Source organism: Microvirga alba (genome assembly GCF_015694465.1).
Lineage (GTDB): Bacteria > Pseudomonadota > Alphaproteobacteria > Rhizobiales > Beijerinckiaceae > Microvirga > Microvirga alba.
On the sequence record NZ_JADQDO010000004.1, the window covers coordinates 56,081 to 286,766 of the forward strand.

Annotated in this window: 208 protein-coding genes, 2 tRNA genes and 1 pseudogene (2 of these 211 cut by a window edge); 96 read left to right on the plus strand and 115 right to left on the minus strand. The window is 60.9% G+C overall.

Annotation, left to right across the window (positions count from 1 at the left end; translation table 11 throughout):
* On the minus strand, positions 1–203 hold the start of the coding sequence (locus I2H38_RS10075; protein WP_196271723.1) for a glycosyltransferase family 4 protein. It extends 1,042 nt beyond the left edge of the window; 203 of the gene's 1,245 nt are visible here — the first part of the coding sequence; it begins with the start codon at positions 201–203; the stop codon falls past the left edge of the window.
* A 69-nt stretch (positions 204–272) separates the two neighbouring features.
* Here I2H38_RS10075 and I2H38_RS10080 point away from each other — a divergent pair, with 69 nt between their 5' ends.
* Entirely contained in the window at positions 273–1,031 is a 759-nt protein-coding gene (locus tag I2H38_RS10080) for an alpha/beta hydrolase (protein WP_196271724.1), read from the plus strand.
* Between the two features lie 9 nt (positions 1,032–1,040).
* Here the strand turns inward: I2H38_RS10080 and I2H38_RS10085 are convergent, their stop codons facing one another.
* The 3 genes from I2H38_RS10085 to argH all read right to left on the minus strand — a co-directional run bounded on the left by I2H38_RS10085 (position 1,041) and on the right by argH (position 3,372).
* Positions 1,041–1,307, minus strand: a complete 267-nt coding sequence (locus I2H38_RS10085) for a BQ00720 family protein (RefSeq protein WP_196271725.1) — start codon at positions 1,305–1,307, stop codon at positions 1,041–1,043.
* 24 nt (positions 1,308–1,331) lie between these two features.
* A complete protein-coding gene (locus I2H38_RS10090; RefSeq protein ID WP_196271726.1) occupies positions 1,332–1,772 on the minus strand; it encodes an Hsp20 family protein in 441 nt (146 codons plus the stop codon).
* A 199-nt stretch (positions 1,773–1,971) separates the two neighbouring features.
* Positions 1,972–3,372, minus strand: coding sequence for an argininosuccinate lyase (gene argH, locus I2H38_RS10095; RefSeq protein WP_196271727.1), 1,401 nt, complete (start codon positions 3,370–3,372; stop codon positions 1,972–1,974).
* 217 nt (positions 3,373–3,589) lie between these two features.
* Here argH and I2H38_RS10100 point away from each other — a divergent pair, with 217 nt between their 5' ends.
* From I2H38_RS10100 to I2H38_RS10125, 6 genes are read left to right on the plus strand one after another with little or no spacing between them, the layout of a single operon-like run.
* Entirely contained in the window at positions 3,590–5,185 is a 1,596-nt protein-coding gene (locus I2H38_RS10100) for an ABC transporter substrate-binding protein (protein ID WP_196271728.1), read from the plus strand.
* Positions 5,186–5,192: 7 nt separating this feature from the next.
* Positions 5,193–6,248 carry an ABC transporter permease gene (locus I2H38_RS10105; RefSeq protein WP_196271729.1) on the plus strand — a complete coding sequence of 352 codons (1,056 nt, stop codon included), beginning with the start codon at positions 5,193–5,195 and terminating at the stop codon, positions 6,246–6,248.
* The gene (locus tag I2H38_RS10110; RefSeq protein ID WP_196271730.1) at positions 6,248–7,180 is read left to right on the plus strand and encodes an ABC transporter permease; all 933 of its coding nucleotides are present in this window, start codon (positions 6,248–6,250) and stop codon (positions 7,178–7,180) included. Before I2H38_RS10105 ends, I2H38_RS10110 begins: the two co-directional genes overlap by 1 nt.
* Positions 7,177–8,013, plus strand: a complete 837-nt coding sequence (locus I2H38_RS10115; RefSeq protein WP_196271731.1) for an ABC transporter ATP-binding protein — start codon at positions 7,177–7,179, stop codon at positions 8,011–8,013. Before I2H38_RS10110 ends, I2H38_RS10115 begins: the two co-directional genes overlap by 4 nt.
* Positions 8,014–8,021: 8 nt before the next feature.
* On the plus strand, positions 8,022–8,801 hold the full coding sequence (locus tag I2H38_RS10120) for an ABC transporter ATP-binding protein (protein ID WP_196271732.1): 780 nt from the start codon (positions 8,022–8,024) through the stop codon (positions 8,799–8,801).
* A gap of 35 nt (positions 8,802–8,836) precedes the next feature.
* A complete protein-coding gene (locus I2H38_RS10125; RefSeq protein WP_196271733.1) occupies positions 8,837–9,904 on the plus strand; it encodes a dipeptidase in 1,068 nt (355 codons plus the stop codon).
* 169 nt (positions 9,905–10,073) lie between these two features.
* On the opposite strand, the gene I2H38_RS10130 is transcribed toward I2H38_RS10125, so the two are convergent.
* The 4 genes from I2H38_RS10130 to I2H38_RS10145 all read right to left on the minus strand — a co-directional run bounded on the left by I2H38_RS10130 (position 10,074) and on the right by I2H38_RS10145 (position 14,006).
* Positions 10,074–10,913: an ABC transporter permease gene (locus I2H38_RS10130; RefSeq protein ID WP_196271734.1), complete on the minus strand. Its 840-nt coding sequence runs from the start codon at positions 10,911–10,913 to the stop codon at positions 10,074–10,076.
* Between the two features lie 3 nt (positions 10,914–10,916).
* Complete coding sequence (locus tag I2H38_RS10135) at positions 10,917–11,780, minus strand: ABC transporter permease (RefSeq protein ID WP_196271735.1); 864 nt, start codon at positions 11,778–11,780, stop codon at positions 10,917–10,919.
* The gene (locus tag I2H38_RS10140) at positions 11,777–12,862 is read right to left on the minus strand and encodes an ABC transporter ATP-binding protein (protein WP_196271736.1); all 1,086 of its coding nucleotides are present in this window, start codon (positions 12,860–12,862) and stop codon (positions 11,777–11,779) included. The genes I2H38_RS10135 and I2H38_RS10140 overlap by 4 nt, the downstream gene beginning before the upstream one ends.
* 70 nt (positions 12,863–12,932) lie before the next feature.
* Positions 12,933–14,006, minus strand: coding sequence for an extracellular solute-binding protein (locus tag I2H38_RS10145; RefSeq protein WP_196271737.1), 1,074 nt, complete (start codon positions 14,004–14,006; stop codon positions 12,933–12,935).
* Between the two features lie 189 nt (positions 14,007–14,195).
* Between I2H38_RS10145 and pip the strand changes: the two genes are divergently transcribed.
* On the plus strand, positions 14,196–15,140 hold the full coding sequence (gene pip / locus I2H38_RS10150) for a prolyl aminopeptidase (protein ID WP_196271738.1): 945 nt from the start codon (positions 14,196–14,198) through the stop codon (positions 15,138–15,140).
* An 84-nt stretch (positions 15,141–15,224) separates the two neighbouring features.
* On the opposite strand, the gene I2H38_RS10155 is transcribed toward pip, so the two are convergent.
* Entirely contained in the window at positions 15,225–16,013 is a 789-nt protein-coding gene (locus tag I2H38_RS10155) for a 3-hydroxybutyrate dehydrogenase (protein ID WP_407664054.1), read from the minus strand.
* Between the two features lie 225 nt (positions 16,014–16,238).
* Between I2H38_RS10155 and pxpB the strand changes: the two genes are divergently transcribed.
* Positions 16,239–16,961 (plus strand): 5-oxoprolinase subunit PxpB, encoded by a 723-nt coding sequence (gene pxpB, locus I2H38_RS10160; RefSeq protein ID WP_196271740.1) that lies wholly within the window; start codon positions 16,239–16,241, stop codon positions 16,959–16,961.
* Positions 16,958–17,986 (plus strand): 5-oxoprolinase subunit C family protein, encoded by a 1,029-nt coding sequence (locus tag I2H38_RS10165; RefSeq protein WP_196271741.1) that lies wholly within the window; start codon positions 16,958–16,960, stop codon positions 17,984–17,986. Before pxpB ends, I2H38_RS10165 begins: the two co-directional genes overlap by 4 nt.
* 4 nt (positions 17,987–17,990) lie before the next feature.
* On the opposite strand, the gene hisN is transcribed toward I2H38_RS10165, so the two are convergent.
* The gene (gene hisN / locus I2H38_RS10170; protein WP_196271742.1) at positions 17,991–18,782 is read right to left on the minus strand and encodes a histidinol-phosphatase; all 792 of its coding nucleotides are present in this window, start codon (positions 18,780–18,782) and stop codon (positions 17,991–17,993) included.
* A gap of 96 nt (positions 18,783–18,878) precedes the next feature.
* Between hisN and I2H38_RS10175 the strand changes: the two genes are divergently transcribed.
* From I2H38_RS10175 to I2H38_RS10185, 3 genes are read left to right on the plus strand one after another with little or no spacing between them, the layout of a single operon-like run.
* Positions 18,879–19,874 carry an ABC transporter substrate-binding protein gene (locus tag I2H38_RS10175; RefSeq protein WP_196271743.1) on the plus strand — a complete coding sequence of 332 codons (996 nt, stop codon included), beginning with the start codon at positions 18,879–18,881 and terminating at the stop codon, positions 19,872–19,874.
* Positions 19,875–19,888: 14 nt separating this feature from the next.
* On the plus strand, positions 19,889–20,890 hold the full coding sequence (locus I2H38_RS10180) for an ABC transporter ATP-binding protein (protein WP_196271744.1): 1,002 nt from the start codon (positions 19,889–19,891) through the stop codon (positions 20,888–20,890).
* On the plus strand, positions 20,887–22,545 hold the full coding sequence (locus tag I2H38_RS10185) for an ABC transporter permease subunit (protein ID WP_196271745.1): 1,659 nt from the start codon (positions 20,887–20,889) through the stop codon (positions 22,543–22,545). The genes I2H38_RS10180 and I2H38_RS10185 overlap by 4 nt, the downstream gene beginning before the upstream one ends.
* A 73-nt stretch (positions 22,546–22,618) precedes the next feature.
* Here I2H38_RS10185 and I2H38_RS10190 read toward each other — a convergent pair whose 3' ends face one another.
* The 4 genes from I2H38_RS10190 to I2H38_RS10205 all read right to left on the minus strand — a co-directional run bounded on the left by I2H38_RS10190 (position 22,619) and on the right by I2H38_RS10205 (position 26,183).
* A complete protein-coding gene (locus I2H38_RS10190) occupies positions 22,619–24,781 on the minus strand; it encodes a malate synthase G (protein ID WP_196271746.1) in 2,163 nt (720 codons plus the stop codon).
* 169 nt (positions 24,782–24,950) lie between these two features.
* The gene (locus I2H38_RS10195) at positions 24,951–25,490 is read right to left on the minus strand and encodes a shikimate kinase (RefSeq protein ID WP_196271747.1); all 540 of its coding nucleotides are present in this window, start codon (positions 25,488–25,490) and stop codon (positions 24,951–24,953) included.
* 152 nt (positions 25,491–25,642) lie between these two features.
* Positions 25,643–25,718 (minus strand) — tRNA-Ala (locus I2H38_RS10200).
* 84 nt (positions 25,719–25,802) lie between these two features.
* Positions 25,803–26,183, minus strand: coding sequence for a TIGR02300 family protein (locus I2H38_RS10205; protein ID WP_196271748.1), 381 nt, complete (start codon positions 26,181–26,183; stop codon positions 25,803–25,805).
* A 169-nt stretch (positions 26,184–26,352) separates the two neighbouring features.
* On the opposite strand from I2H38_RS10205, the gene aroA reads away from it, so the two are divergent.
* The 4 genes from aroA (at position 26,353) to I2H38_RS10225 (ending at position 29,607) form a co-directional block, all read left to right on the plus strand.
* Positions 26,353–27,702, plus strand: coding sequence for a 3-phosphoshikimate 1-carboxyvinyltransferase (gene aroA / locus I2H38_RS10210; RefSeq protein WP_196271749.1), 1,350 nt, complete (start codon positions 26,353–26,355; stop codon positions 27,700–27,702).
* A 10-nt stretch (positions 27,703–27,712) separates the two neighbouring features.
* Positions 27,713–28,336 (plus strand): (d)CMP kinase, encoded by a 624-nt coding sequence (cmk, locus tag I2H38_RS10215; RefSeq protein ID WP_196271750.1) that lies wholly within the window; start codon positions 27,713–27,715, stop codon positions 28,334–28,336.
* A gap of 75 nt (positions 28,337–28,411) precedes the next feature.
* The gene (locus tag I2H38_RS10220) at positions 28,412–29,215 is read left to right on the plus strand and encodes a DUF1194 domain-containing protein (protein ID WP_196271751.1); all 804 of its coding nucleotides are present in this window, start codon (positions 28,412–28,414) and stop codon (positions 29,213–29,215) included.
* 14 nt (positions 29,216–29,229) lie between these two features.
* Positions 29,230–29,607, plus strand: coding sequence for a methylglyoxal synthase (locus I2H38_RS10225; RefSeq protein WP_196271752.1), 378 nt, complete (start codon positions 29,230–29,232; stop codon positions 29,605–29,607).
* Between the two features lie 182 nt (positions 29,608–29,789).
* Here I2H38_RS10225 and hrpB read toward each other — a convergent pair whose 3' ends face one another.
* On the minus strand, positions 29,790–32,255 hold the full coding sequence (hrpB, locus tag I2H38_RS10230) for an ATP-dependent helicase HrpB (protein ID WP_196271753.1): 2,466 nt from the start codon (positions 32,253–32,255) through the stop codon (positions 29,790–29,792).
* A gap of 247 nt (positions 32,256–32,502) precedes the next feature.
* Positions 32,503–33,120 (minus strand): HAD family hydrolase, encoded by a 618-nt coding sequence (locus I2H38_RS10235; RefSeq protein ID WP_324617376.1) that lies wholly within the window; start codon positions 33,118–33,120, stop codon positions 32,503–32,505.
* 91 nt (positions 33,121–33,211) lie between these two features.
* On the opposite strand from I2H38_RS10235, the gene I2H38_RS10240 reads away from it, so the two are divergent.
* Complete coding sequence (locus I2H38_RS10240) at positions 33,212–33,952, plus strand: sulfite exporter TauE/SafE family protein (RefSeq protein ID WP_229426647.1); 741 nt, start codon at positions 33,212–33,214, stop codon at positions 33,950–33,952.
* On the opposite strand, the gene I2H38_RS10245 is transcribed toward I2H38_RS10240, so the two are convergent.
* Positions 33,953–36,241, minus strand: coding sequence for an NADP-dependent malic enzyme (locus I2H38_RS10245; RefSeq protein ID WP_196271756.1), 2,289 nt, complete (start codon positions 36,239–36,241; stop codon positions 33,953–33,955). It lies immediately after the preceding gene.
* A gap of 149 nt (positions 36,242–36,390) precedes the next feature.
* On the opposite strand from I2H38_RS10245, the gene mutS reads away from it, so the two are divergent.
* Entirely contained in the window at positions 36,391–39,117 is a 2,727-nt protein-coding gene (gene mutS / locus I2H38_RS10250) for a DNA mismatch repair protein MutS (protein WP_196271757.1), read from the plus strand.
* A 4-nt stretch (positions 39,118–39,121) separates the two neighbouring features.
* Here mutS and I2H38_RS10255 read toward each other — a convergent pair whose 3' ends face one another.
* Positions 39,122–39,751 (minus strand): hypothetical protein, encoded by a 630-nt coding sequence (locus I2H38_RS10255; RefSeq protein WP_324617377.1) that lies wholly within the window; start codon positions 39,749–39,751, stop codon positions 39,122–39,124.
* A 40-nt stretch (positions 39,752–39,791) separates the two neighbouring features.
* A complete protein-coding gene (locus tag I2H38_RS10260; RefSeq protein ID WP_196271759.1) occupies positions 39,792–41,186 on the minus strand; it encodes a selenium-binding family protein in 1,395 nt (464 codons plus the stop codon).
* Between the two features lie 247 nt (positions 41,187–41,433).
* Here I2H38_RS10260 and I2H38_RS10265 point away from each other — a divergent pair, with 247 nt between their 5' ends.
* Complete coding sequence (locus tag I2H38_RS10265; protein WP_196271760.1) at positions 41,434–42,972, plus strand: YifB family Mg chelatase-like AAA ATPase; 1,539 nt, start codon at positions 41,434–41,436, stop codon at positions 42,970–42,972.
* A 163-nt stretch (positions 42,973–43,135) separates the two neighbouring features.
* Positions 43,136–44,086: a GNAT family N-acetyltransferase gene (locus I2H38_RS10270; RefSeq protein ID WP_407664061.1), complete on the plus strand. Its 951-nt coding sequence runs from the start codon at positions 43,136–43,138 to the stop codon at positions 44,084–44,086.
* Here the strand turns inward: I2H38_RS10270 and queG are convergent.
* Positions 44,083–45,219, minus strand: a complete 1,137-nt coding sequence (gene queG / locus I2H38_RS10275) for a tRNA epoxyqueuosine(34) reductase QueG (protein ID WP_196271960.1) — start codon at positions 45,217–45,219, stop codon at positions 44,083–44,085. The two genes, I2H38_RS10270 and queG, sit on opposite strands and share 4 nt — an antisense overlap.
* A gap of 26 nt (positions 45,220–45,245) precedes the next feature.
* Positions 45,246–45,938, minus strand: coding sequence for a glutathione S-transferase family protein (locus I2H38_RS10280; protein ID WP_196271762.1), 693 nt, complete (start codon positions 45,936–45,938; stop codon positions 45,246–45,248).
* 169 nt (positions 45,939–46,107) lie between these two features.
* On the opposite strand from I2H38_RS10280, the gene I2H38_RS10285 reads away from it, so the two are divergent.
* Positions 46,108–46,911, plus strand: a complete 804-nt coding sequence (locus I2H38_RS10285; protein ID WP_407664055.1) for an undecaprenyl-diphosphate phosphatase — start codon at positions 46,108–46,110, stop codon at positions 46,909–46,911.
* A 4-nt stretch (positions 46,912–46,915) separates the two neighbouring features.
* Here I2H38_RS10285 and nth read toward each other — a convergent pair whose 3' ends face one another.
* Complete coding sequence (gene nth, locus I2H38_RS10290; RefSeq protein ID WP_196271764.1) at positions 46,916–47,638, minus strand: endonuclease III; 723 nt, start codon at positions 47,636–47,638, stop codon at positions 46,916–46,918.
* A gap of 20 nt (positions 47,639–47,658) precedes the next feature.
* Between nth and I2H38_RS10295 the strand changes: the two genes are divergently transcribed.
* From I2H38_RS10295 to pyrF, 6 genes are all read left to right on the plus strand, one after another.
* Positions 47,659–48,174, plus strand: a complete 516-nt coding sequence (locus I2H38_RS10295; RefSeq protein ID WP_196271937.1) for a DUF2244 domain-containing protein — start codon at positions 47,659–47,661, stop codon at positions 48,172–48,174.
* 214 nt (positions 48,175–48,388) lie between these two features.
* Positions 48,389–49,240 carry a bifunctional helix-turn-helix domain-containing protein/methylated-DNA--[protein]-cysteine S-methyltransferase gene (locus I2H38_RS10300; RefSeq protein ID WP_229426664.1) on the plus strand — a complete coding sequence of 284 codons (852 nt, stop codon included), beginning with the start codon at positions 48,389–48,391 and terminating at the stop codon, positions 49,238–49,240.
* 304 nt (positions 49,241–49,544) lie between these two features.
* The gene (gene dnaK / locus I2H38_RS10305; RefSeq protein ID WP_196271766.1) at positions 49,545–51,458 is read left to right on the plus strand and encodes a molecular chaperone DnaK; all 1,914 of its coding nucleotides are present in this window, start codon (positions 49,545–49,547) and stop codon (positions 51,456–51,458) included.
* Positions 51,459–51,599: 141 nt separating this feature from the next.
* A complete protein-coding gene (gene dnaJ / locus I2H38_RS10310) occupies positions 51,600–52,751 on the plus strand; it encodes a molecular chaperone DnaJ (RefSeq protein ID WP_196271767.1) in 1,152 nt (383 codons plus the stop codon).
* 168 nt (positions 52,752–52,919) lie between these two features.
* A complete protein-coding gene (locus I2H38_RS10315) occupies positions 52,920–53,543 on the plus strand; it encodes a class I SAM-dependent methyltransferase (RefSeq protein ID WP_196271768.1) in 624 nt (207 codons plus the stop codon).
* An 8-nt stretch (positions 53,544–53,551) separates the two neighbouring features.
* The gene (gene pyrF / locus I2H38_RS10320) at positions 53,552–54,280 is read left to right on the plus strand and encodes an orotidine-5'-phosphate decarboxylase (protein WP_196271769.1); all 729 of its coding nucleotides are present in this window, start codon (positions 53,552–53,554) and stop codon (positions 54,278–54,280) included.
* 118 nt (positions 54,281–54,398) lie between these two features.
* Here pyrF and I2H38_RS10325 read toward each other — a convergent pair whose 3' ends face one another.
* Entirely contained in the window at positions 54,399–55,370 is a 972-nt protein-coding gene (locus tag I2H38_RS10325) for a hypothetical protein (RefSeq protein ID WP_196271770.1), read from the minus strand.
* A 104-nt stretch (positions 55,371–55,474) separates the two neighbouring features.
* Here I2H38_RS10325 and I2H38_RS10330 point away from each other — a divergent pair, with 104 nt between their 5' ends.
* The 8 genes from I2H38_RS10330 (at position 55,475) to I2H38_RS10365 (ending at position 60,596) form a co-directional block, all read left to right on the plus strand.
* Positions 55,475–55,765: a DUF1330 domain-containing protein gene (locus tag I2H38_RS10330; RefSeq protein ID WP_196271771.1), complete on the plus strand. Its 291-nt coding sequence runs from the start codon at positions 55,475–55,477 to the stop codon at positions 55,763–55,765.
* Positions 55,765–56,070, plus strand: coding sequence for a DUF1330 domain-containing protein (locus I2H38_RS10335; RefSeq protein WP_196271772.1), 306 nt, complete (start codon positions 55,765–55,767; stop codon positions 56,068–56,070). Before I2H38_RS10330 ends, I2H38_RS10335 begins: the two co-directional genes overlap by 1 nt.
* Positions 56,071–56,186: 116 nt before the next feature.
* Positions 56,187–56,993, plus strand: coding sequence for a 4-hydroxy-tetrahydrodipicolinate reductase (gene dapB / locus I2H38_RS10340; RefSeq protein WP_196271938.1), 807 nt, complete (start codon positions 56,187–56,189; stop codon positions 56,991–56,993).
* 38 nt (positions 56,994–57,031) lie between these two features.
* Positions 57,032–57,652: a 2,3-bisphosphoglycerate-dependent phosphoglycerate mutase gene (locus tag I2H38_RS10345; RefSeq protein WP_196271773.1), complete on the plus strand. Its 621-nt coding sequence runs from the start codon at positions 57,032–57,034 to the stop codon at positions 57,650–57,652.
* Positions 57,649–58,167 (plus strand): GNAT family N-acetyltransferase, encoded by a 519-nt coding sequence (locus I2H38_RS10350; protein ID WP_407664056.1) that lies wholly within the window; start codon positions 57,649–57,651, stop codon positions 58,165–58,167. Before I2H38_RS10345 ends, I2H38_RS10350 begins: the two co-directional genes overlap by 4 nt.
* A 212-nt stretch (positions 58,168–58,379) precedes the next feature.
* Complete coding sequence (locus tag I2H38_RS10355; protein WP_196271774.1) at positions 58,380–59,000, plus strand: alpha-ketoglutarate-dependent dioxygenase AlkB; 621 nt, start codon at positions 58,380–58,382, stop codon at positions 58,998–59,000.
* Positions 59,001–59,031: 31 nt separating this feature from the next.
* Positions 59,032–59,970 carry a hypothetical protein gene (locus I2H38_RS10360; protein WP_196271775.1) on the plus strand — a complete coding sequence of 313 codons (939 nt, stop codon included), beginning with the start codon at positions 59,032–59,034 and terminating at the stop codon, positions 59,968–59,970.
* A gap of 92 nt (positions 59,971–60,062) precedes the next feature.
* A complete protein-coding gene (locus I2H38_RS10365) occupies positions 60,063–60,596 on the plus strand; it encodes a MepB family protein (protein WP_210324760.1) in 534 nt (177 codons plus the stop codon).
* Positions 60,597–60,615: 19 nt separating this feature from the next.
* Here the strand turns inward: I2H38_RS10365 and I2H38_RS10370 are convergent, their stop codons facing one another.
* The 3 genes from I2H38_RS10370 to I2H38_RS10380 form a co-directional block, all read right to left on the minus strand.
* Positions 60,616–61,278: a trimeric intracellular cation channel family protein gene (locus I2H38_RS10370; RefSeq protein ID WP_196271776.1), complete on the minus strand. Its 663-nt coding sequence runs from the start codon at positions 61,276–61,278 to the stop codon at positions 60,616–60,618.
* A gap of 68 nt (positions 61,279–61,346) precedes the next feature.
* Entirely contained in the window at positions 61,347–61,955 is a 609-nt protein-coding gene (gene grpE, locus I2H38_RS10375; RefSeq protein WP_196271941.1) for a nucleotide exchange factor GrpE, read from the minus strand.
* 60 nt (positions 61,956–62,015) lie between these two features.
* Positions 62,016–64,766: a [protein-PII] uridylyltransferase gene (locus I2H38_RS10380; protein ID WP_196271777.1), complete on the minus strand. Its 2,751-nt coding sequence runs from the start codon at positions 64,764–64,766 to the stop codon at positions 62,016–62,018.
* A gap of 521 nt (positions 64,767–65,287) precedes the next feature.
* Here I2H38_RS10380 and I2H38_RS10385 point away from each other — a divergent pair.
* From I2H38_RS10385 to I2H38_RS10400, 4 genes are all read left to right on the plus strand, one after another.
* A complete protein-coding gene (locus I2H38_RS10385; protein WP_196271778.1) occupies positions 65,288–66,256 on the plus strand; it encodes an aliphatic sulfonate ABC transporter substrate-binding protein in 969 nt (322 codons plus the stop codon).
* A 24-nt stretch (positions 66,257–66,280) separates the two neighbouring features.
* Positions 66,281–67,135, plus strand: coding sequence for an ABC transporter permease (locus I2H38_RS10390; protein WP_196271779.1), 855 nt, complete (start codon positions 66,281–66,283; stop codon positions 67,133–67,135).
* A gap of 211 nt (positions 67,136–67,346) precedes the next feature.
* Positions 67,347–68,135, plus strand: coding sequence for an ABC transporter ATP-binding protein (locus I2H38_RS10395; RefSeq protein WP_196271780.1), 789 nt, complete (start codon positions 67,347–67,349; stop codon positions 68,133–68,135).
* A gap of 17 nt (positions 68,136–68,152) precedes the next feature.
* Entirely contained in the window at positions 68,153–68,662 is a 510-nt protein-coding gene (locus I2H38_RS10400; RefSeq protein ID WP_196271781.1) for an OsmC family protein, read from the plus strand.
* A 15-nt stretch (positions 68,663–68,677) separates the two neighbouring features.
* Here the strand turns inward: I2H38_RS10400 and I2H38_RS10405 are convergent, their stop codons facing one another.
* Entirely contained in the window at positions 68,678–69,982 is a 1,305-nt protein-coding gene (locus tag I2H38_RS10405; RefSeq protein ID WP_229426648.1) for a penicillin-binding protein activator, read from the minus strand.
* A gap of 224 nt (positions 69,983–70,206) precedes the next feature.
* On the opposite strand from I2H38_RS10405, the gene rsmI reads away from it, so the two are divergent.
* Together rsmI and I2H38_RS10415 are read left to right on the plus strand one after the other, a co-directional pair.
* Entirely contained in the window at positions 70,207–71,145 is a 939-nt protein-coding gene (gene rsmI, locus I2H38_RS10410) for a 16S rRNA (cytidine(1402)-2'-O)-methyltransferase (protein WP_196271782.1), read from the plus strand.
* Positions 71,142–71,519, plus strand: a complete 378-nt coding sequence (locus I2H38_RS10415) for a YraN family protein (protein WP_196271783.1) — start codon at positions 71,142–71,144, stop codon at positions 71,517–71,519. Before rsmI ends, I2H38_RS10415 begins: the two co-directional genes overlap by 4 nt.
* Before the next feature lie 169 nt (positions 71,520–71,688).
* On the opposite strand, the gene I2H38_RS10420 is transcribed toward I2H38_RS10415, so the two are convergent.
* The gene (locus I2H38_RS10420; RefSeq protein ID WP_196271784.1) at positions 71,689–72,561 is read right to left on the minus strand and encodes a LysR family transcriptional regulator; all 873 of its coding nucleotides are present in this window, start codon (positions 72,559–72,561) and stop codon (positions 71,689–71,691) included.
* A gap of 252 nt (positions 72,562–72,813) precedes the next feature.
* Here I2H38_RS10420 and I2H38_RS10425 point away from each other — a divergent pair, with 252 nt between their 5' ends.
* Complete coding sequence (locus I2H38_RS10425; protein ID WP_196271785.1) at positions 72,814–73,122, plus strand: DUF1127 domain-containing protein; 309 nt, start codon at positions 72,814–72,816, stop codon at positions 73,120–73,122.
* Positions 73,123–73,138: 16 nt separating this feature from the next.
* Here the strand turns inward: I2H38_RS10425 and I2H38_RS10430 are convergent.
* Positions 73,139–73,507, minus strand: a pseudogene (locus tag I2H38_RS10430) (lipid kinase); the annotation flags it as partial.
* Positions 73,508–73,715: 208 nt separating this feature from the next.
* Here I2H38_RS10430 and gshB point away from each other — a divergent pair.
* Positions 73,716–74,663 carry a glutathione synthase gene (gene gshB, locus I2H38_RS10435; protein WP_196271787.1) on the plus strand — a complete coding sequence of 316 codons (948 nt, stop codon included), beginning with the start codon at positions 73,716–73,718 and terminating at the stop codon, positions 74,661–74,663.
* Positions 74,664–74,818: 155 nt separating this feature from the next.
* Here the strand turns inward: gshB and hemW are convergent, their stop codons facing one another.
* On the minus strand, positions 74,819–75,979 hold the full coding sequence (gene hemW / locus I2H38_RS10440; protein ID WP_196271788.1) for a radical SAM family heme chaperone HemW: 1,161 nt from the start codon (positions 75,977–75,979) through the stop codon (positions 74,819–74,821).
* 177 nt (positions 75,980–76,156) lie between these two features.
* Here hemW and I2H38_RS10445 point away from each other — a divergent pair, with 177 nt between their 5' ends.
* Entirely contained in the window at positions 76,157–76,786 is a 630-nt protein-coding gene (locus I2H38_RS10445; RefSeq protein ID WP_196271789.1) for a TetR/AcrR family transcriptional regulator, read from the plus strand.
* A gap of 82 nt (positions 76,787–76,868) precedes the next feature.
* On the plus strand, positions 76,869–77,375 hold the full coding sequence (locus I2H38_RS10450; RefSeq protein WP_196271790.1) for a DUF2852 domain-containing protein: 507 nt from the start codon (positions 76,869–76,871) through the stop codon (positions 77,373–77,375).
* Between the two features lie 38 nt (positions 77,376–77,413).
* Here the strand turns inward: I2H38_RS10450 and rdgB are convergent, their stop codons facing one another.
* Together rdgB and rph are read right to left on the minus strand one after the other, a co-directional pair.
* Complete coding sequence (gene rdgB, locus I2H38_RS10455; RefSeq protein ID WP_196271791.1) at positions 77,414–78,064, minus strand: RdgB/HAM1 family non-canonical purine NTP pyrophosphatase; 651 nt, start codon at positions 78,062–78,064, stop codon at positions 77,414–77,416.
* Between the two features lie 231 nt (positions 78,065–78,295).
* The gene (gene rph / locus I2H38_RS10460; RefSeq protein WP_196271792.1) at positions 78,296–79,009 is read right to left on the minus strand and encodes a ribonuclease PH; all 714 of its coding nucleotides are present in this window, start codon (positions 79,007–79,009) and stop codon (positions 78,296–78,298) included.
* A 149-nt stretch (positions 79,010–79,158) separates the two neighbouring features.
* Here rph and hrcA point away from each other — a divergent pair, with 149 nt between their 5' ends.
* Positions 79,159–80,253, plus strand: coding sequence for a heat-inducible transcriptional repressor HrcA (gene hrcA / locus I2H38_RS10465; RefSeq protein WP_229426649.1), 1,095 nt, complete (start codon positions 79,159–79,161; stop codon positions 80,251–80,253).
* Between the two features lie 161 nt (positions 80,254–80,414).
* Positions 80,415–80,831 (plus strand): hypothetical protein, encoded by a 417-nt coding sequence (locus tag I2H38_RS10470; RefSeq protein WP_196271794.1) that lies wholly within the window; start codon positions 80,415–80,417, stop codon positions 80,829–80,831.
* Between the two features lie 139 nt (positions 80,832–80,970).
* Here the strand turns inward: I2H38_RS10470 and I2H38_RS10475 are convergent, their stop codons facing one another.
* Positions 80,971–81,507, minus strand: coding sequence for a Dps family protein (locus tag I2H38_RS10475; RefSeq protein WP_196271795.1), 537 nt, complete (start codon positions 81,505–81,507; stop codon positions 80,971–80,973).
* 204 nt (positions 81,508–81,711) lie between these two features.
* Here I2H38_RS10475 and lepA point away from each other — a divergent pair, with 204 nt between their 5' ends.
* Complete coding sequence (lepA, locus tag I2H38_RS10480; RefSeq protein WP_196271796.1) at positions 81,712–83,517, plus strand: translation elongation factor 4; 1,806 nt, start codon at positions 81,712–81,714, stop codon at positions 83,515–83,517.
* A 3-nt stretch (positions 83,518–83,520) separates the two neighbouring features.
* Here the strand turns inward: lepA and arsB are convergent, their stop codons facing one another.
* From arsB to I2H38_RS10500, 4 genes are all read right to left on the minus strand, one after another.
* Positions 83,521–84,588, minus strand: coding sequence for an ACR3 family arsenite efflux transporter (gene arsB / locus I2H38_RS10485; RefSeq protein WP_196271797.1), 1,068 nt, complete (start codon positions 84,586–84,588; stop codon positions 83,521–83,523).
* A 16-nt stretch (positions 84,589–84,604) separates the two neighbouring features.
* Positions 84,605–85,132, minus strand: a complete 528-nt coding sequence (locus I2H38_RS10490; protein WP_196271798.1) for an arsenate reductase ArsC — start codon at positions 85,130–85,132, stop codon at positions 84,605–84,607.
* Positions 85,129–85,485, minus strand: a complete 357-nt coding sequence (locus tag I2H38_RS10495; protein WP_196271799.1) for an ArsR/SmtB family transcription factor — start codon at positions 85,483–85,485, stop codon at positions 85,129–85,131. The genes I2H38_RS10490 and I2H38_RS10495 overlap by 4 nt, the downstream gene beginning before the upstream one ends.
* A gap of 106 nt (positions 85,486–85,591) precedes the next feature.
* Positions 85,592–86,467 (minus strand): MBL fold metallo-hydrolase, encoded by an 876-nt coding sequence (locus I2H38_RS10500; RefSeq protein ID WP_196271800.1) that lies wholly within the window; start codon positions 86,465–86,467, stop codon positions 85,592–85,594.
* Positions 86,468–86,551: 84 nt separating this feature from the next.
* Between I2H38_RS10500 and I2H38_RS10505 the strand changes: the two genes are divergently transcribed.
* From I2H38_RS10505 to I2H38_RS10515, 3 genes are read left to right on the plus strand one after another with little or no spacing between them, the layout of a single operon-like run.
* Positions 86,552–86,866: an ArsR/SmtB family transcription factor gene (locus I2H38_RS10505; RefSeq protein WP_196271801.1), complete on the plus strand. Its 315-nt coding sequence runs from the start codon at positions 86,552–86,554 to the stop codon at positions 86,864–86,866.
* 30 nt (positions 86,867–86,896) lie between these two features.
* The gene (locus I2H38_RS10510) at positions 86,897–87,424 is read left to right on the plus strand and encodes a rhodanese family protein (protein ID WP_196271802.1); all 528 of its coding nucleotides are present in this window, start codon (positions 86,897–86,899) and stop codon (positions 87,422–87,424) included.
* Positions 87,425–87,429: 5 nt separating this feature from the next.
* Entirely contained in the window at positions 87,430–88,224 is a 795-nt protein-coding gene (locus I2H38_RS10515) for a sulfite exporter TauE/SafE family protein (protein WP_196271803.1), read from the plus strand.
* A gap of 45 nt (positions 88,225–88,269) precedes the next feature.
* Here I2H38_RS10515 and arsC read toward each other — a convergent pair whose 3' ends face one another.
* The 3 genes from arsC to I2H38_RS10530 are packed head-to-tail and all read right to left on the minus strand — an operon-like array spanning position 88,270 to position 90,849.
* The gene (arsC, locus tag I2H38_RS10520) at positions 88,270–88,698 is read right to left on the minus strand and encodes an arsenate reductase (glutaredoxin) (protein WP_196271804.1); all 429 of its coding nucleotides are present in this window, start codon (positions 88,696–88,698) and stop codon (positions 88,270–88,272) included.
* A gap of 19 nt (positions 88,699–88,717) precedes the next feature.
* A complete protein-coding gene (locus I2H38_RS10525) occupies positions 88,718–90,241 on the minus strand; it encodes an HWE histidine kinase domain-containing protein (protein WP_196271805.1) in 1,524 nt (507 codons plus the stop codon).
* Positions 90,235–90,849: a hypothetical protein gene (locus I2H38_RS10530; RefSeq protein WP_196271806.1), complete on the minus strand. Its 615-nt coding sequence runs from the start codon at positions 90,847–90,849 to the stop codon at positions 90,235–90,237. Before I2H38_RS10530 ends, I2H38_RS10525 begins: the two co-directional genes overlap by 7 nt.
* 155 nt (positions 90,850–91,004) lie before the next feature.
* Between I2H38_RS10530 and I2H38_RS10535 the strand changes: the two genes are divergently transcribed.
* Positions 91,005–91,835 (plus strand): lytic murein transglycosylase, encoded by an 831-nt coding sequence (locus tag I2H38_RS10535; RefSeq protein ID WP_196271807.1) that lies wholly within the window; start codon positions 91,005–91,007, stop codon positions 91,833–91,835.
* A 39-nt stretch (positions 91,836–91,874) separates the two neighbouring features.
* On the opposite strand, the gene I2H38_RS10540 is transcribed toward I2H38_RS10535, so the two are convergent.
* The 3 genes from I2H38_RS10540 to I2H38_RS10550 form a co-directional block, all read right to left on the minus strand.
* Positions 91,875–92,978: a TRAP transporter substrate-binding protein gene (locus I2H38_RS10540; RefSeq protein WP_196271808.1), complete on the minus strand. Its 1,104-nt coding sequence runs from the start codon at positions 92,976–92,978 to the stop codon at positions 91,875–91,877.
* Positions 92,979–93,211: 233 nt separating this feature from the next.
* On the minus strand, positions 93,212–94,303 hold the full coding sequence (locus I2H38_RS10545) for an ATP-dependent DNA helicase (RefSeq protein WP_196271809.1): 1,092 nt from the start codon (positions 94,301–94,303) through the stop codon (positions 93,212–93,214).
* Positions 94,300–95,196 carry a DMT family transporter gene (locus I2H38_RS10550; RefSeq protein ID WP_210324761.1) on the minus strand — a complete coding sequence of 299 codons (897 nt, stop codon included), beginning with the start codon at positions 95,194–95,196 and terminating at the stop codon, positions 94,300–94,302. Before I2H38_RS10550 ends, I2H38_RS10545 begins: the two co-directional genes overlap by 4 nt.
* 617 nt (positions 95,197–95,813) lie before the next feature.
* Here I2H38_RS10550 and I2H38_RS10555 point away from each other — a divergent pair.
* Positions 95,814–96,602 (plus strand): histone H1, encoded by a 789-nt coding sequence (locus tag I2H38_RS10555; protein ID WP_196271810.1) that lies wholly within the window; start codon positions 95,814–95,816, stop codon positions 96,600–96,602.
* A gap of 204 nt (positions 96,603–96,806) precedes the next feature.
* Here I2H38_RS10555 and I2H38_RS10560 read toward each other — a convergent pair whose 3' ends face one another.
* Positions 96,807–97,217, minus strand: coding sequence for a PRC-barrel domain-containing protein (locus I2H38_RS10560; RefSeq protein WP_196271944.1), 411 nt, complete (start codon positions 97,215–97,217; stop codon positions 96,807–96,809).
* 187 nt (positions 97,218–97,404) lie between these two features.
* On the opposite strand from I2H38_RS10560, the gene I2H38_RS10565 reads away from it, so the two are divergent.
* Positions 97,405–98,241 (plus strand): SDR family NAD(P)-dependent oxidoreductase, encoded by an 837-nt coding sequence (locus I2H38_RS10565; protein ID WP_196271811.1) that lies wholly within the window; start codon positions 97,405–97,407, stop codon positions 98,239–98,241.
* Between the two features lie 94 nt (positions 98,242–98,335).
* A complete protein-coding gene (gene mepA, locus I2H38_RS10570) occupies positions 98,336–99,253 on the plus strand; it encodes a penicillin-insensitive murein endopeptidase (protein WP_196271812.1) in 918 nt (305 codons plus the stop codon).
* Here mepA and I2H38_RS10575 read toward each other — a convergent pair.
* From I2H38_RS10575 to I2H38_RS10585, 3 genes are all read right to left on the minus strand, one after another.
* Entirely contained in the window at positions 99,250–99,762 is a 513-nt protein-coding gene (locus I2H38_RS10575; protein ID WP_196271945.1) for a TIGR00645 family protein, read from the minus strand. The two genes, mepA and I2H38_RS10575, sit on opposite strands and share 4 nt — an antisense overlap.
* A 57-nt stretch (positions 99,763–99,819) precedes the next feature.
* Positions 99,820–100,479: a peptide-methionine (S)-S-oxide reductase MsrA gene (msrA, locus tag I2H38_RS10580; RefSeq protein ID WP_196271813.1), complete on the minus strand. Its 660-nt coding sequence runs from the start codon at positions 100,477–100,479 to the stop codon at positions 99,820–99,822.
* Positions 100,480–100,563: 84 nt separating this feature from the next.
* Positions 100,564–100,884, minus strand: coding sequence for a PetM family of cytochrome b6f complex subunit 7 (locus I2H38_RS10585; RefSeq protein WP_196271814.1), 321 nt, complete (start codon positions 100,882–100,884; stop codon positions 100,564–100,566).
* Between the two features lie 209 nt (positions 100,885–101,093).
* Here I2H38_RS10585 and I2H38_RS10590 point away from each other — a divergent pair.
* Positions 101,094–101,183 (plus strand) — tRNA-Ser (locus I2H38_RS10590).
* A gap of 1,416 nt (positions 101,184–102,599) precedes the next feature.
* Here I2H38_RS10590 and I2H38_RS10595 read toward each other — a convergent pair.
* The gene (locus tag I2H38_RS10595; RefSeq protein ID WP_196271815.1) at positions 102,600–103,682 is read right to left on the minus strand and encodes a dipeptidase; all 1,083 of its coding nucleotides are present in this window, start codon (positions 103,680–103,682) and stop codon (positions 102,600–102,602) included.
* Between the two features lie 430 nt (positions 103,683–104,112).
* Between I2H38_RS10595 and I2H38_RS10600 the strand changes: the two genes are divergently transcribed.
* The 8 genes from I2H38_RS10600 to I2H38_RS10635 all read left to right on the plus strand — a co-directional run bounded on the left by I2H38_RS10600 (position 104,113) and on the right by I2H38_RS10635 (position 113,326).
* Positions 104,113–105,456, plus strand: a complete 1,344-nt coding sequence (locus I2H38_RS10600; protein WP_196271816.1) for an aminotransferase class I/II-fold pyridoxal phosphate-dependent enzyme — start codon at positions 104,113–104,115, stop codon at positions 105,454–105,456.
* 284 nt (positions 105,457–105,740) lie between these two features.
* A complete protein-coding gene (locus I2H38_RS10605; RefSeq protein ID WP_196271817.1) occupies positions 105,741–106,697 on the plus strand; it encodes an ABC transporter permease in 957 nt (318 codons plus the stop codon).
* Positions 106,694–107,515, plus strand: a complete 822-nt coding sequence (locus I2H38_RS10610) for an ABC transporter permease (protein WP_196271818.1) — start codon at positions 106,694–106,696, stop codon at positions 107,513–107,515. The genes I2H38_RS10605 and I2H38_RS10610 overlap by 4 nt, the downstream gene beginning before the upstream one ends.
* A 1-nt stretch (position 107,516) precedes the next feature.
* A complete protein-coding gene (locus I2H38_RS10615) occupies positions 107,517–108,521 on the plus strand; it encodes an ABC transporter ATP-binding protein (RefSeq protein WP_196271819.1) in 1,005 nt (334 codons plus the stop codon).
* Complete coding sequence (locus I2H38_RS10620; RefSeq protein WP_196271820.1) at positions 108,508–109,488, plus strand: ABC transporter ATP-binding protein; 981 nt, start codon at positions 108,508–108,510, stop codon at positions 109,486–109,488. Before I2H38_RS10615 ends, I2H38_RS10620 begins: the two co-directional genes overlap by 14 nt.
* Before the next feature lie 24 nt (positions 109,489–109,512).
* Positions 109,513–111,093: an ABC transporter substrate-binding protein gene (locus I2H38_RS10625; RefSeq protein WP_196271821.1), complete on the plus strand. Its 1,581-nt coding sequence runs from the start codon at positions 109,513–109,515 to the stop codon at positions 111,091–111,093.
* 77 nt (positions 111,094–111,170) lie between these two features.
* Positions 111,171–112,199: a dipeptidase gene (locus I2H38_RS10630; RefSeq protein ID WP_196271822.1), complete on the plus strand. Its 1,029-nt coding sequence runs from the start codon at positions 111,171–111,173 to the stop codon at positions 112,197–112,199.
* A gap of 26 nt (positions 112,200–112,225) precedes the next feature.
* A complete protein-coding gene (locus I2H38_RS10635; protein WP_196271823.1) occupies positions 112,226–113,326 on the plus strand; it encodes a C45 family autoproteolytic acyltransferase/hydolase in 1,101 nt (366 codons plus the stop codon).
* A 430-nt stretch (positions 113,327–113,756) separates the two neighbouring features.
* On the opposite strand, the gene I2H38_RS10640 is transcribed toward I2H38_RS10635, so the two are convergent.
* The 5 genes from I2H38_RS10640 to I2H38_RS10660 all read right to left on the minus strand — a co-directional run bounded on the left by I2H38_RS10640 (position 113,757) and on the right by I2H38_RS10660 (position 118,786).
* On the minus strand, positions 113,757–114,845 hold the full coding sequence (locus tag I2H38_RS10640) for an NAD(P)/FAD-dependent oxidoreductase (protein WP_196271824.1): 1,089 nt from the start codon (positions 114,843–114,845) through the stop codon (positions 113,757–113,759).
* Positions 114,846–115,025: 180 nt separating this feature from the next.
* Positions 115,026–115,952 (minus strand): MBL fold metallo-hydrolase, encoded by a 927-nt coding sequence (locus I2H38_RS10645; RefSeq protein ID WP_196271825.1) that lies wholly within the window; start codon positions 115,950–115,952, stop codon positions 115,026–115,028.
* Between the two features lie 33 nt (positions 115,953–115,985).
* Positions 115,986–117,026, minus strand: coding sequence for an ABC transporter substrate-binding protein (locus I2H38_RS10650; protein WP_196271826.1), 1,041 nt, complete (start codon positions 117,024–117,026; stop codon positions 115,986–115,988).
* A gap of 14 nt (positions 117,027–117,040) precedes the next feature.
* Complete coding sequence (locus I2H38_RS10655; RefSeq protein ID WP_324617382.1) at positions 117,041–117,913, minus strand: amidohydrolase family protein; 873 nt, start codon at positions 117,911–117,913, stop codon at positions 117,041–117,043.
* A 267-nt stretch (positions 117,914–118,180) separates the two neighbouring features.
* Complete coding sequence (locus I2H38_RS10660; RefSeq protein ID WP_196271828.1) at positions 118,181–118,786, minus strand: NADPH-dependent FMN reductase; 606 nt, start codon at positions 118,784–118,786, stop codon at positions 118,181–118,183.
* Between the two features lie 359 nt (positions 118,787–119,145).
* Between I2H38_RS10660 and I2H38_RS10665 the strand changes: the two genes are divergently transcribed.
* Together I2H38_RS10665 and I2H38_RS10670 are read left to right on the plus strand one after the other, a co-directional pair.
* On the plus strand, positions 119,146–120,690 hold the full coding sequence (locus I2H38_RS10665) for an acetolactate synthase large subunit (RefSeq protein ID WP_196271829.1): 1,545 nt from the start codon (positions 119,146–119,148) through the stop codon (positions 120,688–120,690).
* 10 nt (positions 120,691–120,700) lie between these two features.
* Positions 120,701–122,134 (plus strand): NAD-dependent succinate-semialdehyde dehydrogenase, encoded by a 1,434-nt coding sequence (locus tag I2H38_RS10670; protein WP_196271830.1) that lies wholly within the window; start codon positions 120,701–120,703, stop codon positions 122,132–122,134.
* A gap of 46 nt (positions 122,135–122,180) precedes the next feature.
* Here the strand turns inward: I2H38_RS10670 and I2H38_RS10675 are convergent, their stop codons facing one another.
* From I2H38_RS10675 to I2H38_RS10710, 8 genes are all read right to left on the minus strand, one after another.
* Positions 122,181–123,023: a fumarylacetoacetate hydrolase family protein gene (locus I2H38_RS10675; RefSeq protein ID WP_196271831.1), complete on the minus strand. Its 843-nt coding sequence runs from the start codon at positions 123,021–123,023 to the stop codon at positions 122,181–122,183.
* A complete protein-coding gene (locus I2H38_RS10680; protein ID WP_196271832.1) occupies positions 123,020–123,901 on the minus strand; it encodes an isocitrate lyase/PEP mutase family protein in 882 nt (293 codons plus the stop codon). The genes I2H38_RS10675 and I2H38_RS10680 overlap by 4 nt, the downstream gene beginning before the upstream one ends.
* 5 nt (positions 123,902–123,906) lie before the next feature.
* Positions 123,907–125,076: an ABC transporter ATP-binding protein gene (locus I2H38_RS10685; protein WP_196271833.1), complete on the minus strand. Its 1,170-nt coding sequence runs from the start codon at positions 125,074–125,076 to the stop codon at positions 123,907–123,909.
* A gap of 5 nt (positions 125,077–125,081) precedes the next feature.
* On the minus strand, positions 125,082–126,809 hold the full coding sequence (locus I2H38_RS10690; RefSeq protein WP_196271834.1) for an ABC transporter permease: 1,728 nt from the start codon (positions 126,807–126,809) through the stop codon (positions 125,082–125,084).
* Complete coding sequence (locus I2H38_RS10695; protein ID WP_196271835.1) at positions 126,806–127,846, minus strand: ABC transporter substrate-binding protein; 1,041 nt, start codon at positions 127,844–127,846, stop codon at positions 126,806–126,808. The genes I2H38_RS10690 and I2H38_RS10695 overlap by 4 nt, the downstream gene beginning before the upstream one ends.
* 79 nt (positions 127,847–127,925) lie before the next feature.
* Positions 127,926–128,705 (minus strand): enoyl-CoA hydratase/isomerase family protein, encoded by a 780-nt coding sequence (locus tag I2H38_RS10700; RefSeq protein WP_196271836.1) that lies wholly within the window; start codon positions 128,703–128,705, stop codon positions 127,926–127,928.
* Between the two features lie 124 nt (positions 128,706–128,829).
* A complete protein-coding gene (locus I2H38_RS10705) occupies positions 128,830–129,630 on the minus strand; it encodes an alpha/beta fold hydrolase (RefSeq protein WP_196271837.1) in 801 nt (266 codons plus the stop codon).
* 10 nt (positions 129,631–129,640) lie between these two features.
* On the minus strand, positions 129,641–130,252 hold the full coding sequence (locus tag I2H38_RS10710; protein ID WP_229426650.1) for a glutathione S-transferase family protein: 612 nt from the start codon (positions 130,250–130,252) through the stop codon (positions 129,641–129,643).
* Positions 130,253–130,358: 106 nt separating this feature from the next.
* On the opposite strand from I2H38_RS10710, the gene I2H38_RS10715 reads away from it, so the two are divergent.
* The 5 genes from I2H38_RS10715 (at position 130,359) to I2H38_RS10735 (ending at position 135,511) form a co-directional block, all read left to right on the plus strand.
* Positions 130,359–131,267, plus strand: coding sequence for a LysR substrate-binding domain-containing protein (locus I2H38_RS10715; RefSeq protein ID WP_196271839.1), 909 nt, complete (start codon positions 130,359–130,361; stop codon positions 131,265–131,267).
* Positions 131,268–131,476: 209 nt separating this feature from the next.
* Positions 131,477–132,511 carry a CoA transferase gene (locus I2H38_RS10720; protein ID WP_196271840.1) on the plus strand — a complete coding sequence of 345 codons (1,035 nt, stop codon included), beginning with the start codon at positions 131,477–131,479 and terminating at the stop codon, positions 132,509–132,511.
* A gap of 5 nt (positions 132,512–132,516) precedes the next feature.
* A complete protein-coding gene (locus tag I2H38_RS10725; protein ID WP_196271841.1) occupies positions 132,517–133,692 on the plus strand; it encodes a CaiB/BaiF CoA transferase family protein in 1,176 nt (391 codons plus the stop codon).
* Positions 133,693–133,721: 29 nt separating this feature from the next.
* The gene (locus I2H38_RS10730) at positions 133,722–134,612 is read left to right on the plus strand and encodes a PhnD/SsuA/transferrin family substrate-binding protein (RefSeq protein WP_196271842.1); all 891 of its coding nucleotides are present in this window, start codon (positions 133,722–133,724) and stop codon (positions 134,610–134,612) included.
* A 14-nt stretch (positions 134,613–134,626) separates the two neighbouring features.
* Entirely contained in the window at positions 134,627–135,511 is an 885-nt protein-coding gene (locus I2H38_RS10735) for an amidohydrolase family protein (RefSeq protein WP_196271843.1), read from the plus strand.
* Positions 135,512–135,570: 59 nt separating this feature from the next.
* Here the strand turns inward: I2H38_RS10735 and I2H38_RS10740 are convergent, their stop codons facing one another.
* The 6 genes from I2H38_RS10740 to I2H38_RS10765 all read right to left on the minus strand — a co-directional run bounded on the left by I2H38_RS10740 (position 135,571) and on the right by I2H38_RS10765 (position 140,290).
* Positions 135,571–135,816, minus strand: a complete 246-nt coding sequence (locus tag I2H38_RS10740) for a Zn-ribbon domain-containing OB-fold protein (protein WP_229426651.1) — start codon at positions 135,814–135,816, stop codon at positions 135,571–135,573.
* Between the two features lie 154 nt (positions 135,817–135,970).
* Positions 135,971–137,146 carry a thiolase family protein gene (locus I2H38_RS10745; protein ID WP_196271844.1) on the minus strand — a complete coding sequence of 392 codons (1,176 nt, stop codon included), beginning with the start codon at positions 137,144–137,146 and terminating at the stop codon, positions 135,971–135,973.
* A gap of 194 nt (positions 137,147–137,340) precedes the next feature.
* A complete protein-coding gene (locus tag I2H38_RS10750) occupies positions 137,341–138,021 on the minus strand; it encodes a 3-oxoacid CoA-transferase subunit B (RefSeq protein ID WP_229426652.1) in 681 nt (226 codons plus the stop codon).
* 12 nt (positions 138,022–138,033) lie between these two features.
* Positions 138,034–138,717: a CoA transferase subunit A gene (locus I2H38_RS10755; protein WP_456085376.1), complete on the minus strand. Its 684-nt coding sequence runs from the start codon at positions 138,715–138,717 to the stop codon at positions 138,034–138,036.
* On the minus strand, positions 138,717–139,118 hold the full coding sequence (locus I2H38_RS10760) for a Zn-ribbon domain-containing OB-fold protein (protein ID WP_196271846.1): 402 nt from the start codon (positions 139,116–139,118) through the stop codon (positions 138,717–138,719). Before I2H38_RS10760 ends, I2H38_RS10755 begins: the two co-directional genes overlap by 1 nt.
* A gap of 2 nt (positions 139,119–139,120) precedes the next feature.
* Positions 139,121–140,290, minus strand: a complete 1,170-nt coding sequence (locus tag I2H38_RS10765) for a thiolase domain-containing protein (RefSeq protein ID WP_196271847.1) — start codon at positions 140,288–140,290, stop codon at positions 139,121–139,123.
* 204 nt (positions 140,291–140,494) lie between these two features.
* Here I2H38_RS10765 and I2H38_RS10770 point away from each other — a divergent pair, with 204 nt between their 5' ends.
* The 5 genes from I2H38_RS10770 (at position 140,495) to I2H38_RS10790 (ending at position 144,980) form a co-directional block, all read left to right on the plus strand.
* Complete coding sequence (locus I2H38_RS10770) at positions 140,495–141,295, plus strand: alpha/beta fold hydrolase (protein WP_196271848.1); 801 nt, start codon at positions 140,495–140,497, stop codon at positions 141,293–141,295.
* A 4-nt stretch (positions 141,296–141,299) separates the two neighbouring features.
* Entirely contained in the window at positions 141,300–142,079 is a 780-nt protein-coding gene (locus I2H38_RS10775; protein WP_196271849.1) for an SDR family oxidoreductase, read from the plus strand.
* Positions 142,080–142,096: 17 nt separating this feature from the next.
* Positions 142,097–142,723: a glutathione S-transferase family protein gene (locus tag I2H38_RS10780; RefSeq protein WP_196271850.1), complete on the plus strand. Its 627-nt coding sequence runs from the start codon at positions 142,097–142,099 to the stop codon at positions 142,721–142,723.
* 116 nt (positions 142,724–142,839) lie between these two features.
* Entirely contained in the window at positions 142,840–143,772 is a 933-nt protein-coding gene (locus tag I2H38_RS10785; protein WP_229426653.1) for a VOC family protein, read from the plus strand.
* Positions 143,773–144,026: 254 nt separating this feature from the next.
* Positions 144,027–144,980, plus strand: a complete 954-nt coding sequence (locus tag I2H38_RS10790; RefSeq protein WP_196271852.1) for an ABC transporter substrate-binding protein — start codon at positions 144,027–144,029, stop codon at positions 144,978–144,980.
* 17 nt (positions 144,981–144,997) lie between these two features.
* On the opposite strand, the gene I2H38_RS21400 is transcribed toward I2H38_RS10790, so the two are convergent.
* The 4 genes from I2H38_RS21400 to I2H38_RS10810 are packed head-to-tail and all read right to left on the minus strand — an operon-like array spanning position 144,998 to position 148,398.
* Positions 144,998–146,188, minus strand: coding sequence for a M24 family metallopeptidase (locus I2H38_RS21400; RefSeq protein ID WP_196271853.1), 1,191 nt, complete (start codon positions 146,186–146,188; stop codon positions 144,998–145,000).
* On the minus strand, positions 146,185–147,132 hold the full coding sequence (locus I2H38_RS10800; RefSeq protein ID WP_210324762.1) for an NAD(P)-dependent oxidoreductase: 948 nt from the start codon (positions 147,130–147,132) through the stop codon (positions 146,185–146,187). The genes I2H38_RS21400 and I2H38_RS10800 overlap by 4 nt, the downstream gene beginning before the upstream one ends.
* 56 nt (positions 147,133–147,188) lie before the next feature.
* Positions 147,189–147,578: a nuclear transport factor 2 family protein gene (locus tag I2H38_RS10805; protein WP_196271855.1), complete on the minus strand. Its 390-nt coding sequence runs from the start codon at positions 147,576–147,578 to the stop codon at positions 147,189–147,191.
* Positions 147,553–148,398, minus strand: a complete 846-nt coding sequence (locus I2H38_RS10810) for a fumarylacetoacetate hydrolase family protein (RefSeq protein WP_196271856.1) — start codon at positions 148,396–148,398, stop codon at positions 147,553–147,555. The genes I2H38_RS10805 and I2H38_RS10810 overlap by 26 nt, the downstream gene beginning before the upstream one ends.
* A 385-nt stretch (positions 148,399–148,783) precedes the next feature.
* On the opposite strand from I2H38_RS10810, the gene I2H38_RS10815 reads away from it, so the two are divergent.
* The gene (locus I2H38_RS10815) at positions 148,784–150,502 is read left to right on the plus strand and encodes an IlvD/Edd family dehydratase (protein ID WP_196271857.1); all 1,719 of its coding nucleotides are present in this window, start codon (positions 148,784–148,786) and stop codon (positions 150,500–150,502) included.
* Positions 150,503–150,519: 17 nt separating this feature from the next.
* On the opposite strand, the gene I2H38_RS10820 is transcribed toward I2H38_RS10815, so the two are convergent.
* The 14 genes from I2H38_RS10820 to I2H38_RS10885 form a co-directional block, all read right to left on the minus strand.
* Complete coding sequence (locus I2H38_RS10820; RefSeq protein WP_196271858.1) at positions 150,520–151,938, minus strand: FAD-binding oxidoreductase; 1,419 nt, start codon at positions 151,936–151,938, stop codon at positions 150,520–150,522.
* Between the two features lie 473 nt (positions 151,939–152,411).
* Positions 152,412–153,791 carry an FAD-containing oxidoreductase gene (locus I2H38_RS10825; protein WP_196271859.1) on the minus strand — a complete coding sequence of 460 codons (1,380 nt, stop codon included), beginning with the start codon at positions 153,789–153,791 and terminating at the stop codon, positions 152,412–152,414.
* Positions 153,788–154,252, minus strand: a complete 465-nt coding sequence (locus I2H38_RS10830) for a DUF4126 family protein (RefSeq protein ID WP_210324763.1) — start codon at positions 154,250–154,252, stop codon at positions 153,788–153,790. The genes I2H38_RS10825 and I2H38_RS10830 overlap by 4 nt, the downstream gene beginning before the upstream one ends.
* Positions 154,253–154,437: 185 nt before the next feature.
* On the minus strand, positions 154,438–155,424 hold the full coding sequence (locus tag I2H38_RS10835) for a hypothetical protein (protein ID WP_196271860.1): 987 nt from the start codon (positions 155,422–155,424) through the stop codon (positions 154,438–154,440).
* 221 nt (positions 155,425–155,645) lie between these two features.
* On the minus strand, positions 155,646–156,833 hold the full coding sequence (locus tag I2H38_RS10840; protein ID WP_196271861.1) for a polysaccharide pyruvyl transferase family protein: 1,188 nt from the start codon (positions 156,831–156,833) through the stop codon (positions 155,646–155,648).
* 46 nt (positions 156,834–156,879) lie between these two features.
* Positions 156,880–158,187, minus strand: coding sequence for a glycosyltransferase family 4 protein (locus I2H38_RS10845; protein ID WP_196271862.1), 1,308 nt, complete (start codon positions 158,185–158,187; stop codon positions 156,880–156,882).
* Positions 158,184–160,445, minus strand: coding sequence for a glycosyltransferase family 2 protein (locus I2H38_RS10850; protein ID WP_229426654.1), 2,262 nt, complete (start codon positions 160,443–160,445; stop codon positions 158,184–158,186). The genes I2H38_RS10845 and I2H38_RS10850 overlap by 4 nt, the downstream gene beginning before the upstream one ends.
* An 8-nt stretch (positions 160,446–160,453) precedes the next feature.
* Positions 160,454–161,212: a hypothetical protein gene (locus I2H38_RS10855; RefSeq protein WP_196271863.1), complete on the minus strand. Its 759-nt coding sequence runs from the start codon at positions 161,210–161,212 to the stop codon at positions 160,454–160,456.
* Positions 161,213–161,216: 4 nt separating this feature from the next.
* On the minus strand, positions 161,217–162,482 hold the full coding sequence (locus I2H38_RS10860) for a glycosyltransferase family 4 protein (RefSeq protein WP_196271950.1): 1,266 nt from the start codon (positions 162,480–162,482) through the stop codon (positions 161,217–161,219).
* Positions 162,479–163,315: a class I SAM-dependent methyltransferase gene (locus I2H38_RS10865; protein ID WP_196271864.1), complete on the minus strand. Its 837-nt coding sequence runs from the start codon at positions 163,313–163,315 to the stop codon at positions 162,479–162,481. Before I2H38_RS10865 ends, I2H38_RS10860 begins: the two co-directional genes overlap by 4 nt.
* Positions 163,312–165,549: a glycosyltransferase family 2 protein gene (locus I2H38_RS10870; RefSeq protein WP_196271865.1), complete on the minus strand. Its 2,238-nt coding sequence runs from the start codon at positions 165,547–165,549 to the stop codon at positions 163,312–163,314. Before I2H38_RS10870 ends, I2H38_RS10865 begins: the two co-directional genes overlap by 4 nt.
* A gap of 59 nt (positions 165,550–165,608) precedes the next feature.
* Positions 165,609–166,403, minus strand: coding sequence for a calcium-binding protein (locus I2H38_RS10875; RefSeq protein ID WP_196271866.1), 795 nt, complete (start codon positions 166,401–166,403; stop codon positions 165,609–165,611).
* A 554-nt stretch (positions 166,404–166,957) separates the two neighbouring features.
* A complete protein-coding gene (locus I2H38_RS10880; RefSeq protein ID WP_196271867.1) occupies positions 166,958–168,337 on the minus strand; it encodes an HlyD family type I secretion periplasmic adaptor subunit in 1,380 nt (459 codons plus the stop codon).
* The gene (locus I2H38_RS10885) at positions 168,324–170,087 is read right to left on the minus strand and encodes a type I secretion system permease/ATPase (RefSeq protein ID WP_196271868.1); all 1,764 of its coding nucleotides are present in this window, start codon (positions 170,085–170,087) and stop codon (positions 168,324–168,326) included. The genes I2H38_RS10880 and I2H38_RS10885 overlap by 14 nt, the downstream gene beginning before the upstream one ends.
* A 259-nt stretch (positions 170,088–170,346) precedes the next feature.
* Between I2H38_RS10885 and I2H38_RS10890 the strand changes: the two genes are divergently transcribed.
* Positions 170,347–170,949 carry a winged helix DNA-binding protein gene (locus I2H38_RS10890; protein WP_229426655.1) on the plus strand — a complete coding sequence of 201 codons (603 nt, stop codon included), beginning with the start codon at positions 170,347–170,349 and terminating at the stop codon, positions 170,947–170,949.
* Positions 170,950–171,064: 115 nt separating this feature from the next.
* Complete coding sequence (gene galE / locus I2H38_RS10895) at positions 171,065–172,078, plus strand: UDP-glucose 4-epimerase GalE (RefSeq protein ID WP_196271869.1); 1,014 nt, start codon at positions 171,065–171,067, stop codon at positions 172,076–172,078.
* Positions 172,079–172,201: 123 nt separating this feature from the next.
* On the opposite strand, the gene hutC is transcribed toward galE, so the two are convergent.
* Positions 172,202–172,936, minus strand: coding sequence for a histidine utilization repressor (gene hutC / locus I2H38_RS10900; RefSeq protein WP_196271870.1), 735 nt, complete (start codon positions 172,934–172,936; stop codon positions 172,202–172,204).
* A 32-nt stretch (positions 172,937–172,968) separates the two neighbouring features.
* Positions 172,969–174,327 carry a formimidoylglutamate deiminase gene (locus I2H38_RS10905; protein WP_196271871.1) on the minus strand — a complete coding sequence of 453 codons (1,359 nt, stop codon included), beginning with the start codon at positions 174,325–174,327 and terminating at the stop codon, positions 172,969–172,971.
* A gap of 98 nt (positions 174,328–174,425) precedes the next feature.
* On the opposite strand from I2H38_RS10905, the gene hutI reads away from it, so the two are divergent.
* Genes hutI through I2H38_RS10930 form a run of 5 tightly spaced genes read left to right on the plus strand, consistent with a single transcriptional unit; the run spans position 174,426 to position 180,339 of the window.
* Entirely contained in the window at positions 174,426–175,634 is a 1,209-nt protein-coding gene (gene hutI, locus I2H38_RS10910; protein ID WP_196271872.1) for an imidazolonepropionase, read from the plus strand.
* The gene (gene hutH / locus I2H38_RS10915; protein WP_324617380.1) at positions 175,631–177,181 is read left to right on the plus strand and encodes a histidine ammonia-lyase; all 1,551 of its coding nucleotides are present in this window, start codon (positions 175,631–175,633) and stop codon (positions 177,179–177,181) included. Before hutI ends, hutH begins: the two co-directional genes overlap by 4 nt.
* 15 nt (positions 177,182–177,196) lie before the next feature.
* Positions 177,197–178,033 carry an N-formylglutamate deformylase gene (gene hutG, locus I2H38_RS10920; protein WP_196271874.1) on the plus strand — a complete coding sequence of 279 codons (837 nt, stop codon included), beginning with the start codon at positions 177,197–177,199 and terminating at the stop codon, positions 178,031–178,033.
* Between the two features lie 14 nt (positions 178,034–178,047).
* Positions 178,048–179,712 (plus strand): urocanate hydratase, encoded by a 1,665-nt coding sequence (hutU, locus tag I2H38_RS10925; RefSeq protein ID WP_196271875.1) that lies wholly within the window; start codon positions 178,048–178,050, stop codon positions 179,710–179,712.
* Between the two features lie 6 nt (positions 179,713–179,718).
* Positions 179,719–180,339 (plus strand): HutD/Ves family protein, encoded by a 621-nt coding sequence (locus tag I2H38_RS10930; protein WP_407664059.1) that lies wholly within the window; start codon positions 179,719–179,721, stop codon positions 180,337–180,339.
* Here I2H38_RS10930 and I2H38_RS10935 read toward each other — a convergent pair.
* From I2H38_RS10935 to I2H38_RS10950, 4 genes are all read right to left on the minus strand, one after another.
* Positions 180,326–181,723: an HlyD family type I secretion periplasmic adaptor subunit gene (locus I2H38_RS10935; protein WP_196271876.1), complete on the minus strand. Its 1,398-nt coding sequence runs from the start codon at positions 181,721–181,723 to the stop codon at positions 180,326–180,328. The genes I2H38_RS10930 and I2H38_RS10935 overlap by 14 nt on opposite strands.
* Positions 181,720–183,867 carry a peptidase domain-containing ABC transporter gene (locus I2H38_RS10940; protein WP_196271877.1) on the minus strand — a complete coding sequence of 716 codons (2,148 nt, stop codon included), beginning with the start codon at positions 183,865–183,867 and terminating at the stop codon, positions 181,720–181,722. The genes I2H38_RS10935 and I2H38_RS10940 overlap by 4 nt, the downstream gene beginning before the upstream one ends.
* Before the next feature lie 18 nt (positions 183,868–183,885).
* Positions 183,886–184,212: a hypothetical protein gene (locus I2H38_RS10945; protein WP_196271878.1), complete on the minus strand. Its 327-nt coding sequence runs from the start codon at positions 184,210–184,212 to the stop codon at positions 183,886–183,888.
* A gap of 245 nt (positions 184,213–184,457) precedes the next feature.
* Positions 184,458–188,930: a DUF4082 domain-containing protein gene (locus tag I2H38_RS10950; protein WP_229426656.1), complete on the minus strand. Its 4,473-nt coding sequence runs from the start codon at positions 188,928–188,930 to the stop codon at positions 184,458–184,460.
* Between the two features lie 772 nt (positions 188,931–189,702).
* Between I2H38_RS10950 and I2H38_RS10955 the strand changes: the two genes are divergently transcribed.
* On the plus strand, positions 189,703–190,764 hold the full coding sequence (locus tag I2H38_RS10955; protein WP_196271880.1) for an AraC family transcriptional regulator: 1,062 nt from the start codon (positions 189,703–189,705) through the stop codon (positions 190,762–190,764).
* Between the two features lie 66 nt (positions 190,765–190,830).
* Here I2H38_RS10955 and wecB read toward each other — a convergent pair whose 3' ends face one another.
* Both wecB and wecC read right to left on the minus strand, forming a co-directional pair.
* Complete coding sequence (gene wecB, locus I2H38_RS10960; RefSeq protein ID WP_196271881.1) at positions 190,831–191,940, minus strand: non-hydrolyzing UDP-N-acetylglucosamine 2-epimerase; 1,110 nt, start codon at positions 191,938–191,940, stop codon at positions 190,831–190,833.
* Positions 191,941–192,200: 260 nt separating this feature from the next.
* Positions 192,201–193,538 (minus strand): UDP-N-acetyl-D-mannosamine dehydrogenase, encoded by a 1,338-nt coding sequence (gene wecC, locus I2H38_RS10965; RefSeq protein WP_196271882.1) that lies wholly within the window; start codon positions 193,536–193,538, stop codon positions 192,201–192,203.
* A gap of 840 nt (positions 193,539–194,378) precedes the next feature.
* Here wecC and I2H38_RS10970 point away from each other — a divergent pair.
* The 3 genes from I2H38_RS10970 to I2H38_RS10980 all read left to right on the plus strand — a co-directional run bounded on the left by I2H38_RS10970 (position 194,379) and on the right by I2H38_RS10980 (position 197,470).
* Positions 194,379–195,155, plus strand: a complete 777-nt coding sequence (locus tag I2H38_RS10970; protein ID WP_196271883.1) for a sugar transferase — start codon at positions 194,379–194,381, stop codon at positions 195,153–195,155.
* A 214-nt stretch (positions 195,156–195,369) separates the two neighbouring features.
* Positions 195,370–195,879, plus strand: coding sequence for an acyltransferase (locus I2H38_RS10975; protein ID WP_196271884.1), 510 nt, complete (start codon positions 195,370–195,372; stop codon positions 195,877–195,879).
* 124 nt (positions 195,880–196,003) lie between these two features.
* Positions 196,004–197,470, plus strand: a complete 1,467-nt coding sequence (locus I2H38_RS10980; RefSeq protein WP_196271885.1) for an oligosaccharide flippase family protein — start codon at positions 196,004–196,006, stop codon at positions 197,468–197,470.
* Positions 197,471–197,645: 175 nt separating this feature from the next.
* Here the strand turns inward: I2H38_RS10980 and I2H38_RS10985 are convergent, their stop codons facing one another.
* The 7 genes from I2H38_RS10985 to I2H38_RS20960 all read right to left on the minus strand — a co-directional run bounded on the left by I2H38_RS10985 (position 197,646) and on the right by I2H38_RS20960 (position 206,279).
* Positions 197,646–198,782 (minus strand): DegT/DnrJ/EryC1/StrS family aminotransferase, encoded by a 1,137-nt coding sequence (locus tag I2H38_RS10985; RefSeq protein WP_196271953.1) that lies wholly within the window; start codon positions 198,780–198,782, stop codon positions 197,646–197,648.
* Complete coding sequence (locus I2H38_RS10990; RefSeq protein WP_196271886.1) at positions 198,782–199,783, minus strand: NAD-dependent epimerase/dehydratase family protein; 1,002 nt, start codon at positions 199,781–199,783, stop codon at positions 198,782–198,784. The genes I2H38_RS10985 and I2H38_RS10990 overlap by 1 nt, the downstream gene beginning before the upstream one ends.
* An 83-nt stretch (positions 199,784–199,866) precedes the next feature.
* Positions 199,867–200,982, minus strand: a complete 1,116-nt coding sequence (locus I2H38_RS10995) for a DegT/DnrJ/EryC1/StrS family aminotransferase (protein ID WP_196271887.1) — start codon at positions 200,980–200,982, stop codon at positions 199,867–199,869.
* Positions 200,979–202,025 carry a Gfo/Idh/MocA family protein gene (locus tag I2H38_RS11000; RefSeq protein WP_196271888.1) on the minus strand — a complete coding sequence of 349 codons (1,047 nt, stop codon included), beginning with the start codon at positions 202,023–202,025 and terminating at the stop codon, positions 200,979–200,981. The genes I2H38_RS10995 and I2H38_RS11000 overlap by 4 nt, the downstream gene beginning before the upstream one ends.
* A 10-nt stretch (positions 202,026–202,035) precedes the next feature.
* Positions 202,036–202,557, minus strand: coding sequence for an acyltransferase (locus tag I2H38_RS11005; RefSeq protein ID WP_196271889.1), 522 nt, complete (start codon positions 202,555–202,557; stop codon positions 202,036–202,038).
* Positions 202,558–202,811: 254 nt separating this feature from the next.
* Positions 202,812–203,513: an FkbM family methyltransferase gene (locus I2H38_RS11010; protein WP_196271890.1), complete on the minus strand. Its 702-nt coding sequence runs from the start codon at positions 203,511–203,513 to the stop codon at positions 202,812–202,814.
* A 720-nt stretch (positions 203,514–204,233) separates the two neighbouring features.
* Positions 204,234–206,279: a WecB/TagA/CpsF family glycosyltransferase gene (locus tag I2H38_RS20960; protein WP_229426657.1), complete on the minus strand. Its 2,046-nt coding sequence runs from the start codon at positions 206,277–206,279 to the stop codon at positions 204,234–204,236.
* 327 nt (positions 206,280–206,606) lie between these two features.
* Between I2H38_RS20960 and I2H38_RS11020 the strand changes: the two genes are divergently transcribed.
* Together I2H38_RS11020 and I2H38_RS11025 are read left to right on the plus strand one after the other, a co-directional pair.
* On the plus strand, positions 206,607–207,827 hold the full coding sequence (locus I2H38_RS11020; protein WP_196271955.1) for a rhamnosyltransferase WsaF family glycosyltransferase: 1,221 nt from the start codon (positions 206,607–206,609) through the stop codon (positions 207,825–207,827).
* 100 nt (positions 207,828–207,927) lie between these two features.
* Positions 207,928–208,986 (plus strand): glycosyltransferase, encoded by a 1,059-nt coding sequence (locus tag I2H38_RS11025; RefSeq protein WP_196271891.1) that lies wholly within the window; start codon positions 207,928–207,930, stop codon positions 208,984–208,986.
* 208 nt (positions 208,987–209,194) lie between these two features.
* On the opposite strand, the gene I2H38_RS11030 is transcribed toward I2H38_RS11025, so the two are convergent.
* A complete protein-coding gene (locus I2H38_RS11030) occupies positions 209,195–209,548 on the minus strand; it encodes a VanZ family protein (protein WP_196271892.1) in 354 nt (117 codons plus the stop codon).
* Between the two features lie 527 nt (positions 209,549–210,075).
* Between I2H38_RS11030 and I2H38_RS11035 the strand changes: the two genes are divergently transcribed.
* Entirely contained in the window at positions 210,076–211,332 is a 1,257-nt protein-coding gene (locus tag I2H38_RS11035; RefSeq protein WP_196271893.1) for a right-handed parallel beta-helix repeat-containing protein, read from the plus strand.
* Between the two features lie 123 nt (positions 211,333–211,455).
* Here I2H38_RS11035 and I2H38_RS11040 read toward each other — a convergent pair whose 3' ends face one another.
* Positions 211,456–211,935, minus strand: coding sequence for a hypothetical protein (locus I2H38_RS11040; protein WP_196271894.1), 480 nt, complete (start codon positions 211,933–211,935; stop codon positions 211,456–211,458).
* Positions 211,913–212,737, minus strand: a complete 825-nt coding sequence (locus tag I2H38_RS11045; RefSeq protein ID WP_196271895.1) for a hypothetical protein — start codon at positions 212,735–212,737, stop codon at positions 211,913–211,915. Before I2H38_RS11045 ends, I2H38_RS11040 begins: the two co-directional genes overlap by 23 nt.
* A gap of 649 nt (positions 212,738–213,386) precedes the next feature.
* Here I2H38_RS11045 and I2H38_RS11050 point away from each other — a divergent pair.
* Positions 213,387–214,349 (plus strand): right-handed parallel beta-helix repeat-containing protein, encoded by a 963-nt coding sequence (locus I2H38_RS11050; protein ID WP_196271896.1) that lies wholly within the window; start codon positions 213,387–213,389, stop codon positions 214,347–214,349.
* Positions 214,350–214,639: 290 nt separating this feature from the next.
* On the opposite strand, the gene I2H38_RS11055 is transcribed toward I2H38_RS11050, so the two are convergent.
* From I2H38_RS11055 to I2H38_RS11070, 4 genes are all read right to left on the minus strand, one after another.
* Positions 214,640–215,545, minus strand: a complete 906-nt coding sequence (locus tag I2H38_RS11055) for a glycosyltransferase family 2 protein (protein WP_210324765.1) — start codon at positions 215,543–215,545, stop codon at positions 214,640–214,642.
* Entirely contained in the window at positions 215,515–216,336 is an 822-nt protein-coding gene (locus tag I2H38_RS11060) for a class I SAM-dependent methyltransferase (protein ID WP_196271897.1), read from the minus strand. The genes I2H38_RS11055 and I2H38_RS11060 overlap by 31 nt, the downstream gene beginning before the upstream one ends.
* 35 nt (positions 216,337–216,371) lie before the next feature.
* Entirely contained in the window at positions 216,372–217,298 is a 927-nt protein-coding gene (locus I2H38_RS11065; RefSeq protein WP_196271898.1) for a glycosyltransferase family 2 protein, read from the minus strand.
* 464 nt (positions 217,299–217,762) lie between these two features.
* The gene (locus tag I2H38_RS11070; RefSeq protein ID WP_196271899.1) at positions 217,763–219,067 is read right to left on the minus strand and encodes a polysaccharide biosynthesis/export family protein; all 1,305 of its coding nucleotides are present in this window, start codon (positions 219,065–219,067) and stop codon (positions 217,763–217,765) included.
* A gap of 333 nt (positions 219,068–219,400) precedes the next feature.
* Between I2H38_RS11070 and I2H38_RS11075 the strand changes: the two genes are divergently transcribed.
* Both I2H38_RS11075 and I2H38_RS11080 read left to right on the plus strand, forming a co-directional pair.
* The gene (locus I2H38_RS11075; RefSeq protein WP_196271900.1) at positions 219,401–220,867 is read left to right on the plus strand and encodes a GumC family protein; all 1,467 of its coding nucleotides are present in this window, start codon (positions 219,401–219,403) and stop codon (positions 220,865–220,867) included.
* A 9-nt stretch (positions 220,868–220,876) separates the two neighbouring features.
* Positions 220,877–221,677, plus strand: a complete 801-nt coding sequence (locus tag I2H38_RS11080; protein WP_196271901.1) for a CpsD/CapB family tyrosine-protein kinase — start codon at positions 220,877–220,879, stop codon at positions 221,675–221,677.
* A gap of 140 nt (positions 221,678–221,817) precedes the next feature.
* Here I2H38_RS11080 and I2H38_RS11085 read toward each other — a convergent pair whose 3' ends face one another.
* The 7 genes from I2H38_RS11085 to I2H38_RS11115 all read right to left on the minus strand — a co-directional run bounded on the left by I2H38_RS11085 (position 221,818) and on the right by I2H38_RS11115 (position 228,833).
* The gene (locus I2H38_RS11085) at positions 221,818–223,059 is read right to left on the minus strand and encodes a M24 family metallopeptidase (RefSeq protein WP_196271902.1); all 1,242 of its coding nucleotides are present in this window, start codon (positions 223,057–223,059) and stop codon (positions 221,818–221,820) included.
* Between the two features lie 45 nt (positions 223,060–223,104).
* Positions 223,105–223,821 (minus strand): ABC transporter ATP-binding protein, encoded by a 717-nt coding sequence (locus tag I2H38_RS11090; RefSeq protein ID WP_210324766.1) that lies wholly within the window; start codon positions 223,819–223,821, stop codon positions 223,105–223,107.
* The gene (locus tag I2H38_RS11095) at positions 223,818–224,660 is read right to left on the minus strand and encodes an ABC transporter ATP-binding protein (protein WP_196271903.1); all 843 of its coding nucleotides are present in this window, start codon (positions 224,658–224,660) and stop codon (positions 223,818–223,820) included. The genes I2H38_RS11090 and I2H38_RS11095 overlap by 4 nt, the downstream gene beginning before the upstream one ends.
* The gene (locus tag I2H38_RS11100; protein WP_196271904.1) at positions 224,653–225,507 is read right to left on the minus strand and encodes an ABC transporter permease; all 855 of its coding nucleotides are present in this window, start codon (positions 225,505–225,507) and stop codon (positions 224,653–224,655) included. The genes I2H38_RS11095 and I2H38_RS11100 overlap by 8 nt, the downstream gene beginning before the upstream one ends.
* Positions 225,504–226,517, minus strand: a complete 1,014-nt coding sequence (locus I2H38_RS11105) for an ABC transporter permease (RefSeq protein ID WP_196271905.1) — start codon at positions 226,515–226,517, stop codon at positions 225,504–225,506. Before I2H38_RS11105 ends, I2H38_RS11100 begins: the two co-directional genes overlap by 4 nt.
* 66 nt (positions 226,518–226,583) lie before the next feature.
* On the minus strand, positions 226,584–228,182 hold the full coding sequence (locus I2H38_RS11110; RefSeq protein WP_196271906.1) for an ABC transporter substrate-binding protein: 1,599 nt from the start codon (positions 228,180–228,182) through the stop codon (positions 226,584–226,586).
* Positions 228,183–228,341: 159 nt separating this feature from the next.
* Positions 228,342–228,833, minus strand: a complete 492-nt coding sequence (locus I2H38_RS11115; RefSeq protein ID WP_196271907.1) for a CDP-archaeol synthase — start codon at positions 228,831–228,833, stop codon at positions 228,342–228,344.
* A gap of 302 nt (positions 228,834–229,135) precedes the next feature.
* On the opposite strand from I2H38_RS11115, the gene I2H38_RS11120 reads away from it, so the two are divergent.
* Positions 229,136–230,251 (plus strand): CapA family protein, encoded by a 1,116-nt coding sequence (locus I2H38_RS11120; RefSeq protein WP_196271908.1) that lies wholly within the window; start codon positions 229,136–229,138, stop codon positions 230,249–230,251.
* Positions 230,252–230,285: 34 nt separating this feature from the next.
* Here I2H38_RS11120 and I2H38_RS11125 read toward each other — a convergent pair whose 3' ends face one another.
* Positions 230,286–230,686, minus strand: the 3' end of a protein-coding gene (locus tag I2H38_RS11125; protein WP_210324767.1) for a gamma-aminobutyraldehyde dehydrogenase. It continues 1,030 nt past the right edge of the window; only the last 401 of its 1,431 coding nucleotides appear in the window; its start codon lies off the right edge, out of view; it ends in the stop codon at positions 230,286–230,288.

Consider the following 230,686-nt stretch of genomic DNA (forward strand, 5'->3'; position numbering starts at 1 on the left):
TCGCCAACAAGACGCCCCCCCTCGGTCGCGACAAGTGCCCGCGCGCCGGAATGGGCGAGGCCTTCCGCGATATCCACGGTGGTGCGCTCCGCGCCGCCGGCTTCAAGTTCAGGAATGATCTGGAGGATGGTCCGACCCGCCAGCGGATGAAGATGGGAAGGCGGAAAGGCCGCCCCTCCGACAGGTCGCGTTGAAAAACTCACTGAGGTAAGAGCCTTCTGAATAGAATCATTGGTAAGCGTTGCTTTAAAGCAGTTGAGGATCAGTTAACCATGCCGCAAACCATCACGGTCGGCCAGGGGGCCGAAGCACGTCAGATCGCGGTTCTGGCCCGAGAAGGCAAGGGAAAGCCGGTTGTCTGGCTTGGCGGCTTCAAATCCGACATGCGCTCCACCAAGGCGGAAGCGCTCGATGCCTGGGCCGAGAAGGCCGGACGGCCCTTTCTGCGCTTTGATTATAGCGGTCACGGCGAATCGGGGGGAGCCTTCGAGGAAGGCACCATCTCGCGCTGGCTCGAAGATACGTTTGGCGTGCTCGACCGGTTCGTGGAAACGCGACCGATTCTCGTCGGCTCATCCATGGGGGGCTGGATTTCTCTGCTGGCGGCGCGCCGTCTGATGGAAAGCCGCCCTACTTGCGCACCCGCCGGACTCGTCCTCATCGCGCCGGCCACGGATTTCACGGAACGGCTGATGTGGGACCGCTTTCCGGACGACATCAAGCGCGCGGTTCTGGAGACGGGAGTGTATCACCGCCCCTCACCGTATTCCCCCGATCCCTACCCCATCACGAGGGGGCTGATCGAAGACGGGCGCAAACATCTGCTCTTCGGGGGCCCGATCCAGACCGGCTGCCCGGTCCATATCCTCCAAGGGATGAAGGACCCCGACGTGCCCTGGAATCATGCACTCCAACTCGTGGAGCATCTGCCGGGAGACAGCGTCTCCCTCACTCTCATCAAGGATGGAGACCACCGCCTGTCCCGGCAGGAGGATTTGGAGCGCTTGATCGGGGCCGTTGAGGCGATCTAGCCACTGGCTTTAATGCACGCTCACGGTCTGGAGATCGTGGGCCCAGGCATTGGCAACAGCGGCGCCGCGGGTGTCCGTCAGGACAATGGGTTCGCCGCTGGCGGACAGAAGAGCGAAGAGCTGCAAACCCGGCTGGATCTTCGGGGCCTGCGGAAAAAACTTGGCCACGTCGTCCGACCGCATGGGCTTCACATAGGCCATCCGGCCTTCGCCCAAAGCGGCCAATTCAGCCATGTTCAGGGACTGATCGGTGTGAGTCTTGGTCGTGTCGTTCATGGTCTTCTCCTCACGCGGATGCCGTCACGCCTTGGCCTTGTCCGGAGCCACGATGTCGATCTTGCGAATGATCCGCTCCGGCTCTGGCCGAGCCAAATCGATCGACAAAAGGCCGTTGGACAGGTCAGCGCCCAGAACCTCCATGCCGTCGACAAGGAGGAAAGCACGCTGAAACTGACGGGCTGCGATGCCGCGATGCAGGAAGTGTCTTGTCTTGTCGTCGGATTGCCGACCGCGGATGACGAGCTGATTCTCCTCCAGGGTCACTTCCAGCTGCTCCCGGGTAAACCCGGCAACGGCCAAGGTGATCCGAAGGCGCTCGGGATCCTGCGCGGTACGAGCCAGACGCTCGATATTATAAGGTGGGTATCCATCGCCTGCGGCTTTTGCGACCCGGTCGAGCGCCTGCTCGATCTCATCGAAGCCTAACAGAAACGGATGCCCGAAGGGCGACTGACGCGACATATTCGAAGCCCAAGGTTAGAGGCACTTCGGTTGATTGTGAGCCCGCTCATGCGGCACTCAAGCGACCATGACAGGTTCGCTTCCAGCAATATGGAGACGGTGTTCTAACCTATCAAGATCTTGATTGGGCCACACTCGTCGTTCCGGGTGCGGCTCGCAAATCCGACCCCGGAATGACGAGGATTGCGTGAATAGCCCCTCAAACCCTGCCGCGCCACCAGGCGATCTGCTCTGCGACCTGAACGGGAGAGGTTCCGCCGAAGCTCGTGCGCGAACGGACAGAGTTTTCGACGCCCAGGACCTCGTAAATCCCCTGATGGATGCGCGGCTCGACGGCCTGCATGACGTCGAGAGGCAGTTCTTCGAGGGTCGAACCCCGCTTCTCCGCCTCGGAAACGATGCGCCCGGTGATGTGGTGCGCATCGCGGAACGGGATGTTGAGGCTGCGAACAAGCCAATCGGCGAGATCGGTCGCGGTCGAGAAGCCGGCTCCGGCGACGGCCGCCATGCGCTCCGGCACGGGTTCGAGATCCTGGATCATGCCCGTCATGGCGGCGAGGACGATCTCGATGGTATCGGCGGCGTCGAAGAGCTGCTCCTTGTCTTCCTGCATATCCTTGGAATAGGTCAGCGGAAGGCCCTTCATCATCGTGAGCAGCGTGATCAGGGAGCCAAAGATGCGGCCGGATTTGCCGCGCACTAGCTCGGCGGCATCCGGGTTGCGCTTCTGCGGCATCATGCTCGACCCGGTGGTCCAGCGATCCGGCAGGCGGACGAAGCCGAACGGCGCCGACATCCAGATGATGATCTCCTCCGCCAACCGGGACAGATGCACGACGCAGATCGAGGCGGCCGAGACGAACTCGATGAGGCTGTCGCGGTCGGACACGGAATCGAGCGAATTGCGTGTCGGCCCATCGAAGCCCATGGCCTTGGCCGTCATATGCCTGTCGATGGGGAATGAAGTCCCGGCGAGCGCGCCTGCGCCAAGCGGGCATTCGTTCAGGCGCTTGCGGGAATCGCGGATGCGGCTGCGGTCACGGCCGAACATTTCCACATAGGCCATCAGATGATGACCGAATGTCACAGGCTGTGCGCTTTGCAGATGGGTGAAGCCCGGCATGACGGTGGCGGCATGCGGCGCGGCCTTGTCGAGAAGCGCCTTGATGAGGTTCGTCAACTGCAGGTCGGTCCGGTCATGGGCGTCGCGCACCCAGAGGCGGGCATCCACTGCCACCTGGTCGTTGCGGCTGCGGGCCGTGTGCAGCCGGGCCGCCGGATCGCCGACGACCTCGCGCAGGCGGCTTTCCACATTCATGTGGATGTCTTCGAGAGCCTTGGAGAAGGTGAATGTTCCGGATTCAATCTCCCCGAGCACCCGTTGCAACCCCTGATGGATCGCGTCACGGTCGCTTTCCGCGATGATGCCCTGCTTCGCCAACATATTGCTATGGGCGAGCGAGCCCTGGATGTCCTGGGAAGCCAGGCGCTTGTCGAAATCGATGGAAGCGTTGATCGCCTCCATGAGCGCACTCGGGGATGACGAGAACCGCCCCCCCCACATGGTGTTGGCACCGGCTTTCTTGGTTTCTTCAGACACGTTGTTACATCCAGCGTTTAAGACCTATGAGCCTTTGCCATAGGTTAGCCCTCAAGGCCAAGTCGCATCGGGAGGCGCATCGGGGTTTGCATGCCCATTAAACATGGTGTGCAATGTTTGCCAGTTTAAAACCAGTTGATAGACTCGACATAGCCTGTTTGATTTGCATTCATACCTGCGCACAACAGGCGCACCTAGCGCTGTAAGGGAATGGCCAATGAAGCAACTTCCGAAATTCATCATGTCTGCCGCCATGGTTACCGCCATGGCGACCTCGTTCTCCGCCGTTCAGGCGGCCACCCCGCCGGATACCCTGGTCCAGGCGTGGCAGATCGACGACATCACATCCCTCGATCCGGCGGAGATCTTCGAGTTCAGCAACTCCGAAATCGCGGGCAATACCTATGAGCGCCTGATCAATTACGATCCCAAGGACGTCTCGAAGATCTACGGCGAGGTTGCCGAGTCCTGGACCGTCTCGCCCGACGGCAAGACTTTCACTTTCAAGATCCGCCAGGGCAAGAAGTTCGCCTCCGGCAACCCGCTGACGGCTGAGGACGTGGTGTTCTCGTTCCAGCGCGCGGTGCTTCTCGACAAGTCCCCGGCCTTCATCATCGGTCAGTTCGGCCTGACGAAGGACAACGTGAAGGACAAGATCAAGCAGACCGGTCCTTTCGAGGTCACGATGGAGCTTGACAAGCCTTACGCTCCGACCTTCGTTCTCTATTGCATGACCTCGACCGTCGCTTCCGTCGTCGACAAGAAGCTGGCTTTGCAGAACGAAAAGGACGGCGATTTCGGCTACAACTGGCTGAAGACGCACTATGCCGGTTCCGGCCCGTTCGCGATCCGCGACTGGAAGGCGAACGAAGTCGTCGTTCTCGAGCGCAATCCGAACTCCGAGAAGAAGACCGGTCTCGCCCGTGTGATCTACCGTCACATCAAGGAGACCGCGACGCAGCGCCTCCTGCTCGAAAAGGGTGATGTGGACATCGCGCGCAACCTGAATCCGGAAGAACTGGCCGCAGTCGCCAAGAACCCGGAGATCAAGGTCGAGAACGGCCCGAAGGGTACGGTTTATTATCTCGGGCTGAACCAGAAGAACCCGAATCTCTCCAAGCCGGAGGTCCGCGAGGCGCTGAAGTGGCTCGTGGATTACTCGGCGATCGCCGACACGATCATGAAGAACAAGGGTGAGGTTCACCAGGCGTTCCTGCCGAAGGGCTTCCTTGGCGCGATCAACGACAACCCCTACAAGCTCGACGTCGCCAAGGCGAAGGAGCTTCTCGCCAAGGCTGGCCTGAAGGACGGCTTCTCGGTCACGATGGATACCCGCTCGACCCCGGAAATCACCGGCATCGCGCAGGCGATCCAGACCACCTTCGCCCAGGCTGGCGTGAAGGTTGAGATCATCCCCGGCGACAGCAAGCAGACGCTCACCAAGTACCGCGCACGCCAGCACGATATCTATATCGGCAACTGGGGCGCCGACTATCAGGACCCGAACACCAACGCGGACACCTTCGCGGCGAACGACGACAACTCGGACAACGCCAAGGCCAAGCCGCTTGCTTGGCGCAACGCCTGGGATCCGGGCCCGCTGACGGCCAAGACCCGCGCCGCCGTTCTGGAGCGCGATGCCGGCAAGCGCGCGGAAATGTATCGCGAGTTGCAGAAGGATGTTCTCAAGGATGGTCCTTACGTCACCTTCCTGCAGCAGATCGAGGTTATCGCGTCGCGCAAGAACGTCGAAGGTGTGGTGATCGGGCCGTCCTTTGACATGAACAGCGTCGTGCAAGCCAAGAAGAACTGATTCTTCAATGGCTGTCGCAACTCTGACGCAGAGCGGAGGGCATCATGCCCTCCGCTTCTTCCTTTTAAGGACCACACAATTTATCGCTGTGCTGGCGACGACTCTTCTTGGGTTGGTTGCCGTCACGTTCTTTATCGGCCGCATCGTCCCGATCGATCCCGTCATCGCCATCGTCGGCGACCGGGCTCCCGCGCATGTTTATGCGCGTGTCCGTCAGGAACTCGGCCTCGATCTTCCGATGATCCAGCAATTCTGGATCTATCTGAAAAAGGCCATCTCCGGCGACTTCGGCAATTCGGTGCTCACCACCAATCCGGTGATGACCGATATCATCAACGTTTTTCCCGCCACGCTCGAACTGGCAACGCTGGGCACGATCATTGGTGCTCTAATCGGCATTCCGCTCGGCGTTCTCGCAGCCGTGAAGCGCGGATCGCTGATCGACCAATTCGTACGCGTCCTCGGCCTCATCGGCTATTCGGTGCCGATCTTCTGGCTCGGCCTGATGGCGTTGCTTCTGTTCTACGCCAAGCTCGGCTGGGTCGAAGGTCCGGGTCGTTTGGACGTGACCTATTCCTACATGTACACGCCGGTCACCGGCATCGTGCTCATCGACACCCTGATGCAGGGACAGATGGACGCGTTCTGGAACGCCGTGTCGCATGTCATGCTGCCCGCATGTCTGCTCGGTTATTTTTCGCTCGCCTATATCAGCCGCATGACGCGCTCGTTCATGCTCAACGAACTGGCGCAGGAATATGTGATCGCAGCGCGTGTGAAAGGCTTGTCCGAGTTTCGCGTCATCTGGCGTCACGCCCTGAGGAACGCCTCCGTGCCCCTGATCACCGTGATCGCGCTGTCCTACGCGAACCTACTCGAAGGATCGGTTCTGACCGAGACGATCTTCGCCTGGCCGGGACTTGGACAATACATCACCAACTCGCTGCAAAACGCGGACATGAACGCGGTGCTCGGCGGAACGCTCGTCATCGGCGCCGCCTTCGTCATTCTCAATCTGGTGTCCGATTTGCTCTATCGCCTGCTTGATCCGAGGACTCGCTGATGACCGGCGCTGCTCCCCTTGTCCAACCCACCGGCCTTCGGGCCTGGCTGCTTTCACCCGAGCCGGCATCCCGCTGGCAGGCCCGCCTCGGCCGCCTCTATCTCGGCTGGCGTACCTTCACGAAAAATCCGCTTGCCGTGTTCGGACTCGGCATCGTTTTGTTGCTGCTGCTCGTTGCTCTGTTCGCGGGCTTTCTCGCCCCCTACTCGCCGGTTGCCGGCGGCGATCTGCGGACGCTGCGCTTGCTGCCGCCGAGCGCGGAACATTGGTTCGGAACCGACGATCAGGCCCGCGACATCTACTCGCGCGTCATCTACGGATCGCGCATCACCTTGTGGGTCGTTCTGCTCGTGTCCGTCATCGCCACACCGATCGGCCTTCTGGTCGGAACGGTCGCGGGCTATGTCGGCGGCTGGGTCGATACGGTGTTGATGCGTCTCACCGACATCTTCCTCGCCTTCCCTCGCCTCGTCCTCGCACTCGCCTTCGTTGCGGCCCTCGGCCCGGGCATCGAGAACGCCATCATCGCCATCGCGATCACATCGTGGCCGCCCTATGCGCGCATCGCGCGGGCTGAGACGCTGATGATCCGCAATAGCGATTTCATCGCCGCGGTGAAGCTGCAGGGCGCTTCGACACCCCGGATCATCATGGGGCACGTCGTGCCGTTGTGTATCTCTTCGCTGATCGTGCGCGTGACGCTCGATATGGCGGGAATCATCCTCACCGCCGCCGGCCTCGGCTTCCTCGGTCTTGGCGCACAGCCGCCGATGCCCGAATGGGGCGCGATGGTCGCCACCGGCCGCAACTATCTCATCGATCAATGGTGGGTCGCCGCCATGCCGGGCTTGGCCATCTTCGTCGTCAGCCTCGGATTCAATCTCTTGGGCGACGGTCTGCGTGACGTCCTCGATCCGAAGGCCGCCAAATGACAAAGCCGCTTCTCGAAGTCGAGGACCTTCGCGTCCGCTTTCATCTGCGCACCGGCATCGTCGAAGCGGTGCGCGGCGTGTCGTTCCAGCTTGGCCGCGAGCGGCTCGGCATCGTCGGCGAATCCGGTTCAGGCAAATCGCAGACCGGCCGTGCCATTCTCGGCCTGACGCCTCCTCCGGGCGAAGTCACGGCCGGGAAACTGACCTTCGACGGCATCGACCTTCTCACCGCCTCGAAACGCACGCTACGCACCTTGCGGGGCGGACGCATCAGCATGGTGATGCAGGATCCGAAATACTCCCTGAACCCGGTCATGACCATCGGCGAGCAGATCATCGAAGCCTATCAGGCTCATGCCAAGGCAAGCCGCGCCGAGGCGCGCGACAAGGCCCTTGCCATGCTTGAAGCGGTGAAGATGCGCGATCCCGGCCGCGTTTTCGCGCTCTACCCGCACGAAGTCTCGGGCGGCATGGGGCAGCGCGCGATGATCGCCATGATGCTGGTGACCGACCCCGACCTCCTGATCGCCGACGAGCCCACTTCGGCACTCGACGTGACGGTACAGATGGAGGTCCTGCGCATTCTCGACGAGCTCGTTGCCGAGCGCGGCATGAGCCTCATTTTCGTCTCGCACGATTTGAAGCTGGTTTCCTCCTTCTGCGACCGCGTTCTCGTGATGTATGCGGGCCGCGTCGTCGAGGAACTGGAGGCCAAGCACCTGCGGCAGGCGAAACACGCCTACACGCAAGGGCTCATGCAATGCTTGCCGACTTTGGCAAACGACATTCGTCCGCTTCCCGTCCTGAACCGCGATCCTTCCTGGGCGCAGTGACAGATCCCATGCTCGATATTCAAAACCTTCAAGTCGTTTTCGGAACCGGCCGCCTCCGGGTCGATGCGGTCAAGAACGTCAGCTTTCAGGTTGAAAGAGGCGCGTCCTACGGACTCGTAGGCGAGTCCGGCTCCGGAAAATCGACGGTGCTTCGGGCCATCTGTGGGCTTGCGCCGATTTCCGATGGGCGCGTGTCCGTCGAGGGCAAGGAAGTGACGACGCCGCGCGATCAAGCCTTTTATCGCACGGTGCAGATGGTCTTCCAGGACCCTTACGCGTCGCTGCACCCGCGCCACACCGTCGACCGCACATTGTCGGAACCGCTCGCGATCCATGGCGAGAAGGATGCGGAAGCGCGTATCGTCCAAGCGCTGCGCGAGGTGGGTCTCGGCCCCTCCTTCCGTTTCCGGTACCCGCACCAGCTATCGGGCGGCCAGCGCCAGCGCATCGCGATCGCTCGTGCGCTGATCCTGCGTCCGAAGGTTCTGTTGCTTGACGAGCCAACCTCGGCGCTTGACGCCTCTGTGCAGGCGGAGGTCTTGAACCTTCTCGACGAACTGCGCCAAAAGATGGGGCTGACTTACATTCTGGTGAGCCACGATCTCGCGGTCGTCGCACATCTGTGCGAGCGCCTTCTGGTGATGCGCCATGGCGAGGGCGTCGAAGAGACCACCGCTGCTGCCCTTCGCAGCGGCAAGGCCTCGGACAGCTATACGCGTTCGCTGATCCAGGCGAGCAGCGGATTTTCCAGAGACGGGCAAAAGACTTCTCCCGCTCTGGCAGTCTAGTTCATCTTTCTCATTTTCAATCTGTCTGGTGTGACATGTCTCGCTCTTCCTTGATGCCCGTGTTCGACGGCCATAACGATGTTCTGCTCCGCCTTATCCGCGGAAAGGCCGAGCCGGAACGCGACTTTCTCGAGGGCGACAATCTCGGTCACCTCGATTTGCCGCGCATGAAGAAGGGCGGGTTCGTCGGCGGCTTCTTCGCCGTCTATGTGTCCTCGGATAGCGGCGGAATCGACATCGACGCCATGATGACGCACACGCAATACGATGTGCCGTTGCCGCCTGCACTCGAACTTGGGCACAGTCAGCAGGTGACGCTCCACATGGCAGCCCAGCTGATCCGGATCGAGCGCGCTTCCAAGGGCGCCGTGAAGATCTGCCGGACGGCGGCCGATATCCGGGAGTGCATCGATAACGGCACCCTCGCGACGATCTTGCACATCGAAGGCGCGGAGGGAATCGACCCGGATCTGCACATGCTCGATGTGCTCTACGAAACCGGCCTGCGTTCCATCGGCCCGGTCTGGAGCCGCCCCAACATCTTCGGTCATGGTGTCCCGTTCCGTTATCCCTCGACGCCGGATACTGGTCCAGGCCTGACGGATCTCGGGCGGAACCTCGTGCGCGCTTGCAATCGCCTCAAGGTGATGATCGACCTCTCCCATCTCAACGAGAAGGGTTTTTGGGATGTTGCGAAGCTCACCGACGCGCCGCTCGTCGCAACGCATTCCAACGCTTATGCGATCAGCCCGCATTCGCGCAATTTGACCGACAAGCAACTCGCCGCCATTCGCGAGAGCCGTGGCATGGTCGGCGTCAATTTCGCAACGTCCTTCATCCGCCCCGATGGCCAGCGTAATGACGACACGCCGCTGCAGGAGATGATCCGTCACATGGACCATCTGATCGAGCATGTGGGGGTGGATGGCGTCGGTTTCGGCTCCGACTTCGACGGCGCGACAATTCCCAACGAAATCGGCGATGTTGCCGGCCTGCCGCGCCTCGTCGAAGCGATGCGCAAGCACGGCTATGACGAAGCGACCCTGCGCAAGCTCTGCTTTGAGAACTGGGTCAATGTGCTGGAACGGACCTGGGGCCACTGAGCGCGGAACCAACACCAAATTGAGAAAGGGCGATGCGGAAAACCCCATCGCCCTTTTTCATGTCTTTTGCGGACTCGGAACCGCTTTGGAACCACCGCCCTCACCCTGAGGAGCCATTCCTTCTGGAATGGCTCCTCAGGGTGAGGCCAGCCGCTCTCTCAAGCGGTTCTTATTGCTCAGCCTTCGACGTCAGCGCAAAAATACTCGCGATGCCACCGACTCCCAACATTAACATCAGGCTCACCGCGTTGATCGCCGGCGTCGCGCCTTCGCGCATCTGACCGTACATGGTGATCGGCAGCGGCGGATCGGAGCCAACGAGCATCAGGGTCGTGTTGAAATTCTCGAACGACATGAGAAGCGCAACCAGACCCGCACCGAACAAAGCCGGCTTTAGGAAGGGGAGCGTGACGGTGCGCAACACGCGCGCGCGGCTGGCGCCGAGATCGAGTGCGGCTTCCTCAAGCGACCGGTCGAACTTCCGCAACCGCGCGGCAATGATGAGCGTCGCGATGGTGAGGATGAAGGATAGCTGACCGAGGATCACCAGAGGCAGCCCGGGGCGCAGCATGTCGATGTCGGCGTTCAGCGCATCCTCGAGCCCGTTCGCGACACGCGAGAAGAAGGCCAGGATTGAGATGCCGAGGACGACGCCCGGGATGACGAGCGGCCACAGCATCATCATCGCCAGCACGGTCTTGCCGCGAAACTCGGCCCGCTCCAGCACCCACGCATTCACCGTGCCGATGAGTACGGCAAGAAAGGCCACGGGCAACGCGATCTTGAAGCTGTTGCCGATGCTGGTGAGCCAGATCGGATCCTTCAGCACGCCGGGCTTGCCGAAGACGGAGCCCGTGCCGACAAACCATTCCAGCGTGAAGCCCTTCCATGGCGGAGACGGGAACGGGCTGGCGTTGAAGGCGAAGATCGCTACGACCAAAAGCGGCGCGAACAGGAAGATGTAGAACGCCGCGATGTAGAGTTTCCAGACAATGGACGGACGGTTCATGGTTCAAGCCTGCCGCAAAGTCGTGCCCAAGCTTTGCCGGGTGAGGCGCAAGCCCGCCCAGACAATGGCGGAAGAGAGCAAGAGGAGAAGGATGCCGAAAGCCGCGCCCTGGGGCCAGTTGAAGCGCGTGATGAACTGAGCGTAGATCTGCTCGGTGAACCACAACCCGTTCTTGCCACCCAGGAGCACCGGCGTCGCGAAATTGCCGACGGTGAGCATGAACACGATGATCGAGCCCGCGACGATGCCAGGCATCGCATGCGGAATGACGATCCTGCGCAACACGGTCCAGCGGCTTCCGCCGAGATCGAAGCCTGCCTCGACGACGGACGGCTCAAGGCTCTCAAGCGCGTTCGCCAGCGGCACGATCATGAACAGCAGGCCGCCATAGACCAGACCGAGGATCACCGCGCCATCGTTGTAGAGCAGCTCCACCGGCTGGCTTGCGAGGCCCGTCATGCGCAGGAGGTAGGAGATGATGCCGGTCTCGCGCAACAGCATCATCCACCCGAGCGTGCGCACGAGTTCGGACACCCAGAACGGGAGAAGGCAGAGAAGCAGAAGCATCGCCTTTACGCGCCCTTGCGCCACGCGCGCGATGTACATCGCGATCGGGAAGGCGAGCACGAGCGTGATCACTGTCACCATGATCGACATGATCGCCGTGCGCGCGAACGTGCGCCAATAGAGCGGCTCGGTGAAGAACTCGAGATAGTTCCCGAAGCCAAACTCATAGACGCGCGGTGCAACGCGCTGGCTGAAGGAGAGGATCAGGATCTCCACATGCGGCAGGATGATGAGCAATCCAAGCCACAGGATGGCCGGAGCCATCAGGAGAAACAGGGTGAGACGGTGCGCCGGTTTCATGCGGCAAAGACCTTCATCGCATCCGCGGTCCAGCCGAGATGGACCGCTTCGCCCACCTCGATGCCGGCCAGCGGACCAGCCTGCGGAAGCACGGCGCGAACCGGCTGATCGAAGCCGGGCGTCTCGATGAGCAGGCTGGACGCCGCCCCATCGAACAGGACCGCCGAAACGCGGCCTTCGAAACGGTTGGGAAGACTGCTGAGAGCCGCCGCATCCTGCGCCAACGCGACCGCCTCGGGCCGCACGAAGGACAGAGCAGCCCCTTGCGATACACCTCCGCGTCCGTGAAGCATGCCGCCGGTCGACAGGCGGACGGTCACGGCGCCGTTGGAGGCCGATGCGACATCGCCCTGCCAGCGATTCGTCTCGCCGACGAAGCTCGCAACGAACGGGGTCGCCGGGTTGTGATAGAGCTCACGCGGGCTGCCGACCTGCTCGAATCGGCCCTGGTTCATCACGGCGATCCGGTCCGACATCACGAGAGCTTCGGACTGATCGTGCGTGATGTAGGCGAAAGTGGTGTTGAACTGACCTTGCAACTGCTTCAGCTCGATCTTCATGTGCTCGCGCAGCTTGAGGTCAAGCGCGCCGAGCGGCTCGTCGAGCAGGACGAGGGTCGGTTCGAGAACCAGGCAGCGGGCAATCGCCACGCGCTGGCGCTGACCGCCGGAAAGAGCGGTCACGCGGCGCTCGCCGAAACCCTTCAAACCGACGCGCTCCAGCATGCGGGTGGCGCGCTCATCGGCCTCCGCGCGGCCGACACCACGGCAGGTGAGACCGTAAGCGATGTTCTCGCCGACGCTCATCATGGGAAACAGTGCGAGGCTCTGGAAAACCATGTTGACCGGCCGCCGATTGGCTGGAACGCCGATCATCGACTTGTCGCGAATGCGAATGTCGCCGGATGTCGGGTTCTCGAAGCCGGCGATCATGCGCATCAAGGTGGTCTTGCCGCAGCCGGAAGGTCCGAGAATCGAGAAGAATTCGCCGCGAGCGACGCTGAAGGTCACGTTGTTGACGGCCGCATGCGTGCCGAACTGCTTGGTGACGTTAACGAGATCGAGATCGGTGGATTGTGACATGGAAGGTGCAAACACAAAAAAGTCGCCCCCCGGACGAGCCGGGGGACGATGATCAATCAAGGGGTTAAGATTACGAACCGGCCTTCAGACGGTCGAGAACCTTGCCTTCGATTTCTTCGATGCCGGCGGGCACGGCCGGGTACCACTTGATGTTGTCGATCGCTGCCTTCGGGAAGCTCTCGGCGAACTGATCCTTCAGCTTACCCTGCATGAGCTTGTCAGCGCCGTTCGAAGCCGTGAAGTTGCCGGCGGAAGCGGCGATCTTCGCAGCGATCTCAGGACGCATGTTGAAGTTGATCCACTTGTAAGCGGCATCGTCGTTGCGGCCCTTGGAAGGGATCGCGAACGTGTCGACCCAGCCCAGCGCGCCCGACTTCGGCGCAACGAACTTGATGTCGGCGTTCTCGGAGCTGAGCTTCCAGCCACCCGTATCCCACGCCATGGCGGCGACGACTTCACCGGAGCGAAGCGCGTTGAGGAGCTGGTCCTTGCCGTCCCAGAAGAACTTCACGTTCTTCTTGCACTCGGCGAGCTTGGCGCCGACCTTGTCCATCATCGCGGCGTAAGCCTTGGCGTCCTTGTACGACGCGAAGGGATCCATGCCGTTGGCGAAAGCGAACGCGATCAGCGCGGGACGCTTGGCGCGGAAGCTCGACTTGCCGGCGATGGCGGCGTCGCAAAGATCGTTATAGTCGGCGACCTTCGGAGCAGCCTTCGTGTTCACGATCAGGCCGTCCGTGCCCCAGATGTGGGGAACGCCATAGACCTTGCCGTCAAGCGTGGTGTTCTTCTTGGTCGCTTCAAGCATCGAAGCGATGAAGAGGTCCGACTTGAGCTTCGAGAGATCGATCGGCTTGTAGATGCCGAATTCCTGCTGCGGGCCGGCGATGCGGTCCTGGCTCGGCTGAACGAGATCAAAGCCCGCGCCCTGCGTGGCGCGCAGCTTCGAGATCATCTCTTCGTTGTTCGAGAGCGTGACCTCGACTTCGATGCCGGTTTCCTTCGTGAACTGCGCCACGATATCTGCCGGAGCGTAATCCGCCCAGGTGAGCAGTCGCAGTTTTTCGGCGGCGTTCGCCGAGCCGGCGACCATGAGAGCAGCAAAAGCCGTAGCCAGCTTCAGGCTGGCGCGCTTGGTCAACATTTTAATCCTCCAATGTGGTCCGGGTTTGGCCCGTGTTCCCCAGTTGCAAAACTATATGACACTCGGACGACACGCCACCTATTTAAGCACGTTATACAGTGTTTGTAAGCCGGCTTAGTTAACTGGCAGGCTAGCTGACAGAAGCCTGCCGCACCGTTATCAAGAGGCACGTCCCTGGAGCCTCTCTCGATGCGCACGTTCTATCCCGAGATCGAACCTTACGACCATGGCATGCTCGATGTCGGCGATGGACACCATGTGTATTGGGAATTGTGCGGTAACCCGAACGGCAAGCCCGTTGTCTTCCTGCACGGCGGACCGGGTGGGGGTTGCTCGCCGACCCAGCGTCGGCTTTTCAACCCTGAGAAGTATCGCATCCTTCTTTTCGACCAGCGCGGTTGCGGGCACTCGACACCCTATGCGAGCCTGGAGGCCAACACCACCTGGCACCTGGTGGCGGATATTGAACGACTCCGCGCGATGATCGGCGTCGACAAATGGATGGTCTTCGGCGGGTCTTGGGGTAGCACGCTGGCACTCGCCTATGCAGAAACGCATCCTGAGCGCGTCAGCGAACTCGTGGTTCGGGGCATCTTCACGTTACGTCGTGCGGAACTGCTCTGGTACTATCAGGAGGGTGCATCCTGGATGTTCCCTGACAAGTGGGAGCGTTATCTCGCGCCGATCCCGGTCGAGGAGCGCGGCGACATGATGGCGGCGTACCGTAAACGCCTGACCCATCCGGATCCGGCCGTTCAGCGGGAGGCCGCCAAAGCCTGGAGCCTTTGGGAAGGCGAGACGATCACCCTGCTCCCGAGCCAGGATTACAGCACCCAATTCGGCGAGGAGCACTACGCCCTCGCCTTCGCCCGGATCGAAAACCACTACTTCGTCAATGAGGGTTTCTTCGAGGAAGGGCAGCTCATTCGTAACGCCGATCGGCTTAAGAACATCCCCGGCGTGATCATCCAGGGCCGGTACGACGTCGCGACGCCGCCGAAGACGGCCTGGGACCTGCACAAGGCCTGGCCCGAAGCGAAGTTCATCATGGTGCCGGACGCAGGCCACGCCGTGTCGGAGCCCGGCATCCTGCACCATCTCATTGAGACGACGGACGCTTTCGCGAAGGGTTGAGGCTCAAGAGCCAATGCGTCACCCGAGGCGCGCCAGCGGAAGCCGGATCATCCTCGGAAGACGGCGCCATATTCAAGCGAGCGCTTACTTGGCGGTCCAACCGCCATCCACGGACAGGTTCGCGCCAGTGATCTGGCTGGCCGCATCCGAGCACAGGAAGACCGCCAGCGCCGCCACCTGATCGACCGTTACGAATTGCTTGGTCGGCTGCGCCTCGAGCAGGACGTCGTTGATGACCTGCTCCTTGGTCAGCCCGCGCGCTTTCATGGTGTCGGGGATCTGCTTCTCGACCAAAGGCGTCCAGACATAGCCGGGGCTGATGCAGTTGACCGTGATCCCGTGGGTCGCCACTTCGAGCGCTGCCGTCTTGGTAAGACCGGCGATGCCGTGTTTGGCGGCGACATAGGCCGATTTGAACGGCGAGGCCACGAGGGAATGGGCGGAAGCCGTGTTGATAATGCGCCCCCACTTGCGCGCCTTCATACCCGGCAGCGCCGTGCGGATCGTATGAAAGGCCGAGGAGAGATTGATCGCGAGGATCTGGTTCCACTTCTCGACCGGGAAATCCTCGATCGGCGAGACGAACTGGATGCCTGCATTGTTCACGAGGACATCGACCCCGCCGAAGGTCGTCTCGGCCAGGCGGATCATGTCGGCGATTTCGTCAGGCTTCGACATGTCGGCCGGGGAATAGATCGCGCGCACACCGAATTCCGCTTCGATGCCGGCACGCTCTTTCTCAATCTCGTCGGCAGGGCCGAAGCCGTTGATCAGGACGGACGCGCCCTCCTTGGCGAAAGCGCGGGCGATGGCCAGGCCGATACCGCTCGTGGAGCCGGTAACGACAGCGGTCTTGGACTTCAACATCCTCATCTCCTTCAGATGCGCCTGGGATGCAGGCTCCAATCGAGGTCACGACATAACATGAAGGGGCGAGGCGGGAAGAGTCTACCCGAAGCGCCATTAACATGCGTGAACACCAGCTATGGCTCTCGGGCATGTTTTTGATGCATGGCCTTGATCCAAGCCTTTCCGTTGAACGATCCATCCCGATATGAGATGGGGCTCTTGCGGGATTTAGGTACAGTCAACGAGCATATGGTGCAGACAGCGAGAATTCTCCCCTGTGGCGACAGCGCCCTATCCGTCGAGTTCGGGGACGCCATCGACCCGGATCTCAACGGCAAGGTTCTCGCGCTCGAGGATATTCTGCGGGCGAACCCTCCGGCGGGCCTTTTGGAGACGGTGCCGACCTACCGGTCGCTCACCGTCCAATTCGACCCGACCCTGACGGATTACGACGCCCTTGTCGCGTTTCTGGCCGAGCAGACGAAAAACCTCGCCCCCCGCAACACCGTCGGCAAACGCTGGCACGTGCCGGTGGTCTATGGCGGGGCCTATGGCGCCGACCTTGAGGAGGTGGCAGAGCGTCACAATCTCACGCCTCAGGAGTTGATCGACCTCCATTCCGCCGCGATCTACCGCGTCTACATGATCGGGTTTCTTCCCGGCTTCGCCTATCTGGGCGGGCTAGATCCCCGACTTGCAACCCCGCGCCGGACGCAGCCTCGAGCGAAAATTCCGAGCGGCTCGATCATCATCGGCGGCGCGCAGGCGGCTGTCGGATCGATCGAGGGGCCGAGCGGATGGCACCTGCTCGGCCGCACCCCCGTGCGCAGCTATGCTCCCGAACGGGACCCGGCCTTTCTCCTCGCCGCGGGCGACGAGATCGTATTTCAACCCATCGACGCCTCGAAGTGGGATTCTCTCGAACGCGCCGCGATGGCGGGCGAACCGGTCGCCGAACAGGTGACGCCATGACGGAACTCGTGGTGAAAACCTGCGGCCCGATGACGACCCTGCAGGATCGCGGGCGGTTGGGCTATCAGCGTTTCGGCGTCTCGCCATCCGGTGCGATGGATCGGCGCTCGCTTGCAATCGCAAATGCGCTCGTGGGCAATTCGCCCGAGACGGCTGCCATTGAGTTCATGAATCTGGGTGGGACCTTGACCGCGTCGGGCGGAGATCTTCGCATCGCGCTGGCGGGAGCAGGCTGCACCCTGAGTATCGAGGGAGCACTCGTCCCACCCCACACGACAGCGATTCTAAAGGACGGGCAGATCGCGCAGATCGGCCATGCGCGAACCGGTACCTTCGCCTATCTCGCGGTCGCAGGCGGCTTCGCCATCGCGCCCCAACTCGGCAGCCTGTCGTTTCATCTCCGTTCAAAGCTCGGAGGGCATAACGGCGGTCCGCTCCAGGCCGGAGACCACCTCCCCTGCCGATCCGAGGCGCAGGAGGGCGCGTTGACTCATTTTCCGGGCGACGCGCCGCAACCCCCTGACGCGATCCGCGTGATGCTTGGGCCCCAGGACGATTATTTCACGGAAGAAGCCATTCGTTTGTTCCTAGAAAGCCAGTTCACCGTCAGCGCCCAGGCAGACCGGATGGGCTTCCAGCTCTCAGGCCCGACGCTCGAACATTCGAAGGGCTTCAACATCGTCTCCGACGGGATCGTGGACGGCCATATTCAGGTGCCGGGCAACGGCCAGCCCATCGTCCTGATGCGCGACCGCCAGACGACCGGCGGCTACCCGAAGATCGCCACCGTCATCAGCGCCGATCTCGACCATTTCGCGCAAGCACGTCCCGGATCGATACTCCGCTTCCGCGCCGTCTCACGCGGGGAAGCGGTCGCGGCGGCGCGCGAGGCCAAGGCCTGGATCGCCGCCCTGCCTGAGGCTCTCGTGCCTCTGCGCTTCAGCCTGACGACGGAACACCTGTTGAGCACCAACCTGATCGGCGGCACCGTCAACGCCCTGTCTCCAAAGATCGGCGAAGGGTGAGGCCTCAAGCAGCATTGAGGGCCGCAAGCGCCTCGCGATGCAAAGCCGGCGTTGCAGCGGCAACCACGCGCCCGTCGCTGTTCAGGCCGAGCGCCTGACCCGACCAATCGGTAATGACGCCCCCGGCGCCCTGGATGACCGGCACAAGCGACAAATAATCGTAAGGCTGCAACCCCACTTCGGCCATGACATCGATATGGCCGCTCGCGAGCAGCGCATAGGCGTAGCAATCGCCCCCGAACCGCCGCAGCGCCACGCGCTTGCTGATGGATTCGAAACAATCCCGATCCTGGCCGGTGAAAATATCCGGTGTGGTCGCGTAGAGGATAGACTCGGCGAGGCTTGTTCGCCCGCTCGTGCTGCAGGGCTGGCCATTATATCGCGTGACGTCGCCCGGCCGTCCGACCCACCGCTCGCGCAGCGCCGGATGGTCGACGATTCCGACCTTCGGGACTCCGCCCTCCAGAAAAGCGATCAGCGTGCCGAAGGTCGGCATGCCGGTGATGAAGCTCTTGGTGCCGTCGATGGGATCGATCACCCAAACCCGTTCCGCGTCGGCCTTGTCCAACCCGTGTTCCTCGCCGAAGAGCCCGTGATCGGGAAAGCGTTCGCGAATCCGCTCCCGAATCGCCGCCTCGATCTCGCGGTCGGCGATGGTGACCGGTGAGGCATCGGCCTTGGATTCGATCACGAGCTTCTGGCGAAAATATCGAAGCGCAACAGGAGCCGCCAAATCGGCAAGCTTCTCGGCAAATGCCGTTATCTCCAGGAAATTGCCCGTGTCATAAAATTGCATGAAAGTTCCCCGAATAAAGGTGGTGGACAAGGTAACGTGTATTTGTAAGTCTGCTAACTAATTACACAAGCACAACATGTGCAGAGGGGACTGGCTATGAAAGTGTGGAATGTTCTCGCGTTGAGTCTGTTGCTTTCCGGAACGGCACATGCCGGCACGGTAACTGCCTATACGGCACTTGAGGAAGATGAGATCGCCGAATATACGGCGGCCGCCAAGAAGGCGCTGCCGGATGTCGACCTCAAGGTTCTCCGACTTTCCACGGGAGATCTTGGCGCTCGCATCCTTGCCGAAGCATCCAACCCGCAACACGATGTGATTTGGGGCTGGGCCGTCACCAATACGATGGACCCACGCATTCTCAACCTGCTCGAGCCCTACAAGGCCAAGGGTGCCGAGAAACTGGCCGCGCCCTATCACGCCGCCGACGACAAATGGTTCGCCGCGACCGGCTACATGGCAGCCTTCTGCGTCAACAACGAGCGCGCGAAGGCGAAGGGCCTGCCGATGCCGAAAGACTGGGAGGATCTGCTCGATCCCAAGTTCAAGGGTGAGGTCGTGATGCCCAACCCGGTGTCATCGGGCACGGGCTACCTCCAGATCGTCGGCATCCTGCAGCAGATGGGCGAGGAAAAAGGCTGGAAGTTCCTGAAGGACCTCGACGCCAACGTCGCCCAATACATCAAGTCCGGCTCCCGTCCCTGCAAGGCGGCTCGCGCCGGCGAGTTCGCGGTCGGCACTTCGCTCGCCTTCGCGGGCGTCCAGTCTGTCGTGGAAGGCTTCCCCGTCACCATGGTCATTCCGGCCAAGGGCGCGGGTTACGAGCTTGAGGCATCCGCCCTCATGAAGAGCTCGAAGAACAAGGCCGACGCACAGAAGTTCCTCGACTGGACCCTCTCGCCCGAAACCGCTTCGATCTACGGCAAGTACAAGGAAATCGTGACGACCGCCGGCTACAAGCCGTCTGACGCCTCGATCAAGGCTGGGTTGCCTGCGGACGTGACGAAGGCTCTGTTGCCGATCGACTTCGCGAAGTCGGCGAAGGAGCGCGACGCCATTCTGGAGCGCTGGCAGAAGGAAATCGGTCGCTGACCGAAGACAGCCCTATGCAACTTCACCTTCAGAATATCACGAAGGAGTTCGGACACGTCGTCGCCCTCGACGACGTGTCTTTCTCCGCCTCGGCCCCCGAGTTCATCTGTCTTCTCGGCCCTTCCGGCTGCGGCAAGACCACCCTGCTCCGCCTGATTGCCGGTCTCTCGACGCCCGACAAGGGACAGCTTTTGCTCGGTGACGAGGACCTGACGCGCATTCCGGCGCGCCAGCGGGGCTTTGGCATCGTCTTTCAGGCCTACTCGCTGTTTCCCAACATGACCGTCGCCCAGAATATCGGCTACGGGCTCAAGATCCGCGGCAAACCTGCCGCCGAGATCAAGGAAAGGGTCGGCCAGCTTCTCGACTTGATCCGCCTGCCTCATCTGGCGGACCGCTATCCCTATCAGCTCTCCGGCGGACAACAGCAGCGCGTCGCACTTGCGCGAGCCGTCGCCGTCGATCCGAAGCTCCTCTTGTTGGACGAGCCGCTTTCCGCACTCGATGCGAAAGTGCGAAACGAGCTGCGCGCGGAAATCCGCGAGCTGCAGCAGCGGCTCGGCATTCTCACGATCATGGTCACGCACGATCAGGAAGAGGCCCTTCTTCTGGCCGACCGCGTGGTGTGCATGAAGGACGGCCGCATTGCGCAAGTCGGCACACCGAGCGAGCTTTACGCGACGCCGGCGAACCGTTTCGTCGCCGACTTCATGGGCGTCAGCAATCTCATGGAGCAAAGCGTCGTCCGGCAATGGGCAGGCCATCTTCTCAATGGCCATGCGCCTCCTGCCGATTACATCGCGTGCATCCGCCCGGAAGACATCGCCCTCCGCCCCGGTGCGACCGGCGCGCGGGTGAGGGAAGTCCACTTCCTCGGCAACCTCTCCCGCATCAGGCTCGAATGGCCTGGCGGGATGCTCGTCGCGGAAGAAGCGGGCAGAACCAGCCTTGTACCGGGTGCCGAAGTCGGCATCGAGATCGCGCCCCATCGCTGCGCCTGGGTGGCGCCGCAATGAGCGCGACCGCTGCGCCAGCACGGCGCGAATTCGACACGGATAAGCTGTTCCTCGGCTTCTGCCTCATCGTGCCGCTTGCGGCGCTGGCGATCTTCTTCGCCTATCCGCTGCTCACCGTCGTGATGCGCAGTCTCACCGAATCCGACGGTGGCATCGGACTAGGGAACTACGTTCGCATTCTCCACGCGCCGAGCTTCTGGCGCGCGACGTTCAACAGCCTGGTCATGTCACTCTCGACCACCGCAGCAGTGCTTATCTGCGGACTCGTCGTGGCCTACGCGGTGCATCGTTGCCGGGTTCCAGGGCGCGCGCTTCTCATCGGCGCGGTCTCGTTGCCATTGCTCGCACCGTCGCTGGTGCAAGGGCTTGGCCTCATCTTCCTGCTCGGCCGCAACGGCATCATCACCAAGACTACGGGCCTCGACATCAACATCTATGGCTTCTGGGGTCTTCTGATCGCCAACGGGCTCTACGCGCTTCCGCAGGCGGTGCTCATCATCGGCGCTGCTTTACGCGCCGCCGATGCGCGTATCTATGAGGCGGCAGAGATTCTCGGCACCTCGGGTTTCCGGAAGTTCATCGACATCACCGTACCGAACATCAAGTTCGGCCTGTTGAGTGCCGGCTTCATCGTCTTCACCGTCACGATCACCGATTTCGGCAATGCGGCGACGATCGGCGGCGACTACGCCATTCTGGCGACCGAGATCTACAATCAGGTCGTCGGCCAGATGAACTTCAACATGGGCGCCGTCGTCGGCATTTTGCTGCTGCTGCCAACCGTGCTGTCGTTCTATCTGGAGCGTGTCGCATCGCAGCGTCAGTTCGGATCGGTGAGCGACTCGGCCGTTCCGCTTGTTCCGGTCTTCACTCCGAAGCGGGACGTGCCGATGGCTTTCGCCGCGTGGCTCGTGGCGCTCCTGCCCATCGTCACAGTCGCCATCGTCGTGTTCGGCAGCTTTGTATGGCTCTGGCCTTATCGCTTCGATCTCACGCTCCGGCATTACGCGGTGAAGGTCGCAGGCGGCTACGATCCGCTCTGGACGACGGTTCAGATCTCGGTTGTGGCGGGCGTGATCGGTTCTTTCATGCTCTTCGCGCTCGGCTTCAGCCTGCAACGGTTGCCGCGTCACGTCGTGAAGCCGATCTACTTCATCTGCCTCCTGCCCGCAGCCGTGCCGGGGCTGGTGCTCGGCCTCGCCTATATCTTCGCCTTCAACGTTCCCAGCCTTCCGGTCTATGCGCTCTACGGCACGGCGACACTGCTCGCGATCTGCAACGTGACGCATTATTGGACGCAAGGGTTCCTGACGACGATGACGGGATTGCGGCAGGTGCCGCCGACGCTCGAGGAAACGGCATCGTGCCTGGGAGCGGGGCTGCCGCGTCTCGTGCGCGACGTCATCGTCCCGTCTATGGCGCCGACCCTGGTCTCCGTGTTCTTCTTCATGTTCATGCGCTCGATGGTGACGCTCTCGGCCGTCATCTTCCTCGTCACTGCGTCGGTCAGCGTGGCGTCGGTGTCGATCATGCGACTTGATGAGGCGGGCTTCACGTCGCAGGCAGCGGCTTACGCGACCTGCACCATGGGCATCGTGGTTGCTGCTTCCGCGCTCATGCGCGTGAGCCTGTGGGTTCTCAGTCGCAAGAAGTGAGCCGATCCGAAAAATAAAAAAGCCGAGGGGCGATGCCGCCCTCGGCTTTTTTCTTGGCCAGCGGAAAGCGAGATTATCGCGCCGCCTTCGCCTCGCGACGGCGCTCGTGGAGCACCCATTCGGTATAGCCATTCGGCTGCACGCGACCCTTGAAGATCAAGTCGGCAGCGGCCTTGAAGGCAGGACCGTCGAAACCCGGCGCCATCGGGCGATAAAGCGGATCGCTCGCATTCTGCCGATCCACCACTTCCGCCATCCGCCGAAGCGTCTTCGTCACCTGCTCCTCCGTCACGACGCCGTGGCGCAGCCAATTGGCGACGTGCTGGCTGGAAATGCGCAAGGTCGCGCGGTCTTCCATCAGGCCGACATCGTGAATGTCCGGCACCTTCGAGCAGCCGACGCCCTGATCGACCCAGCGCACCACGTAGCCCAGAATGCCCTGGCAGTTATTGTCGAGTTCCTGCTGCACCGCGTCCGGGGCCCAGTTGGATTGCGAGACCGGGATCGTAAGAATGTCGGAGAGCTTCGCGGGCGCACGCTTCGTCAACTCCACTTGCCGCGCCCACACATCGACCTGATGGTAGTGCAGCGCGTGCAGTGTCGCCGCCGTCGGCGATGGCACCCAGGCGGTGTTCGCGCCGGCCTGCGGATGGCCGATCTTCTGCGCCATCATGTCCGCCATCTTGTCGGGCGCGGCCCACATGCCCTTGCCGATCTGCGCCTTGCCGGGCAGGCCGCAGGCGAGGCCAACATCGACGTTGTTGTCCTCATAGGCCTTGATCCAGGCCGTCGACCTCATGTCGTTCTTGCGCACCATGGGTCCTGCTTCCATCGACGTGTGGATCTCGTCGCCCGTGCGGTCAAGGAAGCCTGTGTTGATGAACACGATCCGGTCCGCCGCCGCACGGATGCAGGCTTTCAGATTGATCGTGGTGCGCCGCTCCTCGTCCATGATGCCCATCTTGAGCGTGTTGCGCGGCAGGGAGAGCATGTCCTCGACGCGCGCGAACAAGTCGTTGGCGAAGGCGACCTCATCGGGTCCGTGCATCTTCGGTTTCACGATGTAAACGGAACCGGCGCGGCTGTTGCGCCGGTCGCCCCTGCCGCTCAAATCGTGCATCGCGATCAGCGATGTCACGGCGGCGTCGAGGATGGTTTCTGGGATTTCTTTCCCTTCCCCATCCAGCACCGCATCGGTGAACATGTGGTGGCCGACATTGCGCACAAGCATGAGGCTGCGCCCATGCAGACGCACGTCGCCGCCCTTCGCGCCGCGATAGACCCGATCCGGATTGAGGCGGCGCTCAATGATGCGGCCGCCTTTGTCGAACCGCTCCACGAGATCGCCCTTCATCAGGCCAAGCCAGGTGCGATAGACGAGAACCTTGTCCTCTGCATCGACAGCCGCGACGCTGTCCTCCAGGTCCATGATGGTCGAGATGGCAGATTCGATGACGACGTCGGCGACCCCCGCCGGATCGTCCGATCCGATCGGGCTCGCGCGGTCGATCTTGATTTCGAGATGCAAACCGTTGTGTCGCAGCAGAATGGCCGAAGGATTTGCTGCCTCGCCCTGATAGCCGACAAGCTGAGCCGGATCGGCAAGGCCGGTCTGGCTGCCGTCCTGAAGCTTGACCTTCAAGGCTCCGCCTTCGACCGCGTATCCGCCGACGTTCTTGTGGCTGCCTTGCGCCAGCGGGGCGGCCTGATCGAGAAAATCGCGCGCCTTAGCGACAACCAGCGCGCCGCGGAGCTTGTTGTAGCCGCCAGCGCGGGTCGCGCCGCCGTCTTCGGGAATCACATCGGTGCCATAGAGGGCGTCATAAAGGCTGCCCCAACGCGCATTGGCGGCGTTGAGGGCGTAGCGGGCATTCGAGACGGGCACAACGAGCTGCGGCCCAGCGATCCGGGCGATCTCGTCATCGACGTTTTGAGTCGCGACAGCGAAGGTCTCCGGCTCCGGGCTGATGTAGCCGATCTCTTTCAGGAAGCGCTCATACTCGCCGAGGTCGACAGGCTTTCCAGCGCGCGCGCGGTGATAGCCGTCGATTTTGCTCTGCAAATCGTCGCGCACGGCGAGCAGGTCCCGGTCGCGGGGCGCGAACTCCTTTACCAGGGCGGCAAGCCCGTTCCAGAAAGTCTCAGCCGAGATCCCGGTGTCTTTCAGGGCTTCCTGTTGAATGAAATCATGGAGAACCGGCGCGATCTGGAGGCCGCTCGTCTGGACGCGTGTCATCGTTTCCGCTTTCGTGGATTCTGATCCTGGACGCTACTTTAATGCCACAACGCAAAAAAAGAAGATGAACGCCCTTCGTTCATGCGTCGAAAGTGTGCGTGATTCGTCTGGCGGCGGTGAGAATTGCCGGTGGTGGCTTGGGAGGCAAGAGTCACTTGAGAGACAAGACTCATACGCCAGGGGCGGAAGACCCGACGGCTACACCCAAGGCGTTCTGGCGCGACAGAACATCGAGGATCATCGATGCCGCGCGGTCCGTGCTCTCTTCGGGCGTAAGCCCAGCGGTATCGAGAACGAGATTGCTGAATGCGCGGGCATGGTATCCCTCCCGATACATCTCAAAAATCCGTTCCCTCTCCTCTTGAGAAAGAATCCGCTCGCCTCGATTCGCCAAGGCAACCTCGGCAGGCGGAGCCAATGTCAGAACCAGATAGTGAGCGCCTCGATCGTCGGCCGCCGCTCTCAGTTGTTCATAGCTCAGCTGGTCGAGCGGATAGGCGACGACGAGATATGTCGCGTCGGTGCCCGTAATAAAAGCCTTTATCCGCTGTAGTGCAGCGGAAATGCGGATCAAAAGAGGGGCGTCTTCCGGAGCGTCGTGATCATCGCCATCGATGAAGACGGCATCGGGGAGAAGCCGAGACAGGGCATAGCCGACAGTAGACTTGCCGCTATTGATCGGACCGTTGATATGGATGACCGTCAACATGGGAATATCCCTCTGCCGCTATCTGGTCGCCATCAAACATTGAAGATCTTCTGGCGCATGGACGGCCCATTGCGAATTACGCCATCTCGCGCAACAAAAAAGCCGCCTGAGCGGCGGCTGTTTTTGCAAAGTCAATTTTCGAAGAAAAAATTTGGTGGAGCCAGGCGGAATCGAACCGCCGACCTCTTGAATGCCATTCAAGCGCTCTCCCAACTGAGCTATGGCCCCACTCTGGTCCGCGGTGTTTGGGGCACCGCGGAAAGGGTCGCCGCCGAAGCAGCGGCGTCTCTATAGTCGGGTCTGACGTGAGGTTCAAGCCTCTTCGTCGTCTTCGATGTCACTATCGATCAAATCCGACACGTCATCGTCACCTTCCTCTTCATCTTCAAGGAAAGTGTCGTCTTCGCCGACGTCCTCGACGACGTCGATATCGTCGTCCGAGGGCAGATCCTTATCGGCTTCTTCAGCCTCGACCTCGTCGAGCGAGACCAGTTCCGGGCCCGCTGATTCGAGCTCGGTCTCATCTTCATCGGCGACGGCGCGCGCTGCCACGGGAGCCGCGACGCGGCTCATCGCGACCGCCTGGAAGACGGTGCCGCATTTCGGGCAGGTCGCGGGATCCTTGTTGAGGTCGTAGAATTTTGCGCCGCAGCTCATGCACTGGCGCTTCAAGCCGAGTTCCGGTTTGGCCACGGTGATTGCCCTACAAAATGGGTGGTTGGGAACGCTCCGTTAGTCGTTGGGGGCGTCCCTTGTCAAATGGGAAATTGCGGGAGCCTCCCGGACTTGCGCGAGCTTCGGGATGACGGCACCGAAGCCCCGTGTTAGGAGCCGCCTCTTGAGAAGGCGGAGGGAAGGTACAATGTCGCACGCGCATGGCTTGGCATCACCGGTCACGAGCAGGCCAGGAACGGCCCTGAAAGGACGTTTGCGCGTCCCGGGCGACAAGTCAATTTCGCACCGCTCGATGATCTTTGGCCTGCTCTCGATTGGCGAGACGCGCGTGGAGGGGCTTCTTGAGGGCGACGACGTGTTGCGCACCGCAGAGGCCTGCCGGGCCCTCGGGGCCACGATTACCCGCGAGGGACCGGGCCGCTGGCGGATTGTCGGCGTCGGCATCGGCGGGTTGACCGAGCCGTCGGACGCCCTCGATTTCGGCAACGCGGGCACCGGCTCGCGGCTGATGATGGGCGTCGCCGGCAGCCATCCCATCACGACGACCTTCGACGGCGACGCTTCGCTCCGCAAGCGCCCCATGCGCCGCATCCTCGATCCGCTGGTCAAGATGGGTGTCACCGTCGTCAGCGAGGCGGAAGGCGGACGGGTTCCACTGACCCTGCGCGGCCCGCGCGAGACGATCCCGATCACCTATGAGACCCCGGCGGCCTCCGCCCAGATCAAATCGGCCATTCTGCTTGCCGGTCTGAACTCTCCCGGTCTGACAACCGTGATCGAGCGCGAGGCTACCCGCGACCATACAGAGCGGATGCTTCGCCATTTTGGCGCAAAGGTAGAGGTGAAGCCGCACGGAGAGGATGGCCGCGCCATCACTCTTCAAGGCCAGCCCGAGCTTCGCGGTTCGACCGTCGTCGTGCCGACTGACCCCTCCTCCGCCGCCTTCCCGCTGGTGGCGGCGCTGATCACGCCCGGTTCCGACATCATTCTCGAAGGCGTGATGATGAACCCGCTGCGCACGGGCCTGATTACGACGCTTCTGGAAATGGGCGCTTCCATTGAACGGCTGAACGAGCGCGATGAGGGCGGCGAGACCGTGGCCGACCTGCGCGTCCGGTCGAGCCGGCTCACCGGCGTGACGGTTCCGGCCGCCCGCGCCCCGGCCATGATCGACGAGTACCCGATCCTCGCGGTCGCGGCGTCCTTTGCCGAAGGGGTGACCCGGATGCAGGGGCTCCACGAACTCCGCGTCAAGGAATCGGATCGTCTCGCCGCCGTCGCGGCCGGTCTGGCCGAAGCCGGCGTGCAATATGAAATCGAGGGCGACGACCTGATCGTCCACGGCTCGAATGGAAAAGTCCGGGGCGGCGGCAAGCCGGTCGCGACGCATCTCGACCACCGCATCGCCATGGCTTTCCTGGTGATGGGCCTGGCAACCCAAGAGCCGATGACGGTCGATGACGGGGCGATGATCGCCACGAGCTTCCCGACCTTCATTCCGCTTATGCGGGAACTTGGTGCGACGATCCAGGACTGAGGAGCCCCGCATGATCATCGCGATCGACGGTCCCGCCGCATCGGGCAAGGGAACTCTCGGCAAGCGCCTTTCCGAGCATTTCGGCTTCGCGCATCTCGATACGGGACTTCTGTACCGGGCGGTCGCGCGGGTGATGCTGGACCGTGGCTCGCTCCTGACCGACCGAGAGGCCGCGGCCCTCGTGGCGCAGAATCTCGACGTCACCCATCTCGACGATCCCCGCCTGCGCGGCGCGGAAATGGGCGAAGCGGCCTCGATGATCTCCGCTTATCAACCGGTCCGGGATGCGCTTCTGGCCTTCCAGCGCCAGTTCGGTAGCCAGGAACCGGGGGCCGTGCTCGACGGGCGGGATATCGGCACCGTGGTGTGCCCCCAAGCGGAAGTGAAGCTATTTATCACGGCGACCCCCGAAGAACGGGCGAGGCGCCGCCACCTGGAGCTTCTGAAGCGAGGCGAGCAAGCCGCTTACGAGACGATCCTCGACGATATTCGCCGCCGGGACGAGCGCGACATGAGCCGCTCCACTGCGCCGCTGAAGGCGGCCGAGGACGCCATGACCCTCGATACGACCCATCTCGATGCCGACGCCGCCTTCCGCGCTGCGTTGGAACTCGTGGAAACCCAGCGCGCCTGAAATCTTGACCTTGCGTCATATTGAGAAGCTGGCACACTCTCCAGAACCAGTCCGGCTCCCCGAGAGGAGACAACGATGGTTCGTGACGGCTTTGCCCGTGCCGCCGCAGGGCTTGCCCTGGTCTTCGCCCTTCTGACCCATCCTGGTCTCGCGCGGGCGCAGACGGAGGTCGATCTCGCCCTCGTGCTGGCTGTCGATATTTCCTTCTCCATGGATACGGAAGAGCAGGCCCTTCAGCGGGAGGGGTTTGCCCAAGCCTTCCGGTCGAAGCAAGTCCATGACGCGATCCGTGGCGGGATGCTGGGCAAGATCGCGGTTACCTATGTGGAATGGGCTGGCTCGTCGGATCAGAAGGTCATCGTCCCCTGGACCATCCTCGACAACTCTGAAAGCCTCATGGCGTTCGCCGAAAGGATCGCCTCGACTCCGCTGCGGCGGGCGCAGCGGACCTCTATTTCCGGCGCTCTTGATTTTGGGGTGAAACTGTTCGCGGAAAGCAACGTCACGCCGACGCGCCGCGTCATCGACGTGTCCGGCGATGGGCCCAACAATCAGGGCCGCATCGTGACCGAGGCCAGGAAAGAAGCCGTCGCTAAGGGCATCACCGTGAACGGCCTGCCTATCATGATGCGCAGGCCCGGCTACCTCGACATCCAGGACCTTGATCTTTATTACAAGGATTGCGTCATTGGAGGCCAAGGGGCGTTCATGGTTCCCGTTCGCGAGCGCGACCAGTTCGTCCAGGCGATCAAGACCAAGGTGCTTCTCGAGGTCGCCAATCTCACGCCCCCTCGAACGCTGATTCATCGAACTCAAAATACACCGACCGCCAATTGTCTCGCCGGGGAGATGCAATGGCGCGATCGGGGAAACAATTGACTTAAAGACCGATCATGGAAAAATTGACATTGGCGCTCGTCGCGCACGACGCCAAGAAGGACGACATGGCCCATTTCGCGGCCACGCACGAAGCTATCCTTCGCCCTTTCACCCTCTTTGCCACAGGCACGACCGGCGGGCGGATCATGGAGCGTTGTCCGACGCTCTCCATCACACGGCTGAAGAGCGGACCCTTGGGCGGCGACCAGCAGATCGGCGCGATGATCGCGGAGGGCAAGATCGACGCCCTGTTTTTCTTCGTCGACCCCCTGTCGCCTCACCCGCACGACGTGGACGTGAAGGCGCTGATGCGCCTCGCACTGGTCTACAACATCCCCATGGCTCTCAACCTTGCTACAGCGGAGCGGTTGATCGCGAGCTTCAAGGACTAGCGACGTCCCCGATACCGTTTGGACGGACCTCCATCCCTCATCCTGAGGAGCCATTCCGTGAGGAATGGAGTCGCGAAGGAGGCGCGCACTGAAACACCCTTCGAGACGCCGCTTCGCGGCTCCTCAGGGTGAGACTTCGAAAAACTGCTTTTAGGCGTGAGGAGTGAGTTCCTTAGGAACTCTCAAGTCCCGCGCGGCTTGGCGCGCCGCGTCGGCGGCGCGGTTAGCGGGTCTTCCGGCCAGGGATGTTTGGGGTATTGCCCGCGCATGTCCGCCCTGACCGCCGCCCATGATCCGCGCCAAAACCCCGGCAGGTCGCGGGTGATCTGAATCGGGCGCTGGGCCGGCGACAAAAGGTGCAAAATCAAGGGCACGCGCCCGGCGGCAATGGTCGGATGCTTGTCGAGGCCGAACAGCTCCTGCACACGGACCGCGAGGACCGGCCCCTCCTCCGCTCCATAATCGACCGGGATCTGCGAGCCGGTCGGCACCTCGATATGGGTCGGCGCTTCCGCATCGAGCCGCCGCTGGAGGTTCCAGGGCAGAAGGCTTCGCAGAGCCTCGCTCAGGAGGTCGGCCCCGATCTCATTCAAGCTCGTCTTGCCGACGAGGTGCGGTGCAAGCCATTCCTCCGCCGTCGCGACGAGCGCCTCATCGGACAGATCCGGCCATTCATCGCCTTCGGCCTTGCGGAGGAACATCACCCGCTCGCGCCATTGCGCCAACGCCTTCGAGAACGGCAACGCATCGATGCCGAGCGACATGAGCCCGGCAGCAAGCGCGCGAGCGGCCTCTTCCGTCATAGGCACCGGCAGCGGGCGTTCGTTGAGGGACAGAGCCCCGTAACGACGCACGCCACGGGCGCGAAGCGCGCGCGCCTGCCGATCGAACGTGACCTCTTCCCGCTGCTCGATCTTGTCGCCGACGAAGGCCTCGATTTCCTCCGGAGCAATCGGAACGGCAGCGAGAATGCGCGCGGAGGCCGCGCCTCCCGAGATCTCTGCAACGGCGAGATACGGCTCCTTCGCGAGCCGGTCATGCGCTTCAAGAACAGCGCCCCGCCCGTTGGCCATGAGGTATTCACCCGGCTTGCCCCGCGCTTTGGCGAGGCGGTCGGGATAGGCAAGCGTCAGGAGTGCGCCGATGGAATGCGGCTCGCCCTTAGGCGACGAGGCGCTTGCCTTCGCCCACCCCTCCGCCATGCGGCGCATGTCCTCGGCGCGCTTGGAGCGGTCGCGACGGAAGCGTTCGACGCGCTCGGACAGATCCACCACATCCCCGCCGAGGCCGCGCTCGACGAGGACGGCGGCAAGGTCCGCCGCATCGCGCGCTTGCCCGCTCTCGCCCGCGATCAGCACCATGCGGCCGAGGCGCGGCGGCAAGGGGAGATTACGCAGGCGTCGGCCCGTCTCCGTGATCCGTCCGTCATCGTCGACTGCCAGCAACTGCTGCAACAGCGCCCTCGCCTCTTTCACGGCGGGTTTCGGCGGCGGATCGAGGAAGGCGAGATTCGCCGGATCGGTGACGCCCCAGGCGGCGCAATCGAGCAGGAGCGGCGCCAGATCAGCCGACAGGATTTCCGGGCGGGAGAAGGCTTCAAGTGCCCCCGTCGCCGCCTCTTCCCACAAACGGTAACTGACGCCCGGCTCCGTTCGTCCGGCGCGGCCCCGGCGTTGATCGGCGGCGGCCCGGGAGACCCGCACGGTTTCAAGCCGGGTCAGGCCGATATTCGGCTCGAAGACTGGAACACGAGCGAGGCCTGAATCGATGACGACGCGCACGCCCTCGATAGTCAGGGAGGTTTCGGCAATCGAGGTGGCAAGCACCACCTTGCGCCGTCCGGGCTTTGCGGGACTGACGGCGAGATCCTGCTCGCCCCGCTCCAGTGCGCCGTAAAGCGGCGCGATGTCGATGGTGGGATCGGTCACGCGCTCGCGCAGAAATGTTTCGACCCGGCGGATTTCGCCCTGCCCCGGCAGAAAGACGAGGATCGAGCCGGTCTCCGCCCGCAGCGCGCGGATGACAGCATCCGCGACCTGTTCGTCGATGCGCCGGTTGGGATCGCGCCCGAGATAGCGCGTCTCGACCGGATAGGCGCGGCCCTCCGATTCGATGACGGGAGCGCTGCCAAGAAGCTTCGCTACCCGCGCGCCGTCGAGCGTCGCCGACATGACGAGGAGCCGAAGGTCCTCGCGAAGGCCGCCTTGCGCATCGAGGGCGAGCGCGAGGCCGAGATCGGCATCGAGCGAGCGTTCGTGAAACTCGTCGAAGAGGACAGCGGCAACGCCTTCAAGCGACGGATCGTCGAGGATCATGCGGGCGAACACGCCCTCGGTGACCACCTCGATCCGCGTCTTGCGGCTGATCTTGGATCCCAGGCGCACCCGGAGGCCCACGGTTTCGCCGACGGCCTCGCCCAAGGTCCGCGCCATGCGGTCCGCCGCCGCGCGGGCGGCAAGGCGGCGGGGTTCGAGCAGGATCAGCTTCTTGCCCTGCACCCACGGCTCGTCGAGCAGCACGAGAGGGACGCGCGTGGTCTTACCTGCACCGGGCGGCGCGACAAGCACGGCATTGGCGCGCGCGCGCAGGCTCTCCGTCAGATCGGCAAGGACGGCATCGATCGGCAGAGAGGTGTCAAAGACGCGCATGCCGCCTGATGGCTCATACGACGCTCGAGGGCAAGCCACCGCTTCGATGTCGCTTGAGAATTGAACCGGCCTCACCTCTCTCCCGTCATTCCGGGCGCCGGAGGCGCGCCCGGAACCTATAAGCGTTGACGGATCCGAAAAAGAAACTCAGATCGCGGACACTCTTGATAGGTCGGCGGCTATGGGTTCCGGGCTCCGCTCACGCGGCCCCGGAGTGACGGAGCGATCATGGCCGCCGAAGGGCTTCTTAAACCGCAAACCCGTGCTGCCGGAGTTCCGCCGCCAGATCCACCGGCTCGATGAAATGGATCGCGTGCATGCCGACCGCTTTCGCGCCTTCCACATTGGCCTTCGAGTCGTCGATGAAGATGCAGTCCCCAGCCTCGAGCCCATAGCGGCTGAGCAGCAGCTGGTAGATCGCCGGCTCGGGCTTGAGCAGGCGCTCGTCGCCGGAAACGATGATGCCGTCGAAGCCTTCCAGGAACGGATAGCGCTTCTTCGACAGGTCGAGCTTCGGAGCGGAGAAATTCGTGATGCAGTAATTCGGCACGCCGGCTTCGCGCAGGCGGCCAAGCACGGCGACATTCTCCTCGAATACGCCCGACACCGTCTCTTCCCAACGGTCATGAAAGGCGCGGATCGACGTCTCGTGGTCAGGAAAATCCTTCACGAGAAGGGCGACAGCCTCCTCCCAATCGCGGCCGCGATCCTGTTCGAGGTTCCACTGGTTGGTGCAAACCGTGGACAGGAACCACTCCATCTCCGCCTCGTCGTTAAAGACCTTGCGATAGAGATTGCGCGGGTCCCAGCGCAGCAGGACATTACCGATATCGAACACGACGGTGGTGGGCTTCTGAGCAGTCACGTTTTCCCTCATTCGTTATGAGCAGAAAGAGGGTCTAGCGTTTTTGAGGCGGCTAATCTACCGCAAGCTCCCAATGTCATGGGAAGGCCCGATGGAACAGGTCACGCTTCTGCAATACGTCCTGGTCGCGGTTTGTGCCCTGTCGGCGGGAACGCTCGGCGGTATCGCGGGCTACGGCACGGGGCTCCTCATGCCCCTGGTTCTCACGCCCATCGTCGGCGCCGAGGTGGTCGTGCCGATCATCGGCGTCTCGTCAATTCTGACCAATGCCAGCCGCGTCGCTGCCTTTCGCAAGGAGATCGACTATCGCCGCGCATGGCTCATCGGGGCGTTGGCCCTGCCGACCTGCATGCTGGGGGCCTACGGCTACACATTCCTGTCCGGCAAGGGCGCAGCCTTGGTCATCGGAACCTTTCTCATTCTCATGGTTCCGATCCGGTTGATTCTGAAACGCCTGCGGACCCGCCTTGCAGGGAGCGGCCTGGCGGCGGCGGGAGCCGGTTACGGGCTCCTTGTCGGAGGCACCGCCGGTTCCGGGGTCGTGCTTCTCTCGATTCTGATGGCGGCCGGCTTGAACGGCCGCGCCGTCGTCGCGACCGACGCCATCATCTCCCTCGGTCTCGGCGTTGCGAAGACCGGCGCGTTCCATGCTTTTGGCGCTTTGCCACCTTCAGCGTGGATCATGGCGCTGATCGTGGGGCTCTCGGCCACGCCCGGCGCGTTCATCGCCAAGCGCCTGACGCAGGCTCTGCCGATTCACATCCACAACGCCATTCTCGACGCCGCCATCATCTGCGGCGGCGTCATCCTGATCACCCACGGAATGCGCTAATCAGCCCCCGATATTGTAGGCTGCCAGCGCCGCCATGTTGACGATGTCCGCATCCGTCGCGCCGAGCGAGACGATCTGAACCGGCCGGTCGAGGCCGACGACGAGCGGTCCCAGCACCATCGCACCGCCGAGTTCCTGCAGCATCTTCGTCGAGATCGAGGCTGAGTGGAACGCGGGCATGACGAGCACATTCGCGGGTCCCTTCAGCCGGCTGAACGGATATTGCGCCATCAGGTCCCGGTTGAGAGCCACATCCGCCGACATTTCCCCGTCGTATTCGAAATCGAGGCGCATTCCGTCGAGAATCTGGACCGCTTCCTGGATCTTCTCGGCCCGCTCCGCGCGCGGATGACCAAAGGTCGAGAAGGATAAAAGCGCCACACGCGGTTCATAGCCGAGGCGGCGCGCGACGCCCGCGGATTCGATGGCGATTTCCGCCAGTTCCTGCGCGGTCGGCATCTCGTGAATCGCCGTGTCGGCCACGAGAACCGTATGGCCGCGTGCGAGGCAGAGGGAGACGCCGATCACACGGTGACCGGGCTTGGCGTCGATCACGCGCCGGATATCGGAGAGCGCGGTCGAGTAGTTGCGGGTGGCCCCTGTCACCATGGCGTCCGCATCGCCGAGCGCCACCATGGAGGCCGCGAAATGATTGCGGTCCTGGTTGATCAGGCGCTGGCAGTCGCGGAACAGGAACCCCTTGCGCTGCAGCCGCTCATAGAGGAACTGCGCATAGGTGCTGTTGCGGTGGGACAGGCGCGCATTGTGAATCTCGATGCCGTCGCGGCCTTCGAGATCGATGCCCGCATGGGCGGCGGTCTCAAAGACCCGGTCTTCGCGTCCAACCAGGATTGCCTTGCCCAGCCCCTGATTGACGAAAGAGATCGCGGCGCGGATCACTCGCTCCTCTTCGCCCTCCGCGAACACGACCCGCTTCGGGAACTTGCGCACGCGCTCGAAAATGCGGTTCAGGGTTCCGGCGACCGGATCGCGGCGCGCCGAAAGCTGTGCCTTGTAGGCCCGCATGTCGACGATCGGGCGGCGAGCGACGCCCGTATCCATGGCGGCCTGCGCCACAGCCTGCGGGATCGTGTGGATCAAACGCGGATCGAACGGCACGGGGATGATGTATTCGCGCCCGAAGCGCGGACGGGTCCCCTGATAGGCGGCAGCGACCTCGTCCGGCACATCCTCGCGGGCGAGCTCGGCAAGTGCCTGGGCGGCTGCGATCTTCATTTCCATGTTGATCGTCGTCGCCTGCACGTCGAGCGCGCCGCGGAAGATGTAAGGAAAGCCTAAGACGTTGTTGACCTGGTTTGGATAATCGGACCGGCCTGTCGCGATGATGACGTCATCGCGGATCTGGGCAACCTCCTCCGGTGTGATTTCCGGGTCCGGATTGGCCATGGCGAAGATGATTGGGTTGGGCGCCATCGAACGGATCATGTCATCCGTGAAAGCGCCCTTCGCGGACAATCCAAAAACCGCATCGGCCCCCTTGAAGGCGTCAGCCAAAGTGCGGGCCGTCGTCTCGGCGGCGTGCGCCGATTTCCACTGGTTCATGCCCTCGGTGCGCCCGCGATAGACCACGCCCTTGGTATCGCAGAGGATCACGTTGTCGGGGGCAAAACCCATCGCCTTGAGCAACTCGGTGCAGGCGATGCCGGCGGCACCCGCCCCGTTCACCACGAGCTTCGTCTTCGCCATGTCGCGGCCAGTCAGATGCAGCGCGTTGATGAGCCCCGCCGCCGCAATGATGGCCGTGCCGTGCTGATCGTCATGGAAGACGGGAATGTCCATCAACTCCCGCAGACGCTCTTCGATGATGAAGCATTCCGGGGCCTTGATGTCCTCCAGATTGATGCCGCCGAAGGAGGGGCCGAGATAGCGCACGCAGTTGATGAAAGCGTCGGGATCTTCCGTATCGACCTCGAGATCGATCGAATCCACATCCGCGAAACGCTTGAAGAGCACGGACTTGCCCTCCATCACCGGCTTGGAGGCCAGCGCGCCGAGATTACCCAGGCCGAGAATGGCCGTGCCGTTCGAGATCACCGCCACCATGTTCGCGCGGGTGGTGTAGTCGAAGGCGAGCGACGGGTTTTCCGCAATCGCCTTCACAGGCACCGCAACGCCCGGCGAATAGGCCAGCGACAAGTCCCGCTGGGTCGCCATGGGCTTGGTGGGGACCACTTCCAATTTGCCGGGACGGCCCTGTGCATGGAATTGCAGCGCCTCCTGGTCGGTGAAGGTCGGACGGCTGCGGCGTGTCGGAGGCTGATCGGTCATGAAACTCGTCTGGCGTTATGGAGGAGCGTTTCCCAAGGGGCTGCGACCTTAAGACATGGAGACCGCTTCCCTCAAGACTTGTCCACACCCTTTCAGCGAAAGCGATGACATGGGTGAAAGGCCAAGCAGGCTTTGCTAGAGATGGGGTGATGTCATCCCAAGCCCAATACCAGCCGCCCGCCCCCCCTGAGCCGACCGAGACCGCCGCGCCAAAACCTGCGCCGGACAGCCGCGTCACGCCCATGATGGCGCAGTATGTCGAGATCAAAGCGGCCAATCCGGACAGCCTTCTGTTTTACCGGATGGGCGATTTCTACGAGTTGTTCTTCAACGACGCGGAGATCGCGAGCCGGGCGCTCGGCATCGTCCTGACGAAACGAGGCAAGCACCAGGGCGAGGACATCCCCATGTGCGGCGTGCCCGTGGAACGGGCGGACGATTACCTCCAGCGCCTGATCGGCCTCGGCCACCGAGTCGCTGTCTGCGAACAGACGGAGGACCCGGCGGAGGCGAAGAAGCGCGGTGCGAAATCGGTGGTGCGCCGCGACGTGGTGCGCCTCGTCACCCCCGGCACGATTACGGAAGATCGCCTGCTCGATCCCGGCCGGGCCAATTACTTTCTCGCCATCGCCCGCCGCCGCGTCTCGGACACGCAATGGGGCTACGGGCTTGCGGCGGTCGATATTTCCACCGGGCATTTTGCCCTGAGCGAAGCGGATAGCACCAGCCTCGCGGCCGAGATCGCCCGCTTCGAGCCGCGTGAAATCCTGGTTCCGGACGTCATTCATGACGATCCGGAGCTTGCCGCCTTTTGGCGCGAGACGCGGGCCTCGATCACGCCGCTCTCCCGCGAGGGGCTCGACCCGGCCTCCGCCGAGCGGCGGCTTAAAGATTATTTCGGGGTCGCCACGCTCGACGCCTTCGGCTCCTTCAGCCGGGCGGAAATCACGGCGGCTGGCAGCGCGCTTTTCTATATCGAGAAGACCCAGATCGGCAGCCGCCCTGTCCTCAATCCGCCGGCGCGCGAGAACGCGGGCGCGGCGCTCGCCATCGACGCGGCCACCCGCGCCAATCTCGAATTGACCCGCACCCTGTCGGGCGAGCGGGCGGGGAGCCTGCTTGCGACCATCGACAGCACCGTGACGCCCGGCGGCGCGCGGTTGCTCGCCGAGCGGTTGGCGGGTCCCCTCACCGACGCCCAAATGATCCACGATCGGCAGGATGCGGTTGAGGCTCTCGTTGAGAACGGTGACTTGCACGACCGCGTGAGGCGCATTCTCAAGCGCTCTCCCGATCTTGCCCGCGCCCTGTCCCGGCTCGGGCTCGGACGCGGGGGGCCGCGCGATCTGGCTTGCGTCCGCGATGGCCTGTTCGCGGCGCGGGACCTCGGCCTTGAGCTTGCCAAGACGCACGATCTGCCACGGGAGTTGTCCGCCGCCGCGCAGCGCCTGCAGTCGCTTCGCACCGACGTCGCCGACAAGCTGGCGGCGGCTTTGGCCGAGGAATTACCACTCCTGAAACGCGATGGCGGCTTCATTCGCACCGGTTTCGAGCCCAATCTCGACGAATTGCGGGAGCTGCAACAGGATTCCCGCCGTTTCATTGCGGCACTCCAGGCGCGTTACGCCAACGATACCGGCTGCCGAACCTTGCGGGTGAAGCACAACCACATGATCGGCTACTTCGTGGAGGTGCCGCAGAATGTGGGCGAGGATCTGCTCAAGGAACCGTGGAAGGACACCTTCGTCCACCGCCAGACCATGGCGGGCGCGATGCGCTTCTCCACCATGGAACTGGGCGAACTCGAATCGAAGATCGCCTCCGCCTCCGACCGGGCGCTCCGGATCGAGCTGGGGCTTTTCGAAACCATGGCGCAGGAATTGCTCGACCTCTCCAGCAATGTCGCGGCCGCCGCCGAAGCCATCGCGGTAGTGGACGTGACTGCCGCCCTGGCGGATCTCGCCGTGCGCCTCGACTGGAAGCGGCCGGTCACCGACACGGGCCTCGCTTTCAGCATCAAGGGTGGTCGCCACCCTGTCGTCGAGGCGGCACTCAAGCGCGAAGGCACCGCTTTCATCGCCAACGATTCCGACCTGTCGGGGAAAGAAGCCGGGCATATTCTGCTGATCACCGGCCCGAACATGGGCGGTAAATCGACCTACTTACGCCAGAACGCGCTGATCGTCGTGCTGGCGCAAATGGGATCCTTTGTCCCGGCGAAGGAAGCCCATATCGGCATCGTCGACCGCCTCTTCTCTCGCGTCGGCGCGGCCGACGATCTCGCGCGCGGGCGCTCGACCTTCATGGTCGAAATGGTCGAGACCGCTGCCATCCTCAACCAGGCAACGTCCCGCTCCCTCGTCATCCTCGACGAGATCGGACGTGGCACGGCGACCTTCGACGGCCTGTCCATCGCCTGGGCCGCCATCGAGCATCTGCATGAGGCCAATCGCTGCCGGGCCCTGTTCGCCACCCATTTCCACGAGCTGACGGCCCTTGCCGACCGCCTGCCGCGCATCGCCAATGCGACCTTGAAGGTGACCGAGTGGAACAACGAGGTCGTATTCCTGCACGAAGTCGTGCCAGGGGCCGCCGATCGCTCCTATGGTCTGCAGGTCGCGCGGCTTGCGGGTCTGCCCCACGCCGTCGTCGAGCGGGCCAAGGCGATCCTGAGCGAGCTTGAAAAATCGGATCGGGAAAGCCCCAAGCGAGCGCTCGTGGACGATCTGCCCCTGTTCGCGGTTCCTGTAAGGGCAGAGCCCGTTCGACAGGCAAAGCCGGATCTTCTGCGGGAGGCCCTCGCCACCATCGACCCCGATCAGATGACCCCGCGCGAGGCGCTGGATGCGCTCTATCGCCTGAAGGCGCAGGGCTGACGGATCACTGCGCCAGGAGAAAAATGCCGCCTGCCGCCAGGGTCCCGCTCCAGAGAACGTCGAGGTTGATCCAGCCGCGCCGCAGAAATGCGAGCCCCCGGCTATAGACGATCAGACTGACGGCCCCGATCGTCGCGAGCATCGCGCCCGTGTGCACGGCAAGCGCTGCAATCGAAATCGGGATCGAGGTGCTCGCGCCCAGTTCCCCGGCGGCGCCGGACGAGACGCATATCGAGAGCATCGCCGGGACGAGCATGAGGCCGGCTCCGTGCGCGCCGGCCATCATGCACGACCATAACGCCAGACCGATCAGGCCGGTTTGCATCCCGATGCGGAGGCGTCCGCGATGGCCGAGGACAGCATGTCCCACGGCCCAGATCACGAGGCATATTCCGGCCCCGCGCGTGAGGAGTGTCACATCGAGAACCGCTCCGAACGCCACCGCGGCCACGAGAACGACGCCGACCGCCGCGGCATGGCCGAGAGCGATCGGAGCAAGCGCCAGAAGCACGATGCCGCGGCTTTGCCGGTGAAGGCCCAACGCGACAGCGAACAGCCATCCCATGGCGGGATTCAGTCCATGAAACGCGCCGAGGCCCGCGAGCGTCAGCCAGGGCCAGAGAGTGGATGACATCGTGTTCATTCCCATTCGCTTGATGGGTGCCGGACACCCATCAAGGATAGCAATAGGAGTCGGATGAGCAGTCGCCGCCTTCGAGTCTGATCTGGTGCGGCCGGTGCCCCTTCGGCCAGTCGATAAAGAAATCCTCATCGAGCGAGAGGCCGCCCTCCGGATCCGCGTTCAGCTTCACCATCCAGCCCTCGAATCCCCGATGATAGAGTTGCGGGTCGATCGCGCCGTAGAGCGAATTGGTGAAATAAACCCGCCTGCCATCCCGACTGATTTCGACCATCTGCGGCCCGCCCGTCAGGTGCCCATTGGTGGCTTTGGGATGAGTGGCGCGGGACACCACCCCGCCGATCCGCACCTTGCCGGTGAGTTTCGGATTGAAGGGATCGGAGACGTCGTATTGCTGGAGATCGCCCGTGCCCCAGCAGGAGACATAGAGAAATCGGTCGTCCAGCGAGAGGTCGATATCCGTGACAAAGGGTGGAACAGCCGCGAAACCTTTGAGGATATCGGGCAGATCGTCCGGGTTCGCAGGCTCGGCGGGGATGGTGATGATCTTCCTGACGGCCCAATGATCGCCCTCGCGATACCAGGTCCAGATGGAGGAGGAGAGATCCTTGAGGCTGATGACGCAATTGACGAATCCGTAGGCTTTGGTCGGATCGTGCGCCGGCCTCAGCTCGAAGACGAGCTGATGCTCCTCGCCGAAATCGATCTCTTGCAGATGCTTGCGCTTCAAGAGGTCCCAGAAATGCATGCGCCGGCCATACCGCGAGCCGAGGAGGATCTCCGGAACCAGACCGTTCTCAAAGGTGTCGGGCGTTCCCCATTCGCTTGTCACCAGTGTGTCGTAGCCAAGATGCCACCAGCCGTCATAGGCGAGGCGCTGCGAACCTCTATCGACCTCCCAGCGCCCGAGCGGCTCGAAGGTCTCGTGGTCCATGACGAAAATGCCTCCGGGCGCCTTGCCCTCCACGTTACCCAGTGCGGTGACGTAGATGCCCTCGGGCCCGCAATGAACCGTATGAGGCCTCGTATAGCCCGTCCTTTCTGCGATCACCTCGGGCTCAATCACCTTGACGATCTTCGGATGGCGCGGGTCGGGCTTGGTGTCGAGAATATGAATGCGCGACGAGCGTAAGCCCGGCACGACAAGATAGCGCCGCTCCACATGCGGATGAGGCATGTTGGGACAGAGGCACGACGAGCAAGCGTTCCACCCGAAATGGTGCAGCTCGTCGCCCACATTGGGCATTGCGACGGTCCCGACAATCTGCGCATAGGACGAGGAAGTCGGATCCAGGTCGACGACTGCAATGCCATCGGGCTGCCGCTGGTCCGGGTCGACCATGGCCACATAGGCCAGGGTCTCGGGCGGAGCCTTTTCGGCCAGACGGGGCGATGGATAGAAACTCGGATCTGGTTGCCAACGCATCACGACACTCTCCCTTGTCGCCCCCGGGGCTGACGGCAAGTGTCTCGTCCAATGTGTCTTGTCTTGGTCTTGTTGCGAGGCCGGCATCATACCTCATCCGCCGGCCCCTGTCCTCCCGCAGCAAGCGGATCGATCGCTTTTAGGGCGAAGACCTGGCCGCGCTTTGCGCAGCGCCTGCGGATAAAAGCAACACTATCGCATTACATTCCGCCGCGCTAAAATCCGACCTTTGCTGCGGAGGTCGAGCCTGATGGTCATGCGCGTTCCAACGGTCGCCTTCGAGGGAATCGAAGCGCGGGCGGTCGATGTGCAGGTCCAGATCTCGCCCGGTACGGTTGCCTTCATGATCGTCGGCCTGCCCGATAAGGCGGTGGCCGAATCCCGGGAGCGGGTTCGCTCGGCTTTGATCGCCTCCGGTTTGGCTCTCCCTGCGAAACGCATCACCGTCAACCTCGCGCCGGCAGACCTTCCGAAGGAAGGAAGCCACTACGATCTGCCCATCGCGCTGGGCGTCATGGCCGCCATCGGCGCAATCCCGGGCGACGCCCTCAATGGTTTCACCGTCCTGGGGGAACTGGCGCTCGATGGCTCGATCACCTCGGTGGCGGGCGTCCTCCCGGCGGCCATGGCGGCCTTCGACCGTCAGCACGGACTGATCTGCCCTGAGGCCTGCGGTCCCGAAGCCGCCTGGGCCTCGAGCGACATCGAGATTCTCGCTCCGCGCTCGCTCGTGCAGCTTGCCAATCATTTCAAGGGCACGCAGGTCATGGCCCGACCTGAACCGGCGATCATGCCGCTTTCCGGCTCCCTGCCTGACTTGCGAGACATCAAGGGCCAGGAAAGCGCCAAGAGAACCCTGGAAATCGCCGCCGCAGGCGCGCACAACCTCTTGATGAACGGCCCCCCGGGGGCCGGCAAGTCCATGCTGGCTCAGCGCCTTCCCTCGATTCTGCCGCCGCTTTCGCCGCGCGAATTGCTCGAGGTGTCGATGATCCAGTCCGTGGCTGGACTTCTGGCAAATGGCGCTCTGTCCGACCGCCGTCCCTTCAGGGCCCCTCACCACTCCGCCTCGATGGCGGCGCTTGTGGGAGGAGGTTTGAATGCGCGCCCTGGTGAGGCATCGCTCGCCCATCACGGCGTTCTCTTCCTCGATGAGCTACCGGAATTCCAGCCTCAGGTCCTCGATTCCTTGAGGCAACCGCTGGAGGCGGGGGAAATTCTCATCGCCCGTGCGAATCATCGCGTCACCTACCCGGCCCGGTTTCAGCTCGTGGCCGCCATGAATCCTTGCCGGTGCGGGCAGGCGACAGAGCCGGGCTACGTCTGCCGTCGCCAGCCCAATGAGCGTTGCGTCGCGCAATATCAGGCCCGGCTATCCGGCCCTCTCCTCGACCGCGTCGATCTCGTCATCGAGGTGCCGGCGGTCACGGCAGCCGATCTGATCCTGCCGCGGCCGCTTGAGGGTTCGGCGGAGGTCGCCGCGCGGGTCGCTCAGGCGCGGCGGATCCAGGCCAACCGTTATGCCGCGCTCAATCTCGACGGCATCTCCACCAACGCGGCCTGCCCGGCACCGCTCCTGGAGGAGGTGGCGCAACCTGATTCGGACGGGTTGGCGCTGATTCGCGATGCGGCGAACGCCATGCGGCTCTCGGCGCGAGGTTTCCACCGCGTTCTGAAGGTGGCCCGTACCCTTGCCGACCTGGATGGGGAAGAACGGATTAGGCGCATCCACTTAGCAGAAGCTTTATCCTACCGCGCTCATGGAGATCGGCGCCCCGCAGCGGCCTAGACTGGGAAATAGATTACGAAAAATCTTGATAAGCCGGCTTTTCACCTCGATATTTCTTGTCACAAAACCGTTCGAAATGAGCTTTATGTCACGACGCAAGGCGGCTGGCCCGAAATCCAGCCCGATACCAAGACTTGGACCGCGTCCCAACGAGGCTTTGATGATTCCCACACCATCGACGAGCGCGGCCGCAAAGTCGGCGGCTGCCGTCGCGCCTTTCACCAACCCGCTCATTTCGCCCAAGGGCATGACCAAGTTCATACCCGGTCTCTCCAAGACGGTTCGGCATCACGGCAACCTCGATCCGGTCCTGGGTCGCATCGGCTCCCTCGAAGTGCGCCTGGCGACCACCACCAAGGAGATCCGACGCGCCCAGAAGCTGCGCTTCAAGGTCTTCTATAAGGAGATGTCGGCGGCTCCCAACGGTGCGTCCCTCCTTTCCCGTCGCGACGTGGATGAATACGACGCGCTTTGCGATCACCTCCTCGTCCTCGACCATGACGTGAAGGCCAAGCCTTTCCGCCAGCCGAAGCCCAAGGTGGTCGGCACCTATCGACTGCTGCGCCAGGAAGTGGCGGATCGTCATTCGGGTTTCTACACGTCGGGCGAATACGACATCGCTCCGCTGATCGAGGCCCATCCCAACCTGCGGTTCCTGGAGCTGGGCCGCTCCTGCGTGCTCCAGCCCTACCGCAACAAGCGTACGGTCGAGCTGCTCTGGCACGGGATCTGGGCCTATGTGCTCCACCACCGCATCGATGTGATGATCGGTTGCGCCAGCCTGGAAGGCACCGACCCGCAAAAGCTCGCCCTGCCTTTGAGCTTCCTGCACCACTACGCCGCTGCACCCGCTGAATGGGGGGCAGGCGCGCTTTCCGAGCGGTTCACCTCCATGGACCTTCTGGCAAAGGAGGCCGTCGATCCGAAGGAGGCGCTCCGTGCGCTGCCGCCCTTGATCAAGGGTTACCTGCGCCTCGGAGCCACGTTTGGTCGCGGCGCGGTCATCGACCATCAGTTCGGAACCACGGACGTGCTCGTGATCCTGCCGGTCTCGGCCATCAATCCACGCTACATCGACCATTTCGGCTCGACGGCAAACCGTCACGCGGCCTAAGCGTATTCCCCGGCCGGGGACGCGTTCCGGAGGAATTTCCCTTCCACCGCGCGGGCCCATTCTGCGCGCACCTCCGGATCAGCCTCATCGTCCAGGCGTCTCTCGGCCTGATCGGCCACCATCTCCGACGGAAGGAGTCGTGCCGTCGCCCAGACGGCCATGGCGCGCACCAAAGGCGAGGAATCATCGAGAAGGCGCACAGCCTCTTCGGCCAAGCCCGGATCGCCGGAATTGCCGATAGCGATGAGCACATTGCGGATGAAGCGATCCCGCCCCGTGCGCTTGATCGGGGTCCCCGCGAAAGTGATGCGGAACGTCGGATCGTCGAGGCGGGCGAGTTCGGCCAGCGGCAATGCCGTAAGATCGTCACGCTGCATCAACCGCGCTTCACGTCCCGCTTTCGCGAACTTGTTCCAGGGGCAGACGGCAAGGCAATCGTCGCAACCGAAGATCCTGTTGCCAATGCCCTCTCGCAGATCCGACGGAATGTGTCCCTTATGCTCGATCGTCAGGTACGAGATGCAGCGGCGCGCATCGAGCTGGTAGGGGGCCGGAAACGCGTTCGTCGGACAGATATCGAGGCAGCGGCGGCAGGAGCCGCAATGATCGCGCTCCGGTGCGTCGGCCGGCAGTTCCGCCGTGGTGAAGATCGCGCCCAGGAACAGCCAATTGCCGAACTCGCGCGACACGATGACGGTGTGTTTGCCCTGCCAGCCGAGCCCGGCCGCTTCGGCGAGGGCCTTTTCCATCACCGGCGCGGTATCGACGAACACCTTCACGTCCGACCCGCCCCTGGCGGCGAGGAAGCCCGCGACCTCTTTCAGCTTGCCCTTGATGACGTCGTGATAATCCCGGTTGCGGGCATAGACGGAGATCGAAGCCCGATCCTTCACAGCGAGCGTCGCCAGCGGATCGCCCGTCGGGCCGTAATTGAGGCCGAGCAGGAGGATGCTGCGCACCTCGGGCCAGAGGGTTCGGGGATCGGCGCGGCGCTCGGCGGTTTCGGCCATCCATTCCATGGAACCGTGATGGCCTTGGCCCAGCCAGTATTTCAACCGCTCAGGCGCGAGCGGGATCGCGTCGGGCTTGGCGACCCGGACGACGTCGAAGCCCAGCCCTTTGGCGCGGGTCACGAACGCGCTCTTCAGCGCCTCGCCGTTCAAAAATCCAGATTGTCGTAGTGGTCCGCCGGAGCCATGCCCGGCACCCGGTCCGCCAGGAGCGCGCGAAAGGACGGCCGGGATTTGATCCTGGCGTACCAATGCCTCGCTGTTTCGTCCTCGTCCCATGGCACGTCGCCGAGATAATCCACTACCGACAGATGGGCCGCCGCCGCCAGATCCGCATAGGTCATCTGGTCGCCCGCGAGCCAGTTCCGCTTCGCAATCAGGAAGCCGATATATTTCAGGTGATATCGCACATTGGCCCGCGCGGCGCGAATCGCCCCCATATCCGGCGGACCGCCCCCGATGTCGGAGGGCATGAAGCGCTTGTAGATCTTTTCGGTCGCCAGATAATCCGACACTTCCTGATGGAATTTCACCAGGAACCAGTCGAGCAGGCGACGCACCTCGACCCGTTGCGCCAGGTCCTGAGGCAGGAAGCGGCGGTCCCCCAGGCTCTCGTCCCGGGTCTCGTCGAGATATTCCGCAAGAATCCGGGCACCCGGAACAGCAAGCCCCTCATCGTCGATGAACAGGGGCAGATTGCCTGCCGGATCGAGCTCCAGGAAGGGAAGGCGGCGCTCCCACGGCTTTTCTTCGACGAAGTCCGGCTCAAGGCCCAACTCGGCCAAAACCAAGCGCGCGAACCGCGAATGCGGGCAAAAAGGATACGAATGAAGGATGGCCATGAGCGTGTCTGACGCGAAACAGGCGGCGAGAATAAGGCCGGGTTTCGTTAAGGGTCGGTAAGGATTTTTGGTGAATCTGATTGCGTGAGTGCAAGGCGGTTGCGCGCGACGCGCAAGTCACCTTGACAGGCTGGCGGAACGCCCTCCATCTGGCCCGGATTTTGGGATTTTGACGATGTCGCAAATTATCGAGGCGCTTTTTCTCGGCCTGATCGAAGGCCTGACCGAGTTCCTGCCGGTCTCCTCGACGGGCCATCTCCTCCTCGTCGGCCATTTCCTAGGTTTCGAATCGACCGGCAAGACCTTCGAGGTCCTGATCCAGCTCGGCGCGATCCTGGCGATCCTGTCGGTCTATTTTCACCGGCTCTTGGACATCGCCAAAGCCCTCCCCTACGATCCGGGCGCGCGACGTTTCGTCATCGGCGTCCTTCTCGCCTTCCTGCCCGCGGCGATCATCGGCGCGGCTCTGCACGGCTTTATCAAGGACGTGCTCTTCAATCCCTGGATTGTCTGCATGACGCTGATCGCGGGCGGCTTCGTGCTCCTGTTGATCGATGCCCTTCCGCTTCAGCCGACGAAGCACGACGCGACCCGTTTCCCGCTGCCGATGTATCTCAAGATCGGTTTCATGCAGTGCCTTGCCATGGTGCCCGGCGTGTCTCGCTCCGGCGCGACGATCGTGGGGGCCATGCTGCTCGGCGCTGACAAGCGCGCAGCGGCGGAGTTTTCGTTCTTCCTCGCCATGCCGACCATGACCGGGGCCTTCGCCTACGATCTTCTGAAGAACTACAAAAATCTGTCAGCCAACGACGGCCTCCTCATCGTTATCGGCTTCATCGCCGCTTTCGTATCGGCCTTGCTCGTCGTGAAAACCTTCCTCGACTACATCTCCCGCCACGGCTTCGCGCTGTTCGCGTGGTGGCGCATCATCGTCGGCGCGGCGGGCCTCGCGGGGCTGATCGTCTTCGGGTGAGCCCTCAAAGGGTTTTGGCCGGATAGCGGCAAAGATCGTTGATGAGGCAGCGCGCGCATTCCGGAACGCGAGCCTTGCAGATATAGCGCCCGTGCAGGATCAGCCAGTGATGGGCGTGGAGCTTGAATTCATCCGGCACCAGCTTTTCCAGCGGCCCCTGCGTCTCCAGCGGCGTCTTGGTGTTGACGAACGGAATGCGGTTGGCGACGCGGAAGATATGCGTATCGACGGCAATGTGCGGGATCCGGAACGCGATGTTCATGACGACGCTCGCGGTCTTCCGTCCGACACCGGGCAAGGTGGTGAGCGCCTCCATCGAGCGCGGCACTTCGCCGCCGAACTCCTCCACCAGACGCTTTGACATGGCGATGACGTTCTTCGCCTTGGTGTTGAAATAGTTGAGCGTCTTGACCCGCTCGCGCACGCCCTCCTCGCCGAGCGCCAGCATCTTTTCCGGTGTATCGGCGATGGGAAAGAGGGCGCGTGTCGCCTTGTTCACGCCCACATCGGTCGATTGCGCGGAGAGCAGCACGGCGACGAGCAACGTATAGGAATTGACATATTCAAGCTCGCCCTCGGGGTGGGGATTGGCGGCCTCGAACCGGCGAAAGATTTCCAGAACGGTCGCCTTGTCCACTGGCTTTGGCTGTCGCGCAGGCTTGGGCGATAGAGAGGCAGTGATTTGCGGCTTTGCCTTGCGGCGGGATGACGGCTTCAGATCGGACATGATTGCGTTATAATTCCGGCATGGTCAGCGGCAAAGCGACATTCGACGACATGGAGCAGTTCGAGATGGACCAGCCGGTCTTCTCGGCGGTGATCCGGCCGCATCGTTCGCTCGGGCCCATGGGCTTCAGAATCGTCATGATTCTCTTGTGCCTGACCTCCATCGTCGCGAGCCTGCCTTTTATCATTCTCGGCTCCTGGCCGGTGGTCGGTTTCTTCGGCCTTGATTTCCTCGGGCTCTACATCGCGTTTCGCATCAACTACCGGCATGGCCAATCCTTCGAATTGCTCGAATTGACCCCGGTGCGGCTGCTTCTGCGCAAGATCAGCCATCGCGGCGAGGTGCGGGAGTGGCGCTTCAACCCACTCTGGACCCGCCTCGATCGCGAGGTCGATGATGAGTTCGGCGTGCAGGAATTGACTCTTCAATCCCGCGGCGAACAGGTGGTGATCGCCCATGACCTTTCCCCGCCCGAGCGGGAAAGCCTGGCCGAGGCCTTCGGACGTGCCCTGTCCAACGTGAAGCGCGGCTATTGAGACCCCGCCCTCCCCACAAGGAGGAGGAAAAGGCGCGCCGGTGATTTTCTGGGGCTGATGGATCCCCTTCCCTCGCCTACGGCTCGTCGGGGATGACAGCCACCACAGGAAACGGGTGTGCTCCGTTCTCGATGGGGTTAAAATCGGCCCCAAAAGGATCACGCCCATGCTCGATACCTTGCGCGACATCACCATCGAACCCGGCGCACTCGCGATGCGGGATGAGCCGAACGCGGATTATGAGCGCGTGCGGCGCATCATCGCCTACATCTCCGAGCGCTGGCGCGAGCAGCCCTCCCTTGAGGCCATTGCCGACCATGTCGGCCTCTCGACGACCCATGTGCATCACCTCTTCAGGCGCTGGGCGGGGTTGTCGCCAAAGGCTTTCCTCCAGGCCATCACCCTCGACAACGCCAAGGCGCTGCTCGCCTCATCGGCGAGCGTGCTCGACGCCACCTACGAGGTCGGGCTGTCGGGACCGGCGCGGCTGCACGATCTTTTCGTGACCCATGAGGCCATGACGCCCGGCGACTACAAGACCGGCGGCGTGGGCCTGACCATGCGATTCGGCTTTCACCCCTCCCCCTTCGGCGAGGCGGTGTTGATCGCAACCGAGCGCGGGCTCGCGGGCCTCGGCTTCGTGGACGATGGCGACCGGGCGGCGGCGCTGGCGGACATGACCCGCCGCTGGCCCAGGGCCGAGTATATCGAGGACACGAAGGCGACCGCGCCGCTGGCCCGGCGTATTTTCAACCCGGCCCAGTGGCAGGAGGAACAGCCCCTGCGGGTCGTGCTGATCGGGACGGATTTCGAGGTCCGGGTCTGGGAGACGCTTTTGCGCATTCCGCGCGACCGCGCCACGACCTATTCGGACATCGCGCGCCATATCGGCAAACCCTCCGCAGCCCGCGCGGTCGGAGCGGCGGTGGGGAAAAACCCGGTTTCGTTCGTGGTGCCCTGCCACCGGGTGCTCGGGCGCTCTGGCGCTTTGACCGGCTATCATTGGGGTTTGACTCGCAAGCAGGCGATTCTGGGCTGGGAAGCCGGGGCGATGAGCAAGAATTGACGCCCGAACGTTTTTTTTACGACCGGCGAGGCGCCATCTGCCTCGCCGAGACAGGCGCCAGACCAAAATAGCCTCTTTTCAGCCGTTCCCGCTCGTGGCAGGAAACGCCCCCAGGGGCGGCCGCCGACGGATTGAGACGCACAAGGTCTCATCATTGTCTTGCGGCGTTTCAAACCCCTTCTTATATCAGCGCCAGAGCAGGGAACGCCTCCTCAAGAAGCGGGCCTTGCCATTTCGTCAACATAAGCCATGGGCCGTGCCGCTTCGGGGCGCGGCGGTCTGCTTGAAAGTGAGGGATCCCGCCATGGGTAAGGTTATTGGTATCGACCTCGGCACCACCAACTCCTGCGTCGCCGTTATGGAAGGCACGCAGCCCAAAGTTATCGAGAACGCGGAAGGCGCGCGGACGACTCCGTCCATCGTGGCCTTCACGGACGAAGGCGAGCGCCTCGTCGGCCAGCCGGCCAAGCGCCAGGCGGTCACGAATCCCGAGCGCACCTTCTTTGCCATCAAACGCCTGATCGGGCGCACCTTCGACGACCCCATGACCAAGAAGGACATGGGCCTCGTCCCCTACCACATCATCAAGGGCGCGAACGGCGATGCGTGGGTCGAGGCTGACGGCAAGCAGTATTCGCCGTCGCAGATCTCCGCCTTCACCCTGCAGAAGATGAAGGAAACCGCCGAGGCCTATCTCGGCCAGACGGTGACCCAGGCGGTCATCACGGTTCCGGCCTATTTCAACGACGCCCAGCGTCAGGCTACCAAGGACGCCGGCAAAATCGCCGGTCTCGAGGTGCTGCGCATCATCAACGAGCCCACGGCGGCAGCGCTCGCCTACGGCCTCGAGAAGAAGCAGCACGGCACGATTGCGGTCTACGACCTCGGCGGCGGCACCTTCGACGTCTCGATCCTCGAGATCGGCGACGGCGTATTCGAAGTGAAGTCCACCAACGGCGATACCTTCCTCGGCGGTGAAGACTTCGACATGCGTCTCGTCGAGTACCTCGCGGCCGAGTTCAAGAAGGAACAGGGCATCGACCTGACCAAGGACAAGCTCGCTCTCCAACGCCTGAAAGAGGCGGCGGAAAAGGCCAAGATCGAGCTGTCCTCGGCGCAGCAGACCGAAATCAACCTGCCCTATATCACGGCGGATGCATCCGGTCCGAAGCACCTCGCGCTCAAGCTTTCGCGCGCCAAGTTCGAGTCGCTCGTCGACGACCTGGTGCAGAAGACCATCGAGCCCTGCCGCAAGGCGTTGAAGGATGCCGGCCTCTCCGCCGGTGAGATCGACGAAGTGGTTCTCGTCGGCGGCATGACCCGCATGCCGAAGATCCAGGAAGTCGTGAAGGCGTTCTTCGGCAAGGAGCCCCATAAAGGCGTGAACCCGGACGAAGTGGTCGCCATCGGCGCCGCGGTCCAGGCTGGCGTGCTCCAGGGCGACGTCAAGGACGTGCTGCTTCTCGATGTGACCCCGCTCTCGCTCGGCATCGAGACGCTCGGCGGCGTGTTTACCCGCCTCATCGAGCGCAACACGACGATCCCGACCAAGAAGAGCCAGGTATTCTCGACTGCGGAAGACAACCAGAACGCGGTCACCATCCGCGTCTTCCAGGGCGAGCGCGAAATGGCGGCGGACAACAAGATGCTCGGCCAGTTCGACCTGATGGGCATTCCGCCGGCCCCGCGCGGCATGCCGCAGATCGAGGTGACCTTCGACATCGACGCCAACGGCATCGTCAACGTCACTGCGAAGGACAAGGCGACGGCCAAGGAGCAGCAGATCCGCATCCAGGCCTCGGGCGGCCTCTCGGAAGGTGACATCGACAAGATGGTGAAGGACGCCGAGGCACACGCCACCGAGGACAAGAAGCGCCGCGAGCTGGTCGAGGCCAAGAACCAGGGCGAAAGCCTTGTTCACACGACCGAGAAGTCGCTCAAGGATTACGGCGACAAGGTCTCGGAGGCCGACAAGCAGGGCATCGAGACAGCCATCGACGCGCTGAAGCAGGCTCTCGCCGGCGAGGATGCCGAGACGGTCAAGGCCCGCACCACGGACCTGATGCAGGCTTCCATGAAGCTTGGAGAAGCCATGTACCAGGCTTCGCAAGCGGCTGGCGACGGCGGCGAGCACGCCGGCGAAGAGCCCAAGAAGGACGACGTCATCGACGCCGACTTCCAGGAAGTCAGCGACGACGACAAGAAGAAACGGGCATAAACACGCCCCTGCCATTCCCGGCCGGAGGCGGCGCAAGCCGCCGAAGGGGAAGGGGTCCATCAGCCATAGCCGCTCATGGGTCCCCTTCCCTCGCTTCGCTCGCCGGGGATGACACGCACCGGGCAGAGGGGCGAAGACGAGATGTCTAAACGCGACTACTACGAGGTCCTCGGGGTTACCAAGACCGCGACCGAAGTTGAGATGAAATCCGCCTTCCGGAAGCTCGCGATGCAGTTCCACCCGGACCGCAACCCGGGGGATCACGAGGCGGAGGTCAAGTTCAAGGAAATCAACGAGGCGTATCAGACGCTCTCGGACGGCCAGAAGCGCGCAGCCTATGACCGCTACGGCCATGCGGCCTTCGCCAATGGTGGCGCTGGCGCGGGCGGCCCCGGCTTCGGCAATGACTTCTCCGACTTCATGTCGGACATCTTCGAGAATTTCTTCGGCGAGGGACGTGGTGGACGCGGCGGCGGCGGACACGGCGCGAGCGGCCGCGAACGCGGCGCGGATATGCGCTATAACCTCGAAATCAGCCTCGATGAGGCTTTCAACGGCAAGACGGCCGAACTCAAGATTCCGACCTCGATCACCTGCGAATCCTGCTCGGGCAGCGGCGCGAAGGCGGGGTCCAAGCCCAAGACCTGCCCCACCTGCGGCGGCGCGGGTCGGGTGCGGGCGACGCAAGGTTTCTTCTCGATCGAGCGTACCTGCCCGAATTGCCACGGACGTGGCGAGACCATCGACGATCCTTGCGCCGATTGCGGCGGCGCGGGCCGGGTCACGCGCGAGCGCACGCTCTCGGTCAACATCCCGGCAGGCGTCGAGGACGGCACCCGCATCCGCCTTTCGGGCGAGGGCGAGGCGGGCCTGCGCGGCGGACCGGCGGGCGATCTCTACATTTTCCTGTCGCTCAAAACGCATCCGTTCTTCCAGCGCGACGGGGCCGACCTGTTCTGCCGCGTGCCGATTTCGATGGTCACGGCCGCGCTTGGCGGCGAGCTCAACGTGCCGACCTTGAGCGGTACGGAAGCCCAAGTGAAGGTCCCCGACGGCACCCAGTCCGGCAAGCAGTTCCGCCTCAGGGGCAAGGGCATGCCCGTGCTGCGGTCGCGGGATGTGGGCGACCTCTACATTCAGGTTGTTGTGGAAACCCCACAAAAACTCTCGAAGCGTCAGCGCGAGCTGCTGATGGAGTTCGACCAGGAGTGTTCCAAGGAAAATCACCCGGAAAGTTCGGGCTTTTTCTCGCGCTTCCGCGAATTTCTCGATGGGTTCAGTGGATCCGCTTAACTTGACGGTCGTTTTCCTAGAGTTCTAGAATCTGATCATGGCTCTCATGAACCGTGATCAGACTCTAACCTCTTGCTGCCGCATGATTTTATCAGGGAACCCGATTCCACTTTTCTGAATCATGTTCTAAACAACCGATGTGATCCGCCCGAGCGAGGGGTCCTCTCAGTGCTTCAGTCGTTTCAACGGCCTACGCCCCGGAAATTGCCCCTCCGCAAGGACCGCTTCGAGGACGAGGCCCGCTTCCTAAGATCCTGGCTGGAACGGCCGCTGGTCGTCGGCGCGGTCATGCCCTCCGGCAAGGCGCTTGCTCGGACCATGGCATCTTATGTGGATCCGCGCATTCCCGGCCCCGTGATCGAGCTCGGGCCCGGCACCGGACCGGTGACGGATGCCCTGATCCGGCGCGGCGTGGCTCAGGATCGACTGGTCCTCATCGAATACAGCCCCGAATTCTGCCAACTCCTGAAACGTCGCTTCCCGAAGGCGACCATCATCCAGGGCGACGCGTACGATCTTGAGGAGACGCTGGCAGGCGTCTTGAGCGAGCCCGCGGCGGCGACCGTGTCGAGCCTCCCGCTGTTCACCAAGCCCATGGACCAGCGCCTCGACCTCTTGGAAACCGCGCAAGGGATGATGCAAGCGGAAGCGCCGTTCATCCAGTTCACCTATGCGGTCGTGCCGCCGATCCCGTCGCGCTCGCAAGCCTACAAGACCCGCGCCTCCAACCGCATCTGGCGCAACCTCCCCCCGGCCCGCGTGTGGGTCTACAACAAGGCAACGACCCCATGAGCCCAACGATGCCCCTGTCGACGGATTCCATTCCGGTAGGGGACATTCGCGACCGGCTCATCATTGGGCTCGATGTGCCCTCCGTCGAGGAGGCGCGCGCCATCGTCCAGCGCATCGGCGACGCCGGGACTTTCTACAAGATCGGCTATCAGCTTGCCTATGCAGGCGGTTTCGCATTCGTGCAGGAGCTGATCGCTCAAGGCAAGAAGGTCTTTCTCGACCTCAAGCTCCACGACATCGGCAACACGGTCGAAGAAGGCGTGCGCTCCATCGCGCGGCTTGGGGCAACGCTTCTCACCGTCCATGCCTATCCGCAGACCATGCGCGCCGCCGTGGCGGGCAAGGCCGGATCGGACCTGAAAATTCTGGCCGTGACCGTGCTCACGTCTTACGACGATCAGGACCTGATCGAAGCAGGCTACGCACCCGTTCCGGCGGCGGACCTCGTCGCCAAGCGGGCAGCTCAGGCCCGCGACATCGGCATTGACGGCATCGTCTGCGCCGCGCCGGAAGCGGCGCGCGTGCGCGCCATCGTCGGCCCCGACCGGCTCATCGTGACGCCGGGCATCCGCCCTGCCGGGTCGGAAGCGGGCGATCAGAAACGCATCGTCACCCCGGGGGAGGCGCTGCGTCTCGGCTCATCCCATCTCGTCGTCGCCCGCCCTATCGTGAAGGCCGCCGATCCGCGCGCGGCCGCACAGGCAATCGTTGCGGAGATGGCCGCAGCCCTCGCCTAGGACCTCGTGATCGAGCCCGATACCACGGACAGCGAGATCCCATTCGAAAGCGGCATCGCGAAAAGGAAAGCCGGAGCGACCGCTCAAGGCCACTCCGGCTCACGCCTTATCGGCGGGATCAGTTCGCGAGGTTTTCGCGAACCATCAGCGGCTGTATGCCGAACACCGCCGGATCATCCGGATCGACCGTAACCCGCACAGCCTGAACCTGATCCGCGCCCATGACCTGAAGGCGCATGACGCCCGGGATGGGTTTGAACTCGGCATTTTGCATCGGCACGTATTCGAAGACATGCTCATCGCCCTCGATCACGAGGATCGGACGGTTCAGGATCTTCGCGGCGCGTTCGATTCCCTTGAGGGTGTTGACGAAGGCCGAAGCGACCGGCAGTCCACCCGTCTTCTGGCGGATGTCGTAGGGGTTCGCCTGGAAGCCGATGACCATGGCTTTCAGGCCGCGCTCGCTTGCCTTCTTCACGCTGTCGTCGAGCCAGGCGATGTTGGCCCTGTCGCGCTCGAAATATTCCAGCGCCGTTTTGGGATTGAGGGGTTCGAAATTGTTGTTCGAGCCGACGATGTGCAGCGTCACGAACATCACGCCGTTCTTCTCGAAGCGGGCGTTCTCGACGAAGGTCTTGTGCTCCGGCATCGCAAGCGCCTGGCTTTCCACCGGCATCGGCTTGCGGCCGAGCGACTGGTCCGGCTTCGGATAGAACATCGAGCGGATGACCGAGAGGCGTTCCAGCGGGTCGAACTTGCCCGCGGCGTCGCGGTGGCAATCGGTCCATTCATTGTCGCCCGGCGTGTAGACGAGCGGCCCCTCGAAGGTGGCGAATTGGTTGAACACCTTCTGGAAATTCTCGGTCGTGCAGAGTGACGAACCGGACTTGATATCGCCGATATGAATCGAGAACGCCGGGCCGATCTTGTTGATCGCGGCGATCAAGCGGTCGAATTTCTCGTAATCCTTCGGGATGTTGTAGGGCATGTCGCCGAGCGCAACGAATTCGAAGGCGTTCGGCCCCGCCGCGAGGGTCGGGGACGTGAGCGCGAGAAGGCCAAGACATGCCGCCTTGAGAGTCCTGATCATCGAAAAATCCTTTGTTGGGGCGAAAATTTCGATAAGTTGCGACCATCACAGCTGCATGACAGCGCAAGCCAATTCCTGGCTTTCGTTGATCGAGGAGAGTTTAGATGCCTAAGGCCTATGTCATCGCCCGCGTCACCGTCACGAACCCCGAAGCCTATGCGGAATATGCGAAAGGCGCGACGGAGGCGATCCGCAAGTACAACGGCCGGCCGTTGGCTCGCGGCGGCGCTTATGAGGCGCTCGAAGGTGAAGCGCGTCCGCGCAACGTGGTGATCGAGTTCGAATCGATGGACGCGGCCCGGACCTATTACAACTCTCCCGAATATCAGGCGGCCAAGGCCAAGCGCGATGGCGCTTGCATTGCCGAATTCGTTCTCGTCGAAGGCGCGGAATAATGGCGAAGGGGTACTGGATCGGCCGCGTCGATGTCACCAGCCCGGAAGCCTACCAGAACTACGTCAAGGCCAACGGACCCGCTTTCGCCAAGTTCGGCGCGCGCTTCCTGGTGCGCGGCGGCGCGTTCAAGGCAGTCGAGGGCGACGCGCGCTCCCGCAACGTCGTGATCGAGTTCCCCTCCTACGAGGCGGCTTTGGCCTGCTGGGATTCTCCCGAATACAAGGCGGCGAAGGCCGAGCGCGATGGCCACGCGGTGGCGGAAATCATCGTCATCGAGGGATATGACGGGCCACAGCCAGGTTAGTATCCGCGACGCTCCCCTTTCCTTAAGGCAGGGGGGCGTCCCAATCTTGCGCTTCTCAGCCGTGGCTCAAGCCATTATACCCTGACACCGAAAACGGGAGAACGGGCATGAGCGAAATGCGACTCGTCGTGGTTGGTGCGGCCGGACGCATGGGACGCATGCTCATCAAGGCAATCGCCGAAGCCGAGGGCTGCCGCCTTGTCGGCGCCATCGCGAAGAAAGGCTCCGACGCGCTCGGGCACGATGCGGGGCAGCTTGCCGGAACCGGCCTCCTCGATGTGAAGGTGACGGACGATCCTCTGCCCGTCTTCGCGAAGGCCGACGGCGTGCTCGATTTCACCACGCCCGCCGCGACGACCGCCTTTGCGGCGCTGGCAGCCCAAGCCCGCATCGTGCATGTAATCGGCACCACCGGCCTGCAGGATCAGGATTTCACCAAGCTTGAAGCGGCGGCCCGGCATGCGCGCATCGTCCAATCCGGCAACATGTCGCTCGGCGTGAACCTTTTGGCTGGCCTCGTGCGCAAGGTGGCGGCGACGTTGAGCGATGATTTCGACATCGAAATTCTCGAGATGCACCATCGCATGAAGGTGGATGCCCCCTCCGGCACCGCGCTTCTTCTCGGCGAGGCGGCGGCGCAGGGCCGCAAGATCTCGCTCAAGGACCGCTCGGTGCGCACGCGCGACGGGCACACCGGCGTGAGAAACCCCGGCGATATCGGCTTTGCGACCCTTCGCGGCGGCACGGTCGTGGGCGAACACACAGTGATGTTCGCAGGCCTCGGCGAGCGCCTGGAATTGTCCCACCGCGCGGAAGACCGCAGCATCTTCGCCCGTGGCGCGGTGAAGGCCGCGCTCTGGGCCTTCGACAAGAAACCGGGCTATTACGGCATGGACGACGTGCTCGGCCTGGAAAACCTCTGACTCATCAGACTACGCCATCCAACTGGAGACCTGACACGATGAAGCGCCTTCTCGTCCTTGCCCGCCATGGCCAGAGTGACTGGAATCTCAAGAACCTGTTCACCGGCTGGAAGGACCCGGGCCTGACCGACCTCGGCGTCGAAGAGGCGCGCGCGGCGGGCCGCCGCCTGAAGGCGCTCGGCATTCAGTTCGATGTGGCCTACACCTCTGATCTCTCCCGCGCCCAGCGCACCTGTCAGTTGATCCTTGACGAAATCGGTCAGCCGAACCTCACGACCATCAAGGAGCAGGCGCTGAACGAGCGCGATTACGGCGATCTGTCCGGCCTCAACAAGGACGATGCCCGCGCCAAATGGGGCGAGGATCAGGTCCATCTGTGGCGCCGCTCCTACGACGTGCCCCCTCCCGGCGGCGAGAGCCTGAAGGACACGGTTGCCCGCGTGCTGCCCTATTATGTCAGCGAGATCCTGCCCCGCGTGATGCGCGGCGAACGCGTTCTGGTGGCGGCCCACGGCAACTCGCTGCGTGCTCTCGTGATGGTGCTCGATCACCTGAACGCAGACACGATCCCGTCCATGGAACTCGCGACCGGCGTGCCGCTGGTCTATGAACTCAAGGACGATACCACCGTCGCCAGCAAGAAAGTGCTCGAAGCGTGAGCGACATTCGCTTTCTCGACGCGGAACAGGCCGAGCGCGAGCGCATGAACCTGGCCGAGACGCTCGCCGATTGCGTGGCGGGCGGAGCCTCGGTGGGCTTCATGTGGCCTTTCCCGGTCGAGGAGGCGGTCTCCTGGTGGGACGGCGTGATCGAAAACGTCGCCGCAGGCAAGACGCTTCTTTTCGGCGCGTATGCGGACGGGGTCCTGTCGGGCACCGTGCAAATCGGCCTCGATGGCCCCTGCAACCAACGCCACCGCGGCGACGTGAAGAAGCTTCTGGTCCACCGCCGCGCGCGCCGGAAAGGATTGGCGCAGCGATTGTTGGCGGCCCTGGAGGATGAGGCGCGGGCGCGCGGCCTGTCGCTCCTGACGCTCGACACCGTCACCGGCTCGGACGCCGAGCAGCTTTATGAAAAGTTGGGTTGGACGAAATCGGGCGTCATTCCCGATTTCGCCATGTGGCCGGATGGGCGGCTCTGCGCGACGACGGTTTTCTGGAAAAAGTTGGGATAAGGACCCCGACGCCCTCCCCTTGCGGGGAGAGTACGAGACCGTCTCTTGCCTTCCTTGCGAATTCAGTTCCGCCTTATCTGACTTCTCATCTCATCCTGAGGGGCCGCGAAGCGGCGTCTCGAAGCCAGCGCGCATCGGAAGCCTCGCCCTTCGAGGTGTTTCTCGGAACCCTCGGCCTATGCCTGCGCCGCCCGCTCGCTAGAATACCGGCCATGACCAGCGTCACCCTCGCTCCCGGCCTCATCTACTATCCCGATTATCTCGACCGCTCGGCGCAGGAGGCTCTGCTCCAGGCCCTGCGTGAGATCACCCGGGAGGCTCCGCTTTTCAGCCCGACGATGCCCCGCACCGGCAGGCCGTTCTCCGTGCGCATGACCAATTGCGGCCGGCTGGGCTGGGTGTCCGACATCGACGGCTATCGCTATCAGCCGACACATCCCGAAACCGGCAAGCCCTGGCCCGACATGCCGGAGCGCGTGCTCAAAGCCTGGGAAGAGTTGAGCGGTTATCCGCATCCGCCCGATGCCTGCCTCGTCAATTTCTACGAGCCCACGGCGCGGATGGGGTTGCATCAGGACAAGGACGAAATGGAATTCGACGCGCCCGTAGTCTCCCTGTCGCTCGGCGACACCGCCCTCTTTCGTTACGGCGGGCCGGAGCGCAACGATCCGACGCGCTCGATCAGACTACGCTCAGGCGACGCCATCGTGTTCGGCGGGCCGGCACGGCTGATTTATCATGGCATTGACCGGCTCATGACGGGCACATCGGACCTGCTGCCGCAGGGGGGACGCCTCAATCTCACCTTGCGCAAGGTGGAGAAGCCGCTTTAAGCCTTATGGAACAGATGTTTGGAGGGGACCTATGAAGGGTTTTGTTGCCGCAACGTTAGGTTTCATCCTGTCTTTTCACGCGGCACTCGCGGCCGAGCCGGTATTTCCGCCCGCTTCTCGGATCGGCATCGTGCCGCCTGAGGACATGATGCCCTCGAAGCGCTTTTCCGGGTTCGAAAACCAGGAGAGGGCGGCGGCCATCAGTTTCGTCGAGATGCCGGCCGAGGCCTACGGGCAGTTGGTGTCGGGCCTGACCAAGGAAGCCCTGAAACGGCAGGGCATGAGCGTGACCTTCCGCGAGAACCTGAAGCTCGGGTCCAAGACCGGCGTGCTGGTCGCGGGCACCGTGGTGGGGCCGGAAGCGGGCCGCAAATGGGTGCTGGCGTTGAAAGACGGCGATCTGACCGCTCTTCTCATCGCGCAGGTCCAGGGCGGTTCGGACGGCTATAGCGACGCGCAGATGCGCAGCGCCCTGAAGAGCGTGGCCTTACGGGGACCGGTGTCCCTCGACGAGCAGGTTTCCGCCCTGCCCTTCCGGGTCAACGACAAGGCGGGATTTCGCCCGGTGCGGGTCCTCTCGGGCAGTTCGGTGCTCTTTACCGAAGGCCCGCTCGACACGATCAAAGCCATGGAGCAGCCCATCGTGATCCTGGCCGCCTCCCTGAGCCCCCCGCCCCCGTCCGGCGAGCGGCGGGACCAGTTCGCGCAAGCGGCGCTGAACTCGAACCAGATTCTCAAGAACGTCACCTTCGAGCGCTCGGAATCCTTCCGCTTCAAGGGGCAGGAATGGCACGAGATCGTCGCCAAGGCCACGGATGCGGTTTCCGGGCAGCCGATGGTCGTGATGCAGACGATCCGGTTCGAGCCTGACCGCTATGTCCGCATGGTCGGCCTGGCGCGTATCGATCAGCGCGAGCAACTCCTGCCGCGATTCCGCAATGTGATCGACGGTGTGGATATGAGGCCTTAGAGCATCACGCGCAGAATTGGCTCTCGGTTCTTCGCAAAAATGATGTGAGAACAAAGAGATAGAGCGTCCATTTGCATGAAAGGCCATTTGGCTTGGATGATCCCGATTTGATGATTCATCCGGATCTTCTGACTGCCGTGATGCTTGTTTACGCGCCGAACGGGCTCGAATGTTCAGAGCCGAAGAGGGAGCAAGAAAGCGCAGAATATGGCGCCTATACACTTGAACTGAGCGGCTTGGCCTTGCGGTTCCGGGTCTCCAAGATCACGCCTACAAAAGTCGGGCAGTTCGTGACGTTATGGAAGCGGGTTGGAGATGGTCCGATCCAGCCCTTCGACGCATCCGATCCGGTCGATTTTTTTGTTATCAGCTGCCGCAAAGATCGGCGTTTGGGCCAGTTTGTCTTTCCCAAGTCTGTTTTGTGCGAACGGGACATCGTTGCGCGCAATGGCAAGGGCGGCAAGCGGGCTATCCGCATTTACCCGCCTTGGGACGGGCCGACGGGCCGACAGGCCCTGCAAACGCAGAACTGGCAGCTCAACTACTTTTTGGAAACACCGGAAGACCGGCCCTTGGACCACGCCAGAGCCCGGACGCTTTACGGCCTGCAGCCTGCCTCCGAATGATGGAATTGCGGCGTCCGACCTAATCTCTGCGCGGGAACGCCGGCAGCGACCAGCCGCGCAGGATAGCGAGCGCGCGCAAGGTAAAGCCCGCAGCGAACCCTGCCGCCGCGCTTGAAAAGGGATCCAGACCGAGCCTCTGGAGACCGACCATCACCGCCGCGCCAAGCGCCGCTGCCGTGACATAGATTTCCTGCCGCAGCACGAGCGGCGTCGTGCCGGCGAAAATATCGCGGATGATGCCCCCGAAGGTCGCGGTGGTGGTGCCGAGCACCACGGCGGAGAGGGCCGGTACTCCCGCCGTCAGGGCCTTGCCGGTGCCCATGACGGCGAAGAGCGCAAGACCCAGGGCGTCGGCCCATAACAGCACACGCCCGCGCCGTCCGCCCTCCATGGCGGCAACCCGCGTCGGGCCGAGCGCGAAAACGAATTCGGCCACCAGGAGACAAACGAGCACATCGGTCGGATCGCCGACCCAGAAGACCGGTTTAATGCCGATCAGCACGTCCCGCACGGTGCCGCCGCCGACGCCGGTCAGGGTCGCCAGTAGCGCGAAGCCGAACGGATCCATGCCTTTGCGGGCCGCCATCAATGCGCCGGATAGCGCGAAGACAGCGACGCCGATGGTCTCAAAAGGAAGGTTGCCGAGAAAGGTCACAGCTATGGTGTCCGGAAAGGGGAACATCCCTTTCCGACAAGATCATGCGCTGGAAGTCAACAAGGGCTCTGCCAACATAAGCTCGGCGGGAGCCTTTAAGACGCGGCTGAGTTATCCGCTTCTTGGGACCCGGCCCCGTTGGCCGTCGCCTTCGGGCCGCCCTTGGCGACGCCCACGAGGGCCGGACGCAGCACCCGGTCGCCGATGACGTAGCCCGATTGGACCACCTGAACGACCGTGCCGTTCGGAACGTCCGGGTTCGGAACCTCGAACATGGCCTGATGCACGTTGGGGTCGAATTTCTGGCCCTCCGGGTCGAGTTTCTTCACGCCGTGGCGCTCGAGGGCTTTCAGGAAATCGCGTTCGGTCAGATCGATGCCCTCGATCAGGCCCTTGAACGAGCCGTCAGCGGTGCTACGGGCGTCCTCGGGCACGCTCTCAATGGCGCGGCGGATGTTGTCGGCCACGTTCAGCATGTCGCGGGCGAAATTGGCGACGCCATAGGCGCGGGCATCGGCCGTCTCGCGCTCGGTGCGCCGGCGCAGGTTTTCCATTTCGGCCATGACGCGCAGGAGCTTGTCCTTCAGATCCGCCTTCTCGGCCTCGAGCGTGGCGATCGGATCAGGCGTAGCCTCTGTGACGGCCTCCTGAGCGGTCTCGGTCTGCGGGGTCGTGTTCGGGTCTTCCGTTTCGTTCGGCTTCATCATCGCTCAACTGAGATGGAAAAAGGTTCCGGGCACATATCATGTCCCCGCTCCCACAAATCAAGCACTGCGTCGCGGAGAGGGTTCCCTTTCCTCGCCCTGAAACACATCCAGGAGCGTGCGGCGAATGGTGGCCTGACGGCCCGAATGGGTCACCTTCGTTCCGGTCAAGTCCGTCACATAGAACACGTCGACGGCCTTTTCGCCGAAGGTGACGATGTGAGCCGAGGCGATGTTGAGGTTGAGTTTTCCAAGCGCAGTCGTGAGATCATAGAGCAGGCCTGGCCGGTCGAGCCCGGACACTTCGATGACCGTCTGGCGATTTGACAGGGTATTGTCGATGACGACTTCCGGCGGCACCTGGAACGCCTTCGCGCGCTCTTTTGCCGGACGTTTGCCATCAACAAGATCGGCGATCTTCACCTCGCCCTTCAACGCCCGCTCGATGGCGCTCGCGACACGCTCGGCGCGGCGCAGCTCGTCCTCATCCCGGTCGAAGGCACGCGACAAAACGATGGTGTCGAGGGCCATGCCGTCCGTGGTGGTGAAGATCTGCGCATCGACGATGTTGCCGCCCGCCGCTGCGCATGCGCCGGTGACGATCGCGAGCAGGCGCGGATGGTCGGGCGAGAGAACGGTGAACTCGGTGACGCCACGAAACTGATCCGTCTCGTACGCGGTCGTCACCGTGCGGCCGGCCTTGTCAGCCTCCTGCACGAAGCGGGCCTGCTTGGCGCGCCGCGCCTCGTCGGTCTTCAGCCAATAGGCGGGCGAGTGGCGCGCAATGTAAGCCTCGAACATATCCTGCCGCCAATCGGGCAATTCGGCGCGCAATTGCTCCTGTGCGAGACGCACTCGTTCGGACCGCGCGAGATCGGCCGTGCCACCGCCCAGCATCACCTCGGTCTCGTGGTAGAGATTGCGCAGAAGTTGCCCCTTCCATCCGGTCCAGACGCCCGGCCCGACGGCCCGGATATCAGCGATGGTGAGCACGAGGAGAAGCTTCAGCCGCTCCATGGTCTGCACCACATCGGCGAAGCTCTTGATCGTCGCCGGATCGGACAGATCACGGCTCTGCGCGGTGTTCGACATCAGCAGGTGGTGCTCGATCAACCAGGCGACCGCGTCGGTTTCCGCCGCACTCAATCCGAAGCGGGGACCGAGCTTGCGCGCGATGACAGCGCCTGCCACCGAGTGATCCTGCGGGCGGCCTTTCGCGATGTCGTGCAGGAAGACCGCCACATAGAGCGCGCGCCGGTTGCGGATCGACGCGAAGATCTGGTCGGCGAGCGGATGCTCGTTCTCGAGTTGCCCGCCCTCGATCTCCGTCAGCACGCCGATGGAGCGGATGAGGTGTTCGTCCACCGTGTAGTGATGATACATGTTGAACTGCATCATCGACACGATCCGCCCGAAATCCGGGATGAAGCGCCCGAGCACACCCGCTTCGTTCATCAAGCGCAACACCACTTCCGGCGCATTCTTCGAGGTGAGAATGTCGAGGAAGAGCTTGTTCGCTTCCGGGTCGTTGCGAAGATGCGGGCCAATGAGCGAGAGCGAGCGCGTCGCAAGCCGCTTCGCATCCGGGTGCACCGGCAGGTTGTGCCGATCGGCGAGCCAGAACAAACGGATCAGGTTAACCGGATCGTGCTCGAAGGCATGCTCCGTGCGCACATTGATGCGGTTGTTGTCGATGATGAAATCATCACCCACAAGCGCCCCGCCGCGCCGCCGGCGCAAACGCCCGAGCATGCGGTCGAGGACAGGACGGCGCTTCGCCTGACGCGCCTCCAGTTCCGCACAAACGATGGCGGTGAGATCGCCCACATCCTTCGCAATGCGAAAATACGCTTTCATGAAACGCTCGACCGCCGACAACCCGCCGCGCCCGGTAAAGCCGATGCGTTCGGCGATGACGCGCTGCATGTCGAAGGTCAGGCGCTCTTCCGCGCGGCCCGTGGCGAAGTGCAAATGGCAGCGCACGCGCCATAAGAATTCCTCGCAGCGCGCGAACAGCCTGAATTCCTCCGGCGTGAACAGCCCGGCCTTCACCAGCTCTTCCGGCTCGCGCACGCGGTAGACGTATTTCGAAATCCAGAACAGCGTATTGAGGTCGCGAAGGCCGCCCTTGCCATCCTTGACATTCGGTTCGACGAGATAACGCGACGCGCCCGCCTTGGCGACGCGGGCATCGCGCTCCTTCAGTTTCGCATCGACGAAATCGGGCGCGGAGGTCGCGATGATCTCGCGGTCGAAGCGCCCGACAAGCGTATTGTAAAGCTCGCGATCGCCGAACAGGAAACGCGATTCAAGAAGCGATGTGCGGATCGTCATGTCCGCCATGCCCTCACGGATGCAATCCTCCACCGAGCGGGTGGCATGGCCGACCTTCAGCTTCAAATCCCACAGCACATAGAGCATCGCCTCGACGACGCTCTCACTCCAGGCGGTCTGCTTGTAGGGCAGCAGAAACAGAAGATCGACGTCGGAGCCAGGAGCCAGCGTGCCGCGCCCATAACCGCCGGTCGCCACGACGGCAAGGCGCTCGCCCATGGAAGGATTGTCCGCCGGGTAGAGATGCCCGACCACTGCGTTGTGCACCGCTCGGACCAGCCCGTCCATCTGCGCCGACAGGGTCCGCGCGCAGGCCAGCCCGCTCTGCTTCTCCAACAGCACCTTCTCGGCCTCGGCCCTGCCCTCGTCGAGATAACGCTTCAGTTCCGGCACCAGCCTGGCGCGCAGAGCCGGCGCCTCATTGAGAGGCTCCTCGCCGAGGTTCTTCAGAATGGTCTCAAGACTATGGCTCGGCATGAATGACCCGGTTCGCGGCGAAATTCGTCATCACCCGCCTTGTCCGCTGATCCGATTGGCAGTGCTCGTCCAATCGAGATGGCCGGGACGAGGCCGCCGCCATGACGAAGAGATGTAATTCTCAAACGGCCTTTTAGCATTTCAGACGGCCTCGTCCCATCGTCCCGTAATGAGATCGCCCAAAAACACGATTTCATTCTGTATACCCCCCGCCCGTCTCCCAGGTTTTTCAGAACGGATTCAAACCGATGGCTGGCATAGGGGGCCGGTTCGAAGATCGGTCGGCTTTGCCCATTCAGGCGGCGCTCGTCCTGTCATCCGAATCCGTGGCCTCGGCATAAAACACAGCTCCGTTCTGTATAAAGTATGCGTTTGACATGGCAAACATGTGGTTCTATAAAAAGGACACGCGCCGATTTGAGCATGCAGCTTGCGGGCGCGAAACAAGTGCAGCTAAAGCGCCGGGCGCCTTGGGCCTCAACGGTCGAAGTCCCCATGCGCAAAACATGGGACTTTTGAAAATGAGCCTCTCGCGTCGCCTTTTCCTCGCCGCCTCCCTCGCCACGAGCCTTGCCTCCTTCGCCACCGCCGCCTCGGCGCAGGTCAAGGAGATCCGGATCGACTACGCCACCTACAACCCGGTCAGCCTCGTCTTGAAGGACAAGGGCTTCCTGGAGAAGGAACTGGCGAAGGACGGCATTTCCGTTCGCTGGGTGCAGTCGCTGGGCTCCAACAAGGCGCTTGAATTCCTGAATGCCGGCTCGCTCGATTTCGGCTCGACTGCCGGCGCCGCCGCCCTGATCGGCAAGATCAACGGCAACCCCATCAAGTCGATCTATGTCTATTCCCGCCCCGAATGGACGGCGCTTGTCACCCGCAAGGATACGGGCATCACGAAAGTCGAGGACCTGAAGGGCAAGCGCGTCGCGGTGACGCGCGGCACCGATCCGCACATCTTCCTCGTGCGTGCCTTGCAGGAAGCAAAGCTGACGGAAAAGGACGTGAAGCTCGTTCTGCTGCAGCACCCGGACGGACGCACGGCGCTGGAGCGCGGCGATGTCGATGCCTGGGCCGGTCTCGATCCGCTGATGGCGGCAGCCGAGGTGGAAAGCGGCGCGACGCTTTTCTATCGCAACGCGGGAGCGAATACCTGGGGCGTTTTGAATGTCAGCGAGGCCTTCGCCAAGGACAATCCGGCTCTCGTCTCCAAAGTGCTGAAAGCCTATGAGGAGGCCCGCGCTTATTCGCTCGCCAATCCGGCGGAGTTGAAGAAGACGCTCGTCGCCTACACCAAGCTGCCCGAACCGGTGATCGAGCGTCAGCTTGAGCGCACGGAACTGACGCATTCCACTATCGGACAGCCGCAGGTGGACACCATCCTCGCCGCGGGCCTCGCCTTGCAGCAGGCTGGCGTCATCACCCCCGACACGAATGTGAAGGCCGTGGTCGATGTACTTATCGACCGCAGCTTCGCCACCGCGTCGCGCTGACACGTTTCATCACGGGAGAGCGCCGTGACAGGCCACGCCACAAGCAATGCCTGGTCCTCCCTTAAGGGGGCTGCCGCTCTCGCGGCCCCTCCCCTTGCCGAGAAGCGGCGCACCTTCGACGGGCGCGTTCTTCTCGGCTTTTTCTTGCCCATCGCCGTCGCGGTTCTTTGGGAACTGGCCGTGCGTTTCGGCCTCGCGCAAGGGCGCCTCGTGCCGCCGCCAAGCCGCATCTTTACAACCCTTCTCGCACTTGCCGAAACCGGTGAACTCTGGACCCATGTGTGGGCGACGCTCTGGCGCGTTCTCGTCGGCTTCGTTCTCGGTGCGGCGGGGGGGATCGTGCTCGGCGGGCTCTCCGGTTCCGCCGAAACCATCCGCCGCCTGCTCGATCCGACCCTTCAAGCTTTGCGCGCCATTCCCTCGATCGCCTGGGTGCCGTTGTTCATTCTCTGGCTCGGCATATTCGAAGCGTCGAAGGTGGCGCTGATCGCCGTGGGCGTGTTCTTTCCCGTTTATCTCGGCATTGCGGGTGCAATCCTGTCGGTTGATCGCAAGCTCGTCGAAGTGGGTCAGGTGTTTCGTCTTTCGCGCTACAAGCTCGCCAAGCGCATCCTTCTGCCCGCTGTTCTGCCCGAAGCCTTGATCTCTTTGCGCTCGGGCCTGGGCCTCGGCTTCATGTTCGTGGTCGCAGCCGAATTCATGGGCGCATCCGAGGGTCTCGGCTACCTGCTCGTTGACGGGCAGCAGATGGGCAAGCCCGATCAAATCCTTGCCGCGATCATCGCCTTCGCGCTTCTCGGCAAACTCGCCGACAGCCTGCTGGTTTTTTCCACCAGGCCGCTCGTGCGCTGGCAGGATGTGGTGCGGGAGAGGTTGTGATGCTTGTATTCTCCTCCACACTGTCATTCCGGGGCCGCGCAGCGGAGCCCGCAACCCATAACCGCAATGGCTGGCAAGATAAGACCAACGGATCCCGCTCGTTCTTTTCTGAGCTGTCCGTGTTTATGGGTTCCGGGCTCGGCCTTTGGCCGCCCCGGAATGACAAGGCAGGGTTTCGCCGGCAAATAAGCGACGATGAGAGAGGCTTATAATGCTGTCCCTCGAACATCTCACCAAAATCTACGCCGACGGCACCCGCGCCCTCGCCGACATCAACCTATCCGTCCGCGAGAGTGAGATCGTCGCACTGATCGGCGGGTCGGGTTGCGGCAAGACCACGTTGTTGCGCCTGATCGCGGGTCTCGACAAGGCAAGCGCGGGCGCAATCCGGCTCGACGACGAGACCATCACCGAGCCCCATCCAGCCATCGGCATCGTGTTCCAGGAACCCCGCCTTTTGCCCTGGCTCTCGGTTGCAGACAACGTGGCGTTTGGGCTCGAAGCCTTGAGCACGCCTGAGCGAAAAGCTCGCGTCGAACACGCCCTCGAGAAGATCGGCTTGGCCGAACATGAGAGGCGCTGGCCGCGCGATTTGTCCGGAGGACAGCAGCAGCGAGTGGCGATTGCCCGCGCCTTCGTCGCGCATCCGAAAGTGCTCTTGCTCGACGAGCCGTTCTCCGCGCTCGACGCCTTCACCCGCGCGAGCCTTCACGAACATCTGCTGACGCTTTGGGAAGAGACGCGCCCTACCGTCGTTCTCGTCACGCACGACGTGCAGGAAGCGGTGACGCTCGCCGACCGGGCCATCGTCATGCAGCCGAAACCCGGACGCATCTTCGACGAGTTGCCACTTTCCCTGGCCCGGCCGCGTGACAAGACGGGCCTTCCGTTCGAAACTTCCGTCCGCCGTGTCTTGACGGCGCTGGACCATTCCCTCAACACGCCGCATCAGGAACAACCACGCGAGCGCGACCGTCAGGCCGCCGCTCTGTGGTGGTGAGAAGCAAGGATATCGACATGGACGTGACCGCTCTGCGCGCGCTGCAGGCGCCGCTAAAGGACCAATACCGCGCAGACCCCACTTCCGCGGTCATCACGCTGAAGGCCCAGGGCACGCTCGACGACCAGCACATCGCCTGCAAGGTCGAAACCGGCCGCGCGCTCGCCGTGGCGGGCCTGCATCCGGCGACCGGCGGCTCTGGCGCTGAACTATGCTCCGGCGACATGCTGCTCGAAGCGCTTGTGGCCTGTGCGGGTGTGACGCTCAAAGCCGTGGCCACCGCGCTCGAAATCGAGTTGCGTCACGGCGTGGTGAAGGCGGAGGGCGATCTCGATTTTCGTGGCACGCTCGGCGTCGACAAGACCGCGCCGGTCGGCTTCAGGGACATCCGCCTGTCGTTCGAGATCGATACGGATGCACCGCAAGAGAAGATCGATCAGCTTCTCAAGCTGACCGAGCGCTATTGTGTGGTGTTCCAGACGCTCAACAACAAGCCTGCGCTGAGCGCGACGCTGAACCGGCGGTAGGTCCCTTTGCGAGGGTCAGTTGCCCGCCACGAGGGTTTTCGGCGCGCCGCTGACCATGACTGCCGCGCCGTTGCGGATTTCCTGCACGGCGAGCGCACGGTCATTGGTGCCGTCGGCCCTGAAGCGGAATACGCCGTCGGCTCCGGCAAAGCCGGCGGGGTTGGTCAACACCCCTTCCGCAAAACGTTGCGATCCTTGCACCCGCGTCAGCGCCGCGGCCAACGTCACCGCATCGTAGGACAGAGTGGCAAGGCGGATCGGATCGGTGTTGAAGCGGGCGCGATAGCGGGTCGCGAACGCGTCAAAGCCGCGATTGTCAGGCGCCGAGAACCAGCTCCCCTGCAAGGCCGGCAGCGCGAAAACGCGCGGCTCGTTCCACACGCCGGTGCCGAGCGGCTTGACCTGCTGCGGATTGAAACCAACCCCCTGCAATGCCTGCGCCACCACGGGAAGGACATCGCCGTTCTCGGGCAGGAAGAGCGCATCGGCCTGGGCCGAAGGACCGCCGATGACGCGGGCGAGGCGCTGCACCGCGCCTTGCGGCTGTCCCGCCGGGTAGCGCTCGACCGCGACGATGCGCAGGCCCTGCCGCGCCGCCGCTTCCTGCAACTGCGCTTCCGCCACGCGGCCATAGGTCGTTTCAGGCACGAGGGCGGCAATCGAGCGGCGGCCTTGGGAGGCCGCAAACGACACGATGCGGTCGACCTCTGCTTGCACCAGGAAACTCAAGAGATAGATGCCGCGCGTGGCCACGCTGGCATCGGTGGAGAAGGCGATGATCGGCTTGCCGGTCTGGCGCGCCACCTGTCCCGCCGCCTGGACGGAGCCGGCGAAAAGCGGGCCGAGGATGAGTTCCGCGCCCTCAGTGACGGCCTGGCTCGCCGCATCGCGGGCGCCTTCCGGCGTGCCGCGATCATCCTTCACCAACAGGGTCAGCTCCCCGCCTTGCGATTCGCTCAACGCCAGATCGGCGGCATTGCGCAGGCTCTGCGCTGCCACAGCGGTCTGGCCCTGGCCGGATAGCGGCAGGATCAGCGCGACGCGCACCGGGCCGTTGCCGATGGTCATGCCGGAGCCCATCGGACCCGGCATCGGCGCGGGTCCGGCCGCATAGGCGGAAGACGGGCTTTCAGGCGCGCCCTCGGACGGGATGTCCGCCTCGAATTGCGGCTCCGCGGGGGCGGCAGCAGGAGCCTGTGCGACCCTGCGCGGCGGCCGCATGCTGCCGGAGCCAACGCAACCGGAAAGCACCAGAGAACCTGCCAGCAGGGCAACCCAGACCTTCAGCCTTTTGGCCGAAGCGAGAGGAAAGCGCGCCATCTCCCAACTCCCCATCGAAGCGGTTTTCGACGAAACCGCGCGATCATGGCAGAGAATGGTAAACATTGTTTCCAAGCCCCCCGCTTCCGCTGGGCAGGGCCTTCATGCGACACTAGAGTCCGTTCAAGGCTCCTTGAACCATGATCAGGCTCTAAATTTTAGATACCGCATGATCTTTTCGAAAACCCGGATTCCACTGTTCCGGATCATGCTCTAAGGCGGCAATGACACAGAGAATCGACAACCGGACCAAGCGACGCGAACCCGGCGCGCGGCCCAGCACTTTCACCGCCTTTGGCCTCGCCGCCGAAGCGGAGCCTCTTGCGCCCGGCCTGTACGTGGTCGCAACCCCCATCGGCAACCTGCGCGACGTGTCCTTCCGCGGCTTGAGCGTGCTGGCGGCGGCAGATGCGGTTCTGGCCGAGGACACCCGGGTCACCAAGACCCTGCTCGCCCATTACGGCATCACGACCCCGCTCGTGGCCTATCATGAGCATTCCAACGAGGCCGTGCGCGAGCGCATGGTCCACCGCATCCGCGAGGGCCAGGCGCTGGCGCTCGTGTCCGACGCGGGCACGCCGCTCGTTTCCGACCCCGGCTACAAGCTGGTGCAGGCAGCCATCGAAGAAGGGTTGCCGGTGACGCCCATTCCGGGGCCCTCGGCGGTGCTCACCGCGCTCGTGGTTTCCGGCCTGCCGACCGACCGTTTCTTCTTCGAAGGCTTCTTGCCGGCAAAGAGCGGCGCGCGCCGGGCGAGGCTTGCCGAGATCGCCTCGATTCCCGGAACGCTGATGCTGTTCGAGGGGCCGCACCGCCTGCCCGAAATGCTCGCCGACGCCGCTGCCGTCCTCGGCGAACGGCAGGCCGTGGTAGCGCGCGAACTGACCAAGATGTTCGAGACGATCCGGCGTGGCACCCTGCCCGAACTCGCGGCGCAATTCGCACAAGAAGGCCCGCCGAAGGGGGAGATCGTGGTGCTGATCGGCGAGGCGACAAAAGCCATGCATGCGGCGGAAGCGGACGCGGCTTTGGACGAAAAGCTCGAAGCGGCCTTGAAGCATCACTCGATCAAGGACGCGGCGGCCATCGTCGCCGACGAGTTGGATATGCCGAAACGCGAGGTCTATGCGCGCGCACTCGCTTTGGCGAAAAAGGACACATGACACGCGCCCTCGCGCGCCGCCGCGCGACGTTTCTGCGCGGGCACCGCGCCGAGCGGCTTGCGCTCATGTTTCTGTTGCTGAAGGGCTATCGCCCCCTCGCCCGTCGCTATGCGGCGGCGGGCGGCGAGATCGATCTCGTCGTCGTGCGCGGCGACACCATTGTCTTCGTCGAGGTGAAGGCACGCGGCACGATGGACGACGCCTTGTCCGCGATCACCGCCACCAAGCGCCGCCGCTTCTCCCGCGCCGCCCGGGCATGGCTCGCGCGCCATCCGTGGGCGGCGGCGAAGACGTGGCGCGCCGATGCGGTGTTCCTCGCGCCCCGGCGCTGGCCGCGCCATATTCCAGCGGCGTTCGAGCTGGAGATCGGGTGAAGACGTGGTGCCGTGGGGTCGTGCGCTTCTCGCTCGCCGCTGTCATCGCCGGGCTTATCCCGGTGATCCCGATGCGAAAGACACCTCTCCAATCGAGATGGCCGGGACAAGCCCGGCCATGACAACGAAGGGGAACCCAACCTCATTGAGCCCTGCGTTTTGCCTCCCCTCAAGCCGCCAGACGGCGTTGCTCCGCGACCGCCTGACGGATGTGGCGGGCCATTTCCTGCGCGATCTGCGAACCGCCGTTCTTTGGCAGGTAGAGGTTGACCGAGAAAGGCGGCAGGGGCGGCAAGCCGGATTCCTTGCCGAGCAGTTCCAGGCCGTTCGGCACGCTTGAGGCCATGACCGCCATCACGGCGGTATCCGCCACCGTCGTCGCCACCTGCGCGGAGGTGTTGGTAACCTCCGAGGCAGAGTGCCATTCGATGCCCGCCTTGTGCAGCACCTCGCGGATCGGCGCACGGAACGCGCAATCACTGCATCCGATTGAGACGGGCAGAGGCCGTTGCCGATAGGCTTCGCCGCCGCGCGCGCCGACCCAGACGAGGCGATCCCTGACGAGGTTTTCACCGTTAGGGCCGCATTCCAATTCCGTCGTCAGGGTGAGATCGAGCTTGCCGGCCTGAAGCTGTTCGATAAGATTGACACTCGACGTGCATTTGATCGTGATCTGAACCTTCGGATAGGCCTGCTTGAAGCCCTTCAGGAACGCCGGCAGATAGGTGGTCACGATGTCGCTTGGAATGCCGAAGGTCACCTCGCCCTCATAGACCGGCGTGGTCATTTCGGACCAGATCTCATCGTTAAGGGCAAGAAGGCGCTTCGCGCGCCCGAACAGGCGCTCGCCCGCATTGGTCAACCTCATGCTGCGCCGCTCGCGGCTGATGAGCTCCTCGCCAAACGTCTCTTCCAGCCGCTTGATCTGCTGGCTCACCGCCGCCTGCGTGAGGTTGAGGCTGCGCGTCGCGGCGGTCATGCCGCCCGCATCCACCACCGCCACGAAGGCGCGCAAAAGACCGACATCGAGATTGTGGGGCATGGCCGACCTCATAAGGGTTCGTGATGATCTACATAATGAACATTCGTTTTTCTTATGCAAGAGCAGGGCATATTGTTCCGTCATCGCCTCCGGAAAAGCCTCAACCGAGGTTGCGGGGCGAGCCCGTAAAGCGGGTCATTCGTCTTGGATTGTCGAGCATGCGTCACGACGCCGGGCCCTTTTTCGGCGAACGGTGATGCTTGTCCGAAAAACCCTGGCGGGACCCGGCCGGTTCGAGAAGAGGAGTGAGCCATGTCGATTCCCATGACACGAGAAGCCGCCGCGACTTTGTCAGTTGGTTCATCCGCCGTCGCGCGCCCCAATTTGCTGAGCCGCATTGTCTCCGCCATCGCGCGAGAAATTCGCATCCGTCGCGACATGCGCCTGCTCGCCTCGTTCGACGATGTCGCGCTTCACGATCTCGGCCTGGCGCGCGGCGGAATGGAGGATGCGGTCCGCAACGGCCGTCCGCGCACAAGCGAATTGGTGGTCTTCGACCAGCCGCTGAGGGATACGCCGAACCCACCCATCGTGCCGATGTCCTTCACTGAATGGCGCTGACTTCAATGCCTCGCGCTCACGGCGCGAACACGGTCACCGCGGCAGGCCGGATCGAGAAATGCGCGGGGGTCTGCGTGACGATCTCGCCATCCGCGTTGACCGACCTTTCCCGTCGCGCGCGGATCTCGAATTCCTGCGCCTTGATGGCGCGCACCTCATCCCACGCGCCATGCTCGCCATAGCGAAATGCGCGGGCCATCAGCGCGAGCTTCCACGCCCGGCGGAACTCGAGGCTGTAGAGATCGAGATGCCGGTCGTCGATGGCGGCATCCTTATCCACCGCGTTGCCGCCACCGTAATAGCGCCCGTTTCCGACCGCGATCTGCAAGGTCCGCACGCGCACGGAGGTTTCGCCGCTCACGATGGTGGCGAGAAAAGGGCGCGATCGCTTCGGAAAACAGGGATTCGCCGCTGCGGCTCTTGGCATTGACGATGAGGAGGGCGCAGCGTGGCATGCCTTTCAGATGTGGAAACTTGAGCTTATCTACAAGGGCTCACGCGCAGGGCTCATCTTTTCGTTCACGTGGGGTTGGCTTAGCTGTTGCCTTCCGCGAAAAACGGTCCAATAAATCCGCTCCCCAGGAGGCTGACGTATGACCCTCACCGTCGCGATCCAGATGGATCATATCAACAGCATCAAGATCGCTGGCGATACAGGCTTTGCACTGCTGCTCGAAGCGCAAAGACGAGGACATCGGATCCTGCACTACACGCCCGAGCGTCTTTCTCTGCGCGACGGCAAGGTGTTTGCGATGGTCGACCCCATCGAGGTGCGCGATGAGGAAGGCAACCACTTCACCCTCGGGTCGCAGGAGCGCGTGGATCTTTCGACCGTTGACGCGGTGCTCATGCGTCAGGACCCGCCCTTCGATCTCGCCTATATCACCGCCACGCATTTCCTGGAACGCATCCATCCGAAAACCCTGGTGGTGAACGATCCTGAGCATGTCCGCAATGCGCCGGAGAAGATCTTCGTCACGCATTTCCCGCATCTCATGCCGCCGACACTGATTTCTCGCGACAAGGCGGAAATCGAAGAGTTTCGCCGCGAACATGGCGATGTGGTGATGAAGCCGCTCTACGGGCACGGCGGTGCGAGCGTGTTCAAAGTCGCTCATGAGGATCCGAATTTCGGCTCGCTTTACGACCTCTTCTCCAACCTGTTCCGCGAGCCCTGGGTGACCCAGCGTTTCCTGCCGAAGATCACGGAAGGCGACAAGCGGATCATCCTCATTGACGGTGAGGCGGCCGGCGCAATCAACCGCGTTCCAGCGCCCAACGACATCCGCTCCAACATGGTGCGCGGCGGCGCGGCAAAGCCCACCGATCTCAGCCCGCGCGAGCGCGAAATTTGCGAAACCATCGGCCCGGACCTCAAACGCATGGGCCTCATTCTCGTGGGCATCGACGTGATCGACGGCAATCTCACCGAGATCAACGTGACGGCGCCCACCGGCATCCGCGCCATCAAACGCCTCGGCGGACCGGACCTGGCGGTAACGGTGTGGGATGTGATCGAGGGCAAAGTAAAGCGGGTGTAGTACCTCCCCGTCATTCCGGGGCCGCGTAGCGGAGCCCCGAACCCATAAACGCCAACGTTTCAGAAGCAGGCGAAACGCCGAGTGTACTCTTCTGCGAGGTTGCGTTTCTGGGTTCCGGGCTCGCCTTCGGCGCCCCGGAATGACAGCGGATGTATCTAAGCCGCCAATTCCGCGATCACTGCATTCAACACCGGAAAACCCTTCTTCGTCACGCGAAGGCGCGTGCCGTCGATGCGGATAAGGCCCTCCTCCTCCAAATTCCGCAGCCGCCGCTCGTTAAGCGCCTTTCCGGTAAACGCGGTGTAGCGACGCGGGTCGATGCCCTCTTTCAGGCGAAGGCCCATCAGCAGGAATTCATCGCCCTCAGCCTCCGAGGTCAGCACCTCCTCGTCGATCACCCCATGCCCGTCGCGCTCGACACGCTCGAGCCAGGTCTCGGGGTGCTTTTCGGTTGCGGTCGCAAGCCGCGCATTCCCGGTGACGAGACGGCCGTGGGCGCCGGGGCCGATGCCTGCATATTCGCCGTAGCGCCAATAAACGAGGTTGTGCCGCGATTCCGCGCCGGGCCGGGCGTGGTTCGAGATTTCATAGGCCGGAAGGCCGCGTAACTCGCACACTTCCTGCGTCACATCGTAGAGCGCTCGGCCCGTGTCGTCGTCCGGCACGGTCAGCTTGCCCGCCTTGTGCAGGCGTTCGAACCAGGTGCCGGGTTCGATGGTGAGCTGGTAGAGCGAGAGATGCTCGACTGCGTGGCTGATCGCCCGTTCCAGTTCCGCCCGCCACGCCTCCGGCGTCTGGTCGGGGCGAGCATAGATCAGGTCGAAGGAATAGCGCTCGAAAATGGAGGCAGCGACCTTCACCGCTGCCAGGGCCTCATCGACGGAATGCATGCGGCCCAGACGGCGTAGATCGGGATCGTTCAGCGCCTGCACGCCGAGCGAAACCCGGTTGACGCCAGCATGACGATAGCCGCGAAAGCGCTCCGCTTCGACACTGGTGGGGTTCGCCTCCAGCGTCACCTCCGCGCCCGGATCGACACTCCACGCCCCGCCGATGGCGTCGAGGATCTCAGCTACCGTCTCCGGTTTCATGAGCGAGGGCGTGCCGCCGCCAAAGAAGATGCTGGTGACCGTGCGCCCTGGAATGCGCGCCGCGTTATGCGCGATCTCCCGGCGGAAGGCCGCGAGGAACCGCTCCTGATCCACCGGCTGATGGCGGACATGGCTGTTGAAATCGCAATAGGGACACTTCGAGGCGCAGAAGGGCCAGTGCACATAAACACCAAAGCCCGCATCGCGCGTGGGATGATCGATCATGCGGCTGCTTATGGCAGTTTGCGGGTCCTACGTCACGCTCTCCCCTCGCCGCATCGGGAGAACGCGCCCCCCTCTGAACATCATCCGGGGATCGCTGTTCATCTTGTGAGGCGGCTCGCCCTAGCCTCCAGGGCCTCAGCGGCCTAACGTGAAAGCAGACGAGAGCAAGGAACCACCATGCGTCATTGGCGCGGCCCGTTCGACAGGCAGGGCTACCATCACGGCAATCTGAAGGAGGCGCTGATCGAAGCGGCGCAGCGCTTTATTGCCGAGCGGGGCCTCGGCGGGTTCACCCTCGCAGATGCGGCCAAGCTGGTTGGCGTGACGCCTGCGGCCCTTTACCGCCATTTCCGGGGCCGCGAGGCGCTGGTCGCGGAAGTGGCCTTTCGCGGCTTCAGTCAATTGACGGAACGCCTAGGCCACGCGCTGAAAAGCCAGGGCACGCCCCTGGAGCGTTTCACCCGCATGGGCGAGGCGTATCTTGCCTTCGCCGAGCAGGAGCCGGGCTTCTACGCCGCCATGTTCTCCGCCCAACCGGGCGACGGGGACACGAAGGACAAGCCCGGCGGCCACGCTTTCGACTTTCTCGTCCACGCCCTGTCGGACACCTTCCCCGAAGGATTCAAGGATGTGGATGTGCGCTTCATCGCCATCGAGGTCTGGGCGCTTTCGCACGGCATCGCGATGCTGGATGCGGCGGGTCAACTCCCGAAGGGGCCCGGCATGCCGAGCAAGTACGAGCTTTTGCGCGCGGGGGTGCTGGCCCTGGTCCACGGGGCTCTGCAAGGTACCCGCAAAAATCCCTGACGATTAAGGCCGTCGGCACCCTTGAAAGCGCCAAAATCGCACCGCATGTAAATGTTGTTAGCATTAACATGCGGGAACTGCGATGTCTGATTCAGCTTCCACTGCCTGGAATTCGGGTCCGTATTCGAGCCCCCACGGGGGCTGCCATGCGGGTCCTTGGGAAAGCGGCGCTCACCGGCGTTGCGGGGGGCGTCCTCCCCGGCGTGCGTTGGAGATCGTCGGGATCATCTTCGCCTTCATCTGGTTCTGGCCGGCTGCGCTGGCCTACCTGGTCTGGAAAGTCATGGGATATCCAAAATTCGATGAGGCGAAGGCCTTCCTTCGCGAAAACTTCGGTCGGCCGATGGATGATCTGTTCGCGTACCGTCGTCCGGCCGGAGGCTTTGGCAACGCCACCGGCAACGCCGCTTTCGAGGATTATCGCCGCAAGGAATTGCAGCGCCTCGAAGAGGAGCGCCGCCGTCTCGACGAGGAGGCTCGCGCCTTCACCGATTTCGTCGAGGAATTAAAGCGCGCCAAGGATCGCGACGAATTCGACGCCTTCATGGCAAAGCGCCGCGCCGAGAAGAACGGCCCGACGGACATCTGACGGCTTGGCGGAGCGCCTTCAAGGCGCTCCCCTGTTTTTTACGCCGCGCGCGTCGGCAGGCAGCCGGCGGCGAGGTTAAGGAATGCGCGCGCCCGGTGCGACAAGGCTTCGGGCGTGGGCTTCGTCCAGTCGATACCATGCTTTTCCTCGGACGAAATCTCGCCGAAGGTTTTGGTGAATCCGTCCGGCTGGAACAGGGGATCGTAGCCGAAGCCCTGGGTTCCTCTCGGCGGCCACACGACCTGGCCGAACACGCGACCCTCGAACAATTCCTCATGCCCGTCCGGCCAGGCGATGACGAGCGCCGAGGTGAAATGGGCCTTGCGGTTGCCATCCGCCGTCACGCCGCGCTTCCGCAATTCGTGTTCGACCCGCGCCATCGCCCCCGGAAAATCCTTGTTCGGGCCGGCCCAGTTCGCGGTGAAAAGCCCCGGCGCGCCATCGAGCGCATCGACGCAAAGTCCTGAATCGTCAGAAAGCGCCGGAAGGCCGGTGGCTTTCGCCGCCGCATGGGCCTTGATGGCCGCGTTCTCGGAGAACATGTAGCCGGTTTCGTCCGGCTCCGGCAGGCCGAGTTCGCCCGCCGAGACCGCCTCGATCCCGAACGGCGCAAGAAGCTCCTGCATCTCGCGCAGCTTGCCCGGATTGTGGGTGGCAATGACGACCTTGCCGGTCAGGGGACGATGCATTTTGGGATTTCCTCGACATCTCGGGCAGCAGAGTGCGAGCCGGGTTATTGTTACGAATGCCGCTTGAGGCAAGGTGCCTCGGAATCAAGGACGAGGCGTACCCTCATCCTGATGAGGGCCGAAAGGCCCGTCTCGAAGGCGGATCCAGCGCGCACTGAAAACGCCCCGTCCTTCGAGACGGATTGCTCCGCAATCCTCCTCAGGATGAGGCTGGGCGGGAGCGAGACAGCCTTACGCGACAGCCTTCTTCTGCAAATCGACGAGCTGCGCGACACCCGCCTTGGCGAGACGCAGCAGGGTCAAAAACTCGTCTTCCGAGAAGGGCTTGCCTTCCGCCGTGCCCTGCACCTCGACGATGCCGCCGGAGGCGGTGATGACGAAGTTGGAATCGGTCTCTGCAGCGGAATCCTCGGCGTAATCGAGGTCGAGCACCGGCTTGCCCTGATAAATGCCGCAAGAGACGGCGGCCACGGGCTCGCGGAGCGGGTTGATCGAGATGATCGAGCGGCTCTGCATCCAGGCGAAGCATTCGTGCAACGCCACCCAGGCCCCGGTGATGGAAGCGGTGCGGGTGCCCCCGTCAGCCTGGATCACGTCGCAATCGACCACAATCTGCCGCTCGCCGATGGCGGGCAGGTTGACCACGGCGCGAAGAGAACGGCCGATCAGGCGCTGGATTTCCTGGGTGCGGCCCGACGGCTTGCCGGAAGTCACCTCGCGGCGGGTGCGCTCGTGCGTCGCGCGGGGGAGCATGGCGTATTCAGCCGTAACCCAGCCCTTGCCGGTGCCGCGCAGCCACGGCGGGCCTTTTTCTTCCAGCGAGGCGGTGCAGAGCACGCGGGTATTGCCAAAGGTCACGAGGCAGGAGCCCTCCGCATAACGCGCGACGCCGCGCTCCAGGGTGACGGGGCGCAATTCGTCGGGGGCGCGGTTGGAAGGACGCATGGGAAACCTCTCCTCGGGGTCTGAAATTGTGAGAAGCGTCTTAGAAGCTGCGACAGGGCTAAGGCAAGCGCAGGCTTGCCTAAACGCCCTCGCGTCCGCACATAATGCTCACTTGCTTGGTGGAATCAGAAGGGCTTAAGAACCGTCGAATGCATATCCCAGGTTCCTTTTCCAGCCCCTCGGAGAGCCGCGCCGTCGCGGACCTGAACGAGCGCTCGCGTGAAATCTTCCGCCAGATCGTCGAGAGCTATCTGACAACCGGCGAGCCTGTGGGCTCGCGCAACCTGTCGCGCATCCTCACCCACCCCCTCTCTCCCGCCTCGATCCGCAACGTGATGTCCGACCTGGAGGCGGCCGGGCTGATCTTCGCGCCTCATACCAGCGCCGGGCGGCTGCCAACGGAGACGGGTCTGCGCTTCTTCGTCGATGCCATGATGGAGATCGGCGACGTGACCACAGAGGAGCGGGCCCGCATCGAAGCGCAGATGAAAGCCGCCGCTTCCGGCCACACCCTCGAGACGGCGCTGACCGAAGCCTCGACGCTTCTCTCTGGCGTCTCGCGCGGCGCGGGTGTCGTCGTCACGTCAAAATCATCCAATGTGCGGCTGAAGCATATCGAGTTCGTGCGGCTCGACACGACCCGCGCTCTCGTGGTGCTCGTCTCCGAGGACGGATCGGTCGAAAACCGTCTGCTCGACCTGCCGGCGGGATTGCCCGCAGGGGCCCTGGTGGAGGCTGGGAACTTCCTCAATGCCCGCATCCAGGGTCGCACGCTCGGCGATCTCCGGCAGGCGATCGAAATGCGGCGCGAGGAGATGGAGAAAGAGCTCGACACGCTCACCGCCAAGCTCGTCGAAGCGGGCCTTGCCACCACGGTGGGACCCGCGGAATCGCGCCAGCTCATCGTGCGCGGCCAGGCTAACCTGCTCGACGACCTGAAGGCGGCCGAAGACCTCGATCGCATACGCCTGCTTTTTGCCGATCTCGAAACGCAGACCGATGTCATCGACCTCTTGAGCCGCGCCGAGGGCGGAGAAGGGGTGCGTATCTTCATCGGCTCGGAGAATAAATTGTTCTCGCTCTCCGGCTCTTCGATGATCGCTGCCCCCTTCCGGGATGGTAGCCAGAAGATTGTCGGCGTGGTCGGCGTCATCGGCCCGACGCGGCTGAACTATGCCCGCATCGTACCGATGGTCGATTACACTGCTAAGGTGGTGTCACGTATCCTTGAACAAGGGCGATAGGATCGAAAGCCTGATCGACGCCTCATTGCCGTTGCCTGACATGGGAGCCGCCAAGTTCTTCGCACCAAGTTGCGGGGAGATGGGAAACTAACTTGGCCGGAAGCGTTAAACCTTCGGTCCATGAAAGGGACCAACGCTTCCATCGAGATCAGGAGGTTCCCTTGAAGACACTGACAATCCTTGCCGGCGCGGGTTTCATGATGCTCGGCACGATCGGCCTGGCGCAGGCTCAGGTCAGCGGTACGCCGAACTCGCCGTTCCCGTTGGCCGCTCCGAACGAAGTGCAGATCATCAACGGCATACCCTGCCGTACTATTCTGCAGTCTGAGACCAACCAGCGCATCCCGATTCAATGCGCCACCCCGTCCGGCATGGTCGGCATCGGCACAATAAGCTCGGAGCCGATGACGACGGGCAGCACGACTCCGTCCTCCGGGGCTCCCCTGTCCGGCACACCGAACTCCCCCTTCCCGTTGGCCGCATCTAACGAGGTCATGATCATCAACGGACTTGCGTGCCGCACCCTCCTTGTTCCGGAAACCCAGCAGCGGGTGCCCGTGGAATGCGTAAAGCGTTGATCGCCGGCCTGCCTCGACGATAAGCGCGGCAACATCAGGATCCTCGGCCCGACGCGATTGAACACTCGCGCCGGGCCGATGGTTGATGACACCACCAAGGTGGTATCTCGCTTTCTGGTAGCTCGGGTGTTGAAACGCCTCAATGACCCGTCCGGTCCGCGCCGCGGCTGGCCTCGAAAAGGAACCAGGTCCGGCGCTCGGTCTCATCGATCCACACCTCGATCATGCTGGCGGTCGCCACATCCTCGTGGTCATCGCAGATCTTGTGCGCCGCGCGCATATTGGCCGCGAAGGTCTTGTTGTCCTCGAGAAGCTCCCGCAGCATTTCCAGCGGCGGCACGAAATCGGCATCGTTATCGTCAATCCGCTGCAGCCGGGACACCTGACCGATGGAGCGGATGGTGGTTCCGCCGATCTTGCGGACGCGCTCCGCCATGGCGTCGGTCATGGCGAAAATCTGATCGGCTTGCTTGTCGAGGAGCAAATGATAGTCGCGGAAATGCGGCCCGCTCACATGCCAGTGGAAATTCTTGGTTTTCAGGTAAAGGGCGAAAGTATCGGCAACAAGCGTGTTAAGGGCCTTGGAGATAGCGGCAACGGCATCGGCTTTCAGGTCGGTCGGGGTCTCGAGGGCTGCCGCCTTCTTCTGCGGCTGGAGCATACGTACTTTCGACATCGTCCGGGTCCTTTTCTTGCTGAGATGGGCCGGGGCTCGAACCGCCCGGCTTGAACCGCCCCAACGGGGGGAAGCGCCTCGTCAACGCCTCAGCCCGAAAAGTGTTGCCCGTCCTTGCCTCTGGGGAAGGCTTTCACGCCGATTTTCCCGCTCGCGACAACGCCTTCGCTTGGCTTCCTGTGGCCGCGCTGCTATGTGCCCGGCATGAGCGCACATACTTTCGACCAGATCCGCAACTTTTCCATCGTGGCCCATATCGACCACGGGAAGTCGACCCTTGCCGACCGTCTGATCCAGACCACGGGGGCGCTGTCCGCCCGCGAGATGACGGAGCAGGTGCTCGACAACATGGATATCGAGCGGGAACGGGGCATCACCATCAAGGCCCAGACCGTGCGCCTGGAATACACGGCCGAGGATGGCAAGACCTATATCCTGAACCTGATGGACACCCCCGGCCACGTTGACTTCGCCTACGAGGTTTCGCGGTCGCTCGCTGCTTGCGAGGGGTCGCTGCTCGTCGTTGACGCCTCCCAAGGCGTGGAAGCGCAGACGCTCGCCAACGTCTATCAGGCCATCGACGCCGGCCACGAGATCGTGCCCGTCCTCAACAAAATCGACCTGCCTGCCGCCGATCCGGACCGGATCAAGGAGCAGATCGAGGAAGTGATCGGCATCGACGCGTCCGACGCCGTGCCGATCTCGGCCAAGACCGGCCTCAACATCGAGGGCGTGCTCGAAGCCATCGTCAAGAAGCTGCCGCCGCCGAAGGGCGACGAGAACGCCCCGCTGAAGGCCCTCCTGGTCGATAGCTGGTACGACGCCTATCTCGGTGTCGTCGTGCTCGTGCGCATCATCGACGGCGTGCTGAAGAAGGGCATGACCATCAAGATGATGGGCACCAACGCCGTCTATGGCGTCGACCGCATCGGCGTGTTCGCCCCCAAGATGCGCGACATGGCCCAGCTCGGCCCCGGCGAGGTGGGCTTCCTCACTGCGTCGATCAAGGAAGTGGCCGATACCCGCGTCGGCGACACCATCACCGAGGACCGCAAGCCCACCGCCTCCGCGCTTCCCGGCTTCAAGCCCGTGCAGCCGGTCGTGTTCTGTGGTCTGTTCCCCGTGGACGCCGCCGAGTTCGAGAACCTGCGCGCCGCCATGGGCAAACTGCGCCTCAACGATGCCAGCTTCTCCTACGAGATGGAGACCTCGGCCGCGCTCGGCTTCGGCTTCCGCTGTGGTTTCTTGGGCCTGCTCCACCTCGAAATCATTCAGGAGCGCCTGGAGCGCGAGTTCAACCTCGACCTCATCTCCACCGCGCCGAGCGTGGTCTATCATCTGAACCTACGCGACGGCTCGACCATCGAGCTACACAACCCCGCCGACATGCCGGACGTGATGAAGATCGAGACCATCGAGGAGCCGTGGATCCGCGCCACGATTCTCACGCCGGACGATTATCTCGGCTCCGTGCTCAAGCTCTGCCAGGAACGGCGCGGCATCCAGATCGACCTCAACTATGTCGGCAAGCGCGCCATGGTCATCTACGACCTGCCGCTCAACGAAGTGGTGTTCGATTTCTACGACCGCCTGAAGTCGATATCGAAGGGCTATGCCTCCTTCGACTACCACATCTCCGATTACCGCGAGGGCGACCTCGTGAAGATGTCGGTTCTCGTCAACGCGGAGCCTGTGGATGCCCTCTCCATGCTCGTCCACCGCGACCGCGCGGAAGGCCGTGGCCGCGCCATGTGCGAGAAGCTCAAAGAGCTGATCCCGCCGCACATGTTCCAGATTCCGGTCCAGGCAGCCATCGGCGGCAAGATCATCGCCCGCGAAACCATCCGCGCGCTGCGCAAGGACGTGACCGCCAAGTGCTACGGCGGCGACGCCTCCCGCAAGCGCAAGCTGCTCGATAAGCAGAAGGAAGGCAAGAAGCGGATGCGCCAGTTCGGCAAGGTCGACATCCCGCAGGAAGCTTTCATCGCCGCGCTTAAGATGGATAGCTGATCGTCAGGAGCGAGCGGTCGTCTCATTTGGGGCAGAGCGCGTCTCGCTTGCGCCGCGCTCGTACCAGCCCTGGCTCGCATTGACGATCTTCACCACCGAGAGCATCACCGGCACCTCGACCAGCACGCCGACAACAGTGGCGAGCGCCGCGCCCGAATTGAAGCCGAATAGGCTGATCGCGGCGGCGACCGCCAACTCGAAGAAGTTGCTCGCACCGATCAAGGCGGACGGGCCCGCGACGCAATGCTTCTCGCCAGCGATCCGGTTCAGGATGTAGGCGAGCCCCGCGTTGAAATAGACTTGGATGAGGATCGGCACCGCCAGCAGCGCGATCACCAGAGGCTGCGCCAGAATCTGCTCACCCTGAAATCCGAACAGCAGTACGAGAGTCGCGAGCAACGCGACGAGCGAGAGCGGTTGCAGCCGTGCAAGAAGCCGCGCGAGCGCGGCCTCCCCGCCTGTCGCGAGAACGCGCTTGCGCAACAACTGCGCAGCGATCACCGGAACGACGATGTAGAGCCCGACCGACAGCACGAGCGTGCCCCACGGCACGATGATGGCCGAGAGGCCGAGCAGGAGTCCGACGATGGGCGCGAAGGCGACGACCATGATCGTGTCGTTGAGCGCGACCTGCGAGAGGGTGAAATGCGGTTCGCCCTTCGTCAGGTTGCTCCACACAAACACCATGGCGGTGCAGGGCGCAGCCGCCAGGATGATGAGGCCGGCGATGTAGAAGTCGACCTGGTCGGCAGGCAGGTAGGGCTTGAACAGGTATCCGATGAAGAACCAGCCGAGCGCCGCCATGGAGAACGGTTTCACCGCCCAATTGATGAACAGCGTCACGCCGATACCGCGCCAATGTTCGCGCACCTGATGCAGCGCAGAGAAGTCAATCTTGACCAGCATCGGCACGATCATCAGCCAGATCAGGACCGCCATCGGCAGATTGACCTTCGCGACTTCCGCCGCTCCGATGATGTGGAAGACACCCGGAAACGCATGGCCGAGCACGATGCCCGCGACGATGCAGAGGGCGACCCAGAGGGTGAGATAACGCTCGAAAGTGGACATGTTGTTCTCTTTCTCCTCAGGCCGTCTCAGAACGGGTGGCTGTGGCGCCCTCGACTCGCCCGATGGCGCCAAGCCTGGTTCGCAAGGACACTGCGTCGCGGTCCGCCAAGGGCAGGCTCAGGAACAGAGAGATCCGGTTGCGGAGATATTTGAACGCCTGCACGAAGGCGCGCTCCTTTTCGAGGTCGCTACCCTCGACCGTCGCGGGGTCTTCGATGCCCCAATGGGCGGTCGCCGGATGGCCGGGCCAGACTGGACAGGATTCGCCGGCGGCGTTGTCGCAGACAGTGAAGATGAAATCCATCGGCGGCACGTCCGGCCCGGTGAACTCGTCCCAGTTCTTGGAACGGAAATCCGTCGCCGGGTAGCCCGCGGCGTCAAGGACCCGGAGCGCGAAGGGGTTGACCGTTCCCTTCGGCTGGCTGCCCGCCGAGAAGGCGCGAAACCGCCCTGCCCCATCCTTGCGCAGAATGCCTTCCGCCAGAATGGAGCGGGCGGTGTTTCCCGTGCAGAGAAATAGCACGTTGTAGATATGCTCGCTCATAAGCAGACTTCCTCGGTCGATGTGCAGCAGGGGGTGAGATCGGCGATCAACGGCGCGCAAATCTCCGGCCGCCCGCCACAGCAATCCTTGACGAGAAAGGCCGCCACATCGCGCATGCGCGCCAGATCGGCCCGATAGATCACCGATCGACTCTGCCGCTCCGACCGGATCAGCCCTGCCCGCGTCAGCACGGCCAGATGCGTCGACATGGTGTTGGCGGGCACCACGAAATGCCGGGCGATTTCACCCGAGGGCAGACCTTTCGGCTCATGAGCGACCAGCAGCCGGAACACATCGAGCCGGGTCGATTGCGCCAGGGCTGCGAGCACGAGAATGGCTTGTTCGTTTTCCATAATTCCAGAATTATCGAATTAATATGACAAGCGCAAGACAATCGGGTCATGGGAACGGTCAAGGAGCGTGGCTTTCGTTACCACCACGCTCCTGTCCCGAGCCGCGCTAGGACGCGACCTTCACCGGGATCTTGAGATAGCGAACCCCGTTCGCATCCGGGGGAGGCATGTGGCCGGCGCGGATATTGACCTGGATCGACGGCAGGAGAAGCGCCGGAGCGGGAAGCGTGGCATCGCGGGCATCGCGCATGGCGACGAACTGGTCTTCCGACACGCCGTCCTTCAGGTGCACGTTCTTCTCGACCTGCTCCGCGACGGTCGTCTCCCACGCGTATTCGCTGCGTCCGGGCGCCTTGTAGTCGTGACACATGAAAAGGCGCGTCTGGGGCGGCAGGGAGAGGATCTTCTTGATCGAGCGATAGAGGTTATGCGCGCTGCCGCCGGGAAAGTCGGCGCGGGCGGTGCCGTAATCGGGCATGAACATCGTGTCGCCGACAAAGACCGCGTCGGCGACCTTGTAGGCGATGTCGGCCGGGGTATGGCCGGGAACATGCAGCACCTCCACTTCCAATTTGCCGATTTGGAAGCGCTCGCCATCCTTGAACAGGTGGTCGAACTCGGTGCCGTCGCCGGACACGTCGGCGGCATCGAAGACGGGGCGGAAGATCTTCTGCACGTCGCGGATATGTTCGCCGATGCCGACCTTCGCGCCGGTCTTCAGCTTGATGTAGGGCGCGGCGGAAAGGTGATCCGCATGGGCGTGCGTTTCGAGCACCCATTCGATGTCGTAGCCCGCCTCGCGTGCCGCCGCCAGAATGGTCTCGGCCGACTTCATCGAAGCTTTGCCGGAACGGTGGTCGTAGTCGAGCACCGGATCAACCACGGCGGCCTTCCGGGTCGCCGGATCGGCGACCAGATAGCTGACCGTGTTGGTGGGTTCGTCGAAAAAGGCGCGGATGATGGGTTGGGCGTGAGAGGCCATGATGCCAGCTCCTGGAGAGAGAACATGGTTGACACATACATTAGAATTATCTAATTTAGCAACATCTAATAAATGGACGACGCCATGACCCTTCCTCAGCTCGACATCGCGGATTTCGAGGCAAACGCCGTTGAGGTCGCAAATGTTCTGCGCGCGCTCGGCAACGAGCGGCGGCTGATGATCCTGTGCAAGCTGGCGGAGAGCGGCGAGGCCACGGCAGGCACGCTCGTTGAAGCCTCGGGCTTGAGCCAGTCGGCGTTGTCGCAGCACCTCGCCAAGATGCGCGACGAGGGCATTCTGGCCTTCCGGCGGGAGAGGCAAACCCTCTGGTACCGCATTGCCGACCCGCGCATCGAAAGCCTCATGGCCGAACTTCATCGCCTCTATTGCCGGCGCTGATGGCGCTCCCCTCTCACAAGGAATTTCCCAATGTCACTTGCAACCATCTCTCCCCAAAAGGCCAAGGAACTCATCGCGAAAGGCGCTGTTCTCGTGGACATCCGCGAAGCGGACGAGTATGCCCGCGAGCGCATTCCGGGCGCGCGCCATCATGCGTTCTCCAAGCTGCAGGGGCCCATCGCCGCACCCGGCGCCGTGATCTTCCACTGCCGGTCGGGCAATCGCACAGCGACCCATGCGGAACGGCTGGCGGCGGCTGCAACCTGCGACGCCTACATTCTTGAAGGGGGCATCAACGCCTGGAAGAAGGCCGGACTGCCAGTCGCGCAGGATAAGACGCAACCGCTCGAGCTAATGCGCCAAGTGCAGATCGCTGCGGGCTCCCTCACCCTTCTCGGCGTTCTGCTCGGCGCCTATGTGCATCCCGGCTTCTACGCGTTGTCGGGCTTCGTCGGCGCAGGGCTGATTTTCGCGGGCGTCACCGGGTTCTGCGGCATGGCGCGTCTGCTCGCGTTCGCGCCCTGGAACCGGAAGGCTGCTGTTCCGGCGAAAGCATAAATAAAATGTCTATCCTCTTCACCAATGGCGCGGCGTTGGGGTCCGGCGCTCTTGTCGGGCTGGTGCTCGGGCTCGTGGGCGGCGGTGGCTCGATTCTCGCCGTTCCACTCCTGGTCTACGCGGTCGGCATTGCCTCGCCGCATGTGGCCATCGGAACGAGCGCCCTCGCGGTCTCGGCGAGCGCGTTCGGCAATCTGATGGCGCATTGGCGGGCGGGGAACGTAAGGTGGCGCTGCGCGCTCGTCTTCGCGAGCGCGGGTGTTGTCGGCGCGCTCGCGGGAGCGGGTGTCGCCAAGACCGTCGACGGGCAGCGTCTGCTCGCCCTGTTCGGCCTCTTGATGATCGTCGTCGGCTTCATGATGCTGCGACGGAAGAATGGCGCGGGCGATGCGTCCGTGCGCCTGACGCGGCAGAATGCGCGTACCATGCTTCCTGCCCTGCTGGGCACCGGGTTTGCCGTCGGCCTGCTTTCCGGATTCTTCGGTATCGGCGGCGGGTTTCTCGTGGTTCCCGGCCTGATGCTCGCGACCGGCATGACGCTGTCGCTTGCCATCGGCAGCTCGCTCGTTGCCGTCACCGCTTTCGGCGCCGCGACGGCTTCCAGCTATGCCCTCTCCGGCCTGGTTAATTGGGAGGTCGCGTCTCTCTTCATCGGTGGCGGTCTCATCGGCGGGCTCGGTGGTGTGGCGCTCGGCAAGCACCTCGCCCGACGCAAGCAGATCCTCGGCACGCTGTTTGCCGGTCTCGTCATCACGGTTGGGATCTATGTCGCCATCCGCGGCGTTGCAGCGCTCGTTTAGCGACCGCTTGAGAGCGCCATCTCGATTGGACGCGCGCGAGCGCTCTTAAGCCGTCGCCGCGCGCCGTCCGGCAGCGTCGATCACGATCTCCCCATCCTCTTTTCTGAATTCGCCCTGCTGCGGCACGGGCAGGATGTCGAGCACCACCTCCGACGGGCGGCAGAGTTTGACGCCGAACGGCGTCACCACGATGGGTCGCTCGATCAGGATCGGATGCTCCATCATCGCGTCGAGGAGCCGATCATCGGTGACATCAGGGGCGCCGAGCCCGAGATCCTCGAACGGCGTTCCCTTCTTGCGGACCACATCGCGAACGCTCACACCCATGCGCTTGATGAGCTGGCGCAGCAGAAGGCGCGTCGGTGGGGTTTTAAGATACTCGATGATATGCGGCTCGATCCCGGCATTGCGGATCAGCCCGATCACGTTGCGCGAGGTCCCGCATTGCGGGTTGTGATAGACGATCACATCCATAAAGACCTCCTTAGGCGGCTCATGCGGCGCTCAGGGGGAGCCGCATCGCGCACTCGATGCCCTTTCGCTGGTAGCTCATCTCGACAGCGCCTCCAAGTTCGTGGGTGATGCTGCGCTGGATAAGCCGCGTACCAAAACCCTGGCGCTCGGGCTGGAGAACGGCAGGGCCGCCGGACTCGTGCCAGAGGATTGCAAGCTGGCGGTCTCCGGCAGTCTCTTCTTTCACGATCCAGGAGACTTTGATGCTTCCCTGCGGGGTGGACAGTGCACCGTATTTGGCCGAGTTCGTCGCCAGTTCATGAAAGGCCATGCCAAGGCTCAGGGCCTGCTGCGGCTTGAGCTCGACAACGTCACCGAACGCGCTAATCCGCTGCCCATCGATCCCGCCATGAGGCTTGAGCTCCGCCGCGATGACCTCGCCCAGGGGGGCGCTCTCCCAGAGCGTGCGGGTCAGAATGTCGTGGGTCGCGGAAAGCGCCATTAGGCGGGCGAGGAAGGTGATTTGAAACTCTTCCGGCGAGTGGCTGCCGCGCAGCGTCTGGCTGGCGAGGGACTGGACAGTGGTCAGGGTATTCTTGACCCTGTGATTCAGTTCGTGCAGCAGAAGCACCTGACGCTCCTCGGCGCGTTTGCGTTCGGTGATGTCGACGCAGGCACCGATCATATAGAGTGGACGACCGTCAGCATCGCAGACCGCGCGGCTGCGCTCATAGAGCCACCGTATGGACCCGTCGGGAAGGATGGCGCGAAACTCGTAGGAAGCGACCTCCCCTGTCCGCACGGCTTTGCTGACGACGTGGACCATCGCATCTCGATCGTCCGGGTGGACGATGTCGAGGAACTCCTCCAGGGATCTCGGCGCGCTCCGATAATCGCGTTGAAACAGCTCGCCCGTCGCCGGATCCCACTCGACAACGTTGCTCTGCATGTCCCAACGCCACGTTCCCGTCTTGGAGGCGGCAAGAGCCGCATAGAGCTTTTCCTGAACGGCCTCGAGCCGTGCGAGGGCGCTTCGCATCGCGCCTACCGCCAGCACCATGAGAAGCGCCACGCCGACATAGAACACGACGGCAACAAAGCTTTCCAAGGATGGCGCGCCGAAGCTGAAGGTGTGTGGAATGAAGAAATACCAGGCCGATATTGCCCCCAAGACTATCGCCACCAGGCCCGGGATGATCCCGCCAATCAGCGCGGCCGCAAGCGCCGCCGGGAACATCGTAATGAAAGGCGTCGTCAGGCCGAGAAGCGGCGCCAAGGACATGCGAGCGACGGTCGCGATGACCACGCACATGATTGCGATCACAATAGCGATCGGCGAGTTGGCCGGCACAATTTTTGTCAAACGCGTCAGCATGGAGCCAGTGCGGTCGGGAGCAGATCGAGTGCCACTTCCATCCACCCTGGCGGCGTGCACGAGGCCTTGGCTGTGCGCGGAAGCCTGCGCCTCGACCGGGCCGCGGCCCATCGCTTCGTCGGGGGAGGCCGCCCCCGGTCGGAAACGCCACCAGGAACGCGAACCGTTCATATACTCGGCTTTCAGCACTCAGCGCCACCTTGCACGCGCAAACCGGACAACACTTGTCGCACAAGAGCGTCATAGGCCTCACGGGTCTCGACATTGTTCAGGGAAAATTCAAGCATCCAGTCGCGTGACAACGGCACGAGGACGATCTCGATGGTCATGGCGTGCGACGTGCCCGGCAGGTTTGCGTCGATCCAGGTTGCGCTCCAGCGGACAACCCCCGGCGCGGGCGAGGCGAGCGATACGGACTGGGCAGGACGACCGAAAATCCCCTCGTAATCCCGCTGCAGTAGAGCAGCGTCCCGACGCGCGAGATCGGATTGCGGCAAGCTCTGGAGGTCTCGCGCGGATCGCAAATTCATATCAAGCTCCGCGGTGGAAAACACCGCGTTCAAGCTGGTCTTCAGGTCATCAACCGCAACGCGCCACTCCCGCGGCAGCGCCAGCGAGAAACAAAGATTGGGCGTCACACGACTTGCTACATATGTCTCGCGCAGAACCGGATCGAACTTTGCCTGAGTGGCTTCTGGCATGGCTTCCGACGCGGGCAGCATGGCTGCAACTCCGCTGGAAGACGCCACGAAACACGCGGCGAGTGCTGCGACAAGACGCTTCGCGACGAGCATCATCGAATCTCCTTTCGTTTCGCGGCACAAGCTCCACCGTAATAGCAACGCTTTTGAGGCCATCTGGTTGCCTCCGGGAAGCTCGATGGCCTTGAGTTGCAGCGTCACAGCCCTACCTCGCCAACAGAATCGAACGATATGGCGAGAGGAGAAAAGTGATGCCGAAGACTCGAGGTGTCTCTTTGATCGCAGCCCTTCTGTTTGCAGCGGGACAAGCCTCGGCGGCGACCTGTCGCGATCCGGCCGGCTTCGAGAAATGGCTCGGCGACGTGCGCCAGGAGGCAGTCGCGCAAGGCATCTCGCCCGACGCGATTCGCGCGGCATTGTCCGGCGTGACTTTCGACCCAAGCGTCATCGGTAAGGATCGCGGTCAAGGCGTGTTCAAGCAGAGCTTCGAGCAGTTTGCGGGCCGAATGATCTCGCCTTACCGACTCAAGATGGGCGCGAGTCTGCTCAAGAAACACGCCGCCACGCTCGCGCGCGTCGAGCAGCGCTTCGGCGTGCCGGGCCCGGTACTGGTCGCGATCTGGGGATTAGAGAGCGATTTCGGCGCGGTGAAGGGCAACATGGCGACGATCCGCTCGGTCGCGACGCTCGCCTATGATTGCCGGCGCTCCGAAATGTTCCAGCGACATCTGTTCGACGCCATCCGCATCGTCGAGCGAGGCGATCTGACGCCCGTTGAGATGCGCGGCGCATGGGCCGGCGAACTCGGCCAGACGCAGTTTATGCCTTCGTCCTACGTGAAATACGCGGTCGATTTTGATGGCGACGGCAGGGCCGATCTGCTGCACAGCCCGGCCGACGTGCTCGCCTCGACCGCCAATTTCCTCGTCGGTCATGGTTGGCTCAGGGGTGCCGACTGGTCGCCGGGCGCACCGAATTTCGAGGTACTGCGGGAGTGGAACAAGTCGCAGGTCTATTCGCGAACAGTAGCCTATTTCGCCAAGCGGCTTGCCGGTGGCGACGTGTCGGATGCGAACCAGTAAGCGGGTGAGCGCCTTCGAGCGCCCACCCGGTTTTCTGTGTCAACCGCGCGCGCGAGCGCGGATCATGAAGTTGTCGTAAGCGTATTCGGCCACCTGGAACCACAGATATTCCTCGCCGCGGAACGCCTTGTAGCTGTCGTAGAGCTTCTTGAAGGCCGGGTTCGAGGCGGACAACTCGTCATAGATCTCGTTCGCCGACTTGTAGGCGGCCTCCATGATCTCCTGCGAGAAGGGCCGCAATTGGGCGCCCGCGCCGATCAGACGACGCAAGGCGGCGGGATTGCGAGCATCGTATTTGGCCTGCGTGTCCACGTTGGCGTATCCGGCAGCCGCCTGAATGACCGCCTGATAAGCCTTCGGCAATTCGTTCCACTTCTGCAGGTTGATAAAGAAGTGGATCGCCGGGCCGCCTTCCCAGAAGCCGGGATAGTAGTAGTAGGGAGCGACCTTGTTGAGACCGAGCCTCTCGTCATCGTATGGCGCAACCCACTCGGCGGCGTCGATGGTGCCGCGCTCGAGGGAGGGGTAGAGATCGCCGCCTGCGATCTGCTGCGGTACGACGCCGAGCTTCCCCATGATCTGTCCGGCAAGCCCCGCGATACGCATCTTCAGGCCGCTGAGATCCTGAACCGTCTTGATCTCTTTGCGGAACCAGCCGCCCATCTGCGCGCCGGTATTGCCGGCGGGCAGCGCGAAGAGGTTGTACTTGGCGTAGAACTCGTTGAGCAGTTCGTTGCCGTTGCCGTGATAGAGCCAGGCATTCGTCTGACGCGAGTTCATGCCGAAGGGCAGGTTGGTGCCGATAGCGAAAGTCGGGTCCTTGCCGATGTAGTAGTAGGAGCAGGAATGCGCCATCTCGACGGTGCCATTGCCGACCGCGTCGGCCGCCTGCGGCGTGCCGACGATCTCGCCCGCAGCGAAGGGCTGGATGATGAACTTGCCGTCGGTCGCCTCCGACACGTATTTCGCCAAAAGCTCGCCGCCGCCGAACAGGGTGTCGAGCGACTTCGGAAAACCTGAACTCAGACGCCAGCGGATCTCCGGCATGGACTGGGCAATGGCAGGCTGGGCAATGGCAGGCTTGGCAACGGCACCAGCCGTCACACCAACGGCGGCAGTCTTGAGAAATACGCGACGCTTCATAAAAACAACCCTTTCGCGATGACGCTTTCGCAAACCCCACGACGATGGAATGTTTCATGGGAGCGTCGCGAAGCGCACAACTTGATGCTCTTCTCATAACGACCCGGATAGAATGTGACAGGCAGAGAGCGGCAGGGGCTTCATGCGCTGAGTGCATGTGTTCGCAACCAATCGGCCCTGGAGGCGCTGAAATTGCAGAGCAGTCACGCGATCCCAACCGCGCGGGTATAGGCTTAAATGACCACCGTTACCTTTTCGGCCGCCCGCGTCAGGCCGGTATAGAGCCAGCGGCTGCGATGCTCCCGGAATGCGTAGGATTCATCGAAGAGCACGAGATCGTCCCATTGCGAGCCCTGGGCTTTGTGAACCGTCAGCGCATAGCCATAGGTAAATTCCTCGGACTCGCGGCGCAGCACGAATGGGATGTCCTCTTCCGCACCTTCGAAAAAGGCCTTGTGCACGACAACCTCGACCGCGCGACCGCGGGCGTCGTCCTCGGCCGTCACGTCCATGCGGATGAAGTCGTTGCGGATCCCGCGCAGAGTCTGGATGTTCCAGATGCTACCGTTGAGCAAACCCTTGGTCTTGTCGTTGCGCAGACACACAAGCTTCTCGCCCGCCGCCGGCATCGGGTCGCGATAGCCGTTCAATTCGCGCAGGCGCGTGTTGTAGAGACGGCGCGTCTTGTTGAGACCGACGAGCACCTGATCGGCCGCCATCACCGTCGCGGCATCGATCTCACGGCGGCGGATGACGCGGCTCTCGCCGTACGTGCCGGGCTCCAGCTTGCCGCCTTCGCGCACCTTCATCGACATATGGACGATGGGGTTGTCCTTGGCCTGACGATGGACCTCGGTCAGCATCATGTCAGGCTCCGCCTCGGTGAAGAAGCCGCCCCCTTTGACGGGGGGAAGCTGCGCCGGATCGCCGAGCACGAGAACAGGCTGGCCGAAGGAGAGAAGATCGCGCCCGAGTTCCTCATCGACCATGGAGCATTCGTCGATGACGATCAGAGCCGCCTTCGCGGCCTGGCTCTGACGATTGAGGACGAATTGCGGACCGCCCTCATCTGACTCCCGTGAGCGGTAGATCATCGAGTGAATGGTGGAGGCGTCCGAGCAGCCTTTCGCGCGCAGAACCGAAGCGGCCTTGCCCGTGAATGCGCCGAAGGCCACCTCCCCTTCCACGCCCTCCGCGATGTGCCGCGCGAGCGTCGTTTTGCCCGTGCCGGCATAGCCGAACAACCGGAAGACCTGACGGTCGCCACGGCGCAGCCAATCGGCGACTGTCTTCAAAGCGGCATCCTGCTGTGGTGACCAACTCATCCGGCTTTTGCCTCGCGACGCAGACTATAGATCAGGCCCGCGACGATGCAGGCGCTCCCCGCAAACACATAGGGATCAAGCGGCTCATGATAAAGCTGCCAGCCGACGAGGGCGATGAGCGGAATGCGCAGGAAGTCGAGCGGCACGACCATGCTCGCATCGCCATGCCGGTAAGCGTTGGTGAGGCAGTAATGGGAGAGCAGGCCGCCGGCGCAGATACCGATGAGCGGCAGGGTGTGGGACGGCTCGATCCTCAGCCAGAACGCGCCGCTGACGCCCGCGAGGTTCATGGGCAGCTGCATCAGGTTCATGAAGAAAATGATCGAGAAGGTGCTCTCGGTCCGGGTCAGGCGCTTCGTGATGATGGCGACGAGAGCGAAGGTGAAGGCGACCGCGAGCACCAAAAGGCTCGCCGGCTGCAACGTCCCGACCCCCGGCCGCAAAATGATGAGCACCCCGGCAAACCCGAGCACGACCGCGACGAGGCGGCCCCTGTTCATCCGCTCATGCAGCAGCGGGATCGCCAGCAGCGCGACCCAGGCGGGTGTGGTGAACTCCAGTGCGAAGACGGTGGCAAGCGGCAGCAGCGTGAGGCTGTAAGCCCAGGCATCGGTACTCGCGAAATGCAGGACGTTGCGGGCGAGATGCAACGTGAAGCGGCGCGGCTTCAGTCCCGATCGGAGTTCCGGCTTTATGAACGCGAAGGTGAGGAGGATGAGGACGCCCGCGGCATTGCGCACCGACAGGATCTCGAACACGGAGAAGGTCGGCGAGAGCGCGCGCACGGCGACAGCCGTTGCGGAGAAGGAGAGGAGCGCGCCGCTCATCCAGAGAACGACGGCAAGGATACTGCGATGGGGCACGGCTGATCGAGCGATGTGACGGGGCTTCATCGATAGCTCGCCGCGCCGGCCGCGTGAAGACTCCATCGATGCGTCGGACGCGGGCGACACCGGACTCTCACGCGCCTCAAATCGACACATCGCGCGCCAAATTCTGCCGCTACGTCATGTATTCGCGCATGTGATTCTTGACTCGTCGCGCGCCGCAAAAGGCGTTTGGCGACTCCCGACCGCGTTTTTTCGCCGCGCACCACAACTTTTTTTTCTGGCCTCGCGAGAGCACGTTTCAACGCATCCGCGCGAGGCCTCGTCGCGACGCGCGCGCTCGCCTCAACGACACTGCGCGCGCGTGGAGACAGCAGGCTTCGGAATTTCTTGCGATGATATAAGCATTTGTTTTTAAAAGATTTTTTATGACGGAAATTACTCTGATCTACAGCACGTGAGATGTTTGGGGCGTCGCCCAAGCAACGTACTCTCGACTCATATTTCGCGCGTTGCAGGGCGCATTGGAAGCGCAAGTTCAGACGTGAGAACGGGTCAAAGTATCCACAGAAAATGTGCTCGTTCTACTTTCTACACTTTCCGTTAATCGGAACCCGCTTGGTATAACGACGTTGCCTTGCAAGCGTGACGGTTGCACGCGAAGGCCCTTGAAGGAGGCGGCTATGCCGACAGACGATAAGTCAAACCCGCTGACGATGCTGTTCACGGGTGACACCGGTGCGACCAGCACCACCAAGAAGACGCGCGGCTCGACCGGCGGTAAGAAGGGCGCGAAAGCTAGCGCCAAGAAACCTGCTGCGAAGAAACCCGCTGCGAAGAAACCTGCTGCGAAGAAGGTCGCCGCGAAATCGGCGGCAAAGAGCGCTGCCAAGAAGACGGCTGCCAAGAGCGCTGCGAAGTCCGCTACCAAGCGTACGGCCGCCAAGAAGGCTGCTTCGAAGACCGTGAAGGCTGCGGCCAAGAAGACAGCTGCCAAGAAGACCGTGAAGGCTTCGGCGAAGAAGGCCACCGCGAAGAAGGTGGCTGCGAAGACCTCCGTTCGCTCGGCCGCGAAGAAGTCCGCAGCGAAGGCGGGAGCCAAGAAGACGACCGCCCGGAAGTCCTCGGTCAAGTCGACCGCCAGGAAGACCACCGCGAAGGCCGGCGCCAAGAAGGCCACCGCTAGGAAGACAGCTGCGAAGACCACTGCGAAGAAGACCGCCGCCAAGGCTGGCGCGCGTTCCGCTTCGAAGGTCTCGGCCCGTTCAGCCGCCAAGAAGGCTCCGGGTCGCTCGGCCAGCCGCACCGCGGTCAAGGCCTCCGCCAAGAGCTCGGCCTCGAAGCCCCGCGCCGCCAAGGCGACGAAGCGCGCCGCCGCCGCCTCCAGCCGCACCTCGGCAACCAAGAAGTCGAAGACGGTTGCTGCGAAGCGTTCGCCGGGTCCGCGCAAGGGCTCTTCGAAGAAGCGCTAAGACAAGCGTGCCTCTCGCGCCGGGATCGGGGTTCAAGCCTCGAGCGACCGGCGCTTCGGCATAAAAAATCGCCCGGCTCCGGCCGGGCGATTTTCGTTTGAGGCGCGCCTAGAACTCGATCATGTCTCCACGAAACATGACCAGCCTCTTCCGTTTTGATATCGCGTGATCCTTTGAGTGGCTTCCACCTTTGCTGATTGTGCTCTAGCGGCCCACGCTCATCGGATCGTCGTCGTCCCAATAGGGGCTCGCGTTGTAATAGCGATGGACGTGCTCCTCCCAATCGCGGTCATAGGATAGATCGTGCCCCTCGGCGCTGCGCCGGGGCGCGCCGCGCAGCTGTTCCTCGGACAGGTCGAGCTCGTAAGCATCGAGTTCGATTTTGTAAGTCAGGACCCCCCAGGGCAGCGTATAATACTCCTCGCCGAGCCCCATGAAGCCGCCAAAGCTCATGACGGCGTAAGCGACTTTTCCGGATCTTTTGTCGATCATCACGCGCTCGATCGTGCCGATCTTCTCGCCGTCGGGGCGGCGCACCGGCGTCCCCTCGACCTTGTCGCTGGCGATCAGAGCGTGAGCTGTGTGCAGGCCTCCACCCTGTGCCGTCGTCTCCATCATCATGCTCCCTTCGACTGTGAGATAATGAGGCAACGTCGAGGTGAAAAAGCCGGTTCCGGGGACGTCTCGCGCCGAGGCAAGACCCTGCCGCGCTACGCTTGAGTGAAGCTCTGCTATCGGAACCCGCCGGTCCGCGCTGACGTTGACCTGCGTTTCGCAAGGGGCAGCGTCGGCGGAGACGAGGATGACACACCGCATGCCCTTAAGCCTCAAGCCCATCGAGGAGCAGATCGTCGTCATTGCAGGCGCGTCGAGCGACGTCGGGATGGCCACGGCGCGTCTCCTCGCTTCGCGCGGGGTCAGGGGACTGGTCCTGACCGACAGCGATCCCGCAGCCCTGCGCAGGATCTCAGACGAGGTCTCTCGGGCCGGAAGCCGCGCCCTCGCTATCAGTGCCGATGTGAATCGGCGTGACGATCTTGAGCGCGTGGCGAAGCTCGCCATCGATGCCTTCGGTCGGTTTGACACCTGGATCGACGATCGCAACGCCATGATGGGTCTGGCGGTCGCGGTGCATCATCTTCGCAAGTGGGGTGGCGGCATCGTCGCAATCGGCAGGTCCGCGTCTGGCAAGGACCACATCGACCGCCTCCGCATGAGACTGCGGCGCGCGGGCGCGCCGGTTTCGATCACGCTCGTCACCGCCCCCTTTCTGTCAAGGCTTGCGACCAAACCGCAGCCGATACGCGACCCTCATCTCGCGGCCGGGGCGATCGTGTTCGCAACGGAGAACCCGCGTCGCGAGATAGACCTTGGCCGTCCGCCGCGCGGGCTCGGTCTCCTCCGCCGAGCGCAACGACATCCTTATGCGACGGGAGCCCTGCTGGCCGGGATCGGCGCGGCCCTCGCGGCTTTTCTGATGCCCAAGGTCGCGAACCGATCGCGGCCGCGCCCACGACGGACTGTTGAGCCCGAAAAAGCAGTCACGCGCCAAGCGGGCAACGGCGAGCACAAGACGACGCTCGGGCCGGGACATGTCTCTCAACGCGACGGCTCCGAACGTCGTCCACCGGCTCATTGACGTCGCCGGCAGGCTGGGTAGGGCAAGGCAAGGCGACAAGATGAGACATGCGAAGCCCGTTTCGCCATCCTGCAGCCCAGGCTAGCCTGGGCGCATGAACGCGATTCGATGCTTACCCCTTGCTCTTGCACTCGCCCTTCTCGTCGGCGGCTCGGCGTCTGCCCAGGACAAGGGCGCGCTCAATCCAAAGCCGCTTCCGCCTCTCGCGAACCCCGACGATCCGAAGACGCCCGCGAAGGAATTGTTCGGGCGACGCGATAAGCCAGCCGCGCTGCCGGCGAACTCGATCGGAGGCTACGCGAAAGGCTGCGTCGCAGGAGCGACCGCGATCCCCGTCGACGGCGACACCTGGCAGGTGATGCGTCTCTCTCGCAATCGCAACTGGGGACATCCGCAACTGATCGAGCTTTTGAAGAAACTGTCCGCGCGGGTGCCGCAAGTCAATGGATGGCCCGGACTGCTCGTCGGTGACATCTCCCAGCCGCGCGGCGGTCCGATGATCACCGGTCACGCCTCGCATCAGATCGGCCTCGACGCGGATGTCTGGTTGACGCCGATGCCCACGCGCCACCTCACCCGCACTGAGCGCGAAGAGATGTCAGCGACCGACATGGTGCGCGAGGATCTGCTCGATATCGATCCGAAAGTCTGGACGCCGCAGCACACGGCTCTCATCCGCACGGCCGCGAAGGAACCGGAGGTCGCGCGAATCTTTGTCAACCCGGCGATCAAGAAGGCGCTCTGCCGGGAAGCAGGCGACGACCGCTCATGGCTGACGAAGGTGCGGCCGATGTTCGGCCACAACTATCACTTCCATATCCGCATTGCCTGCCCGCAGGGCGACGGCGAGTGCGCGGACCAGGAGCCGCCCCCGTCAGGCGATGGCTGCGGCGCGGAGCTGGCCCAGTGGTTCACGCCGAAGATGCTGCATCCGAAACCCGGCAAGCCGCGCCCGCCGATGACCATGGCGCAGCTCCCGGCCGAATGCCGCCGCGTGCTCGCCTCGCCTTAATCCTTGGCGACCTTGTGGCCGCCTTCCGCGATGCGGTCGGTGAGTGCGAGGATGATGCCCGAGCCGACGAAGACCAGGTGGATCACCACGAGCCAGGTCAAATTGCGGTCTGAGATGTTGTCAAGGTTCATGAAGGCCTTCAGAACCTGTATCGCTGAAATCGCGACGATGGATGAGAGCAGTTTCAGCTTCAGCCCGGTGAAGTCGATCTTGCCCATCCAATCGGGCCAGTCCTTGTGGTCCGCCGCGTCGATCTTCGACACGAAATTTTCGTAGCCGGAAAAGATCACGATCACGATGAGCGAGCCCGTCAGCGTGAGATCGATGAGAGTCAGTACGCCGAGAATGACATCCGATTCTGTCGCCTGCGGCGCGTGCGCGATGAAATGGACGAGCTCCTGCATCGCTTTGAACAGCAGGAGCCCCAGCGAGAAGACCAGGCCGACGTAAAACGGCGCCAGGAGCCAGCGGCTCGCAAACAGAAAACGCTCCAGGACCCGTTCGATCATCATGCCCTCCCTTGTGACACCGGCGGGATGCCATGATAGCGGAGGGGGCGCAATATCTTAACTGGCCGCGACGCCGACCCCGATGGGGCAAGAGACGCCCGTGCCGCCGATCCCGCAATAGCCGTTCGGATTTTTGGCGAGATATTGCTGATGGTACCCTTCGGCGAAATAGAATGGCCCCACATCGAGGATTTCCGTCGTGACGCGGCCATAGCCCTGGTTCGAGAGCGCGCGATCATAAGCCTCCCGAGACGCCTCCGCGGCCTTCCTCTGCGCGTCGCTGAACACGTAGATGCCGGAGCGATATTGGGTGCCCATATCGTTGCCCTGGCGCATGCCCTGCGTCGGATCGTGGCTCTCCCAGAATACCTTCAGCAGGGCCTCATAAGAGATGCGCTTCGGATCGAACACCACGAGCACGACCTCATTGTGCCCGGTCAATCCGCTGCACACTTCCTCGTAGGTCGGGTTGGGCGTGATGCCGGCGGTGTAGCCTACCGCCGTAACCCAGACGCCCTCCCCCAATTGCCAGAACTTGCGCTCCGCTCCCCAGAAACAGCCAAGACCGAACACGGCCTTTTCCATTCCTTCCGGATAGGGCGGCTGCAGGGCGCGCCCGTTCACGAAGTGATGGCTCTCGGTGGGGATCGGCGACGCCCGGCCCGGCAGGGCCTCTGCCTGGGTCGGAAGATCGAGGCGCTTTTTGAGAATAGACATGAGGGACCTCTCGATGATCCGCCCAATGTAGGTGCTTTCCCTGGCGACCGGGAGAGTGCGAAGCGTCACCTTCCCGTGAAAGGATCAGCGGCCGGCCAGATAGCCGATGGGTTCCAGGGGCTTTTGGCCCAGCCAAAGTAGGAGCGCGCCCAAGACGAACCCTGTCACGGACGCCGGAAACTGAAGCACATGGACCAGAACCGGATCCCAGAGCCAAGGAATGGAGCGCTGCGCGACACGAGCCTGCAATCCCGGAACGCCATCGGGAAACACCGCATTCACCAGTCCGTTCAACGAAACAAATGATATATCGTTATTAACGATCGATCGTGTGCCGTCGATCACCAAACCGATGAACCCGGCTGCAACAAGCAGGAGGCCGAGACTACGCGCCAAAAACTTCAAGATGGAATACCTCTCCAAACAGAGGGGATTCTAGTTTGTTTTGACGTAAGGGAAAAGTCGGCAAAGTCCAACTTCACAGAAGTTCGATCTTGCCTTCTGCTGCCATTTAGCGATACACGAACCGCCTCCGCATGATCCGGCGGAGAAAAAGCCCTGCCTCTCGGCCTTACGCCGAAACAGGGTTATAGAGCCCGGCACGGGCTCGTGTAGGAGGGGTGGCCGAGTGGTTGAAGGCGCACGCCTGGAAAGTGTGTATACGGGAAACCGTATCGAGGGTTCGAATCCCTCTCCCTCCGCCACCGTCTAAATAGCTGATATTACAGATATTTTTATTGTCGCGGACTTATCGGGCCATTTCGTCGCGCCCTGACGCGCCAGGACTTACCGGTTTGCCCGGTTTCGAATGTTGTAGTCCGGTTGCGAGGTTCGGATCATTCATAGGGAAGGACCCACGACCCGCTGCAAAGCGCTGGTTTCAAGCTAACTCATCTCCGATCTAAGAGCCGGAGAAATTGCACCGAAGGTTTCATCTATTTTCCAAAACCTGGGGCACCAATCGGCAGCCGCGTCGAGCCCATTCCTAACACCGGCCATAGGCCGAGGGAGCCTGCAAACTGGACATTCGCCAGTCGTGGGTAATGTAGTGTGTCCTTGGCAGGCCTGTTCGTGATCCGAAGCATATGCCACGCGCGGCATGCGCGGGTTCCTAAATGGCTACCTTCGTCGCTGCACTCAACCACTCTTCCGGATCGGCGTGACGGCGTTGTGTCGACGCAGTTCAGCAACCTATGAAAAGGGGCCCGCGAAGCTCAGCAAGCGCGTACTCAACGAGTAGCGCAGCCATGAGCTTGATGCTCTATGGTTCCCCTTCCGTGAGTGCCGCAAGGCGATCGCCAAGGCTCAGCGACTGATTGGCCGGGGCGGCATCCGAGATCGCCAGCAGGGTATGTGTAATTCCAGCGCTGAGACGTTGTCAGGTGATGACCGCGCATGCCCGTTTAGCAAGGTCCAACGCTTCGGCGAATCCGCCGGGGTCGCGCGCAGGACGCGAAGCGCAGGTTAGGAGGTCTGGGGCGTCCTGCCGAAGCGCAAGTGACTGCGCAGCAGAACGTGCACCTTTGCCGGTGAGATAATGTCGTTCACACCATCTATAAAGCTCGACACACCCCGCGGGCCACAGTCTGCCGGATCCATATCTCGGCGAAAGCGAGCGCATCCTCCGACGGCGCACATCAATGAGCGGGCGGAGCATTTCTTCGCGATATCGAGCTCGCTTGGCTTGCGTGTGACGGCACCTTCGCATCGAGCCAATTGCTGGTCGCCCAGCAATTGTTTTCTTGCCCGGTGGGGATCCGGACTTCGTTTATGGCCAAGCAAACTGCTTTGGTAAGGCGAAGGCCCGACCGATCCTGCGGAAAAAGCTCGCAAGATCATCCAGGATCGGCACGGCTCCGAGGAGCAGCAAGGCGACCGCGAGCGGCAGGGTTGGTTGCGCCGAACCCGATCTGCTTGAAGCCAACGGCGCCGACAACACCGCCCGCGGATGCCCCTTACCCCAGTGGCGAATATCGACCAGGTTCGCCCAACTCTTTAACCACTCCAAGGATTTTACTTCCGACTGGTGTGCCGGAATAGCTCCTGGACCGAGGGATGGTTCAAGGTCGCTCACACCCGCTGGAGTTTCGAAACGATTGCGCGGGGTGCGCCCGAGTGTTTCAGACGAGAGCCTGGGCGTTGATGGATGCCGGCGAATGATCTGCTGGCGCCTTGTCCCAGGCTTCAGCAAATACACGCGCTGCATTCTCTCCCATGATCCTGCGGATATCGGCGTCCGTGTAGCCGCGACGCGCAAGAAGGTCCGGCAGCGTCTCGAACTTCTGCTGACTATCGAACCCCTCCGAATAGACCGTCTCCCACACATAGGGGCCGACCATTTCCGGATAGTTTCGCTTCGTCCCATTCTCCCACTTCACCTTTGTATGCGGAAAAAGGTCTGTGCCGATTCCCACATGGTCGATGCCGACGAGTTGCACCATGTAGTCAATGTGGTTGGCAAAATCCTCAACCGTCGGACGTGCCGATTTCGGCGAATGACAGAAGGGTGAATAGGGTGAGACGCCGACCATGCCACCGGTTGCGGCGGCTGCGCGAATCTGATCGTCCTTGATGTTCCGGGGATTCGGAGTCAACGCATAAGCGTTCGAATGAGTGAAGATAGCCGGTCCGTCATAGAGTTCCATCGCATCCATGGAGGTGCGATAGCCCACATGGGTCAGATCGAGCGCGATGCCGTTGTGCCGCAGCTCACGCACCGCCCGCTTGCCGATCAGGGTCAGACCGTGGTCGGTCGGTTCCAGGCAGCCGGAGCCGAGAGCATTGGCTTCGTTGTAGGTGAGCGCCGCGCAACGGAGCCCGAGGCGGGCGAGGCACATGATGAGCCGCGTTTCGCGCCCAATGTAGTCGAGGCCCTGCGATCCCAGGATCACCCCGACGCGGCCACTCTGCCGCGCAGTCTCGATGTCGGCCCCCGAGCGTACGTGAAGCGCACGATGGCTCATCTGATCGAACAGGCAAAGGCAATCGTAGAGTTCGACAAGCACCGGTTCGATATTCTCGACATGCGTGCCGATGCTGATGTGCAGCACATCGATCCCCGCGCGAAGCGGCCCGTCGGCATAATCTGCGGGGCGCCCGGCCGGTGCCCCAAGCGTTCCGAGCGACCCTCCAAGCATGTCGAAGACCAGAAAGTCCTTCAGGGTGCTCTTGGCCGCTTCGCGTCGTACTGCAGTCTTGGACATCAAATCTAGCTCCAATGAGTGGTGTTCTCACGCACGATAGGCGGAGAGGAAGGGATCGGTGTCACGGTTTTCCGGCGACGAGACCATGGGGCCGGCCCAACACTGAATCCGTCGGTTCTTAGTCGGATCGTTGATCGTCGAAGGTGGTTTCGAGTTTGCGGGGAAGAGTTGCGGCGATGGTCGATTCACCGCTCATCGTAGGCATGGCTACTGCTCCGCGGTGCCGCGCACTAGAACCACCCACGTTGCGAACGGTGTGACGAAGCCGCAACGACGAAGATGCATCTGAACGCCTTTCACAGTGTGAATATGAGTGCAACGCTCGATCGGCCGCTCGCGGTTTCGAGCCATCGTCGATGTCGAAGTTGAGGCTAGACCTCGGCGCAAAGTTCAGTCAATGATGAATGTTCATAAACAAAAGGAGCCTCGCGTGGAGGGCAAGCAAAATGTCCTCGCATTACTCGTCCGCAACGTTCCATTGCGTACAGCGCGCTCTTTGAGCCGCACGATCATGGACCTCGTAGCCGATGGCAAACTTGTGGCCGGGACGCGGATGCCTACGGTTCGCGACGTTGCCAATGCCATGGCGATGAGTGCGACGAGCGTGGCCATGGCCTGGCGCGAATTGGTGGACTGGCGCGTGCTCGAGACAAAGCGTCGGGGCGGCACGATTGTACTGGGGCCACCGCGCGCGCCACGAGCGGCGCGCTTCGATGCACTGACTTCGAAGGCCGCAACCGTACCACTCAATCTCGGCTATACACTCAGCGACCCCAAACTGATCCCGCCGCTCGGCCCGGCACTCGCCGCAGCAGCGGCCGATCCAGGAATCAACGACTACACGCCGGTGCCGATCAGTCCCGCACTGCGCGCGGTCGCGACTGACATGTGGCCGTTTCCACCCAAATTCCTGCTGGCGACGCATGGAGGCGTGTGCGCCATCGAGATGGCATTGAGAACAACCGTGCGCCCCGGCGACCGTGTGCTCGTCGAAGTGCCGTCGCTGCCGCGTGTGTTCGACATCCTGGAAGCAATCGGTGCGACGATCGTACCTTTGCCCAGAGTGAATGGCGGACCCGACCTCAACGTCCTTGCGCAGTCACTGCGCAGCCGTCCCGTCGCACTGGTTTACCAACCCTTCGGCCACAATCCGACCGGACTTTCGGTGACGGCCGACTGGGTCCATCAGGCCGCCTCCCTGCTGCGTGACGAGCATGTGGCAGTGTTCGAACTGGTTCTGTCGCCGCTGCTGCGTCGCAATCAAAGCCGAATTCGTTCAATCGGCCAACATCTTCCGCACTCGGTCGTCCACATCCAATCGTTCAACTTCTTCTTCGGTCACAATGTCCGGGTCGCTGTCGCCGGCGGCAGCGACTATTATATCGATCGTATGTGGCAGAGTTTCACCTTCTCCTCGCGATGGGTGAGTCGGGTTCTCCAGGATGCGGTAGCGTTTCAACTCACGGACCCAAGTGCAGGCGCGCATCTTCGACGCTTCATTGATACATGCTACTCTCGTCACGCCCTCTTCAGCGAGGCGCTCCGGGCAGTTGGATTCGAACTGCAGGAAACCGAGGGACCGATGATCTGGCTCCCCGTTCCGGACGAGAAACACGTTGCGGACGCCCTGCTCAAGGATGGCATCATGACCTACGGTGGAAGCAACTTCTCACCAGTGCTGCTCGCCCAGGACTTTCTGTCTTTGAACGGCACGCTCCTGGCGGAGGGACACGCGCGCATCGCCGACCTTCTTGCTCGCGCATGTGGCCGGTGAGCAAAGACAATTTCTGCCCAATGCTTCTATGATCGGATCGGTCGTGTCGATCGGAGGCCGCCGTGACGCGGCTGGGACGGGAGCGACGAACAACGCAATCGAATTCGAGAGTTCTCCAGCAGCGCATTCTCTTTGGCCGACGAACTGCGGTCAGGGAATTCAGATCATCGTATCACAATTGATTTCGCGGCTCGTTTTTGTTCATAATCATATTCTATTGACCGTTTTCGACGATCGCTCTTACGGTTTGAACGGCGGAGTTCTGTCCGCTAGAAAACAACGCCATGCTGAGATACCTCGCACGCCGCATCCTGCAGATTTTCCCCGTAGTTCTACTTGCGGTGATGATGAACTTTCTGCTCATCAATTTGGCACCCGGCGATCCGGCTGTCGTGATGGCCGGCGAACACGCACCAGTCGAATACATCGCAGAACTTCGTAAATCGTATGGTCTCGATGCACCGGTGCTCGAGAGGCTCGGCACATATCTCGTCAAACTTATGCACGGCGACCTCGGTTATTCGTTCGCGTATCGACGCCCTGTGCTTGAACTGCTGCTGGAGCGAGCGCAGGCGACGATGCTGCTCGTGCTCATCAGTCAGTTCTTCTCCATCCTGCTCGGCACGTGGCTCGGCGCGTACGCGGCCCGGCACCACAACCGGATTGCCGACAAACTCATCAGCTACGGCACAATCCTTCTCTACTGCATGCCTATTTTTTGGATCGGCATGATGCTGATCATGATCTTTGCGGTCAAGTTACAATGGCTTCCGAGTTCGGGGATGACCAGCTTCATGTCCTTTGGCCGTCCACGTTGGATCGACATCGCCATCCACATGATCCTACCGGCGACGTGCCTCTTCCTGCACACACTCCCGATCTACGCCAAATTGGCGCGCGCCAGCGTGCTCGAAGTCGCTCGGGAAGATTTCATCACCACAGCGCGTGCGATCGGATTCTCCGAACGGGTTGTCTATATGCGTCACGCCCTCCGCAACGCATTGTTGCCGACCGTAACCGTGGCCGGTCTCTCGTTGAGCGCCTTGCTGACCGGCGCATTGCTCGTGGAAACGGTGTTCGCTTGGCCGGGATTGGGGCGACTGATGTTCGAAGCGGTAAGCGCCCGCGACTATCCCGTTCTGATGGGCGGCTTTCTCTTCGCTACACTCCTCGTCATCATCGGCAACTTCATCGTTGACGTGATCTACACTTATCTCGATCCTCGGGTGATCTACTCATGAGATCATTGGCGCGTGAGACACCGCTGATCCTTGGCCTTGCACTTCTGGCATTCATGGTGGCAGTCGCGCTCCTGGCGCCGGCACTCTATCCGAGCAACCCGCTGTTTTCCAACGCGCCGCCCATGCAGCCGCCGGACTGGGCCTATCCGTTAGGCACCGACCATACCGGGCGCGATGTTGCCGCGATGCTTGCTTGGGGCACCCGAGTATCGCTGCTCTTTGCTTTCGGGGCCGCGGGCATCTCTCTTGTCTGCGGCACGGTGCTTGGCGCGATTTCCGGCTACTTCGGCGGCCTTGTTGACGACGTTCTATCTCGTCTGTTCGAGATGTTTAACATCGTGCCGCGCCTGTTCCTGATCATCCTCGTCGTCGCTGTCTTCGGATCCTATCTGTGGCTCACCGTGGCGATCGTCGGACTCACCATGTGGCCGTCCAACGCACGCATCATGCGTGCGCAAGTGCTCACCTTGAAGTCACGTGGTTACGCCCAGGCCGCCATCGTGTCCGGTGCAGGTCCCTTCACCGTGCTGTTTTCGCATGTCGTGCCCAACGGCATCGGACCGGTCATGGCGAACTCGATGCTTCAGATGGCTTATGCGGTGCTGACGGAGGCTGGTCTCGCGTTCCTGGGACTCAGCGACCCCAATATCGCGTCATGGGGACAAGTGCTCTATTGGGGCCAAGGCTTCATCGCCTCGGCGCCATGGATGATCATTTTCCCAGGCCTGGCCATCGCCATGTTGCTGATGTCGTTTCACCTCATCGGCGGGACGTTGCAGGAGCGGTTGGATCCGCGGCAGCAGGGAGCGATGGCCTGACATGTCACACCTCTTGGAAGTCGCAGGCCTCAGGATTGACTTTACAACCCGACGTGGATCGCTCGGCGCGGTCAACGACATATCGTTCACGCTCCGTGCTGGCGAGAGCCTCGGCCTCGTTGGAGAGTCGGGCTGCGGCAAGAGCACGACCGCTTATGCCCTGATGCGCCTGTTGCCCGGCAATGGTCGGATCACGGCCGGAAAGGTGCTGATAGACGGCAAGGATATCGTCGCCGCGAGTGAGGACGAGGTGCGCCGCATCCGCTGGCAGGACATCGCCATCGTGTTTCAGAACGCCATGACGGCGCTCAATCCGGTCCGACGCATCGGTGACCAGATGGTCGCCGCGCTCACGGAGCACCAACCCGTCAGCCGGGCCGAGGCGCTCGACCGGGCGCGAGCCATCTTTGAAAAGGTGGGCCTCTCTCCTTCACGGCTCATGAATTATCCGCACGAGTTCTCCGGCGGCATGAAGCAGCGCGCGGTCATCGCGCTGGCCCTCATGTGCCAGCCGCGGATCCTTCTGGCGGATGAGCCAACGACCGCCCTCGACGTCGTCGCGCAACGCCAGGTGCTTGAGCTCCTTGCCGGCCTCAAAGCAGAGTTCGGGTTGAGCCTGATCCTGATCTCGCACGACATATCGGCGGTGGCCGAGCTCTGCGACCGGGTCGCCGTCATGTATGCCGGGCAGATCGCTGAGGAAGGTCCGACGCGCGAGACCCTTCTCAACCCACGCCATCCCTATACGCGCGGGCTCGTCGCCTCCATCCCATCGATCTATGACGAGATCACCACGCTCAGTTCCATCGAAGGGGTGCCGCCCGACCTCGTGAACCCGCCATTGGCGTGCCGCTTCGCCCCACGCTGCCCTCACGCCCAGCCCATCTGCGCGCAGGTGCCGCCACCGATGGTCGAGGTTGCGCCGGGCCGCCGGTCGCGTTGCCACTTCGCTACACAATTCGACGTGTTGATTGCCGGGAAGGAGATCGCCAATGTCCCGACTTGAGGTGACACGGCTCGTCAAGACCTATCCGGTCAAGGTCGGCCTCTGGCGTCAAATCCGCAGCCGTCAGCCCAGCGTCCAGGCCGTCAGCAATGTCAATCTGACGATCGAACCGGGAGAGGTCGTAGGACTGGTGGGCGAGTCCGGATGTGGCAAGACCACTACCGGCAAGATGCTCGTGCGCCTGGAAAAGCCGACCGCCGGTTCTGTGCGCTTAGACGGCACCGACATCTTTCAACTCAAAGGCCGTGAGCTGCGTTCGTTTCGTCGCCGCATGCAAATGGTTTTTCAGGATCCCTACGACACTCTTAACCCTCGTCGGTCGATCCTGGAGACCTTGATGCAGCCACTGCGCTATCTTGGCCTCGAAGCGTCGGCGGCCGCGCAGCGCGAGCGAGCTCTCGAGGCGCTCGACCACGTAGAGCTCGGCGCACTCGGCGATTTCAGCAATCGATATCCGCATCAATTGTCCGGCGGGCAGCGCCAGCGCGTTGCCATCGGCCGCGCGCTTGTAGTCGAGCCTGACATCATTGTCGCGGACGAACCGGTCTCGATGCTCGATGTGTCGGTCCGCGCCAGTGTTCTAAAACTCCTGCAACGCCTCAACCGCGAACGTGGAATCGGCATCCTTCTGATCACGCACGACCTGGCAACCGCCAAGTTTCTATGCGACCGGGTCATCGTCATGTATCTCGGCAAGGTCGTTGAAGAGATGCCGTCCTCCGCGATGCCACGCGCGGTCCGACACCCCTATTCGAAGCTTCTGCTGGCCTCCGTGCCCGATCTCCGGTCAGAGCCGTCCGGCCCACGCGAGCATTTGGACGGGGCAGCACCAAGCGCCATCGACCCGCCGTCCGGCTGCCGCTTTCACCCACGCTGTCCGTTGGCCGTACCCCGATGCTCTACCGAGGAACCATCGCTTCGTCCGATGGGCGAGGGCTCTCACATGGCCGCATGCCATGTCCTGTAATGCAATGTCATGGAGTAAATGCAGATGAAAAGAAGGACTTTTCTCTCCGGGATGGCGCTGCTGCCCGGCACTCTGATGTCGGCCCCTGTCCCGGCTTGGGCGCAATCAGGCAAAAAGACGTTCAAGGGAACTCTCGTCGTCGCGGCCTCACTCGATCCGAAGAACTTCAACACCAACTACGACACCTTCGGCGGCGCCAATTACATCAACTTCAACATTATGTCGAAGCTGGTGAAATATGACCACGTGAAGAATGAGATTTTCCCGGACCTGGCCACATCCTGGGAGATCGCCCCGGATCTGAAGACATATACCTTCAAGCTTCGGCCCGGTGTGAAGTGGCATGACGGCAAGCCGTTCACCTCCGCCGACGTGAAATGGACCATCGAGGATATCGTCCGAGAGGGCGACAGGGCGGCGACCTACAAGTTCGTCTCCGATATCGAGAGGGTGGAGACGCCCGACGATCTCACTGCCGTTCTTCGCCTAGCCCGCCCGAACGGGATCATCATACAGAATTTCGCAAGCTATAACGGCTTCAATATTCTGCCGAAGCATCTCTACGAAGGATCGAGCGTCCGAGACAATCCGGCCAATCTGAAACCGGTCGGCACGGGACCGTTCAGGTTCGTCGAATATGTGGTGGGTAGCCACGTGCTGCTGGAACCCAACCCCAACTATTACGGCGAAGGCCCCTATCTGGAGCGCCTCGCTTTCCAGATCCTGCCAAATCTCTCGACCGCGCTTATGGCATTGGAGGCCGGCCAGGTCGGCTACGTCACCGCGTCACCTCCGTTCGCTGATGCCGCACGGCTGAAATCCGTGAAAGGGATCGCCATCGACTCGACCCCATCCACGATCGTGATGTGGTTCGGGTTCAATTTCGACAAGCCGATGTGGCGGGACATCAGATTGCGTCGAGCCGTCTCGATGGCCATCAATCGTGACGAGCTCGTCGGAAAACTTTATCTGAACCTCGTGAAGCCAGCCTGGGGTCATTTCACCTCCGCCGTGCCATGGGCCAACGATGCCACCGCACGCCAGCCGGAGTTCAATCTGGCGGAAGCCGAGAGACTGCTGGACGAGGCCGGTTACAAGAAGGGTGCCGACGGCATTCGCATGACCGTGCAAATGATCGTCTTCCCCACCAATATTTGGGGCAGCGTCGAGCAGGCGCAGATGGTCAAGCAGCAATTGAGCGCTGTCGGCATTCGCGTCGACGTGAAGGTGGTCGAGTTCGCTCTGCGTGTTGAGGAGATCAACAAACGCGGATTCGATTTCGTGCATGGCGGCGGCACGCGCGGACCGGACCCCTCGGAGATGATCGACTACTATGAGTCGAAGAGTTCACGGAACAACATGAAATACAGCAACCCCAAGGTTGATGAGTTGTTCATCGCCGGGCGAGCCAGCGTCGATCAAGGTGAACGCACGAAGATTTACTCCGAGATCCAAAAGATCCTTGCAGCCGATCAGCCGATGGTCCCGATGGTGGAATACAGCTATCTGCGGCCCTATCGGCAGGAATATCGCGGCTTCTCGTGGCATCCCGAAGCTGCGGGAAAAGCCAGTGAGCACATGTACAACCTCGTGCGCCTGGCCTGAGACCAGAGTGGCCGGCAGCCTCCGGCGCCGGCCTTTCAGGCGGCTTCCATCGTCATCAACACTCAGGAATTGAACCGGTGTCCGATCTTCACCTGACTCCTGCCGAGGCCGAACGCGCCGAGGAACTGCACGCCTCATCCTTCATTCTCGACGGTCTCGGCGGTGCGCTCGTCAATCCCGAGCCGCCCACCGACGGTGGCCGCTCCTATATGGAGCGGATCCGCGAGTCCAACATTCGCATCACCCACGTGACCCTTGTGGCGCATGCGAAGGAATTCGAAGATGCCCTCGAGCAGATGTTCCACTACTTCAACCTGTTTCAGGTCTTGCCTGATCAGGTGCTGCACGTGAAAAGCGTCGGCGACATCGAGCGGGCGATCGCCCAGAAGAAACTTGGAGTCATCTTCGGCTTTCAGACGCCGACGCCGATCGACAAGCATTTCTGGCGCTGGACCATCCTGCACCAGCTCGGCCTTCGTGTCTGCCAGCTCGCCTATATGGAACCGAACCTGATGGCCGACGGCTGTCTGGAACCCGCCAATCGCGGCCTGAGCTATTACGGCATCCAGGCGGTCAATGAGATGAACCGGCTAGGCATCGTCATCGACCTCTCTCATGTGGGAGAGCGCTCCTCGCTGGAGGCGATCGAGAAAAGCCGCAAGCCTTGCATCTTCAGCCACTCCAACGCAAAGGCCGTCACGCCTTCTGCACGCAACATCACTGACGAGATGATCAAGTCAGTGGCGGCCAAGGGCGGCGTCGTAGGGTTGAGCCCGCACGGGTTCATGTCCCACAAGACTGTCGGCGTCCAGCCAACGATCTCAGATTATCTCGATCATTTCGAGCATATCGCCAAGCTCGTTGGCACCGACCATATCGGCCTCGGGTCAGACGTGTTCGAGAAACCCAAGCTATCCTGGGAGACGACGACGAAGCTGTTCTACAACAGCCCGTGGGTACGCGAGACGGTGCTCAACCGCGACTACGCCAAGGTGCAGCATGTGCGGAATCTGACGCGCGGGCTGGTCAAACGCGGGTTCTCAGACAGCGACATCAAGAAGATCCTCGGCCAGAACTTCTTGCGCGTCTTCCAAGCTGTCTGGTGAGTTTCGAGATACTCGGAGGAATAAGAATGTCTACCTTCAATGTCGTCCTGTTCGATAGCGCTCAGGCGAAAGGTCAAAGAATCCTCAGGCTGGAAGGCGACAGCTTTGAGCAGGGCCGCCAACATGGTCGCGCGGTGCCTCATCTCTTCGCCAAAAATCTCGAATCGGTGCGCCGGGAGCTCGCCGGTCGAAAGGGGCAGGATATCGAACGCCTGTACCGTGAGGCAGCCGGGTTCGTTCGCGACCACCAGCCCGACACATGGCGGGAATACCAGGGCATGGCGGAGGGCAGCGGCCTGCCTTTCGAGGACATTCTCACGCTTAACATCAAGCTTGCACTGGTGCTCGGATTTCTGGATGTCGAATGCAGCCAATATGCGCGCGTGGTGACGCGAAAGGACGGCTCAAAGCGGACCCTGATCGCCAAGACACGGGATCTGAAGGGTGGCGCAACGGAGCATGTGGTTCTGCTCAGGCACTATCCGGACGGCTACGAGGCTCTTGAGATTCACAAGGCCGGCATGATCGGATATCCCGGCTCCATCATGACCAATCGCGGTTTTGCCCTCGGCACGAGCGGTATCTGGTCGAAGCGCACACCATTCGACGTCAACCGCCTCGGTGTCGCGGATACCGGAACAAACGGCCATTTTCTCTCGCGCGCAGTCCATACGCTCGATGACGTTGTCGAAGCGGCCCGCGCATATCCCCGCCTCACCGGCATCAACAATGTTGTTGCTACCTCAGGCGAGGTCGGCGCACTCGAGATTACAGCAAAGGACGCCAACCTGCTCGACCGCAACGACAGCATGGTGATCCGGACCAACCATTACTTCACGCCGGCTTTCAAGGATTTGTCGCCAACGCCCACTGAAAATACCTCCACCTATCACCGCCATCATCGCATTTCGGAATTGCTTCCAATGGCGGAAACGGCGGAGGATTTTTGGCGTATCGCCCAGGATCACGTCGGTTTTCCGCAAGACAGTGTCTGCCGGCACAATGATGGCGACCATAAGGGATCGTTCACGTCCTACGCCTCTGTTTTCGTACTGGAGGAGCGCAAGGCATATGTCGGATTCGGGCATCCCTGCGAAATAGCTTTCGCAGAAGCAGCTGACACTTGAGGCAATCACTAAGTGTATTGGAAGCAGCATTTAGGGTCGGAGAGAGTGCTGACCTTAATTCGCTCGGATACGAGGTGCGGCGGCTACGACGCGGTCCGGCGCTACAGGGCATACTGGAATCGTCACTGGCGTGCCAGCTCCTCAGGGTCAACACCTCCCCTTCATAGGTGTCGATGACATAGGCGAGCGGTATGCCCGGCTTCGATTTTCTGGCCCGCGGCGACTGCATAGCCGCAGCTTTTCAACGCGGCTTCGAGCGCTTGGCAGAAGGGCGAGACCGAACGCTGTCCTGAAGGTGCGTTTGATCGCTCTTGGCTCCTCCACCTAGAACCGTTTCACAAAACGAGCGACCACTCCTGCAAGCTTGGTGTTGAGCGCGTCTTCAGTTCGCCCGTGAACCACCGTCGGCAGCAGACGCTACCGGTACCGGTCACAGATTGGCTGCAACGTGTTCAGCGATCGAGAGCGATGCGGTCAGCCCGGGGCTCTCAATCCCGAAAAGATGAACGAGACCAGTCAGACCATGGTTGCTCGGACCATCGATCTGAAAATCGGCCACGGGTTCGCCAGGTCCCGTAAGTTTCGGGCGTATCCCCGCGTAATCAGGGATGAGCGCTTCGTCAGGCAGATCTGGCCAGTAGCGGCGAATGGAGACTTCGAAACTCTCGGCCCGCTTCGGATCGACGACATAATCCTCCTCATCGATCCACTCAACATCTGGTCCGAAACGCATGCGCCCGGCAAGATCAAGAGTCACGTGCGTCCCAAGTCCACCATCGACTGGGGCTGGATAGATCAAATGGGAAAAGGCTGGCTTATGTAAGCATCCGAAGTAGTTGCCCTTGACGAGAAATAGATTGGGAATCCGCTCCAAGGGATATCCCTCAGTTGCACGAGCAAGGGCGTTCGCACCCAAGCCCGCTGCGTTGACGACGGCATCAAACGGCAAGGTTGTTGGATCAGTGCCGCCAATAGTTACCTGCCACCCTGTACCGTCCGGTGCGATCCGCTCGACCGGCGCATAGAAGGCCACGACGCCCCCCTCCGCCTCCAGCTTGCCCTGCAGGGCAAGCATGAAAGCGTGGGAATCGATGATTCCGGTTTCCTCGGAGAGGATTGCTCCGGAGCACGCAAGGGCGGGTTCGAGCGCCTTCGCCTCCGGCGCGTCTAGAATGGACAGGCCTTCGACGTCGTTCGCCAAGCCCTGCTTATAGATGTTCTCGATCTTGCTCAGCTCAATATCATTCGTCGCAACGATCAGCTTTCCGCATTTGGCATACGGCACACCGTAGGCCTCGCAGAAAGCGTAAAGCATCCGCCGCCCGGCGGTGCAATGGATCGCGCGCAGCGATCCCGAGGGATAGTACATTCCGCCGTGAATCACCTCGCTATTGCGAGAGGAGATACCATTGCCGATACTACCTGTTGCTTCCGCCACGAAAACGGAGTGACCCCGCTGTGTCAGCGCCTGCGCGATAGCAAGGCCGACGACGCCGGCACCCACGACGAGCACATCCATGGATGAATTCTTTCACTTTATCGTAGTTACGCCGGGCTCAGCCGGCTGACCCCGCGAAATCGCAATCGTCGGTGAAAAGCGGCTGCGCTCCTGTGGTGGAGATACACCGAGAGCGCCCCCTCGAACGACAAAGCCCTCGTCCCTCAGCACCCCCGTTCGATCTCAACAATGAGTCTGACCTCAGATATCCACGGGCACGGCGCGATAACCCTCGGCGGTGCGGTCTATCAGCGCGACACCTGGAAACGGGAAATGGAAACCCTGAACAAGAATCCGTTCTGATGAGAGCATGTCGTAAACACGCCGCCGGGTCTCCACCGCCATCTCAGGATCGTAGTCGAACGCGGCCTGCCATTCCGGGTGACAAGCAAACAAGGCAGGAACGTTTGTTACGTCCGATTGAATGAAGACACTGTTCCCTTCCGATGTGATAAGATAGGAAGTATGCCCCGGCGAATGTCCAGGAGTCCCGACTGCGACGATGCCGGGCGCAATTTCATCATCCCAATCGTAGAGCGTAACCTGCCTCCGCAATCTATCGAAGATGCGTCGATTGTTGGCAAAAAGCCCCTTCATTCGATCCGTTGATGCGCGCCTCATCTCGTCATCGTTCATCCAGAACGACCATTCTCGGGAAGGCGCAAGGATTTCTGCGTTTGGAAATGCCCTTTCTCCGTCGGCCGTCAGCAATCCGTTCACGTGGTCGCCGTGAAAGTGCGATATGACAACCGTATCAATTGCATTCCGATCTATCCCCGCTGCAGCGAGATTCATCTGGAACTGCCCAGAAAGCCCCTTGCTTCTTTCCAGATTCGCTTCCCCGGTGCCTGTATCGATGACGACCAGTCTCGAGCCCAACTCGACCACAATTGGGGTGAATGTGATTGGCACAGTTTGAGAATCAAAACCGGCAACAGCTAATGCTTTGCTGACCTCCTCCTGCGTTGCATTCAGCACGAATGACGAGGTCAGCGGGACGTTGCTGCAGCCGTCAAAGATGGCTGTGATGTGATACGCGCCAAGACGATACCGATAGAATTTCGCCACGGGACTTTCGGTGCTCTCCTTGATCTGGGACACGGAGGACGCGGGTGCTGTGTCGGCCATAGGTCGCTCCTCTCACTCTACGAAACGGAATGTCTATTTGAATAGGGTTGCGTATAATTCCTGCCACTTTTTTTCGTTGGCCATAAACAGTTCCGGCGTGATGACGACCGCCTTGAAGCCCCCGGTCTCGGGCTTCAACCCGGGGATTTTAGCGGCCACTGATGGGCTCGCCGGAATGTAGCTCGCCTCGCTCAGTACTCCCTGTCCCTCGGACGAGAGCAGAAACTCGGTAAACAGACGCGCGGCCTTCGGGTGAGGCGCATTCTTAAGAATATAAGACGTGTCGAGAGTGCCCAGCGCTGGTGCGAACTTGAGCCATTTCACGGGAGCGCCTTGCGCCGCGCTTAGCTCGCTGTGGTGACTGAACGTGGCAAGAGCGATCGGATATTCCCCAGCTATCACCTGATCCAGAACGACGCGATTGTTGGCGGGCACGTTGACAATCGATTGCCCTGACAGCTTCTTCAGGAACTGCATTCCCGCATCCTCGCCCATTGCACTCAGAAGTGCGCCGATGAGGCCGACGGGACCACCTTGTCCTTGTACTCCCGGCCACGCAATCTTTCCGTTCCAGCGAGCGGCGAGAAGGTCCTGATACGAGGCGGGAATGTCCTTCTCCGCAACCACGCTTGTGTTAACAGCGGGAACAAGAAAACTCACCACTTGGGCGGTCCATAGACCCTGCGGATCTTTGTAGGCGTTAGGGTAGTCTCTGGCGGCATCGGCGACATAGCGATCAATGAGACCGGCGTTCAGCATCGCGCCGAGTCCGGATCCCCCATGAGACACGTCCGCCTTTGTCTGACCAGCTCTGCCCTCGTTGAGCATCTTGACGGTTAGATCTCCAACCGTACCCGCAACGATCTGCACCTTGATGCCGGGGAACCGCCGTTCGAATGCTGCTGCGACCGGGCGTGCGGCCTGATTCTGAATGAGCGAAGTGTACCAGACGACCTCGCCCTCCTTCGTCGCCTCATTCACGAGATTGGCATCAAAGGCATGCGCTGGCCCCGCAAGCGACGCTAGCGCCGTCGCGACGACCGCGAGCGATCGAAGATTTCCGACAAGGCTCATGATTGTCTCCCTTGCTATATCGACAACTGGCGAGTCTGAGTGCTCGCCCACTTCGAAAAAAGTGCCCCAGGATTTGACGAAAGCACCTTATTGCGGATCGTTTCGTCTTGTGTCCACGCGTCGAACAGATCGATGAGATGGCCAACGTTGCCATGCGACGGCCATAGACTGCCAAAAACAATGCGGTCAGGAATGGCTTCAGCCAGTGCGTCGTAGAAAGGCCTGACGTCTGCGTAATCACCCGGGCGTTTGCTGACCTGACTAGGAGAGAACTTCACCCAGAAGTCACCGTCCTTCAATAACCTCAGAAAGCTCTGAAAAGTCGCATGGCCGAGACCAAGCGCTACGTCAAACAACCCCATGTGGTCGAATACAATGGGAACGCCGTAGCTGAGAAAATCGCGGCTTGCCTCAACGATGTATTCGCACTTTGCAAAGACCTGAGCCTGAAGACCGGCCGCACGCATGCGCGGGGCAAAGACCTTAAAATCATTCAGATCCCGCATACCCACCGCTGGATGAGACGGGGGCCGACCATTGTTCATGAAGCGGAGGCCGACGATGCCGGCCTCCATCAGCGCCGACAGCTCGGAATCCGAAGTGGTGGTTGGAATGACCGCGATACCCTTGAGCCGTCCCTCGGCCCGCCTCAATCCGTCCAGCGTGACACTGTGATTGAGGCCGCTGCCGGAGCCGTGCACAATAAGCCCGTGTTCGAAACCTGCGGTGTCGAGCATGTCAATATATTGCTCGTAAGTTGCCAGAGGTGGGATGTGTCGACGCTCGGGGACCAATGAAAACTTGTTCCAGGGACCATACAGGTGGACATGATTATCCCAAGCGCCTGGGGGCAGCGGACGAAGTGGGGCAGATGTCGGAGGCGGCACTTCCTCACTTAAAGGATAATCGGTCAATTCCAAACTCCGAGAAAGAAACTATTGACCACCGGAAGGCCACTAAGCACACGGATATTCATCTATGCTGGGCTCCGCATGACACGCACGCAGCGAAGCAACCTAAGCGTCTCTAGATCGACCTATCAAACGACGAAAACAATCGGCTCGTTGATATTTCTGCAGTGTCGCAGCCAGCTATCGTCGCGCTATTGCTGTCGATCATTCATGCAGGATGGATGTCGTTCAGACTGCCTGGCCTTACGTCGCCACGCGAAGACTCACCATAGCCTCTGTCCAACGGTAAAGTTCATCCAACACCCTTTTGGCGGAGCCTGCATGGAGGTCTGTCGGCATGAACTTGCCCTCTTCATCGAGGTGCTGCTGGAACATGGGGATCGTGACGTTTTCGACGATCGGCACCATTTTGAGTGCGTTTAAGATTGGCTTGCACGACTGGACCGCGCGAAGTCCAGCCGATACACCGCCGTAACTTACAAAGCTCGCGGGCTTGTTTCCCCATTCATGATAAAGATAGTTTAGCGCATTGAGGAGGGATGGCGGCGGCCCGTGGTTGTATTCTGGCGTCACGAATACCAGTGCATCAGCCGCATCGACGCTTTCGCTCCAAGCGCGTGTATGGGTGTGGTGATAACTTCTTAGTCTCGGATGCTCTGGCTCGTCATAAACAGGCAACCCGAATTCGGCGAGGTCCACGAGCACGGACTGAAATTTGCCGTGCTTTGTTGAGACACCATGGAACCATTTGGCTATAGCCGGCCCCTTTCGGCCCGGACGGGTGCTGCAGACTAATACATGCAGACGGGGACGAGCCACAGGAGATCCTTTCGCTTGAACTGACGCCATAGAAGGCGAGACGCGTATAGAGCATGTGCTTTGCGCCGAGCTCGATCAAACGAGAAAATCGTGATCTCCGTTGAGAATCGGGGATTGGCAGAGGGCTTCGCCGGATTTGGCTTATCTGTTCCGCCGCAGACCCAATTCGTGAATCGCTCGGTTGATTGTTCGCACGTAACGGTCGGTCTGCGGGGGCACGCGCCCCGATCCCTCCCTGCTTCGCTCTGGAGGTCGATCGATTCTCACCGACCTCAAGCAACCATGAGGAATGCTCTTTTGACGATCGAGCAGGCCTGAACCACGGTATTGCTGCCGACAAGGTCCCCCGACCTGCGGCATCACGAATATCTCGAATAGGACTTTGATCGATGAATGGTGCAGAAGCGCTGGTAAGAACTCTCAGGAACGCCGATGTCGACGTTTGCTTCGCCAATCCCGGCACTTCCGAGATGCACTTCGTTGCGGCTCTCGACCGCGTGTCCGGAGTTCGGTGCGTCCTCTCCCTGTTCGAGGGCGGCGCAACGGGCGCGGCCGATGGTTACGCGCGGATGGCTGACAAACCGGCAGCGACGCTCACCCACCTGGGGACCGGCCTGACCAACAGCCTCGCCAACGTGCACAACGCCCGTAAAGCGCAGACTCCGATGATCAATATCGTCGGGGACCATGCAACCTATCATCTGCGACATGAGTCGCCATTGAAGTCGGATGTCGAAGGCCTGGCTCGCCCGATGTCCCATTGGCTGGGTCGGGCTGACACATCCGCCGAGGTCGGACCGAAGGCAGCAGAAGCGATCGCCGCAGCGAGCTTAAGCCCAGGGCAGATTGCGACGCTGATCCTGCCTGCGGATGCCTCTTGGAGTGAAGGCGGCGTGATCGGAACGATTGCACCCAAACAGGCACCAGCCAGTGTCTCGGGCGATACGGTTCGCGAAGTCGCGGCCTTGCTCCGGCAAGGCGGCGCCGTCATCCTTCTCGGCGGCAAGGCTCTGCGGGCGGATATGATTGAACTTGCGGCCGCTATCGGTAGCAAGACGCAAGCCAAGCTTCTGGCTCAGGGACGTGATCCCCGCATCGAGCGGGGGGCCGGCCGTGTACCGATCGCGCGTTTACCGACGCAAACCGATCAGGCTGTGGAGATGCTGAAGGGCGTGCGCACGATCGTGCTGGTTGGCTCCAAGCCGCCCGTGGCAAATTTTGCTCATCCGGGAAAGCCGAGCGCTTTCGCGCCCCAAACATGCCGGTTCATCGAGCTCGCCTCGGGCGCAAACGATATCGGAGGGGCACTCGCGGCACTTGCCGATGAGGTCGGCGCAAAGGCGAACAGCGATCTGCGGATTGCTCGCGTGAATATGGAGTTGCCGGACGGCGGTATCACACCGGAGAAAATCGCGCAGTCGCTCGCTGCATTGATGCCCGAAAATGCGATCTTGTGCGACGAAGCGGTGACAACAGGCCGCCCGATTTTCGGCACCACCCGCGCGGCCGCTCCGCATGACTATCTGTCGCTGACCGGGGGGGCGATCGGGATCGGATTTCCGATGGCCGCAGGTGCAGCGATCGCCTGCCCCGACCGCAAGGTCATCTTGCTTCAGGCGGACGGTAGTGGGCTCTACACAGTTCAGTCGCTCTGGACGCATGCGAGCGAGAACCTGGACATCCTCACAATCGTTTTCGCCAACAACTCTTATGCGATCCTCCGCAATGAACTGAAGAATGTGGGCATCGAGAATCCGGGTGAGAATGCAATCCGGATGCTGTCCTTCAACAACCCGCCGATCGGCTGGACTGCACTGAGCAAAAGCTTCGGCGTTCCCGCTGAACGAGTAACGACAATGGATGAATTCAACCGTGCCCTGCGAGCAGGGGTCGCGCAACGCGGCCCGTCGCTCATCGAGGTCGCACTCTCATAGGGAATGTAAGATGTATCCTAATGCAAATCTTTTCATCTCTGGCCGGTGGCGCCCCGCGCAAGGGGGCGAGGTGGGGCCGGTCTTCAATCCGGCCACGGAAGAGGAGATCGGGACCTTTGCCATCGCCAGCATCGGCGATCTCGAAGAAGCCGTGTCGGCCGCGTCGAGCTCTTTTGCCGGCTGGCGAGCGCTAGGGCCTCTTGAGCGCAGCGGAATTCTCCGCAAAGCATCCGCTCTCGTGCGCGAACGCGCCGGGGCAATCGCCACGATCATGACTGCTGAACAGGGGAAGCCGCTTGCGGAGGCGGAGCGCGAGGTTCTCAACAGCGCCGACATCGTCGAGTGGTTCGCCGAAGAGGGACGACGTACCTATGGTCGTGTCATACCGGCCCGCACGCCGAACGTCGTGCAGACAGTGTTCCGCGAACCGCTCGGTGTTGTGGCAGGCTTTTCGCCTTGGAACTTCCCCATAGCCCAGGCGGCCCGCAAGATCGGGGCCGCACTTTCCGCAGGATGTCCCATCATCTTGAAAGGACCGGAGGACACGCCTTCGTGCTGTGCCGAATTCGTGCGGGCATTTGCGGATGCGGGCGTCCCCGCGGGCGTCGTATCTTTGGTATTTGGCGTTCCGAATGACATCTCTGACTTTCTGATCGCTCATCCCGCCATCAGAAAGATATCGTTCACGGGTTCAACGGCGGTCGGAAAAATGCTCGCGGCCAAGGCCGGAGCCCAGATGAAGCGATGCACGATGGAACTCGGCGGACATGCGCCGGCTATCGTCTGCGACGACGCCGATTTCGATCGTGCGGTAAAAACCCTCGCCATGGCGAAGTTCCGCAATGCGGGACAGGTCTGCATCGCGCCGACGCGGTTTCTGGTGCAGAGGGGGGTCTACGATCGTTTCCTCGATGCTTTCATCGAAAGTGCGAAGTCAATTCGTGTCGGCGACGGCTCAAACGAGACGACAACGATGGGCCCGCTTGCTCATGGCCGGCGCATGGAGGCGATGGAGGAACTCGTTGCCGATGGGACCAGGACAGGCGGCGAGATCCACCTCGGCGGAAAACGGGTGGGCAACAAGGGGCATTTCTTCGCCCCGACGGTCATCAGCGGGCTCGGGAAGGAAGCACGGCTCATGAATGAGGAGCCCTTCGGACCGCTCGCCTTGTTCGCGCCCTTCACGGAAATCGAGGAGGTTATTGAAGAGGCTAATCGGTTGCCATATGGGCTGGCCACCTATGCTTTCACCGGCTCATCGAGCGCGGCACATAAGCTTTCGTCAGGGATAGAGACGGGAATGATGACCATCAACCACCACGGCATGTCGTTGCCGGAGTTGCCGCACGGTGGAGTCAAGGATTCAGGATACGGCTCCGAAGGAGGAGCCGAGGCGCTCGAGGGATACATGACATTCAAATTCGTCACACACGCAATGACCTGACCTTGGTCAGGAAATGCGGCGCCCGCAATGTCGCCGCATTTCTCTTTCAAGCCCCCGCGATGATCGGGTTCGATAATCTTCCGATTTCAGATATCTCCACCGAAATGCGGTCGCCTGGCTTCATCCAAAGCGGCGGCTGTCGCGCATGGCCGACGCCCGCGGGTGTGCCAGTCGCGATGACGTCTCCTGGCCGGAGCTGGATGATGGTTGAGAGATAGGCGATCGTTTTCGGGATCGAATGGATCAGCATGTCGAGCCCCGAATGCTGCACGCGTTCCCCATTAAGGAAAGTCGACAAACTGAGCGTGGACGGATCCGGAATCTCGTCCGCTGTCACCAGAAACGGACCGCTCGATCCGGATGCCTGAAAATTCTTGCCGGCCGAGATGCAGCGCTTTTGATAGTCGCGAACGCTACCATCCATAAAGCAGGTGTAGCCTGCAACATAAGACAGAGCTTCGCTCTCGAGGATGTGGCGGCCAGGCTTTCCGATCACCAGCGCCAACTCGCCCTCGAAATCGAACTGCTCTGACGCCTGTGGCGCTTCCAGCGGCATGTCGTGACCGACAATCGTGTCATCGACGCGAATGAAATATCCCGGCCAAGCCTTTTCAGTTTTCCCTGCCTCCGCAGCGTGGTCTCGATAGTTGGCGCCCACACAGAGCGTTTTTGAGGGCTCGGGAATAATGGGTAGGAACGTCACCTCGACAAGTGAAACGTCGGGTGTGGTCTCCCGCGCGATGGCGCCAAGCTCGGCGAGCCGATTGGCCTCGATGGCGCCACGGAGTGTCTCGATGCCGGGCAACCTGGCCGCCAACGTCACCAGCCCTTCACCGGAAAGTGCACCGAATGTCGCCGTGCCATTCTTGATGTAGCTTGCAAATTTCATGAGAGGGTCCGGTCTTTACTGGGTGCCGACAGATATTGCCGCCTGGCTTGCTCGTATTCGGCGGCGTTCGTGAGATGGCGCATGAGCTCGGAATGATTGGCAGCGAGGTACCCCCCACCCGGCCGCTGCGCCACCAATGCCTGATGCGCAGCGCCAATCGCGGCGGTCATGGGCTTGGTGCCGCTTGGAAAAGCGATGCGCACTCCCCGCGAGGCGAGATAGGTGTCATCATCAAAGTCGGGCCCTGGTTTGGGCATAACAAACGGAAGTGTAACAGCACCCGTGAGGTTCTCGAGTTCGGCCCGCGTTTTGACACCTTGGACGAAGATCGCATCAACGCCGGTCTCCTCGAAGGCGCGAACCCGCGCTATCGCTTCGTTGAGGCCTCCCTGGGCGAGCCCCAGATTGGTACGCCCGACGACGATGAAACTTGGATCATCCCGCCCCGAGAGCGCCGCACGCAGCTTGCCTTGTGCCTCGTCAATCGGGATAAGCCTGTTTTGCGTCGTGCCGAAAGCAGCCGGAAGCTCGGTATCCTCAATTGTAACCGCGCAGAGCCCGACAGTCTCCAATTCACGCACAAAGCGCCGCACATTGATGGCGTTGCCATAGCCGTGATCCCCATCCGCGATGAGGGGGAGGCTGCTCGCACGGGTCATACGGTGGACCTGATCGACGAACTCCGACATTGTCACGAGAGCGATGTCCGGGTCGCCGAGGACAGAGAGCGCCACATCTGAGCCAGGAATCATACCCGCTTCATAACCGAGGCTTTCGGCGATCCGCACCGACAGAGGGTCAAAGACGATGCCGGGGCGGATGCAGCCCTCGCCACCCAGAATACGCCTCATGGCATCGCGGCGTTTGCGAGTATCCATGCGCCCTACGCCGCAACCTGATTGCGTCGACCACGGCCGAATTCCGCGGCGTCGTCCCCCTCATCGACAGTGAGAGCCAGCGCGTTCTGGAAATCGAATTCAACCGACACCGAGGAGCCCTTCTCGAACACGTCGTGCGAACCGACATTTGCGTGAAGCAATTGTCCTCCGATATCGATTTCGTAGCGAATGAGATGACCAAGAAATCCGGCTGATTTTATCGTCCCTTGGATCTGATTGACGTTCTGGCCACCGTTCGGGGTTAACGAGAGGGCAATATTCTCAGGCCGGATCGAAACGACAATCGTCTCGCCGGCTTTCATGCTGCGTGTAAAACGACAGGCAATTTTGCGCCCGCTCGCAAGCGTGACCGACCCGAAGGCATCTTCTGGCACATCGGCATCGACCTTTGCCTGAATAACATTGGTCGACCCCATGAAACTCGCAACGAAGCCGTTTGCCGGGCGAAAATAGATATCCTGCGGGGTTCCCATCTGCACGATGAGACCTTTGTTCATCACCGCGATCAGATCGGACATTTCCAATGCCTCGGCTTGATCATGCGTGACATAGATCGTCGTTACCCCGAGGCGAGCCTGCAGGCTCTTGAGTTCCGCCCGCATCTCATCGCGCAGCAGAGCGTCGAGATTCGAAAGCGGTTCGTCAAGAAGAAGCAGACTGGGTGTTTTAACAATGGCTCGAGCGAGCGCCACGCGTTGCTGCTGTCCACCTGATAGCTGAGTGGCAGAGCGACTCTCAAAACCCATGAGATCGACTGATGCAAGAGCCTTCTCCACCATCTCCTTCACCTGCGTTGAGGTATACTTCTCGCGCCCCACACGGAGCGGAAAGGCAACATTCTCAAATACTGTCAGATGAGGCCAGATGGCGTAGGACTGAAAGACCATGCCGATGTTGCGTCGGTTGAGGGGAATGTGCTGGCCGGTGCCGGCGTCGAAAAAAGTGGTCGCTCCAAGGCGGATTGCACCAGTGTTGGGAGTTTCGAGGCCCGCGATGCAGCGCAACGTCGTTGTCTTGCCACATCCGGATGGCCCAAGAAGCGTGAAAAAGGTGCCATTCTTCAGTTCAAAATCGGCCTGTCGGACGCCGCCGGTCGTTCCTAAATAGATTTTAGATAGACCGCTGACCGTGAGTGATGGTTGGACATTCTTCATCAGGATTACTTTCCAGAAATCAGATCAGTGCGTCGACGGGTGATGATATACAAGGTAGCGGTGAATAGCGTCATCGCAGCGGTCCATACGACACCCATGGCAGCAACTTCGCCGCCAGCTCCGTTGACCCACTGATCGAACATCGCAACCGACATTGTTTTTGCGTTGTAGCCTGCCAACAAAACAGCAATCGAAAGTTCTTTTGCCGCGATGAGGAAAATGAAAAGCCATCCGGCGATGAGCGATGGTGAGATCAACGGAACAAGAATGCGCTTCAGGGTTGTGACCTTCGTGGCACCCGAAATGCTGGCGGCGTCTTCCAGTTCGCGATGAATCTGTATGATGCCTGCGTGTGAATAACGCATCCCATAGGGAAGATAGCGGATCACAAATGCAAAGCCGATCACCCACAATGTGCCGTAAACGGGAAGCGGGAAATTCAGCGCCATCTCGATCATCGCGACACCTAGAACGATGCCGGGGAAGACGAGCGGAACGCTGGTCAGCTGATCGAGCAACGCGCTGCCACGCCAGCGCCGGACGCTCATCCACGCCGCAATCGAGGTAATCGTCATCGCGACTGTCGCGGAGGCGACCGCAACAATGAGAGTGTTCAGAGCAAGCTCCAGGTAGTAGGCTTGGGCAAACACTGCGCGATAATGGTCGAGCGTAAGGTTCATCAACCCCGCCAGGTTCATCGGGCGGGCGAATGGCGTCAGCGAATTATAGAGAATCGCCGCAAGCGGCAAAATCAGAACGACGAAACCATTGAACAAGATCAGTGCGGCACCAATCCACCGACCTCGCCCGAGATCGAACGGTCGCGGACGGTAGCCCTTGCCGGTGATGGAGGCAAAGCGCTCCGCGTGCTTTGCCAGCTTGCCATAGTAGTGCAGGAGCACCGCAACCACCACCATCAGCACCACCGAGAATGCGCTGGCGTGGCCCATCTGCGGCGGAACGCGGGTCATCGACAGATAGATGTCCGTCGTAAGCAAGCTGATCTTGGACGGAGTACCGATAAGCACCGGAACATCGAACGCCTCAAGATTGCGAATGAAGACAAAAAGACCGAGGCCCAAAATGGCCGGAAGGGCGAGCCTGAGTGAAATGCGCGTCACAGTCGCGAAGACGGAAGCGCCTGCCATGCGCGCCGCCTCCTCCATATCAGCATTCGACCGACGAAACGTGGCTGAGAGGAGCAGGAACACGAGCGGCGACCACAAGAATCCTTCAATCAAAACCATCCCAGTAATCGAATAGACGTTGAAGAATGTCCCTGATGAATCAGCCAGCGCGCGATAGATGCTGTTCACCGGCCCTGCGCGGCCAAGAATATACAGCCAAGCGCTGACGTAGATGATGTAGGGTGTGCCGAGTGAAATAATTGCCGAAATGTAAGCGAGCGGCTTGAAAGGCACATTGGTGCGCTCGACCAGCCAGGCAACGAGGCCGCCATTGACAAGTGATAACACCATCGCCAGGGCGGCGAACGACACCGAATTCCACGCGCTTACATAAAGGTGCGGATCGTTGAATAGCATCGCGTAATTGGCGAGGGTAAATCCGAGATCCTCGCCCCGCAAACTTGTCCGGATCAGCACAATGACCGGCGGAATGACAATTGCTGCCAGAATGACACTGAGAACAATAGCCGGAAGCCTCTCAAGGATCCGCTCGCCTAGAGGCTTGCGATAAACAGGCAAAGGCGCAGCGAGATCAAGCGTACTCATCGGAACAACTCATTGTAGACGGTGACCCACTTCGGCAGTTCGGTCTCAACGATTTCCGGCGTCAGCACTTGCGCCTTGAAGTTGCCGCCCTCCGGCTTTTCGGCCGGGACCTTGGCGGATACCTTCGGGTGCGAGGGGATGTACCCCGCATCACGGATGACATGCTGCCCCTCTTCCGACAAACTGAAATCGATAAAGAGTTTGCCAGCGTTGGGGTTCGGTCCCTTGAGCAGCATCACGATATCGAGCGTAGCGGTGACGGGCTCAAGTTTCAGCCACTTTACCGGCGCGCCTTTGGCAGCGCTGATGTCCGAATGATTGTTGAATGTTGCGATTGCGAGAGGATATTCGCCAGCGATCACCTGATCGAGCACCACGCGCTGGTTGGAAGGCACATTGACGAGTTTTTGCGCAGCCAGCTTTTGAAGATAGGCTAGGCCTTTGTCCTGCCCCATGCTCTGCAATATCGTTCCGATAAAGCCTGCGGCGCCCCCTTGCGTCAGTTGGTTTGTCCAGGCGATCTTGCCGGTCCACTTCGGATCGAGCAAGTCCTGATAGCCCTTCGGCTCGTCCGTAGCCTTGACCAAGTCTGTGTTCACCGCGGCGACCAGGAAGTAGAGCGCGTCCGCCGTCCACATCCCATTGGGGTCTTTGAGCTCCGCCGGGTAGTCTTTCGCCGAGTCTGGAATATACTTCTCGACTGCATTGGCCTTGATCAAGGGCCAGACCGCTGAGCCACCGTGATGGACATCGCCTCGCACGCCCCCGGCACGGGCCTCCCCGAGCAGCTTCAGGAGGAGATCGGTCGCCGTTCCCGGCACGATTTGCACCTTGATGCCGGGGTATTTCTTTTCAAAGGCAGCGGCCATCGGGCGCGCAAGTTGGTTCTCGACGAAGGAAACATACCAGACGACTTGGCCCTCCTTCTTGGCTGCATCGATCATTCCTTGATCAGCGGCGCGCCCGACCCCAAAGGAAGCCATAAAGGCAACCACGCCGAGCGATAAGCCAAACAGCCGACTGCGCAGACCATTCATCAGTTCCTCCCGTTATCGCGCCCTTGTGGCGTCGTTATCGTTCACAGAATAAGCGGCGGGATCCCCGACGCTTAGATATTCAATGCCCCCGATAAATGGGCTTTCTCTTCTCCTGGAAGGCAATACGCCCTTCGATACGGTCCTTTGTGTCGCGCAACAGGCCCCACGTCATCCGTTCTTGCGTGATGGCGTCAGCAAGCGTCATGTTCAGTCCCCGCCGCACAAGCCCCTTGACGGCATTCACCGCGAGCGGAGCATTCGCCGCGATTTTTAGAGCAATCGCACGAGCTTCCGTCATCAGACCCTCTGCCGGAACGGCCCTGCTGATGAGACCAATCCTCAAGGCTTCCGTCGCATCAATCGTTTCTGCCGCGAGCAGCATGAGCATCGCGTCGCTCATGCCAATCGTACGCGGGAGACGTTGCGTGCCGCCAGCGCCCGGAATTGAACCGACCCGCACCTCCGGCAACGCGAATTTTGCGGTGTCCGCTGCAATGCGAATGTCGCACGCGAGCGCCATTTCCAGGCCGCCCCCCATGGCGAGACCATTGACCGCGCAGATGATCGGCTTATCCATGTCGATCGCGTCAATCCACCGAGGCTCGCGGGACCCGCCACCGAAACTAAGTTGCGCGTGACTCTCCTTCGGCGGCATCGTTTTCTTGAGGTCGGCACCGACACAGAAGGCCTTTTGTCCCTCACCGCTGATAATGACGACGCGGACGGCAGGATCAATCCGCACCTGATTGAGCGCGTCGGACAGCTCCTGCTGCGTCTCGGGATCGAGGGCATTCAGCGCCTCGGGCCGGCTTAGCAGGAGCGTTGCAATTCCGTCTTCGATTGAGAATTTGAGCGCCACGGCAGTCCTTACAGCGATAAAAGTATTGATGCGGCACGCGGCGTATGCCGCTGGTGTCCTTATCTTCGGGTTGACTTGGCCCGTCGGTCAAACGAGCTTTCCGAGCCCTTGTGTTGATGAAAAATCACGAAGACGGCAGTCGGCGCGCGCATCGTAAAAATGCACGAATCCGATCGGCAACGAGATCGGGCGTCAAAACCGGCATGACATGGCCGGACAAGAGCGTCTCGAAGACAGCGCCTTTTATCATGCCGGCATCGCACGCGACCCGCTCTGGCGGACGCGTGCCATCCTCCGAACCCGCAAGCACGAGCGCCCGACAGCATAATGCCTCAAGATCGGTGGTTAGATCGAGTTGCAAGAGCATTTGATAATAAGCGGCGTAACTCACCGGATCGTTGCCGATCGCCCGGCCTCGAAACGCCCTGAAGCGACCCGGATCGGTTCGAAACCGTGCTGGATAAGTAGCATCGAGCCGGGCCTCCACGCGGCCCCGCAAGCCGCCGCCACGAATGCTCTCGGCGATCGCGATTGTCGCCTCCTGTCGCTCTTGCGGGATCCCAGTCGCCGGCGACATGAGGGTCAAGTTCTCGACCCGAGAGGGGTAGCGAGCGGCGAAGCCCACCGCGACCGCGGCGCCGACCGCGACGCCCGCGATCGAAACGGGATCGTCGATGCCCAACGCGTCGAGCAACGATCTCAGATCTTCGATCAGTTCGTCGAAAGACAAGGTTCGGATTTTTTGCGAGAGGCCTGCTCCGCGCATATCGAACCGCAGAACACGAAAGTCGGGGAATCGATCGACCACCGCGTCCCAAGTCTCGAGCGTTCCCCCCATCTCATGCAGCAGGATGAGCGTGCGCTCGCCGGTGCCCGCCAATTCATATCGCAGGGACACACCGTTGACATCCGTCCAATCGATCACCGTTCACCCCTCACTCGCGGAATTCGGTGGCCTGAAAGGAAGGCCTTCTGCACAACTGCTCGTACCAAGTCGCCAATTCCTGCCGTTCGCTGCGCCAGTTCTCTGCAGAAAACCGGAAATCCGCGTACGACAGCGCACAGCCGATCGCGATGAAGCCGATATCGAGACGCCGTCCGTGCCACGACGGAGCGGCATTATTCCACGCGTCGGCGACGCGCTGCAATTTGCCTCGACAAATAGCCACATATTGTGGGCTCAACGGATGATCGGCCCGCCGCCGCTCGCCATACCAGCGCATGAAGTTCGCAAGCAGGCCGTCCGCCTCCGCTTGCCGCCGGGCCATTTCCAAGCGCGCGTCGGGATGGATCGGGACAAGCAGGGTAGCGACGTTCAGCTGTGAGAGATAGTCACAGATGACACCCGAATCGTAAAGACTCGTGCCGTCGTCGAGCACGAGCGTCGGTAGTTGCCCGAGCGGGTTGTGCGAACCGACCTCCTCGTCGGTCTGGAGAAACGACACAACCTTCGGCACGCGTTCGATGTCGTCAATCAAGCCGACCTCATGTGCACAGACCAGCACTTTCCGCACGAAGGGAGAGCGATCCGATGAATAAAGTTTCATGTCAATTACCAGCTCTCAGACTACTCAATTCGTTGACGCCGGCGCCTAATCTTGTCAATAGAATTTCAATAACAACACAATTGAGTTTTCGTCGAGGGAGATCGCCATGACTACACGTTTGCCGCCCTTAAATGCTTTACGCGCGCTTGAAGCGGCGGGGCGTTATGTGAGTTTCACTCGCGCGGCCGACGAGCTGCACGTCACACCTGGCGCGATCAGCCGGCAGATTCGTGGGCTCGAGGACATACTCGGCTTCTCCCTGTTCGAACGCCACCACCGCGAGGTGAAGTTGACAGCCGAAAGCCAAGTCTATGTGGAGGCGCTGACAGATGCGTTTAACCAGATGGAACGGGCGACCCGCCGCCTCGTCGACTCGCGCAAGCAAAATTACCTCCACATCCACACGGCGATCACCTTCACCATGAGATGGCTCGTTCCGAAGCTTGTCGCCTTCCACGCGCTCTATCCCAAGCGCGAAATCAGGATGTCGACGATGATGCCGGGAGCTGCGGATCTCAGCGCGCTGCCGACCGACGTTTCGATCCAGATCCGTAGCCCGGAGATTGTGGCGGCCGCCGCGCCGGCACTGATTGCGCACCCGCTTATGGACATTGATCTCGTTCCTGTCTGCAGTCCTCAACTGATGGCCGAATGCGAACTCGGCCGCGCCCCCTCGCGCTGGCAGACGGTGACGCGGCTAATTTCATCGGCACGCCCGAACGACTGGCAGACTTGGGTTGCTGCTTCCGGGGTCGATATCGACCCACAGATCGGAATGCGCGTCGAGAGTTCGAGCCTCGCCTACCAGGCGGCAATTGAGGGAATCGGCGTGGCACTCGCAATGAAGCGGCTGGTGCAGGAAGATCTCAAAGCAGGCCGCCTCGTAATTGCGCACCCGCTTATCTATCCGACCGGCACGTCCTTTTATCTCCTCTATTCTCAGGCTGCCTCGCAGATGCCGCAGGTCAAAGAATTTCGCGATTGGGTCGTCCAAGAAGCGAAGGACAAGGACTAAAGCGCAATGTCTTCGCGTCCGTCGTGAGCCTACTTCAACGAAGGCCCCAATATCCTCGTTTGACCCCTCCATCCCTCTCCCGCAATCGTCAGGCGTATTCTGCGACATCCAGCTATCCGGTTGGGTCGCAGTCGAGATGGGTGATTGCAGATGGCGCCACGAGACCATGACCGACTGCGGGCGGACCGATGACACCGGGCAGGAAACCTTTGTCCGGTGTCACGCTCGTCGAGACGACCGCTACGGATGCGCCCGAGGCGCTCGTCCATGCCGCAGGGCTGTGCGGTCGGATGGCGGCCGATCTCGGTGCGCGCGTTATACGCATTGAAGATCCAGGGTCAAAGCCGTCTTCAGCTGACCTCTTCTTGCACACAGGCAAGGAACGTCTGTCGACGCAGCCGCGCAACAGAGCGGCTCTCATCGCGGACTTCGCGAAAGAGGCCGATGCGTTAATTGTTGATCCCGCAAGCTTCGCGGCAATGCCGGAGCAATCGTGTAGCGCAATCGCCGTCATCCTCGCCATGTCTCGCGATGCTCCGGAACGCGGAAGCGAATTCACCGTCGAGGCACGGTCCGGCCTTCTCGATCTCGTAGGTGATCCAACGCGTGAACCATTGCGATTAGGAGGACATCAGATTGGATATTCCGGCGGCCTCGCAGCATATCTTGGCATGATCGCCGCCCTGTTGCGACGCAAAGCAGGTCTGCCCGGAGGCCCCGTCCACGTCGATCTCCTTGATGTTGCCGTCTGGCTCAACTGGAAGACCTTGAGCACGGCGTCCCGCACGGGGCGCGCACCCACGCGCGCTGGAGCCGCCGCTGAGTGGAGCGTCGTCGCCTGCTCCGATGGCTATGTCGCTCTCGTGTATCGCGTGCAGGAATGGGAGGCGTTGAAGACGGCAACCAACGATGTGCGCCTCAATGACGAGCGGTTTCAGACTGCCGCCGGGCGTCGGCTTCACCGTGGAGACCTCAACACCATCCTTGCCGACATTTTCTCAAGCAAGACGCGGTCCGAAATCCGCGCGATGGCGCTCTCAAAAAAGCTACCTCTGGGCCCGGTCTGGACACCTGATGAGCTGCGCGACAATCCGCACATGATCGCTCGCAACTTTTTGTATTTGGTCGAAACCGGCGAGGCCCCGGTCCCTATGCCAACTTTGCCAGTCAAATGGAACAAGCGGACTTTCGCTCCGGCGATTGCCAATTCTGCTATCCCCATCGCTTTGGACCCTGCCGAATGAGGCCCATGCATCAATGCCGTGTGCTCGATCTCGGTATCATCACGGCGGGCGCCGCGACCTCTGCCGTTCTTGCCGATCTCGGCGCCGAGGTCATAAAAATCGAGAGCCCATCCTATCAGGATCCGTTCCGGAAATGGTCGGGGGAAACCTTCGCGGGCGAGCATCCGGACCTGCCTCCTTTCTTTCGTATGACCAACCGAGGCAAGCTCAACGCGGGAATCGATCTGAAGCATCCTCATGGGCGCGAGGTCTTCCTACGGCTCGTAGCCAAGAGCGACATCGTCGTGGAGAATTTCAGCCGTGGTGTTCTGGAGAGACTCGGTCTCGACTACCAGACATTGAAGGCGGTCAATCCCGACATCATTCTTGCCTCTATTTCCAGCCAGGGCGAAGACGGGCCGGACAGGCCATACGTCTCTTTTGGGTCCACGTTGGAGGCGATGGCGGGACTTGCCGCAATCACCGGATACGCTGGCGGACCGCCTGTTGTTTCGGGCATTGAGCTGAATTTTCCCGATCAGGTCGTCGCCATATTCGCCTCCGCGATGATCACGACCGCTTGGTTCGCGAAGGAGAATGGCGCCGGGGGCGCGCATCTCGATATGTCGCAGAGGGAACTGACCAGCTTCCTCTGCGGCGAAGCCTTTCTGACGCGCGCACCGCTGCGACAAGGCAATGCGCAGGACGGCATTCCGCTGCAAGAATGCTTCCGTAGCAATGACGGCGTCTGGGTCGCGGTCACAGTCTACGAACGAAACATGCGCTCGCTCCGGAAGCTTACCGGCGGTGTCACAGCGGCTGAGATCGGGGCTTGGATCGCTTCGCATGATGGGGCGAGAATCGTCTCTGCACTTGAAGGTGAAGGAGTAGCTGCCGCAGCAGTCGCCGATGGAACAGATGTACTGGCGCAGTGGGACGTAAGCTGGTCCAGAGCCCTTAAGCGAGGTGCCGATGGCGATATTGTCAAAGGCTTCCTGTTCGAGGACGACAGCGCCCCAATGACAGTCGGACGGCCTGCGGTGCTTCTCGGGGCCGACACTCGCGATGTACTCATCCGAGTTGGCGGCTACAGCAACGCGGAGATCGACGCTCTGGTGACACTTGGCGCCGTCGCAAGCGAGTCGAACAATGAGGTCCCGGCTGCCCGCGATCCTCTCACCACTTCCGGACAAGAGAAATGATCATCCAGGGTCGAGATTACGAACACACGATGGCTATTCCGACCGACCCGAATGCGCTTTTCCGCTATCAGCCGACGGAGCTCGGCCCGGCAATACAGGCAATCCTGAGAGGCGAGCCATTTGATGCGGCCGAGTTCACGCTCGCCGGCTACATTATCCTGAAGGAGCGCGAGCAACCGAGATTTACCGCCATTCCGGCGTTTCCGGCGCGTTCCTTTTTCCATTCTTGTCTCTGGGTCCGGCGTGAATCGCCGCTTCACTCCTTCAAGGATCTCGTAGGCAAGCGGATAGGCCTGCGCGACTACACCTCGACGACTTCAGTGTGGTTCCGCGGGCACTTGAAGCGCACCGAAGGTGTCGATTGGGGAACGATTGCCTGGGTGGTCGGTCCCAATCGTCGATTCCCGCCACCGTCGGAGGCGGACATTACGCCGACGGACGGAGATCTTGAAGACAAGTTGCTCAACGACGAGATAGACGCCTTCTTCTCCATTCGAGTGCGCGACCAGAAAAAGCCTGACGCAGAGCGTCGCCTGCGGCCGCTCCTGGAAGATCCCCACGGCGTAGAGGCCAATTATTATCGCGCAAGCGGTCTCTATCCCTTGCTTCATGTCGTGGTTGTTTCTGATCGCATTGCCGAGGCGAATTACGGCGCGCCGAAAGCCATCTTCGACCTTTTTCAGGAAGCCAAGCGCACCGCCCTGAGGCGCAAGATCGGCAGCACCCTCCTCCCGTGGGGCGAGCCTCATTGGGAGCAATCAATGGCGCTATTCGACGGGGATCCTCTGCCCTACGGACTCACAGAGCGCAACCGTTGCAATATCCAGACACTGATCGAGTATCTGCACGACCAGAAGCTGATCCAACGCAAACCACATATCGATGAGCTGTTCTGGCCGAACAGTGCCGAATGGACATAGGGAGAGAGTAAGGCATGAACGAAAAGCCGCAGCCGCAATCCGGCACGAAACGACCGGTTTCGCCCCCCAGGATCCCCCTGCCGGTGGGCGCCTGGGACTGTCACGCCCATGTCTTCGGACCATTCGACAAATTTCCCGTCCTCGCCGAACGTCGGTATGATCCACCGCTGGCGCCAGCCGAAGATTATCTGGCAATGCTCGATACCGTCGGTTTCGAGAACGGGGTCATTGTCCATGCCTCCGCCAAGGGATTCGACATGAGCAACGTCGCGGACGCACTGGCGCGTAGAGCGGACCGGCTGATCGGTGTAGCGGTCGTCTCGCGCGATGCCGATGACGCGGAATTCGAGAAATTGCACCAGCAAGGCTTTCGTGCGGTGCGGTTCACCGAGAACGGTGGGCATGTCGGCCGCTCCCCGGGGACATTATATTTCGACGATCTCGACAAGATGGCCCCGAAACTGAGGGAACTGGGTTGGCATGCTCAAGTTTGGGGACGCTGCGATCTCATCATGGGCAATAGCGCGGCTTTGGCCAATTACGATATCCCCATCATGTTCGATCATCTTGGCTATGCCGAAACGGAGAAGGGCGTCGGCGACACCACGTTCCAATCTTTCCTCGAATGGCTGCCGGCCGGTGATTTCTGGGTCAAGACCACTCCCATACGCATCTCGAAAGCCGCGCCTGACTATCCGGAGGCCAAGCCCTTTTACGAGGCACTGCTCAAGGCTGTGCCGGATCGCATCGTTTTCGGCAGCGATTGGCCTTATCTCAGCCTCGACGAGAGCCCGCCCGATGTCGGCCATCTGATCGATCTGTTGGACGAATGGACAGGTGACGAAACGCTGCGCCAGAAAATCTTCGTCGACAACCCACTGGCGTTCTACCGGCGATAATCCCCCTTGCCAAATTGGGAGCGCCGGCCTGCGTGGGTCGGCGCTCCCAAAAATGGCGACTAGATCAGCCGCATTTTCGGTATCGTCACGCCACCACTGTCCTCGTAGACCACCTCGACCCTGCACCCGATCCAGTCACCTTCAGGCTCAGGACCGATGAGGTTCGAGATGACGATTGGCCCCTCGTCGAGCCGCACCGCGATGGTGTTATATGGCGGCGGAAAATCGTCGAAGTACTTACGATGGAAGATGGCCCAGGACAAGATTTCGCCGGTCCCTTTGATGGGCCGCCATTCATACGTCATCGACAGGCTATCCGGGCAGATCGGTGACGGGGGGTAGCGGAAACTGTCGCTTTCCGGACAGTATTGGAGGGCCCATTTCCTGTTGGAAATGCTCTCCCACATCGGCTTGTCATAATGACCGAGGACCCGGCTCGAACTTCCCACGACGATCTCCCTAGTGACCATAGATGATGGAGAGGGCTTTGCCGGCGACATCAGACGAATAATGCACGTAGCGACAGTCCGGCACCTGGCGCGCGCCGCACTCGCCTCGAATCTGCCGCACAGCTTCGACCTGATGGTTCCAGCCCTGCATGTAGCTCTCCGAGAGGTGACCGCCGGAGGTGTTGACGGGCAGCCCCCTTTCTAACGAAATCCCAGTGTCCGCAAAAAATTTCGCCGCCTCTCCATAGCCACAATAGCCGTATCCCTCGAGCGCAAGCGGAATGTGGACAGAGAAGCTGTCATAGATTTGCAGGCAGGACATATCCCGCGGACCGACGCCGGCCATATTGAACACCTGCTCGGCAACCTTTTTCTGTGCAGGCCGGTAGAAGTTGGTCAGGCGCGGAACGAGACTCGTCGCGTCACGGCTGAGATCGTGGCGGCCGATGCCGTGAATAACGGCTGGTTTCCGCTTTCCACGGCGGGCCCGCTCGGCGCTCATCATGATGAACGCAACGCCGCCGTCATTGATTAGGCAATAGTCGAGCAGATGCAGAGGCTCGGTTACGTAATGTGTCGAGAGGTATTCCTCAATAGTGACACGCTTCTGCATAATCGCGTTGGGATTGAGGCTTGAATGCAGACGTTGCGCGACCGCGACCTGACCCAAATCGGCCTCGGTGAAACCGGTATCATGCATGAACCGCCGCAGCATAATCGCATAGAGCGCCCCTTGAGAAGTGAACCCCCAAGGGGCGTGATAGATATAGGAGAGGAAGGCATTTCCACCCGCCGCGTTGGAGCCGCCATAGTTGACCGCCGCGGAGCGTTGATCGTTGCCATAGACGAGAGCAACGACCTCACACATGCCGGAGTGGATCGCCATTGCGGCGGCCTGAATGCCCATCATCGCATCCGCTTGGGCGCCCCAGTTCGGATCAATACCCAGAACTTCACACATCCGCTCGTGTGCAGTCGGCGGCCCGGAAACGATTCCATCGATCTCCGACTTATCGATTCCCGCGTCTTCGAGCGCGCGTTTAAACGCGAGGGCCGCATAGCCAAATGAATCATACGGTTTTGTTCCGCCGCGAACGGCGGCGTAGTCAGCGATCCAGTCGCTGTGACCAACACCAGAGATCGCAACCGCTCCGGACAGTGCATTGCTCAGTTGGGCTTCGCTCATGTGAAATTCTCGGAATAGGTCGACGACACACGTCGCCGAAACATACTGAACACTGTGATCGAGATCGGGCAGCGTCAAACGAGGTTTGTGGACTCGCGTGTTGAGGTAAACTCAAACCGGTGTTACAGGGCGCATCTCCCATGCAGCAGCCTTTGATGCGATCCTCTACTCAACGAGACCAGCGGTATAGCGGATCAACCGGCAACGTCTTTGCGGTGAAGTTTCGCATCGGTCCGAGCTTGCACCGTTTCGAAGTCGACGTCGGCGATCAATTCGATCACCTCGAAGCCGCGCGCAGTGACGTCGATCACGGCAAGGTTGGTGTAAATGCGCTTTACGACACCGGAAGCTGTCAGTGGGTATGAGCAGTGGCGCACCAACTTGCTCACGCCCTGTTTCGTCGTGTGCTCCATGGCAACCCAGATGCGCCTGGCGCCCACCGCAAGATCCATCGCGCCGCCGACAGCGGGCGCGGTATCGCTCGCCGACGTTGACCAATTGGCAAGGTCCCCGTTCTCCGCGACTTCCAATGCGCCGAGCACGCAAAGGTCGAGATGGCCGCCCCGGATCATTGTGAAACTCAGGGCATGGTCAAACAGGCTCGCCCCTGGAAGCAGCGTCACATTCTGCTTTCCGGCATTCACAAGCCAAGGGTCGGCCAAAGTCTCGTCGGGAGCCGGACCCATGCCCAGAATACCGTTTTCCGACTGAAAGAGCACTTCACGACCTTCCGGCACAAGGTCGCCTACCAGAGTTGGAATGCCGATGCCGAGATTGACATGCCAGCCCTCGGGGATATCGCGTGCGATCAGCCTTGCGATCGCCTTACGCCCATCAAGCCCCGGACCGGTCATACGATCTGCTGCAGATCTCATGATAGAATTTCCTTAATATGAAATCGCTTGGTAAGGCGGGGCATAAGGGATCTCGACGATCCGATCGACGAAGATGCTGGGTGTGACGACAGCGGTTGGCTCAATGGTGCCGAGATCATGCACTTTCTGCACCTGCACGACGGTCTTTTCGGCGGCGGTCGCCATGATGGGATTGAAATTCTGACCGGAGCCGCGAAAGATAAGATTGCCCCACCGGTCGGCTTCCCACGCCTCGATGAGCGCCAAGTCTCCCTTGAGTGGCAGTTCGAGCACGTATGACACGCCGCCGATATCACGCGTTTCCTTGCCCTCGGCGAGCAGCGTACCCACACCGGTCCGGGTATAGAACCCCCCAATGCCAGCGCCACCAGCACGAATGCGCTCCGCGAGCGTGCCTTGCGGCGTGATTTCGAGTTCGAGTTTTCCCGCAGCGTAAAGTTCGGAAAAGACTGCGGCAGTGCGCGGGTAAGAGCACACAATCTTGCGAACACGTCCAAGCTTCATAAGGCGCGGTAGCCCACTCGTGCCGATGCCAGCATTGTTGCAGACGATCGTCAGATCCTTGGCGCCGTGTTCGATAAGACCATCGATCAATGCCATGGGGTGACCGACTTGGCCAAAACCTCCCACCAGCACGGTCGAGCCATCCTTGACGTCGGCAAGTGCCTCGGCGGCAGTAGCAACCCGCTTGTCGATCATCGAACGGCTCCGGCCTTGGGTTTAAACATCGGCAGCGCATTTCCTTCTGCCGTCTCCACGAAGGCAACGCTCACTGGATCGCCGATCCTGAGCGCCACCGGATCGCATTCGATAAGATTGGTCATCATCGTGGGGCCCTCCGACAACGTGACATAAGCCATCACGTACGGCGGCTTGGCGCGGCGCATGATGCTGAACGAGTAGATGACCCCCTCACCCGACGCCTCGACCCATTTCGTGTCCATGCTGGTGCAGAAGGGGCAGTGCTCGCGGGGATACCAATGAGCCTTCTCGCACGCGTCACAACGCTTTATGAAAAATCGACCTTCCTTCGCGGCCTCCCAGAAGGTCTGCGTCTCCGACGTCGGTTGAGGCTCAATAAAAACACGTTCCGTCATGATCATTCTCGCTCCAGGATCAGCGTACCGGAGGCGTGGCGTACCCCGAGTTGTCCACCGATGCCGTTGGCGAGCGCCAGATCACAATTCCTGACCTGTACGGCGGGATGGGCTTCGCCGCGCACCTGGCGGACCGCTTCGATGATTTTGGTCATACCGCCCCGATTACCGGGGTGATTATTGCACAACCCGCCGCCGTCCGTATTGAAGGGAAGCTTTCCGACGCCCGAGATGAGATTACCGTCCATCACGAAGCGCCCCCCCTCCCCCTTGGCACAGAAACCGAGGTCTTCGAGCTGCATCAGCACTGTGATGGTGAAGCTGTCATAGAGTGAAACATATTTGATGTCCGCGGGGCTCACCCCCGCTTGTGCGAAAGCGGCTTTGCCGGACCAGAACGCACCGGATTGAGTAATCTCGAAATACCCCCCCTGCTGATGCTGCGGCCGTTCGCCAGCACCGATGACCTTGACGAGGGGGCGCTTCAGGCTCTTGGCTATTTCTGCTCGTGTCACGATGAGCGCGCCGCCACCATCCGTCACGACGCAACAATCCAGACGATGAAGGGGATCGGCGACCATCGGTGAATTGACCACATCCTCCACCGATACGAGGTCGCGCGAGAATGCGCGTTCGTTGTACTGCGCATGATGCGATGCGGCAACCTTGATCCAGGCAAGTTGCTCGCTGGTGGTGCCATAGAGATGCATATGTCGCATCGCGGTCATGCCGTAGACGTTCAGTATCTGGATACCAAAGGGCTGTTCCCACTGGAAATCGGGCTGGTTCGGGTCGTCTCGGCGAACAAGGCCGCCTTTGCCCCGCCCCTCGGCGCGCGGGCGTCCTGCGAGCGTGATGAGAGCAACGTCGCACTTCCCCGCGGCGATCGCTTGAGCCGCATGAGAGACATGCAGCAGATAGGATGATCCGCTCGTATTTGTTGTGTCGACGTGCCTCAGATTGAGGTTCATGTAGTCTGCGATGGATAAGGGTCCGGTTCCCGGAGCGTCCGGGCCGCAGAAAAAGCCATCGATGTCATCCTTGCTGAGACCTGCGTCGGCCAGCGCGCCGAGTGCCGCCTCGATCTGCAGCTGAGCGAGGGTTTTACCACCGGCATCCCGTGTCGGATGCTCATAAGCGCCAGCGATATAGGCCAATGCGGGATGCGCCATTGGGTTGTGAGCTCCCAAGAGTGAGAAACCTCGCCAAAAGCTCTCAGGCCTCAAGACAAGTCAAGGGATTTGCCGGACAGCTTGCTTGACTTCAGTTCACGCGAAGCAAGTGGGATGGTTTCTCATGCGTTCATGTGATTTTGTCGATTGACGCAGGCTTCATAACTCTCCTCTTTTCACTATGATAAATGGTGCAAGAATATAATGCCCTATGTTGAGGCCAACGGCACGAGCCTGCATTATGAGCTTGCGGGCCACGGCGGACAAATCCTTGTGCTCATTCATGAGTTGGGGGGATCGCTAAGGAGTTGGGACGAAATCGTCCCGGCCTTCGCCGCCAGCCATCGCGTCCTTCGTTACGATATGCGCGGGCATGGCTCATCCGAGAAAATCCGCGCCCCCTACAGCGCCAGGGATGCAGCAGCCGATCTGGCTGGTCTGCTTGACGCGTTTGGCATTGGTCGACCGGTGACGATCGCCGGCTGTGCTGTCGGTGCCTGCGTCGGGCTGCAATTCGCGGCGACCTACCCTGAGCGGATGCAATCGCTGATCGCGATGGCGCCGTCGACCGGAATAGGGGAACAGGCACGACCCTGGGTGCTCAAATGGGCGGACGAGATCGAACGGGACGGCATGCGCCGCTTCGTCGACGAGGAAATGGCGCCGAATGCCTATCCCCCGGTATTGCGCACCGATCAGGAACGGTTCGCGCGATTTCGCGGGCAGCAAATATCGAATGACCCCGCGAGCTTCGCGGCGACTTATCGCATGCTCGTCGATTGCGATATCGGCAATCACCTCAACGCCGTCACTTGTCCGACGCTTCTCGTCGCCGGTACGCATGACGTGCCGCGCTCTCCCGCTTTCGTCTCGACGCTCGTCGGGGCATTTCCGGATGCCCGTATGGTGGTAATTGACAGTGGGCATTTCATGATGGTCCAGACGCCGCACCTCGTGGTGGATGCGATCTCGGGATTTCTCATCGCGCAACAAGAAAGAGGCTAACCGGATGGATCTTCAAATGCGAGGCCGACGTGCTATCGTCTGCGCTTCAAGCCGGGGACTTGGCCTTGCTTGTGCCGAGGCCCTTTTGGGCGAAGGAGTGAATGTCGTTATCAACGGACGCAACGACGCCGTGCTGCAAGAATCCGCCGATCGACTTGCGCTGAGCTATCCCGGGAAGGTGAATGCGGTTGCTGGTGACATCACAACACCGGAGGGGCGTGCCGCACTTCTGGCAGCGTGTCCCGATGCAGACATCCTGGTCAACAACAATGCAGGCCCGGATCCGGCCCCCTTCGAGAAGATCAGCGACGCGACGTGGCTTGCAGGCATCGAGGCGAATATGCTAGCGCCGCTTTTTCTCGTCCGGGCTCTCCTGCCGGGTATGATCGAACGGCGTTATGGCCGCATCGTAAGTATCACCTCTGCCATGGTGACGACTCCCCGCCCGCGCATGACGCTTTCGGCGGGCGCCCGCGCCGGGTTGACGGCGGCGCTGAAGGGGCTTTCGCTCGATGTTGCTCGCTATAATGTTACGATAAACAACATATTGCCTGAACGCTTTGACACTGATCGACAGGAATTCATGGCGCAACAGGCGATGAAGCGGACAGGCTGCACTTATGAAGAAGCCCGACGCCAGCAGACGGAGAGCATCGCCGCCAAGCGCCTTGGACGGCCAGAGGAACTTGGTGCGCTCTGCGCTTTCCTTTGTAGCCCACTGTCCGGATACATGTCCGGGCAGAACCTCCACTTGGATGGTGGAAGCTATCCAGCTCTGGTCTGATCCTCATGGAGTTCAAGATGCGGTTGTTCTGGTCCCCTCGCTCGCCATTTGCACGCAAAGCCATGGTCGTTGCGCATGAGGTCGGTGTGGCAAACAGGATCGAGCAGGTCACGACTATCGTGACCGCGGAGACCTTCAACGCCGACTACGCATCGATCAACCCGACGGGCCTGCTGCCGGCGCTCGAGCTCGAGGATGGCCACGTCCTGTTCGATTCCGACGTGATCTGCGAATATCTCGACACGGTCTTCGGGGGCGAGCACCTCTTGCCCCGCCCGCTTGCTGCTCGCTTTCAAGTATTGAAGCGTCAATCACTCGGCAACGGGCTGATGGACCGCGCAGTTCGTTGGCTTGGCGAAAATTTCAGACCTCCGGCCCTCAAATCCGACGATGTCATTCGATCTTGCCGACAATCGATTCAGGCTATGCTCGACTCGCTGGAAATCGACGCCACGGCCGCCGGCGACAAACGCTTCGACATGGGAGATGCGACCGTCGCCTGCGCTTTGTCGTATCTTGATTTTCGGTTTGCCGCCGAAAGATGGCGCGACGGCCGGCCATGTCTCGCGACACGCTATGCCGCCCAGGCTCTTCGCCCTTCCCTTCGGGAGACGGAGTATATCGCCGCGAAGCCGTCGATCTGAGGCTGTGAGCTGAGCTCAATCCGGGTTTGATATGCTCGGTTGCGGCTTCCCGTCTACACCGGCTGCATGAGACGCGAGCCGGCTCGTCAGTCCGCATCTTCCGCCAAAGGCAAACGATGACTCTCCCACCACCCGTCCTAAAGCCCGCTTTCAATATCACCCGCGCCAGCCATGCTGTACTTCGGGTGCGCGATCTTGCGCACAGCCGCGCCTTCTATGTCGAGACGCTCGGCATGCTGGTCAGCAACGAAGATCCCGACACGCTTTACTTGCGCGGCGTCGAGGAAGCAGCTCACCACAGTCTCGTGTTGAAACGGTCGGTCCAGACCGGTTGCGAACGGCTCGGATTCCGTGTTTTCACCGAGGAGGATCTCGATCTTCTGAGCGCGCATTTCGTAGAACGGGGGCTTCCTCTCTCGTGGGTCGAAGCACCGTTCCAGAGCCGAACGCTCCACGTCACGGATGAAATAGGCGTGCCGCTCGAGTTCTGCGCCTCGATGAAGGTGATGGAGCGTGCCATCAATCGCTTCGACCAGCACACCGGTGCGTGCCCCTTGCGGCTCGATCATATGCAAGTCCTGACACCAGCCGTAGAGCGTGCCTGCGCGATCTACGGCAAAATGGGATTCCGCACGTCCGAGTACATCGCCGACGAGGGCACAGACGCGTTGCGGGCCGTCTTCATGCAGCGCAAGGGCAATCCGCACGATATCGTATTCATGCGCAATGATGGTCCACGCCTGCACCATGTCGCCTTCACCTGCCCAGAGGCGCACCATCTGTTACATCTGTGCGACCTGCTCGCCGCAGCGGGATTCGGCCGCTCCGTAGAATGGGGCCCTGGGCGGCATTTTGGCCCGGGCTATGCGCGGTTCGTCTATCTGCGGGATCCTGACGGTCACCGGGTAGAGTTTTTCAATAACCATTACCAGACCATCGATATCGAGGACGAACCGCTGCGGTGGGTCCCGCCGAGCAAAGGCGAAGCATCCCGTTGGGGGCGACTGTCGCCGCCAAGCTGGCGCGAGGAAGCGACGGCGTTCGTCTGATATCCGCGGCTTTATGCAAGAGTCTCAACCGAGAGCGCCAAAATCTCGGTTGACCCCGCTCCCCGGTCTTTCCAGCCTGCATTCATAGCCGCGTCCAGATTTTTCGACAGGGCGGATAACAAAGCGCCGGGAAGCCGGCCGACAGTTCAAGGGAAGAAACAATGCGCGTTCTGAAGAAACTTCGAATTCTGTCTATTGTCGCGACAAGCCTCGCGTCGCTTGGCGCCGGAAGCGCCCTCGCCGCGGATGCGGCCTTGATCGAGGCCGCCAGGAAGGAAGGCGTGGTCGTCTGGTACGCCTCCGTAGTCGTCAACCAACTTTCGCGGCCAATGATCGCTGCCTTCGAGAAGAAGTACCCCGGCATCAAGGTGCAGCTCGTCGACGGCCAAGCCACCGACCTCGTCGTAAAGCTCATCAATGAGGGCCGCGCAAACAACATTCAGGCGGATGTCAGCCACGGCGCCGCAAACATTCGCGCACCATTGGAGGCAGCAGGGCTCGTCGATACATACCTGCCTGACAGCGCGAAGGATTATGCCGGCGACCTCAAGGATCCGAACGGCACTTGGGTCGCGCAATCGATGCTGTATCTTCTCCCAGCCTATAACAGCGACATGGTGGCAGAGAAGGATGCGCCGAAATCCTTCGCGGACTTGCTTGACCCGAAGTGGAAGGGGAAGATGGCCTGGACCAATGCGATGGTGCAAGGCGGCGCGCCGGGTTTCATCGGTACGGTGCTCGGCAGCATGGGCGAAGAGAAAGGTATGGACTACCTGCGCAAGCTCGCGGCGCAAAAGGTCATCAACGTGCCGGCCAATCAGCGCGTGGTACTTGACCAGGCAGTCAGTGGAGAGTTCCCGATCGCTCTGTCGGTTTTCATCAACCACATCGCCATCAGCGCGCAGAAAGGGGCGCCGATCAAGCCAATCCTTGTCGACCCGGTTACGGGTATCATCGACACGACTTTCCTTATAAAGGGCGCCAAGCATCCGAATGCCGGCAAACTCCTCATTGACTTTATCGTCTCCAAGGAAGGCCAGGAGATCTTCCGTGAGGCTGACTACATCCCCGCGCACCCGCAGGTCTCGGCGAAGATAGCGACGTTGAAGCCCGAAGGTGGCAACTTCAAGGTTCGCATCCTCCCGGCAACTGGCGTGGAGGAGAATATGAAGAAGTGGACCGGCATTTGGAATGAGCTCTACAAGTAGAGCGGCCGCAGCCGGACTTATGAGAGTTCAAAGACTTTCTGTTCGGTGCGGTGCAGGCGCTCCGCACCACTTGCTGTGATGAGGTAATTGTCGCAGCTCGCCGCGAAGACGTTCGGAGTCATGATCGTGGGATGGATCGCCATATTCATCCCGGCCGCGACGATCATCGGCTCGTCGAAACGGACGAGCGGTCGCTCTACAAGATTGTAACCCTGACCGTGTGCGTAGATGCGCCTGTCGACGCCAAGACCCTGTTCGGTCATGTGACGAGAATGGGCCTCGTAAATGTCCCGACAAGCGATTCCGGGCCTGAAATTCTTGATCGTCTCCGTTTGCGCGATCCTTGTCTTCTCAAAAGCATCCATGAACTCGGCAGAGACCTTGCCGAAACAAATATGGCGGATAAGTTCGGTGTAGAATCCTCCGGGTCCGCTGTTCTCGATCAGCAGACATACAACATCGCCATCTCGAATGGTCCGACCCTGAAGCGGGTAGAAGCGCATCGGGGACGCGGTGCCTTGTGGCGCTGATCCAACCAGGAGAATGCCGGTCTCGGCTCCCAACAACCGGCCGTGATATTGCGCGAGCGCGCTGAGTTCGAAGTCGCGCATTCCCGGCCTTCCTTCGGCCAAGACCCTCGCGAAGATCTCGTCCTGCACCTCGGCCGCGCGGCGGATCAGCGTGATCTCCTCCGCACTTTTGATCACCATGAATCCGTCAACAGCATCGGTGACGTCAATGGTCTCGGGCATGCCGACCAGTCCCGCCTGGAGAGTCCTCACGAAAGCGTGGGGCATGCCATCAACATTGATGAGCCCAATGCGATGGCAACGACGCCTGTTGAGCGCCTCCACGACGAGCTCTGCCTCATAGGATTGTGTGTACTGGACCGACTGGAATTCGGCGGTAAACAGTAACTCGCCGACTCCGGGGCGCAGCGGGTCCGTGTCGTCCAGTTGACGTTTCGTGCCCATGTGACCGTGGTCGACGACTGTCATCGGCTCGCGGCTGTGAAAAATCACCGCTTGTCGATAATTGACGGGCTGGTCGGTAAACCAGCGTGTTGCACCGCCCAGATGATCATCGTTGCTAAACGCAACGATGGCATCGATGCGATTCTCCTTCATGTGGTTCCGGACAAGCGACCAGCGGCGCTCGAGTTCAGCGCGGGATACGCCCGCGATCCGGCGTTCATCATCGGTTGTCACGGGCGAGCCCCCCAGCGCGCGAGCCATGTCTCTATTACCGATGGATTGCAGACATGAAGCGGCAATTCACCACAGAGGATGCGCTCCACATTTTCGAGCAGCGCGTCGCCAAGCGCCACCGTCGTCTCGCTCGTGTGCCCGACGACATGCGGTGTCAAAATCGCATTAGGCAAGGCGCGGAGCGGGTGATCGGGGGCCAACGGCAGCGCCTCAAACACGTCCAGCGCTATTCGCATGTTTGGCCGCTCCTGCGCAACGCGGACGAGCGCCGCCTCATCGATGATTGCGCCCCGCGCCGTATTGACGAGGACGGCATCTTCCTTCATGCGCCGCAACCGGGTCTCGTCGATGAGCCCGCGGGTGGAATCATCAAGATTCGTGAGGATGACGACCACATCGCTTTGCGCCAACACTTCATCGAGGGGAAGAGACCGAACATAGGCCGGCACGCCCCGCGGATGGCGCATAAACGTCAATAGTTCGACCTGCCAGGGCGCGAGGAGCTGCGCGACTGTTTGGGCGATCCGTCCAAATCCAATGAGGCCGATGGTCTTGCGCCTCAACATACGGGCGCGCCGCTCAATATTGGCCGATGTCGGCTCACGGAGTTGGGCTTGTGATCGATCAAGATCGTAGAGCGACGCAAGAATGAGCATGACCGTCGCTTCGGCCATGCTGACATAACTTTCCACAACGTGACCGTTGGCGACGAGGATGCCCCGCCTTGTCGCCTCTGTCTCTGCGATGTTTTCAGTCCCCGTGACCATCGAGACGACAGCGCGAAGCCTTGGAGCCAAGTCCATTTCCTGAATTCGCACTGGCATATCGGGCATCGTGAGGATCACATCGGAGGCGGCAATGCCGGCGGAATCGGCCCGGAACGCATCCACTGATGGATACGTGACAATCTCGTGACCGCGCTCGGAAAGCAGGGTCTGCGCCATCCGTGTCATCTTCGCCGCTTTCGCCGACGCCAACACGTTGATCCTGAAGCTCTTCCTCATCCGTTCCGCCGTGTCGCGCCAAAGGCAGCCATCCGCCAGCACTCCCCTTGACGAACCCAGACCGACATAAAACTCATCTCGGCATCCGTCCGCCGGCCGTTGCGCTCGATAACAATGGCCTGTACGCCCGTCACCCAACCGACATCGGAGCTAACTGAAACGTTCGCCTCTTGACGGTCGACACGGCGATACGCATCCGGATCACGCCGGATCATGGCAAGATAGGCCTCTTTGTTGTCGGCCCGCCCGTTGGCATGGATATGCACCAGCTCGTCGGCAAGAATCTCGCTAAGGGCATCAGCATCGCCTGCCATCATGGCTTGGCGGCGCGCATCATCGGCTTCGAGGATAGCGCGTCGATCAGCGTCGGAAGTCAATGACTGCATGACTCTGCTCGCCTAGGCCCGTCACACCACAACGCAGATGGTCCCCTGCTTTTAAAAAGCGCTGGGGCTTGAATCCGGCGCCAACGCCAGAGGGGGTTCCAGTCATGATCACATCGCCTGGCATCAACGTCATGAACTGGCTGAGATAGGAAACCACAAACCGCACGTCGAAGATCATATCGGCCGTCGAGCTTGATTGGAGCCGCTCGCCGTTCACATCGCACCACAGATCAAGCTGCTGCGGATCCGGAACCTCATCGGACGTAACAAGCCACGGACCAATCGGACCAAACGAATCTGCGCTCTTGCCCTTCGTCCACTGACCGCCCCGATGGCTCTGAAAATGACGTTCCGAGACATCATTGGTGGTGCAATAGCCAGCGACGTAATCGAGAGCGCTCGCCTCTTCAATTAAAGTCGCTCGCTGGCCGATGACAACGCCGAGCTCGATTTCCCAGTCCGTCTTGACCGATCCGTATGGGACGATGATGGGGTCATCAGGTCCGTTTAGGCTGGTCGTGGCCTTGAGAAAGACGATTGGCTCCTCTGGAATCTTGGAACCCGTTTCTTCGGCATGCTTTCGGTAGTTGAGTCCAATACAGACAATCTTGCCGACCCCCGCAACGCAGGCGCCTAAGCGAGGGTCAATAACAACCGGCAGACCCGCCACATCAACTGCTCTTAGACGGGCAAGGCCCTCCGGACTGAGCTGTTCGGGGCCGATGTCGGAGACATGAGCCGAGAGATCGCGGATCTGTCCATCGTTATCCAAGATGCCAGGCTTTTCGGCGCCGGCCGGGCCATATCGCAGAAGCTTCAAGTCGGTCCCCTTTTTCTCTCGCGATCACACCCATCCTTCCAGGTTCCGTCAATAGATCAATGCGCGCAGTGGCGTGACAGCAGCTCAAGTGGCACCAGCTTCGGTCAACCTCCTCGGGGAGTGACAGATCATAGCCGCCGGTCTCTCACCGCAGATCAGCATGCGTTGACAAGGTGAATTGCCGCGATGTGTATTTGCAAGCATCTCGATTGAGCAACGATCATCGAATGACGCGATAAAGTCTTTTGACAACATGGGATTCCGAAGTGTGTCCTGATCCGCATCGGGCGTCTCTGAGGCTCCGAAGTTATCATGCGACGATGTCGGGCGTGGCGCATGGGCAAGGCGTCGCCGGTCGCCGAAAACCAGAAATGAGGATGAACAGATGGCGACCGGCCTGAGACGTGGACTTACCAATTACGGCGACCGCGAGTTCTCGGCTTATTTGCGTCGCTCCTTCGCAAAATCCATGGGCTACAGTGACGAATTACTGTCACGGCCGATCGTTGGCATTTGTCATACGCCGAGTGGCTTCAACAATTGCCACCGCCATTTCCCCGAAATGCTCGCAGCGGTCAAACGTGGCGTGCTGACAGCGGGAGGTCTCCCACTGGAGTTTCCGGTCGTCTCACTGGGTGAGGTTTTTCTCAATCCGACAAGTCTCAAATTTCGAAACCTGATGTCAATCGATGTCGAGGAGATGATCCGGGCACAGCCCATGGATTCCGTGGTGCTTATGGGAGGCTGCGACAAGACCGTTCCCGCCCAGATGATGGGCGCGATATCTGCGGGTCTTCCGGCTATCCAACTTGTTGGTGGGCCTATGATGACAGGGCGTTACGAAGGTCAGCGCCTCGGCGCTTGCACTGATTGCCGGCGATTCTGGGCGACCTTCCGCAGCGGGGGCATTTCAGAAAAAGAGATCAACGCCATTGAAGGGAACCTCGCCACCACGTCTGGCACATGTGCGGTGATGGGTACCGCAAGTACCATGGCTTGCGTCGCGGAAGCTCTCGGTCTGGCGTTGCCGGGTTCAGCGGCAATACCAGCGGTCCACGCCGATCGGCTACGGTGTGCGGAAGAGAGCGGACGGCTTGCGATGCAACTGATCGGCACAGAACTTACACCGGACCGCATCATCAACACGAAATCCGTCGAGAATGCCCTGCGGGTGGTCCTGGCATTGTCGGGATCGACGAACGCCATCATCCATCTCGCCGCGATTGCGAGGCGCGCGGGCGTCACCCTGTCGCTTGAGCGCCTGAATGAGCTGTCCGAAACCACACCCGTTCTCGTTAATCTGAAGCCCGTCGGCGAGAACTACATGGAAGATTTTCACGCGGCGGGCGGGCTCGAAGGTGTTCTGCGAGAGCTGAAAACGCTGCTTCATCTGGAATGCATGACTGTCACCGGCGAAACTCTTGGAGAGCGGCTGGAGCGACCGCTGTCGCAGACGATCGATCGATCGGTCATTCGGAGTTCAGACAATCCTATCGATCCTGTCGGGGGTCTGGTCGCGCTTTTTGGATCGCTGGCGCCTCGAGGCGCGATTCTGAAGCGCGCAGCAGCCGACCCGCGTCTTTTCGAGATTGAGGGACGAGCTGTAGTGTTCTCGTCGCTGGAGGATCTCGCGGCGCGTATTGACGACCCCGATCTTGACATTGCGCCGGACGACATCCTCGTGTTGCAGAACGCGGGACCCAAGAGTTCCGCCGCGATGCCCGAGGCCGGCTATCTCCCGATTCCCAAGAAACTCGCGACCCTCGGGGTCAAAGACATGGTTCGCATATCCGACGCTCGCATGAGTGGTACGGCATATGGCACCATCGTGTTGCACGTGACGCCGGAGGCCGCCACCGGCGGCCCTCTCGGCCTGGTTCGGAATGGCGATCGTATCCGTCTAAGTGTCTCGAACAGACGTCTTGACCTCCTGGTCGACGATGCAGAGCTCGCTGCGCGTGCCCGTAATTTGAAAAGTCCGATCAGCACAATGTGTCGCGGCTACTCACACCTGTACCAGACCCACGTTTTGCAAGCAGATGAAGGATGCGACTTCGATTTTCTAGGTCCGTTACCGGCGGATGATACAGTGTCGGTTCGCTGATCTGGCGATACGGCTTCCTAGGCTTTCTGGCCAAACAGGAAATTTCCAATCGGAACCTCGGTAATGGCATCCTTGACCGAGACGGAAAGGCGTTTCAGCAGGTCCGGCGTATAGTGGTCATAAATCGCCTGGTTCGACCGACCGAGGGCATGCTCGCCGCTGAAGCTGCCACCGTATTCGTGGACAACGACATCAAGCACCGTCTTTCGGACGCGATCCACATAGGAGGCCTCGGGCCTTCTGGGATACACCAGATTAAAATGTATTCCGCCATCGCCCACATGGCCGAAATCGCAAACCGCCAGATCCGGAAACTCCGCGTCGAGGATCGCGATGATCTGTGTGCGGAACCGATGCAGATCGGACCGACGAAGCGAGAGATCGAACGCGATGACATGACCCGACGCCTTCAGCCCCTCCGTCAGAGAGTGCCGGATCAGCCAGAGGTCTTCGGATCGTGCCACAAGAGCGTCGTTGACCAAGGGCTCGTCTCGGTCGAAGAGATCGGATAGGACACCCTCAAGAAAGGTCGACAAGTCGAGTTCGCCGGAGCGCGGCACCCAACTGCGCGTGAGCTCAAGGAGAATCGCGTAAGGCGGTATTTCCCCGCGAGCAAACGGGTTCTTCAGATGGCCGATGTGCGAAAATGTCCGCTCGAGCGCATTCCGCGAGATACCCTCGAAAGCGCTCAGATATTCACCACAAGTCTCCTCCAACGTCGCCAGAAGCGGTAATATCGCGTCGCCGTTACTTGGCACGATGAGGGCCGTCGCCCTTTGACGAGGCGCACGCTGGAGTTCCAGCACGGCTTTCGTGACAATCCCAAACGCGCCGCCCGTGCCGATAAAAAACTGCTTTAAATCGAGGCGAGAATTGTCTTTGCGCAAGCCGGTTGCGAGATCCAGCACTGTGCCCTGCGGATCCGCCAGCACGACCTCCACACCGAGGACCTGTCGCCGCATACCCCCATACCGGAGGAAACGTGCACCGCCCGTATTGGTAGCAACCATTCCGCCGATGGTCGGGTCGGCGCCCAGATCGACAGGAAAAAACATGCCGTAAGCGGACAGCTCGTCGTTAAGCGTGGAAAGGCGCACGCCGGAACCCACTTCAACGGTACGGTTCTCTTCATCGACAATGATCGGGGAGCGAAGCCGGTCGAGGCTCAGGACAACCTGCGCGCCGCTGGAATCCGGCGTGGAGCCGCCGACCAGACCGGTATTTCCGCCTTGGGGAACGAACGGAATTCCGTTGGACACCAGATAGGCGACGACATCCGACACTTGAGCTGTCGTCGCCGGCCGTACGACGAAAGCCGCCTTGCCTTCATCGTAGCGCGCACCGATCTCGTAGGCGCGTATCTCGCCGGTCTCAGAGACAATACCCTTGCTCCCGACGATCGCCGCGATGCCGTCGAGGTGATTCCGATCAAACATGCCGTTTCGCCTTTGAGCTTCACGAGATGGACCAATCGTTACGGTATTTCACGGGACGATATCGTATCGTGAAGCCCGATTGGGAGTGTCCTCCCGGGCAGAAAAGTAAGTAATCGGATCCCTGTCAAAGCATGAAAACAATCGCGTGATGAAGAAATTTTCACACCACAGATTGGCGCGCCCGTAAGATTTTTCCCAAAGGGAACCAGAGGGCCTCGTCGCAATGAGCCGACACCATATTTTGGACCACCAGAAGGGGGCTTTCCAGTTTTGATCGGGATGAGGGCCTGTTTCCTCTCCTCGATGGATCGAGCCCTTGTTCCCGATCGCGTCGTGTAGGGGTTCTTCACTATCTGACCGACTGGCATTTCTTACGTGCGGCGCCAACCGCCGAGGCCACAGGATGGCAGAGTGATACGAGACGCGTCCAGAAATCCACTCCGCTCATGTGCTAGCGTGACGAGTCTTCGGCCTTAACGGGCGATCTTCATTCCTGCCAGCATCGTTGGAATGAGCTCGGATACGGTCGGATGGATGGGCACTGCGCGTTGCAAGGCCTTGTAAGACAGGCCCGCATTCATCGTGTCGAGGATACCGTGGATCGCCTCATCACCTCCGGTGCCGAGGATGGCGGCGCCAAGGATCTTCTGCGTCTGCGCGTCGACGACGACCCTCATGAATCCCTGCGTCTCGCCCTTTTCGATGGCGCGTCCGACTCGGCTCATGGGGCGATGGCCGACGAGTAGCGACCGACCGCTTGCCCGAGCCTCGGCCTCTGTCACGCCGACGCGCCCGAGAGGTGGATCGATATAGAGAGCGTAGGCGGGGACGCGGTCGCTAACCTTACGCTTTTCGCCATCGAGAAGATTGGCGGCAACGATCTCGAAGTCGTTATACGCTGTGTGAGTGAAGGCGCCGCGGCCGTTGCAGTCACCGAGCGCCCAAATGCCGGGCACATTGGTGGCAAGACCATCGTCGACCTGAATGGTGCCGCGGGAATCGGTCGCAACGCCGGCTCGGTCGAGACCGAGGTCATCGGTGTTAGAGCGGCGGCCGACAGCGAGGAGCAGGTGCGAGCCGACGATCTCTGGCTCACCCGAGGTGCAGTCGACTCCGACGGCAACGCCCTTCGCATGGGATGCAACATGGATGCACTCGGCACCGACGCGTATTGTTATTCCCTCCCTTTCGAGGATCTCGCGGATTGCTTGCGAAACGTCCTCGTCCTCGCGAGCGATCAGTCGCGGTCCCTTCTCGACGACGGTGACCTCCGCGCCGAAACGCCGATACATTTGCGCGAATTCGAGCCCAATATAGCTGCCGCCGATGACGACCAGATGCTCGGGGACCCGGTCGAGCGCAAGAACCGAGGTGTTCGTGAGATAGGGCACCTGGTCAATGCCCGGCCAGTCCGGGACGACGGCGCGGCCGCCGACATTGATGAAGATGCGCGGCGCGCTCAGCCTCTCATCGCCGACGCTGACGGTATCCGGTCCGAGGAAGCGCGCATGGCCTTTGAAGACAGTGCAACCTTTCATACCGCGCACCCACCGCTCGACATTCGCGCGTGCATTCGCCGAGACGGCATCGGCCCGGGACTTCACGCGTGCCATATCAATGCGAAGCGGCATGTCGATCATGACACCGTAATCAGCCCCACGTCGGGCGAGATGGGCAGCGTAGGCGCTCGCGATGAGCGTCTTCGTCGGCATGCATCCGGTGTTGACACAGGTTCCGCCGAAGAGCTTTCGCTCGATAAGCGCCACGGACATCCCGGCGTCGGTGAGCCGGCCGGCAAGCGGCGGACCGGCCTGCCCGGCACCGATAATGATCGCGTCGAAGCGCCGGCTCATGGGAGCACCATCACGATCGCCAGGGCTGCGAGGATCGCGACCGCATCCTCAAGGAAAGCCGCCGGCTGGTCCTTGCCAAAGGCTGATGCAAGGTTCGCCCGGGCGGCCTGCCCACCCAGAGTTCCAATTACAGCGCCGACCGCGCCGGCCATCGCGCCGCCGGTCGGGGATCCGGAGGGTGAGCCTATCGCGGCTCCTGAGAGCGCACCCATCACAACGCGACCGCCAAACTGGACAGGAACCGTGCGGCTTGGCGTCGAGGGCAGTTGGTCTGTGACCAGTTCGCCAAGTGCGAGCAAGGTCAGTATCCAGGGTGTCCAAGAATAACCCAGAAGGGCAAGCGGGGTATCCCCGAGGCGCAGCCAACCGAGATGCGCGGCCCAACTGATCGCCGCCGGCGCCATCATCGCGCGCAACCCGGCGACAACTCCGATCAGAGTTGCGAGTATGAAGACGATCATCGTTGCCTCCCAGTGCCGAGCGTCCCCAGCCATCGCTGGATATAGGTCTCGATGAGAAGCGGAATAGGCCTCGACTGGCAGGTTTGCATGCCCGGTCCCTCACGCGCGGGTGCCGGCCTTACGTCTAGGGTGAGCGCATGTTCGCGAGATGTCGAGCACCCGAGTGCTCCCAAGCCGAAATTACGCTAGGAAGTCCTTCGGATTGCCACCTGCACGCGCACCAGATCTCGATTCCACGTTACCCCACAGTTCTTGAGTTGGTACCGGGTCAGATAGAGGAAAGCGCTTGCGCCCACATCCTCGAACGAAAGGGTCCGGGCCTCAGGGTCGATGAGGGTCGGATAGAAATAGGCGTGCGACTCCTCGCAGCATTTGTCCCAAAGCAACTGTGCTCCCAGAACAAGAGAAGGCTCTGACCAGGCGAAAAAATCCGATGATGTTGAGGCGAATATCCCCTCGACCCAACGTCCATCAGCAGCCCTCCGCCTGTCACCGAAGACAGCAATCATCGTGCCGCTTTCGCGGTGTTTGACGATCCCGCCAATCATGCGACCGATGACATTCGGAACCACGGGCGCACAGACATGGGCCTTGGGGTCCTCTCCCGATATTCGAAAAGGATCAATGAACTTGGTCGAGAAATCAGCCCCGTTCCAGGCGCGCCATGAAAATGGATCATCGAGATCCTTGGTTCTTATGACGCAGTTTCCTCGGCGTTGATCCCGATAGCCATCAGCAAAGATGAATGCGTAGAACCAGCCATCGTGCTCGATGATGTTGGACGGATTCGCATAGCCGACCCTGGCTTCGCGATCAGTTGGAAATCCATAGGGTAGAGTCGCCACTACAGGAGGTCGCCCTTTGTCCTCCTGATGAAAATTGCGCCCACCGTCGTGCGATACGAGCGCTGTCACGGTATTGAGCAAGCATGAGCTGTAGCGCCCGGCCGGGCATTGCCCGGACGTGCGCTCGCCCCGCAACTCCGTGTGGGCGAGCGCGTGAACCGTTTTTCCGTCGCGGGTATAGACACCGCCAATCCAGCTCAAATCGTCGAAATCGGCCAGCCGGGCCGACCGCTTTCCTTCATAAATCACCGGACAACGCGGCCGGACATCACCAAGGCTGGGGCCGACAAGAGCCCGATTGTCATTGTGACTGACAATCAGGTTCACCTCACCGTCCGCGTTGCGAAAGGCTCGTGCCGGAGCGTCCGGCACGTGACTTTTCACGCAAGCTTCGCGGGACCAGTCGAACACCGTTTCGACAGGTCCGGTTGGAACCACAAAAAGGGGTCGGCGCTCGGTCCTTTCGGCACGAGCACCGACCCACAGGCTACTTGCCGCCAGGAGGGAAACGGCAAGGAGCTTTAGCGATCCATTCATCAAGCCGGACACTAAGCCACTTTCTGAGCTGGTTCCTGGATCTTCTGCATGACGTCGATCATTTTCGTGTCGACACCGTTCTCAACGAGGAACTGCTGCATTTCACGATAGGTGTGGTGGTATGCGCGGTTGAATTTGTCGAACAGGGATTGATCCCAGTATTCCTCGATATTGAAGTCCTTGCCGGAGAATACATCGAAGCTGGGAATTTGGAACGTCTCGGCGAACTCAACCGTACGGCTGTCGTAGGTGAAATAGATCGAAGGTGTGCCGTTTGAAAGCGCCATCAAGTTGCCGTGCAGGCGATATCCCAGAACCAGATCTTTCTGCTGAACCAGATCCTCATAGTCGGCAACGACGTCGGAGTAGAAAAGCCGCTCGCGATGCAGCTTTTCCATCGTCTCGTCCATATACCACTCGGAAACCCATTTGTTGGCGCGCAATGCGGCGAAGGCCTCTTCCTTCTGCTCCTGCGTTCCAAAAACGATCTTCTTTTCCTCGACCTCGCCTTGCGCCATGAGAACCACATCGAAGCGCTGCGCCAGGGATTTGACGAGATCGCGGTGGAAGGTCAGGTAGCGCTTGATATCCTGTGCATAGGCCGGAGACACCTCACGGCGCATGGTGATGCCGGCATAACGCACCTTGTCGAGCGCAGGCAGCTGGATCGTCATGTTGGGGTTGTTGCGGCGGAATGCCGTCGGGCAACCCACGATACGCACGTTGCGGATGCCGATATCCCACAGAACTTGTGCCGAGTAAGCGCCACGAACACCGATCGACGTTGTTGAATCCGCCATCATGCGAAGGACCGTCTTGGTCTCTTCGGAGAGTTCGATCTTCCCTTTCACAGGAGCCTGGGCTCCGATGCCATAGGCAATGACCGGGATCTTGAGCCGTTTCAGGACATCGATCGTCTGGCTCCAGCGCATGTCCTTATGGACGTAGTTCGAACCGCGCAGGAACACATAATCATATTCCTCATTCAGCCGGTCGATATCGTCGAGATTCGGATTGGCGATGGGGAGAACCCCGAGTTTGTCGAAGTTCAGAAGCTTCAAGGACGAGTCGAAGACGAAGGCATCGCCGATATTGTGATAGTGATTGATGTGGTTCTGGACGTCCTTATACCGGTACCAACGAACGTTGTCGTGGTCGTAAACCTCACCGGAGGGAATCATAACTAGAACACGTGCCACTTCGTATCTCCTTCTTCGTTTATAGTTTAAGCTTGCGGGAGGATCGTCATGCCGATCGCGCCGATCGAGGGGCGGATGCCGCGTCGCGGTTCGCGGCAATGCTGTAATAAAGGTCGAGATGCTGCTTGGCGCATTCGCGGAAGTTGATCGGAATGCTGATTCCGGCCCGCAGGCGGTCCCATAGCGTCGTGTCGGTCAAGGCCTCGACCATGCGGTCGATCAGATCCTCCGATGAACCGACCCGGAAATGGAGCCCATCGACGCCATCGGTAATCTTCTCCGCCATGCCGCCGATATTGCTGCAGATCATCGGCCGTCCGTGGAAGAACGACTCCTGAATGACGATGGGCGAGTTCTCCCACCAGATCGAGGGAATGATCGTCCAGTCGATGGACCGCATCAGACGCGGCATCTCGTTATTTTGATAAGCTCCATAGAATCGTGCGCGCGGTCCGGCCTGTGCGACGAGGCTCTCGATCTTCTCCTGATACGCCTTGGGCTGACGATCGAGATTGCCCCCGAAGATCATCAGTTGGGCATCATCACCCCAAATCGCCTCCGGAATGCGGGCAACCGCGTCGAGCAGGACGTCGACGCCTTTGAATGACGTGATTTGTCCAAAATATCCGAACCGCGCCCGCCGCCCTTCAGGCGCCAACGGCCGCGGGGCTACCGGCGCAGCAATGTCGAGACCATTTTCAATGACAGTGAATTTGGAGCGGTCGAGCCCCCAATCGACGTAGCGGTCGACCAGAAACTGACTCGGCGAGACAAAGTGATCCGCGACCTGGAGAAGGCCGCGCACGAAATGTTCGCGGCGCAGGAATCGCGCAGGCGATATGTCGGGGAAGCAGGCGTTGCAATCGGCCGGAGAAGACTGGCGACAAAGGTTGGTGTTCTTTGTCTTCACCATCTGCCCGTGATGATGGCAAATCGCGAGGAATTCGTGAAATGTCACGACGATGACGGTATCCGGCAACGCGCGCCGAACGGCGTAGATGCATTCGAGCCCCAAACCGATGAAATGGTGGAAGTGGATGACATCCGGCTTGAGATCCAACACGACACGAAGAAAATCGCGCTCGATCTCCTCCGTGTTGTGATTGGAGAGGAAGAAATGATCGTAATCGTCCGCGTGATAAAGGATCTCGCCTTCCTTCTGGCGCAGACTGAGAAGTGCGGTTCCTTCGTGCCGCACGACGGGACGGCCCACACGAGCAATGAAGCGGGAGCTTACACCGTCTGTCTGGTTCAACCCCTTGTGGAGATTGTATGAGGCGATCTCCGCGCCACCGAGCGAGAAGCTCGGATGGCCGTGGGAAACCACGAGGATGCGCAACGGATCGTAAGTCATTCTCCCCCCCGCATATTGGCGACCAGGAGAGACCAACGTCGGTCGAAACTCCAACGATCGACATGTTGTGTGAGTCGTTGCCAGGGGAGATTGGACTCGCCGGGTCCGGCATCCGCGGCAATCATCTCCACTTCCGGCAACCACAGGGACGGCGTGCCCGCAAGCTTAAGCTTCAGGCAGAGATCGCGTCCCTTTTCCTTGGCGCTCAGGTAGGATTGGCTGAAGCCGCCAATATCCTGAAATGCGGATCTCGACATGATGCAGCACGCCGTCGAACCGGCCATCACCTCGATCGGTTCCGCGCCCCGGATCACATCGCATGGATAGCCGAGGAAGCGATCGACCAGTCTTCGTTCATGTTGATCGAGCACCGTGCCCGCAAAGCAAATCGAGTTGTCTTCGAAGACTACTGTCGGACTCACCAGGACTTTGGCACCGCGCATCCGGTAGGCGCGCTCCATCACGGATAGCCAGCCTTGCCGGCGCGGCAGCACGCCTGCGGAAAGGAAGACGAACGTCTCCAGGTTCGTGACATGCACGGCCGCCTCTAACGCGTCGCAGGGATCCTGAACGCCATCGGCCGCAACAAGGCGTATGCCGAGCCTGTAGAAACTCGCCAGTCGTTGAACCTCCACAGCAACTTTGCCGAAAAGCTCCGTCGGCACTGAAACGATGATGGGCACATCGTGCGTGTCGGGATCGAGAGCGAGAAAGGACAAGGCGACCAAAATCTCTTCCGCCTCGGAACCTCCGCCGACGATAAGACCTGTCCGTGCGGCGTTCTCGTCGTAGCCGAAATCCCTGAACTCGATGGCGCGAGGCTTCTGATGATCGAGAGATTGGATCATCGGACCGATATGCGTCTCGATTGCCATGGTCGTGACTGCCGAGCGAGGATCGAGGATCGCCATGACCCGATCGAGTGCCCGCCGCGACGATGATTTTACCGGCTTGAGGGGATAAAAGGCGGCAGTCTCGGTTCTCAGCGACAGCTCGAAATACACTGAGTCACTGCTTACGGAAGACAACCCTGGCACATACGCGAGGAAGCCATGATCGTTTCGCTGAGGATCCAGCCTTTGGGCAAAGGCACCATCTTGCTGGAACGCAGTCGTCACGTCCGGTCGGGAAAGTCTCGTCCAGGTCTCATCGATTGGCGCGGATTCTCTGCCGGCGTGAAGAATGACGGACTCCACTTGATGCTCAGGGTCGAGCATCCAACCGCTGACCAGAAGCCCCCCTCTCGGCAATTCGAGGACCATGTCCATGCCGATGCGAACCGGCTGCGTGAGAGTCGCGACCGTGTCACGCCCGTCAAAGCGCTCTCCTGCTCGCCGTAACGTCTTCAGCGTTTCGGAATTGGCGGCAGCGCGTGGAAGAACGTCCCGAATATGAGCTGGCACGTCGGTCGACGCCAGATGGACGCAACGATCATAGATGTCGAGCGCGTGCCATCCCCGGCTGCCCCGGAAGAACAGGCACTTCAAGCGCTGGGGGTCGACCAGCGTCTCACTCGTATTCAGGATTCCGACAAAACCGTAGCCACGTTCTCCCAGATCGTCGCGCTGAACTCGTGCACTCTTGAATTCACCCACGACAAGCCCGTCATGCGAGATGATGAAGCGCGATTGATCTGCCGGCAGTTCACTCGACCATCCCTGAAGGAAGATCTCGCCCGTGTCGACGACCCCCATAACCTCGACGAAGCCATCGTTGTGCGCCGCTGCGGTCAACATCGAGAGCGCGGCGGCAAAGCGCTTCGGATTGCTTTTTCCCGTCAGCAAGGATTGAGCCACCCCGTCGGCAACGTGAGGGAACTCCGGCCCCGCATCCGCCGACACGATATTCATGAACAACGCCAGAGGCAGAGCCCGGCGGACAAGGGTGTAGCGTGCCGGCTGTCCCTTGCGGCGCATCACGACGGAACGAACGCGAACCCGGCCCGCGACTTTGACGGGCACGACGGCAACGAAGCCGACGCTCGCCTCCGGCGGCGCATTGTTGCGCGCCCAGGTCAAGACCCGCGCCGTCATGGACATCGCCGGATCGCCATTAAGCAACACCGGAACGACCCCCGGCATGGCGTCCGCGACCCCGCTGATAAGCACGAGATCGTCGCCGACAGGAGCTGCGAGAACAGTCTCGCCATCGGTTGGAAGACCAAGCTCGTCTGTCAGCAGCGCAGTTGCTGCCAGAATTTCGCCTCGTGCAGGAGGAGGCAGTTCGTGTTGTATCGGGAGACGCGCAGCTATCGTCATGGGATTCTCTATCGCAGAGCCATTGCGAGGGTGAAGACTGCGCTGACGGCCGATATGCCAGTCAGCATGATGATGATCGCGACAGCGCGACGCATCGGTCGGTCGGCGACGTTGGCCAGATCTTTGATGCGGTCGTCAAAAGCTGCGATCATCTTATCGAACCGCATCAGGAAGACCTCCACGTCAGCGACGCGCTGCGCGAGCTCGCTTTGATTGGAGCGCACGACATCAAGCGCGGCGCCGATGCCATCTTCCTTGGAGGACATCTGCTCGACCTGCTCGGCGGTCCCGCGCATCGCTTCCGCAGCCTCCCGCAGGATGATCTGGGAGCGACGCTGCGCGGCGATCAGCACCTCGAGCTGTTCGAGGACCCGGTTCAGCGGGGCGCTGATGACCGCCTCCGCCGCCCGCTCGTCCTGGCTCGGCGCGGGGAGAACGATCTCTTCCCCGGTTGTGCGCGAATATGCCACGACTTCGATACCATCTGGCTCGCGCCCAACCGTCTCTGGCAACTCGACTTCGAAGGCGTAGGCTCCATCGCCGATGCCGTTGCGTCTAAGATCGATACGTGGGCGATCCGCCGTGCCGGAGGCAACCATGCGCCCCCGAAAGAGCACACGAACGAGCAGTCGCTCGTCTGAACGCCCGCGATCCCAGACCCAGCCATAAAGCCGACGGCTCTCGACGGCATCCAACCGTCCCTGGATCTGGCTGCCGGCCGCATTGTCAGCCGATGCAAGCGGTATCTTGGCTTCTGCAATGCTCATGGTTTCACGCGGCCCGCGCCGTTGCGTCGATGTTGCGATAAAGGTCGAGGTGCCGGTCGGCGACTTCTGTGATAGTGGGAGGCGGGTTGATCCCATCCACCAAAGTCTCCCAGATTCCGGGCGTTTCCATCGCCCGTTTCATCATGCGAGCCAGCGCGGCCGGATCGTCGGGGCGGACGTGAAGCCCGTTCACGCCGTCGCGCACGGCTTCGGCCATCCCGCCAATGTCGCTCACGATCACGGGTCGCCGGTGATGAAACGCTTCCTGGATGACAAGCGGTGCGTTCTCCCACCAGATCGAGGGAACGACGACCCAATCCACCGCCGCCATCAGGACAGGTATCTCGTCGCGCCGATAGGCGCCGAGACGCACGACATGTGGCTCGGTTTCACGAACCAGCGTGTCGATTTCTGCGACGAAGCTCTCCGCTTGGAACGGAGCACCGCCATGAAGGCGCAGCTCGAACCCTTCCGCTTTCTCCGCAATCAGATGCCGGCACGCCTTCAACAGGACCGATGCCCCCTTCCAGGGGTTGAGATTACCGAAATAGCCGAACACCGGACGCCTCCCGTCGCCGGATGGACGATGGGCGGCAGACGGCACCGCGGGTCGGCCATTGAAGACAATATCGATCTGCGACGCGGGCAGGCCCCATGCGATGAAGCGCTCTTTGATGAAGTCGCTCGGCGCAATGAAACGATCGACTTGCGTGAACAGGGTCTTGAGATAACGCTCGCGCAACAGGAAACGGTCCGCCGAAATGTCCGGGAAACACGCATTGCATCGGTTGGGCGACGCCTCATTGCACCGCTCCCGTCCCCGCGTGCGCATCATGAGGCCGTCATGGGCGCATATGGCATAATAGTCGTGCAGGGTCATGACGATGCGGGCATCGGGGACGACGCGGCGCACGATTGCGATGAACTCCACCCCAAGAAGAAGGATGTGGTGGATGTGGACGACGTCCGGTCGGAACTCTTCCAGCAATTTCTCAAGATGGGGGACGACACCATAAGTATCAGTTTGGCTGAGATAGAAATGGTCGAAATGACCGCCCCAGAGAACGACTTCGTCGGGCGCCTCAGTCACGGTCTGGAAGCTCGTGCCCGGACGCGGCTCACGATGGATACGGTTCGTCGCGGCAAGGAAGAGCGTCTCGATCCCCGGGCGCGACCGAAACTCGCGAAAGAGATCGTGAGAAAAAATCTCCGTCCCGCCGGGATGAAGATCAGGATGATTATGCGCGACGACGAGAATGCGCATGGTCAGGCAGCTTTCCCTGGCTTGGTCGCAATGATGATGTCTTGATAATGCGTGCTGTCGGTGCCGCGCCAATGGCCCAGATCCACCCGCTGGATGCGCAGTCCAGCCAAACGAAGTGCCTGCTCGATCAGGTTTTGATCGAAGCCTATCGCTGCAAGAGGCGCGGATGGATCGCCATACCAGGTTCCAGCCTCAGTCCCGGCCGTGAACTTCGGTCGGGCTCCGTCTCTCACGGGGTCTCCGTCGAGTATCAGAAATGCCGTCATGAAGAGACGTCCGCCGGGAGAGAGCAACCGCATGGCTTCGCGCGCATAGGCCGCTATTTCGTGGGCAGGAAGATGCGTCGCGACCGACACCATGACGATGAAATCGAAGCTCGCATCCGAGAACGGCAGAACGACCTCGTGACCAGCAAGCGCGCCGCCCGGATTATAGAGCTCATGCGCCAGATCGATCTGGCAGAACCGGAATCGTGGATAGACGGGCGTGACGTTCCGCACGCACCATGCAATCCCCTCGTTCACCGGGTCGACGCCTTCATAACATCCGGTCGTTCCGTCGAGATACTGGGTCAACGGAACCGCCATGCGGCCAATCCCGCACCCGATATCGAGCACACGATCCGAGGGTTTGAGGCCGCCAATACGAACGAAATGTCCGAGGTACTCAGCCCCGATGGCCTTGTAATCCCCGTCACCGACGAAGACGCTTTCAGGAGCGGGAGCCGGCAGGAAGCGATTGCGCTCGATTGCCTCCATCATCCATGCGAGCCTGCTTTCCTCAGCAGGCGAGAGCAACGCTTCATATGCATTGATCCTGTTGCCAACCTGCGCATTCATGCTGCTTTGCTCCTTGGTCTTCCGGGACGGGTGTAGGTATTCATGACGCTCGCGATCATGTCCCCCCAGCGGGAGGTGTGCAGGGCGCAGTTGTACTGCCAGGCGATTCCTTTCATGTATTCGGGATTGAGCGACATAGACTTGCGCTCGAGATGATAAAGCTCGACGTCCGGCACATATGAAATCTTGCGACCGGCCGCCGCAATTTTCAGACACAGATCGCTATCCTCGTAGTCGCCGATGACATAGTCATCTGAGAAGCCGCCGACCTTCTCGAACAGGGCGCGCGGCATCACCAGGCAGGCTCCGGTGACCGCTGGCACGAAGCGCTCTTCAGTCGCAGGAGCGTAATGCCGTGGCATGCCTTTGAAGTAATGATGGTTGAGCCAGCGCCCGCGATGATCACGTGCGAAATGCATGCCCGCATGTTGAAGAGATCCGTCTTCGAACAGCAGTTTCGGGCCAACCGCGCCAACGCGCCTGCGGTTGTCCAACCTTTCTGCAAGCTTCTCGATCCATCCGGGTGCGGTCGGGATGACATCGGAATTGACCAACGCCAGAATCTCTCCGCGCGACGCGGCTGCTCCGGCGTTGCAAGCACGCGCGTAGCCGCTGTTGCGGTCCATGATCGCAAGCGTCATGGGCAGGCCGTAAACCAGATGCAGGCCGGTCAGGAGATGGTCGACCTCGGTCGCCTGTTCGGGCGTGTCCAAGACATAGATGAGCTCGGCATGTTTTCTGAACCACGGATCCGTCGCGAATGCGGCAATCTGAAAGCGAAGGAAGTCGAGAACTTTGTAGAGAGGAATGACAACCGAGGCTTTCGGGCGCGCGATCAGCGTGCCGATCACGCGTACATGAGGCTGACCGATATGCGTCTGTGTTTTCGCGTGAAGATCGGCGATGACGGGAGCAAGAACTTCGGAAAGAAGTTTGTCGTTCACGTGCTGGGGCGGAACCGCGCGCAACGCGACGGCCCGGGCCTCGGCGGGGTCTGCCGGCTGCGGGGTCGGAACAAGCGGATGAAACGCACCGGACTTCAGCAGCAGGCGGAACCGCGGCTGGAGAATGGGGGCATCTCCGCCCACGGAAGGAGCAAGAGTGGCAAATCCCGTCCCGCTCACTCGCCCAGCGTTTGGTCCCTCGACGACGATGGGGTAGCGATGGAGTGCGCTCGTCAGATCGTGAATTGTACCGTCGGAGACGACCGCGGCGATGCCAGCGACGAGATTCAGAGGATCGCGGAGCCAGCCGGCCAGAAGCGTTCCCGCTGGCGTCGAGATCGCACAGGTGATCTCCGCCGCGAGACCCGAAGTGTTCGCGCCAACCCGTTGCGGCTTCAATGGGACGCTCAATTGCGCCTCCAGTGCGGCAGCTTTACCGAACGAAGCGTGGTCGGAAAGACCGATCAGCAGATGTTCGCGCAACCCGGGCGCGCGCTTTGTCTGCTCGCGGAGCCATCGCGTCAATGGAAGCGGTTGCGGCTCGGATTTCGCAAGCGATTGAACCTGGAGCCCTTCAGATCCGGCAAAAACCACAAAGGCTTCGCGCCCAGCAAGGTACTTGCCGGAGGTGAGAAGATGCACCATCTCTCGGCCCCCACCCAGAGGGCCGCGGCGCGGACGGCCGGGGAGACGCCTCAAACCATCCCTGCCGACGCAATAGATCGCATCGATCTCGCCAAAGCGAGGAGGCAACGCCGCTTGCAAGAGGACGATGTCGCCCACGGCGCGCGCGACGATCGTGGCGGCTTCGGATGTGGAAGCCGGTTGCCGCATCAAACCGAGCAGGCACTCTATGAACATCCCATCGCGCCGGAGACGAAAGAGACCGCTCCATACGTTCAGCAACGTCGAGATAAGCGTCTCGCAGGCCTGCTCATCGAGCCCCTGAACGAGATTGTCGGAACCAGCGACCGGAATGACCGTGTCGGGCTGAATGGCGAGACTGGTTTTCGAGCCCAGCGCACCCGTCGATAGGGTGATATGCAAGGGGCCGCTCTCGGGACAGCGCGTGGCCCATAGAAGGCGCGTGCCGCCGTCTGTGCGCGACAGGCGCAGAGACGCAGCCGGCGCCACCGAATGCCCCTGCGCGGCCGACAGCGCCGCGGAAGCGTGAACCGCCTGCGGGACATCCCATGAGACCAGGATCACTCCGCTGCCCAGAAGAACGGCCTGCGGCTCGTCCGCCTGACCCGGCGACAGTATTGTTGCGGTTGTTTCTAGCGGCGCCATACGTTCCACGAGCCTTCGAGGTTTGGCACCGCAGCTGCCCGCTGCGGTGCCTGTTCGCACTAATGAACCGTGAAGTAATCGCCGGGGTGGTGCTGAATGTCTGCGGCATTGACGTTGACGAGCGTGATCGTATCGCCATTGCCGAGATCGACGAGGGTGTTGGTGCCGATCTGGTACACACGGCTTGCGAGATCGTGCGCGGTTGCGATGTCCGTACCGTTGATCCCCTTCGCGATCTGAAGCAGATCCTCGCCGACTTTGAAGTCCATGACGATGTCGTTGCCGCTACCGCTGGAGAATACAAAGACGTCCCGTCCGGCGCCGCCGATCAAGATGTCGTCGCCTGCGCCGCCTTCGAGGATGTCGTTGCCCGAGCCGCCGCGGAGCACGTCGTCTCCAGCGCCGCCCTGAAGCACATCGTTGCCCGAGCCGCCATCGAGAATGTCGTCGCCGTCGCCGCCCTGAAGCAGGTCGTTGCCAGAGCCCCCGTCGAGCACATCGTTGCCGGCACCACCCTGCAGGATGTCGTCGCCATTGCCACCGCGTAGATAGTCGTCTCCGGCGCCACCCTGGAGGATGTCATCGCCATTGCCGCCAAAGAGGATGTCATCGCCCGCGCCGCCCTGCAGAAGATCGTTGCCAGCCCCACCGAAGAGGATGTCGTTACCCGCGCCTCCGAACAGGGCGTCGTCTCCGTTGCCGCCGAACAGAATGTCGTTGCCATCTTCGCCGAAGAGCGCGTCGTTGCCGCCCCCGCCGAAGATCAAATCGTCGCCCGCGTGTCCAAAGATCACGTCGGGGGAATTGGTGCCGTGCAAAATATCGTGGAAGGCACCACCCTCAAGAGTCGCCATATGTATCTCCTTGTTTGGGCCGGAGGGACGCCTGCCCGCCGGATCGCATCGATCGACCAGAGCGAACGAACGCACAACGAATAAATTCAGAGCATCACGGATAATGAATTCGTATTCGCTATTCGTCGCACCGCAACACTGCTGAATAGACGGAGGTTTGTAAAGAGCTATCTGCCTTAAAATATGCAAGACATATCAATAATATACTTAGATAGATTCATTATATTCAACAATTACTATAGATATATTTTAGAGTGAAAATATTTTTAAATTCGAAATAGTTAGCGCCTGCTATAGGCGCATGGCCATCAGAACGCAGGGGCCCCACCAAGTCGTCGCCGGGATGCGGTTCCATCATGCTTTGGCGTGAATCAATTCTTTCGACGCGCCGCCGGCCGTTTGCTAAAAGCAAACCCCGGCATGGCTGACGTCCATCGTTCCAATCCTGCACGGTCCGATCGAGCCGCGCCGGGCCATAACCGTTCATGATCGGTCAAGGACGACGGAGACAGGTCCTCTCGCGCGGCACATGCACGGCCGAGCCTCGCGCGTTTTTATTCCTCGCGGAAGGCGCGATTGAAGCTCTCCGTGATCGGAGCGAGAAGATAATCGATTGCACGGCGCGGCTTATTGAGAATCAGCACTTCAGCGGGCATTCCGGGATAGAGTTTGACAGCTGGATTTGCCGCGAGGCTCTCGGGGAGGATCGAGGCACGCGCGACGAAGAATGCGGTGTCGGTGCGTTCGTCAACCTGTTGATCCGCAGCGAGATAAGTCAGCGTCCCCGACAGCGGCAACGTGCTGCGATTATTGTAGGCGGTCAATCGCACTCGCACCGGCGCTCCGACGCGCACGGAGTCGACATCGCGCAGGCCCACTTTTGCCTCGACGATCAAAGGTTCGTGCTCCGGCACGATATCGAGAATCGCCTGCCCCGGCGCGATGACGCCACCCGGCGTCCTGGTGCGGATATTGGTGATGACGCCGGTTTGCGGCGAGGTCACCTCGACGCGACGCAACACGTCGGTCGCAGCATTCATGCGCTCGCTCGTGTCCGCCAATTCGAGCTGCGTCGCCTGGAGATCGGCGGCAACCTGTTGCTGGAAGTCGTTTTCAAGCGACAAGATCTCCAGTTCGGCCGCGGCCTTGGCTTGCTCGGCCTTCGCTTTACGGCCGACAAGTTCGGCACCGCGCCCCATCAACTCACTTTCGCGGGTCTGCAATTCCGTCAAACGCGGGCGAGGAGCATAACCCTTCTCGACCAGGCCCGCGACGGCGGCCAACTCACGGGCGAGCAGGTCGGATTGGCGGGTATTCGCCTCGGTCTGAGCCCGGATAGCGCCGAGCTCCGCCTCCTGCTGCTCGACAGTCTTATGCTGGATCTCGACCCTGCGGTCGAACATCTGGCGACGAGAGAAGAAAACCTTCCGTTCCGCGTTGATCACCTCCACAGCAATCGGACTGGGGGCGGGCGTTTCTGGAAATGCGATCTCCTTGAGATACGATTGCTCCGCGCGCAGACGCACAAGTCTTGTTTCGAGGCCTATTCGCTTAGCGCGCAATTGTTCAAGGTCAGCCTTTGCGCGTGTGTCGTCCAAGCGCAATAGCGGCTGCCCAGCTTGAACAACATCACCTTCCTGCGCCAGCAGCGTCTTCAGGATGCCGCCTTCCCAATGGCTAACGGTCTTGCGCTTGGAATCGACGACGACCGTCGCGGTCGCCACGGCGGCGCTGTCCAGATGCGCCGCAAAGGCCCAGCCGACGAATCCGCCGACGCCAACGATGATCGCAACCATTCCGGCAATGACAGGGGCCCGGAAAGATGGTCCGGTCCCTTCTTCGTCTTCAAAGCGTTCAACCCAATTTTTTTGGTCGGTTGAGGAATCCGTGGCAAGCGCTTTTCGGTTCTGGACCAGGATTTCAGTGCTTCCCATGACGCCCTCCCCCCCGAGTCGCTTGCGCCGCATTGTCCGGAACAGCTTTGGCGATCTTCTCGCTGCGCTCGTTCATGTCGACGACCGATGTGCGCGGGCCAAACTGGGCCACTCGCCCATCCTGTAGAACCAGAAGCTTGTCGACGACCTGCATGATAGACGGGCGGTGGGCGATCAGAATAACGATCGCTCCGTCCGCGCGCGCTGCATCGATAGCGCGAATGAGCGCTCTTTCACCCTCGGTATCCAGGTTTGCATTCGGCTCATCCAGCACGATGAGCCGTGGGCCGCCGTAGAGAGCTCGCGCGAGCGCGATCCGCTGACGCTGACCACCCGAGAGGAGAAAGCTGCCGTCACCGAGGCGCGTATCGTACCCCAAGGGGAAGCGCCCGATCATGTTATGCACATCGGCAAGGCGCGAGGCCTCGAGCACCAACCGAGGATCCGCACTCTGCATGCGTGCGATGTTCTCGCGTATCGATCCATCGAGAAGTGATATTGTTTGCGGCAGGTAGCCCACCATGTCGCCGAACGAGCCGCGCTCCCACAAAAAGACGTTATGTCCGTCGAGGTAGATGCCTCCTGTGGTCGGCTTCAGCACACCGACGAGAAGACGCGCTAGCGTCGATTTGCCGGCGGCCGAGGGCCCCACAATGCCAAGCACCTCGCCCGGCGACAGCGAGAATGAGACCCCCTTGAGAACCGGAACATCCGAACCCGGAGGCGCATAGACGAGACGATCGACCGTCAGCTCCCCCACGGTGCGCGGCGTCGGCCTCGTATCACGGCTGGGTGTTTCCCTTTCGAGCAAATCGCTAACGCGCTTCCAGGCAGCCAAAGCGAAGACCCATTGCCGCCAGCCATCGACCATCGAATCGAAAGGCAGGAGCAGACGTCCCATGATGATGCTGGAGGCGACCATTGAGCCGGGACTTACCTCCTGCTTGATGACGAGAGTGGCGCCCACCGACAGTACCGCGATCTGCATCATGTAGCGGCATGTGCGCGTGAATGACGACAGTGCGCGCCCACGACCCGTTGCCGTGTCAAGGAGATCGAGCGCGCGGATCTGGGCGCCGCGCCAGCGGCGAGCCAATGCCGGCAGCATACCCATCGCCTCGATGACCTCCGCGTGGCGCAGGTTGGCACTGATCTCGCCGATACCGTTGACTGTGGCCTCGTTCGCTTGCTTGAGGGCTCGCCGGGTGAGGAGATCCGAGATCAGGCTCAACACCACAAGGACAGTCGCCGAAACGAGCGCCACAAACCCATAGAGCGGATGCAATGCAAACAGCACCGCAAGAAAGATCGGACTCCAAATTGCCTCAAGCGGAACGCTGATCGCACTGCCGGAGATAAAGGATCGTATGTCGTTCAGATCGCGAATCGCCTGACCCGCACGCGCAGCACCATGCTGCACGGAGGCCGAAACCGCGGCCTGCAAAACCGGCAGGTTCAATTTCCGAAGCAGCATGCTTCCCATGACTTGAAAGGTCAGCGCCCGCACGAAATCGAGAATGCCGAAAAGCACAAGCCCTACGGTCGCTATGACGATCAGCATCGTCAGCGTATCGAGGCTCTGACTGTTAACGACTCGGTCATGCACTTGCAGCATGAAGAGAGGTACGGTGAGCTGCAAAAGGTTGATGACGGCACTCAAAACGCCTGCGTAAAGGAGGCCCATAATGAACGCCTTGCGGCCGCGATGAATCAGGTCCGCAGCATTTCCGGAGACGCCCGCCGTACTCATATGAACCGTCCCTGAGGCGTTAATTTAAGCCAAAAAATGAACTCTGGAGAGTAATCAATCACAGCAAACATGGGAATATTTCCAGTATCTCTGCCTCTCGACAAATTTCAATACTATCATATGATAAACTTACGGAATGTCACCCAGAATAGTGAATTCTATATAACTAAAACAAAGCAATACAACTTACAGGTTCAGGGGAAACGCCTCGGAAATAGTTCTAAATTCGAAACAATCACTAGAACCGCGGCAGGAAAGCATGGAACACAAAGTCAGCAAAGAGATGGGGTGTTATCTGGAAGTGCCATACGACAGCCTTTCCCACCTCCCCCCATTACCGCCCTCCTCGACGGCCGCCGTCCACACAAGGGATACAACGACCTCCACTGAGGACGCATTCGCCGTCTCGCACCTCGACCTGTTGCGCGTCGTCGAGCGAGTTCACCGCCGTTATCTCGACATCTTTCGACTTGACCTCGGGCGGCTCGGTGTTGACGACCTCAGCCCTTCCCAGGTCATGATGCTGTTCACGATCGGTGCCGACGAACTGACGGTTCGCGACCTCATCGATCGCGGCTACTATTTGGGATCGAACGCCTCATACAACCTCAAGCGGCTCGCCGAAACAGGCTACATCGATCGCAACGCATCCGAGCGAGACCGGCGCTCCGCGCGCATCCGTTTATCAGAAAAGGGGCGCAAGCTATGTGAAGCGGTTCGGAAGATGGATGTTTCCTATCACCGCTTGGTCGCCCGTAACGCTGAGGAAAGACACGAACTTGAAATCGCTTTCAAGACCCTGCAGCGTCTGGAGCAGGTCTGGACAGGCGCATTGCGATATGGAGGCACACAAATCGTCTGAGCTGAGGCTTCCCGCAGGTCGGCCTTCCGCTCCCTCACATCGTCAATCCTGCTTAACAAACGTGCCTCGGTAGCCTCACGCTACCCTGGAGCGCCATTCGTCAAGAGTACACAATATGGCCAGGTTTCTTGTTACCGGTGGCGCCGGATATGTCGGCAGCCACACGGTCCTCGCACTTGTCGAACGTGGCGACGAGGTCGTCGTTCTCGATGATCTATCCCAAGGCCATCGAGCCGCGGTGCCCCCGGGCGTCGAATTGATCGTCGAGGACATCGCCAATCGCGAGCGTCTTCATGAGGTTTTTGCAGCCTGGCGGTTCGACGGCGTTCTCCACTTTGCAGCGCGCTCTCTCGTGGGAGAGAGTATGCGCGAACCGCTCCTCTACATCGCTGAAAACGTTAGCAACACGCTCCGTGTGGCGGAGGCGGCCATCAAGTCAGGCTGCAACCGTTTCGTTCTCTCGTCGACTGCGGCATTGTTCGGCACACCCGATCGCATCCCGATCGATGAAGACTCGAAGCTCGCCCCCCTCTCGCCCTACGGCGAGTCGAAGCTCATGGCCGAGCGGGGGCTCGAATGGGCTCAACAAATTCACGGTCTCAACTGGGCCGCCCTTCGCTATTTCAATGCCGCTGGTGCCGATCCACAGGGGCGGCTTGGAGAGGATCATGATCCCGAGACCCATCTGATCCCATTGACGATCAACGCGGCTCTTGGCCGGGGTCCAGAGCTGACCGTCTTCGGCGACACCTACGATACGATTGATGGCACTGCCGTTCGCGACTACGTCCACGTCACCGACCTGGCGGATGCTCACCTGCGCATCCTCGATCGTCTCGCGGCAGGCTTGAGTGGCCGTTATAATGTCGGCAACGGCACGGGCTATTCAGTTCTTCAAGTGATCCAGGCTGTCGAACGCATATCCGGTCGCAAGGTCCCTTACCGGATCGGACCGCCTCGAGCCGGTGATCCGCCCGTTCTCGTCGCATCACATGCGCGTCTGCGGCACGACACCGGATGGACGCCCAAATACCCCATGCTCGACGATATCGTAAGGACCGCCTGGAATTGGCGTTCCGCGAATTTAGCGGGCTTCGCGGAGTCGGGCGGCACATCCGAAAAACGGTAACGCTCCTCGTCATGCTCAGCGAACAAAGCGACGCCGAGCATGACGCCAACGGGCAGTCACACAAGCCCCGAGGTGACAGCTATTATCGAGTCGCGTCAGAGTTGGCAGACGTGGCTGCGGGCATCACGAAGCCCCAGCACCGATGGCCGGCCCTTTGGCTGCCGGCGAAAAACGTCCGACGAGGTGATGTCTCTCACCAGGATATGTAATGCGCGCTTCCGTGACGAAGGCTCCGGCCTGCCAGGTCCGGCGCTCCAGCACCAGGCAGGCAGCGCCGGTCTGAATGTGAAGGCGCTTTGCGAGCACGCTGTCGGCGCTGACAGCACGGACGATATGCTCGGCATCCGTCCACGGCACCTGCCGGAGCAGCCATGTGCCCGGCGGATCACGAGTGAAGCGCTCCTCGCCCGCCTCGGGGACCGTCGCGAGGTTGATGAGGCGCTGTTCGTAGGCCTCCGGCACTTCATCCATCAGGTGAAGTGTGATGACGCTGAGCATCTCCGTTCCGACCGGCACTCCGGTGCGCTGCGCCGCAGCGGCATCGATGGGTTCGATCGTGCGGTGCAGGATCTTGAAACGATAGACGGTCCCGGCGCGCGCCGCTTCCTGCGCGAAATCCTGGATGTCCAGCACGGCCGTCTGGGTGCTCGGCTCCGCGACTACGGACCCGGCCCGCCTGCGGCGCGTGATCAGGCCGTTGGCCGCCAAGGTCGAAAGCACCTTGTTCACTGTCATCCGCGAGCAACCATACTCGGCCATCAACTCGTGCTCGGAGGGCACACGGTGCCCCGGAGGCCATTCGCCCGACATGATGCGAGCCTCGATCTCGTCACGGATGCGTTGATGCAGGTGTCTCATGCCGGATGAGTTTTCCATTCGTCAGGGCGTCCTCATGCCAGGATGCGAGCCATTGTGCGGGCATACCGGGCGCTGATCGCTTCGCGTTGGTTGTGCCGCCCCTTCGTTACCACAAACTCCCCCCCAATCATCACCTGATCGATCGCGGCCTTGCCGGCGACGAAGATGTAGGCATCAATCCAGCGATCATGAGACCTGGCAGCGAGATCAGGATGATTGGCGTCGAGCACGACGAGATCCGCCCGATGTCCGTGATCGATGGCTCCGATGCGCCGACCAAGGGCGCGAGCCCCCCCCGTCAGGGCTCCCTCATATAAGCTGCGCCCGGTTGAATCGCCCTCACGCCGCGCCAGAACGTTGCGGGCGCGATGCTTCAGGCGTTGGCTGTATTCGAATTGCTTGAGCTCGGCCGACGCACTGATCTGGACGTTAGAATCGGACCCGACGCCGAACCGGCCACCAGCCGACAGGAAATCAACGCCTTGGAAGATCCCATCGCCAAGATTGGCTTCCGTGATGGGGCATAATCCGGCGACGGCACCCGTGGCGGCAAGACGGCCCGTCTCGGACGAATCGAGATGGGTGGCGTGAATGAGGCACCACCGCTGATCGACGGGGACATGGTCGAGCAGCCAAGTGACCGGACGTTGGCCCGACCAAGCGACACAATCCTCGACCTCCTTCATTTGCTCAGCGACATGAATATGGATCGGCCCATCCGTCGCTATCGCCAGCACCTCGTTGAGGTCTTGGGGCGTTACAGCACGCAGGCTGTGCGGCGCGATCCCGACCACGGCGTCGTCGAGGGTCGCGGTGGCCTTGCGCGTTCCTTCTACGAGGCGGGTGTAGAGCTCGACATTGGAGATGAAACGCCGCTGCCCATCAGTGGGCGATGCGCCACCGAAGCCGCCCTGGGCGTAGAATACGGGCAGAAGCGTAAGCCCCATGCCGGTCTCGGCCGCCGCTGCGGCGATGCGCGCGGCGAGTTCCGCAGGATCCGCATAGAGCCGACCATCCCTGTCGTGATGCAGGTAATGAAACTCGGCAAGTGCAGTGAATCCGCCTTCGATCATCTCCATCATGGCGAATGCGGCAATGGCCTCGACATCGTCCGGCGTGAGGTTTTGCAGGAACAGGTACATCACCTGTCGCCAGGTCCAAAAACTGTCGCTGGCAGGCCCGCGCGTCTCGGCGAGACCCGCCATGCCGCGCTGGAAGGTGTGACTGTGCAGATTCGGCAGGCCCGGCAACGCGACCCCGGCGACATGCTCGCGGCCCTCGGGGCTCGCATGTGGTTGCACGGCGCGAATGACGCCCCCGTCGATGTCAATGGCCACGTCCTGCGCCCAGCCGCTCGGAAGCAGGGCATGATCGAGAATGAGCTTGCGCATCGCTGACACCATCGTTGTCGCCAATCAAATATGTCTAGACAATACCTGTTTGAGATGATTATGTATAGACATTAACAGAACATCACCGGAGCAGGAATGTGCGCTTCGACCGGATCTGGCTCAATGCGCGTCTCGCGACGCTCGCCCGCAACGCACCCGGTCTCGGGATCGTGGAGCACGGCGCCATAGCTGCCAAGAATGGCCGTATTGCCTTTGTCGGACCGGCAAAGGACCTGCCCACCGGCTGGGATGCCGCCGAGCGGACTGATTGCGACGGACGGTGGATCACGCCCGGCCTCATCGATTGCCATACCCATCTCGTGTTTGGCGGTGATCGGGCGCACGAATTCGAGCTGCGCCTTAAGGGTGCCAGTTACGAAGAGATCGCGCGGGCCGGAGGGGGCATCGTCTCAACTGTGAAGGCGACCCGCGCCGCCAGCGAGGACGATCTGCTTGCCAGCGCCCTGCCCCGCCTGGACCATCTGCTCGCCGAAGGCTGCACGACCGTCGAGATCAAATCCGGCTACGGCCTCGATCTGGACACCGAAGCGCGCATGCTGCGGGTCGCTCGGCGTCTTGCCGACAAGCGCCCGATTGGAATCACCACCACCTTCCTCGGCGCGCATGCCCTTCCGCCCGACACGAACGACAATAAGGACATCTACATCGATAGGGTTTGTCGGGAGATGTTGCCGGCCATCGCTCGCGAGAGCCTTGCCGATGCGGTGGATGCGTTCTGTGAAGGAATTGCGTTCTCTCCGGAACAGACCGCCCGGGTCTTTGCAGCTGCGAAAGCGCTCGGTCTTCGCGTCAAGCTACACGCCGATCAGCTCTCCAACCTGCACGGAGCGAAACTTGCTGCCGATTTCGGCGCGCTTTCCGCCGATCATCTTGAATACACGGATGAAGAGGGCGCGATGGCGATGGCGAAGGCGGGCACGGTTGCCGTGCTGCTGCCCGGCGCCTTCTACACGCTGCGCGAAACACAAATTCCGCCTGTCCCGGCGTTTCGGAAGCATGGCACCCCCATCGCGCTCGCGACCGATTGCAATCCCGGAACCTCGCCGCTGACCTCGCTCCTGCTCACCATGAATATGGGGGCGACTCTCTTTCGTCTGACAGTCGAGGAATGCTTGGCCGGCGTGACGCGCGAAGCCGCCCACGCCCTCGGCCTCATCGATGAGATCGGCACGCTTGAGCCCGGCAAGGCATGCGATCTGGCTATCTGGAGCATCGAGCGCCCCGCCGAGCTTGTTTACCGCCTCGGATTCAACCCGCTGCATACCCGCATTTGGAGAGGACAGTGACCGAAACTGTAACACTTATTCCCGGCTCGGTTTCGCTTGCCGATTGGCGCCGCGTCTATCTCGGAGCCGCCGTCTCCCTGGACGATCGGTGCCGCCCCAGGATCGACGCCGGGGCTAAGACCATCGAGGCCATCGTGGCCAAGGGCGAGCCGGTCTATGGTATCAATACAGGCTTCGGCAAGCTCGCGAGCGTGCGCATCGATGACGCCGATCTCGCAACGCTTCAACGCAATATCGTCCTCTCGCATGCGGCCGGTGTCGGTGATCCGCTCCCGGTCGCGGTCGTGCGGTTGGTGATGGCGCTCAAGCTTGCGAGCCTCGCGCAGGGTGCCTCCGGCGTGCGCTGGTCCACGGTTGAGCATCTTGCCACCTGCTTGGCGTTGGGCCTCGTGCCGGTCATTCCCGGCCAGGGCTCGGTTGGTGCTTCAGGCGATCTTGCCCCGTTATCGCACATGACAGCGGCCCTCATGGGCGTCGGCGAGTTCTTTGTGGATGGGGCGCGCGTTCCAGCAGAGGAAGCGCTCGCGAAGATCAGTCTCGCGCCTCTCTCCCTCGGGCCCAAGGAAGGCCTCGCGCTTCTCAACGGCACGCAAGTGTCGACCGCTCTGGCGCTGGCCGGTCTTTTTGAAACCGAACGCGTGTTCCGGGCTGCCCTCGTGACTGGCGCTCTGGCAACCGATGCCGCCAAGGGTTCGGACGGGCCGTTTGATGTGCGCATCCAAGAGCTCCGGCGTCATCGCGGACAAGCTGAGGTCGCCGCTTCCCTGCGCGCCCTGATGCAAGGAAGCGCCATCCGCGCCTCGCACCTCACCAACGACGAGCGCGTGCAGGACCCTTATTGTCTGCGCTGCCAGCCGCAAGTGATGGGCGCTGTGCTGGATCTGCTGCGTCAGGCCGGTCAAACGCTCGGCACGGAGGCGAACGGCGTCTCGGATAATCCGCTCGTCTTTTCCGACACCGGAGAGGTCATCTCCGGGGGTAACTTCCATGCAGAGCCGGTGGCATTCGCTGCCGACATGGTCGCCATGGCTGTGTGCGAAATCGGATCGCTCGCGGAACGGCGCGTCGCCATGCTTGTCGACCCTGCCCTTTCAGGCCTCCCGGCCTTCCTGACGCCGAAGCCCGGCCTGAATTCCGGATTCATGATCCCGCAAGTGACCGCAGCCGCACTCGTCTCCGAGAACAAGCAGCGCGCCTATCCGGCCAGTGTCGACTCGATTCCGACGTCGGCCAATCAGGAAGACCATGTCTCGATGGCGACCCACGGCGCGCGGCGGCTTCTCGGCATGGCGACCAACGCCGCGCATGTGATCGGCATCGAACTCCTCGCCGCCGTCCAGGGCTGCGACTTCCACGCGCCAATGCGATCGAGCGAGCCCCTCGAACGGGCACGCGCGCTTCTACGCGCCAAGGTGCCGCATCTGAACAACGACCGTCACATGGCCCCGGACATGGAACGTGCCACCGCGCTCGTCACCTCCGGCGCGCTCGCGGTTGCGGTCGGCGCCGATGTGCTCCCGCTCGTGGCGGAAGAGATTGCGCGATAAGGAGGCCACGGCATCATGACCGGTTCAGATGATCTGTCCTGGCTCGCGATTACGCGTGGAGACGAGCCACTTGTCGTGAGCCTTCCGCATACCGGCACGGAGATCCCGCCCGAATATGAACACGGGCTCGTCTCGTCGTGGCTCGCCCGCAAGGACGCGGATTGGTGGATCGAGCGGCTCTACGACTTCGCCGTTGATCTCAATGCGACCGTCATCCGGACGTCGATTTCCCGCACGGTCATCGACGTCAACCGGGATCCATCTGGAATCTCGCTCTACCCTGGGCAAGCGACGACGGAGCTATGCCCCACCACGACCTTCGACGGCGAACCTCTCTATGAACAGGGCACAGAGCCCAACGCGGAAAGCATCGCCGAGCGCCGTGCTCGCTTCTTCGATCCATACCATGCCGCGCTCCGGGCCGAAATCGCGCGCCTGCGTGGCCGGCACCCTCAGGTCGTCGTCTACGACTGCCACTCGATCCGCTCGGTGATCCCCCGTCTTTTCGACGACACGCTCCCCCATTTCAACATCGGCACCAATAGCGGCGCGAGTTGCGCCGCCACTTTAAGCGACGCGGTCGAGCAACTCTGTGTCGAAAGCGGCTTCAGCTACGTGACAAACGGGCGCTTCAAAGGCGGCCACATCACACGCAGCTTTGGCAGACCTGAGAACGGCGTCCACGCCATCCAGATGGAACTCGCTTGTCGCGGCTACATGAGGGAGCCGCTCGGCCCGGTGGCGGAAAGCCGGTGGCCGACTCCTTACGACGAGACTGATGCGCAACCCATGCGCGCCGCTCTGACCCGCATTCTCGAAGCCTGCCTGACCTTCACCACCACCAAAGCCTGACCGAGGACCAGCCCATGACCCGCATCGATAACGCTCGCGTCGTCCGCGCCGCGCACGGCACGGAGCTTTCAGCCAAGAGTTGGCTGACCGAGGCTCCCTTGCGCATGCTGATGAACAACCTGGATCCCGATGTCGCCGAGCGACCGAGCGAACTGGTCGTCTATGGCGGCATCGGCCGCGCAGCGCGCGATTGGGAAAGTTTCGACCGCATCGTCGCATCCCTGAAGACGTTGGAGAACGATGAGACGCTGTTGGTGCAGTCCGGCAAGCCGGTCGGCGTGTTCCGCACCCATGCCGATGCGCCCCGTGTGCTCATCGCCAACTCGAACCTCGTGCCGCATTGGGCAACCTGGGATCACTTCAACGAGCTCGATCGGAAGGGCTTGATGATGTACGGCCAGATGACGGCCGGTTCGTGGATCTATATCGGTACGCAGGGCATCGTGCAGGGCACCTACGAGACCTTCGTGGAGATGGGTCGCCGGCACTATGGCGGCGACCTTTCCGGCAGATGGATCCTGACGGCGGGCCTCGGCGGCATGGGCGGTGCGCAGCCGCTCGCAGCCACCATGGCCGGCGCCTCATGCCTCGCCATCGAATGCCAGCCGAGCCGCATCGAATTCCGCCTGCGCACCGGCTATGTGGACGTGCAGGCCAAGGACCTCGACGACGCACTGAGCATCATCGACCGCTCTTGCAAGGAGAAGAAGCCGATCTCCGTCGCATTGCTCGGCAACGCCGCCGAGATTCTGCCGGAGCTGGTGCGTCGGGGCGTGCGTCCCGATTGCGTCACCGATCAGACATCCGCCCATGACCCGGTCAACGGCTACCTGCCGAAGGGCTGGACGCTCGCCGAATGGGAGGCGAAGCGCGAAAGCAATCCCAAAGCCGTGACACAGGCCGCCAAGCATTCCATGGCGGAGCACGTCCGCGCCATGCTTGATTTCCATAAAGCGGGCGTGCCGACGGTCGATTACGGCAACAACATCCGCCAGATGGCGCTGGAGGAAGGTGTCGCGAACGCCTTCGATTTCCCCGGCTTCGTGCCGGCCTATATCCGCCCGCTCTTCTGCCGTGGAATCGGCCCGTTCCGCTGGGCGGCCTTGTCCGGCGATCCGGAAGACATCTACAGGACCGATGCCAAGGTGAAAGAGCTGTTGCCGGACAACAAGCACCTGCACAACTGGCTCGACATGGCGAAAGAGCGGATCAAATTCCAGGGCCTTCCGGCGCGCATCTGCTGGGTTGGCCTCGGCGACCGCCACCGCCTTGGCCTCGCCTTCAATGAAATGGTCGCCAAGGGCGAGTTGAAGGCCCCCCTCGTGATCGGCCGCGACCATCTGGATTCTGGCTCTGTCGCTTCGCCGAACCGCGAGACGGAAGCGATGAAGGACGGGTCGGACGCTGTGTCCGATTGGCCCCTTCTCAATGCGCTGCTCAACTGCGCATCAGGCGCGACCTGGGTGTCGCTGCACCATGGCGGCGGCGTCGGTATGGGCTTCTCGCAACATTCCGGCATGGTGATCGTTTGCGATGGGACGCCGGAAGCGGCGAGACGTATCGAGCGGGTGTTGTGGAACGACCCGGCCACCGGCGTCATGCGCCACGCTGATGCGGGCTACGACATCGCCATCGACTGCGCGAAGGAGCAAGGACTCAATCTGCCGAGCTTGGGTTAGGCGTCGATGATGCGCGTCATTCCCGCAAGCACCAATCGTCGCATGCCCTGGAAGAACGGTGGCGGCGAAACAGTCGAAATCGCCATATCGCCGACGGGTGCTGCTCTCGACGATTTCGACTGGCGCATCAGCATGGCGCGGGTCGAGACACCTGGTCCGTTCTCGATTTTTCCCGAGGTGGATCGTACTCTGGCGGTCCTCGACGGTGTGGGGATGACACTGCATTTTTCGACACGGGATGCTGTAAGCCTCACGCCTGCGTCGGCTCCCTTCGCCTTTCCGGCGGACGCGCATGTCGAAGCGGACCTACCCGCCGGGGCCATTACCGACCTGAACGTGATGACGCGACGCGGCCGCGTCCGTCATCGATTGCGCCGACTGGCGACGTCAGCCCGAACCGTGCTCACTTGCGACAGCGATGAGTTGCTGCTTCTTGTGCTGGGCTCAAGCGCTGTCGTCCGGGATGGCGCATCCGAGGCGCATTTGGCGAGTGGCGACGCAGTTCTGTCAGAGCAGCGGATGGGCGGAGCGTTCGAGATCATACCGCTGGGCTTGACGAGGTTTTTCGTGATCGAGCTGTGGCACCTGTATGATTGGGATGGGGCAGCTCAGGTCACGGCTCCCTGATGCTCTCGTCGAAGCCCCTCAGGAGGGGATACAGGAAGTAGGAGATAACGCTCCTGCGCCCGACCCCAATCTCGGCTTGAACGGCCATACCCGGGAGGAGTCGAAAGCCGTTTGGAATAGCCCGTAGATTGACGTCGTCGAGTGGTACCCGAGCCTTGTAGAAAAGATGGCCGCTCGTTCGGGTATCGATCTCTTTAGGGTCTGCGGGGAATGCGTCTCGACTGATCGTTCTAATGGCACCCGATGCGGTTCCGTGCTTCTGGAACGGGAAGGCGTCGAACTTGATCCGGGCAACCTGACCTGGAGTGATGTGGCCGATGTCCTTCGGCTCGATGAGCACCTCGGCTTCGAGCGCCACGTTCGCCGGAACGAGAACGAGAAGCGGCTCAGCCTGACGCATGACCGAGCCGGTTGAGCGCTGAGCAATCTCGAGTACGATTGCGTCCGCTGGCGCCGTCAGAGAGACGAGGCTCCGGCGTAGTTCGGCTTTCTTCAACTCCTCCGATGCCGCGTCTCGCCGCCCCCGCGATTCGACGAGGGATTCGAGGGTCGCGCGTGCGAAATCCTCGATGAACTCCTGGCGTTGTGACCGGGCCTTTTCGAGCTCGTGCCCCGCCTCCACCTGGGAACCCCGCAGGCGAACAATCGTCGCTTCGACATCGAGCCGTGTGTCACGAGCCTGCAAAAGGTTGAGCTTCGAGCCCGTCTGGTGCTCCATAAGAACCGTGCGCATCGCCTCGATGTCCTGGATGCCCTCAAGCCTCTGAAGCAGGATTTCCTCTTCCTTGCGGCTCTTGGCGAGGCTCGCCTCGGCTCGCGCGATTTCCTGAGCGAGATTGTTCAGCCGGCTGTCGCTGAAGGCCTTTCGCTGCAGCCCAAGTCTCGCCTCGACGATCTGCTCCGGGCTGGATGGGTTCGAGGGTGCGTAGGTACGACCGGAGAGCTCTGCCTCGAGCCGATTCACCATGGCGTCGGCAGCATCGAACTTCGTCTTCAATTGTTGAACATCAGCTTGCGTGAAGGTCGGATCCAGCACGGCGAGCACCTGCCCGGCCGCGACGGTTTGGCCGACGGTGACCTCGATGCTCCTGATGACCGCGTTTTCGAGCGGTTGAATGACGATGTTGGGCTCGGTCGTGATCAGCTTGCCCCTGGCGACTGCGATCTCGTCGATCTCGGTCAGACAGGCCCATGCGACAGCCACAGCGATCAAAGCCGTAATGAGATAGAGCGTGAGCCGCGCCACGCGGCGCGGAACCCGTTCCTCGACCTCGATCGCATCCGGCTGAAATTCCGAGATCAAAGCGAGCCGCTTCCGCGATACCGGGGGAAGGACCCGGACGGCAGGCTTCCTGTCTTCCGAGTTGTGGCGCGACGGAATCATGCGGCATGTCTCGTTTGCTGGTTCCACAAATGCCGATACGTCGTGCAGGATGTCAGAAGCTGGTCATGCCGCCCCATGGCGATCAGGCGTCCGCGATCGACGACGAGGATCGCGTTGGCATCCACCAGAGTGGAAAGCCGGTGGGACACGATCAAGACGGTTCGGCCCTCCGCGATCTTGCGCAGGTTCTGCCGTATGATCGCCTCGCTATCGGGGTCAAGTGCGCTCGTCGCCTCATCGAGGATCAGCAGGCGGGGATCCGTGATCAACGCCCGTGCGATGGCGAGGCGCTGCCGTTGGCCGCCCGACAGGTTCTCCGCATTCTCTTCCAGCATCGTGTCGAAACCACGCGGGAGCCGCTCGATGAACTCCTCGGCTCCCGCGGCCTTGGCGGCGAGCGCAATCTCCTCGAACGTTGCGGACGGCTTCGCCGCGGCAATGTTCTCTCTTACCGTCCCACGAAAAAGGAAGTTGTCCTGCAACACCACGCCGACGCATTTGCGAAGGTGGACAAGGTCGATCTCGCGAATGTCGTAACCATCGATGCGCACGATTCCCTTCTGGACCGGGTAGAGACGCTGGATCAGGCGTGTGATCGTCGTCTTTCCGGAGCCGCTACGCCCGACGATTCCCACGATGCTGCCCGCCTCCACTGTGAACGCGACGTCGTCCAGGGCCGGCGACCTCTCGGGTTGATACGAGAAGGACACATCTTCGAACTGGATCTCCCCCGTCAGAGGCGGGCAAAGGCCCCGCTGTTGTCCATCGGATTCGGGCGTCCGATTCATCACTTCGCCCAGCATGCGGACGGAGAGAGCAACCTCCTGATATTCATGCGCCATGGTCAAAATCTGGACGAGTGGCCCGGAGACGCGACCAGCCAGCATGTTGAACGCCACGAGCGCGCCCACCGTCATCTCGCGGTTGAAGACATCGAGCGCGCCGAGCGCGATGATCGCGACGCTCATGAGCTTCTCGAGCAAGCCCGTCACGCTCTGGGCGGCGGCTGAGATCCTCTCGACATCGTATCGCATCATCACGGCCTGGGCGGAAGAATTGTCCCAGGTGCGCCGGTGAAGCGGCTCCATGGCGAGCGTCTTGATGGTGCGCATGCCGTGCATCGCTTCGACGAGCAGGGCCTGCCGCTCTCCCTCGGCCTCGTATAAGGCGAGAAGCCTACGGCGGAACGGACCAATGAGCACCGCGATCGCTACCGCGACGCAACCCGTAAAGGCCAAAACGACGATCGTTAGCTTCACGCTGTAGAGGAGAAGGACGGGAACGAACACCAGGAGCGAGAGCCCATCGAGCATGGTCGTGAAGAGCCGGCCCGTCAGGAATTCTCGAATGCGGCCCGCCTGTTGCATGTGCTTGACGAGAACACCGGCAGGCATTCGCTCGAAATACCCGAGCGGTAGAGAAAGAAGATGCGCGAAGGTGCGCACCGCCACGCGCATGTCGATGCGGTTGCTGGCGTAGAGCAGGAGATAGCGCCGCAGGAACGTGAAGGCCGCGTCGAACGTGAGCGCCAGAACCACGCCGCCAGCGAGCACGTAAAGCGTGGCGTAGGACTCGTGCATCAGGACCTTGTCGATCACGAGCTGCGAGAAGATCGGCACGGCCAGGCCGAGAGTGTAAAGAACGAGGGCGGCTGCGATGACATCCCCGAAAAGGCGCCGCTGGCGAAGAAGTTCAGGTGCAAACCACAAAAATCCGAAGGGACGCTTCTGATCCCTGAGACGGCTGCGCGCGGGTTTGACCAGAATGACATCACCTTTCCAGGCTTGGCAGAATTCAGCCTGCGAAAGAATGAGCGGCTCCGGTCGAAATGCCTTGGGATCGAAAACCAGGATCTTGTCGCCTTCATCCGTCCTGTCCACCCCCCCAACAACGACCCAGTTCCCGTTGTCGAGCTGCGCAAGCGCCGGAAAGGCCCCGTCCAGGCCGAGCAAAGTTGCCCAGCTCATGGAAGCCTTGCGCGCGCGTAGCCCCGATTCCCGCGCCATCCGGAGAACGAGCTGACAGCGCACCGGCTCCTCGCCGACGGCATAGGCATGCGCAAGATGTTCCGCCGAGAGATCGGTGCCGTGATGCCGTGCGACGGCGACGAGGCAGTGCAGTCCAGTCGGAAGCTCCGAACCCATCCGGTCCTCTCCCCGGAATCAGGCGGAGAAATTCGGCGAGGAATTGCCGCCGCCGCCCGCGCGCGCTGTCGCGTCGCCATTTCCGTGAATACGCGCACCATCCGTCGAGGGAATGGGGGTCTGCTTGATGGCACCGGCCTCGATCAGTCCGTTCACGGCTTTCTGCATCAGCTCGACCGAGTTCGCGAACCCATCAACCGGCATCACGATCCGCTGCCGGAGCACCGGCTTCGGATTGCCCTTGGCGTCGCGCTCCGTCGGCGACAGGCTCATCAAATCGATGCGAACGATGGGACCCGTGACGGTGATTTCAGCGATTCCATCGGAATAGACTTCGTTTTGCATCGTTTTGCTCCTTGGGCTGTCGAAACGGCTGGCAGGTCGAGGCCGATTGCATTGGGACCGCGAAAACAACCGCCTGAGCGTTCGTGCTCGCGTAAAATGCTAGATGCGCGCGTGTTGCGGCCGTATGCGGACATTCCGCATACGGCCGCAACACGCCCGGCACCCGCTCAACCGCGCCTGCGGATTGATGGTTGCTCGACCCACTGATCTCAGCATCGGACGAGCAACCTCCATGGTTGTTACACTCAGGCCGCCGCCTGGGGATTGAAGAGGACGTCGACCCAGTAGTTGGTCTTTTGGAACGTACTGGTCGGGAACAGACTCGACGACCCATAGGCGTAGATCCCATTGCGGCTTGAGGCCGTGTCCGCGAGCGCCGTCAAAGGCCCGTTCACGACGTTCGCCGTGAAATAGTTGCTCGTCGCGGCGTAATGGCCATTGCTATGATAGGAGGCCACATAAGCGGTCCCCGGCGTGAGCGCGATCGGGCTGGAGAAGGTCGCAGTTTGCCACCCGCTCGCCGTCTCGTTCGTGAAGGTCACGGAGCCTAGAAGCGTCCCGCTCGCCGTCCACAGGCTGCCCAGGTGGGTCCCGGTGTCGCCTGTACCCTTGTAGAACTTGATGCCGGTGACCGTGCCTGCGACGGACGACTGGAACCTTAGCCCGAGTTCAACCGGGCTGGCGTCAGAATCAGACAGTATCGTGGGTGTCGCCGACGACGAGAACAGACTGACGGCGGTTCCTCCCGGCGCTGTGACGTTGAGGCTCACGTTCGCCGAGGATGTGCCACCCCTCCCATCGGAGATCGAGTAGTTGAACCCGGCCGCCCCGGTATAGCCGGTCGCAGGCGTGAAGGTGATGGCTGTACCTTGCGCATTCAACGCAACGGTTCCATTGGTCGCGCCGCTCACGCCCGTCACCGAGAGCGGATCTCCGTCCGGATCGGTGTCGTTCGCAAGCAATGCCGAAGTTGGGATGGTCAGAGCCGTATTCCGGGTCGCCGTGAAGCCGTTGTCGTTGTTCGCCACAGGCGGCCGGTTGCCCCCTCCTCCACCCGAGGTGCTGAACAACACGTCGACCCAGTAATTCGTGGCCAGGTAAGTGGTGGTCGGGAACAGGCTGGACGCTCCGTAGGAGTAGACCCCATTTCCGTCTGACGCAGCGCTCGATGGCGCCGTCAGCGGACCGTTCGTGGTCGCCGTCGTGAAGTAGCCCGAGGTTGCCGCATAGTGCCCATTGCTGTGATAGGAAACCACATAGTTGGTTCCTGGCGTCAGTGCGATGGGGCTGGAGAAAGTCGCGGTCTGCCAGCCGCTCGCGGTTTCGTTCGCGAACGTGACGGTACCGAGAAGCGTCCCAGTCGTCGTCCACAGATTGCCCTGGTGCGTCCCGGTATCGCCAGTGCCCTTGTAGAACCTGACGCCCGTGACGGTGCCGGCGACGGACGCCTGGAACTTCATCCCGAGTTCCACTGGGCTTGCGTCGAAATCGGACAGGATCGCGGGTGTCACCGACGACGAGAAGAGGCTGACGGCGCTTCCTCCCGGCGTCGTGACGTTGAGGCTCACATTAGCCGAGGCTGTGCCGCCGCGGCCGTCGCCGATGGTGTAGGTAAAGCCGGCCTGCCCGGTATACCCCGCCGATGGCGTGAATGTGATGGTGTTCAACCCGGCATTGAAGACGACCGTGCCATTACTCGCACCGCTGACGCCCGTGATGCTCAGTGGATCGCCATCCGGGTCGGTATCGTTGGCCAGGAGCAAGGCCGCAGCGAGCGTGAGAGGCGTGTTCTGGCTCGTCGTGAAACCACTATCGTTGTTCGCGACGGGAGACCGGTTGGTTGCACCGCCGGATGGGTTGAAGAGCACGTCGACCCAATAATTCGTGGCTTGGTAGGTGTTCGTCGGAAACAGGCTTGACGCCCCATAAGCAAAGACGCCGTTGGCACTCGCTGGCGCCGTCAACGGACCATTCGTGGTCGCCGTCGTGAAGTAATTCGAGGTCGATGAATAGCGACCGCCCTCCGTGTGGTACGAGGCCACGTAGATGGTGCCGGGCGTGATCGTCACGGGACTTGAGAATGTCGCCGTCTGCCATCCGCTCGCCGTCTCATTGCTGAAGGTAACAGTCGCGAGACGAGTACCTGTGCTCGACCAGAGCGACCCGGTGTGAACTCCGGTGTTCAGACTGCCTTTGTAGAAACGGATGCCACTGATCGTCCCCGCAACGGACGACTGAAACTTCATCCCGAGTTCGACCGCGCCGGTATCGTTATCTGACAGAACCGCAGGCGTTGCCGTGGGTGAGAACAAGCTGACATAAGTGGGGCTCGTGACCGTGACCGTGCGGCCGGCCCCCGGAACCTCCATATTGACGCTGTCATCCACGGCCCTGGTCTTGATCGTGAATGTGCCAGCGGTCGAAGGAACCCAGGTGTAGGTCCAGTTTTCACGGCCGGTCGCCCGGTGCCATGTCGCGCCGGAATCCGTCGACACCTCAACCACGGCGATGACGCCGCCTCCGGTATCGGATGCCGTTCCGGTGATCGTGACGGCCTGACCCGCAGGAAGAGACCCGCCCGCATTGGGAGACGTAATCGTCGAAACTGGCTTCGTGCTGTCGGTCGATTGCGTTGCTTGAACGAGCCCGGACTCCAGCGTGCCGGGCTGAATGCCCATGTCGGCAAGCAGATTGACCATGGCCTGCTTCACGCGAGGATCGACCGGTACAAATTCGTTGTCGTGATTGGCGTCGAGCCCCCACGCCCAGTAGACCGTTCCCGCGCCGAATACCAAGGCACCACTCGGCGCGCGATAGAGCGTCAAGTTATGGGTGGCGGTGCCGTTTCCAACTGTATTGCCATAGTCGAGCAGATATTGGGTGACTGGGAGCGTCGTCGAGGAAAGCGGAATAAGCCCGGCCGGGCGGAAGCCGTTGTCGGGGGATTCGTCCCATTCGTAGCCGAGATATCCGGCCGGCAATGTCGCCGTCTGACCCGGCTGAAGGCTGGCGATGCTCGTATTGCGCCAGAACCGCAGGTTGGCGTAATCGGAGCCAATCGTCATCGAGTCGCGCCGGTAAGAGTCGACCTGGTAAATCGTTCCGGTGAGCGCATTCTCCGGCCGGCCCCCGCCCTGCGCTGTCGATGACACGAAACGGGGATCCCGAAAGGTCCCGGTCCATTCGTTGCTCGGATCGATGTCACCGTTTGACCAGGTCTCCTTGTAGGAAACGAGCGTGCGATACGGTTGAGCGCCAGCGCTGAAACTTGGGGCCCACCTTGTCTTCCAATAAACCTCGTTGCCGCTCCAGAATGAGAGATTGACGCCGGCGTCGCGAGCCGCCTCCACATTGGCGCGCTGCTGTCCCGACCAATACTCGTCGTGCCCGACCGATAGGAACATCTTGTGGTTTGTGAGGAGGCTCCCGAGGCGATCTGTGTCCACGCCGGCCATGTACGACACGTCATAGCCGTTCTTCTCGAGCCATTGGATCGCCGGGTACTCAGCTCCGAAAATGTAGTCCTGCGGGCCGGACTGAAGGCCGCCGCCGCGGGTTGTGATCGGGCGGTTGTAGCTCACCGCGTAGGCGCGACCAACGCCCAGCGAGCCTGTTCCTGGGCCGTTGCCGCCGTAGAAATTGGCGCCACCCCAGGGGTTGTAAGCCTGCCATGTTGTGTCGGAGGTCTGGAAGATAACATCGCTGGTGCTGCTGTCATCGCGGACGATGAACGGAATATGGTTCGCACCGGTGACGCCATCCTGTCGAACGAGCTTGGCGACGTAGATGCCCGAAACTGCATCGGCTGGAATATCCCAGGAGGCAGAGACAGACCAATTGCCCGCATCAACCGCGCCGGTGGCGCTGTCGCGCAATGGCGTTGGCTGGGTTTGGAGGCCCGTATGCTGGATCGTGCCGACCTTTCTGGCTCCCATGCCGCCGTAGTAGCCGAGACGGTAAATATCGATCCGGTAGTTCGTCGAGTTGGTGTTGATCTTGAAGTCGACCCGCTGGCCCCGGTTGATACTGATATCGGTCGCGAAGCCCTCGATGTTCGAGCTGCCAGCGCCGTCGATGCCCCATTCGCTTTCCGGATTGCCGGGTTTTTGATTTTCGAGAACGATGGCATTTGAGGCGGCGGCCGCCGCCGCCGTCGGCACGAACGTCGCTGCACCCATTGTCGTCACGGGCCCCTGAAGGATGCCGGGTTGCGTGGTGACTTCACCCGTCCCGGCCTGCGGGATTTCTGGCCCGCCGCCCGGCAGCCATCGAACCGAGGCGTCACTCGTCGGTTCAGCGGTAGCAGTAACGGGCGCGCTCCCGAAGAACGAGGCCGAGGCCGTAGCCTGTCGAACCGGCAAGGGCCGGACGCTAGGCGTCTGCATGATTCCATCAGGAAAGCGAGCGTAAATCCTGGTATCGACCTGAAATGTATGCGCGGGAGGAGGATCGATCATCCGCCGTGCGGTCGAGGCGGGAGAAACCGGGTCGAGATGATGCCCAAGCGGCTCTGGCGTCCAGGCAAGCCGCGCCGATCCGGCGGTGCGACGGATACCAACGTCATCTGTCTGGAAGCCGCCTCGCGACGTTGCGCGGAGATTGAAATCGACCGATCCGTCTGACCGCGGGCCATCGGCAAGGCCCGGACTTGGTTCGTCGCCGAGTTGCGCGAGCTCGGAGCGCGTCGGATCCGCGCTGAATGCTGAAAATTTCTTCAAGGACCGAACATGATTTAATATGCCTTGGACAAATCGGTCGTCCGACACAAGCATCGCGGCCTCCTTACGGAGAGGTGATAAATATTTGGCAGACGGGTAGTGTCTCATATCGCGAACAGCATTGGAACGAGTTCAGCCGATTGCGGTCGAGCCCTTAGTGGGTATGCGTTGCCTTTGGTCCGCCTCGGTCAACGACTCACGTTACCCCTGCTTGAAATTGAACTCCCTCGATTTTGGAGCACCAGTCGTTGGCGATCTCGCAGTAGGCTGACAGCTCACGACGTCGGCGCGATTTTCTTCCTCCGACAGTCGACGCATCGGAAGGAAGCACGCAGGGCATTTGGATTACTTCCGAAGCTTGCCTTGAAGAGTTGTTAGAGCGCGATACGCTAGGATCGGTTTCTCGCCGGCTGAAAAAATCATTCCGGCCCGGTGAGCGACGCGACAAACGGGAGCTCTTTTACGATCGTCAAAACATTTGTGCCCAGGCATCTGTCGTGGACTGACCCTGAGCACAAAGCCAACCGAAACGACGCGAATTGAAGCTGCGATCTCTTAGACGCGCCAACAGTGTCCCGGACGTAGCCAACACGTTGCTCGCGACGACGAAGCGCGCTGGCAGCGCCTGTATCGGCGGCCTTGGCGGTGTTGCCATGATCGACGATTCGCCCGGATCCAGTCTTGGCCCCAGAGATCTCTGACGTGTCTGAATCACCTTACTGCCGCCGATGTCCAGTCTTTGGCCCTCGCCGGAGCAGGGTACGCGAGAGTGATGTCAGAGATGAACCGATCACTGGAAGGCCACGCCGCACTCCCGACATCAGCCGGCCTACTGTCCAGACTCGCGGCGGAACGCGTGCTCAAAGCAGGCATCAGCCTCGAGCCGCTCATGAAGAAGTCTGGCCTTCCCCTGACGTTAATGACCGATCCCGATATCCGTGTCGGCGCGCGCGGTCAGATCGATTTTATCAACCTCGTCGCGGAGGCTCTCAACGATACTTTGCTTGGGTTTCATATAGCGCAGGAGTTCGAGGCCCGTGAACTCGGTCTCTTTTACTATGTTCTCGCTTCATCCGCGACGCTCGGCGACGCTCTCGTTCGTGAGGAGCGCTATATCTCGGTGGTCAACGAGGGCATCCGGGTTAGATCTCGAAAAACGAACGCGCTTGTCATCGACTACGAATATGCCGGCGTCGAGCGACATCTCGATCGGCATCAGATGGAATTTTTGATAACCAGCACCGTTCGTGGCTGTCGACAATTCACCAAACTGGAGCTTGTTCCGACCTATGTCGGCTTCATTCATCGCCACGAAGGTGACGTGTCTGAAATGGAGCGCTTATTCGGCTGCCGGTTGGATTTCGAAGCCGCTCGAGATCGGATTTCTTTTGATCTGCAAGTGGCGGATCAACCTCTCGTCACCGCGGATCCCTATCTCAACAAGGCCTTGGTCAAGGTCCAGGAAGGCGTCATCCTTCAGCAGCATCGGATGGAGGATCCATTTCGAACGCGCGTTGAGAACGCCATAACCCCTCGTCTGCCACATGGCACCGTCAATATCGGAAGCATCGCGAGCGATCTCGGGTTGAGCCCGCGGACCCTGTCCAGGCGGCTGGCCGAGGAGGGCCTCACTTTCAGTGCTATTTTGGATAACCTCCGATCGGAATTGGCCGATCGCTATCTCCAAAACAAGGATCTTTCCGTTTCGCAAATTGCCTGGCTTCTGGGCTACACCGAAGTCAGCTCGTTTGCCCATGCCTTCCAGCGATGGACTGGAAAAACGCCATCGCAGGTTCGCCGCGGATTCCTGCGCTCCGCGAACCCTGACGCATGACATTCCATCACCAAGATGGCGCAGTGGCCTGCTCGGGCTGCGTCGGAATCGTCGTCGGACGCGCTTTCACGCTCCCAGATAGTCTTTGACATAACCGCAGATGCGCTCTGCAGCCATCCCATCGCCATAGGGTGAGACACCCAGTGCCATCGAGCGGTAAGCCTCCGGGTCATCAAGCAGACGAGAAACTTCCTTCACAATCCGATTGCGGTCCGATCCTACGAGCCGCGCAACCCCAAGATCGACGGCTTCGGGCCGTTCGGTTTCGCTCCTCATCACCAAGACAGGCTTCCCAAGTGCAGGTGCCTCTTCCTGCAGTCCACCGCTGTCCGTGAGAACAATATCAGATCGGGCGAGCACGCCAACGAGCTCAGGATAGTCCAGGGGCTGACAGATGCGCACTCTTGGCTGAGCACCCAGCATGTGCTCAGCCATCTGACGAACGTTCGGGTTCGGATGGACTGGATACACGAATTCGACATCCGGGTGGATAAGGCTCAGATCGATAATCGCTTGAAACATCTCGCGCATCGGCTCGCCCATATTTTCACGGCGATGCGCGGTGACCAAGATCAGTCGAGCCCTTTCGGCGGGTTCGAATGACATCGGAGGAGCGCGATCCCTCATCCAATAAAGTGCATCGATGCCTGTGTTTCCTGTGACGAAAATGTGATTGCTCGACGCTCCGTCACGGTGAAGGTTATCCCGAGCCTTCTCCGTCGGCGCGAAATGCAAGGTGCTCAACAGACCCGCGACTCGCCGATTGAACTCTTCAGGGAACGGCTGTTGAATTGTCGCGGTTCGCAATCCGGCCTCGACATGGCCGAATGGGATATTCTGATAAAAGCACGATATGGCCGCGACCATGACCGATGTCGTGTCGCCCTGCGCGAGCAACATGTCGGGCGCCAGTTCCGTTAGGCAAGGTCCCAAGCGGTCAAAGATTCTCGATGTCAATGAGGACAGGGTTTGTCCATCCGTCATGACGTCAAGATTTTTTTGCAACTTGACCCCGAATGCCGACAATGGCTGCTCAAGCAATTCGCGGTGCTGACCTGTAGCGACGACGATGGTTTCCGCCCACGGCGCCTCTTGCAGCTTGAGGATCACCGGCGCCATCTTGATCGCTTCAGGGCGTGTTCCAATGATGCATAGAATTCGCTTCTTTGAGGCCACTGTGCTCGTCCCTCAGCACCCGTCGCGAGTGCGCGTGGTCACTCCCACGCATGAAAATGACCACACCTCTTGATAATCCATGAGCGCCGCGCTGCGCAGTTCACCTCCTGGCTATGAACCGGACCAAGAGTGTATTTGGTCGGCGCATGAGAGGTACCTTCGATCACCGACCGGAAGAACGACAACCATGTGCCGTCGCTCCTGTCTCAAGCGCGCTAATCGACGAAGGGAATAAACCTCGTCGCGCGGACAATACGGCCTTAAGCTGTCAACCGCTGCGCTGCGGTCCGCAGATCGCCAATGGTGCTCACCGATTGAGCGCTGGCGGCCACGACGTGCTGACGGCGTTGCGCAACGCCGAGGAGACCGATCGTATCCACAACGACCTTGTTGAGGAACGCATTGGCTTCAAGGCGCTGGAACTGCCGATGGCCGACCAGGAAGACGACGATGTCCGCTTGGCGTCGCGCATCGTCGGGTCCTACGAGGCGAACATTAGATAGGTCCGCAAGCGCGGCCGGCAGCTCCCGCACATGCGGATCGCAGACGAGGATATCGAGGTTGGTGCTGCGAGCCAGGTCGTGCACGATTTCCAGCGCGGGCGACTCCCGAAGGTCGTCCACATCCGCCTTGTACGTCAATCCATAGCAGCTCACGATCGGGCGTTTGAAGCGTTTGGCCAGCGCGCGGATTGTTTCGACCACGGATTTGGGCTTTCGGTCGTTGACCTCGCGTGCGACGCGGATCATGCGGCTGAGATCCGGCGCGCTGTCGACGATAAACCACGGATCAACCGCGATGCAGTGCCCGCCAACGCCTGGTCCGGGCTGCAGAATCTTGACCCGTGGATGTCGATTGGCCAGTTCGATCGCCTGCCAGACATCTATCCCGAGATGGTCGCATATCATCGAAAGTTCGTTTGCGAACGCAATGTTGATGTCACGCGATGCGTTCTCGATGAGCTTGACGAACTCAGCCGTTCGGCAGTCGGTTACCAAAAGGTTTGATCTTACGAAGGTCTCATAGAGTGCGACACCAGACTGCGCACATGCATCTGTCACCCCGCCAATGATGCGATCATTGGAGACGAGTTCACGCAACATTTGGCCTGGCAAGATACGTTCAGGGCAATGGCAGACGAAGATGTCGAACTCGCCGCCGACATCCATGTAGCGTGGCACCCGCAGATCGGGACGAGCCGCAGCGATCCGCTCGCACAGACGCTCCGTCGTTCCCACGGGAGAGGTTGACTCTAGAATCACCGTACTTCCAGCACGGAGACATGGCGCAATCTCGTCACAGGCCGCATAGACATAGGAGAGATCGGGTTTTTGCCCCTCTATGAGGGGTGTGGGAACTGCGAGGATGAAGTAATCCGCCTCGACCGGCTCCGTCTGCACCTTGAGCCGACCGGTGCTGAGCGCCGCGGAGAGCAGCATTTGCAAGTCTGGCTCATGAAAATGCGGGTGGCCAGAATTGATCGAGGCCACTGCAGCGGCGTTGATGTCGAATCCGGTAACCTGATGCCCCTGACTTGCGAGCATGGCGGCCGTTGGCAGACCGATATATCCCAATCCTGCAACGCAGACTTCTGCCATAATGACCCTCTTCCTATTGGCGCTGGATACGTCTGCGAGCGCGTTTGCAGTCGAAGCCGCATCAACAGTTTGATCTGGACTGGCGAGTGATACCCCACCCGAGCCTAGTATCGAGCCACATGACAGCCGCCGGACATGGCTCGGCTACTCGGGTGAGACCCGATCGATAGACACGGCTGGCGTCTTTCTAAAGACGGTAGCCTCCGATCGGGTTTCGTAAACCTCTCATCAATGAAGCCCGAATGCACTTACTCGTTCGGGCTAGGCGCCCGACAACTCCTCTGAGTTAGAACCGCGCTCACTCGTTTGGAGTAGATCGACCGATGAAGAGGACAGCCCCCGTGCTCAGCACCGGGATACAGCCTCAATCAAAGCTCCAAGCGATGTGGTTTGGATATGTGTTTAGATTGACGATTCACGAGGCATGCTCGGAAGAGCAGCCCCCGCCCTTCAATCGCTAATGCGCGATATGAGGTTGAGGGACCAACGGCACCTTGTCACGGCGTGGCGCGGCCCCAAATCTCGCATCAGTCGACGCCGGATTGCAAACATCGCTAAACCGCATCGGGCAATGCCCAACGACGGCGTAATACGGAATATCTGGGGTGCATGCTCCATTACCCCTCGTATATTATTGAGCCACCCCAATCAAACCCATACACTGTTGGGCTGAGTTTTATAAGACCGAACAACCGAGTTGAATATACATCGCTCAAGTAGCGTTATCTTAACTTAAGCTTACGCTTGGCGGCCGCCCGTTACGGTCCGCTGTTCGATACTTGGAGATCCAACCGCCGCGAAGGCTTTCACTGTTGCAATGATAGACCTCTAGGAATCGCTATGGAACACGAACAAGCTTCACGTGGGACCTTCTATTCTGAGGTTGCGGCAAGGCCACCATCCCTTAAGGCCCTGCCGCTCTATGACGTCAACGACATTGGGCTGCCGCCCGCGCGGCGCGCCCGCATTCGCGTAACGCACCTGCACCAATCTCGGAGAGAAGCTGAGAGGGGTTTGCAGATCGCAGCGAAGCGTTGCTTTGACGTTGCGGTTGCCATCTGCCTGATTATCTTGCTTGCCCCCGGGCTCCTTATGATCGCAGCCGCAATCAAGTTGACTTCGCCAGGGGCTGTGCTCTTCCGGCAGCAACGCTATGGAGTCGGTAAGAAACAATTTGCGATCTTGAAATTTCGCACGATGAGCGTGGGCTCTTGCGACCCTGCTGGCGTGCAGCAAACCCGCCTGGGAGACGCGCGCGTAACGCCCGTCGGCCGCTTCTTACGCAAGACCAGTCTCGATGAACTGCCACAGCTTTTCAACGTCTTGCGGGGAGATATGTCACTGGTCGGTCCGCGGCCACACGTTCCCGGAATGCTGGCGGGTGGCATGCTCTACGAGGACCTCGTACCCGAGTACTTCGACCGCCTTCGGGTTCGGCCCGGTGTTACAGGCCTTGCGCAGGTCAACGGCTTGCGTGGCAGCACGGAGGACCCTGCTACTGCACGGGCCCGCATCAGCGATGATCTAACCTACATTGATCACTGGTCTTTAATGCTCGACTTTAAGATCCTCATCATGACAGCTCGAACGGAATTCCTCTCCGGAAGCGGCTTTTGACCTCCTACGGTGACGTATATTCCCAGCAGCCACACATCTGGGTTCGGCGTCCTGCGGAGGGCGCAGAATCGTCCCTTGGCTTTCAAGGTTATGGCATGCCGATTTTCAGTTGCAGAGGAGCCCGCGCGCTCTGGAGCAGACGCGCGCAGCGGCAGTTCCAAGGTCAGACGCGGATACGCGTTCCTGACAACGCCTTTGGGGGAGAGAGTCTGCGATGTTTGAAGATCTGAAGGCTATCCAAAGAGCGTTACAGTTGGAGAAGCTCGAGAGGTTCAAGCGACGTGTTTCCTTCGGGGACCTGATCACCGACCGCTGGGAAAACGCGCGTGAGTACGGATTTGGAGAAGGATCTTCCTGTTACGACAGCGTTCTCATCTTGGGTGAGGTGACGGTCGGTGAATACACCTGGATCGGGCCAAACGTTATCCTCGACGGATTGGGCGGCCTGATCATAGGAGATCACTGCTCAATCTCGTCTGGCGTTCAAATTTATTCGCATGACACCGTCCGACGGAGTGTCACATTGGGCCGCGAGCCCGTCGATCACTCGTCAACCGCGATTGGCAATGGCGTTTATATCGGTCCCAACAGCATTATCGGGAAGGGAGTTTCGATTGGAGATTCGGCCGTCATCGGAGCCATGTCATTCGTGAACAGCGACGTGCCTGCGGGCAAGAAGGTTTGGGGATGTCCAGCGCGGATCGTGGGAGATGTCGAGACTTGAGCGCGCCCTCGGATTTCCGCCCCGGATCGCGATGCGCTGTCGCAAACTGGCAACTGATCAAGATCGATGGAGGACGCCATGACGATAGTCACGGGCGACTTGCGGTGAGGACCGAGGTGACACGATGACGAGACTACACCGGTCTTTCGTGTTCTCCGGCCTCGAGAAATACTTGACCCTCGTGATCAATCTGGTGACGACCGCGATTATCGCGCGTCTTCTCACACCAGACGAGATCGGCGTTTTCGTCGTCGGTTCCGCGACTGTATTGGTGGCGGAAGTGCTACGTGACTTTGGGGCGAGCGTTTACCTCGTCCAGGAAAAAGACATCTCACCTGAGGGCGTGAGAACGACGTTCACGATCATGTTCGGGATATCGGTTCTTATCGCCGCGCTTCTCCACGCACTCGCAGGTCCTCTCGCCACCTTTTACGTTGAGCCAAGGCTCGATCCAGTCATCAGGATCGCCTCGGCCAGCATCGTCCTCGGAGCCTTTGCAAGTCCTCCCATGGCCCTTCTGCGGCGTGAATTGGCGTTCGGTAGTGTCGCGTTCCTGAACCTGACTGGCGTAGCCGCCAATGCGAGCGTCGCGCTCCTGATGATCGCACTTGGGTGGGGGTATCTCAGCCTTGCGATTGCCTCGGCGGCCTCATCCGCAGCCATCACCGCTGCAGCCATCCTGCATCGTCCGAATTTATGGATCTTCCGGCCCTGCCTCCTGCATGGACGCAAGATCCTGGCCTTCGGCGGGTATGCAAGCGCGACCGCGGTTTTGAATGTCTTCTTCCAAATGTTGCCGCAGATGTATCTTGGTCGCCTGATCGGCTTCGATGCCGTCGGAATTTATAACCGCGCAGTAATGCTGTACCAGTTGCCGGAGCGCGCGATCGTGAACGCGTTCCAACCCGTCTTATTGCCAGCCTTGGCCGCGGAGGCCCGTGCCGGCCGCGACCTCAAGAGGGCCTACCTGCACGGTCTTGCATTACTCACTGCCGTGCAGTGGCCCGCACTTCTGTGTCTAGCGGTTCTCGCAGAGCCGGTCGTGCACGTTCTTTTGGGGGCTCAATGGGGCGAGGCCGCTCCGCTCGTCAAGATAATGGCTCTTGCGTCGATCATCATGTTCCCCGCCCCGTTGACATACCCTATGCTCATCTCCCTCGGGCGCGTGCAGGATGGCCTGACTGCCAGTCTGATCTCGTTGCCGATCTCCGCCGCTCTCATCGTCGGCGCAGCACCCTTTGGTCTAAAGGCGATCGCCGCGACTATGTTCTTGAGTGCCCCGTTGCAGGTCTATGTCGCAATCGCGCTCATCCGGCGGCAAATGCCATTGCGCTGGATCGAGATCGGCCTCGCGGTTTATAAAAGCGCCTGTGTCGCTCTCTGCGCGGCGGCTCCCGCCAGCATCTGTCTGTTGATCGGAGAAGACGTACCACCCGTTGTCACCCTCGCCCTGGCAGCAGCCGGCGCCGGCGCCGGATGGGTATCAGGCCTTGCACTGACCAACCATCCTTTGACCGTCGAAATCCTTGGATTCGTCAACATCGCTTCATCGGCGATCAAGGCCCGCGCTCTGAAGCGGCGAAAAGTCTAATCAGACACCGGGTTGTGATGACGCCTCCAAAGAGGCTTCTTTCTCGCGCCGACAGAGCGGATACAACGTGAGGCTTCGCTCCGTTGAGAAAGCTGCCTTGATCCAGTTTTGAAGAGATGCGCGGAAGTCCGTCGCCAATGATCAAGCTCGCCTTGCGCGCGCTCTGTTCTGATCGTTATGACAGCGCCTCCATAAGCGCAGAAACGACCTGATCCTGCATGCCGTCCGTCATCTGATGAAAGAGCGGCAAAAGAATGCTGCCATTTTGAGCGCGCTCGGATTCGGGCAACGGGAATCGCAACGCCAGGTCCGCATATGCTGGCTCGCGATGCACGCACATGATTCCCCTCCGCGTGGCGACACCACGGTCAAGCATCTTCTGCATCACCTCAATCTGTCGCGCATCCTCCGGCAGACGCACGCAGTAACTCTGCCAGTTCGTTCTGGCCCAGATCGGCTCTTCGGGAGCAGCTACGCCGGGGACATCCGCGAGCATCGTCTCATAGGCAGCGGCGAGATTTCTCCTGCGCAAAATGATCTCGTCCAGCTTTTTGAGCTGCTCGCGCCCGACCGCACCTTGCACATCGGTGAGGCGATAGTTGAATCCGGTCACCGGATATTCTTCGACAACGACAATCTGGCTATTGTGACGGACCGAATCCGGAACGCTCATTCCGTGTTGCCGCCAAAGCCGGAAGAGGTGATCAAATTCAGCGTTCGACGTGGTTAAAACCCCGCCATCGCCGACCGTGAGTAGCTTCCGAGGATGGAGCGAAAAACAGGCAATATCGCCATGCGGCCGCCCGATCCTTCCCCATGAACCATCGATACGAATTTCCGAGCCAATGGCGCAGGCCGCATCCTCGATGACGACCAGTCCGTGAGCCCGGGCGATCGGCAAGATCCGCTCCATGTCGCAGGGCATACCCATCTGGTGAATGCACATCAACGCCTTAGTCCGCGCTGTGATGGCCGGGACGATCTGATCCGGGTCCATCGTAAAGGTTACCGGGTCGATATCGATGAACACGGGAACAGCGCCGCATTGGCGAACAGTGTTAGCGGAAGCGATGAAGGTGTGGCTTGCCAGAATCACTTCGTCGCCGGTGCCGACGCCAGCCGCCATGAGCGCCAGGTGCAACGCGACTGTGCAATTCGAAACGGCACAAGCATGCTCCGCGCCGACAGCCGCGGCGAATTCAGCCTCGAAGCTGGCGACCTGAGGCCCCTGTGTCAGCCATCCCGATAAGACGACCGCTGCGGCAGCATCCGCCTCCGCTTTCCCGACGAAAGGGGACATGATTGGTATCATCAGGCAGCTCCTCTTTGAGCGGAAATCAAGCTCTCGGCCCGCCACCAATCGACCAGCTCGTTCATTCCCTCTTCCACGGAGAAGGCGGCCTCGAAGCCGATCGCTTGCCGCGCCGCACTGGGGTCGCACAGGCGCCGCGGCACCGGATTGACCGCGCGCTCCGGCTCGTGGATCGGATCGATGCCGTCACGTTTCATGGCTATTGCGAGGAGACGGGCAAGTTCTAGCAGGGACGTTTCTCTTCCGCTCCCGACATTCAGCGCAACATCCGTCGCATTCGACGTCGCCGCGAGGATGTTCGCCCGCGCAACATCCTTAACGTGCACGAGGTCCATGGTCTGCTGACCGTCGCCGAAGATGATCGGCGAACGTTCCGCATCGAGCCGCTCCATCCAACGGATCATCACTTCGGTATAGCGACCATGGATATCCATTCGGGGACCAAAGACGTTGAAATACCTCAGCGCGACATAGTCGAGCCCATACATGTCGTTGAACGAGCGCAGAAGCCCCTCTCCGAAGGCCTTCGCGGCACCGTACAATGTCCGGTTGGCATATGAATTCTGGTGTTCCGTGGTGGGGAACTCGTCGGCGAGACCATAAACCGACGCCGACGAAGCCATGACCACCTTGCGCACTCGCGAGCGCACACATTGCTCGAGGAGATCGAAGGTCGAGTCGACCATCACCTCCATCGCCGCACGCGGCTCTGCCGCGCAATGGGTGATGCGAAGCGCCGCCTGATGAAAAACCGTATCCGTGCTCTCGATGAGACCGCTCATCAAGGCCCTGTCCCGAATATCTCCGACGATGAGCCGCACTGGACCATTCGCCATCGCGTGAGCGAGATTTTCCGGCCGACCGCGGACCATGTTGTCGACCACATTGATCTCGCGACAGTCGCAATCGATGAGCTGATCGACGATATGCGACCCGACGAAGCCAGCACCTCCTGTCACCAATACCCGCTTGCCCTTCAAGACGTCTTCAGAGGCAGCCATAGTCGTCTCCAATGTGGAATGAGGCATTGCGCGCAGCTACAACCAACCCTGCACGCCGACAATTCGAGGGATGTGACGGGGTGTCAGAGCGTCTCCGCATCGGACCGTTCCGCGACGCGGATCAGCGTGTCCGCCACGGTGTTCAATTGCCTCTCTGTCATCTCCGGAAAGATGGGGAGCGACAGGAATTCGTTGGCAAGTTGCTCTGAAACCGGAAGCTCGCCGGATACCCTTACAATCTTCGAATATGCAGGTTGCTGGTGGACGGGACGGGGATAGTGAATGCCCGTCGCTATTCCCGCTTCCGCGAGGCGCTGTCGAATTTCGTCACGGTCCGCGATGCGCACGGCGTAGACATGGTAGACGTGATCAGCACCACACGGTTCCGGAAGGCGCAGCCCGCTTCCGCTCAGGAGGTTGTCGTATCGCGCCGCGACCTGCCGCCTCGCGGTTGTCCAAGAAGGAAGACGCTTCAGCTTCACTCCCAAAGCCGCGGCTTGTATGGTGTCCATGCGATAATTGTAGCCGGGCCGCACGTGATTGTACTTCCCCTGCTGGCCCCAATCCCGAAGACAGCGCACGGTCGCGGCCGCCTCAGGATCGTCGGTCACCAATGCCCCACCCTCACCGCAGGCACCCAGATTTTTGCCGGGGTAGAAGCTGAAGCAACCCATGGCTCCGAAGGTCCCTGCACTCCGCCCGTTCCGTTCGGCGCCATGGGCTTGCGCGGCGTCTTCGATGACCATGATGCCATGGCGGTTAGCGATCTCGCACAGGGACTCCATATCGGAGAGGCGACCGTGCAGATGGACTGGTATCACCGCCCGCGTCCGTGGAGTGATCGCGGATTCAAGCGCCGCGGGATCCATCGTGAAGGTCTCGGGATCGGCATCCACGAGGACTGGCGTTGCGCCGGCATAAAGGATGGCTGCGACGGTGGCGACGAATGTCATCGAAACGGTAATGACTTCGTCCCCAGGGCCGATTCCCGCCGCCAGGAGAGCGAGGTGGAGCGCCGATGTCCCGCTGTTGAGGGCCACCGCCTCCCGCGCGCCGCAGAACTCCGCGAAATCCTGTTCGAAGCGGTGGACGGGATCCCCGAGCACGTAATCTCCGCTACGCAGTACATCAAGCACCGCCTGCTCAAGGGGCTCCTGAACGGAGCGGTATTGGGCTTTGAGATCGATCAGCGGAATCATGACGCGTGCCTCATGTCGGCGAGTTCAACGGGATGGCCACGCTGCCGGAGCGATTGCGAAGCTCCTTCCAGCATGGTGACGACGCGAAGTCCGCTTGCGCCGCTGGTCAACGGGGTCGTCCGGCTGTCGATGCATTGCACAAAGTGCTCGACTTCGCTGAGAAGCGCTTCCTTTACGGGGAGTTGCGGCGTCCACACGTCGCCCATGCGGTAACTAAGCAGCATGCGGTACACATCCTCACGCTGGTCCGGATCATCCGCCTCGTTGCCGTGGTAAACTCCTCGGTCGTAGACTTTCACCTTCTCGCTCGGTTCGACATCGTCATAAACGATCATCCGACGGCTACCGCCGATCAGAGTCCGGCGAATCTTGACCGGCGCGAGCCAGTTCACATTGAGATGGGCCGTCGCGCCCCCATCGAGATAAAAAGTGATGTGCGCCATATTTTCGGGGCTGCCCTTGATATGCCCGGCACCGGTTGCGGAAACCGCGAGCGGGCGCACGCCCAGGGCGAAATCCATGATCGCGAGATCATGGACAGCCAGGTCCCAAATAACGTTTACGTCTCTTTGAAAAAGGCCGAGATTGATCCGAGTGGAGTCGTAGTAATAGCAGTCGCCGATGACGCCCGTGACAACGAGATCCCTGATCTTCTGGACCGCACCGGTATAAACGAAGGTGTGATCGACCATCAGGACAAGGCCGCGCTTTTCCGCTTCCTCGATTAGAATGGACGCCTCACGTGATGTTGCGGCCATCGGCTTCTCGACGAGCACGTGCTTGCCAGCCTTGAGAGCCGCGAAAGCCAATTCAAAATGAATTCTGGTTGGCGTCGCGACGACCACCGCATCGACCCGAGGATCGGACACGAGTGTCCGCCAGTCCTCCTCGATGCGCGCCGAACCGTAGCGCGAGGCGGCCCGAGCGCGTGCCGCGGCGGACTGATCGGCGATCGATGCAACAACGCACCCATCCGCTTCCATCACGCAACGGGCGAGATTGGGACCCCAATAACCATAGCCGATAATGCCGATACCGATCATCGCATTTTCCTCAAGAATTCTCGGCCATGTCTGCAAGGCGCTGTCCGGCGCCCCGGTCCAAACCGTTGCGGCTGTCCCCCAGGACACGCGCCGGAACGCCTGCCACGATGGCGTAATCGGGAACGTCGCGTGTCACGACCGCGCCGCAGCCGACCATCGCGCCTTCACCAATCACAACTCCACAACGGATTGTGGCGTTCGATCCAATCGAGGCCCGGCGACGCACGGTCGTCAGCACAAGACGCCAATCATGCTCAGTCATGAGCGCACCAGACTCGTTCACCGCGCGAGGGTAGATGTCATTCGTGAACATGACTCCATGAGCGACAAACACCTCGTCCTCGATGGTCACCCCCTCGCAGATGAAGGAATGAGAGGAGATCTTGCATCTCTCTCCAATCACGCTGCCCTTCTGGATCTCGACGAAGGGACCGATTTTTGTGCCATCTCCGATCGTGCAACCGTAGAGATTGACAAGGTCCGGATGGGTAACGGCGACACTTCCACTCATCTTGACGTCGACTATGGGCATCGGTTCAACCGCGAAAATTTCGTACGATGCAAAACTAGCTCGCCAGTGCCCGGGCGACGCATGCTAATGCGGCTTACTCCCTTCGGAAGCTTCAGATTTCCGGCGGTTTTCGCTTGGTCGGCGGTTCCCAAGTGAGTTGGGAGTTCACGCACGCATCGCTATTCTGCGGGCTTTGCCGTGTCGCTGCAGGCGGCATCGCGGCAGTTGAACGGAGTCGGTTGGCATATCTTCGAGCTGTTGAGCGTTCCCGAAATTTACCGTCGGGACCGGACAATCTCCACCGTAGAGATCACTCCGGCAGCGATCGCCGATTGGTGGACGGCGATAATGTGACGTGCCGGCCAAGGCCGATGGCTCAGAACGGATCGCTCATCAAATGAGCTGACCTCATAAAGCCGCCGCTCACGCGGATGGTAATAGAAAAACCGATAGCCATAGCTCGCAATTTTCTCGTACCAGGGCAGAGAGGGTAGCCCCAGCAGGAGGATCAGGATGTCGGCGTTACCCCCGGCTAGAACGGTCTCGGCGCCTTCGAACACTTGTGGCTCGAAGCCGGAAACGTTCACCTTGAGGACAGAGATGTGCGTGACATCAGACCGTTTGAGTTCGCCGGACAACGTACGGACGGCAACGACCTCGCCGCCCTCCGAAGGGACATCGCTCAATCTGCCCATCCAGGTGCGCTCGGTAGCCTCAAAGGTCGATTCCCCATCGGCGTTTGACAGCGCCAACTGATGGATCTTCACTCGCTCGACAACTCTATTTCTCTCGACGTTTCGCCGCAGTGTCGCGACATTGGCCGCACTCGGCTCGAAGGCGTGCACGATCGCGGACGGCAAGGTTGCAGCAAACACAGCAAATTGTCCGATTGCTGCTCCAACATCCACGACGACCCAGTCGGGACGTGAAACGTGGCTCAGAAATGAAAACTCGGGATCAATCAAATCGCCGAACATGACCAGTGCAGGCGGGAATTGACTTGGGTATTCGAACTCGAGAACAGAACCCGATCGGAGCGAAATTTCAGACCTCGGTGGGCTCCTCAGACGAAGCGTTATCATCCTGGCAGCTCCGCGTAGCGTATCCGCAACGCCGACTGTGCGAATCCCCCATCGCAATTTATGTGCAGCCGACTGGAATCTTGCAGACGTGGCTTCAAATCGGTGTTGTGGATTCATGAATGACATCCTCTGCGGCGCCTCTCTGCATCGCGAATGTAGCATCGGGCGATGAGATATGACCCAACCGTCTCAATGAAGATAATGGCAGCGGGCTGGAGGGCCACGCCCCAGGGATGAAGAATGAAGAGCCCGAGCGCACACCAGAGCGAGTACAGCACCAACGCAATGTCAGCGGCCCTGATCTTTCCGGCTTTTCCCGTGGCCCAAATGACAAGCAACAGCACCAGCGTCGCAAGCAGAACGAATCTGTCGAGAGACAACCACGCTGGGCCGACCTGGATGATCCAGGGGATGATAAGGGCGATGATAAATAGGGAGGCTGGCCAAGGCAGTATTTTGCGCCGCAGTCGCTCGGAAATCAGCCCATCCAGAGGGCCTGCAACGATTTCGTTCTTTCTCGATCCAAGCCCGCGCCGACCTGTCCCTACAACCTGCGTCGGTGTATTCGCGAGCCGGGCTGAACGGCTGCCTATCCATTTGACGCGAGGCTGCATACTATGGCCTGTCTCCGGCCGCCGTACCGCTACTCGAGCCGAAGGGCGGCGACGGGTAAACGAGCTCTCGAACCGTCAACATCACGAATCCCGCGTTCGTGGTGAGGTACCGTCGCCACATTCGGCCTGGTTCTTGCAGAAGGCGGAACGCCCATTCCATACCAATCCGCTGCCAATGGATGGGCGCACGCTTTGTAACGCCGGCCAAAACGTCGAATGACCCGCCTACTCCGTGCAGAATCGGCACATCAAGGACATCCTTGAATGAGCCCAGAAAAATTTCCTTCTTGGGAGAGCCCATTCCAAGGAACAGCATATCCGCGCCGGAATTGCGGATGTCCGCAGCAATTCTCGCGCCGTCACCGTCGGAAAAATAGCCGTCGTTGCGGCCTGCGATCTTCAGGCCGGGGAACCGCTCCTGCAAGCGCGCTTCGAGCAATTGGAGGACATCCGGCCGGGCGCCAAGCAAGTAGACGGAGCGCCCTTCGCGATGCGCGAGCCCGAGCAATTGTTCGAAAATGTCAATTCCAGCCACTCGTTCAGGGAGCCTACGCCGAAGGAGCTTGCTCGCCCATACGACGGACTGACCATCGGCGAGGAGCAGGTCGCACTCGAGGAGCGAGGCGCGCAACGCCGGGTCCTTGCGCAGCTTGACCACCTTGGCCGCGTTGAGCACACCGAGAAGAAGCGTGCTGCGTCTTGCGAGGGCGTCGCGACACCGCGCAACCACATCATCCATCCGCAACGGGTCGAGATAGAGGCCGAAGAGAAGCCGTCGACTGCTCTGCGGCTGCGGACGGGGTTGAAGGCGAGCCACAGGCGCGCAGTGTGCGGCGCGCAAATTTTCCACGACATTGCTTGCGAGCCAAGCGTAGAGGAGCCACCCGAGTTCATAGGGGCGGCACTCATAGTCGACCCGGGTCGGCGGAAAGAGCGTTTCGAGACCGGGCATCCGCAGGCCGGATTTCAGCGCGGTCGTAACCGCGCTGATTGAGCGATTCGCCTTGCGTGGTTCCCAGCGGCCGACCTTACGCCAAATCACGTTGTTCCGTTCGCAGACGAGATCGGCACCCACCTCGGGATGTGTGTCGAGCCATTCAAGCCCCTTGACGATCGCCCGCCGGTGATCCGCTCCACCCGCTTCCCAGAGGTCCAGGAGCGCCATCGGCGCCATCGCGTGCTGGTGGACGCTGTAGACGGGATAGCCCTCTACGGTCCCGCCGTGGCGCGTGTCGTAGTGCCACCACCATTGCCCCGCCGGCCCCTGACAGGCACAGATGTGCGCGGCGCACGCATCTGCCGCGGCCAAAGCCGCCGTGTCCCCCAGCGCAACCGAGAACCGAGCCAGCGCTTGGATCGGATAGACCTGATCGGCAAAGCAACCCACATGCGCCCGAAACCGGCCGCTGGCGCTTGCCGGCAGCATATGCGGGAAAAGTCCGCTCGCGGCCTGCGCCGCCTTGAGCCGGTTCGCCGCCAGCGCACTGAGCGCGTCCGTATCCGCGAGATGCCGCGCCGCAAGCGCCGCTGTCAGCACCCAGGCGCATTCCACGGTCGAGATCGGCCTGTTTGTCGCAAGCACCGAGCGCAGCCGCTCCAAGAGATCCGCCGCATGGACCGCCGCGACCTCCGCTGCGGCCCAGGCCGCGAGCGCGATAGCGCCAAGATCGTCGCTCTGCGCGGCCTGTTGCGCAGCGATCCGCGCGAGCGTAGCGGCCGTGGCACCGTCGAGGATCTGCCGCTGCCCATCTTCGCTGACCTGCGCCACACCGAGCGCGACTATGGCGGCATACCGGAGATTGTCGCCCTCCGGCCGCACCGTCCGTCCCAAAGGGCCGTCAATCGCGCGGACGGTCTGGGCGAAGCCGCCGCCGACCGACATCTGCGGCAAGCCTCGCTGGGCCAGCGCGATCAGGTCCTCGATCCGATCTCGTACATCCGGCACATCCACCGACCGCACCCGGTCGGAAAGGCGATGCACCGCCTGCGCGAGCATCGGCGCCGAGGGGATGTTTCGGTCGGGCACGGCAAACTTCGGATCATCCATGTGGCAGTCAGCCCTTTGCTTCGACACCAGACGCCGATGATGCCGCAATCCGCGCCGACACCGATTTGCAATTGCGACTTACCCCTATCGATCCGCCGCAAAACCAAACGGGAAAATGGTCAAAATCCGCCTCGCAGCCTAAAACGCTATGATGCACAGGAGGATACAATCTGACGCACAGCCACAAGGAATTTCAGCATTCCCTCCCCGCAGCGGCCTTTGCATCCCATGACGCGAGATCAAGGTCCGTCGGACCTATCGTATCCGCCTCCAGCTGGATGCTGCATGTTCCGGTAGCTGCGGCGTGAGGATCGGAGCGACGTGGATATGATCAGCCAAGCAGCCCCTCAGATCGCACGCCGCTTCCGCCAGGTCCGGAAAATCTGGCGGTCGGAAGGACAGCGCGGGATCAGCGACCGGGCAAGGACGGTTCTTGCTTCCTGGATCAAGCCTAAAGCCGAGATGTGGCCCGTCCGCCCTGAGGATGTCATTGCGGCGGACCTGACGCGCCCCCTTCACGCCTCGAGTGGGAGGGCGAAGCCCGGTGAGCCGATCGTCATCAATTGGGTGATGCTTCCCGCCGCCGCGGGATCAGGGGGACACACGACGATCTTTCGCATCATCGGACATCTGGAAAAGAACGGCTACGTCAACCGCGTCTATTTCTACGACCCCTATCGGGGCGACCATCAATATTATGAGGGGATCATACGCCATTACTATGGATTCGCTGGCCCAGTGGCCAATGTGGACGACACGATGGAGGACGCGCATGCGGTGGTGGCCACCAGCTGGCCGACCGCCTATCCGGTCTTCAATGCAGCCTGCATGGGTAAACGCTTTTACTTCGTTCAAGATTTCGAACCTCACTTCCACGCCGTCAGCGCCGCCAGTATCCTGGCCGAGAATACTTATCGCATGGGCTTCCATGCCATCACGGCGGGCCGGTGGCTGGCGGAAAAGCTCCATACGGAATTCGGGATGGCGGCCGACTATTTTGAATTCGGCTGCGACACGTCGCGCTATTGCCGTTTGCCCGATTCCAAGCGCAAGGGCATCGCTTATTATGCCCGAAGCGGCGCTCCCCGTCGCGGCTTCGAGCTTGGTATCATGGCTCTTGAAATCCTGGCCAAGCGACGCCCCGAAATCGAACTCCATCTATACGGCGACAAGATAGGGCATCTCCCGTTCGAGTTCATCGACCATGGTCTCGTCACGCCGGACCAGTTGAACACGGTATACAACCGGTGTTTCGCAGGTTTGAGCCTGTCCCTGACGAACGTTTCGTTGGTGCCTCACGAAATGCTTGCAGCCGGGTGTATTCCGGTCGTCAACGACGCCAATCACAACCGCATTGTCTTGGACAATCCCTTTGTCCGCTATGCGCCACCGACCCCTCATGCCCTCGCAATGGAGCTGGAAGCGCTCGTTACTGATCCAGGTTTCGAGTCGCTATCCGAGACGGCGGCAACGAGCGTACGCTCCGCGACATGGGATGCTGCCGGAGCGAGCGTCGATGCAGCTTTCAGGAAAGCTGTCCAGGCATAGCAAAAAGATATGAATGTCCGGGAAGGTCAACAACATGCCTGATCTGCTGAGCCGATTGTCCTTAGTTGGGACGGGGGGGCGAGTCCGCCCGGTTCAACAGATGAATCGTGTTCCGTCCGTAACCATCGTCATTCCCGTTTACAACTATGGCCGGTATCTGCGGCAATGCGTTGAGAGCGCAACCCGTCAACAGCCAGGTATCGACCTTGAGATCATTATCGTGGATGACAAGTCGACCGACGATAGTTTGGATATCGCCAACGCGATTGCGTGTGGGGATTCTCGCGTCAAGATCATTCGGCACCTCACCAACAAGGGCGCCATCACGACATACAATGACGGCCTGCAAGCCGCCACGGGCGAGTTCGTCGCATTGCTGTCGGCAGATGACCTCCTGACACCGGGTGCCCTGACAAGGGCCGCGACGCTTCTGGTCGCCGAGAGTTCGGTCGGGATGGTCTACGGCAACGCCATCAGATTCGGGTCCGAGCTACCCACTGCAAGAACGAGCGGGACTGAGTGGATTATCTGGTCGGGAGTGGATTGGCTTCGGGCGCGCTGCCGTTCGGGGTACAACGTAATCTCCTCTCCCGAGGTCGTGATGCGAACCTCGACTCTCCGCGCAATCGGCGGCTATCGATTGGACTTGCCGCATGCCGGCGATTTCGAGATGTGGCTTCGGGCCGCTGCTGTATCCGACATCGGCTTCCTGATCGGTGTTGATCAAGCTTACTATCGAGATCATGCCGTTAATATGAACAAGCAAGTCTTTAAGTCCGGTACGGCGCACGGCAAGCTCATTGATTTGAGGCAGCGGTGGCAATCGTTCGAAGCCGTTTTTTCTGGCGCAGGGCACGACCTGCCAGAAAGAGACCAGCTTTTCCAGACCGCACGCCGTACGGTGGCGCGTCATGCGTTGGATTACGCAAATTACGCTTACGCGCGCGGCTTTCGCGACTTTCCCGTTGATGAATATGAACGATTTGCTCATGAGGTCGATGCGGGCGTGCGAGACACCAAATCGGGGCGAGCGCTTGCTCGTCGAAAACGGCTTGGAATGACTTCGTTACCGCTGCATCCGTTATGGGCTCCTTCGGCTGCCGCCTTAAGGCTCTCGGAACTAGCGCGCCGCTGGCGTCGTCGGAAGGTGGGGGTTTAAGCGAAATGGGCACTGCGGCGCTTCGCCGGGTTTGAACACCGTGATTGTTGTCGCTGTCTCTTAGTTAGGCCACTGTGCGGAGACCGCGGCGCCATTGTGGGCGTTCGCACTCGACACATTCCCCAGAGCTTCGCACCCCGCCTTCGAAGCCTGTAGACCGGCCGTGTCTATTCGGCTTCAGACTACGCAGTCCGAGTGACGATCCCTACTAAGGTCGCTTGCGCCGCTTGATTTCTCGGTCGATGACCATGGCGATAGCCGCGCCGAGAATGGCGCCCGATGCTTTAACGATGCCATCGGGGAGACGCCCGTGCCGGCCTGGGACAATGTTTTGAGCGGCCTCAAGCAACCCCGCTATCCCGATCACCAGCAGGACGATGCGAAGGCGCTGTTTGGGATACCCGAGATAGAACGCTCCCCCAATCATTGCGAAGGCCGCGAGCCGCTCCAAGTCGGCGGGGGCATCGGTGACTGGTCGGAACTGGATCGGCAAAAGACTGAAGGCCGCGACGGCTAACACAAGCAGCCACGCAACCGACCGAAAAAACATTCTGATTGCCATGTCGAGGATCTCATCCGGTTGCGGCACGCTTGGCATGTTTCATAGCGCGCTATTCATCGCCGGAAACCGAACAAATGAGAGAAGCGCGCTGCAATGCCGGAGTTACGATGCCCGGCCAGCAACCCGCTGGAGCAACATGATGTAACGGTAGGTTTAAATTCGATTATACTCACGATCCATCAGTAAGTTTAGTCTAAAGACCATATTTGCCCCAGCAAATCATAATCAAAATGCCAAATGCCTGCCATCATATGGCCACTTTCCCACCTATCACGCTGCAAAACCTCTCTATTCCAGCCAAATTGGGCTGAAATGTCAAAAAACTGTCCAACAATCACAAGATTTAGCTTTGCAGTACAGTGTATTCGGCTTTGGCGCACCAAGGAATAGTTTTCTTGGCACGCTCATTGGTTGGTTGGGTCGACATCAAGTTCTAACTAAGGTTGCGCATCGGTTAGAAGTCGCTTTTGTTTGCTCAACATAAACTCAAATATCATTTAATAACCTACAACAAGGGGCGATTTAGTATGGTCAGTGCTACACCTACCGTTTCCGGCTTCCCCAATGCTTCGAATACGGGTGTTCCTGCTGGAGTTATTCTGACGCCGTCGGGCGGCATCACGGTCACGCAGGCCGGAACCGTCATCGAGGGTCTCAACATCAAGGGCCAGGTGAACATCCAGGCCGCGAACGTGACGCTGAAGAACTGCATCATCACGTCTTCCGGCTATGCTCCGGTCAACATCAAGTCGGGCCTCACCGGCGTGGTCGTGCAGGATTGCGAAATCAACGGCACGGGCAGCAACAACGACGGCTCCACCGGCATCGCCGGCCAGGGAACATTCCTGCGCAACAACATCTACAATGTCGAAAACGGCATCAACGTGCAGGGCAACGACACCCGGATCGAGGGCAATTACATCCACGATCTCAACGCGTCAGGCGCACCGCACTACGACGGCGTCCAGATCGATGGCGGCGTGTCCAACGTGACGGTCACCCACAACACGGTCATCAACAACCAGCCGGGTGTCTCCGCGGTGATGATCGACAACTACTGGGGCGCGGCCTCGAACATCAAGGTCGATGGCAATTACCTCGCCGGCGGTGGATTCCCGATCTACTCCGACGGCCACTTCAACAGCTCGTCCATCTCGGGCGTCTCCTTCACCAACAACTACGTGGTCAAGGGCGGTTGGGGATATTATTACATCCAGAACAGCAGCCCCACCCTCTCCGGAAACATCGAGAGCGCAGACGGCTCGTTCCCCGGTCACAATCCCGCCCCCAACCCGACGCCGGATCCGACCCCCGTTCCGGATCCGACTCCCATTCCGGATCCCAAGCCCGATCCCAAGCCGACCGACAAGGTCATCGTGGGGACTTCGGGCAACGATGTGCTGAAGGGAACCTCGGGCAATGACGTGCTCAAGGGCAAGGGTGGCAATGACATCCTCACCGGCGGCGCAGGCAAGGATGCCTTCGTGTTCGATACGAAGCTGAACGGCAGGACCAATGTCGACAAGATCACCGACTTCACTGTCAAGGATGACATGATCCATCTGTCGAAGAGCATCTTCTCGACCCTTTCCACGGGCACCTTGAGCAAGGATGCCTTCTGGATTGGCGCCAAGGCGCACGATGCCTCCGACCGGATCATCTACAACAACAAGACTGGTGTGTTGTACTACGATCCGGACGGCACGGGTAAAGCGCCGGCGGTAGAGTTCGCGAAGCTCGACAAGTACCTCAAGATGACGGCAGACCACTTCTTCGTGATCTGATCGACGCCCGACCAAGAGCGGCCCCGGCAATTAGCCGGGGCCGTTTCGTTATCGGCGGCACTCAAGCGCGCGGTCTGACTGTATCTGGAGTTGCTTAGCCGCTGGATCGCTTCGACGCCAAGGCTACTTTTCTGTCAGCATGGCGAGTTCGCGCAGTGGCAGGTTCTCACAGGTCGGCGTGGCGACGGCGGCGAGGACGGGGCGATCAGGTGCGCTCAACCCAAGATAGCGATTCAGCTTCCTCCAATAGTAGTGTCCCCGCGTCCGCATGGTCGGCTGCTCGGCATATGTTTGACCCTCGAAGAAGTAGAAGAGCAGGTTGCCTGCGGCCACCTGAGCGACCAGTGCTTGATGCCAACCCTGCGGCGCTACCGGCGCGACTAGGACGTAACAAGCGTCGGCATTGCCCGCCACCCAGGTCAGGTCATTGTCGGGGTTATCCTGACTCACTTGGAACCCCTGGTGCTCAAGAAGGGCTGCGATTTCACGCGGGACCGCGCTTTCTTTGGCCACTGCAATATCGGTGTTGCCTGGGAGCTTGAGCGCCAAGCTCACAGCCAGCACGATGCAGAAGGCTCCACTAAATACGAGCCGGAAGTTCACGTCGCATCCCGATAAGACAAACGCCAACGGTTACCGCGAGAATGATCCAGCTGGCCACTGTCGAGCCCACGGGGCCATGGATCAGCTCGAAATGTTCACGATACAGCCCGATCAGGCTTATGCGCGTAACGTTGATGGCGACAACCGCCGCGCACGCAACAAGCACCCACACGATATCCCGCAGGGAACTTGGCCGGCCTAAAACTTTGCCGAGCGTGACCCAGCACAGGATCGCCAGGGAAATATTGGCCAGAGAGGAACAGGCCGGCGCGATCCAGAGATAACCCTCCCCGTCGGCGAACTGAATCGCGTTACCGACGCGGGGTGTTCCCAGGACCCATCCGACCAGTGCCGCATCGCCCTGCAGAATCAGATCGCTGAGCATCGCGAAGAGAAGCCGCCCCCAAAACATTGGGATTGTCAGCGCGAGGAGTATCCATGCTCCTCGATGGAGAAAGGTTGGGTTTACAGATGTCCGAAGAATGTAGATTGCCAGAACCGACATAGCCAACCAACTCAGCGGCGCAATGGGCGTCAGAAAGGCGATCAGCGCACAAGTAGTAACGACTCGATCCAGATGAGAGATCGACTGCGCGGGCGAGCGGAGCAGGAATGCTACGGCGATCGCCAAGGCACCCCAGACGATGACGCTGATATCAAAAGTGCTCAGCAGCGCTGCCGTGGCTCCGTTCTCCGTCACGGAGGCGATGACGCGCTCGCTGATGCCGTTGGCGAACCCTACCACGACCAGCCCGGCGAACAGCTCGTTGCGTGAGACAGACGAGCCGGTGGCGCGCCGCAAATTTGGTGTCCCCCCCTCTGCAGCGTTCGGCGCGGGGAAGGCCCCCGCTCTTGGAGGCCCAGGGTATGGGGGCTGCCCGTCTAAAGGCATTGCTCAGGTCATTCCGCAGGACTGCGGTTGCGGTACCGGCGAACCAATGCATATCCGCCGGCGATGAGAAGGAAGGGCAATCCAGCCCCCGCGATCGGGCCAGGTGCTCCCTTGGATCCCCCGTGGCTCCACCCGCCGCCGTGGCCCCAGCCGCCGCCATGTCCCCAGCCGTCATGCCCCCAGCCTGAACCAGGACGGTACGCGCGATCTGACGACCCCGCTGTAGCGGCAGTCGCGACCGTTAAGGCGCAAAGTGCTACCACTGCAGGAAGGATTTTTTGCCAGGAAAGCATGAAGACCTCCTACTAAGCAGACCACATTATTCGCACCCTCATTGTCTGCCCTTTGCGTGTCGCTGCAAAGGACCCGAAATAAGTACTGCGCCTATTCTTCCGAGATATGCAGCGTTGGCGCCGGGGATATGGTAAAGTTATGGAGCGATGCTCTCACACGAAAGAGCAACGGTGCGGGGCGTCCGGATGTCGAAAACTCACTTCCCGAGACGTCCCCAGGCACTACCTTCAAATGATCTGCACGGAATGAAGAGGATATATGCGACATGATCGAAATCCTCGCGCTGCGGTTGCGTCAGCAACGTCGGCAATACAGCCATCCTTCACTCTTGGGTGACGCTTGCTTAGCCGGAAGTGCGAGGCTTTCAATCGCCGCGTGCTCATTCATCGCTTGGCCGGTTGATGCTGGGACGGTTGGATCCGCGAGGACTGAGGAGAGCGCTTCGCTGCCTGGGTGGGTCGTCGAACTCGTCGCCGGAACATCTTCGCAATCGCGTCCGATTCCTCCTGGCTTCCCCAATGCTTCGAATACGGGTGTTCCTGCTGGAGTTATTCTGACGCCGTCGGGCGGCATCACGGTCACGGAGGTCGGAACCATCGTCGAGGGTCTCAATATCAAGGGCCAGGTGAACATCCAGGCCGCGAACGTGACGCTGAAGAACAGCATCATCACGTCTTCCGGCTATGCTCCGGTCAACATCAAGTCGGGCCTCATCGGCGTGGTCGTGCAGGATTGCGAAATCAACGGCACGGGCAGCAACAACGACGGCTCGAGCGGCATCGCCGGCCAGGGAACATTCCTGCGCAACAACATCTACAATGTCGAAAACGGCATCAACGTGCAGGGCAACGACACCCGGATCGAGGGCAACTACATCCACGATCTCAACGCGTCAGGCGCACCGCACTACGATGGTATCCAGATCGACGGCGGCCAGTCCAACGTGACGGTCACCCACAACACGGTCATCAACAATCAGCCGGGTGTCTCCGCGGTGATGATCGACAACTACTGGGGCGCGGCCTCGAACATCAAGGTCGACGGCAATTACCTCGCCGGCGGTGGATTCCCGATCTACTCCGACGGCCACTTCAACAGCTCGCCCATCTCGGGCGTCTCCTTCACCAACAACTACGTGGTCAAGGGCGGCTGGGGATATTACTACGTCAAGAACAGCAACCCCACCATCTCCGGAAACATCGAGAGCGCAGACGGCAAGATGCCCTAGGCGCTTAATCCCGATATCTGCTGGTTGGATGGGTCCGGTTTTGCGAAGATTCGCGGACCCAACGGAGGCTTGATGTCGCCACGAAAATGCGGAAGAGTACGCTGTTCACCATCGGGAAAGCACATTGGCGCATCAGAAAAGTCGACGACCTCCGCAGGTCGTGTTCTAGCGGTGCGAGGGCTAATCCAGTTCCGACCGAGATGGTGACGCGACCAGTACAACTGTCCGAAGAGTCCTGGACACACGAGCGATGGTGGGATTGCTTCAGCAACTTAGACAGCACGCCTTTGTCAGACGGGCCAGCCAAAGACTTGGCGAACCATCCAGCCAGCGCGCAGAGCACGAAGGTAAAACAAGGCGATGATTCCGGCGGCCCTCTCCTTGGGTGTCCGCAGGCGATTGCTCAAGATTAACTTGCGCAGGTCAAGCATAGGTGACGCGAGCACTAAGCCTGCACGTACAGCCCAGCGAACGCGTGGAAAGGGCAGCCCCGCCTGCAACTCGAAGCTCTCACAGACCACCCGCCGCCACTTCTTCCTCAATTCATTCATATTTGCGCGAGTCGGATGGGTCACCAGTACGCTGGAATCATAAATCAAATAGAATTTCCGCTTCCGCGCGCGGTGGCACCAATCCACGTCCTCCGACACGCCGGGGCGGAAGTCCCCCACGTCCTGGAAAACATGGCGCCAGGTGAGCAGATTGGCCGAGACCGAGAAGCCCTTTTTTTCGACATAGTATTTCTGGTTAAATGCGAACACCGCTTCGAAGGATTGCGCGCCATTTCGCGGCGGTGGCGTCTCGTCAAAAAGCTCAACCGCGCCACCAACGATATCGGAAGTATCCAACGCGGCCCGTCCCGCCGCGACCCAGCCCGCCTGTGGCACGCAGTCTGCATCCGTGAAGAACAGCATCGGCGCGGATGTCTCGCGGACGCCACGATTCCGAGCAGCCGCCGCACCCGGTAGGGTTTCGATGAAGAATCTGACAGACGGAAATAATTCACGGAGTGGCGTGAGATCCTGGTCGGAATTGTTGTCAACCACAACGATGTCAGCCTTGCCAATCTCTGGATCAGCGACGAGCGCCGTCAGACACCGATGTAATCGATCACGGTCATTGTAGTGCGGGATGATCACCGCGATGTCGGCGGACCTTTTTTGGTTCACAGCCGTACCGCTTGGTTTGGCCTGCAAATGTGCAGAACCTCTAGCGGATTGAGCCGCAGCTCCGTTGCAGCGACATGGTCGACGTCAAAGGCGCTATAATGCTCGACAAGGAATCCGGCTGCCTCAAGTCGCGCTGTGTAATCGGCCTCCGTATAGATCCGAACATGGTCGCGCTGACCATAGAGGCGTATCTTTTCGTCCTCGGGTTCGGAACCGTCGCCCTCGATGCTCTCCTTGAGTTTAAGCGACAGTGGAACCTGCAGGATGGCTATGCCTCGGGGCGAGAGCACGCGACGGATCTCACGCATTGCCGATATGTCATCGACAATATGTTCGAGCACATGGTTGCACACAAAGACATCGATTGACCCGCTTTCCAGTGGGATATCTAGAAGGTCCATCCGACGAACCGAATTCAAATGGCGGTAGCGCTGCGGCTCAATATCCCCGGCAACGTAACGCGCTCCCGCCTTGCGCGCGATATATTTGGTCAGCCCCTTCTCAGGCGCGATATGCGTGACCGTGCGAGCCGAGCCCTCTCCGTTGAAGACGTGCCGTTCAAGATAGAATTTGACCAGGCGATCCCGATCGCTGGCGTGGCACACCGGGCAACAATCGTCGACCTTGTACATTCCCCCAACGACCTGGAGGCGCTCCAGCAGAGCGTAGCCGTAGCCTTGCGGGAGAAACCTGCGCACATGGGCTTCGCACACGTAGCATTTATGAGAAAATCCGAAATACAGAGCGCGGCGCGACAGCTCTATGATCGGATACGGAATGGACTTTGATACCACAGACTTCAACATCACATCATCCATCCTGGCTTGTCCTCAAGGCTTGTGGGGGGCCGTCCTTATGATTTCGGAGCGCGAGCCCAGACCGCTCGCTCAGCCCAAACTTCTTCCCAAGTCGCGGATCCGTTGCTCCGCCAGCTCGTCAGTCGATCGAAAAGCATACGCCCGAACACGCCAGCTTGAATGATCATCCGCGCCGTCAGCGCGGACAACGGTTTCCAATGCAGCTCTATCCAAAGAAGGCGGGCGGCCAGGATCATTGCGATGCGGGCTGGTCGACTCGGCGTAGAGGCCCCGCCATAATGCACAATGCAGGCTTCGGGAGTGAACAGGCGATCAAGACCTGCCGCACGCATCCGCCAACAGATATCGTCGTCCTCACAGAACATAAAGAACCGTTCATCAAACCCACCAAGTTTTCGCCACACATCGATGCGGACGAGAACAAAACAGAAGAATAGAATATCGACTGCCCGCTCCGTGTCCCGCTTCCATCTAGGATAAACCTCCGGGTTGAAGACGGGACTCCTGCTGAAGATCATTGATAGTCCGACGGCGCGATACAGGGTGCTTCGCAGCGTCACAAACGAGCTGACGGAGGTCGGATTCAACGATCCGTCACCGAACAAGGTGCGGCCACCCCACGCACCCGCTTCAGGCCGACGCTGCGCAAAAGACCAAAGCGCTTCGAGCGCTCCAGGCAATACGACGGTGTCAGGATTCAAAAAGAGAACATAGTCCCCCGTCGCCAGCTCGACACCGCGATTGTTCGCAGCGGCAAAGCCGATATTCCTCTCAAGCGGCACGACCTTAAGGATCGGGAACAGCGAGCTAAGTCTCTCAAAGGATCCGTCCTGTGAATCGTTATCCAGTATGATGATTTCAACGGTGAAGTTGATGAAATCTGCCGAAAGTATCGAGTTTACACATTCGATGGTCAGATCAACGGTCTTATAATTGATGATGACGATTGAGATTTTATTCATTTAGGAATCCCACCCTGCCAATCGAAACCTGATGGGTCGCGACCGGCCTGTTCGCTGTGAGCATTTTCTGAGCCACCGCCGGCATAATTTTGAGGTGACCTCCGCCGGAGCAGAACGATCAGTCGCTCGATCCGGCACACTGAACTCCGACGCCTCCGCGCTCGCAGCCCGCGTAATCGGCAACGACGAATGGTGGTGACGGGGTACGGCGAGCTTCAGATCGTCCATGGTTTCTGTGAGCTCTTGCCTCGGGATTGGCCAATGATGCCGCAAAGCGACCCGAGACCGATTTGCAATTGCGACTTACCCCTATCGAACGCCGGAAGTTGCCCATGGAAATGATCAAATCGCCTAGCCGCCTGATGACAATCCATACGTAACGAGTGCGTTCGCGCCGAGGTACGTTCCGTTCGCCACACCTGCTTACGCCAGGGAAGAAGGGCGGCCAGTATAACCAACAGATTCTATTGAGACGGAGCCCCCTCTGTGAACGCGGTCGCTCGTGGCCTCGATCGTTGGTTAATGGTGACTTTGACCACATCACCTGACAGAAGCGGCGTCGATTCCGATGCCACCGTTTCCTCTATCCTCCCCTGGACTCGTCTGACGACGGTAAAGGACAGACTTGGCTCCGCCGTATCTTCGTTTTGACGATCGTTCGCCATTGATGAGCCGCTGACGATCAGGACCTTTTTGAGAACGTCCTCCTTGATCTTCAGCCGATCAAGATTTGCCTGCGCCTCTTGTAAATCCGTTGAGATGTCCGTTTGCTGTTTATCGCGCAAGCTCAGCGAATTTCGCGTCGCTTCACTCAGATTCTGGCGAGCTCTCATCGCGGCGGTCACTTCATCGAGCCTGTTCGACTGCAGACTGGCAACGGCGCGCTCCAGCTCCGACCGCCGCGAAACCGTCGCTATGCCACGCTCGACCAGGGATTTCACACCCGCCAGTTCGTCTTCCACGAGCTTGATTCCTTTGTCGAGTGTCTCGGTCTTGGTTCCAAGAATCTCGATCTCCGAGGAAAACAGGCTTCGTAGTTCGGAGAGATTGTCCAGTTGTCGTTGCAGGCCGTTTTTGCGCGTCGAAAAAATAATCTGCTCCTGGGTCATAATTTCTGCCGAGACCTTATCGTCCGAGCTCCCCGTCAACTCGCGTGGAAAGTGTATTTCTTTCGCATCTGCGCTTTCGGCCTGCAGCCGCGCGATCCGACCGAGCGTCCGCAAGATATCGTTGTGAACTTCCTGCAACTCGCCGAGCATGCCGATTTCGCCCTTCGAGCCGCCCTCAGTGCTGGACCTGTATCTGCCACCGCTGAGCGCCAGCGCCTGAAGCACGGTCATACCCGGCTTGAACTGGTATCCTCCCGGCGTCGTCACGCTTCCCACCATGTAGATCGGCGGGTATTCAAGAATTTCCACCGTCGCATCGGGAGTATTGATCAGACCGGTCTTGGCCTTGAGTCGTTCGGCAATTTCAGTCGCGAGCTCGGCACTGTCCAACTCCGCAACATCCATCGACCCCACCAATGGCAGAGCAATGGTGCCCGCAGCAGAAACGACGTATTCGCCGCCGACCGGCTCCCACTTCTGATACTCTCCTTTTGAAGGAATCCATTGCACCACCGTGACGCGCAACTTCGTTTGCGGCGCAAGTGGATAGCGATCAGCATGTGCAAAGCCCGGAAGCGCGATGGCGAAAGCTACCCCCGCAAGCGTCAGCTTTGCATATTTCCACGCAACTTTATCTGAAGTCCACATCGTTACGGTCATCCGCCCAAATCAAACGGCCAATCAGCTTGTCGGCCGAACAATGCTGGCCCAGATGATGGACCATCCGCAAAGGAGCGACAACCTCATACCTTCGGGTTAATACTTCTGGAGCTCCCGGGTATAAGATTGTGCTCTATAACCACACGGAGATTTCCGGATATAAGAGCATAGGGTTCTCTTCAAAAGTGGACTGAGCAATGCGTGCCGCTGCATCCTTGTCGAAAATGCATTCGATGATGCCTTTCCTCATGGCGGATTGGTGATGTCTATCGAGAAACGGATAGGCATTTCGATCTGATACAGACGGGTAATTCTGAGTTCAGCGAGCTTGTAATGGGTAATATCGACCTCCGGTTCTACCGTTCGATTTTTCTTCGGCGCTTTCCCTATTTCATCGTGATCGCCCTTTTGGTTTCTGCGATCGGATTCGGAATCGCCTATGTCTTGCCGCCCGTCTACCGCGCGGACGCGAGGATCCTCGTGGAATCTCCACAAATCTCGGCGGATCTGGTCCGTTCAACAGTGCCTGCCGAGATGATCAAGCAGATCCAGGTCATCGAACTGCAGATGATGACGCGTACCAATCTGCTAGCACTCGCGGACCGGCTTGGCCTGTATCGTGAGCGGCCCAATCTCTCTGCCAATGACATCGTCGACGATATGCGCTCCAGAACCACGATCGATCCCGTTCGGTTTGAGACACCGCGTGGGGCAGATGGCGCTACCGCATTCTCCGTGTCCTTCAAGGCGCAAGATCCTGTCGTTTCGGCCAATGTCGTCAACGAGTTCGTCAAATTGATCTTGCAGAGAAATGTTCGCCTCCGCACAGATCAGGCCAGCGACACGTTGTCATTTCTTCAGCAGGAGACGGAGAAACTGAGCGGTAAGCTCAACGAACTGGAAGGCAAGATCCTCGCATTCAAAAATGAGAACAAGGATGCGTTGCCCGAGAACTTAGCGTTTCGCCGCACTCAGCAGATCAATTTGCAGGAGCGGCTTTTGCAACTTGAACGTGAGGAGGCCTCTCTTCGAGATGGACGCTCCAGGCTCGTGCAGATTTTCGCGAGCACTGGCCGCGTTTCGGGCACAACCTCGTTGACTCCCGCCGAGCAGGCGTTGGAGCAATTTCGCAGGATCCTCACCGAGCAGCGGGCTGTATTCTCCGATAGAAGTCCGAGCATCTTAGCTCTGCAGTCGCAAATCGCCGCGCTTGAGAAAGAGATCCAGTCTGAACCGAGTGGAGCCGACGCCTCGATAGGCAAAAGAAGGCCCCTGGAGATGGATATGCAGCTGATGGAAATGGACCGGCGACTAACGCTCATAGCCCAGGAGAAGACCGCACTTAAGCAAGATCTCGCGGAGTTAAACCAATCGATATCCGCAACACCCAGCAATGAAATGGGGTTGAACGCGCTAGAACGACAGCGGCAGAACATTCAGGCGCAATACAACATGGCGAGTGCTCGGCTGGCGGACGCGTCCACCGGGCAGCAGATCGAACTACGCTCAAAGGGAGAACGGTTGTCGGTCCTGGAGTTGGCGACACCGCCTCAGCGCGCCATCGGACCCAACCGCCTCGGGATCGCGTTCGGAAGCTCGGTCGCGGGGGTAGCGCTCGGACTCGGATTTATCGTGTTGTTGGAATTATTCAATAAAACCATTCGACGCCCGATTGAACTCGTCGAAATGCTGGATATTCAACCCTTGGCGACAATTCCTTACATCCGAACCAGAGGCGAGACGCATTCGAAAGGACTAGTTTTCCTTCCAGCGACGCTCCGCCGCACATTGAGAATTTAGGCGCAAACCATGGAACGCCCGCAAGCCGCAGTCGAGAAGTCCGAACGGGAGAAGGCTTTGTTCGTCTTTCCGGAAGTCGCCATGTCGTCTTCACCACGAGCATCAGGGGATGAAATGTGGACGAGGCTGCCGCAGGTCAACCTGGACAAAAAGCGCGTAGCCCAGAAGAGAATTGTGACTCTCGACAGGTCGGACAACGCCAATTTCACATTCGATATTCTGCGAACGAAGATCCTAAAGACGTTGCGCCAGAACAACTGGACCTCGGTCGCCATCACATCCCCGACGCAAGGCTGCGGCAAAACCCTCGTCGGCCTAAACCTCGCTTTCAGCTTCGCCAACCTCAAGGACTGTCGCACGGTTCTCGTCGACCTGGATCTTCGGCGACCTCAAGTGGGCGGCACCCTGGGAGTCGAGAAGATCTATTCAATGGAACGATTCCTGAAGGGAGCAAGCTCTATCGAGGAGACCTTCGTTCGCTATGGAGACAATCTCGCCATCGGAGCCAACGGCCAACCTGTCTCCTACGCTGCGGAACTGCTGCAAAGCCCCGATACGGCGCGGATCCTCTCAAGCCTGAAAGACCGCCTGAAGCCGGACATCTTGCTTTTCGATTTGCCCCCGATGCAGGTGAACGATGACGTGTTGGCGCTTCTTCCCAATGTCGATTGCGCGATTTTGGTGGTGGCTGCCGAAGCAAGCACTCTTGGCGAAGTGGATATCTGCGAGCGGAGTCTCTCTGCTGAGTCCAATTTTCTCGGGGTCGTCTTGAATAAATGTCATTTTGGGCCGGACGAGCACGGCTACTAACGATGGATGCGGGATACCGCGCTTGTCCAGATCTGCCATGGAAGCGCGCCCTGTCGAGGAGAGAGGATCCTGCAACCCCCATACTCCACCGTTCCGGCCGCGCTGTCATTCAGTCGACCGCGACAGATCGCGCCGACTGGTTATGACAAGTCCACGATCGTTCGAGGCAGAGTGTTCATGACATCGATGCCAGCCTCTGTAATCAGTAACTGATCTTCGATCATCAGAGCGCCGACGCCCTTGGCATAGAATGGCGTTTCAAATGCCAGCACCATGCCCGGCTCGATGACTTCTGTGTTCCCGGCCGAAATGAATGGCCATTCTTCGCTGCCAACGCTTGCACCCACGCCGTGTCCGAAATGGCCACGATGATACTCGGCGTAACCTGCTACACGCATCTCTTTGAGCGTAGCGGCATGAACCGCCCCGAATGTCGCGCCGGGCCGGATCGCGGCAAGGCCCGCCTCAAAGGCGTGAGCGAGCGCGTGGAAGATGTCGCCTGCGACCAGCGAGGGCTTTCCGAACGAATATGTACGGGCGCCATCTGACGAGTACCCGTTTATCAGACATCCCACGTCGGCCTTGATGATCATGCCATCCTCCACGATTCCCGCCGTGCTCCACGGATCCGTGCCGATTGCAATGAAGTCCCAAAGCCCTGTCAGGTCGCGAATGTCCGACGCATCAGCGGTCTCCTTCACGCCGGAGCGCCATGCTTCCGAGAGATCCCTTACTGAGGCCCCGATTCTCACTTCGGCGATCATCTGCTTCAGCCCGGCTTCGGCGAGCATGGAGGCCTGCCGCAAGTATGCGATCTCCGATGGTGACTTGATGGCACGAAGCCGGCGGACGACGTCGGAACCATCGGCCCATTCGATGTTGGGGAGTTTCGATTTCAGGATCTGAAAATCCGCCGCGGGAAGAAATTCCAGATCCGCGCCAATGCGCACGAATTCAAGGCCTTTCTCACGTAAGGCCGACTGTAGCAGATCGAGGACGCGGGCGACGTCGAAACGTTCAGGCCGAGGATAGATGAGCCCCTGCTCGCGATAGGCCGCCGTGACTCGTTCCGGCGTCAAAGCACCTGCCCCGAGCGATGAGAGGTCAACCATATCAACCCAGATACGATGCTCCCGCACATCGACATCCGGTGCGAACCGCCGCAGAGCAGGTGCGGAAAGGTCGGAAACAATCGCAACCATGGCTTCCGATGGATCGAACGACACCAGTGCGATTGCGCCGCCTGCCTTCCGCCACATCGTGGCGACGCCGCCTGAGGCTCCTATCGCATAGCTGAAGTTCTCCGGCTGGAAAAGAACGAGAGCATCGAGTCCCGCCTTCTGCATCAAGGAGCGCGCGTGTTCGCGGTTCAGGCCGGACATGAAGAGGTCCCCAGTCAGTATGAAGAGAGGCGAGATGATCTCGCCTCAGGCATAATGAGAGAGCCGGGTTCGGTCGAGCACCTCCTGAATCGCACCGTCTGCCATACGCACTGCGCGCGAGCACATGTGAGCGATCACATCGGGATCATGGCTAACCAGAATAAGGGTCATGCCGTGGGTGACCTTGAGATCGCTCAACAGATTCAGAATCTCAGCTTGCACCGAAACATCGAGCGCGGAGGTCGGCTCGTCCAACAGCAAAAGCTTCGGTCGCAGGAGAAGAGCGCGCGCGATGGCGACACGTTGGCGCTGACCACCCGATAATTCATGCGGATAGCGCCTCGCCATCGTCGGATCGAGACCGACTTGGCTCAAGACTTCTGCGACCCGCTCTTTCACCTGGCTCTCGCCGTTGACCTGCAACGGCTCCCCCAATGCCCGGCTAATGCGGTGACGCGGATGGAGCGACGCATACGGATCCTGGAAAACCATTTGGATATCGCGGCGCAATTGCCCCGTCATCCGCGCCCTTGGAACCAGTTCCGTCCCATGGACCGCGACCCGCCCTGTCCAATCGCGCTGCAGGCCCGCGATGACACGCAGGACCGTGGACTTGCCGCAGCCGGACGGACCGACGAGGCCGAAGCTTTCTCCCTGAAAAACCGAGAAAGTGGTGTCACGCACAGCGGCGACGGAGGCTCCGCTGCGATCGAAGGACACTGCGAGGCGCCGCACCTCAACGGCTGCGATCGGCGACTTCATGGCATTGTCCCCAAATCGCGGCGCAACACTGGCAGGCGCGTGCCGTACGTCGCTGCTGACGGGCGTGCAGCCCAAAGAGTTCGCGTATAGGGGTGGTCGGAATGGGAGAGCTCATGGCCGCGACGTTCATCCACAATTTTGCCGCGATAGAGCACGAGCACCCGGTCGGCGAAGCGGGTGACTTGCTGGAGATCATGACTGATCAGGAGAAGGCCAGCGCCCTGTTCTGCCGTCAGGCGCCCCATCAGATCGAGAATCTGATCACGCAGGTCACGGTCGAGCGCCGATGTCGGCTCGTCTGCAATCAGGAGCTTCGGCCGGTTGATCATCATGGCGGCGATCATAACCCGCTGACCCATGCCACCCGACAGTTCCCCAGGAAAACTCTCATAGATCCGGAGCGGACTGGGCAGGCCGACAGCAGACAGCATGTCGAGTGCGCGCTCCCGACGCTCTTTTCTGGTGAGGCGGGTGTGGAGACGGAGCGCCTCTTCGACTTGCCAGCCGATGCGGCGCGACGGATTGAGGGAGAAGCGAGGATCCTGAAGAACGAACCCCATTCCGCTTCCACGCAGCGCATTCCATCCCGCATGATCCAGGGAGAGGAGATCCGCCGGGCCGAAGCGTAGGTTCTTGGCCGCAACTTTCGCCGAAGGAGGAAGCAGGCCCATGACGGCGCGAGCCGCAGTGGATTTACCACTGCCGGATTCCCCGACTAGAGCCACACGCTCCGCCCCAACGACGAAAGAAATATCATCAAGCGCAGGCACCGAAGCAAAACCGCTTTCGTCACGAAAGCGCACATTCAAATCGCGAACTTCGAGGAACGGCTCAGTCATGACGGGGGTCCAGACGATCACGCAGGCCATCGGCCAGCAGATTGAACCCGAGACTTGTCAGCAGGATCGCCAGACCCGGGATCGCCGCGACCCACCATTGATCGAAGATCACTTGCGTTCCCTCCGCGACCATCGCTCCCCATTCCGCGGTCGGAGGTTTCACGCCCAGACCAAGAAACCCTAGCCCTGCGGCAGCCAGGATCATGCCGCCGAGATCGAGCGCGAGGCGGACGATCGCCGATGGCATCACCATGGGCAGGATATGGCCGAACAGGAGGCGCGGTCCGCGAATACCACCCATTTCAGCAGCAGCGAGATAGTCACTGCGGCGAATGGTGCCCGTCTCCGCGCGTGCCTGACGCGCATAAGCCGGCCAACTCGTGAGCGCCAGCGCGAGTGCGCCATTGATGAGACCCGGCCCCAGCACAGCTACAAATGCGAAGGCGAGGACAAGGCGCGGGAAAGACAACACGATGTCGGTCACCGCCATTAGCGCACGCTCAACGAAGCCGCCCCAATAACCAGCGGCTATGCCTATCGTCACGCCGAGCGGGGCCATGACGAGCGCAATGAGCCCCACGAGAAAGAGCGTCGTACGAGCGCCGTAGATGATCCGGGAAAGACTGTCGCGGCCAAATCCGTCAGTCCCCAGCCAATGAGCAGCAGAAGGGGCAGCAAGGCGGACCTGCATCTGTTGCGCATTGGGATCATAAGGGGCGACCAGCGGAGCAAGGAGCGCTGCGAAAACAACAAGCCCAACGATGACGCCGCCAACCTGCATCAGAGATGGATAGCGAAACGCGAATTTCGGCCCGCATGAAGTAACCGGCTGGACAGCATTGCTCATGGCTTGATCCTCGGGTCGAGGCGCGCGACCAGCAGGTCCGTAATCGAATTGATGGTGATGAAGCACAACCCAATAACGAGCGTGCCACCCAGGATGGCGGGAACGTCGCCAGCGAACATCGCCGTGGTGAGATAGCGGCCCAGCCCCGGCCATGCAAAGACGGTTTCCGTCAGCACGGCCCCTTCGAGCAAACTCACATATGCAAGCGCTATCACCGTGAGGATCGTACCCGCTACATTGGGCAGGACATGCGAGAAGACCACGCGCCAGTCGCTGGCCCCCTTGGCGCGAGCCGCGACAGTGTATTCCTGACCGACCTCATTGAGGATGGCGGTGCGCGTCAACCGCGCGATACCGGCAAGGGCGTGAAAGGCGAGCAGTGTGACCGGCAGGGCGAGATGATGAAGCGCATCCAAAAACGCGCCGTCCTGCCCCGATAGCCATGTATCGATGAGGACGAAGCCTGTTAACGGTGCGACCGTGTACTGAAAGGCAATGTCGAGGCGTCCAGGTCCTGGCGCCCAATGCAGCGCCGCATAGAACAGGAGTAGCATGAGAAGGCCTAGCCAGAAGATCGGCACCGAGTATCCGAACAGCGATATGAAACGAGCGATGCCATCAATCCAGCTGCCTGGGCGCAGGCCTGAAGCGACGCCGAGGCTAACACCCACAACGGCTCCAAGGAGAATGGCGAGAGTCGCAAGCTCAACGGTCGCGGGGACCGTTCGTGCAAGATCGCTACGCACCGGTTGTCCGGTTGAAGAAGAGCGCCCCAGGTCCCCCTGTGCGACCCGGCTGACATAAACCAGGAACTGTTCGGGAAGAGAGCGATCCAGCCCCAACTCCCGGCGCGCCTGTTCATAACTCGAGCGGCTGGCATGATCGCCGACGACTGCAAGGACTGGATCCACGGGCGACAGACGCGTGAGGGTGAATGTCACGAGCAAAAGGGCAAAAATTGTCAGCGCCAGGAATCCGAACCAGCGCAAGAAACGAGCGACAAAATGCATCCCCCGCCGCGGTAGGCGGCGGGGGGCAGCGGCATCGAGACGATCAGAAATGGTGGCAGACGACAATTATTTCTGAACCTCTTCGTAATAGACCTGATCGGCATTGAGGCCTTGGAAATAGCCCTTCACATTATCACGAAGCACGACAGGGTCACGCCCCTGGAACGTGAAGATGAAGGGCGAGTTGGTCTGAACCTCGCGCTGCAGTTCTTGATAGATCTGAATGCGCTTCGCCGGATCTTGCTCACGCACGGCTGCCTGCGTCTTGTCGCTCAGCTGGGGAATGACCCAGCCCGCCTGCCAAGCAGCATTCTTCGGTCCGTCGCCGCCACGATTGAGCGTGAATGCGCTCGCATTGGAATTCGGATCGAAATAGTCCGGAATCCAGTAGCGCCAGGTCGCTTCATCCTGACGCGCACGGCCCTTCGCATAGACCTCGCTCGCAACACCCGGCTGAATGTCGAGGGTAATGCCTGCCTTGCCGAAAGTTTCCTGCAAGGACTGGGCGATTTGCGTGAACGGCGCGGTGTTGAACACCGTGAACTTGATGGTGAGCCCCTTGTCCAGGCCAGCCTTGGCGAGAATAGCTTTCGCCTTCTCGATGTCGAGCTTGTAGGGGTTGTCGGTCAGCGCGCCCGGAAAACCTTCCGGTAGGAAGGATTGATGCACCTGTACGGATCCTTTCAGCAGATCCTTAGCGATGCCCTCATAATCGATGAGCCAGCGCGCGGCTTCCCACAGAGCGGGATTGGCGAGCGCCGGGTTTGCCGAGTTTGTCGTGTTGAACCGCAGATAATCCGTGCGCGCAGAGGCGATTTCCTCGACTTTGAGACCGGGCTTGCCCTTGAGCGCGCTCACTTGATCTGAACCGAGACCACGCGCGATATCCGCATCCCCCTGCTCGACCAGCAGGCGGCGTGCGGCCTGATCGGGAATGTTGCGAAACACGATCTGGTTGAGCTTCGGTGCGCCCAGCGGAGCCTTTGGGTTGGCCGCGAAGACCAGCGCTTCATGCGGCTGATAGACCGCAATCGAAAAGGTACCCGAGCCGGCGGAATGAGTCTTGAGCCATTCGTTTCCGAAATCGCCATTCTTGGCGTTGGTTGTAGCAACCTTCTCGTCGACGATGGAGGCGATCGGCGCTGTCAGAATGGCAAGTGCAAAGCCGGGGCCGACATCGGCCGGCCAAGTGAGCTTCACATGGCTCTCATCGACCTTTATCAGCAATCCATCCACGTTGGCGGAGGTCCAGCCGAGTTCGTTCAGGATGAACGCCGGTGATTTGTTGAGTTTCACCGCACGCGACAATGAGAAAATCACGTCCTCGGGACGGACCGGGTTGCCTGACGCAAAGGACGCTCCTGCGCGCAGCTTGAAAGTGAGACTCTTGCCGTCCGGAGCCGCGGCCCAGGACTCGGCCAGAGTCGGTTCGATCTTGTTCGGATCAGCCTTCGAGGGTCGCACAAGGCGCTGGTAGAGGTTGTTAAAGGACTGCACCGTCGTGAGTTCAAACCCCTCAGCCGGATCGAAGCTGACCGCATCGTCGATCGAGGTCGCGACCACGAGAGTATTGGGCGGCGTTGCGGCATCGACCGGACCGGACAGGGCGAATGCGGTCAGGAGGGTGGCCCCCAAGGCGGCGCTGCGCAGGCGATGATTAGACATCTGTTGTTTCTCCGAATGAGAACCCGAAACCCGTTACCAGGCATAAGGGCTCTCTTGGGCAAGGGCATAATGCGGCCTCACGCTACATTTTCCCATTAAATTTGCAAATTATTTTAATTTACATAAAAATTTGTATTAATTGGCTCGAGGCCCGAGCGGTCAGTATGGTCTATCCCGAATGTCCAATCGGAAGAGGAGACGCGACAGCAGGACCTCGAGGATCACAAAGGCTATGATCGGAAGGGCGATATCGAGACCGGAGAGATCGAGCTGTCTCCTGAGCAGAAGGAGCGGGAACAAAGCCTCCGGGATCTGATCGAGAGCAAAGGCCTGCGCATGGACCTTGAATCCAAGGCGCCGCTTGACGAAACTTGAGAACAGATCGCCTAGCATGGATCCCGTTGCCAACACGACGCCCGCGCGCCAACCGAGGTTGAGCACCGCTGCGACCGTTCCAGTGCAGACAATTGAAACGAACAGCCCACGAATGGTTTTCGAGACCCCAAGCAAGGGCTGGCCATCGCGCAAGATGACGCCGCAATCAAGCGGGGTATCGAAGCGGTTCCCGAATAGCTTCCGTGCAAAGATCGGGGTGCCGTTCGCAACACCAAGAAGGATCAGCAGGCGTATGATGAGGATTGGATCAATCATACGGCCACCCGCTGCGAAGTATCCCCATGACGCGCACTCTGTCGCTGCAGAAAACGGCACCCGCTTGCCGGGTTGCGCAAGATGAGGCACCCGTCGATGCCATTCATTCCATCACGTCGCTATGACAGCCACCTCTGAAGAGGTCTATCTCGCGCGAGAAGGATACAAACGACGCCGCACGCTCCTTTGATATCTGTCAAAATAGCTTTCCGGAGGAGACGCTAATCTCGGGCCAAATTTCGCCTCCTTGCCCGATTTTGGATGACGTCGCCGACGATCAACATTTCGCCCGAAGAAGAACATTGTCGAAATTGATCACCATCGACCTTTGCGGAGACGTGATGCTGGGACGGGGCATCGACCAAGTCTTGCCATACCCAAGCAATCCGCAATTGCAGGAAGCATATGCCACCTCGGCGCGAGACTACGTCGCACTTGCTGCGAGAGTAAATGGGCCAATCCCGGCACCTGTTGAGTTGTCTTATCCGTGGGGCTTCGCGCTCAAGGAGTGGAGGCACGCACCTCCGTCTGCCCGCCTTATCAATCTTGAAACGAGCATTACGCGCAGTGACACTTACGTCCCCAAGGGGATCAACTACCGTATGAGTCCTGAGAATGCCGCATGCCTTGTGAGCGCCGGCATCGATTGTTGCGCGCTCGCCAACAATCACGTCCTGGATTGGGGGATTTCGGGCCTACTTGAAACATTGCATGTGTTGCGACGACTGGGCGTGAAAACCGCAGGAGCCGGCCGGAACGCCATGGAGGCGAGCGCCCCGGCAATTATCGACGTCGCTGGCAGGGGGCGCGTGCTCGTCTTCTCCTTCGCGCATGGTACGAGTGGCACCCCGCGGAGCTGGGCCGCGACCGCCGAGCGTCCTGGCGTCAATCTCTTACCCGACCTTTCCGAAGGAACTGCTGCGCGAATTGCAGAACATATCGTTTCATCCAGCCAGGAAGGCGATATTGTGATCGCCTCCATTCATTGGGGTCCGAACTGGGGATACGAGATTCCCAATGAACGACGATCATTTGCGCACGCCTTGATCGAACTGGCGGGAGCGACGATCGTGCACGGCCATTCATCGCATCATCCGCTCGCGATCGAGATCCATCGGAACCGGCTGATCCTGTACGGATGTGGAGATTTCTTGAACGACTATGAGGGAATTTCCGGATTCGAAGAGTACCGGGGAGACCTGACCTTGATGTACCGCGCGAGCATCGACCCTGACGAGGAGACCTTGGCAGGCCTGCGTTTGGTACCGCTGCAGATTCGCAATTTCCGTCTGCATCGCGCATCCGACCAGGATACCAAATGGCTTCGAGATGTCCTGGCTCGTGAAAGTGATCGGTTCCGCACTCGCATCACATGCGATTCTGACAATACCTTGATGGTATTCCACGACGCGCCATGAGGATCGGCTATGAGGATCGCTTCTGTGGGTCGCTTCAACCCGTTCTCACCATGACGTGACGAACGGCCGTGTAGTCCTCCAGGGCATAGATGCTCATGTCCTTGCCGTAGCCGGACTGCTTGAGCCCGCCATGGGGCATCTCGTTCACGAGCATGAAGTGACAATTCACCCAGGTGCAGCCGTATTGGAGGCGCGAGGCCGTTCCCATCGCCTTCGCGACGTCGCGAGACCAGACGGAGGAGGCGAGGCCATAATCGGAATCATTCGCCCAGGACACCGCCTGCTCGACATCATCGAAGCGCGTGACGGACACGACCGGGCCGAAAACCTCGCGGCGAACGATCTCATCGTCTTGGCGCGCGCCGGCAATCACGGTCGGCTCATAGAAAAATCCCCCGCCACTGCCTTCCCTTCCACCAGCCGTGATCTCTACAT

Bases quoted from the DNA above. Each gene is read 5' to 3' on its own strand.
- I2H38_RS11030 (WP_196271892.1), bottom strand. From the start codon at position 209,548: ATGGCAATCAGAATGTTTTTTCGGTCGGTTGCGTGGCTGCTTGTGTTA.
- I2H38_RS10870 (WP_196271865.1), bottom strand. From the start codon at position 165,549: ATGGCGCCGCTAGAAACAACCGCAACAATACTGTCGCCGGGTCAGGCG.
- I2H38_RS10110 (WP_196271730.1), top strand. From the start codon at position 6,248: ATGACCGGCGCTGCTCCCCTTGTCCAACCCACCGGCCTTCGGGCCTGG.
- I2H38_RS10725 (WP_196271841.1), top strand. From the start codon at position 132,517: ATGCATCAATGCCGTGTGCTCGATCTCGGTATCATCACGGCGGGCGCC.
- I2H38_RS10805 (WP_196271855.1), bottom strand. From the start codon at position 147,578: ATGCAGTCATTGACTTCCGACGCTGATCGACGCGCTATCCTCGAAGCC.
- I2H38_RS11105 (WP_196271905.1), bottom strand. From the start codon at position 226,517: ATGCATTTTGTCGCTCGTTTCTTGCGCTGGTTCGGATTCCTGGCGCTG.
- galE (WP_196271869.1), top strand. From the start codon at position 171,065: ATGGCCAGGTTTCTTGTTACCGGTGGCGCCGGATATGTCGGCAGCCAC.
- I2H38_RS11085 (WP_196271902.1), bottom strand. From the start codon at position 223,059: ATGTCCGGCCTGAACCGCGAACACGCGCGCTCCTTGATGCAGAAGGCG.
- I2H38_RS11020 (WP_196271955.1), top strand. From the start codon at position 206,607: ATGATCAGCCAAGCAGCCCCTCAGATCGCACGCCGCTTCCGCCAGGTC.
- I2H38_RS10985 (WP_196271953.1), bottom strand. From the start codon at position 198,782: ATGATACCAATCATGTCCCCTTTCGTCGGGAAAGCGGAGGCGGATGCT.
- I2H38_RS10195 (WP_196271747.1), bottom strand. From the start codon at position 25,490: ATGTTGACGGTCATCCATATCAACGGTCCGATCAATAGCGGCAAGTCT.
- wecC (WP_196271882.1), bottom strand. From the start codon at position 193,538: ATGGCAGAAGTCTGCGTTGCAGGATTGGGATATATCGGTCTGCCAACG.
- I2H38_RS10650 (WP_196271826.1), bottom strand. From the start codon at position 117,026: ATGAGCCTTGTCGGAAATCTTCGATCGCTCGCGGTCGTCGCGACGGCG.
- I2H38_RS10885 (WP_196271868.1), bottom strand. From the start codon at position 170,087: ATGAGTACGGCGGGCGTCTCCGGAAATGCTGCGGACCTGATTCATCGC.
- I2H38_RS10125 (WP_196271733.1), top strand. From the start codon at position 8,837: ATGTCTCGCTCTTCCTTGATGCCCGTGTTCGACGGCCATAACGATGTT.
- I2H38_RS10495 (WP_196271799.1), bottom strand. From the start codon at position 85,485: ATGGAAAACGAACAAGCCATTCTCGTGCTCGCAGCCCTGGCGCAATCG.
- I2H38_RS11050 (WP_196271896.1), top strand. From the start codon at position 213,387: ATGATCGAAATCCTCGCGCTGCGGTTGCGTCAGCAACGTCGGCAATAC.
- I2H38_RS10595 (WP_196271815.1), bottom strand. From the start codon at position 103,682: ATGTCCAAGACTGCAGTACGACGCGAAGCGGCCAAGAGCACCCTGAAG.
- I2H38_RS10995 (WP_196271887.1), bottom strand. From the start codon at position 200,982: ATGATTCCGCTGATCGATCTCAAAGCCCAATACCGCTCCGTTCAGGAG.
- I2H38_RS10420 (WP_196271784.1), bottom strand. From the start codon at position 72,561: ATGCCCCACAATCTCGATGTCGGTCTTTTGCGCGCCTTCGTGGCGGTG.
- I2H38_RS11010 (WP_196271890.1), bottom strand. From the start codon at position 203,513: ATGTTCGGCGATTTGATTGATCCCGAGTTTTCATTTCTGAGCCACGTT.
- I2H38_RS10640 (WP_196271824.1), bottom strand. From the start codon at position 114,845: ATGGATGTGCTCGTCGTGGGTGCCGGCGTCGTCGGCCTTGCTATCGCG.
- I2H38_RS10300 (WP_229426664.1), top strand. From the start codon at position 48,389: ATGCGGGATGAGCCGAACGCGGATTATGAGCGCGTGCGGCGCATCATC.
- I2H38_RS10610 (WP_196271818.1), top strand. From the start codon at position 106,694: ATGAGATCATTGGCGCGTGAGACACCGCTGATCCTTGGCCTTGCACTT.
- I2H38_RS10370 (WP_196271776.1), bottom strand. From the start codon at position 61,278: ATGTTCCCCTTTCCGGACACCATAGCTGTGACCTTTCTCGGCAACCTT.
- I2H38_RS10670 (WP_196271830.1), top strand. From the start codon at position 120,701: ATGTATCCTAATGCAAATCTTTTCATCTCTGGCCGGTGGCGCCCCGCG.
- I2H38_RS10975 (WP_196271884.1), top strand. From the start codon at position 195,370: ATGTTTGAAGATCTGAAGGCTATCCAAAGAGCGTTACAGTTGGAGAAG.
- I2H38_RS10360 (WP_196271775.1), top strand. From the start codon at position 59,032: ATGAAGGGTTTTGTTGCCGCAACGTTAGGTTTCATCCTGTCTTTTCAC.
- I2H38_RS10120 (WP_196271732.1), top strand. From the start codon at position 8,022: ATGCTCGATATTCAAAACCTTCAAGTCGTTTTCGGAACCGGCCGCCTC.
- I2H38_RS10335 (WP_196271772.1), top strand. From the start codon at position 55,765: ATGGCGAAGGGGTACTGGATCGGCCGCGTCGATGTCACCAGCCCGGAA.
- I2H38_RS10535 (WP_196271807.1), top strand. From the start codon at position 91,005: ATGCCGAAGACTCGAGGTGTCTCTTTGATCGCAGCCCTTCTGTTTGCA.
- I2H38_RS11025 (WP_196271891.1), top strand. From the start codon at position 207,928: ATGAATCGTGTTCCGTCCGTAACCATCGTCATTCCCGTTTACAACTAT.
- I2H38_RS10130 (WP_196271734.1), bottom strand. From the start codon at position 10,913: ATGAACCGTCCGTCCATTGTCTGGAAACTCTACATCGCGGCGTTCTAC.
- I2H38_RS11065 (WP_196271898.1), bottom strand. From the start codon at position 217,298: ATGAATAAAATCTCAATCGTCATCATCAATTATAAGACCGTTGATCTG.
- I2H38_RS10405 (WP_229426648.1), bottom strand. From the start codon at position 69,982: ATGGCGCGCTTTCCTCTCGCTTCGGCCAAAAGGCTGAAGGTCTGGGTT.
- I2H38_RS10165 (WP_196271741.1), top strand. From the start codon at position 16,958: ATGACGGAACTCGTGGTGAAAACCTGCGGCCCGATGACGACCCTGCAG.
- gshB (WP_196271787.1), top strand. From the start codon at position 73,716: ATGACCCTCACCGTCGCGATCCAGATGGATCATATCAACAGCATCAAG.
- pip (WP_196271738.1), top strand. From the start codon at position 14,196: ATGCGCACGTTCTATCCCGAGATCGAACCTTACGACCATGGCATGCTC.
- I2H38_RS10225 (WP_196271752.1), top strand. From the start codon at position 29,230: ATGGAAAAATTGACATTGGCGCTCGTCGCGCACGACGCCAAGAAGGAC.
- I2H38_RS10505 (WP_196271801.1), top strand. From the start codon at position 86,552: ATGACCCTTCCTCAGCTCGACATCGCGGATTTCGAGGCAAACGCCGTT.
- I2H38_RS10605 (WP_196271817.1), top strand. From the start codon at position 105,741: ATGCTGAGATACCTCGCACGCCGCATCCTGCAGATTTTCCCCGTAGTT.
- I2H38_RS10740 (WP_229426651.1), bottom strand. From the start codon at position 135,816: ATGACGTATGAATGGCGGCCCATCAAAGGGACCGGCGAAATCTTGTCC.
- I2H38_RS20960 (WP_229426657.1), bottom strand. From the start codon at position 206,279: ATGGATGATCCGAAGTTTGCCGTGCCCGACCGAAACATCCCCTCGGCG.
- I2H38_RS10875 (WP_196271866.1), bottom strand. From the start codon at position 166,403: ATGGCGACTCTTGAGGGTGGTGCCTTCCACGATATTTTGCACGGCACC.
- I2H38_RS10765 (WP_196271847.1), bottom strand. From the start codon at position 140,290: ATGGCGCATCCCGCATTGGCCTATATCGCTGGCGCTTATGAGCATCCG.
- I2H38_RS10105 (WP_196271729.1), top strand. From the start codon at position 5,193: ATGGCTGTCGCAACTCTGACGCAGAGCGGAGGGCATCATGCCCTCCGC.
- I2H38_RS10820 (WP_196271858.1), bottom strand. From the start codon at position 151,938: ATGTTTGATCGGAATCACCTCGACGGCATCGCGGCGATCGTCGGGAGC.
- hrcA (WP_229426649.1), top strand. From the start codon at position 79,159: ATGCATATCCCAGGTTCCTTTTCCAGCCCCTCGGAGAGCCGCGCCGTC.
- I2H38_RS10510 (WP_196271802.1), top strand. From the start codon at position 86,897: ATGTCACTTGCAACCATCTCTCCCCAAAAGGCCAAGGAACTCATCGCG.
- I2H38_RS10575 (WP_196271945.1), bottom strand. From the start codon at position 99,762: ATGATCGAACGGGTCCTGGAGCGTTTTCTGTTTGCGAGCCGCTGGCTC.
- I2H38_RS10135 (WP_196271735.1), bottom strand. From the start codon at position 11,780: ATGAAACCGGCGCACCGTCTCACCCTGTTTCTCCTGATGGCTCCGGCC.
- msrA (WP_196271813.1), bottom strand. From the start codon at position 100,479: ATGTCTATTCTCAAAAAGCGCCTCGATCTTCCGACCCAGGCAGAGGCC.
- I2H38_RS10620 (WP_196271820.1), top strand. From the start codon at position 108,508: ATGTCCCGACTTGAGGTGACACGGCTCGTCAAGACCTATCCGGTCAAG.
- I2H38_RS10775 (WP_196271849.1), top strand. From the start codon at position 141,300: ATGGATCTTCAAATGCGAGGCCGACGTGCTATCGTCTGCGCTTCAAGC.
- I2H38_RS10280 (WP_196271762.1), bottom strand. From the start codon at position 45,938: ATGGCCATCCTTCATTCGTATCCTTTTTGCCCGCATTCGCGGTTCGCG.
- I2H38_RS10825 (WP_196271859.1), bottom strand. From the start codon at position 153,791: ATGAGCCGGCGCTTCGACGCGATCATTATCGGTGCCGGGCAGGCCGGT.
- aroA (WP_196271749.1), top strand. From the start codon at position 26,353: ATGTCGCACGCGCATGGCTTGGCATCACCGGTCACGAGCAGGCCAGGA.
- I2H38_RS10475 (WP_196271795.1), bottom strand. From the start codon at position 81,507: ATGTCGAAAGTACGTATGCTCCAGCCGCAGAAGAAGGCGGCAGCCCTC.
- I2H38_RS10830 (WP_210324763.1), bottom strand. From the start codon at position 154,252: ATGATCGTCTTCATACTCGCAACTCTGATCGGAGTTGTCGCCGGGTTG.
- pxpB (WP_196271740.1), top strand. From the start codon at position 16,239: ATGGTGCAGACAGCGAGAATTCTCCCCTGTGGCGACAGCGCCCTATCC.
- I2H38_RS10080 (WP_196271724.1), top strand. From the start codon at position 273: ATGCCGCAAACCATCACGGTCGGCCAGGGGGCCGAAGCACGTCAGATC.
- rdgB (WP_196271791.1), bottom strand. From the start codon at position 78,064: ATGCATCGTCCCCTGACCGGCAAGGTCGTCATTGCCACCCACAATCCG.
- I2H38_RS10550 (WP_210324761.1), bottom strand. From the start codon at position 95,196: ATGAAGCCCCGTCACATCGCTCGATCAGCCGTGCCCCATCGCAGTATC.
- hutG (WP_196271874.1), top strand. From the start codon at position 177,197: ATGACCGGTTCAGATGATCTGTCCTGGCTCGCGATTACGCGTGGAGAC.
- hutU (WP_196271875.1), top strand. From the start codon at position 178,048: ATGACCCGCATCGATAACGCTCGCGTCGTCCGCGCCGCGCACGGCACG.
- I2H38_RS10850 (WP_229426654.1), bottom strand. From the start codon at position 160,445: ATGACGATAGCTGCGCGTCTCCCGATACAACACGAACTGCCTCCTCCT.
- dapB (WP_196271938.1), top strand. From the start codon at position 56,187: ATGCGACTCGTCGTGGTTGGTGCGGCCGGACGCATGGGACGCATGCTC.
- I2H38_RS10800 (WP_210324762.1), bottom strand. From the start codon at position 147,132: ATGGCGCAGACCCTGCTTTCCGAGCGCGGTCACGAGATTGTCACGTAT.
- I2H38_RS10515 (WP_196271803.1), top strand. From the start codon at position 87,430: ATGTCTATCCTCTTCACCAATGGCGCGGCGTTGGGGTCCGGCGCTCTT.
- I2H38_RS11035 (WP_196271893.1), top strand. From the start codon at position 210,076: ATGGTCAGTGCTACACCTACCGTTTCCGGCTTCCCCAATGCTTCGAAT.
- I2H38_RS11090 (WP_210324766.1), bottom strand. From the start codon at position 223,821: ATGAAGTCGCCGATCGCAGCCGTTGAGGTGCGGCGCCTCGCAGTGTCC.
- I2H38_RS10935 (WP_196271876.1), bottom strand. From the start codon at position 181,723: ATGATTCCGTCGCGCCACAACTCGGAAGACAGGAAGCCTGCCGTCCGG.
- I2H38_RS10245 (WP_196271756.1), bottom strand. From the start codon at position 36,241: ATGACCGATCAGCCTCCGACACGCCGCAGCCGTCCGACCTTCACCGAC.
- I2H38_RS10540 (WP_196271808.1), bottom strand. From the start codon at position 92,978: ATGAAGCGTCGCGTATTTCTCAAGACTGCCGCCGTTGGTGTGACGGCT.
- I2H38_RS10220 (WP_196271751.1), top strand. From the start codon at position 28,412: ATGGTTCGTGACGGCTTTGCCCGTGCCGCCGCAGGGCTTGCCCTGGTC.
- I2H38_RS10400 (WP_196271781.1), top strand. From the start codon at position 68,153: ATGGACGTGACCGCTCTGCGCGCGCTGCAGGCGCCGCTAAAGGACCAA.
- I2H38_RS10090 (WP_196271726.1), bottom strand. From the start codon at position 1,772: ATGTCGCGTCAGTCGCCCTTCGGGCATCCGTTTCTGTTAGGCTTCGAT.
- I2H38_RS11110 (WP_196271906.1), bottom strand. From the start codon at position 228,182: ATGTCTAATCATCGCCTGCGCAGCGCCGCCTTGGGGGCCACCCTCCTG.
- nth (WP_196271764.1), bottom strand. From the start codon at position 47,638: ATGTCCGATCTGAAGCCGTCATCCCGCCGCAAGGCAAAGCCGCAAATC.
- I2H38_RS10815 (WP_196271857.1), top strand. From the start codon at position 148,784: ATGGCGACCGGCCTGAGACGTGGACTTACCAATTACGGCGACCGCGAG.
- I2H38_RS10265 (WP_196271760.1), top strand. From the start codon at position 41,434: ATGGTCATGCGCGTTCCAACGGTCGCCTTCGAGGGAATCGAAGCGCGG.
- I2H38_RS10100 (WP_196271728.1), top strand. From the start codon at position 3,590: ATGAAGCAACTTCCGAAATTCATCATGTCTGCCGCCATGGTTACCGCC.
- grpE (WP_196271941.1), bottom strand. From the start codon at position 61,955: ATGAAGCCGAACGAAACGGAAGACCCGAACACGACCCCGCAGACCGAG.
- pyrF (WP_196271769.1), top strand. From the start codon at position 53,552: ATGCCCCTGTCGACGGATTCCATTCCGGTAGGGGACATTCGCGACCGG.
- dnaK (WP_196271766.1), top strand. From the start codon at position 49,545: ATGGGTAAGGTTATTGGTATCGACCTCGGCACCACCAACTCCTGCGTC.
- I2H38_RS10530 (WP_196271806.1), bottom strand. From the start codon at position 90,849: ATGATGCTCGTCGCGAAGCGTCTTGTCGCAGCACTCGCCGCGTGTTTC.
- I2H38_RS10380 (WP_196271777.1), bottom strand. From the start codon at position 64,766: ATGCCGAGCCATAGTCTTGAGACCATTCTGAAGAACCTCGGCGAGGAG.
- I2H38_RS11080 (WP_196271901.1), top strand. From the start codon at position 220,877: ATGGAACGCCCGCAAGCCGCAGTCGAGAAGTCCGAACGGGAGAAGGCT.
- I2H38_RS10940 (WP_196271877.1), bottom strand. From the start codon at position 183,867: ATGGGTTCGGAGCTTCCGACTGGACTGCACTGCCTCGTCGCCGTCGCA.
- I2H38_RS11100 (WP_196271904.1), bottom strand. From the start codon at position 225,507: ATGAGCAATGCTGTCCAGCCGGTTACTTCATGCGGGCCGAAATTCGCG.
- I2H38_RS11070 (WP_196271899.1), bottom strand. From the start codon at position 219,067: ATGACCGTAACGATGTGGACTTCAGATAAAGTTGCGTGGAAATATGCA.
- I2H38_RS10115 (WP_196271731.1), top strand. From the start codon at position 7,177: ATGACAAAGCCGCTTCTCGAAGTCGAGGACCTTCGCGTCCGCTTTCAT.
- I2H38_RS11075 (WP_196271900.1), top strand. From the start codon at position 219,401: ATGGGTAATATCGACCTCCGGTTCTACCGTTCGATTTTTCTTCGGCGC.
- I2H38_RS11115 (WP_196271907.1), bottom strand. From the start codon at position 228,833: ATGATTGATCCAATCCTCATCATACGCCTGCTGATCCTTCTTGGTGTT.
- I2H38_RS10140 (WP_196271736.1), bottom strand. From the start codon at position 12,862: ATGTCACAATCCACCGATCTCGATCTCGTTAACGTCACCAAGCAGTTC.
- I2H38_RS10665 (WP_196271829.1), top strand. From the start codon at position 119,146: ATGAATGGTGCAGAAGCGCTGGTAAGAACTCTCAGGAACGCCGATGTC.
- I2H38_RS11060 (WP_196271897.1), bottom strand. From the start codon at position 216,336: ATGGATGATGTGATGTTGAAGTCTGTGGTATCAAAGTCCATTCCGTAT.
- I2H38_RS10660 (WP_196271828.1), bottom strand. From the start codon at position 118,786: ATGGCGTCAGTTCAAGCGAAAGGATCTCCTGTGGCTCGTCCCCGTCTG.
- I2H38_RS10425 (WP_196271785.1), top strand. From the start codon at position 72,814: ATGTCGATTCCCATGACACGAGAAGCCGCCGCGACTTTGTCAGTTGGT.
- I2H38_RS10780 (WP_196271850.1), top strand. From the start codon at position 142,097: ATGCGGTTGTTCTGGTCCCCTCGCTCGCCATTTGCACGCAAAGCCATG.
- I2H38_RS10785 (WP_229426653.1), top strand. From the start codon at position 142,840: ATGACTCTCCCACCACCCGTCCTAAAGCCCGCTTTCAATATCACCCGC.
- I2H38_RS10450 (WP_196271790.1), top strand. From the start codon at position 76,869: ATGTCTGATTCAGCTTCCACTGCCTGGAATTCGGGTCCGTATTCGAGC.
- I2H38_RS10730 (WP_196271842.1), top strand. From the start codon at position 133,722: ATGGCTATTCCGACCGACCCGAATGCGCTTTTCCGCTATCAGCCGACG.
- I2H38_RS10760 (WP_196271846.1), bottom strand. From the start codon at position 139,118: ATGACGGAACGTGTTTTTATTGAGCCTCAACCGACGTCGGAGACGCAG.
- arsB (WP_196271797.1), bottom strand. From the start codon at position 84,588: ATGTCCACTTTCGAGCGTTATCTCACCCTCTGGGTCGCCCTCTGCATC.
- I2H38_RS10625 (WP_196271821.1), top strand. From the start codon at position 109,513: ATGAAAAGAAGGACTTTTCTCTCCGGGATGGCGCTGCTGCCCGGCACT.
- I2H38_RS10415 (WP_196271783.1), top strand. From the start codon at position 71,142: ATGACACGCGCCCTCGCGCGCCGCCGCGCGACGTTTCTGCGCGGGCAC.
- I2H38_RS10770 (WP_196271848.1), top strand. From the start codon at position 140,495: ATGCCCTATGTTGAGGCCAACGGCACGAGCCTGCATTATGAGCTTGCG.
- I2H38_RS10185 (WP_196271745.1), top strand. From the start codon at position 20,887: ATGAGCGCGACCGCTGCGCCAGCACGGCGCGAATTCGACACGGATAAG.
- hemW (WP_196271788.1), bottom strand. From the start codon at position 75,979: ATGATCGATCATCCCACGCGCGATGCGGGCTTTGGTGTTTATGTGCAC.
- I2H38_RS10905 (WP_196271871.1), bottom strand. From the start codon at position 174,327: ATGCGCAAGCTCATTCTCGATCATGCCCTGCTTCCGAGCGGCTGGGCG.
- arsC (WP_196271804.1), bottom strand. From the start codon at position 88,698: ATGGATGTGATCGTCTATCACAACCCGCAATGCGGGACCTCGCGCAAC.
- I2H38_RS10675 (WP_196271831.1), bottom strand. From the start codon at position 123,023: ATGAAATTTGCAAGCTACATCAAGAATGGCACGGCGACATTCGGTGCA.
- I2H38_RS10445 (WP_196271789.1), top strand. From the start codon at position 76,157: ATGCGTCATTGGCGCGGCCCGTTCGACAGGCAGGGCTACCATCACGGC.
- I2H38_RS10190 (WP_196271746.1), bottom strand. From the start codon at position 24,781: ATGACACGCGTCCAGACGAGCGGCCTCCAGATCGCGCCGGTTCTCCAT.
- I2H38_RS10690 (WP_196271834.1), bottom strand. From the start codon at position 126,809: ATGAGTACGCTTGATCTCGCTGCGCCTTTGCCTGTTTATCGCAAGCCT.
- I2H38_RS10490 (WP_196271798.1), bottom strand. From the start codon at position 85,132: ATGAGCGAGCATATCTACAACGTGCTATTTCTCTGCACGGGAAACACC.
- I2H38_RS10255 (WP_324617377.1), bottom strand. From the start codon at position 39,751: ATGTCATCCACTCTCTGGCCCTGGCTGACGCTCGCGGGCCTCGGCGCG.
- I2H38_RS10750 (WP_229426652.1), bottom strand. From the start codon at position 138,021: ATGAGATCTGCAGCAGATCGTATGACCGGTCCGGGGCTTGATGGGCGT.
- I2H38_RS10710 (WP_229426650.1), bottom strand. From the start codon at position 130,252: ATGAAACTTTATTCATCGGATCGCTCTCCCTTCGTGCGGAAAGTGCTG.
- I2H38_RS10295 (WP_196271937.1), top strand. From the start codon at position 47,659: ATGGTCAGCGGCAAAGCGACATTCGACGACATGGAGCAGTTCGAGATG.
- I2H38_RS10500 (WP_196271800.1), bottom strand. From the start codon at position 86,467: ATGGCCTCTCACGCCCAACCCATCATCCGCGCCTTTTTCGACGAACCC.
- I2H38_RS10565 (WP_196271811.1), top strand. From the start codon at position 97,405: ATGACACACCGCATGCCCTTAAGCCTCAAGCCCATCGAGGAGCAGATC.
- I2H38_RS10955 (WP_196271880.1), top strand. From the start codon at position 189,703: ATGTCAGAGATGAACCGATCACTGGAAGGCCACGCCGCACTCCCGACA.
- I2H38_RS10980 (WP_196271885.1), top strand. From the start codon at position 196,004: ATGACGAGACTACACCGGTCTTTCGTGTTCTCCGGCCTCGAGAAATAC.
- I2H38_RS10685 (WP_196271833.1), bottom strand. From the start codon at position 125,076: ATGAAGAATGTCCAACCATCACTCACGGTCAGCGGTCTATCTAAAATC.
- I2H38_RS10735 (WP_196271843.1), top strand. From the start codon at position 134,627: ATGAACGAAAAGCCGCAGCCGCAATCCGGCACGAAACGACCGGTTTCG.
- I2H38_RS10890 (WP_229426655.1), top strand. From the start codon at position 170,347: ATGGAACACAAAGTCAGCAAAGAGATGGGGTGTTATCTGGAAGTGCCA.
- I2H38_RS10085 (WP_196271725.1), bottom strand. From the start codon at position 1,307: ATGAACGACACGACCAAGACTCACACCGATCAGTCCCTGAACATGGCT.
- I2H38_RS10855 (WP_196271863.1), bottom strand. From the start codon at position 161,212: ATGAGCATTGCAGAAGCCAAGATACCGCTTGCATCGGCTGACAATGCG.
- I2H38_RS10325 (WP_196271770.1), bottom strand. From the start codon at position 55,370: ATGATCAGGACTCTCAAGGCGGCATGTCTTGGCCTTCTCGCGCTCACG.
- I2H38_RS10970 (WP_196271883.1), top strand. From the start codon at position 194,379: ATGGAACACGAACAAGCTTCACGTGGGACCTTCTATTCTGAGGTTGCG.
- I2H38_RS10145 (WP_196271737.1), bottom strand. From the start codon at position 14,006: ATGTTGACCAAGCGCGCCAGCCTGAAGCTGGCTACGGCTTTTGCTGCT.
- I2H38_RS10715 (WP_196271839.1), top strand. From the start codon at position 130,359: ATGACTACACGTTTGCCGCCCTTAAATGCTTTACGCGCGCTTGAAGCG.
- I2H38_RS10180 (WP_196271744.1), top strand. From the start codon at position 19,889: ATGCAACTTCACCTTCAGAATATCACGAAGGAGTTCGGACACGTCGTC.
- hutC (WP_196271870.1), bottom strand. From the start codon at position 172,936: ATGAGACACCTGCATCAACGCATCCGTGACGAGATCGAGGCTCGCATC.
- dnaJ (WP_196271767.1), top strand. From the start codon at position 51,600: ATGTCTAAACGCGACTACTACGAGGTCCTCGGGGTTACCAAGACCGCG.
- I2H38_RS10395 (WP_196271780.1), top strand. From the start codon at position 67,347: ATGCTGTCCCTCGAACATCTCACCAAAATCTACGCCGACGGCACCCGC.
- I2H38_RS11000 (WP_196271888.1), bottom strand. From the start codon at position 202,025: ATGATCGGTATCGGCATTATCGGCTATGGTTATTGGGGTCCCAATCTC.
- I2H38_RS10745 (WP_196271844.1), bottom strand. From the start codon at position 137,146: ATGAGCGAAGCCCAACTGAGCAATGCACTGTCCGGAGCGGTTGCGATC.
- mepA (WP_196271812.1), top strand. From the start codon at position 98,336: ATGAACGCGATTCGATGCTTACCCCTTGCTCTTGCACTCGCCCTTCTC.
- I2H38_RS10845 (WP_196271862.1), bottom strand. From the start codon at position 158,187: ATGACTTACGATCCGTTGCGCATCCTCGTGGTTTCCCACGGCCATCCG.
- I2H38_RS11005 (WP_196271889.1), bottom strand. From the start codon at position 202,557: ATGCCCATAGTCGACGTCAAGATGAGTGGAAGTGTCGCCGTTACCCAT.
- mutS (WP_196271757.1), top strand. From the start codon at position 36,391: ATGTCATCCCAAGCCCAATACCAGCCGCCCGCCCCCCCTGAGCCGACC.
- I2H38_RS10560 (WP_196271944.1), bottom strand. From the start codon at position 97,217: ATGGAGACGACGGCACAGGGTGGAGGCCTGCACACAGCTCACGCTCTG.
- I2H38_RS10990 (WP_196271886.1), bottom strand. From the start codon at position 199,783: ATGGCTGCCTCTGAAGACGTCTTGAAGGGCAAGCGGGTATTGGTGACA.
- I2H38_RS10545 (WP_196271809.1), bottom strand. From the start codon at position 94,303: ATGAGTTGGTCACCACAGCAGGATGCCGCTTTGAAGACAGTCGCCGAT.
- rsmI (WP_196271782.1), top strand. From the start codon at position 70,207: ATGACACAGAGAATCGACAACCGGACCAAGCGACGCGAACCCGGCGCG.
- lepA (WP_196271796.1), top strand. From the start codon at position 81,712: ATGAGCGCACATACTTTCGACCAGATCCGCAACTTTTCCATCGTGGCC.
- I2H38_RS10385 (WP_196271778.1), top strand. From the start codon at position 65,288: ATGAGCCTCTCGCGTCGCCTTTTCCTCGCCGCCTCCCTCGCCACGAGC.
- I2H38_RS10865 (WP_196271864.1), bottom strand. From the start codon at position 163,315: ATGAATGCGCAGGTTGGCAACAGGATCAATGCATATGAAGCGTTGCTC.
- rph (WP_196271792.1), bottom strand. From the start codon at position 79,009: ATGCGTCCTTCCAACCGCGCCCCCGACGAATTGCGCCCCGTCACCCTG.
- cmk (WP_196271750.1), top strand. From the start codon at position 27,713: ATGATCATCGCGATCGACGGTCCCGCCGCATCGGGCAAGGGAACTCTC.
- I2H38_RS10155 (WP_407664054.1), bottom strand. From the start codon at position 16,013: ATGAGGATGTTGAAGTCCAAGACCGCTGTCGTTACCGGCTCCACGAGC.
- I2H38_RS10645 (WP_196271825.1), bottom strand. From the start codon at position 115,952: ATGGCCGACACAGCACCCGCGTCCTCCGTGTCCCAGATCAAGGAGAGC.
- I2H38_RS10930 (WP_407664059.1), top strand. From the start codon at position 179,719: ATGATGCGCGTCATTCCCGCAAGCACCAATCGTCGCATGCCCTGGAAG.
- I2H38_RS10635 (WP_196271823.1), top strand. From the start codon at position 112,226: ATGTCTACCTTCAATGTCGTCCTGTTCGATAGCGCTCAGGCGAAAGGT.
- I2H38_RS10555 (WP_196271810.1), top strand. From the start codon at position 95,814: ATGCCGACAGACGATAAGTCAAACCCGCTGACGATGCTGTTCACGGGT.
- I2H38_RS11095 (WP_196271903.1), bottom strand. From the start codon at position 224,660: ATGACTGAGCCGTTCCTCGAAGTTCGCGATTTGAATGTGCGCTTTCGT.
- I2H38_RS10345 (WP_196271773.1), top strand. From the start codon at position 57,032: ATGAAGCGCCTTCTCGTCCTTGCCCGCCATGGCCAGAGTGACTGGAAT.
- I2H38_RS10695 (WP_196271835.1), bottom strand. From the start codon at position 127,846: ATGAATGGTCTGCGCAGTCGGCTGTTTGGCTTATCGCTCGGCGTGGTT.
- hisN (WP_196271742.1), bottom strand. From the start codon at position 18,782: ATGCAATTTTATGACACGGGCAATTTCCTGGAGATAACGGCATTTGCC.
- hrpB (WP_196271753.1), bottom strand. From the start codon at position 32,255: ATGCGCGTCTTTGACACCTCTCTGCCGATCGATGCCGTCCTTGCCGAT.
- I2H38_RS10355 (WP_196271774.1), top strand. From the start codon at position 58,380: ATGACCAGCGTCACCCTCGCTCCCGGCCTCATCTACTATCCCGATTAT.
- I2H38_RS10615 (WP_196271819.1), top strand. From the start codon at position 107,517: ATGTCACACCTCTTGGAAGTCGCAGGCCTCAGGATTGACTTTACAACC.
- I2H38_RS10945 (WP_196271878.1), bottom strand. From the start codon at position 184,212: ATGCAAAACGAAGTCTATTCCGATGGAATCGCTGAAATCACCGTCACG.
- I2H38_RS10880 (WP_196271867.1), bottom strand. From the start codon at position 168,337: ATGGGAAGCACTGAAATCCTGGTCCAGAACCGAAAAGCGCTTGCCACG.
- I2H38_RS10680 (WP_196271832.1), bottom strand. From the start codon at position 123,901: ATGGATACTCGCAAACGCCGCGATGCCATGAGGCGTATTCTGGGTGGC.
- I2H38_RS10175 (WP_196271743.1), top strand. From the start codon at position 18,879: ATGAAAGTGTGGAATGTTCTCGCGTTGAGTCTGTTGCTTTCCGGAACG.
- I2H38_RS10330 (WP_196271771.1), top strand. From the start codon at position 55,475: ATGCCTAAGGCCTATGTCATCGCCCGCGTCACCGTCACGAACCCCGAA.
- I2H38_RS10240 (WP_229426647.1), top strand. From the start codon at position 33,212: ATGGAACAGGTCACGCTTCTGCAATACGTCCTGGTCGCGGTTTGTGCC.